This is a genomic window from Thalassospira sp. GB04J01, from assembly GCF_000751115.1.
GTDB lineage: Bacteria > Pseudomonadota > Alphaproteobacteria > Rhodospirillales > Thalassospiraceae > Thalassospira > Thalassospira lucentensis.
Map to the genome: position 1 here is coordinate 288358 of NZ_CCDX020000008.1, position 168650 is coordinate 457007.

The following is a 168650-nucleotide window of genomic DNA, read 5'->3' on the forward strand; positions in this document are numbered from 1 at the left end:
ATCCCGCCTGATCAAGGAATGAGACACCGTAATAATAGGCCGCCCCGACGGAATTATAGAAGGTCGGATCATCAATGAAACCGCCATCTGGCGTCATGGATTTGGTCAAACACCAGTCAAGAACCAGACCGATGTCATCTGATGCAGCCTTTTGCGATGCGTCATCGACATGTGACCAACCAAGGTCAAATATCTTTGTCACATCGTAATTGTTGTGATTGTTGAAATCATCGTTGTGTTTCCAGCCAAAAGGATAAGCCTGATCCCGGATCGCAAGCGTGGTTGCAAAAATCTCCCCCCATAAATCGACCTTGCCGTGCTGGTAGGAAATATTATGGAACGTCAGGCTGAGGTCAGGACTTTTCAACACACCATCCGACGCGGTTGCAAACCATCCGCCCCAATAACCACTTTGCCCATCCTGCCAGTCATCGAGCCATTTCTTATAGGCTGCGATATAGTCATCACTCAGGTTAAAGCCCTTCACATGGGTTTGGAAATAATCGCGAATTTCACTTTTGAAACACATCTGCGACAAGGTTGCAGTGACAGCCCCCAAGGCATCGCGACGATCCAGCCCATCGGCAAAGATGTGTGACGTTTTCTGGCTTTCCAGCCACGCGACCATCTTTTGCGGTGTCGCAATCGGGGCGAGGAACAGAAACGGATATTTCGGTGCTTGCCCCTCATCGGCCAACGTATTGACCGCATCAATCATCGCATCGACCTTGAGGAACCATTGATCATAGCAAGGCCCCCAGGAACCATCGATTGCGACCTGCTGACTGGCCCAATCCTGATCTGGGTTATCAAGGGATTTTTCAAATGCCGCCAGTTTCCCCGCCAGCGTTTTCCAGTCGGCCGTATAAGACAGAAACCATTTGCATTCGATCATTTGCTGATCGGATGCAGCCATGCTGCTTCCGGTTTTCTGGATCGCAATCAGCTTTTCCTGCAACGGTGCAAGCTGTGCTTCAAATGTCGCCTGTTGCGACAGATAGTTGGCATCAAACGCACAAAACTGGTCTGAAATAAGTTGCTCGAAGTTGGTCATTCATTCCCCCTTGGCAGCGTCGCACGATGCACATCCATCACATAAACGGACGGGGCATCACGGTAGGCAAGGGATCAGAATGTCAAAGCCGTTGATAAATCCCAAGAATTATCGAAACAAACACGCTGTATCGGACCGTTAAGGCCAAACACCGGCAGGCTTTTATTCCTGCTATTCCTGCATCAGCCAGTTTCGGATCACACGAAGCGCCTGATCAGGATCTGTATCCACCAGTTTTCCAGCAACATTGGCTTTCCTGCGATCAATACGTCCTTCAACCCCGGCGACGGTAAAACCATCGTCTTCGACGGTCGATGGCACCGACTGTACCGGAGTCACTGATGACGTATTACGTAACCGGTCCTTTAAGACCGGGTCTGTACCGGGTTCATATTTTGGGATTGGCGCAGCAGGTTTTGGTCCATCCATAAATGAACCTGTTGAAGTATTATTTTCCTGCTCTTTCGACGGTGCCATGAACCTGATATTCTCCGTTGAGTTTGCACAATAGCACACTATGCGACTCGTTTCCTGCTTGACGGATCCAATACATGTTACTTGCCGCTTGCCCGCAAATTTACTAATTTAGGCGTCATTGAACTTTAGTTTAACATCCTATTTATGGCGCAGCGCCACATGAGCGCAGCGAAAAGTTGCAAATAAACTCCTCCAGCTTTAGCGCATCTTTTAAGGTGCCCCGTCACCACCAGTTTCTGTGGCTTTAACAGCCTGTTGCGTGAAGCCACCGCCGAAGAAAACTATGTGCAGCGCAGTTATACTGCAGATTTTCCGAACGATTTTTGTGCGAAAGAATCCTACCAGAGTCATTTTAGGGTTTAATTCACCGACTGCTCTATTTACCTTTTAGCTCCCACGCAGTATCCACCACCTTTGGATAGCGTAATAGATACGTTCGGACAGAAAGTACGACGATAGGGGTAACGGGAATTGGTCAGACACTACACATACATCTTGTTTGGCATCTTGTTTGGCGTTTTGGCGGTCATGCTGATTGACCTGCCAAAGTCAGATGCTGCTGATTTTGGCGAAGCCCCGATGCTTGAAACCCAAGTCAAGGACGGCACGTTGCCGCCGGTTGATCAGCGTCTTCCGACGACACCGATGATCGTGACCCCGAACGACAAAGCGGGCGTTTATGGCGGCACATGGAAGATGGCCCAGCGCGACCAGCGCGACCATGCACTTCTGATCCGCAACATTGGCTATGAACCGCTTCTGCGCTGGACACCGCAATGGACGACAACAGTGCCCAATGTCGCGTTGTCCTTTCAACCCAGCAGCGATGCGACGGAGTTTTTCTTTCGTCTGCGTCCGGGCATGCGGTGGTCTGACGGCGCGCCGTTTGGCGTTGATGACATTATTTTCTGGTACGAAGACATCCTGAACAACCCGGCCTTTGCCGAAAATGTGCCTGAATGGCTTAATTCCGATGGCAATCCAGTAACAGTCGATAAAATCGATGAATCGACTGTCGCATTCCGGTTTAGTACCCCTTATGGCCTTTTCCCAACCGCCCTTGCCCGCCCCGAAGGGGTTGAGCCGGTGAGTTATCCCGCCCACTTTCTAAAACCGCTGTTGCCGAAATATAATGCCAACGCGGATGAAGAAGCACGCGCGCAAGGATTTGCAGGTTGGAAAGAACGGTTTGTCGCCGTTTTTGGCGTTCCCGGAACGATTGACGACCCGAGCCGCTGGCAAAATCCGGACGTTCCAACGCTGAATGCGTGGGTTTTGACCGGCATCTACGGCGAAGATGATCCACTGATCGCCAAACGTAACCCATATTACTGGAAAATCGATCCTACCGGACGTCAACTGCCCTATATTGATCAGGTATCATTCACGTTGGTGTCGTCCAAAAGTGCGGCAGGTGATGCGGCCATTGCCGGACAGGTCAATATGCAGGAACGTCACGTCAGCACACGTGCCGACGAAGTTCTGGCAGCCAATGATGACCTGCAGCCGTTTACATTAATTGAAAGCGACATGAATGCGCTGACCTTGTCCTTGAACCTTAATGACAAGGACACTGTTCTGCGCAAGATTTTCCAGAACAAGAACTTCCGCATAGCCCTGTCCCACGCCATCGACCGCGAAGCCATCATTGGACGCTTCACCCCCGGAGCCCTGCCGCATCAAGCGGCACCACGTCCCGAAAGCCCGCTGTATCATACGGTTCTTGCCCGGCAATTCATCAATCATGATCCCGAGCTTGCGACAGACTATCTGGCAAAGGCAAACCTGACGCAAAAGGACGACGAAGGTTTCCTTCTGCGCCCCGATGGCAAGCGTCTGTCGTTTACGATTGATACAGAAGGGTCCGACCGCTTTGACATGCTCAATGCCGTTATCCAATACTGGCGCGATATTGGCATTGATGTCACTGCACGCAATCTTGCCCGAGATGTTTTTGTCGCAAACCGTCAAAACAACAATCATCACGCCAGTGCATGGGGCGGTGATGGCGGCCTTGATGCCATGGTGATCCCGATCAACTACCTTCCGGTGTCTGCGGAATCTTCATGGTTCGCAACCGGCTGGTCCAATTGGCATGCCAACCCGGAAAGCCCCAATGCAATCACCCCGCCAGAAGCCGTTCAGAAGCAACTTGCCCTTTATGATCAGCTAAAGGCCACGGCAAATGCAGAAAAACAAGCGCAACTCATGCGCGATATTCTCGACATCAGCGTCGATCAGTTTTACGTTATGGGAATTGCGCTTCCGCTTAATCGCAAAGGCGTGGTTGCCAAGAACTTTCATAACGTTCCCAAGATCATGCCTGCTGCCTGGAGCTACGCAACGCCGGCACCTACAAATCCTAGTCAGTACTACATAGATTAGGAAGATAATATGTGTCACTCTTCGGAGTGAGGACAGGGGGAAAATAACCGCGTGAAGAAGCTGTTGGACCGGATGATCGGCAGTCTGGTTTTCAAGATCGCACTTTCGATTGTGATCGTTGAGACCATTCTGCTCGGGCTTTTTGGCGGGTATTATGTTCAGTATTTTGGCGCGGAAATTGATCGACGCATTGCCGAACAAATCAGCGCACCCGGTCGATTAATTCAGGACGAACAGCTTAAAATCTCGGTCATCAGCGATCCAGATCAGATGGAACTTCTGCTGGGCCCCCATGTGCAGGAGGCAATGGCGATCGGTTTTGATGGGACCATCTATCACACGATGGATCCTATGATGATCGGCCGTTCGGTCAAGGAGCTGCCCGATTTCCCCAAGGGTGAATTGCGCGCCGACATGACCGAGGAGGTCCTGTTTACCAGCGATGACAGCAGTGGCCGCAACATGGTCAGTATCACCCCGCTGTTTACGCTCAATGCCAATCAGCCGTTTATGTATGCCTATTTCAAGGTATCGACCGAAGGCCTTGAAGCAAGCCAACGACAGATGCAATCGGTTCTGCTGATTGGCTCGGCGATGTGTATCTTGCTGACATCGGCACTGATCTTTTTGTTTACCCAGCAAACCGTGCTCAAGCGTCTGATAACGGCAGCACAGTTTGTGAATAACATTCAGGTTGGCAAGCTCAGTTCGCGGTTGACCCCGATGGGCCGTGATGAAATCGGGACGCTGGAACGCGGCCTGAATGCCATGGCCGAAAGCCTTGAACGCCGTACACACCAGCATCAGATCGCACAGGATGCGCTGCGCGATAGCGAAGAACGCTTTCGCGACTTCACCCTGTCGTCGGCAGACTGGTACTGGGAAATGGGCCCGGACCTTAAGATCGCCTTTGCGTCCTACAAGTTCTATCAGCTAATCGAAGAAATCAACGGATCACCGCAAGGCCAGTCGTTCGACAAGCTGGGACTCCGGTCTGAACGTCAGGACGGGTGGCAGTATCTTAATGGGCGTCTGTCAGCCCATATGGCATTTCAAAACATCGAATTTTCGTGGATATCACGCCAGGGTGAAAAACATTTTGGGCGGATCAACGGCGTCCCGGTGTTTGAACTTGACGGGACATTCAAGGGATACCGCGGCACCGGCAGCGACATTACGTCCCAGCGCCGGGCCACCGAAGAACAGCAGGCATTGCAACGCCAACTGGCAACCTCGCAGAAGCTTGAGGCGGTCGGGCAAATGGCGGGTGGGGTTGCCCACGAATTCAACAATTGTCTGGCCGGTATCCTCAGCTTTGCCGAGGTTGCGCGCGCCAAGGTCGATCACCCGGACCGGGTGAAGGAATATCTTGATCATGTGATTTCACTTGGCGAACGGGCCACCAGTGTTGCCGATCAACTTTTGATGTTTTCGCGGCGACGCATTGATCAGCCGACCACGGTGCGGGTGCAAAGCGTCTTTTCGGAAATGGAAAAGCTTCTGGTGACGCTGCTTGAACACCGGATCGAACTTCAAATCTGGTCTTATGAGCCGGAATTGCACACCCATGTGGACCCGACGCAGCTTTCGGCGTGTCTTTTGAACCTTGCGATCAATGCCCGCGATGCCATGCCCGAGGGCGGCACATTGCAGATTTCCTCGCACAGTGTTGAAATCCCACCATTGGCCCAACGCGCCGCCGATGAGGATGCTGAAACCTATCCCGACAATGTCGCAGGAAGGTTTGTCGTTATCACGGTACAGGATACCGGCACGGGCATCCCCGATGATGTTCTGGAAAATATCTTTGAACCGTTCTTTTCGACCAAGGAACCGGGCAAGGGTACGGGATTGGGGCTTTCGATTGTTCATAGCTGGGTCGAAGAAGCCCACGGTTTCATCAATATTGAAACGGTTGAAGGCGAAGGTACGACCTTCTCTGTCTATTTGCCCCGGTCAGAGCCGATACCGCAAGCTGCGCGGTCCAAAGACGACATCGACAGCATTCCGGGCAATGGCGAACGTATTCTGGTGGTCGATGATGAACAGTCATTGCGGACAACTGCCGGTATCATCCTTGAAGATGCCGGATTTGAGGCTGTGACGGCCAAAAGCACCGAAGAAGCGCTTGAGATCCTTAAGGCAACTGAAGAAACCAACAAGATCGATGTGATCCTGACCGATGTTGTCATGACCGGACGCAGTGGCCCGCAATTGATCATCGAAGCGCTGCGCCAGAACCCGCAATATGGCGTTGTCTTTATGTCGGGCTATCCGGCCCGTTCGCGCAAGGAACTCGACAAGCTTCTGGGTAATTATGTGTTTCTCAAAAAACCGTTCCGCCCGGCTCAGCTTCAAAAAGCCATTCACGATGCGCTGACCCTTCGCGCCGAACGGCAAAGCACCTAAGACAAAACGGCCAAAACAGATATATCGCGGGTTTTCAGGGTCGAGTCTCGGGGCTTTGTTGCGTCTGTTTTTGCCAATCCGCCCGCAAAGGTTAAAAAATTCTTTCCATTTTGGCGGTGCTAAATCGTTTCATTGCACGTGGTTACAGAAGCACCTTTTGATCTGGATCCTGCCGGTGTGACAGCCGTCACATTTTTTGGCATATTTAACCCCTACTCTCATACTCAGAGATTAAATCACCTCCTGCGAGGGGGAATATTCCCTTCCGGTAATGTCATGAGGTCAGGATGATCGGTTCAGTTCAGGGTTCAGGATTAAGTGCCGCCGCGCAGGCCGTTAACGAGGCGATTACACCACAAGGTGGCGCCAACCCGTCATTGCCATTTGCCGCCGCCGAAGGCGCGATGAACAAGGCAACCAGCCTTGCCAAAACCATCGGGTCGATCGTGACGGAACATCAGCCGCTTGAAACCAGCGGCCCCCGCGGTACGAACGTTAATATCCTAACGTGATTTTCCCTCTCGTTAGCTTCCTCCAGGGTGGCAGGTGCCACCCCTTTTTTTCTGTCTGCGTGGCAACGGCAGCTTAGCGGCCCGGCCCGGCGTCCTGTTCATGACAAACCGGCAAGCGCATGCTAGAATTGCGGTGCGTTAAATCTGAATGATATTGTCAGCGGTAAGATGCCCACCAACAGAATTGGTACTGGTTCATCCCAAACAGGATTGCAAGATGCCCGCACCACCCAACAGGGCGGCGTGCGTGCGCGTGGGCAGACGGTATCCACCCCCGATCAACCATCATCTGACAGCTTCATCGCCGCCCAGCTTGCGCGCCTGCGTAACCTGATTGCCAGCGACCAGATTGATCACAATGCCCGGCGCGGGACGTATCTGAACATTCTGCTTTAAAGCATTGCATCAAAACATAAAAAGGCGGGCCATTTCTGACCCGCCTTTTTGCATCCCGATCCATCAATCCCGGCAAAGAAAAGAGCCCCGTACCGAAGTACGGGGCCAGTTTATTTGTCCAGGTGTGTTGGACAAGGGAGCTTGCGCAAAAGCGTGATCAGATCACGCAGTTGCCTGGTCTTCGCTCATTGAGCGAATAGGATGTTCCAGCTTATCAACGATTTCCTTTGGCACGATTTGCCAGAAGTGACCGCGTTCGCGATCCCAGTTATCAAGGATGGTGCGAGCATAACCGCTTTCGGTTTCTGCGACATGCTCCTCGATCAGGGAACGGCAATGCTCGTCCCAATGCTGGGTTTCAATACGCTGGAAAAGAATGGAACCGTCATTGACGACTTCCTCGAACGTGCCTTCGACGTCATAGATGAATGCCATGCCACCGGTCATCCCGGCGCCAAAGTTTTCACCAACCGACCCAAGGATAACAGCCGTACCACCGGTCATATATTCACAACCGTTCGAGCCACATCCTTCGACGACCACCGTCGCGCCAGAGTTACGCACACAGAAACGTTCACCGGCCTGACCCGCCGCAAACAGCTTACCAGCCGACGCACCGTACAGGATGGTGTTGCCGATAATCGTGTTTTCGTTGGTCTTAAGCGGGCTGCTTGGACGCGGACGCAAAACAATCGTCCCCCCCGAAAGGCCCTTGCCGACATAGTCATTGGCATCGCCCTGCACTTCGAGCTTCAAGCCCTGAACCGCAAAGGCCCCCAGTGACTGGCCCGCCGATCCGCGCAGACGGACATGCAAGTGGCCCGGTTTCAAACCGGTCATGCCGTATTTCTGCGTGATCAGGGACGACATCCGCGTGCCAATCGCACGCTGGGTATTCTGGATGTTGTACTGCAACTGCATTTTTTCGCCGTCTTCAAGAAGCGGACGGGCATCCTTGATCATTTGCGCATCAAGGGTGTCAGGCACTTCGTTGCGACCAACCGTCGTGCAATAGCGTGCATGTCCCCCGGCATCGGCCTGTGCCAGAAGCGGGTTCAAATCAAGGTCAACAAGGTCCTTCGCACCACGGTGAACCTGCTGAAGCAGGTCCGAACGACCAATGATGTCTTGCAGATTGTCATAGCCAAGCTCGGCCAGAACGTCTTTGACTTCCTCGGCCATGAAGGTGAACAGGTTAACCAGCTTGTCTGCTGTGCCGACAAACTTGGCGCGCAATGCCGGGTCCTGTGTACAGACCCCGACCGGGCAGGTGTTGGAATGGCACTGACGCACCATGATGCAACCAAGTGCGATCAGGGATGCGGTGCCAATACCAAATTCCTCGGCACCGAGCATCGCACCAATCACCACGTCACGGCCGGTTTTAAAGCCGCCATCGACGCGCAGTTTGACCTTGTCACGCAGGTTGTTGAGTGTCAGGACCTGATTGACTTCCGACAGGCCCATTTCCCATGGAATACCGGCATATTTAATCGAGGTTTGCGGGCTTGCACCCGTTCCGCCATCATAACCCGAAATCAGGATGACATCGGCCTTTGCCTTGGCCACACCTGCGGCAATCGTCCCGACACCAGAACGCGACACCAGCTTGACGCAGACCTTACAGCGCGGATTGATCTGTTTGAGGTCATAGATTAGCTGTGCGAGATCTTCGATTGAGTAGATATCATGGTGCGGCGGCGGTGAAATCAGGGTCACACCCGGCGTTGCATTCCGCAACTGGGCGATTTCGACCGTGACTTTAAAGCCCGGAAGCTGACCGCCTTCGCCCGGTTTTGCACCCTGGGCGACCTTGATCTGAATTTCTTCGCAGTTATTAAGGTACTCCGCCGTCACGCCAAAGCGGCCCGAGGCAACCTGTTTGATCGAGGAGCGCGCATTATCGCCGTTCGCACGGGGGCGGAAACGTTCACGCGATTCACCACCTTCGCCGGAGTTCGATTTTGCACCGATCCGGTTCATGGCAATCGCAAGGGCCTCGTGGGCCTCGGTCGATAGTGCGCCATGGGACATGCCCGGGGTGACGAACCGCTTGCGGATTTCGGTGATGCTTTCGACCTTGTCCTGATGGACGGCCTTGCGGTCACTGCGGAAATCAAGCAAATCACGAAGATGCAGCGGCTCACGCGACCGCAGACCTTCGGAGAATTTGCGGAACGTGTTGTAGCTGCCGGTGGTAACGGCCGACTGCAACGTATGGATCAGCGGACCGGTCCAGACATGGCGCTCGCCCGAACGGCGGTATTTGTACAAACCACCAACCGGCAAGGTCACAACATTACCGTTAAAGGCTTCTTTGTGCTGCGCAATGCAGCGACGCTGAATACCTTGCAGGCCAATACCAGAAATGCGCGACGGCATGCCCGGGAAGAATTCTGCCACCAAGGACCGTGACAGACCAATGCTTTCGAAGTTATAGCCCCCGCGATAGGAACTGATGATCGAAATGCCCATTTTCGACATGATCTTGAGCAAACCGGCATCAATCGCGGCCTTGAAACGCTGCATGACTTCGACGCTGCCCGCGACATTCGGGAACAGACCGCGTGCATAGCGATCCAGCAAACCTTCCTGTGCAAGATACGCATTGACCGTGGTCGCACCGACACCGATCAGAACGGCAAAGTAATGCACATCCATGCATTCCGCCGAGCGAATGTTGAGCGAGATATACGTCCGAAGCGACGTTTTCACCAGATGGCTGTGAACGCCACCGGTCGCCAAAACCATCGGGATGGCCGCACGGGTTTCAGAAATACCTTCGTCGGTCAGAATAACGTGCAATGCCCCGCCGCGCACAGCCTCTTCGGCTTCGCGCTGAATGCGTGAAATTGCTTCGCGCAAGGCAAGCTTGCCACCTTCGATGTCAAAGGTGGTGTCAATTTCGACCGCCGTGTCGCCCATATAACCGCGCATCGCGTCATATTCGGCATTGGTCAGAACCGGACTTTCGAGCTGCAGCAGATCACACTGGCTTTCATCCTCATCAAGGATGTTGCCAAGGTTGCCCAAACGGGTTTTCAAGCTCATGACGCGGGCTTCACGAAGGGAATCGATCGGCGGATTGGTCACCTGCGAGAAGTTCTGACGGAAAAAATGATGCAAACCACGATACCGATCCGACAGGATCGCAAGCGGGGTATCATCACCCATCGAACCGATAGCTTCCTTGCCGTCTTCGCCCATCGGATGAAGGATCAGTTCGAGGTCTTCGTGGGTCAGGCCCATTGATTTCTGCAACCGCAGAAGATGTTCTTTTTTAATGTGTGCTGGTTCGATGCGATCAGGCGAAATCAGGTCATCAAGGACCTTGGTCCGACCGACCCATTTCGACCAGTCGCGACGATTTGCCAGACGGTCTTTGAGCTCACCATCGTGGAACAGTTTGCCTTCTTCAAGGTTGACCGCAATCATCTGTCCCGGGCCGAGGCGGCCTTTTTCAATGCAGCTTTCTTCGTCGATATGCACCATGCCCGCTTCGGACCCGGCAATCAAAAGACCATTGCCTGTTACCGCATAGCGCAGCGGGCGCAACCCGTTACGGTCGGTCCCGCCCAGCAACCATTTGCCGCCATAAGCCGCAAGAGCAGCCGGGCCATCCCACGGTTCCATCACAGCATTGCAATAGGCATAGAGGTTTTTATAGCTGTCTGGTGTGGAGGCCTTTTTCGACCATGCTTCGGGCACCATCATGGTTTTCACCATCGGCAGATCACGACCGGCACGGACCATCAGCTCGAACACGGCATCCAAAGCCGCCGAGTCAGATGACCCCGGCTGGATAACCGGTTTGAGGTCATCAATGCTTTCGGCAAACGCATCATGCGCCATGCGTGCTTCGTGGCTTTTCATCCAGTTGACGTTACCGCGCAGCGTGTTGATCTCGCCATTATGGGCCAGAACACGGAACGGCTGTGCCAATGGCCAGCTCGGGAAGGTGTTGGTCGAATAACGCTGATGATAGACACAGAAGTTTGACACGAACCGCTCATCGCGCAAATCCGGATAGAAGGTATCGACGTCTTCGGCCAGGAACATGCCCTTGTAGATCACTGAACGGCACGACATCGAACAGATGTAGAAATCCTTGATCGCTTCGGACAGGACCGCTTTTTCAATGCGGCGACGGATGGCATACAGATCAATCTCGAACTGTTCTTCGTCCACATCGTCACGAACACCGATCAGGACCTGTTCGATTTCCGGGCGGGTCTGATTGGCTTTTTCACCGATGACCGAGACATCAACCGGCACCTGACGCCAGCCAAGAATGCCATACCCCTGTTTGAGAATTTCGGTTTCGACAATCGCACGGCACCGTTCCTGTGCGGCCATGTCGATACGCGGCAAGAAGACCTGACCAACCGCGATCAGGCTTTCGGGCGCTTCCTGATTAATAACTTTAAGATATGCCTTAAAGAAATCCTGCGGAATCTGAAGGTGGATACCAGCCCCGTCGCCGGTTTTACCATCGGCATCAACAGCACCACGGTGCCAGATGGCTTTGAGCGCCTCAATCCCGGCTTCGACAACTTCGCGGCGCGGTTTACCATCAATCGCCCCGACAAGACCAACGCCACAGTTGGCGTGTTCCTCGGCCGGGTCATACATGCCGCTGGCCTGCAAATGGGCCGCGTTCTTTTCGAAGCGGGCGATATCAGCCGCACCCCGGTCCTGTACTACTTTGTCCTGAACGATTTTGTTCATAACGTCTCTCTCCTCATGCGGCAGCAGGCTTTAAGCAGCAGCTTCTTTGCGCGCCAGCAAATATTCATCGATCCGGTCTGCCGCATCGCGGCCATCACGGATTGCCCAAACCACAAGCGATGCCCCACGGGCGATATCGCCCGCGGCAAACACCCCATCAAGATTGGTCATCATCGAGCGGAAATCGATTTTGACCGTTCCCCAACGCGACACACCAAGTTCCGGCGCATCAAACAGGGTCGGCAAATCCTCGGGCTCAAACCCAAGAGCTGTGATCACCATGTCGGCATCCATGGTGTAGCTTGACCCTTCGATGATTTCCGGGCTCTGCCGGCCACCGGCATCCGGGGCACCAAGGCGCATTTTAATCGCACGAACACCGGTTACCTTGTCGTCACCAACGAATGCTTCGGGGTTGGTCAACCAGACGAATTCAACGCCTTCTTCTTCGGCATTGGCAACTTCGCGCTGGGAACCCGGCATATTGGCACGGTCACGGCGATACAGACATTTGACCGATTTCGCCCCCTGACGGATCGCGGTACGGACACAGTCCATGGCGGTATCCCCGCCACCAATCACGACAACATTCTTGTCCTTGGCGTTGAGTGTTCCGTCTTCATAGGCCGGGACACTGTCCCCCAGTCCATGACGGTTCGATGTGGTCAGATATTCCAGTGCCGGATAGATGTTGGACAAACCAACGCCCGGTAATTTGAGGTCACGCGCCTTGTAAACACCGGTTGCGATCAAAACGCTGTCATGTTTGCGGCGGAGGTCTTCAAGCGATGCGTCACGACCTACTTCGAATTCGGTGTGCATGACAACACCACCTTCTTCGAGCAGTTTCACACGGCGCTCAACAACATCTTTTTCAAGCTTGAAGCCCGGAATACCATAAACCAGAAGACCACCAATGCGGTCATAACGGTCATAGATATGGACTTCATATCCTTTAAGGCGCAGCTGTTCAGCCGCAGCCATCCCACCGGGACCCCCGCCAATGATCCCGACAGACATGCCGTTTTCAGTGGCCGGTTTGGGCGGTTTGACCCAACCGTTGGCAAAGGCGGTATCGGTGATGTATTTTTCAACAGACCCGATGGTCACTGCCCCATGCGTTGACTGTTCGATCACGCAATTACCTTCGCACAGGCGATCCTGCGGGCAAATACGACCCGTGACTTCCGGCATATTGTTGGTCGCCGCCGAAATGGCATAGGCTTCTTCAAGGCGCCCAGCGGTCGTCAGGCTCAGCCAGTCGGGGATGTTATTGTACAACGGACAATGCGCCTGACAGAACGGCACACCGCACTGCGAACAACGCGACGCTTGATCGGCGGCCGAGCTGTCCTCGAAAGGCTCATAAATCTCATCAAAGTCCGTCCGACGCGCGGAGGCATCTCTTTTGTGCGGATATTTTTGTTCTAAATGAACAAATGTCAGCATCTTCTCTGTCATGGCGGCCCTCTGGAAGGGTTTTATGTTGCGGGTTTCGCTTTATATACGTGGCAAATACCCAAGAATCCAGCATTAAATGCACATTAGGTCATTAATACTGACATATATCATACTGCGACGATTCCAAATACCCAGAGAGCCCCTGAGAATCCCCCTGTAATAAAGTTTCATTAGTACCAAAATGGTACTATTAATGCATTTCGTCAAATCGGGCTAAACTGCTATAAGCGATCAGTTTTTGCCGAGAACAGCCATAGAGGCCGGAGTGACGTTACAACATATAATTCTTCTGGCAGTCGTCCAGGGGATCACGGAATTCCTGCCCATCAGTTCTTCGGGACACCTGATCCTTGCCCCTGCCCTGACAGGTGCGGCAGATCAGGGTTTATTGGTAGATGTATCGGTTCATGTCGGCACACTTGCCGCTGTGTTGATCTATTTCTGGCGTGATGTTTTCGCCATGATCGGCGGATTCTTCGTTCTTTTGTCCGGTCGGATCAATCCTGGCGCGCGACTCGCACTGCACATCATCCTTGCCACCATCCCGGTTGTCGCGATTGGCTTCTATTTCAAGGTTTCGGGCATCGAGGAACAGATGCGTTCTGTGGCAGTCATTGCCTGGACGACGCTTGGCTTTGGGATTGTGCTGTGGATTGCCGATAAGATCGGCATGACCATCAACCGTCTTGAGCACATGCGCTGGGGCGGTGCCTTGTTTATCGGCATGGCGCAGGTTCTTGCCCTTGTTCCGGGGACAAGCCGGTCGGGCATCACCATGACAGCGGCGCGTTTCATGGGGTATGAGCGATCTGACGCAGCGCAGTTTTCCATGCTGTTGTCGATCCCGGTAATTCTGGGCGCGGGCCTTCTGGCAGGTATCGATGTGCAGCAATCAGGCGACATGGCCCTGACCCGAGACGTGTTTTTGGCGGCGGGCCTATCGTTCATCACTGCCCTGATTGCCATTGCTGTTCTGATGAACTGGTTGAAACGGTCGACTTTCACGCCGTTTGCCATTTATCGAATTCTTCTGGGCGGCGGTTTGCTTGTCTGGGTTTACGTGTATGACCAAGCTCCGATCAGCCTTGGCTTTCTGAGCTAACCACGACAAAGCCCTTACCAATGTATATGCGTCCGCTTAATCCGATTGCCGATGGTCCGGCACTACATGCGATTTTTGGAAACCCAGATTGCTGCACGTGGCTGCCTGACCCGGCCTTTCCAGATGTCAAAACGACTATTGCCAAACTGAAATCCTGGACCGACGGTTTTGAGGCAACATCATGGACCATCGCACCGACCGAAGATGGTCCGGCTGTTGGGCGGATATCGCTTTATAATATCGGCCGTGATCCAAATGTATGGGAAGCGGCCTGCATGGTTGCACCGGCGGCACGCGGACAAAACTTTGCCGCACGCGGATTGTCTTATGCGATTGGGTTCTTGTTTGCGACGACAACTGCACGGCGTGTGTATGCCGATATTGACCCGGACAATCACGCGTCCCTAAAAACGTTTGAGAAGCTGGGATTTAAGCGCGAAGGGCAACTTCGCGGCGAATGGGAAACCCATATTGGCATACGTGACTCGGTTATTTACGGGTTACTGCGAACCGATCCGCGCCCCGATATCACGCCACATCCATCCATCATTGCCTGACACCGGCCTCAAGGCTGATCAGTCCTGCCAGATCGGCCCACCAGACAGGACCAGTTGCGCACGCGCCGGATCTTCGGGCGCATAATCAGACAAATCAACAAAGCGCATCAGAAATGGCTCGTGCGATAGTAAAAAGTCAAGCACGCCGAGCTGCACTTCGTTTGTCGCAATGCCCTTACGCAGGTCATCAAGCCCCATGCCGGTTTGCGCCAAAAGCCCCTGCAACAGTTCTTCATCACCGGCGATATGCGCCACGGCCTGAATGGCAAGTGTTTCAGCTGCGTCCTTATTCATCGTGTTTCCCACCCAACAGGGTCATTTAAACCAGTTTGCCTTGGCCATTGCCCGCCAGATCACAAGCCCGGCGATAACAATCACGCCTGCGGCAATACCACCCAGACCGTTTCCCGCCAATAAAACAAGTCCCCAGAAACCAACGGTGCCAAAACCAATCGCCAGACTAAGGAATGCCGATTTGGTCAGAGTGTCCTGATTTTTCTGGGCCGCTTCGGCGCGCTTGATTTCATCGACAACTTCATACCAAGCCAGTTGCTGCCAACGGGAATATTTAAGTCCCTTACTGGGTCCTTTACGCAAGAACTCATCGAGCTGTTTGACGATATTGGCCGCACGCTCCTCGGGAACGACATATTTGCCGATCCGCTCTTTCTTGCGTGGTCCTTCGTCTTCTTTATCGATCATGTTCAATGGGTCACTTCCATCATTGCGCCACCTGCAGCTTTCCCTTGTTCATATGCCCAACCGATTTAAATCCGGTAAACCAAATCAAACTGTGCATCTCGTCACAGCTTACCGCGCATTTTCCAATCAAAGAGCCCATGCGGCATCTGGTAAAATTTTTCGAACTCATGCTATTTGCATTCCGGGCACAAAAACAATTACTTGGCAACAAAGGCGCAGATCAGCCCACTTTTTTAGATACCTTGCGCCTAAAAACTTCTGCTGATCGGGCATACATACAGTTCTTCTCACATTTTCATGGACCAGCAGATGATCCGCCTTCTTCACCGATTACGGTTTCTGCTATTTGCCTTGCCGATGGCCCCTGTTAGCGCATTTGCGGATGGCGAAAACATCATTGCGGCCTGCAGCCCGTGGCCGCCCTATGTCGTTGATGGGGAAAAGCCCGGTGGTATTCTTGTTGATTATGTCGAGGACCTATTGCAGGGCTTTGGCTATTCGGTTCGCATCGACGTCTTTCCCTGGAAACGCGCCATAGAAGCCGCACGCAGTGGCAATGTCGACGTCATATTTTGCGCCGAAGAGGGGCAGGCAAAGACATACGGCCTGGAATACGAGTTTCCCATCCTGATCAGCGACACAGTTCTGCTGTCACACCGCGACGCTCCATTGGAAGCATCGCAGGTTTGGCACCATCGCATCGCACTTGGCGCGGGATACTGGTATGGGGATGCGTTTGAAAGCCGCCGCCAAGACGTCGACACCATTGAGGTTGTCGATGATTTGACGATCCTGCGCATGGTCGCAAGCAACCGTGCGGACGGCGGGTTGATGGAGAAGGCTGTCTTAGACAGCCTGCTTCACACCTACCCGGAACTTGCCGAGATGATACACGTCAGTTCCGAGCCGGTTACGACGCAAACCTTCTATTTTGCGACGTCACCGGCAACGCAAATAGACATGCGCCACCTTCGCCAGCACATCACAAAAAGCCGTCCAAAACCGATCATTCAACAGGTCAATTCGAACGCGCTTTAACTGTGCAGTAAATGCTTTGATGTGTTGAGCATACAAGATGCCAACAATCAGATCAGGATGCGAACAATGCCGTCGCGGCAATAATGCCAAAAGCAACTAGATGAATCATCTTAGTCTCCTGTTTCAACCAAGGTTGAAGCCCCAATACCGACAGTCGGTATCGGACTCACAATTCAATCTATGGGTTAAAACGGGTTATTTCATGGCAGTGCCGCATCGGCCACATCGCCCAATCGGCCACATCGCCCATGGCCGAGGAACCCAGAAATTTGTTCATTCGTAATTTGGGATGATGGTGCGGGCGGCCGGACTTGAACCGGCAAAGTCTTTAGGACCGGCGGATTTTAAGTCCGCTGCGTTTACCAATTTCGCCACGCCCGCAACGCGCGACATCCGGCTTTGGAACCGGCAGATCAGGGTTCTAGCGCGGCTTTGACGTTGGTGCAACATCCTATTGCTGCATTTGGCGGTGGTTGTTGAATTTGATCCTTTTGCATTACTGCGCCTGCTGTCAATGCGGCATGATTGCCTGCCTTTCTCCATATTAGGTGCACATTTCATCGCCAGCATACAGCGTACCGGTAATTACAACGCGCTGACACATATGCACAGGCCCTTGCCAACTGTCCTGATTGCTTCGGTGTGCCTGGCTTCAACGGCCTTGTATTTGCACCGTAGTGGCATAGCTGAATTTGTTCCTCTGGCTTTGGCCGGAAACAGTGGCGCGCGCCCCGACACCCCCATTTTACGCAGTGAAACCTTGAACCGGGCCAATAACCGGCGACGTCATATGAACCGGCTTTACGATAAAATGGACGAGGACCTTTATGACAGCACGCTTGGGCCCTTGATGCTCGACGATTCGATCCCAGCCGAGGCCCAACCGGCAACGGCACTTGAACTTGGTACAGGAGATGAGACTACTCTAGAAGCATTCGGAGGCCGGGCCGCTTTACGGTCGCTGGCCCAGAAACTTGATTTTGACAGTGCTGCCGGTACCTTCCCAACACAATCACGCTCCGCAAGTGTGCCGCTGAGCATATGGGTTGTCGGCAATCAAGCCGACATTGAAAACCGGATCGCAGGCACAGGATATGACCCCGGATTGAGCGGCGACACCGTTTCGATTGATAGCGGGGTCGACTATCTGGTGGCCGATGGTTTGGTGCTGGGTCTTGGCGTTGGCTGGGGCAGTACGGCAGGCGAGTCTGGTGCACGGCAGTTGGAATATCGCGAAAGCAATCTGGCAGTTTCACCCTATTTCGTGGCGCGCATGACCGATTGGCTTAATCTGCGCGGCAGTGTCAGCTTCGGCGAAAGCACCATCAGCCAGTCTGCTATTGGCACAGGGCCCGACACTCTTCGTTATGCCGAAGCACTTGAAAGCAACACAATTTCAAACTCCATCGGGTTTGGCTCGGAATATGAATTTGGCAGCCTGCCACTTACAGTTCAGCTTGACGGCGACATGATCACCGCACGCGAAAATGTCAAATCTGCGCGCGCGACCGACGGCAGCATGATCCCGGAAAACACCGCCTACACCCAGCTATTTGATGCAGTCGCCGAAGCCCGCTATCGCATATCGATGGGAAACCATCGGATTATTCCCTTTGCCGGGCAGGAAGAAACCATTGCGATGATGAATCAGGACTATGGTCGCAGTGGATCAACCCGATATTTTGCCGGCAGCGAATATGCCTATGACCCGATGAACTTTGGCATGAGCATTCAAGGTTTCCGCGAAATGGCAACAGATAGCGAAATGCTGGAAGGAATTCGTTCTGAATTCTCCATGACCGAAGAATTGCCCCGTGGCTATGGCACATTAAGCCCCTATATCAACACGGAAAGTACCAACATCTATCTTGAAACAGGGGGCGGATTGACCCACGAGTGGGGCAAATTCCCCGGTCAGGTCAGCTTTGAAATGCGTCGGAAATTCACATATGAAATCCAGCACAGCGATTACTCGGGCCTCGTCACCGTCGATTTCAAATTCTAGGGTCTGATAAACCCTCCCATCCTGCTCCTTTTGATCTGACGAAACAGTGAGAGAATCGCTGATTGCGGTTGTGACAGGCATCTAGCTATTGGCGCGGATCAATCTGACAGGTAGGGTGCACACCTAAGTACACAAACGCCAATTCCAGCAGGTTTGCGCATGACCACGCCCGATATCAAAACCCCTGACGACACGGGTACAGATGCCCTGACGCCGCCGGTCTTTGATCCAGAATTTCAAAGGCAGTTTATCGATCTTTTGCTGTGGCGGCGGGACGTACGGCGGTTTCGTACCGACCCGATCCCAAAAGACGATATTGACGGATTGATCAAAGAAGCCTGCCTTGCCCCGTCGGTTGGCAATTGTCAGCCGTGGCGCTTTGTAAAGGTCAATGACACCGCACGCCGTAAAGCCATCCGCGACAGTTTTGAGCGCGCCAATCAGGAAGCGCTTAACGAGTATCACGGTGAGCGCGCCAAGCTTTATGCATCGCTTAAATTACAGGGCATGGATCAGGCACCGGTGCAGCTTGCGGTATTTGCCGATGAACAGACCGAAGCTGGCATGGGGTTGGGTCGCAAAACCATGCCCGAGATGCTTGATTATTCTGCCGTGGCCGCCGTACAGCTCTTGTGGCTGGCAGCACGGGTCAAGGGGATCGGCGTTGGCTGGGTGTCAATCCTCGAACCCAAAACCGTTCAGGAAACGCTTGAAGTGCCCGAACACTGGCGCCTGATTGCCTATCTTTGCATCGGCTATCCGGAAGAAGACCATGTTGTCCCTGAACTGGTCCGCGAAGGTTGGCAGGACCGCATTGATCCCAGCGCCCTCACCCTCGAACGTTAAAGCCAACGTGCGTGCCCACACACAGCCGCACACAACACAATAACCACGCACAAGGAATATCAGGATGTCTGCCGACAAAGGCCAACCACAAAACCCCGAGCAGCCTGAAAAGAAAACGCTGTCCAATGCGATCTATTTCAAGATTATGGGCTATTTGCTTACGGCAGGCTGGGTTGGTTTCATCCTTGCGATAACCGGCGGCGACACAACACATCCAATGTTTGATTATATCTTTGTCGTGCCATTGGCCGGTTGGATCATCGGCATGATCGTCGCGCGTGTTATTCGGTCAAAAACCGGTGCGGATCGTCCCTGATCAATCCCTATGCCCCAAGAACAAAGGCGCCATCATCTGGCGCCTTTTTCATGTCCGGAAAATATCGCGCCGCAGGCCTTAGTCATCGTCACGTTGGCGGGTACGTTCATCGCGGTATCGATCATCATCGGAAAAACTCCCCAGCCCCATAATCCCCATACCCATGCTGATCCCGCCAAAGGTGATGAACAGGCCAAAGAACAGCAGAAAGATGAAGATCGGTGCGTCGCGTGATGCCATCGCAAGACTGTAAATCCCGCCGACATCGAAAAACAGCACCAGACAGCCAAACACCACCGCCCCAAATCCGCCATAGGCGGTATGTTCGATCAGAAATTTAATAATCAACCGGCCTTCACGCGCAGCTTTGCTGTTGCGTGGGTCGTCTTGCGGCGTGTTGCTGTCGTCTGACGGCGTCATTGGCACGAACCCCTAAGCGGAAATCAAACCAAGCTTACCCGTTCTGAACCCTTGGAGCCTTGATGAAAAACAATCAGGCAGACACTTCGCCGGTATCTTCGATGACATCACGTCCCTGATCGGTGATCGTGGTTCGGATCCGTTCAGAAGCCTGATTGACCTCGTCGGCATTTTCACCGCGCACAACCAAGGTTGTCCCAAGCTTGCCTTCGCGCAGGAACGGATAGGAACCGATATCGGTGTTGGGAAAATCACCCTGAATTTCACCCAGAACCTTGGCAATCGTGCCTTCGGGGATATAGCCACCAACCGAGCGCGACACCATCGGGCGTCCGCCGACCAGTTGGTGCTTAATGCCCTGGAACATTGCCTGCATGATCATGGGCACGCCCGCCATGACATAGACGTTTTCCATGCGAAAACCGGGCGCCTTGGAAATCGGATTATCAATCAGTTCCGCCCCGACGGGCACATACGCCATGCGCAAACGGGCCGCGTTCAAATCTTCGGGGTTCTCATAATGACTTTTCAACAGTGCGTGCGCATCGGCATTGAGTTCAATCGGAACCCCAAATGCCTTGGCGACGCATTCGGATGTGATGTCGTCATGGGTCGGGCCAATGCCACCGGTGGTAAAGACGTAATCAAACGCGGCGCGACATTCATTGACGGCATTGATGATGGTTTGTTCGATATCGGGGATAACCCGCGTTTCGGCCAGTCGCACGCCAAGGGTATTAAGTTCTTCGGCCAGATACGGCAGGTTCTTGTCATGGGTTCGACCCGACAGGATTTCATTGCCGATAATGATCAAACAGGCGCGCACCGGATCAGACATGATATCCCCACAACTTCATTCATATTTGTTCGTATCAAGCGATACGTATTCAAGCCGCAAACGGCTCAGAGAAAATCGCGTAACATTGCCACAAGCGGTACATCAGCCGGCGGCATCGGGTAATCCCCCAAACGCACCGGGCGCACCCATTTGACCTGCTGATTTTCCATCGGTGTGATGTCGCCTTTCCACACCCGACACAGATAAAGCGGCATCATCAGATGAAAATCATCATAGGTGAAGGACGCGAATGTAAAGGGGGCAAGGCAGCTTTCGGTGATGTCGATGCCAAGCTCTTCTTTAAGCTCACGCACAAGTGCCATTTCCGGCGTTTCGCCCGCTTCGACCTTACCACCGGGAAATTCCCAAAGGCCGGCCATGGATTTGCCTTCGGGGCGCTGGGCGATCAAAACGCGGTGGTCCGCGTCCACCAATGCCACCGCACTAACAAACACTGTTTTTTCGGGGGCTTTCCCCTGGCGCAGGTCAACCGACATGCAGCCCTTATCTTGTTGTTGTATGATCATGATCCTGTTTTATCGCGCAAGTCCGACTTCGCCAAGGGGCGCATGATCTTATTTACCGTCAGGATCAAGAATTTGCAAAAGGGCGGCCTGATCTGCGGCTGAAATTGTTGCATTTCCCGGTAAATCGTCGCGCCCCAGAAGGTAATCACGCCCCGAAAACCCTAAATCATCGGTCGCACTACATTCGGCCCCGGCCTTGATCAGAACTTTCACAATCTCAATCGCCCCGGATGCGGCGGCGTAATGAAGGGCGGTACGTTGACCATGCCGGGGATAAAGCCATTCATCGCCGGGATCAGTACGCGCGGCAACATCGGCACCATGATCCAGCAACCATTTAACCGCGGTCAAACTGCCGCGCTGTGCGGCTGCCATCAATGCGGTTTTGCCAAATCCGTTACGGGCTTCAACATCGTCGAAATACCCGTTTGCACGTAACACATCGAGGCTTTCCGGGCGGGCGACCGCGATATGAAGCAACGGATCAATCCCGGCATAGGCCGCACAGTTTTCAAACAGATCACCGTCCTGCCCTGTGTTCTGTTGGGCAATATTTTCAATGTCGGTAAGCGGGCGATCATCGACCAACATCACCCGCAAGGAATTTAGTGGAACCGCCGTATCGCAATCAGCACCATAGACAACGCTAAACAATGTGTTTCGCGCAATTTCCGTTGCCGTTTCACGATCTTTCCCGTTTGACTGCCAATAGGAAATCAGTGCTTTACGGGTCGTGGAAAGCTCGCGGGTAATGGCGTTGAAAACATCGCGGTTCGCCCACGAAAGATAAGACCAGACTTCAAATGGTTTACGGGATCCGGGAGGGGCCGGTAATAGAGCATCCGGATCAAGCATGGCGATTTGCATACCCCATTGCTGAGCAGCGGCCTGCGCGAAGCGAATGCTTCCCTGGTTGGGGCCAAACATATCGCCCGTCGCACCGTCGGCGACATACATATAGCTGCTTAAGGCGTCGATCGGATAATCGGCAACTTCACCTCGCCCCCAAACGCAGCCTGATCGCGGCATGAAATTGTCACGATTGCCGCCAAACATCGGGGCCGTCACATCCAGCAATTCCGGTTTTTTCTGTAGAACCGCGCAAGGTATGGCGTAAAAGGCAGAATGCGTATTGGCAAAACCCGTACTCGACGCCAAGACGATGGTTGGCTCCAAACTCAGTGCCGTGCCATCGAAGACCACGGTTGGCCCGACCACCGCGCGCATGTATCCATCGGTTAGGGGCGCGACAGCCTGATCAATTTTGATTTGCAATGCCTGAATATCGCTGGTTCGCGCCGGGCTATCGTCCTTAAAGGCAAATAGAAACAACATCCGGTCCAGCAGCCCGACGGCATCATCGCGCTTGTTGACCATACGTTCGGCGACATCGGGGTGTTCGCCCATATTGGCAATGGCTGCCTCATAGGCTGCATCATTTGTACTTTCATCGGCACTTTCATTGGCGAATGCGACCGATGACGACGTAACTGCAAACAGCATCGAAAACGCTGCCGATATCACCCGTGATGTCTTACTCAAGCCTTGCGCGTCCTGCACAGCCTATTCCCTTGAAAATGAAAGCAATCCCTATGAGCAGTATCTACGTATAGGGTATTACATTTCAGTCAACAGCATCTGCTTTATGGTGACAATGCGCATACTCAAACTAACCGCGAATGCCCTGATTGCCGCGCTATTCCTAGCAGGTTGCGACAAACTTTCCGCCTTTAATCAGCTTCAGGCAGGTAATTATCAACCGACCTTCACCGATCTGGCCTATGGTGATGCACCGCGCCATAAGCTTGATCTATATTTGCCAGATGATGTCAGCGCGCCCGCACCACTGATTGTCTGGTTTTATGGTGGGTCGTGGGATGCTGGAAACAAGGCGCAATACGCCTTTGTCGCCAAACGTTTCACCGAGATGGGCTATGCGGTCGCCGTTCCCGACTACCGACTCGTACCCGATGTGCATTTTCCACAATTCATCGAAGATTGCGCGCGGGCTGTGGCCTTCATGAAAGATTTTGGCGAACAGAACCCCAACAAGATCGCTGCTGGCCCGATGATCCTTGCGGGTCACTCGGCCGGTGCATACAACGCCGTTCAGCTCGTCGCCGATCCTGATTATCTGCGCGCGGTTGAGATGAATGCCAGTGACATTGCCGGGATCATCGGCCTGTCTGGTCCGTATGATTTTTATCCCTATGACGTCAAAGCAACCCAAAATGCCTTTGGCGATACGGCTGCGGTTAAAAGTCAGCCGGTCGAGATGGACCTGACACATATGCCGCCACTGCTACTGATCACAGGAACACGCGATCATACGGTTTACCCGCACAATTCGCGTAACTTGGCCAAATTGGCCCCGGACACCAAACTGGTTGAAATCCCCGAGGCCGGTCATGCGGGAACATTGATCGCACTGGGGTTCTATCTGACAACCAATAATGATGTGCTTGAACCGGTCACATCGTTCCTGCGCGTCCATTTACCAACAGCTTCGGACAAACCGTTGGTCGCACAAGACAAAGCATCCTGATTGAAACCATCATGCTGTCCGGCAACAAAAAACGCGCTTCCTTTCAGAAGCGCGTTTCCTTTTTCACAGCCAATCCAATCAGCCGAGCTGACCGTGGCAATGTTTGTATTTTTTGCCCGAACCACATGGGCAGAGCTGATTACGGGCAACACGGCCCCATGTCGCTGGATTGTTGGGGTCAACATTTCCGGCAGCCTGACGTGACTGCACCGTGGCACCGTCATCACCGCCTTCGGCATGGTCGGTAAGATTTTCGTGCATTTCTTGCTGTGTGCTGCGCGGTTCAAGGTCTTCTTCACGCGGCGTGCTTTGCAATTCAACATGCGACAGCATCTGTGTCACACGTTCACGCAAGGTTACCAGCATGCCTTCGAACATGTTAAACGCTTCGCGCTTGAACTCATTAAGCGGATCACGCTGACCATAGGCGCGCAGACCAATGCCCTGACGCAGATGGTCAAGTGCCAGAAGATGATCTTTCCAAGTCTGATCCAGAAGCTGAAGTATCAGACTTTTTTCGACCTGACGCATGATATCAGCACCATAATTGGCAACCTTTGCCGCCATTTTATCGTCCGCAGCCTTACTAATCCGTTCGCGCATGACTTCAGGATCGATGCCTTCTTCCTTAACCCAATCAGAAATCGGCAGATTGAGGCCCAGAAGACGCGTGACTTCTTCGTGCAGGCTGGCAACTTCCCATTGCTCGGGATAGACTTTTACCGGACAGAATTTTTCGACCATGTCTTCGATGACTTCTGCACGCATATCGGCAACGTCTTCGGCGACATGTTTGGCCTGCATCAAATCACGGCGCTGTTCGTAAACGACCTTACGCTGGTCATTCATGACATCATCGAATTTCAGCACGTTTTTACGAATGTCAAAGTTACGGCCTTCGACTTTCTGCTGTGCCTTTTCGAGCGCCTTGTTGATCCACGGGTGATAGATCGCCTCACCTTCCTGCAACCCAAGTTTCTGAAGCATGCCGTCCATACGTTCGGACCCGAAAATGCGCATCAGGTCATCTTCAAGCGACAGGAAGAATTTCGACCCGCCCGGATCACCCTGACGGCCTGAACGACCACGCAACTGGTTATCCACACGGCGCGATTCATGGCGTTCAGTCCCAATGACGAACAAGCCACCAGCATCAAGAACTTTTTGCTGATCGGTTTTGACTTCGGCTTTGATTTTCTCAATCGCAGCAGCCCGTTTGGCTTCGTCAGTGACATCGGCCAATTCATGCTCGACGCGCATCTCAACGTTACCACCAAGCTTAATGTCGGTCCCACGACCGGCCATGTTGGTTGCAATCGTAATGGCACCCGGCGCACCTGCCTGGGCAACAATAAGGGCTTCGCGTTCATGCTGCTTGGCATTGAGAACTTCGTGCGGAATTTTCTTTTCCTTAAGAAGCGCGCCCAGAATTTCGGACTTCTCAATCGATACTGTACCAACAAGGGCCGGTTGGCCACGTTGATGGCAGTCGGCCAGAAGTTCGGAAATCGCGATCCACTTTTCATTTGCGGTGCGATAAATCTCGTCATCGGCGTCTTTACGGGCAATCGGGCGATGGGTCGGGATTTCCACGACCTTAAGTTCGTAGATTTCCTCGAACTCCTCGGCCTCGGTAATGGCCGTACCGGTCATGCCCGCAAGGGTCGGATACAGACGGAAATAGTTCTGGAACGTGATCGACGCCAAGGTCTGGTTTTCGTTCTGGATCTTGACCTGTTCCTTGGCCTCAAGTGCCTGATGCAAGCCATCGGAATACCGGCGGCCTTCCATCATACGACCGGTAAATTCGTCAATGATGACAACCTTGTCGTCCTTGACGATGTAATCGGTGTCTTTCTGGAACAGCTTATGCGCACGCAGGGCCTGATTGACGTGATGGACAAGGTGAACGTTGGCAACGTCATACAGCGTGCCCTCGGTCAGGATTTCCATTTCACCCAGAAGACGTTCGGCATTTTCCGTGCCGTCTTCTGTCAGGGTAACCGCGCGGGCTTTTTCGTCTTTCTCATAATCTTCTTCGGTCAGTTTCGGGATCAGCGCGTCAATGGCGCGATAAAGCTCCGAACTGTCCTCGGCGGGACCGGAAATAATCAACGGGGTGCGGGCTTCGTCAATCAGGATGCTGTCGACTTCATCGACGATCGCAAAATTGAACGGACGCTGCACCATATCTTCGAGGCGGAATTTCATATTATCGCGCAGATAATCGAAACCAAGCTCGTTGTTGGTCGCATAGGTAATGTCACAGGCATATGCCGAACGGCGCATATCATCGGTCATGCCATGCATGACCACGCCGACCGTCAAACCAAGGAAGCCATAAACTTCGCCCATCCATTCCGCATCGCGACGGGCCAGATAGTCGTTGACTGTCACAACATGAACGCCCTTGCCTTCGATGGCATTCAGATAAACCGGCAAAGTCGAAACGAGCGTTTTACCCTCACCAGTTTTCATCTCGGCGATTTTACCGGATGTCAAAACCATGCCGCCAAGCAGCTGAACATCATAGTGACGTTCACCGCGCACACGTTTGGCAGCTTCGCGAACCGTCGCAAAGCTATCGGGCAAAATGTCCTTGAGAGTCTCGCCATTCTTCAGACGTTCGCGCAGCCAGTCGGTGCGGGCGCGCAGTTCATCGTCTGAGAGTTTCTCGACTTCGGGTTCCAGGGCATTGATTTGCTCGACCGTGGCATGCAGGACTTTGACTTCACGATCGTTAGCAGAACCGAAAATTTTCCGGGCGATGGAGCCGAGCATTAATACGTTCCTGAACAAATGAATAAACAGATATAGAGCAGCGACCACAGGCCGGGGCTCGATCACAGATAGAACCCTGCCCGCCATCTGTCAACGGAACGAACCAATATCGCTAATGTTATGGCTGGTTTTAGCCAGTTCTGGGCGAAAATTTCGCCCTTTTACCCCAAAATCAGGCCTGATTTTTGCCTTTGGAGCCCCTGCAATCTGTTGCAAAACAACGTCTGACGGCTTGCGGCTTGAGAATCTAAAAAAAACAACGTATAATTTCAGTTCAATTTTAATCTGCATGAGCAAGTAGCTCATTTTCGACGCGCCGGTTCAGTACGCCCTGTCTTTTTGGACTTGTCACCTGCACCTGACCGTCAAGAAATCCTCAGGAGGAGGAAATGGTCGATTTTTCCGCGCTTAATCCATTTCGACAAGGGCAATCTGCCCTGCAGGATGCGCGTCAGCAGTTTACAAAACCCGGCACCGAAACCCAGCAGGATGCAGCGCAGACCAATACCAACGCGCGACAGCGGGTCGATCCGGTTGCTCTTTCTGATGATGCACTGGCCGCGCATAACAATTCGGCACAGCTGTCCCCGGCCAGTGGCAAGGGGCTTTCAACCAAGCCGCTGACCACCGACGAGCTGTTTGAACGCGCACTCGACGTATCGCTTGAGCTTGTCCGCGGCAGCGTCGAAGAAATGTTTCAGCTTTCGGGTATGACCGAAGACGACGCCATTGCCGCCACCGATGCCATGTTTAACGGCATTCGCGACGCGGCAAAAGGCGAAGACCAATTTGAATTTTCCTTTGATCAGGCCATCGCAAGTCATAGCCGAACGGCAATTTCATACGCCGGCGCCAATGGTTCGGCCGTTGGTACGTCCGAGTCTGCGATGATGGCAGTGCAGTCGCTTGATATCAGCATCAATAACGAAACCGGCGAGTTTTCGTTTAACTATCAGGCCTCCAAGATTGAAGTCGTCCGCACCGAAGCCATTGCCATTGGCAACAGCATGGGGGCAGCCCTTGGCGCCCTTGGTGCGGTGATGGATGGTCTTGGCGGTGGTTCGCTGGTCGATGTCCTTGGCAATCCAGCCAATGCCGAAAATGGCGGACTTCTGTTTGACATGTCAGATAACGGCGTTGCTGATTTTATCCGCGAGCTGATGAACGCAACGGTTGGCACGGATGGCAACGGTCAAGACGGTGAAAACGCTAATGGGACTTCCGGCGAAGCGGCGTCTGGTCAGACACTGGCAGCCGAACGCATGGCCGCACTCAACGCGCAGATCACCGAACAGTTCATGGAACAGGCAACCCTAATTGTCCGTGGCATTAACCAGTCCGCACCAGACGACGGCACGGGCAAACCGCAGCTTAACCTGACGGTTGATATGTTAATGCCGATGGGACGTTTTGGTCAGGACGATAATGGTGCGACCTTCTCGTTCCCGACCGGTGAAACCGTTCCCGTCCTTGATCCAACCCAACAACAAGACGTTCAGGCCTAAAGAACAGGAAGTTCTGATTTAATCAATCGTTCGGGATGCCGCATGTCGGCATCCCCAGCCCTTCAGGAAGGAGGTGCTGAATGTTCGACCACACCACTTTTAACACACCGTCTTTGAACACTCCGTCGACATCGCAAACGGCGACACTGAATGCTGCGGCACAAAGTGCTGTTGGTGCAAATGTACCAGATATGTCAAATCCAGATATGTCGAACTCGGCAAATGGCGGCAGCAGGAATGATCGGGCGCGTGAACGCGCAATTGCCGATCAAATTGATTTGAGCATCGAGGCCAGCAAGCGCCTCGAAGAAGCCATTTCCGCGTTCCGACAGCCCGTGTTTCAGGTCGAGACAAACCCACTTGATGCGTTTAACGCCTTAAAACCGGCCTTGAGCGAGGCACAAACACGCCTGAACCGTGATGCATTTATCGTTCTTGCCATGATGGGCATCCCACCCGAAAAGGCCCGCGAAATTGCCAATGCCATGACTGGTGGGTCGCTCGAAGATGTTGCTCTTTCGGGCGCGAATGGGGCGGGGGCAACCATCACGGCCAAGGAACTTGCCCTAAATGTTTCGGGCAGTACTACCCAGATTGATGTCAGTGCGTTTCGTGTCATGTCACAAAGAATCGAGATTGATCTCACACAAATTGAAAGCCGGTTTTCAAGCATTGGCAGCACAGCCAATATTTCTATTTCCGAATTCCGTGCACAGATTGATCTCATCCGTATCGACATCGCACAGGCCTTTCAGCAGGACCCGCTTATCCTTGATCTTGACGGTAATGGCATCGACATCACCAGCCTGCAGGGCGGTCAACAGTTTGACATTGATGGCGATGGCAACATCGATCAAACCGCATGGATCCGCGGCAATGACGCGCTTCTTGCCCTTGATCGCAATAAAGACGGCAAAATCAATAACGGCACCGAATTGTTTGGTGATCAAAACGGGGCCGCAGACGGCTTTGCCGAACTGGCCAAATTTGATGACAATCAGGATGGAAAGATTGATGCCAATGACGCTGTGTTCAGCGCATTAATTTTGCTGCGCGCCAATGGTGAACAGGCAACCCTGATGGACGAAGGCATCACATCAATTTCACTTTCCATGATCACGCCAATTGATCAGCGCCTTATTGGGGGCGATCTGGTCGCAACGTCGCACTTCACCCGCGATGACGGAAGCATTGCCACCGTTGGCGAAGTTCTGTTTGACGTAAAAGCCTGATACCCCCCCCTTGGCCACCTCGCCCAACCGTGACATCAGGCGGGTCGGCTTAGCCTGCTTGAAATTTCATACAACTGCCGCACGATACTGCGTTCATCGCCCAAAATGGCTATCTGATTTGGCGGCGACTGGCTAAGCTTGGCCTTTCTATAGCTACCCTCTACCCCACATAATGAAACGCAAAGATAAGCGTTTCATATTTTGGACAGAATGCTTTGCGAAAAACCGCAGTCGCCACGGGGAAGCCTTGTGCAATAAAGCCTTATGTGATTTACCCGTGGGGAGAGGCGATGGGGTTATCCCCCCTTTGAAATCAAAGTCTGGAGAAACTATGCTGCGCAGAACCCTTTTTGCCGCGTCACTGGCATCCGTTATTTTTGCTTCCCCTGTCATGGCACAGGACGCTGCACCGGCCGAAGATCCGGTCCTTGCGACTGTCAATGGTGAGGAAATCCTGGAATCTGAAGTTCGCGCGACCCAGGCGGGTCTGCCGCAACAGTATCAACAGCTTCCGTTTGAAATGCTCAAACCGACACTCGTTGATCGCGAAATCAATCAGCGTTTGCTGATGATCGCAGGCCGTGATGCCGGTCTTGCCGATGACGAAGAAGTCAAAGCACGCGTTGATGCACTTGAACGCCGTGTCATCGCCGAAACGTTCCTTGATCGTGAAATCGCAAAGTCGGCAAGCGAAGACGCTATCAAAGAACAATACGAAGAATTCCTAAAAACCAACGAGCCAGAACCGCAGGTTCACGCCCGTCACATCCTGCTTGAGAACGAAGAAGACGCCAAAGCCATCATCACCGAACTTGATGACGGTGCGGACTTCGCCGAACTCGCCAAGGAAAAATCGACCGGCCCATCCGGACCGAATGGCGGTGATCTTGGCTTCTTTGGCAGTGCCGACATGGTCGCACCATTTGCCGAAGCAGCCTTTGCCATGGAGCCAGGTACCTATAGCAAAGAACCGGTTCAGACCCAGTTTGGCTGGCATGTGATCATGGTTGAAGAGAAAAAAGAAGGCACCCAGCCGTCACTTGAAGAAGTTCGTCAGCAGATGGTTGGTGAACTGACCCGCAAGGCAATTGACGATCTTGTTGAAAGCCTGCGTGCGGATGCAGACATCGTCAACAATGCTCCGATGCCAGCCGAAGGCGATGCACCGGCAGAAGAAACCAAAGAATAACTGATACGGGCTTTGCCTATCAGGTTTCTGATGCAAACAGGTTCCAAACGGGGCGAGGCACATTGCTTCGCCCCGTTTTTTTTTCAAGATAATGTCCTGTGCTGTTGCTTGCTTTTCGCCACCATTACGGCAGGATAGACAGATGTCTCTTTGACCAACGCCATTTGAAGGAAATGATACAAATGGGTGCGACTTCAGTTTCTCCGCTTGCCCCCGCGGCCTTTCCCGAACTGCCGGCCATTGCCGGTGTCAAACTGCACACCGCAACGCTTGGAATTCGTTACAAAGGCCGACCAGATGTGTTTCTGGCAGAACTTGATCCGGGTACGCAGGTTGCCGCAGTGTTCACCACATCGACCACCGCATCAGCAGCAGTACGTTGGGGCCGCGAAGCCCTTAAGGGTGGCACCGCACGGGCATTTTTTGTCAACGCGGGCAATTCGGTTGCCTTTACCGGCAAGGCTGGCGAGAAATTTGTCGCAGACAAGGTCGAAACCGCGTCAAAGGCACTGGGGTGTGACAAAGCGGAAATCTTTACCGCGTCAACCGGTGTAATTGGCGAACCAACCACGGCCAACCGCATCACCGATGCCATGGGCGACTTGCTTGCCAATGATGCCAGTTGGCTTGATGCTGCCAAGGCCATCATGACGACTGACACCTTCCCCAAGGGCGCCTCGGCAACCGCGAAAATCAACGGCACCACGGTTTCGATTTCCGGCTTTGCCAAGGGATCGGGGATGATTGAACCAAACATGGCGACCATGCTTGGTTTCATTTTCACCGATGCGGCCATCCCGCATGCGGTTCTTCAGGCGATTTTGGCAGACTGCAACAACCGCAGCTTCAATGCCATCACGGTTGATAGCGATACATCAACGTCCGATACGGTCCTTCTGGCAGCAACCGGCAAGGCGGGCAACGATGCCGTTTCGGGTATGGATGACCCGGCATTGACCGAGTTTAAAGACGCCCTTGAAGGCGTGCTGCGTGATCTTGCCCATCAGATCGTGCGCGACGGCGAAGGTGCGACCAAATTCATCACGGTAAATGTCACAGGTGCGGTCAGCGAAAAAGAAGCCAAGATTGCCGCCAAGGCGATTGCAAATTCGCCGCTGGTCAAAACCGCGATTGCCGGTGAAGACGCCAACTGGGGCCGTATTGTTATGGCGGTTGGAAAATGCGGTGTCACCGCTGATCCCAACAAACTGACCATTTCAATTGGTGGTATTGCGCTGGCCAAAAATGGCGAGCGCGTCGAAGATTACGATGAAACCCCGGTTGAGGCACATATCAAGGGTCAATACATCGATATCGTTGCCGATCTTGGGTTTGGTGATGGGGCGGCCACCGTCTGGACCTGTGACCTGACGCATGGCTATATCTCGATCAATGCGGATTACCGTAGCTGATTAACGGCCACAACCAACCGCACAAACAAAATGCCGCCTTTGACAGGCGGCATTTTTCGTTTTGCGCTGGATCGATCAGAGATTTGATCATCTGCGTCCGGGAATATTACCGTTCAGAACCAAACCAACATTTGCCCCTTCAAGTTCCACATCGCTTAAGTCTGTGTCACCAAAGGCAACCCCGGCAACGTTTGCCTTTGTCAGGTTTGCGCCCTTCATTTGTGCTTCATCGAAAACCGAGTTCCGCAAATCGGCCTGTTCAAAATTCGTGTTTGTTAAGTCCGCGCGCCACATCGTGCCTGTCTTGGCACCTTTTTTGTCGCGCTGATCAATCCCGCCGAATTTCACCCCTTGAAAAATGGCTTCGCTGCAATCGGAATTGGCCATTCGAACGCCATCCATCACAGCCCCGTTCATACGGACTTTCTTCATGTCCGCGTCGCGCATGGAGCACATGGCAAGGATGGTATCGACGAACAATGCCCCGCGCAGGATACATTTATCAAAGCAGGCCCCCGACAGGTCCAGACCGGAAAAATCAAGCCCGGTCAAATCCCGCCCAACCGCAATCATGGGCGCACCGTTTTTTCCGTCTGATAGCAGCCACTCGCTATGGCCATTCACCAGATCGCGAATATCGTCCACCAGCGGCGCTGACGACGTTCCACCACCGATTGAATTTGATGTATTGGATTGGGACAGATCGACATTCGTCATATCAACGTTGCGAAGGTTGGCCCCACTTAAATCCGCACCGACCAGATTACATTCCGCAAGTTTTGCCCCCTTAAGGTTCGCATTGCGTAACTTTGCCCCATTGAGGTTACAGCCGGTCAAATCGGCACCTTCAAGGTTGACTGCAAACATGTTTGCATCACTAAGATCGGTCTTTGAAAGGCTCGCCCCGGACATTCTGGCACTTGTCAGGTTAGCCCCCCACATCATCGCCCCTTCAAGATCGGTACTGGTCATGTCGGCGGCCTTACTGACCGGACGTTCCTGCGAACCTTCGACAATCACCATAATGCCTGCACGTAGATCAATGCCGCTCAGATTGGCGTAGCGCAGCTTGGCGCGTGCCATGTTCGCGCCGCGCAGATCAGCCCGCTGGAAACTCGACCCTTCAAGATCGGCCTCAACAAAGTTGGCGCCAAACAGATCACAAAAATCAAAACAGACTTTATGGGCGGTCGCTTGAATGAAATTCGCACCGGGTAGAATGGCGTCCTGAAGGCTGATTTTGCTCATTTTTATACGCGACAGGTTGGCACTGCGCATTTGCATGCGCCGCCCACCTGGCTTTTGATTGAGATACAGTTGATGCATTTTGATGGCATCAATCAGATCCGAACGCGAATCCATCTTGCAAATATTCCCCGACCGCTAAATTACCATTTTTGAATTAAGCAGACAGAATGCAACAGTTTCGCCGTAACGCAATGCTTTTAACGCCTTGCAAAACCGTAATATTCTTTAGATGTCGGGGATTCGTTTTTAATCGGGCATCGCATGACACCCCCAAAGCCAGCAATAGCAAGGCACTGCCAGAGACCTATTCAGGGATGGTTCCCGTCAGGATTGCACCGATATTTGCACCGCTTAAATCAACATCGACAAGATCGGTATCACCAAAAGAAACACCCGAAATATTGGCGTTCTTCAAGCTGGCACCTTTCATCTTCGGTGCGTCGAAAACAGCATTACGCATATCGGCTTTTGAGAAATCGGTACCGCTTAGGTCCGCACGCCAAACCGAACCGGTTTTTTTACCCTGACCATCAAGCTGCGCGACACCGCCAAACTTGGCGCCCTGAAAAACAGATTTGGCGCAAACTGCGTTTGACAGTCGAATGCCGTTCAAAATCGATCCGTTCAGCCGTGCACGTGATAAATCTGCATTGCGCATTGATGACATCGCAAGAATCGTATCAACGAACAACGCGTTGCGCAAAATACAGTCATCAAAGCAGGCCGCCGATAAATCCAGTCCGGAAAAATCCATTTCGGTCAGATCACGTCCGGTTGCATTCAAAGGCGTTCCGGTCTGTCCGTTGCTGGCCAGCCACTCGCTATGGCCATTGACCAATTCTCGAATATCATCGGGCAAGGGGGTAACGGCTTTGCTGCCGATGGAATTGGCGATATTTGCCTGTGAAAGATCAACACCGGCCAAATCGACATTGCGCAGGTTCGCCCCTGTCAAATCGGTGCCGACCAGAAGGCTGTCCTTAAGCCGTGCCCCTTTGAGGTTGGCGTTTTTAAGCTTCGCCCCGGACAGGTTACATCCGGTCAAATCCGCACCCGCCAGATTGACCGCAAACATGTTGGCGTCGCTCAGGTCTGCATCGACCAAGCGTGATCCCGACATGTTGCTTTCGGCAAAATTCGCCCCCGAAAGCATCGACCCTTCCATATCCGCGTTGGCAAGATCGGTGGCACGTTTGACTTTTCTTTCGCGCCCGCCATCAACGACCACCATCACACCGGATCGAAGGTCAGCCCCCTTAAGGTTGGCATTGCGCAATTTGGCGCGTGCCATGTTCGCACCGCGCAAATCAGCCCGAACAAAGCTTGATCCTTCAAGGTCGGCTTCAACAAAATTGGTGCCAAACAAATCACAAAAATCAAAACAGACGTCGCGGATGGTTGCCTGAATAAAATTCGCGCCCGGTAGAACGGCGTCCTCAAGACTGATTTTGCTCATCTTGATGCGTGACAGGTTGCCATTGCGCAACTGCATGCGACGGCCCCCCGGCTGCTTCGTCACATAGAGTTGGTGCTTCTTAATGCCATCAATTAATTCTGCGCGTGATGTCATTTACTGGGCCGAATCCCCGGTCATTTAACAGTCTTGTTCTACGTTAATTAGAATATTCTTTAAGTCTACTCCTACTCGCGCATCAACAGTCTTACAAAATCTGACATTCACATAAAATATCGCGTGTTTATAAATATTTAGCCGCCATATCATATACAAACGCGTAGGGCGGCAGCACCTTTGCAGCGCGACTACAAGCACAGCAGTCTCATAAACACGATATCGTTGCCACCTCCCAATTTTAAAGTGGCCCGTATTGGCGCGATTCGCAATAATCCCAAAGTCGCGGGTTCCCCAAGCCGTCTTGTCATACGTCTGATCAAGGACCATCTGCAAAAGATAGCTTTCTCCAAAATTGCTGCGCAGGGTCAATGCATCACATTCTGTTTGTCGACGACGACGCCAACGTTTTGCAGGGGCTGCGACGGCGCCTGAAAACTTTACGGCCAGACTGGAACCTTCATTTCGCCAATAGCGGTTCTGCGGCCCTCGGCATGGCAAAAGATCAGTCCTTTGATGTCATTGTCACCGACATTCAAATGCCGGGAATGGACGGGGTGGCGCTGCTGGAAGAAATGCAGAAAATCCAGCCTGATGCGGTTCGGATCATTTTAACCGGGCACGCCAGCAACGATTCCTATCTGCGAACCATCGGCCCCGCGCATCAGTTCCTTAGCAAACCCTGCGACAATCAAACCCTGCTTGATAGCATCGAAAATGCGCTTAGCCTGCGTCAGCGGCTGCAAAGCCCGGAGATGCGGACATTGGTGGCAAATGCCAAAAGTCTGGCGTCTCCACCCGATACCTATCTGCAGCTTCAGTCCTTGTTCAACACCCCGCACTATTCGCCTGAAAGCGTGTGCAAGATTGTTGAAGCCGATATTGCACTGACCACCGAGGTCCTGAAACTTACCAATTCATCCTATTTTGCCATTACGCAGAAAGTCTCCTCGGTTTCCCATGCTGTGCGGATGCTCGGCATGGAGACGCTTAAGGCGCTTGCACTGTTTATTGGCATTTACCGCGGCTTTGACGGCCCCAGAAATCAGGCGGCAAACCTGAAACGCCTATGTCACCGAAGCCAGCAAATTGGTGTCACAGCGGCATTGATTGCCGAATATGAAAAACTGCCGCGCGAAGTGTGCCATGCCGTCCCATCAATCGGCATGCTGAGCCATATCGGCACCCTGATCCTCTATGCCAATCGCCCCGATGAAATGAAGCTGGTGACCGACCGGGTTGAACAGGAAAACATCCCGATTGAAAAGGCAGAAGAAGAACAGTTTGGTGCAGGGCATCCTGAAATCGGGGCCTATCTTTTGGGTTTGTGGGGGTTTCCTGCCCCGGTCATTCAGGCAGTTGCCTATCACCACCGCCCGATGGACTTGCCTCATAAGGAAATGAATGCAGTTACCGCAATCTATGTCGCGCAACATTTGACCCGCGAGATCGCCATTATTGATGCCGGGGGTGCGGTCGAAAGCGACATTGATTTGGCCTATCTCGAGCAGATCGGAAAAGCGTCACGTATCGAGGAATGGACCAGCATCGCGCGGATCGTTTCGGGAAAGTACAAACAACTGACCAACGACTAAGCCGTGGTCAACCAAGGCCAGCCTGCAACGCAGCCGTTTGCATTAACGCGGCGCGAACAAAATGACGCAGGCCCCGACAAGACAAATCGCCATACCGGTTAAATCCCAACGATCAGGCACAGCGCGCTCGACAATCCACAGCCAGAAAATAGATGCGGCAATATAGACCCCGCCATAGGCGGCATAAGCCCGCCCGGCAAAGGCCGCATCAACACGGGTGAGCAACCAAGCAAAGACAATCAGCGATGCAATCCCCGGAATCACCCAAAGAACAGACTTTCCCGATTTCAGCCACGCCCAAAAGGCAAAGCATCCGGCAATTTCGGCAAGTGCTGCTGCGATATAGGCCGCAACGGTCTGCATCACGTCCCCTTTGGCTTTGATCCTAAAACGCCGGGCGTAAGTCACCGGCATATTTTCCCGCCCAGTTGGTCAGAACCGGTGTCAGGTATTTCTTGAGCGTTTCTGCCTTGGCATCATCAATCACGCCATGCTGACGCAGGATCGCGCCCATTGCGACCTCGGCCCCGCGTTGCGTGCCATCGTCGATTTTAAGTGCCACACCAAGTCCCTGTTTTGGGAAGGCGGCACAATAAACGCCCTCGGCTCCGACCTTGACCAGCGCGTCTTCACCGCATTCTTCCATGATCCCGGTACAGAAACGACCGGTCCCAGCCACCATGAAGGGGGCTGCGGCACAGCCCTTGCGGATGCGTTTGATCGCCTCAATGCGTTTGGCGTCCAACCCCGATGGATCGGCCATGCGTGCCATGGCCAAACCAAGATCGCGCAACCGCATGCCAATCACCGGAATGCCACAGCCATCAATACCGCGCGGGGTCGATGACAAATCACAATCCCCCATCTCCTCAAGCACCTTGATCAGGCGTTGCTGAACCGGATGAGACTCGTTGATATAGCCTGCCGGGGTATCGCCCAGATGCTGGGCCGTCGTCAGAAACCCGGAATGTTTCCCCGAACAGTTGTTATGCGCCTTGGTCAAGGTGACCTGATCACCAGCCTGTTTGATCCCGGCGGGTGGATGGATAGAATAATGCGGCGCACATTCGAGTGTTTCGACCGACAACCCGATATGTTCGAGCCATTCCTTAACCGTATTGGCGTGTTCTTCCTCGCCATTATGCGATGAACAGGCCAGCGCAATATGCTTGTCCTCAAGCTTGAAGGCGTCCGCCGCCCCACTTTCGACCAAGGGGATTGCCAGCAATGGTTTGATTGCGGAACGCGGATACATCAGCGCATCAATATCGCCGCCCTCGGCCACCACTGTGCCATCGGCCTTCATCACGACATATCGCCCGCGATGGAAACTTTCGACCATCGATCCACGGGTGGCTTCGACAAGGATCGGGTTAGCTGCGTGCGACATCATTGTGCTCCGGCATTGGTGGGACGGGATCAGAACGTCATCTTCCTATGCCCAAACCCGCCCCCAAAAGCAAGCACAGCACATCATGCACGCCAAACTTGGTCAATGCGGTCAAATGGCCTTTGGCAATGGGATTGCCGTGTGATTCTTATATTCCTTGAGCACCAAACTGGATTGCACATCGCGCACATTGGGCATTGAAAGCAACTGATGAGTGACAAAATCACCAAAACTTTCGATGTTGCTGGCCACCGCAACCAGCAGGAAATCCTGCCGCCCGGTCATTGCCCAGCAGGACAGGATTTCGGGCAGGTCATTCATCGCATGGGCAAAATCCTCTGCCCCGGCTTCGGTATGGCGTTGCAGGCGCACCTGAATGGTCGCCAGAACGCCAAGCCCAACCTTTTTGCGATCCAACAGCGCCACCTGTCGGCGGATTACCCCGGATGCTTCAAGCTGTTTGACCCGTCGCAAACACGGGGATGGCGACATGCCGACCTTTTCGGCAAGTGCGACATTGCTGATCCCGGCCTCATTTTGCAGAATCTGCAAAATACGGATATCAGTCACGCTTAAGCTCAGGTCGGTCATTATACACCTTACATTATCAACTTTCCGTCACTTTCATTCAATCATAGCGCAAAATGGTATTTGATTCGCCAGAAAATGACATGGGATTTGATGTAAAATATCCGCTGTAAATTGGCATCAGAACCCGAAAGAGGACCCGCCATGACTCAGGGAAACGATCTGCGAGGCGATTACAGCCACATCGAAGATGACTACACCATTGCGCAAGATTGGCAGGCGTATAGCGAGGCTGAACATGACCTGTGGCGTAAGCTTTATGCCCGTCAATCGGCCATTCTGCCCGGCTATGCCGCCGATGATTACATTGTCAACTTGTCAAAGCTGGATGCCGCCGACGGCATCCCGCATTTTGGCCGGGTCAGTGAACAGCTTTTTGCCGCAACCGGCTGGCAACTGGTTGCGGTTCCGGGGCTTGTGCCGGATGAGGTGTTTTTCGATCACCTTGCCAATCGCCGCTTTCCGGTGACTGTCTGGCTGCGCACACCAGAAGAAATGGATTATCTGGTCGAACCCGACATTTTCCATGATTTCTTTGGTCATGTGCCAATGCTCTATGACCCGGTCTTTGCCGATTATCTTGCAGCTTACGGTGCCAAGGGGCCGGAAGCCATTGCCACAGGTGGGCTTAAAAACCTTGCGCGGATGTACTGGTACATGGTCGAGTTTGGCCTGATCATGACCGATCATGGCTTGCGGGCCTATGGGGCAGGCATGTTGTCATCGCAAACCGAAACTATTTACTCGGTCACAGACCCGACGCCAAACCGGGTGGGCTTTGATCTTGAACGGGTAATGGCGACCGATTACGCAATTGATGATTTCCAGAAAACCTATTTCGTTCTGGACAGTTATGATCAGTTGTTTGATGCGATGAAAACGCCCCTCGCCCCGATCTATGAGCGATTGGTCAGCACACCGTCGATCAATCCAGAAACCACCTTATCAACGGATCGGCTGTATCACGTTCATGGCGATTCAAATCGCACCATCGAACTTGGCAGAGCCCACCAGATGCAACAACGCCCTGCGTAACAGGCAGGGCGCGTTCGCGTCATGATATCTGAATTGGCAAGGGTGCTAACAGGTGCTGATGGCTTTGCCGAGCACGCGGTTAAGCTGTTCAAGCACCACGGTCGGGCTGGCATCCTTGCTGATGAAGTCGGCCGCACCCAGCGCATCTGCCTGTGCGCGGGTATCGGAATCATAATGCGCGGAAAAGAAGAAGACCGGTACATTGGTCGCATTGGGATACCGGCGGCGGATTTCACAAAAAGCTTCAAATCCGCTCATGCCGGGCATTTCGATATCCAGAATGATGGCGCGCGGATAAAGCCCGTCAAGCTGATCAATCAGATCATCGGCACAGTCAAAACTTGCCACGTCATATCCGGCACGGCGCAGCACCGTTTCAAGGGCTGCTTTGGCACTGGGACTGTCGTCGGCAAAGGCAACAAGCCCGTCAGGACTGGCTTGCGACGGCATGGCGCTGAGCGCGTTCATGGATGGCGATACTCCGAGAATTGGGACAAGCACAAATTGACAGATGAAAATGTCAAATTGGTTAAACCGCCCAAATATTTGCGTCTGCGTGCCCTATCTTTTCCATGTTCGGGCCAAAGTATAATGCAGACCGATGGCACGTGATCTGGTTGCTGTTGACCTTTTGGCACAAAAAACAACCGGGATTCTGCCATTTGACGCTACGGAAAGATGATCATTCGGCTTTACCTTGCTTCTAAATAGGTATTTCCATGCCTATTTACGGAATTAAAGCCAGATGCTATAAACCGCCATGTCGCAACGACGATATGGCAATATGGTCGGGAATCCGGGCAACCGGTACGATTATGTGAATGCGGTTTGACCCTAGTATCATTAATTCGGAAACGTTCCGACCGGGAGAAAGCATGACAGACCCGCTTAAGCTGGCATCCGAATTTCCGTCTGCTGATTATGCAGCTTGGCGCACCCTCGCCGAGGAAGCCCTTAAAGGGGCATCGTTTGAGAAAAAGCTCGTCACCAAAACACTCGACGGCTTTGCCCTTCAGCCGCTTTATACCAAGGGCGATCAGGATGCCGACACCCGTCTGATACACGACGTGCTCAGCGCGTCGGTTGAACCACGCGAAACGGTGACTGGCTGGGACATTCGTCAACTTCATGCCCACCCCGACCCCATCGTCACAAATGCCGCGATCCTCGACGACCTTGAAAATGGTGCGACATCCATCTTGCTTAAGCTTGATGCGGCCGCACGCAAGGGACGCGAAATCAGTTCGGGCGAGGTCGGCGTTGATGGTCTTGCCATTCATTGTCTGGCCGATCTTGAATGCGCATTAAGCGACGTCTATACCAACCTTGCGACCATCGCACTTGATGGCGGGGCCGCCGCCATTCCAGCTGCGGCCATGTTGGCCGCCCGCATGTCCGATGAAGATGGCGCGAATGAAGCCGCCCCGGCCTTTAACATTGACCCCATCGGAACGCTTGCCAGCACCGGGTCATTGCCCTGTTCCACCGATGACGCATTACGCCAAACCGCAAACATCACTGCCGAACTGATTGACCTTTTCCCGATGGGCACGGCAATTTCGGTCAATGGTGCGCCCTATTACAATGCTGGTGCGACCGATGGGCAGGAGCTTGCCTGTTTGCTGGCATCTGGTGTCGCCTATTTGCGCGCGCTGACCGATACCGGCATGGCGGTTGATCAGGCCGCCGGTGCGATGGCGTTTAACGTCGCCATTGGCACGGATTTCTTTGCCGGGATTGCCAAGCTGCGCGCCTTGCGCCTGATGTGGACCCGCATTCTGGCCGCGTCTGGTGCCGAAGATGCATCAATTTCGATCAATGCCGTCTCGGCCGAAATGGCGATGAGTAAGGTCGATCCGTGGGTCAATATGCTGCGCACCACGGTGACAAGCTTTGCCGCGGGTCTGGGCGGGGCCGATAGTGTCGTCTGCCTGCCATACGATCATTTAATCGGCCTACCCGATGGGTTTACCCGACGTATTGCACGCAACACGCAATTAATCCTGCAAGAAGAAAGCAACGTTCACCGCGTGATTGATCCGGCGGGGGGCGCATGGTTTATCGAAAACATGACCCGCGATCTTGCCAAGACCGCATGGGCCAAATTCCAGTCGCTTGAAGCATCCCGTGGCATTGTCGCCGCCCTTGCCAACGGCAGCTTGAAAAAAGACATTGAAGCCGTTTGGCACACGCGTGAAGAACGCGTCGCAAACCGGCGCGATCCGCTGACCGGTGTTTCGGAATTCCCCAATATTTCCGAAGCCAAAGTCACCTGCGATGCGCCCGACCTTGACGCCATTCAGGCCAATGGCAAGGCCCGTCAAACCAAATACACCGAAACGGTTGGCGCGACACTTTCCAGTTTGATGGAGGCTGCGCGTAAAGGGACAACCATCGGCCATATGTATACCGATCTTTATGGCACCAGTGCCGCGACGACGGTTCCGGTCCTGATCCCGCATCGTTTGTCCGAACCGTATGAGGCATTACGCAAACGTGCGGATGGCTACAAGGCCAAAACAGGCACCTTCCCGCAAATCTTTCTGGCCAATCTGGGCAAGGTTGCCCAGCACACTGCGCGCGCGATGTTTGCCCGGAACTTCTTTGAAGCCGGCGGGATTGAAGCCATCACCAATAGCGGTTTTGCCGATGCCAAATCAGTTGCAAAGGCCTTCACCGCGTCGGGTGCCAAAATCGCGGTGATTTGTGGGTCTGACCCGCAATATGGCGATATGGCCACCGATGTTGCCAGTACCCTTAAGACTGCCGGGGCATCACTGGTCTATCTTGCCGGTCATCCGGGCGATGCGCGGGCCGGATATGAGGCCGCGGGCATTGATGACTTTATTTACGTCGGCACTGACGTTCCTGATACCTGCCGAACGGCAATGGATCATTTATCTGGCGCACGGGGGGATAAATAATCATGACCCGCATTCCTGATTTCTCAGACCTTCCGCTGTTTGACGGCGCGACGGCCGCGGCCAAAGACCCGTATGAGGCAACGCTATGGAGCACGCCCGAAGGCATCGACGTCAAACCGACCTATGGCCCGTCTGATCTGGACGGTCTTGATCATCTTGATACCATGCCGGGTATGCCACCGTTTTTGCGCGGCCCCTACCCCACCATGTATGTTCAGCGCCCCTGGACCATTCGCCAATATGCCGGGTTCTCGACCGCCGAAGAATCCAACGCGTTTTATCGCCGTAACCTTGCCGCCGGACAAAAGGGCCTGTCGATTGCCTTCGACCTTGCCACCCACCGCGGCTATGACAGCGACCACCCCCGTGTTGCCGGTGATGTCGGCATGGCCGGTGTGGCGATTGACAGCATCTATGACATGCGCACCCTTTTTGATGGCATTCCGCTTGATGAGATGTCGGTATCGATGACCATGAACGGTGCAGTTTTGCCGATCATGGCGCTTTATATTGCGGCTGCCGAAGAACAGGGCGTTGCACGCGAAAAGCTTTCGGGCACCATTCAGAACGACATCCTCAAAGAATTCATGGTGCGCAACACCTATATCTATCCGCCGAAACCATCGATGCGGATCATTTCGGACATCTTTTCGTTTACGTCGCAAAACATGCCGAAATTCAATTCGATCTCGATTTCGGGCTACCACATGCAAGAAGCCGGGGCGACCGCCGACCTTGAACTGGCCTATACCCTGGCCGATGGCATTGAATATGCCCGCGCGGGGCAGGCGGCAGGACTTCCGATTGATAAATTCGCGCCGCGTTTGTCGTTCTTCTGGGCGACGGGCATGAATTTCTTTATGGAAATTGCCAAAATGCGGGCTGCGCGCATGATCTGGGCCAAAATGATCAAACAGTTTGACCCACAAAACCCAAAATCACTGTCGCTGCGCACCCATAGCCAGACATCCGGCTGGTCACTTACCGCCCAAGATGTGTTTAACAACGTCATCCGCACCTGTGTCGAGGCCATGGCATCGACACAGGGCCATACCCAGTCGTTGCACACCAATGCCCTTGACGAAGCCTTGGCACTGCCGACCGATTTCTCGGCCCGGATTGCACGTAATACCCAGCTGTTTTTGCAACAGGAAAGTGGCACGACCAATGCCATCGACCCGTGGGGTGGGTCCTATTATGTCGAACGCCTGACGCGCGATCTGGCGGAAAAGGCATGGGCCCATATTGCCGAGGTCGAAGAACAGGGCGGCATGGCCAAGGCGATTGAGGCCGGTATTCCCAAAATGCGCATCGAAGAAGCCGCTGCACGCACACAGGCACGCATCGATAGTGGCCGTCAGACCCTTGTCGGGGTTAATAAATACCGCGTTACTGATGACCGCCCGGTCGATGTGCTTCAGGTCGATAACGCCGAAGTCCGCCGTCAGCAGATTGCCAAGCTCGAACGCCTGCGGGCAGAACGTGACGATGGCGCGGTAAAAAGTGCGCTGACGGCGCTGACAACTGCCGCCGACAGTGGCGAAGGCAACCTTCTTGAACTTGCCGTTCAGGCCGCACGCGCCAAATGCACGGTGGGCGAGATTTCAGATGCGCTTGAAAAGGTCTATGGCCGTCATCAGGCGGTTATTCGTTCCATCGCGGGTGTCTATAAAACCGAAGTCGGTGCGGACAATGAGGCCCTTGCCAAGGTAGATCGCCTGATCAAAGTATTTGAGGAAAACGAAGGCCGCCGTCCGCGTATCCTGATCGCCAAAATGGGCCAGGACGGGCATGACCGGGGTCAAAAAGTCATTGCCACGGCGTTTGCCGATCTTGGATTTGATGTCGATATCGGCCCGCTGTTCCAAACCCCCGAAGAAGCCGCAAAACAGGCCGTCGAAAACGATGTTCATATCGTCGGTGCCAGTTCACTTGCCGCAGGTCACCTGACACTGGTGCCGCAGCTTCGCGCCGAACTTGATAAACTGGGCCGCGAAGACATCATGATCGTTGCAGGTGGCGTCATACCGCCGCAGGATTTCGACAAACTGTTCGAAGCTGGGGCCGAGGCGATCTTCCCACCGGGAACGGTGATTGCCGAAGCCGCGTCTGACCTGCTAGAAAAGCTAAATCAGGCAGGCGACGAAGAAGCAGCATAGCAACACAGTTACAAGGACAACCGGTGAAAGAAACTCTGCGCACCATACCGGCGGGTTCGGGCGGCACTGTCAGCCCGCGCAAGGCTGTGCGCCGACGTGTCCTGACGACCGACCAGATTGTCGAAGGTGTGCTTGGCGGCAATCGCACGATTTTATCACGTGCCATCACGCTGGTCGAAAGCCGCAATGCCAAACATTTTGATCAGGCACAGGCCGTTCTAGCCCAACTGATGCCCCACACAGGCGGATCGCAGCGCATTGGCATTACCGGCGTTCCCGGTGTTGGCAAATCCACCTTTATTGAGGCCTTTGGTAAGAACCTGACCAAAACGGGCAAAAAAGTTGCCGTGCTTGCCGTCGATCCGACCAGCGCGCGGACCGGCGGGTCCATTCTGGGTGATAAGACCCGGATGAACGAACTGTCGATTGATCCAAACGCCTATATCCGCCCATCGCCCAGCAGCGGCTATTTGGGCGGGGTCAATCGAATGACCCGTGAAACCATTTTACTGTGCGAGGCCGCCGGGTTTGACGTGGTGCTGGTTGAAACCGTCGGGGCCGGACAAAGCGAAACCATGGTCGCCCAAATGACCGACTTTTTCCTTGTCCTGATGTTGCCCGGTGCGGGGGACGAGCTTCAGGGGATCAAAAAAGGTGTGCTTGAAATCGCCGATCTGATCGCGGTCAACAAGGCCGATGCCGATCCGGCAAAGGCGCGTGAGGCCAAACGTGAATATTCATCGGCCCTTCGCATCCTGCAACCGACCAGCAAGCATTGGCGTCCGCAATCGGTGATGGTGTCCTCCCTGATCAATGACGGGCTTGATACCATCTGGGATTTGATCAACCAGTATCGGGTTGTGATGGACAAGGAAGGCGAATTTGCCGCCAAACGTGCCCGTCAACAACGTGACTGGATGTGGAGCATGCTGCGCGATCGGCTGCTAGAAACCTTTACCAAGCGTGATGACGTTGCCGACCGGCTTAAAACGCTTGAGGCGGACGTGCTTTCGGGCGCCACCAACCCGACCGCAGCAGTCGAGGAAATGCTGGGTCTGATCAAAAAATCCGGGAAGTAAGTCAAAACAAAAGGCCGCGCACGATGTTGCACGGCCTTGGCATTTAAGTCTTAAATGGCGGAGTTATTTGCTTTTCGCATCAACCTTAAGCTTTTCTTTCAAAACTTTAAGTTTTTCGACCGCCTCGTCAATTTCATGATCAAGATGGGCAAAGCTTTCGCGTTCGTCACGCGGCATAGCTTCGATCTCGTTCAGGGCTTTTTCAACAATATACAGCATTTCGGCTATCTCCTGCTGTGACGTAAAAAGTTTCATCCCATGAACGCGGGCGCGGGATGGAGGGTTCCATATAAACTTCGCTTATTGCTCGGACAAAGACGTCATATGGCACCCCGGCACACGCTCATGGCACGAAACCGGTATCAAAGCATTTCGTCAGGAAGCTGTCTGTTCGAGACGATCTTTGAGAACCTGAAGGCTCTCGGCGGTTGATTTCAGCACGATTTCAAGGCCAGACAGTTTCTCGCGGGCTTCGCGCGAAACAGCTTCAACTTCATCAAAGGCACTTTCAAAAATATACAGCATGCTTTGTTACTCCTGCCCGATACAAACCATCGGGCGTTTCATTGTTGTTTTTGATGCTGTGAATGTATCCCCCGAATTCGCTGGAAAGGTGTCAGCAATACGCTTTTTCCGCCTTAATTCACTAATATGCGTCCAATCTAGGCAATGCTGGTCTGTGATTTTTCAACGGCATCAATCCATGGTTTATGATAAAAGCCGCCAACTGATTTTATGAGACAGGATGACATCACAATGACGCAGCTGGTGCTTGCACCAATGGAAGGACTTGTTGACTGGCGCGTTCGGCAATTGCTGAGTGCGACCGGCGGGTTCGACCTGTGTGTCACCGAGTTTATCCGGGTTTCGCAAAACCTGTTTCCCGCACACGTGTTTCATCGCTATTGCCCGGAACTGCTCCATGGCGGCAAAACCCTTTCAGGGGTGCCGGTTCTGGTCCAACTGATGGGACATGACCCGGAATTGATGGGTGAGAATGCGGCCTTTGCCACAACCCTTGGCGCGCCGGGCATTGATATCAATTTCGGCTGCCCATCCAAAACCGTCAACAAGCACGAAGCTGGCGCATCGCTTTTGAAATGCCCTGATAATCTGTATCGGATCGTTTCGGCCGTTCGTCGTGCTGTTCCCGACGAGATTCCGGTCAGTGCCAAAGTTCGGCTGGGCTATGCGGACAAGGAACTGTTCCTTGATAATGCGCGCGCGGTTGAAGCCGCCGGTGCACAACATCTAACGGTCCATGCACGCACCAAGCTTGAAGGATATAAGCCGCCCGCGCATTGGGAATATCTGGCACGTATCCGCGAGGCCATTTCAATCGGCATGACCGGCAATGGTGAAATTTGGGACGTCACGGATTACGAAAAATGCCGGGATGTATCGGGCTGTGACAGCTTCATGATTGGCCGGGGTGCTATTGCTGCTCCCGACCTTGCCAACCGCATCAAGGCGTTTGAAAACGGCACGCAACGCCCCAAGGAATGCTGGGCAGATGTTTTGGCGATGCTGCTGTCTTATTGCGATTTGATGGATGAAGACGGATCAACTGAAAACCATCAGGCCGGACGCATCAAACAATGGATGGCCCTGATCCGCAAAAGCCACGCCCAAGGCGCGGCATGTTTTGATGAAATCAAACGTATCCGCGCCATCGATGAATTACGTGCCAAACTACAGCACGATATGACCCTGCCAGAACATCAGCAACAAGACGTTGCGATTGCCGCCGAGTAAGCCGGTCACGATTTCTGACACCAATGCGACAAACGCGAACGGGGTGGTTCATTGAACCACCCCGTTTTCTTGTTGTGTTCGATCCAAAGGCCTTAAGCCTTAGGTCCCAAATCCAAAGTCATCCGCATCAAGATCATCGGGATCATGAACGCCCATCAGGGTGACCGATGCATCATTGCCAAGTTCGATCACGACGTTGCCATCGGTATCAAGATGCATGTCGTTCTGGATCTGGTTGAAATTGTTATAGTTCCATTCCGACAAATCAATGATGTCTTCGCCCGGCGTGAAGTCCGTCACGATGTCATGGCCATCCGCTTTGCCGATCTGGAATTCATCCCAGCCCGTGCCACCGGTCAGCGTGTCATCCCCGGCACTGCCATAAAGATGATCATTTCCGGCCCCACCCAGCAGGACGTCATCACCGGCATTGCTCCAAAGCGTATCATTGCCATCGCCACCATCGAGCGTCACATCGCCGTAGCTATAGGTATCGCTGGTCAGATCGATGATGTCATTGCCATCACCGGCTTCGATCACTTCGACACCGCTGATGCGAACATCGCTGTCGCCGTCGCTAACATCGTCATGCAGGAACAGGGCATCGTTACCACTGGTCATCTGCAGGGTATCGGTTCCGGCACCGCCTTCGAACACATCATTAGACTGCTTGTAGCCACCAAGATTGACGTATTCGCCAGTCCCGTCATCGCCACCGTCGTCATGACCCCAACCGTTGCCATTGTGGTTGTCATGACCCCAGCCATTATCGTGATTATGGCCATCTTCGCTCGGCGAGCCGTCATTAAGCGCGTACCAGCTGTTCCCCCAGGTGTCGTCTGCGTTGTATTGCAGGACGTCATCCCCGGCACCACCATTGAGCACGTCTTCACCGTTGCCACCCAGCAACGTATCGGCACCCGAACCACCCCAAAGGGTATCGTCGCCTTCACCGCCATCAAGCACATCATCCCCAGCATTGCTCCAGACGATATCATCGCCTGTGCCGCCCAGAATGGTGACATCACCGTAAGACAGATCGTCACTGGTCAGGTCAATGATGTCATCGCCATTACCCGCATCGATCACTTCGATGTTGGAAATGCGCGGGCTGGTGCCCGGATCTGTAAGATCATCATCAAGGAACAGGGCATCATTGCCACTGGTCATCGACAGGGTGTCGGTCCCGGCACCACCGTCAAAGATGTCTTCGGAACGGTTATAGCCCGAAAGATTGATCTGTTCGTTGGTGCCAGCCATCCCCGGATCGCCAACATTTTTGGCTGCGTGGCTGCCGGTCCATGTCGCATCTTTCTGATATTCGATGGTGTCGTCGCCGCCACCGGCATCAATCAGGTCCGAACCGGAACCACCATTGATCGTATCATCGCCAAGGCCACCCCAGATGGTGTCATCACCACCGTCACCACCCAGAACATCATTGCCATCAAGACCCGACAGCAGGTTCGATCCATCATCACCAAACAGGTAATCGTTGAAGTTCGAGCCAATCAGATCTTCGATCGAAGACAGCTTGTCACTGCCATCGCCGCCGGTCGCGGTGCCGCTTTCAAGGCTGGCTGCAACCGATGACGTTGCATTGGCATAACTTGCTGTATCCCGGCCATCACCACCGCTAAGCGTATCCTGGCCAAGCCCCCCGATCAGGGTGTCATTACCGGCGTCTCCATACAGCTTGTCATCGCCATTGCCGCCAAGCAGCGTATCGGCATCGTCGCCGCCATAAAGCTTGTCGTTGTTTTCGCCACCATCAAGCACGTCATTGCCGTCGCCACCTTTAAGGGTGTCGTCGCCTGTGCCGCCTTCGATGGTGTCATTACCCGCTTCGCCGTACAGCTTGTCCTGGCCCTGACCACCCAGAACGGTGTCATTGCCGTTACCGGCCCAGACACGGTCATCACCTGACCCGCCGTCCAGCGTATCGTCGCCGTCACCACCAGTGATGCTGTCCTGACCGCTGCCACCTTCGACAATGTCATTGCCAGCGTCACCCGACAGGGTGTCATCGCCATCACCGCCATACAGGCTGTCGTTGCCTTCCATACCCGACAACGTGTCCTGGCCATTCAGGCCATAAACCGTGTCATCGCCAGCAAGAGCGGCAATCGTGTCATTGTTGCTGGTGCCATAAAGCAGATCGTCATACGGGGTCGGGCCCGTTGATTGCTGCACACCGACAAACATGTCGGAATTCAGCTGGCTCATCGAAACACCAACCAGCGTCAAGGTGCCCTGACCATTAAGGTTAATGACGGTGTTGCCGTTGACCTCGCTCATCAGGCCCTGAAGATCGGCCCAGTCATCAACATCAAGCGACGCCAGATTGATCTGATCATCATTGACGTTAAAGTCGGTGACAACCTTATCGCCGGAATTGTTCGACACAAGAATCTGATCTTCACCGGCACCGCCGGTATAGGTGTCATCCCCGGCACCGCCATCAAGCGTATCATTGCCGGTTCCGCCAATCAGGGTGTCGGCACCATCGGTCCCGGTCAGGGTATCGTTACCCGCACCACCATCAAGAAGGTCATTGCCATTACCCCCCGACAGGACGTCATTGCCGTCCCCACCGGTCAGCGTGTCATTGCCATCCCCGCCAAGCAACGTATCGTTGCCCGCACCACCATCAAGGGTGTCGTTGCCACTATCGCCCGACAGAAGATCGTTACCAGCACCGCCCGCGATGCTGTCATTGTCGTCGCCGCCATAAATGACGTCGTCGCCACCTTCGCCATCAAGCTTATCTTCGCCGGACGAGCCATAAATCGTGTCGGTTTCATCGCCACCGGTGATGGTGTCATCACCTTCCATGCCGTCGATGTAATCATCGCCACCGCCGCCATCCATGACGTCGTTGCCGCTGCCACCGATCAGGGTGTCATTGCCCGCACCGCCCGCGATAACGTCATGGCCTTCGTTACCATCAAGGGTATCGTCGCCGTCACCGCCCGATACAACGTCATTACCGCTGCCACCGGTTATGGTGTCATCGCCATCGCCACCCGAAAGGTTGTCATCACCTTCCATGCCGTTGATGGTGTCATCACCCGCACCACCATCAACCACGTCATTTCCGGCCAGCGCGTCGATGTAATCATCTTCGCTGGTGCCGATCAGAATATCGTCAAACGGTGTTGCGCCACCATCATTCTCAATCCCGACAAACATGTCGGCAGAAACATCATTCAGACGCACACCCAGCAACGTGACCGAGCCATTTTCGCCCAGATCAATGACCGTGTTGCCATTCACTTCCGAAAGAAGCGGCGCCAGATCGGACCATGTGCTGATATCAAACGCATCGAGCGAAATCTGATCAACGCTGGTGTTAAAGTCGGTAACGACCTTGTCGCCATCCAGACTGCTGACTTGGATAAGGTCCGCACCTGAGCCGCCCGACAGGGTATCGTCACCCGAACCACCATCAAGCGTATCATTGCCATCGCCGCCAATCAGGCGATCCGTACCAGCGCCACCGTCAAGGACGTCGTCGCCTTTTTCACCGTTCAGGTAATCGTCGCCGTTGCCGCCGAGCAGGGTATCTTCGCCGTCACCGGTCCAGATCGTGTCATTGCCGTCACCGCCATCGACGGTGTCGGTGCTGACGTCTGCTTCGACGTTGTCAAACGTGTCGTTGCCATCGCCAAGATCGATTTCATTGTTCTGGCTGTTGCCATAGACGTAATCGTCATGGGCCGAGGCGATAACTTTTTCAAAGTTGGCCAGAATGTCGCCCGCTGCGTCGCCATCATAGGCACGCCCCGCTTCACCGGGCGTACGGGCATTGGCATCGGTTTCGCCAAGGTAAACCTCGACACCGGCATCTGATCCTTCGTAGCTGATGGTATCAACACCATCCCCACCATCAAGGTAATCACCGCCCGCTCCACCTTCGATGGTATCGTCACCCGCACCACCCAGAAGAGTATTGGCACCGTCAGACCCCGTCAGGATATCATTGCCGTCCGAACCAATAACGTTTTCAATACCGCTGATCGTATCGGACCCGGTCGCATCAGATGTCGCCGTACCCGCACCAAGATCAACTGTCGCGCCGTCTGCGGCAGTCATATCAAGAGTATCTTCGCCATCGCCACCGGCCAGCGTATCGTCACCCGCCGCCGCGATCAGGCTGTCATTGCCAGCACCGGCATCAACAACGTCATTGCCAGCACCATCATTGATGGTATCGGAACCATCACCACCGGCCAGCGTATCATCGCCTGCACCGGCCAGAATATGATCGTCCCCGGCACCGCCATCAACGATGTCGGCACCTTCGCCGCCATCAAGCGTGTCGTTGCCGTCACCACCGTCAAGGACGTCGTTCCCGGCATTGCCCGACAGCGTATCGTTGCCTGCACCACCGGTCAGGGTGTTATCACCATCCGACCCGGTCAGGGTGTCGTCGCCCGTCGAACCAATCAGGTTTTCGATGCTTGAAAGTTTGTCGGTGTCGCCATTGGCAAGCTCTGCAATACCGGTCGAAAGATCGGCATCAACCGCAGCACTCGAATTGCTGTAATCAGCTGTATCCGTGCCACCACCCCCGGCAAGCGTATCATTGCCCGCACCACCGGCAAGCGTATCGTCGCCCGCACCACCGGTTAGGATGTTATTGCCCGTCCCACCGGTGATCGTGTCGTCATGATCGGACCCAACGACGTTTTCAATGGTGTACAGGCTGTCATTGCCCGCACCACCGGTGGCCGTGTAATTTGCAAGATCAACAGTCACACCCGACGTGGCGTCGTCATAAAGGGCGGTATCGTTATCGCCCTGACCCACCAGAATGTCGTCGCCTTGGCCGCCGCGCAGCTGATCGTTACCTGTTCCACCAACCAGCGTGTCATTACCAACACCGCCGTCGATCAGGTCATCGCCATAACCACCATCAAGATAATCATCACCGGCACCGCCATGAATATTGTCATGGCCAAGTTCACCACGGATCGTGTCATCGCCCGCATTGCCCCAAAGGGTGTCGGACCCCGAACCACCATTAATGGTGACATCGCCATAGGCAATCGTATCACTGGTCAGATCAACAACGTCATCGCCCGTACCCGCATTGATGACTTCAACCCCGTCAAGTCGGGCACCATCAGTGGTCGTATCTTGAACGACGGTGTCAAAGCTGATTGACCGGACGAAGTAATCGCTGCTGTCGGAACCGGACGTGCCATTGGCATAAGGTTCGCTTTCAAACGCGATATAGCGGAATTCAACCGGATTACCGAAATCATCGGTCACACTGATGTTGGCGGTGCCAACGCTGTTGTTGCTGTAATCAATTGTGCTGTCATCAAGCACGCCCGATGCAACAAGGTTACCTTCCGCATCAAAGGCCTGCCACGAACCAACTTCGCCGCCGCCTTCATTGGCCATCAGGTTGGAAACCTGAACCGTCGCCGTTGTGGCATTTGCGCCAAGATCGACAACGACGGCTTCGCTTTCGCCGCTGTTGCCATCATGGTTGATCTGGCCGCCCGCCGGGCTACCGCCGTTATTGCCAATACCGTTACCATCAAAGGTCACGGTGTCGTCAGCAGCCGCAAGGTTCAGCTTGCCGTCTTCGCCAATATAGGATGTGCCAAAATCAAAGCCATACAGGTTTGCATCCGACCATGCGGCCTGTACATCGGCACTGCTTGCAGAATCTGTCAGGCCAAGGGTCCGGGTTTCAACGGTGCTGGTGTTGGTTTCACCATCGCCGAGTTTCGAACCGTCAAGGATCAGCGCATCGTTGCCATCGGACATGTTCAGGGTATCGGTGCCTTCACCGCCGATGAACGTATCGTCAGAAATATTTTTCCCGCCAATATCGGCAACATCGCCTGTGCCATCGACATCCGGGCTACCGGTATGTTCGGTGGTATCACTGGATTCTGCGGTGCCATCAGCTTCGAAGTTCAGAACGTCGTTGCCGTCGCCACCATCAAGGGTGTCGTCGCCAGAACCGCCCGAAAGAACGTCGCTACCATCACCACCGCTAAGCGCATCGTCACCATCACCTCCCGAAAGGGTGTCGCTGCCCGTGCCACCATCAATGTCGTCATTGCCAGCACCGCCGGAAATCGTGTCGTCACCGGCATTACCCAAAAGCGTATCGTCGCCCGCACCACCGTCGACAATATCGTCCCCTGCAAGTGCATCAATGGTGTCATCACCATCCGTGCCCTCAAGGAAATCGTCAAACTGGGTTGCGCCATCGGTAATGTTGTTGAAATCATCAGCACTCAGATCGCCAAGGCCAACACCAACCAGTGTCACCGTGCCACCCGCAGGCAAGTTCAGAACCGCATCGCCGTTGCCATTTTCACTGAGCAGCGGCAGCACGTCGCTCCAGCTTTCAAGGCCAAGATCATCAATCGACAGTTTGTCTTCGCCACGTGTGAAGTCACTGACAACGTCGTGATCCGTGCCATCGGCAAAGATGAATGTATCGGAACCTTCACCACCGGCAACGGTATCATCACCGGCACCACCATCAATGGTGTCATTGCCCGCACCCGCCGCGATGTTGTTATTCGCACTTGACCCGGTGATTTGGTCATCACCAGAACCGGTTGTTACATTTTCAATGCTGGAAAGCTGATCACTGCCGGTTTCAGACGACTGTGCCGTCCCGGCAGAAAGGTCAACTTGCGCATCGCTAGACGCGCCGGACATATCAAGGGTGTCGGAACCGTCCCCACCATCAGGCTGTCATTCCGCACCAGCCACGACCGTATCGTCACCCGCACCGGCATTGACCAGATCACTGCCCGCGCCATCGGAAATCACATCGTTGCCTGCACCAGCATCAATCAAATCGATGCCATCGCCACCATCAATGGTATCCGCACCGTCACCGGTCGAAATGGTATCGTCGGCACTGCTGCCCGTGATGGTGTCATCGCCCGAACCGGTTACCAGATTTTCAAATCCGGAAATAACGTCCGAACCGGTTTCGCTACTGTTGGCCGTACCATCGGCAAGATTGATCGCAATGTCGCTTTGGACATCGGACATATCAAGCGTATCGGTGCCATCGCCACCCGAAAGGGTGTCATTACCCGCATCGCCAACAACGGTATCGTTGCCTGCACCGGCATTTACAACGTCGTCACCGGCACCACCATTGAGGTGATCATTGCCATCGCCGCCGTCGATGCTGTCATTGCCCGCATTGGTCCAGACCGTGTCATCGCCCGTTCCGGCATCAACTGTCACATCGCCATAGGAATGATTTTCGCTGGTCAGATCGACAACGTCATCGCCATCGCCTGCATTGATGACTTCAACATCAATGATCGACGGGCCTGCTGTGCCGTTTTCATGATCACGATCAAGAATGATGGCGTCATCGCCGCTGGTGCCAACCAGTGTATCGGTATCCGCACCACCATCATAAACATCGTCGCTGAGGCCAAGCCCCTCAAGGTCGGCAACATCGCCGGTACCACTAACGCCCGGGCTCCCGACATGGTCGGTACTGTCACCAGCCTGACCGGTGCTGTCGGCACCAAATTGCAGAACATCGTCACCCGCACCGCCGTCAAGGGTATCACTGCCTGAACCACCGCTCAGCGTATCGCCGCCGTCGCCGCCTTCAAGCGTGTCATCACCTTCACCGCCGCCGAGTGTATCGCCACCATCACCACCGGTAACGGTATCGTCGCCATCACCGCCATCGATGGTGTCGTCACCATCACCACCCGGCAGGCTGTCATTGCCGCCGGTCGGGATATTCTCCACACCTTCGAAGTCATCCGGGCCAAGGTCAGCAACCGACACACCCGAAAGTGTCACCGTGCCACCAGACGGCAAAGTAATCACCGCGCCGTCCGGGCCATCAGACAACATCGCCTGCAAGTCGGTCCAAGTCGTAACACCGCTGTCTGGCAATGAAATGCTGTCTTCGCCAATGGTGAAGTCCGTGACCAGATCATCATCAACGCCATCGTCAAAGACAAAGCTGTCCGTGCCCGTCCCACCGGTCAGGGTGTCATCGCCAACACCGGCATTGATCGTATCGGCACCAGCGCCGCCATCAACCTGATCGTTCCCGGCACCACCCAACAGGATGTCGGAGCCCGCACCGCCGTCGATGACGTCATCACCAGCACCGCCGTCAACCGTATCGTCGCCCGTTCCCGCAGCAATTTCGTTGGCCGCATCCGAACCGGTAATGACATCAGCACCATCCGAACCGATAACATTTTCAAAACCGGAAATGGTATCGTCACCGGTTTCAAGGCTGCTTGCAGTACCCGCTGCCAGATCGACATCGGCACCATCCGCACCCGCCATATCAAGGGTATCAGTCCCATCGCCACCGGCCAGCGTATCATCACCGGCACCGGCCAGAACCGTATCGTCGCCATCACCCGCAGTGATTGTATCGTCGCCAGCACCGCCATCAAGGACGTCGTTTCCGGCACCGCCATCGATTTCGTTTACACCGTCCGAACCAGTGATGGTGTCATCACCTGCTGAACCGGTTACGTTTTCGATATTGCTGATCGTATCGGAGCCAAAGGCATCTGACTGTGCAGTACCGGCATCAAGATCAACCGTCACACCATCGGCATCCGACAGATCCAGAAGGTCCGTGCCATCGCCACCATCAAGGATGTCGTTACCAAGGCTGCCTTCGATCACGTCATCGCCCGCACCGGCATTTACAACGTCATCACCCGCACCGTCATGGATCGCATCGTTGCCATCACCGGCGTTGATTTCATCATCGCCTGCACCGGTCCAGACCGTGTCATCGCCAGTTCCGGCATTCACCGTCACATCGCCATATTCATGGGTCTGGCTGGTCAGATCGACAAGGTCATCACCCGCACCAGTATCAATAACTTCGACATCACGGATGGTCGGATTTTCCGAACCATTTTCATGATCGCCATCCAGGATGATCGCGTCACCGCCTGCCGTCCCGACAAGGGTATCGATGCCGTCACCGCCGTCGAATTCATCGTCACTCAGGCCAAGGCCATCAAGGTCGGCAACATCGCCAGTACCATCAACGCCCGGGCTACCGGCGTGATCGGTGCTGTCGCCCGACTGACCGGTCCGGTCTGCTTCGAACTGAAGAACATCGTCGCCATCACCACCCGACAGGGTGTCTGTACCGTCGCCACCGCTCAGGGTGTCGTTGCCGCCACCACCGTCAACCGTATCATTGCCATCGCCACCATCGACCGTGTCATTCCCGCTGCCACCGCCAACGCTATCGTCGCCTGCACCGCCACCGACAGAATCATCACCGTCGCCGCCATCAATCGTATCGTTGCCGTCGCCACCGCCCAGCGTATCATCGCCCGGTGTGCCGATATTTTCGATGCCTTCAAAGTGGCTTGGAGTCAGATCATCAACCGCCACCCCGGCAAGGGTCACCGTACCACCAGAAGGCAGTGTGATAACCGCGCCATCCGGTCCATCCGACAGAAGAGGCTGCAAATCGGTCCAGGCTGAAATGCCCAGATCGGGCAGAGAAATCACATCGCTGCCAAGGTCAAAATCACTAACCAGATCGGCGTCATCACCGTCTTCGAAGACGAAAGTATCGCTGCCGCTGCCACCTGAAAGCGTATCATTGCCATCGCCTGCGATCAGTCGGTCATCACCCTCACCCCCGGTCAGGATATCGTCACCGGCACCGCCATCAATGGTGTCATCACCTGCACCGCCGTTAATGCGGTTGGCATCATCCGACCCGGTCAGGGTATCGTCATCATCAGACCCGATAATGTTTTCGAAATTGGCGACCGTGTCTGTACCGGTATTGGCACCACTTGCCGTGCCTGCGGCCAGATCAACCGTCACACCACCGGTGGTGTTGCCCAGATCAAGGGTATCGGTGCCATCCCCACCATCAAGGTCGTCATTGCCTGCGTCCAGCGTGACCGTGTCATCGCCTGCACCGGCATCAATCGTATTATCGCCAGCCGATCCGGTGATGTCATCATCGCCGTCCGTCGCAATGACATTTTCAAACCCGTCGATGCTGTCGGTCCCGGTTGCGTCGCTGCTTGCCGTACCTTCGGCCAGATTGATGGTCGCGCCATCGGCGCCAGAAAGATCAAGCGTATCGGAACCATCACCACCAGTCAGGATATCGTCGCCAGCCCCGGCCATGATCGTGTCATTGCCAGCCCCGCCGTCAAGAGTGTCTGACCCTTCGCCGCCATCAAGGATGTCGTCATCCGCGCCACCGTCGATGACATCGGCACCGGCACCGCCATGGATGTTATCGGCACCATCACCGCCCGAAATGACGTCATCGCCGTCATTCGACCAGATCGTATCATCCCCGGCACCACCATCAATGGTGACATCGCCATAAGAATGGGTTTCGCTGGTCAGGTCGACAACGTCATTGCCCGCACCCGCATCGATATTTTCGATATCAACAATCGACGGATTGGAAGCACCACCACCGGCATGATCCCGGTCCAGAATGATGGCATCATCGCCGTCGCCCGCGACCAGTGTGTCATTGCCGTCACCGCCGACAAAGCTGTCATCTGACAGGTTCTTGCCGGAAATATCGGCGACGTCGCTAGTTCCATCCGTTGTCGGGCTGCCGACATGGTCGGTGGTGTCGCCATCGGCCGCAACACGGTCGCCTTCGAACGACAGAACATCATCCCCGGCACCGCCATCAATAAGGTCGGCCCCGTCGCCACCGGCAAGGGTATCATTGCCGGCACCGCCCAAAAGGCTGTCATCCCCGGCACCGCCCGCAAGGACGTTATCGCCGACCGAGCCGGTCAGCGTGTCATCCCCGGAACCACCAGTCGCACCTTCGATCCCGTCAAGGGTATCGGTGCCATCGGTCGCGATGCCTGTGCCGTTTTCAAGATCAACAACAACGCCGTCGGTCTGATCGGAATAATCAACCACATCATCGCCGTCACCGCCCACCAGCGTGTCATTGCCGGCACCACCAGAAAGCGTATCGTTCCCGGCACCGCCATCAAGGACATTGTCTATGTCATCACCGGCAATGGTGTCGTCATGGTCCGACCCGATCACGGTTTCAAAACCGTCAATCACGTCATTGCCAGCACCACCGGTCGTGGTACCATTGGCCAGATCAACAGTCACACCTTCGTCGGCATCGGCATAAGACAGAACGTCTTCGCCTTCGCCACCGATCAGGGTGTCATCACCACCGTTACCAAGGATCGTGTCATTGCCGTCGCCACCATCAAGGATGTTGGCATTTTCATCACCGATCAGGACATCATCGCCATCGCCACCGGTAACGTTTTCAATGCTTTCAAGGGTATCGTTGCCCGCTTCACCGGTCGCAGTACCTGCGCCCAGATCAACTATAACCCCTTCGGTCGTGTCGGAATAATCGGCCGTGTCATTTCCATCGCCGCCGCGCAGGGTATCGTCGCCCGCACCACCGATCAGCGTGTCATTGCCTTCATCGCCGTAAATATCATCATCGCCCGCCTGACCATCGATAATGTCATCGCTTTCAAGGGCGTGGATTTCGTCACTGATCTGGCTGCCGATGATATTGTCTTCGAACTCGGTGCCAATGATCACTTCATAGCCAAAGAAGTTGCCAGGCCCAAGATCGTCAACCGACACACCTTCAAGTGTGATGCTTTCGCCGTCCGCCAGCGTAATGACCGCATTGCCATTTGCATCATCAGCCATCTGATCACGCAAGGTGGCATAATCTTCGATGCCATAGGACGACAGATCAATCGTGTCTTGTGTCACATCAAAGTCGGTCGCGGTGTCATTACCACCGCCCGACTTCAGGACAATCAAATCTTCGCCGTCGCCAGTGATGATCACATCATCGCCCGCACCACCAAACAGCGTATCGTTGCCCGACCCACCATCAAGGGTATTAACCCCGTCACTGCCAACCAGCGTATCGGCATAATCGGTGCCGATGACACGTTCAAAGTTCCGAACGATGTCATTCCCGCCGCCACCCGACGCATACTGGTTCACAAGGTCAACCGTGACACCTGCGTCAAGGTTGGAATAGTCAACGGTGTCGATGTCATTCTCGCTATCGCCACCATCAAGGATGTCGTCGCCGGTATCGCCGTAAACCCAGTCACTGCCAGCGCCCGCCTCGACGATGTCATCACCTTCGCCACCAGAAAGTGTATCGTTACCTTCTTCACCAAGAAGGACATCATTTCCGGCACCACCATCAAGGATGTCATTACCTGCACCACCGGCGATTTCGTCGTCACCCGTTCCGGCATCAACAATGTCGTCGCCCTGGCCTGCATTGATTGCATCATTGCCCGCACCAGACGAGATCGTGTTGTTCCCGGCATTGCCGGTAATTTTGTCATTGAAGTCAGAACCAACGACATTTTCAATGTTGGTAAGGGTGTCCGTGCCCTCACCCGTTGCCGTTCCGGTCGAAAGATTGACGTCAACCGCATCGGTCGCGTTGCTGTAATCAACGGTGTCGGATCCATCGCCACCATCCAGCACGTCATCGCCACCACCGCCGACCATGGCGTCATCACCGTCAAGCCCGCTCAGCGTGTTGTTTTCGTCATTCCCAATCAGGGTATCGTCATGAAGGGTGCCGGTGATGTTTTCGATGCTATCAAGCGTATCGTCACCATCACCACCCGTCACAGTTCCGGTTGCAAGGTCGGCTGTGATACCGGCACTTTCGGTCGAATAGTCTGCGGTATCGTTGCCTTCACCACCCGAAAGGACATCTGATCCGGCATTGCCGCTTAGCGTATCGTCGCCGGCATCGCCAGAAAGGGTATCATTCCCGTCGCCACCCATAAGATGGTCGTTGCCGTCGCCACCTGAAACGGTGTCATCACCATCAAGCGCATCAATGACGTCATTGCCCGCACCACCGGCAATGTCATCGGCATCACTTGTGCCAAGCTGAATGACACCAGTGAAATTATCTTCACCAAGCTGGTCAGCGCTAACACCCTCAAGCGTAATGCTGTCGCCACTATCAAATGCAATGGTCAAATTGCCGTCAGCGTCGGAGCCGAACATATGCTCAAGGCTGCCGTAGCCAGCAATCTTAAATGGCGTCAGGTCAATGACGTCATTGTTGACATCAAAATCAGTGATCGTGTCGTGGCCATCGCCCGGATTAAAGATGACCTGATCGGCACCCGTGCCAAGTGTTAGGGTATCATCACCTGCACCCGCATCGAACGTATCGTCGCCAGCACCACCGATAAAGGTATCGTTATTAGCGCCACCCACAAAGGTATCGTCATAGCTCGATCCTTCGATGACTTCGATACCATCAAGGGTGTCTGTACCAGTTGAGTCACCGCTAACCGTGTTGTTCGTCGTGTCGACCGTAACCGCGGCATCTGAGTCGGCATAGCTGGCGCGGTCAATACCGTCACCACCAACCAGCACGTCATCGCCCGCACCCGACATTAGAGTATCGTTGCCGACCCCACCGTCAATGGTATCGCTTCCTTCGCCACCGCTAAGTGTATCGTCGCCTGCACCACCAAGCAGAACGTCATCACCGCCGCGACCATCAATTACGTCATTGCCCGCATTACCGGCCAGGGTGTTTACACCACTGTCACCGCTCAGCGTATCATTGCCTGCAGAACCATCAATATTTTCGAAATTCGCAATGGTGTCGTTCCCATCGCCACTGACCGTGCTGGTTTCAAGATCTGCGCGCACGCCGTTGGCATCAGCAAAGCTAAGGGTGTCTTCGCCGTCACCGCCATCAAGCGTATCATTTCCGGCACCTCCGGCAACGTAATCATCACCCGAGCCTGCAAGAATTGTCTCGGCACCGCTGCCGCCGACGATGGTGTCGTTATGATCGGTCGCGATGATCTGCTCGACGCCGCTTATGGTATCGGTACCAATGCCCTCGCCGGTCGCAGTATTGTTCGCAAGATCGATATCAAGACCCGATTGCGCATCGCTGTAATCCAGCGTGTCGGAACCTTCACCACCGACATAGGTGTCATCGCCCAACTCACCGACGAAGCTATCATCGCCAGCACCACCGCTTAGAACATCGTTCCCTGCACCACCGGTAATGAAGTCGTTGCCATCGCCGCCATCAAGACGGTTATCGGCATCATCCCCGGTGATGGTGTCGTCATGCTCCGAACCGGTGACATTTTCAAATCCGGAAACGGTGTCAGTGCCATCAGCGCCAGTCGCAGTACCGTTCGCAAGATCAATATTCTGAGCACCATTGGCGTTGGAATAATCAAGCGTATCGGTGCCGTCGCCGCCCGCAAGGGTGTCATCCCCCTCACCGCCGGAAATCACGTCATCGCCAGCACGCCCATCAAGGGTGTCATCGCCTGCGCCACCGCGAAGTGTATTGGTACCAGACGAACCGGAAATCACGTCATCGGCATCCGAACCGGTAACGTTTTCAATGCTATTTAGAACATCCGTGCCTGCGGCCTTATCGACACTGCCAATATCAAGGTCGACATCAACACCGGCTTGGCTGTTGCTGTAATCGACGGTATCAGCACCTTCGCCACCTTCAATGACATCGTCACCGGCACTAACGTTAAAGGTGTCATCGCCACCGCCACCCAGCATGGTATTATCGGCATCCGAACCGGTGATGTTGTCACCAAGAGTACTGCCGATAACATTTTCAACATTGAGAACCGTGTCGCCGGTCGTATCGTCTGTTTCACCCGTGGCAAGATTGATTTCAACCGCATCGCTCGCATTGGCGTAATCGACAGTATCAATGCCATCGCCACCATCAATCAGATCTGCACCGGCGCCGCCAACAAGGCTGTCATTCCCAGCACCGCCTAACAGCGTATCATTACCCGCACCGCCCGAAATCAGGTCATCACCGTCTCCGCCATCAAGAACGTTGGCCAATTGGTTCCCGGAAATGCTGTCATTAAAATCACTACCTGTCAGATTTTCAACGTTCAAAATCTGATCGTTGCCCATCCCCGAAACAGTGCCAAGCGCAAGATCAGCATCAACTGCACCACTCGCGTCGCTGTAATCAACTGTATCGCGACCCGATCCACCCGAAATCACATCATCGCCTTCGGTGGCAATCAGGATATCGTCACCCGCACCGGCGCGAAGTTCGTTGTCGCCAGCATCGCCTTTAAGGGTATCGGAATGGTTTGAACCGATAACATTTTCGATATCGCTGAGGGTATCGTTGCCTGCACCACCGGTTGCCGTCTGTTCAGACAGATCAACATTTACACCGCTGGTGGACGACGAATAACTGGCAGTATCTTCGCCATCGCCACCGATAAGTGTATCGTCACCATCCAGACCAGACAGAACGTCGTCACCAGCACCACCATCCAGAACGTTGTCGCCATTACTCCCGCTCAGGCTGTCATTCCCGGCACCCGCAACCACATTTTCAACATTACGTAACGTATCGTTGCCAGATGTCGCCGACACGTTCCCTGTTTTCAGGTCAACCGTTACGTCGTCTGTTTCATCACTGTAATCAGCGGTATCTATGCCATCACCGCCATCAAGAACGTCGTTCCCGTCCCCGCCGATCAGCGTATCGTCACCGGCACCACCCTGAAGAAGATCACTATCCTCAAGACCGTAAAGCGTGTCGTTGCCGTCCAGACCAGACAAGGTGTCCTCGCCATTGGTCCCATACAACGTGTCGTCACCCGATGTGCCAACGATGTCGCGTACGCCAATGAAGTTGTCTGCCGAGATGTCGTCAATACCGACACCTTTAAGAACCATGCTGGTGTCGTCACCGAAATCGATGACAAGATCACCATTTTCGTTTTCCGACATCATCTCATAGAGCTGGCCATAACTTTCGACCGGCAATTCGGTTACATCAATCTTGTCGGACGACGCACTGAAATCCGTGACCGTATCATTGCCATCTCCGATCGCGATTTTGTAAACATCAGCACCCGAACCACCGCTCAGGGTATCATCACCGGCACCGCCGCGGATCGTATCACTACCACTTCCGGCATTGATAACATTCACCCCGTCGTCGCCCGTAATGTCGTCAGCACCAGCGGAACCAATGACATTCTCGACACCACTCAGGGTATCTGTGCCGCTTTCGCTGGTTGCTGTACCCTCGGCAAGATTGATCGTAACCGGTTCGCTTGCGCTATAATCGACAGTATCTGTGCCATCGCCGCCTTCGATGATGTCATTCCCGGCACCACCAAGAAGTGTGTCGTCACCAGCACCGCCGTCTATCGAGTCATCACCCGCACCGCCAGAAATGACATTGCGACCATCATCACCGATCAAGGTATCGTTGTAATCCGACCCGGCAATATCCTCAATATTGGAAAGCGTATCATTGCCAGCTGCACCAGATGCATTTCCCGCAACAAGATCAACGGTTACCCCACCTTCTGCATCGCTGTAATCAGCAAGGTCCGTTCCGCTGCCACCCGCAAGAGTGTCATCGCCTGCACCACCAGAAAGGGTGTCATCACCGGCACCGCCGTCAATCAGGTCATTACCCCCACCACCGGCAAGGTCGTCACCACCAGCACCACCCCAGATGGTGTTGGACTGATCATCACCCGAAATGATATCGCGCTGCTCCGAACCGATGACATCTTCGATATTACTTAGGGTATCGGTTTCGCCACCATTAACCGAACCGGTACCGGCAGCAAGGTCAACTGTAACGCCAGTGGTCGCGCTGTAATCAACCGCATCTTGACCATCTCCACCATCAAGGATATCGCTGCCGTCGCCGCCCGACAGGGTGTCATCGCCAGCACCACCAAAGACAGTATCATCACCGTCGCCTGCCGAAATGGTGTCATTGCCACCAAGACCGTCAATAATTTCGTCAAAGCCGGTGCCATTGATGACGTCGTCACCTTCGGTCGCACCAAGCGTTTCAAGGTCGACAAAATTGCCAACTGTCAGTTCTTCCGGCGAAACGCCTTCCAGGGTAAGGATCTGATCGTTGATCGTAATGACAGCATTACCATCATCGTCAATGCCGATCTTGTTCTGAAGGGCTTCCCAATTTGGAATACCAAAGCTGGAAAGATCAATTTTGTCTTCTGACGGATCAAAGTCCGTAACTTTGTCTTCGCCAGAAGTTTGATTAAACACAAAGGTATCCGCGCCAGCGCCACCAGTCAGAACATCTTGACCGGCACCACCGTCAATCGTGTCGTCGCCAGCACCACCAGAAAGGGTGTTTTTGGCAGCTGATCCGCGCAGAACATCGTCGTGATCAGAACCAATGGCATTCTCGATCTCGCCAAGGGTGTCGTTCCCATCTGCACCAGTTGCGGTACCATTGCCAAGATCAACCGAAACACTGCCCGCAGCATCGCTGTAATCGACTGTATCCCAACCAGTGCCACCCAACAGGGTATCGTCGCCTTCACCACCGATCAGCGTATCATTCCCGCCACCGCCTTTAAGCGTGTTGACCTGATCATCACCTGACAGAATGTCGTCGTAGCCCGATCCAGTAACATTTTCAAAATTACTGAGGGTGTCAGTATCTGTACCGTTAGTTCCGGTTCCAGCCTCAAGATCGACAGTAACGCCTTTGGTTTCGCCCTGATAGGAAACGGTATCCTGACCATCGCCGCCATCAAGGGTATCAGACCCCGTACCGCCGTTAATCACGTCATTATCAGCACCGCCGTCAATAACGTCGTTACCCGACCCACCGCTGATGGCATCTTTTCCATCACCACCGGAAATCGTATCATTGCCAGCACCACCAAAGACGGTATCGTCACCACCCTTGGCGTCGATCACGTCACTGCGGTTGGTTCCGGTCAGGTCGTCTCTTGCCTCTGTACCATCCAGTGACCGGATGCCGACAAAGTTCTTATAGGTCAGGCTATCAGGATCAACACCCTCAAGCGTGATAACCGCATCACCGATGGTGATCGTGGCATTACCGGCTTCGTCTTCGCCGATGAAATCAACGATATCGCCAAACAGCTCAAGATCTTCAATTCCCTGGATATCGATCACATCATTGGCTGGATCAAAATCGGTAATCAGGTCATTTCCGCTATCAGCACTGACAACAAAGGTGTCATCGCCCGCACCACCCGAAAGAGTATCATCACCGCCACGTCCATCAATCGTGTCATCCCCGGCACCGGCTAAAAGGATGTCATTGCCTGAGCTACCCAGCATGGTATCGTTAAAGGCTGAGCCTTCTACCTGCTCAAACCCGGAAATTTGGTCAACAAAGTTGCTGCCCGTTACAGTACCTGCCTCAAGATCAACTGTGACACCCGGAGTATCGCTGCCAGACGAATAGCTCAATGTGTCCGAGCCGTCGCCACCGATCAGTGTATCGTCGCCCGTGCTGCCAAATACCGTGTCGTCACCAGCACCGGTATCAATCAGGTTGTCTTGTGAATCGCCGCGAACAACGTCATTGCCGTCACCGGTCAGGACGTTTTCCATGCCCGACAGGCTATCACTGCCATCGCCTGTTGCCGTACCTTGTGAAAGGTCGACATTCATGTCACCCGATACATCGCGATAGTCAGCAGTATCAACACCATCACCACCGACCAGTGTATCGTCACCAGCACCACCTGACAGCGTATCATCGCCGCCAAGCCCCATCAGGATGTTATTGCCGTCATCACCCGTAATTGTATCGGCATTCGTCGAGCCACGGACATTTTCAAAATTGCTAATGCTGGACGTGCCGCTATCGGTGATAGCCGTGCCGTTTGCCAGGTTTACATTCAAGCCGGTCTGGGAGTTGAAACTGACGGTATCGTTGCCTTCTCCGCCATCAAGCGTATCGCTTCCGCCACCGCCATCAACTAGGTCATCGCCAGCACCAGCATTGAAATTATTATCGTCCCCGGTCCCCAACAACTGATCGTTACCAGCGCCGGTAATAATATTTTCAATGCCTGAGACGTTATCAGTTTCACCTTTGGTGCTGTCTGAAACAACGCCCGTGCCAAGATTGACTTTCAGCCCACCTTCCCGCGCACTCAGATCCAGCGTATCGGTACCTTCGCCACCGATATAGACGTCATTACCATCTTCCCCGACAAACAGGTCGTCGCCCGCACCGCCGTCAAGCGTATCATTGCCGCCACGCCCGACAATGGTGTCATTGCCATCGCCACCGCGCAGCACGTTGGTGCCACTGTCGCCATATAGTTCGTCGTCATCGTTCGACCCGATGACGTTTTCGATGCGATCGAGGATGTCATTGCCATCGGCACCGCTTGCCGTACCGGCCTCAAGGTCAACCGTGACACTGCCATCCGCACCGGAATAATCAACGGCATCAACACCTTCCTGACCGCGCAGGGTATCATTGCCTGCACCACCCGAAACTGTATCATCGCCATAGCCGCCCGACACGACGTCATCGCCGGCACCACCGCCAAGGGTGTCATTCCCGCCATAACCATAAATCGCGTCATTGCCGTCCGTGCCGTCCCCGGCATCGTCGCCTTCGGTTTCAAAGATGCGGCCAAAACCACGGAATTGGTCCGCAACAAGGCTGTCGCTGGTGACTCCTTCAAGGGTCAGAACACCCTGATCACCAAAATCAATAACCGTATTGCCATTGCCGTCGTCACTCATCATTGACTGGAGCATGGCAAAATCCTGAATGCCAAGCTGCGACAGATCGATGATGTCTTCGGAACCAGTAAAATCAGTAATCGTGTCGTTGCCGAAATTCTCGGTCAGTTCGAAATCATCTTTGCCCGAACCACCGGTCAGGATGTCATCACCCGCCCCGCCAGTCAGGGTATCAACACCGGCACCGCCGTCGAGCACGTTATCGCTATCGTCGCCGGTAATGTGATCGTCATGATCAGAACCAACGACATTTTCAACCATCTGCACGATGTCGTTGCCCGCACCGCCGGTCGCAGTATTTTGCGAAAGATCAACAGTTACCGCGCCGGCTGCGTCGCTGTAGCTGGCTGTGTCAACACCATCACCGCCCTGGATGTGGTCATTGCCAGCACCGCCGCGCAGGAAATCATTGCCCGAACCGCCCTGCATGACATCGTCGCCAGCACCACCCACCAGAAGGTCATCACCCTGACCACCCTGCATGACGTCATCATCGGCACCGCCATACAGGCTGTCATTGCCGTCACCGCCCTGAAGCAAATCCTTGCCGTCTTCACCGCGCAGGACATCATCGCCAAGACCGCCCTGAAGGACGTCATCGCCGCTATTGCCATCAAGGCTGTCATCACCGCCGCCGCCCTGAAGCGTATCATCCCCGGCACCACCGCCCAGAATGTCGGCATTTTCCGTCCCTTGAACGACGTCTTTGCCAGATGTCGGGGTGTTATCATAAATGTTTGAACTGTCTTCGCCGTCGGCAGTATCGGTTACGTCAGTCTCGGTATCGGTATCAGCTTCACCCTCGGCACCTTCACCGGTTTCTGCTTCATCCGTTTCAGACTCACTTTCGGTCCCAGTGTCATCTGAACTAGTGTCGTCGTCCCCCGATACATCCTCACCAGACGCGTCATCGCCTTCACCAGCATCGCCAGTTTCGGTTTCTTCTGTTTCAGTGTCGCCGCCGTCAGCGCCATCTGTCTCAGAGCCGTCTGCTTCGTCGGTTTCGCCAGTTTCAGCTTCACCGGATTCAGCTTCACCAGTTTCGGACTCATCGGATTCCTGACCGCCTTGCGCACCAGCTTCAAGACCGGGGGTCGTGTTGTCCTGTTCCGTCTGACCGGCTTCGTCGCCGCTTTCGTCGGTTGTCTCTTCTGGTTCTTCGTCCGAACCGTCATCAACACCGGCGCCAGAAGTATCATCACCGGCACTTTCGTCACCGGTTTCGGTATCATCTTCGTCGTCCGCGCCGGTTTCATCTTCGGCTATGGTATCAGACGCGTCATCGCCTGCGGCCTCGTCCTCAGACTCACCACCATCCGTCGTTTCGCCGTCGGTCGCACCGGAATCGCCCGCACTGCCCGACCCGGTATCTGTGTCGTTCTCACCCTCGGAACCAGTGTCAGTGTCAGAGTCAGTGTCGCCATCGGCACCATCGCCGGAGTCACTGCCATCCGTTTCGCCAGAATTCAGCGTATCATCGCCACCCGAACCGGATGTTTCGTCTGATCCACTGTCCCCTGTCGTACCTTCACCGGTTGAACCTTCTTCTTCGGACACAGTACCAGTCTCATTGGCATCGTCGTCGCCCTCTGAAGCATCGGTGGTATCACTACCTGTTGAACCACCGGTATTCTCTGTTTCGTCACCTGATCCGTTTTCCGTACCTGTGTCGGAATCGGTGTCGGGACCGGAATCGCCCGACGTACCGGTGTCACTGTCACTGGAATCACTACCACTGGCGTCATCGTCGCTGGTTTCGCCGCCGCCAGATTGCGTTTCGTCGCCATCTGAACTGTCGGTCGAATCATCTTCTTGCGACTCACCTGACGCGCCATCACTACCATCGGCAGCACCTGTTTCAGCACCGCTCTCGGTCTCGTTGGTTTCCGTGTTGTCCCCGGAGTCCCCAGAAGCGCTGTCATTGGTTTCGCCGACTGTCGTGTCGCCGGATCCGGTTTCATCGCCATCGCCGGAAGCAGCATCATCACCAGACGTATCGTCAGACGAATTGCCCGACGTCTCGTCGCTGGCATCAGCGTCGGCAATGGTTTCGGCTGCACCGCTGTCCATATCAACATGGACGCCCTGCTCGGCATCGCTGTAATCAAGCGTATTTTCGCCCGAACCACCGTTAATCACATCGCTGCCATCACTGGCGGCAAATGTGTCATCCCCGGCACCACCCGACAGGCTGTTGTCACCATCATCGCCGCGCAGGACATCATTGCCCGATGTGCCACGCAGATTTTCAATATCGCTAAATTCGACGCGATTCGCACCTGAGACATCTGTCGCCCGGCCTTGCGCGATATCGGCATCCATGCCATCGGCGGCCCTGTCAAGCGACAGGGTATCTTCGCCGTCACCGCCGACAACAGTGTCCGCACCACCGCCAGACGAGATCACATCGTCGCCAGACGTTCCGGCAATCGTGTCGTCACCTGCTGTGCCGTCAATGACATTGGTGTCTTCGTCGGCCGCACCTGTGGCCCCGCCATCTTCATTGGTCGAACCGCTGGAAACCGAAACATCGGAAATCTGCGGGGCTGCCACCAGCGAAACATTGGCAAGATCGGCCTTGCTGACACCTTGCAGAACCAAAACATCACCGGTCGCAAAGGTGATAACGGTATTACCCGCACCATCATCGACAGCAAGTGACATCAAATCATTAGCGTTATTCACACCAAGATCGGTCAGCGCCAGTTCGTCTTCGTCTATGGAGAAATCGGTAATTGTGGTTTTCGCAAAACCACTTTCGAGCACAAAGGTATCACGCCCGGCACCACCGGTAACTTCATCTTCGCCCTCGCCCGGCTCAAGAATGTCGTTACCGTCACCGCCAACCAGCGTGTTGTCTTGTGAATCACCCACCAGAACATCGTCATAGGCCGTGCCGATGACGTTCTGAACATTGGTGAAAACCTGATTTGCAGAAGAAGGGGTGTTGCCCTCGCCCTGTGCGGAAGCCCCGGAATCAGAATTGCCCGCGCTGGAATTGTCTTCCGCGCGGTCATCCAGGACCTGTTCGATATCTGTATCGGTGAGACCGACACCATCATCTTGATTGGCGGGCGAGGCCAAGACACGTACTCCCTACTTGGGAATTATGATTACCAAAACCACCCAGAAACTCAGGCAGCAAATTTATATACAGTAGTATAGATTAGAATAAACTATCCAGCAACCGCATATACGCAGCAGAATCTAATTAAGTTAGGTTTTTTCATATTTCAGAGGAATTTGGAAGATGAATCCATGACCTGTCAGAATCTGTCAGGTTGTATAGTGCGGATATTCCACGCCGCATGGGTTCCGCATGCTTTATTGTTCGCGGAATGCGCGATCAAAGCTGGTGGTGATCGGCGAAAACAGGTACGCGAGAATCGTCCGTGCCCCGGTCACGATCTCCAACTGGGCGGGCATACCCGGCGACAGGATCATGCCTTCATGCTCGGCAAGACTGTCGGCATCAATCTCAATCATTGCCTGAAAATAAGACCGGCCTTCGGCATCGGTAAGACGATCGGGCGACACATCAGTGACCGTTCCCTTGACCGGCGCAAACCAGCGCTGACTAAAGGCGGTGACACGGATATTCACGCCAAGTCCGGTCGAAACCACATCGATATCATTGGGCGAAACACGCGCTTCAATCACCAGTCGATCGTCAAGCGGGACAATTTCAAGCACCTTAGCACCGGGCGGAACAACACCGCCGACCGTAGTGAACTGCATATTGGTCACCGTGCCGTGGCGCGGCGCCTTGATGTCGGACCGTATCAGGATATCCTCGGCCGACCGAAGACGTTCATTCAGATCGGAAATCTCGCTCTGGATATCGCGAAGCTCGGTATTGATGGTTTGCAAATTATCGCGCATCAATTGCGACTGGCTGGCCTTGACCTGCTGAATTTGCTGCTCGATTCGCGCAACATCTGCCGAGAACCGCCCGATATTTCCAAGCGTCTCAACCAACCGGCTTTCAAGCTGTAACAACCGGGTACGCCGGGCATAGCCAAGATCCACCATCGGCTTAACCATGGCGAGCTCTTCCTTGACGATCCCGACCTGTTGCTCGGCGGCGGTCTTTTGCTCGCGCGTGGCGACAATTTCGCGGCGCAGCTCCTTGATCCGCTCGTCATAAAGCGCAAGCTCACCGGCAAAGGCGCTTCGCCGGCTGTCAAACAGGGTTCTTTGCGCATCCGTGATCGAAAAATAGCGCGGGTCTTCAAGTGGGGCCGGGAACACCAGACGATCCTGATTGCCACGTTCGGCAACCAAACGGGTCTGCGTCGCCAGCGCATTGAGATAGCGGTTATTAAGCAAGTCAAAGCTTGCCCGTGCGCGCGTATCATCCAGACTGATAAGCACGTCACCGGCCTTCACCCGTGCGCCGTTGCGCACCAGAATGTCACGAATGATCCCGCCTTCAAGATGCTGAACACTTTGCCGCCCGGAAAAGGGTGCGACCACCCCACTTGCCGTTGCCGCCGAATTAACCTGTGCGGTTGCCGCCCACAGCAAAACCGACCCAAACCCAAGGATCAGGATCAAAAGCCCGATCCGCACCAACGGTTTCACATCGGTATCAAGTTCACGCGCAGTTGGCAGTTCCACTCCGGCCATCAAGCCCCACCACGTCGACGTTGTGCCGATCCTTCAACCACACGCAATTGCGGCCGTGCGCCGCGCGGACGAGCCGGTGGCGTGTCAACGGGTTGTTCGATCGCACGTCGCGGTCGCTTGGCATCGCGCTTGGCGGCTTCACGTTCGGCATCTTCGCGGAATTGACGCATCCGACTGGCGGCGGCTTCACGCGCGGCCATGACCGCTTGCGCGTCTGCCTTTTTGCGCTCGGCGGCTGTCAGTTGCACCTGCTCACGCACGGTGCGTTTGGTACTCAATGGTTTCTGCTTTGGCGGCTCTGCCTCGGCGGTTTTTGCCGCCGGGCGTTTTGCCATGGCCGGCCTTGACGCCACAGGTGACTTTGGTTTTTCCGATGCGGTTCTGGATGTCGGCGACGGCGATTTGGACGCCGCGACATCTGCTTGTTTTTCCGCGACCGGACGCATGGTCATCATTGTGCCACCCGGTGTTGGCTGAGGCGCCATTTTGGGTTTGGCAATCCCGGCTGCTTGTTTTGCCGCCTCTGCCCGCGCGGATCCACCTGTCGCACCATCCGATCCAAAATCGGCAATTTCGGGCATTGTAACGTCGGGTTTCACCGCCGCAGGATGGGATGGGGCAGCACTGTTTTTTTCAACAATCGGACGCGGCGCATCTGGATTGGGCACTGCGATTTGTTTTGGCGTAATGCGCATCTGTCCGTCTGCTGGCGCAGGCTGTCTGGATGCCACGGGGGGAACGGCCCCTGAATTGCCTGATATTTCCGGCATTTCCGGCGCAGCCGATGCTGGAATTGGCGTTCGGCCGGGTACAGGCACAACTTTAATCTGCCCATCCGCAAGGGCAAGGATCGCATCCGCACGGCTTAGAATTTCGCGCTCATGACTGACGATAAAGGTGGTAATGCCGTTGCGGCGCAGAACATCCATCAGATCGCCAATATGGGCCACCCCATTGTCATCAAGGGCCGTCGTCGGCTCGTCAAGCAACAGCATGCGCGGTCGGGCAAACAGGGCCGCGGCAAGGGCAATCAATTGTCGCTGCCCACCCGAAAGGTTCCGCCCACCGCGATCTACCCGCGTTTCATATCCGTCCTGAAGGTCGAGGATAAACTGATGCGCCCCGGCAAGCTCGGCAGCCTGAATGATATCGCGCATGTCCGCTTTGCCCAGCCGGGCAATGTTTTCGGCAATCGTCCCGGGAAACAGGAACGGGTTCTGCGACAGATACCCGATCTGCGTGCCGATATCGCCACGTTCAATCCGCGATGCTTCAACCTCGTCAAGCTTGACCGATCCCGATCCGGGCAACCAGATACCCATAATCAGCTTTAAGAGTGCTGTCTTGCCCACCCCGTTAAAGCCGGCAATCGAAATGATCTGACCCGGTCCTGCCTTAAACGAAAATCCCTTAAACAGGACATTGCGGCTGTTGGGCGGCGCAAAAACAAGCCGATCCACCGTCACCGCCATGCCGCGACCGCGTGGCAAAGGGGCCGGAATGGTCGGCTTTTTATCGAGCAAAATCTTATTAAGGCGATCAAACGAACTGCGTGCTGAGTTCCAGCTGCGCCACGCCGAAACCGCCCCGTCAAATGGGGCAAGCCCGCGCATCCCAAGGATCATGGAGGCCACCATAATCCCGATTGTGATGCTTTCGGACAAAACCAGATAAGCCCCAACCCCGATAAAGCACACCTGCATCGCGAGGCGAATGAAATGCGACAATGTGGTCGATGTGCCAACCCGGCGGCTTGCCTGTCCTTCCCAATAAAGCGAGTCGGATTGATCCGCCTGCCACCGCTGGCGCGCCGATGGCGTCATACCCATGGCTTCCATCGCCTCGGCATTGCGCACATAGGTTTCTTCCTGCGCGATGCCACGGTTCTGGCTTTCTTCTGATCGGTCGACGGAAATCTTCGATGCAGCTTCGTTGACAATCGCAATCACGATCAACAACACCGCCCCGCCACAGGCCACCATGCCCAAACGGTAATCGAAAACAAACACCACGCCGATATAAACAGGCGCCCACAGGAAATCGATCAGGGCAAAGGGACCACTCCCGGTCAGGAACCCCCGCAATCCATACAAATCGCGCAACGGGCGCTGACGCATGGGTGTTCCGCGTGCAGATTGCTGCACCACATGGGCAAACAGATCCCCACCCAGACGCAGATCAAGGGCCGTACCGACCCGGATCAAAACCCGTGATCGCAATTGCTCCATAGAGGCAATGAACACAAGAACAAGCCCGATGCCGACGGTCAGAAGGGCCAGCGTATCGACACTGCGGCTTGAAAGCACACGGTCAAACACCTGCATGGAATAGATCGGAATAACCATGTTGAGCAGGTTGATCACCATGCTAAATCCGCCCACGAGCGCAATCGACCGCCAGAACATGCGTTCCAGCGGGGTCCGATCCCCTTCGCGTCCCGCATCCGCTTTGCGGTTTGGCCGGATTTTATCCAACAGGCCCATGATGTCCTTCCGGTTCACTTGCCACTTTCATCAGTCATAGCACGCACGGCAATGGTCCCACGCAGGAGTGCTGCGACGGGTACCCTATCCAATTGCATACTCCCACTATTCTAGGTGAATATATAAGGATGCGTTAACAAATAGCCGCAAAACCCTTCATTTCATTAGGTTATGCGTCAATAAAATTACTCTGACCCATGCGATATCGGCCCCCAAGGACCGATCAGGCGACCCATCATGTCCCGAGTCTCAAATTCCGGCTTCGGAGTCTCATCGCCTTGGCGTGACCAATCGACGTTGCATTTTCAAAGCACACCCGATCACTTTATCCATCGCCTCCCTTGCCCCTAAGCCCCCAACGCCACACCTTATTTATATGGCACTTCAACACGCAACAGCGCCACTTTGCATCAGTCAGGCCCTCTCAAAGCGCCCCGCTCCTTGATCACAATAAACCATCGCAAACAGTGAAAGCCCCCATGCCCGAGGAAAACTCACCACTTCCTGCTTTTATCCAGCGCTTTCTGGCCATCCATCCGGGTGGCGCATCCCACGCGGGGGCGCTTCTGGTCTGCATGATCGGGGTTCTGACAGGATGCGCATGGATGCTTGGCGGCTTTACCATGATTGTCTCAGCCGCACTTGCGGTTGCGATGATGCTGCTTTTCTCACCCATGGTGTCACCCGAATTTGTCATGAAGCTCCTGCGCGCCAAACCTCTTGATCCGCACTTCTACGAAGCAACCCATGAAATGGTTGGGCTTCTGTGTGATCGCGCCGGGCTTGCCAAACGGCCCAAGCTGTTTGTCCTGCCGGGCAAAGGTGTCAATGCCATCACCACCGGCACGGACAAGGGCACCAGCATTGCCATTTCAAACGACGCCCTGCATGGCCTGTCACCGCGTCAGATGCGTGCCATGCTGGCCCATGAAATCGCCCATGCATGGCACGGCGATACGCGCATTTTGTTGATCACCGATGTGATCTATCGCGCGACATGGACGGTTGCGATTTTCGGTTTGGCACTGGCGTTGTTTGGCAACTTCAATCCACCGGGCTGGATGATTATTCTGTTTGGCATCGTCCCGACCATCAGCTTCCTGTTGCAACGTGCGGTCATCCGCAATCGGGAATTTGCCGCCGATCACGGTGCCAGTGACCTTCTCAATGGCCCCGAAGACATGATTGATGCCCTGCTCCATATTGATCAGATCAACAAAAAACGCCTGGGCCTTATCCCCTATCGCAGCACCCAACCGCCCAGCATACTCGATACCCACCCCAGCATCCGCGCCCGGGTGAATGGGTTGCGCGCCCTAAAGCCCGGCACATGGCAAAAATTCTTTGAAAGCCGGCGCATGCCCGGATCATAATCATCCATGTCGCTTCAACCCGATCCCCAAAACAGTACCGATCTTGGCCCCTGTCCGATCTGTGGCCGCCCGATGCATGCCGGGCCAACGATTGACCGCCATCACTGGACACCCAAATCACAGGGCGGAACAGAAACCCAATGGCTGCACCGGGTTTGTCATCGCATGATCCACCGGCTGTTTGACGAGGCCACCCTTGCCCGTGATTTTGATCAACCCGAAAAGCTGACACGCCATCCCGACATGATCAAATTCATCAAATGGGTGCGCAAAAAGCCCGCAGACTACATCGACTGGCCTGAAAACAGCGGGCGATATGGTCGCAAACGGTCAAACCGGCGCTAAAGCCCATTTTTATCGGGACTGTTACCCCATCCCGGATATGTTTATCATTTACGCAAACAGGTCAGATCATTACTAGGGTCGAAACACCTGCATGCGACCAACCGGGGAAAACCAATGCCAAGTGCCGATATGCTCAATGACCTGATACCGGTCTTTGTCACCCTGTTCGTCATCATTGACCCGCTGGGGCTGGTGCCGGTTTTCATCGTGCTGACACAGGGTACCAGTGCCGCCCACCGCAGGCGCATGGCGATCCGCGCCTGCCTCACCAGCTTTTTCATTCTCGCGGCCTTCGCACTGATTGGCGAAGGATTACTCGGCATCTTTGGCATCCACATGCCCGCCTTTCGCATCGCAGGCGGCACGCTTCTTTTCTTGATCGCGCTTGAAATGCTGTTTGAAAAACGCAGCCAGAAACGCAACGAGCGGGCCGAACAGGTTCATCAGGAACTTGAAGACGACCACGACGGTGACAAGACAAAACCCAAAGCCGTTACAAAATCAAAAACAGATCAAACCATCCCCGACGACGAAGCCGACGATGTGTCGATCTTCCCGATGTCGATCCCGTTCCTGTCGGGTCCGGGCTCCATCGCATCGGTGATGCTGTTGATGGGTAAATTCGAAGATAACGTCGCCATGCAGGCCAGCGTCATTGGCGTTGTCGCCGTGGTAATGCTGATTGCCTTCGTCTTCTTCATGCTGTCAAACGTGGTCGCCAAACGCCTCAGCCCGACAGTTGCCACAGTGGTTTCCCGCCTGCTCGGCATGATCTTGGCCGCCCTTGCGGTACAATTCATCATCGACGGGATCAAGCAGGCGTTTTTCTGATTAATTAGCACCAACAGAAAAGCCAACTCAGTCAAACCGGGGCCGAGCATCTGTCACCACGACAAGTCTTTTTGCATCCAGCACTGGCGGTTATTGCGCCATCCAGACATACCCGCCATAGGCCGCCAGCATCACCACACCAACACCCCGGCCAATAACCGCGCGGCGCAACAGCAAGGTCAGGATCAGTGACACGGAAATCAGGATCGGCAAATCAAATGTCAGGAATCGGCTGGCAACCGGGATTGGTGCAACCACCGCCGTCAGGCCAAGAATACCCAATATGTTGAAAATGTTCGACCCAACGATATTACCAATCGCGATCTCCGATTGTTTACGCAGGGCTGCAATCAGTGATGTTGCCAGTTCGGGTAAGGAGGTCCCGACCGCGACAATCGTCAACCCGATGAAGGCTTCAGACATGCCAAAAGTCCGCGCAATCGTGACCGCCCCATCAACGAGAAAACGCGCCCCGAACATCAGCAGGATCAACCCGCCCAAAACCCAGACAAGAGAAACCCACACATTCGGCGCAGCTCCCGGAAGGTCGGCATTTCCCTGCCCGGCCGGAACATTCCGCGACTGGCGATAGGCCACAACTAGATACGTAATCAGCGCAGCAAACAACACGACGCCGGCACTCCGCCCCAATTGTCCCAGCGTAAACACCGGCACCAGAATGATGGCCGCGGCCATCATCACCGCCGTATCGCGTTTCAGCGTCCCGCCGGAAACCGCGATGGGCCAGACCAGTGCAGAAACACCGACAATCAGCAGGACATTTGCGATGTTCGATCCGATAACATTGCCCAGCGCAATATCGGGAACGCCACGTAACGCCGCATTAACTGACACCAGAAGCTCCGGCGTTGACGTGCCGAACCCGACAACCGTCAACCCGATCAGAAGCGATGACATCGATAAGCGCTGTGCAACGCCAACACTGCCGCGTACCAGTGCCTCACCGCCAAAAAACAACCCTGCCAACCCGCCAAGCAACATTAGATATTCCACAGTCAATGCTCCTGCTTTGATCAAGCGCGGGATATGTACGCCCACGCTAATGTTTACAAGCGATACCGTTCACACACCCGCCAATGCGGTCAGTTCATCATGCAGTGCCTTGGGGATCGTCACACCGCTTGCGCGACTACGTTCACGCGCCTCAAACCGGCGCTGGGATGGCAGGCGGGCACCCTGTTCAATAATCCGCTCAAACAGTTCCTCCGCATGATCAAGATGCTTTTGCGCATCCGCGCCCAGGAAGGTTTCCGGGGAAAAGGCGATGATGATTTCGCCGTGATGCGGATTGCCCGGCGTATCCTCGGTTGCCGCATGGGTTTCATGGCCCAGCACATCACCGATCAACGGCCCGGCCAGAAGGCCAATCATGGTCGACAATGCCGATCCCTTATGCCCGCCAAAGGTCAGCATCGCACCGGCAAGGGCTTCTGCCGGATCGGTGGTCGGCGCACCTGTCTGGTCAACCGCCCATCCTTCGGGGATGGTTTTGCCCGCCCGTCGGCGCAGTTCAATGTCACCACGCGCAATCACGCTGGTCGCAAAATCAAACGTATAAGGCGTCGTGCCCGGACGTGGCCAAGAAAAGGCAATCGGATTGGTTCCCAAAAGCGGTTTGGACCCGCCGGCGGGTGCGACAAAGGCATGGGTTGGTGTCATGGCAATGCCGACCAGCCCGTGTGCTGAAATCTGCTCGACCTCTGGCCAGAGTGCGGAGAAATGGAAACTGTTATTGATCGCCAGCACCGAAACACCGCAATGGCGCGATTTTTCAATTAAGTAAGGCAAGCCCTTCTCGAACGAAAGAAGCGAGCATCCCTTATGGGCATTGACCCGTGTGATCGCAGGCGCCTGATCCATGATTTCCGGTTCGGCATGGGTATCAAGTCCGCCATTGCGTGCGGCCTGCACACAGCCAATCAACCGATACAGACCATGCGAGTGGCATTCATCGGTTTGCGCAGCCACAACACTGCGCATGATTGCCGCGGCGTGATCATGGCTAAAACCGTTCCCTTCAAGCACAGCAAGACTAAGTCTTTCTGCCTGTTCGACTGTTAAAGTGACCGCATCGCTCATGGGGCATTCCATTTCATAGAGTCAGGGTGAAGTAACTTGTATTTACAAGTATGTAACATCCGAAAGGCACTGCACCAAGGCACAAGGACGGAAGCCGATGATACACTGCTCATATCCTGCGCACCGGGCAAAACGCTTTTGACTTTAAGGTTGCGTTGGGGAATTCAGCCCCGCATGCGCCAAGGCCGCAATCAGGTCGGTTCGGGTGACAATGCCAATGATTTTGCCATCCTCGATCACCGGCACAGCATCACAAGCCCCATCCGCCATTAATGGCAAAAGGGCCGCAATGGGTGTACTTGCTGTTGCGCGCGGTTCGGTCACTGACATGATCTCGATTGCGCGCACCGGGGCCGTACGCCGCAGATCAATGAGCCGCGCCATCGCAGGCAACAAACCACGGTCCAGACGCAGCGCGTCTTCTCTGGCCCGGCGGATCAGATGTATTTGGAAAATCACACCGATATAGCGGCCATCCTTTTCGATAACCGGCAATGACTTGAAACCGTGACGCCGGAAAAGATCGGCAACTTCGCCAAGCGGCGTGTCGGCATCCACCGTCACCAAGTCCCGTGACATGATCTGCTTGGCGGTAATTGGCCCGGTGCGATGTGCCGCCACCTGAAATTCCGCCGCACTGATCAAACGTGCCAGGTCTTCAACACCAAGGTTCAACGACTGACGATATTGCTGCAGGATGGCATTGAGCTCCCCCTCATCCAGTCCAAGGCGCTCTATCGGCGGGCGGTCTGCGGTATCATGGGTACTCTTGTCGTCGAAATGGCGCAGCGGATATGTCCGCCCCGTCGCGCGGGCATAAAATACCGCAATCAGAACAAGGATACTTGTCACCACACCAACCGGTGTGACGGCAAAGCGAAAGCCGAGATCAGTGACAAGATCGGGGCTCATCGCGGCCACCATGGCAACCGCCCCACCCGGTGGGTGAACCGCGCGCAAAAGGATCATCGCCGCAATCGCGACACCAACCGCCAAAGCCACACATAAAACCGGATCACTCACCATGTGACAAACGGCAATACCCGCCAGTGCCGACACACTGTTGCCAACAATCGCCGACCACGGCTGGGCAAGCGGGCTGTTGGGTACTGCAAATAACAACACCGATGACGCCCCAAACGGCGCAATCAGATAAAGTCCAGCCCCCTGCAAATCAAAGAACGACAGCAAGAAACCCGCAACACCCAAGCCGATTAACGCGCCCATTCCGGCGCGCAAGGCTTCCTTTGGCGTGCTCATGGGCATCGCCGGACAAAGTCCGCGAAGACGTGTAAAATTCATAGGAACGTTTCACCACCCCGGCCAAGATTGAACATGGGGCTTTTGTTTATTTTTATAAAATGCGGATTTTTCTCGTACTTAGTTTCCCACCTGCGGTCAACATTTCCCCACCGAAACCCAACAAAAAAGGGAGGGCACATTGCCCTCCCCTTACAGCGTGACGTCTGAACGGCCTTAGTCCCAACGCTTGGCTGCGCGCAGGATCGCATCCGTACCGATCTGGTAATGCTCATAAAGCGCGATGCTATCGCCGCACTGGCCAAAGTTGTTCACACCAAGCGGGGCAACCGCATGTCCGCGCACCGAGCCCAGCCACGCTAACGCCGCCGGATGACCATCAATCACCGTGACAAGGCGCGCATCGGATGCCAGCGGTTTCAGCAGATTTTCCACATGCGACATCTGAGCATCCGCCTTGCCCTCAAGACGGGCCCGCTCAAGGTCCTGCCATTCGTTGTACAAACGATCGGTCGAGGTCACGGCCAAAAGCCCCAAGCCCGGATGATCTTCCGACAGCTTTTCCCATGCGGCGATTGCTTCCGGCGCCATCGCCCCGCAATAGGCAATCACCATCTTGCAGTCATCACCCGGTTCACGCAGCCAATACCCACCCGAAACAATATCGGATTTATCCGCATCCGAAAGATCACGTTCGGGCTGGCTCAATGGCTTGGTCGACAGGCGCATGTAAATCGACCCGCCGTCCTCGGCCTGCATATGGTCAAACGACCACCCCATGATTGCAGCAACTTCATCGCCAAAGCTTGGCTCAAAACTGGTCAGGCCAGGCTGGCCCATGCCGATCATCGGCGTGCTGATCGACTGATGCGCGCCACCTTCAGGTGCGAGCGAAATGCCACTTGGTGTGGCGACAACCATAAACCGCGCATCCTGATAACAGGCGTAATTGAGCGCATCCAACCCGCGCGCAATGAACGGATCATACAGCGTGCCAATCGGGAACAACCGCTGCCCAAACAGGCTGTGCGACAGGCCAAGGGCGGCCAGATTAAGGAACAGGTTGTTTTCGGCAATGCCAAGCTCGACATGCTGCCCACTTGGCGAACGTATCCATTTCTGGGCCGAGGGCACCTTGCGTTCGCGGAATTCATCGGCAAGGTCTTCGCGGCCAAACAACCCACGCTGGTTCACAAACCCGCCAAGGTTGGTCGACACCGTCACATCGGGCGATGTGGTGACAATACGATCAGACAGATCGCTGTTTTTCATCTTGGCCAGTTCATTGAGGATTTTACCAAACACTTCCTGCGTGCTTGATGTATCTGTCCGCGCATAGGGCATGTCGGGAATGGTAATGACATCCGCCTTTTTGTGGCGGGGTGCGGCATCATTGAACGGGGCGTTTTTAATGTAATTCCGGATTTTATCCTCTGATACATCCAATCCGGCGGCAAAATCCCACTCTTTGCCGTCCTCAACACAGTTTTGTTTCTTAAACGCGCCCATCTGCGGCACATTCATCAGGCCCGCATGATTGTCCTTATGCCCCTGAAGCGGGGTGCCATATCCCTTAACGGTATAGGCGATAAAGATGGTTGGTTTGTCATTGGGAACCGCATCAAACGCGCTCAGCACGGCCTCCATGCAATGCCCGCCCAGATTGGTTATCAGGTCATGCAGCGCATCATCTTCATATTCGCCCAACAGGCTCGCCAGTGCATTATCACCGGGCATATCGGATGTGATTTGTGCGCGCCATGCTGCCCCGCCCTGAAACGTCAGCGCGGAATAGATATCGTTGGGCACGTCATTGAGCCATTTCTTAAGTGACTTACCCCCCGGCTTGGCAAAGGCTTCGTGCAGTTTGCGACCATATTTGATGGTAATCACGTTCCAGCCAACCGCACGGAAAAACCGGCCAATGACCCGGAACAGATGGGCATCGATCATGCCATCAAGGCTTTGGCGGTTATAATCAATCACCCACCAGACATTGCGAATGTCATGCTTCCACGTATCAAGAAGCGCCTCATAGATATTGCCCTCATCAAGTTCCGCATCGCCGACAAGCGCCACCATGCGCCCCGGAACCTCGCCCTTGGGCAGCATATCCTTATATCGCAGGTAATCCTGCGTTAACGCGGCAAAGTTCGTTACCGCCGCCCCAAGGCCGACCGACCCGGTTGAAAAATCAACCTGATCACCATCCTTGGTCCGCGATGGATAGGATTGCGCGCCGCCAAATGAGCGGAATTTTTCGAGCTTCTCCTTGGTCTGACGACCAAACAGATAATTAATCGCATGGAAAACCGGGCTGGCATGCGGCTTGACCGCCACCCGGTCCTGCGGACGCAGAACATTGAAATAAAGGGCTGTCATCAGCGTCGTCATCGATGCACAGCTCGCCTGATGCCCACCGACCTTGATACCATCGCGCTTGGGGCGCAGATGGTTGGCATTATGGATGGTCCAGCTTGATAGCCACCGCACCTTTTTCTCGATCTGACCGAGCATCTCAAGATCTTCGGCCTTCACCTGACCGGTTGAGCTTGCTTCGATAATTTCACCGATTTCCGGGGCGGCATCTTGTGCGGACATCTTACGTAACACCTTTTGATGTGGGTTATGCACGGCGGCCATCCGGCTCACCGCAACATTCCGGTATTGAATTACCGATTTTTAAACAGACTGCGCAAAAATCAAGTTCCCGCCACCAAGTTTCACACAAGATTCGGCGATTTCGGCCGACCTGTGGAATCTGCTGCGACGAACCTGCCAAAACCTTCGAATTTCCCATCTGAAACAATATTTCGCGGTCAAAAAATACCGATAATCTCACCGCGATTCGATGCCCAAAGTGGCCCATCCGACGCCAGACATCGTCATGTGCATGGCCTTTAAACAGATCGTTAAGGTATCAGGACTCAATATCACGAGCCCCAACCAATGATTTTATTGCCTGGTTGATAAAGTAAATAAAAGGCGTCCGGGAAACATGTCGATAACAATCAGACTTCTAATCCTACTGCCCATTGTGGTTCTTTTCCTTGGCAATCCGTGCATTGCCCAAACCAGAGATATCAATGCCACGGTTCCAATGTCTTTAGGGTCAGCCTATTGCAAGGGAGAAATCAGTTGGGAAGACCATACCGAATATGACGTCGATCTTTTGCGGCTTGCCCTGTCTCTGAGCGACAGTGACATTAAGGTACGGCCATCCTGCGCCGAATACCCAACCGAGCAACGCCGCATCGCCATGCTTCAATCGGGCGATGAAATAAATGTCGTGTTTTTTGGAACCAATGCCGAGCGCGAAGAAAAACTGCTGCCGGTTTATGTTCCGATATATATGGGCACGACAGGGTTGCGGCTTTTTATGACTCAACCGGAAATATTGCATGAACTAAATGATATAGAATCTTTGCAAGAGCTTAAAAAATTCACAATTGGTCAGGGCATAGGCTGGCCCGATGGCGACACCCTACGCCTGAACGGGTTTTCCGTTACCGATGGGCGTTACATGACATTACACAAGATGCTCAACGCCCAGCGGTTTGACCTCTATCCGCGCGCTTATTGGCAGATTGTCGGTGAATGGCAATGGATGCGCGAAAGCGCCCCGAATATCATTATCTCCGACAAGATTGCGCTTTATTATCCGCAACCGATTTATTTCTTTGTCAGCCCCAAGGCACCGGAACTGCACAAGGCGCTTCAAATCGGAATGGAGAGGGCATTTGACACAGGCCTGCTTTGGGATTTGCTTCAAACCCACCCTGAAACAGCACCATCCTTTCAGAAATTAAACCTTAAGGATTTACGCATTTTCCGCATAGAAAACCCACTTTTGCCGGAAAAATCCGTCGAAGCGATGAAAAAATACAGCATGTTCCAACAGAGGCGCGTCCCTGAAGGTGACAGCCCCCAATAACCGATCCCCCCGGCAAAGAGACTGTTAGCCCCCTCTGCCGGGTGATTATCCCATATCCAAATCGGGATTATTCAGCGGCAATCGCCATTTCATCCCCATCAAGCGCCTGACCAAGATCGGCCAAAATATCGTCGATGCTTTCAAGCCCGGCGGACAGACGGATCAAACCATCGGTGATCTGATATTCCGCACGTTCTTCGGGGGTATAGGTCGAATGGGTCATCGATGCCGGATGCTGGATCAGCGTTTCGGCGTCTCCAAGGCTGACCGCACGGGTGATCATATTCAGCCCGTTCATCAATTTACGGCCTTCTTCGATCCCGCCTTTAAGCTCAAACGCAATCATGCCCCCAAAACGATCCATCTGCTTTTTGGCCAGCGCGTGCTGCGGATCGCTTTCAAGGCCGGGATAAAAGACCTTTTCGACCTTCGGATGGTTCGCCAGAAAATCGGCAATTTTCTCGGCATTGTCGCAATGACGTTCCATGCGCAGCTCCAGCGTTTTAAGCCCGCGCATGACAAGGTTGGCGTCCTGTGCGGATAAAACAGCACCGGTCATATCCTTCAAGCCGATCAATCGAACTTGCGTCATATCCTCGGTCGAACCAATCACCGCACCGGCCATCAAATCACCATGCCCGCCCAGATATTTGGTCGCGGAATGGACAACGATATCGGCACCAAGCTCAATCGGGCGCTGCAGATACGGCGTGCAATAGGTGTTATCGACGACAACTTTCGCCCCATGTTTATGGGCAATCTCGGAAATCGCTTCGATATCGACCAGACGCATGTTCGGGTTGGCCGGGGTTTCGAAATAGACAATCTTGGTTTTGTCGGAAATCGCCTTTTCAAGCTCCGCCGGGTCGGTCAGATCGACATGGGTATGCTTGATGCCAAACTTTTCCAGACCATGGCGGAAATAGGCAAATGTGCAGCCATAAAGCGTGCGATCGACAATGATCTCATCACCCGGCGCAATGAAGGTCCAGAACACGGACGTGATCGCCCCCATGCCCGATGCGGTCGCAACCGAAGCTTCCCCACCTTCAAGCACTGCCAAGCGTTTTTCCAGCAAATCAAGCGTCGGATTGGCAATGCGCGAATAGATAAAGCCCTGCTCGTCCCCGGCAAAGAACCGCCCGCCCTGCTCGGCAGTTTCAAAAGCAAAGGTCGAGGACATATAAACCGGCTGGTTCAGCGCCCCGTTGTGACTTTGCGGGTCATAACCATGATGAATGGCACGTGTGGCGAAACCGGTTTTGGCATTGGTTTTATAGTCTACAGACATGGTGGGGCTCCCGAAATTGCGTTTGTTATACCGCCATACCCGCAAGGCCTGTGCCAGATGATCGAAAGTGCTGGTTTCAGGCATTTTCCCACAAAATGCTCTCTCGCTATCTGTAAATAATAGTGTACAGACAATTGCTCACCAAAATTGAATAATCGCGGGAATTATGTGGATTTGGTGAAAACCTGCCTGTACACTATTATTTACAGTGTAAACTTATCGGTACAGTTATGCGGTTTGAAATTCAGGGCGAAAACAGGCTTGGTATTACCCGTGATGTGGTCAATGTGCTGACCGATCAGGGGCTCGATATCCGCGCCTTTGAGGTCACCACCCATTACATCTATGCCGACATTCCGGCCATCCGCCCGGAACGGTTTCCGCTGTTGTCCCATGCGCTCAAACAAATTCCCGGCATATCGGGCATCCGCGAAATTGACCGGCTACCAACTGAACGCCGCCGTGCGCAGCTTCATGCGACCTTGGCCGCCTTTGGTAACCCGGTGATTGCGGTCGATGCCAATGGCCAGATTGCCCAAGCCAACCCGGCCGCACAGACCATTACCGGCACTTCCGAAAAAGATCTTCGTGATCGTGATATTTCTTTCATTTTAAGTGATCCATCTATTGAAGATTTACGCCAAAGTCAGTTTCACCTGCCCGAGCGCGAGGTGATTTTGGGTGGCCAGACCTATTTGCTACAGGTCGAACCGATTGGCCATGTCGATGACGGATCGGACGCGGATGACACCACACCGTGGGGCGGGGTGATGGTGTTTCACCGGGCCGCCGGGCTGGGCCGGGTGATTACCGCCCTTCAGGATCGCAGCCACACCGGATTTGACGACATTATCGGCGAAAGCCGGGCGATGATGCGGGTCAAATCACAGGCAAAGCGCCTTGCCGCGATTGACGCACCGCTTTTGATTTTGGGCGAAACCGGTACTGGCAAGGAACTCTTCGCACGCGCATCCCACCGGGCCAGTTCCCGCATTGACCAGCCGTTTCTGGCCTTGAACTGTGCCGCCATGCCCGAAGGTTTGGCCGAAAGCGAGCTGTTTGGCTATGCCGCCGGGGCCTTTACCAGTGCCAGGCGCGGCGGCAAGCCGGGATTACTGGAGCTTGCCGATGGTGGCACGCTGTTTTTGGATGAAATCGGCGAGCTGACACCTTATTTGCAGGCCAAATTGCTGCGCGTCTTGCAAGATGGCCGGTTCCGCCGGGTCGGGGGTACGGATGAAATCGCCGTCGATGTCCGAATCATCAGTGCGACCAACCGTGATCTTGAAGCCATGTCCCATGACGGGACGTTTCGCGAAGACCTGTATTTCCGCCTCAACGTCCTTGGCATTACCCTGCCACCTTTGCATGAGCGGCGTGAAGACATCCATGATCTGGCCCAGTTTTTCATCGACCGCACCGCCCAGCAAACCGAACGCGCCACACCCTATCTTGCCAATGACGCGCTTGATTGGCTAAGGCATCATGACTGGCCGGGCAATGTGCGGGAACTGGAAAACACCCTGTTTCGCGCCGTAGCCCTGCTCGATGGCGATGTGCTAAGTGCACGCGACCTCAATGACGCGGCCATCGGCACAGCACCACGCGCCCATGACACAGCAACCTCTTACACACCGGACACCAAAGGCAGAAATATACGCCCCGGCGCGCCCCAACAACCTGACATCATCACCAACGCCCTTGCCGCCGAGGATTTTGCGACCGGCATGACAATGATCGAGCGGGAAATGCTGACCCGGCTTTATCCCGATTACCCAAGCTCACGCAAGCTGGCTGAACGGTTGGGCGTATCGCATACATCCATTGCCAACAAACTGCGTAAATACGGCATCGGCAGTTGATCGTACGCCCCACCCCAACATCACCTAAACAGCGACGGGCCTGCCTTTCTTTTGTCTTGCGTTGCGCTTTACATTGCGCTGCGGCATGATCCTCCTAAGTTAATAAGAGGCCCCACCGCCTCACCCTTAGGGAGAAGACATCATGCTGACAGGAAAACGCGCACTTGTAACCGGCTCCACCAGCGGCATCGGCCTTGCGATGGCAAAGGCACTTGCCGGGGCCGGGGCGGACATCATGCTTAATGGTTTTGGCGACAAGGACGAGATCGAGGCGACCCGAAAATCACTCGAAACCGACTTTGGTGTGACCGCCTATTACAATGGCGCGGACCTGTCCAAGCCCGATCAAATCGAGGCAATGATGAAAGATGCCGCCGATAAATTTGGCGGCGGTGCCGACATCCTGATCAATAATGCCGGCATTCAGCACACCGATCTGATCGAAGATTTCCCGCCAGAAAAATGGGATGCTGTGATTGCGATCAACCTGACATCGGCGTTTCACACCACGCGCTTTGCCCTGCCGTTTATGAAACAAAAAGACTGGGGCCGGATCATCAATACCGCATCCGCCCACGGGCTTGTCGCATCTCCGCAAAAGGCGGCCTATGTCGCGGCCAAACACGGCATCATGGGCCTGACCAAGGTGACCGCCCTTGAAACGGCAGAAACCGGCATCACCGCAAATTCCATTTGCCCGGGCTGGGTGCGCACCGAACTGGTCGAACGCCAGATCGAAGCCAACGCCAAGAAAGGCGGCATTTCAATTGAACAAGCCGCAAGCAACCTTGTGTCGGACAAACACCCGTCCAAACAGTTCGTCACACCTGAACAGATCGGCAAAACTGCCTTGTTCCTGTGCTCGGACGCGGCCGATCAAATGACCGGCACGCATATGTCGGTTGATGGCGGGTGGACCGCGCAGTAAAGCGCACATACGTATTGGCCAATAGACACCCAAAAGCCCCTTAGGCACCCACGCCAGAGGGGCTTTTTGTGTGTAGCTCATCCTAACACGGCCAGCTCCGGGGAATCTCGCCGTTGATCGCTGCGAAAAGCACGGACAGGGTCGCCGCGATGTGTCTGTTAGCGCAGACCAAAATAGCCCAGAACAAACAGAACAATGACGACGACACCGACAAGATAAATGATCTGGTTCATGGCATTCCTAATCTTGGCTCAAACAGGGCAATAGCACCCCATACTGGCAAAGCTACCCCATCTTGGTGTCGCACGAACCAATTTGGGTTAGTGGCGAAGTTGCATAGCCCCCCTACCCCACGCAGCAACCCCACCGCATAGACCAATAAACACCAAAAGCCCCCTTGGCATCTTTGCCAAAGGGGCTTTTTTAATGCGACGATGCGTGCTTAGTGTTTAGTCCTTAAGCGCGCATGTCATGCCGTTGCGTTCAGCATTATTGATGCAGTCCTGTTTCTTGGAATAGCCTTGCGTCGATGCCCCAACAATATTGCCGTTGCGTGCCGTGCGCCGCCACCGCCAGCCATCCTTGCCTTCATACAGCTCCCAAAGGTCGCCGTTGGAATCCCGACAACTTGCCATGTCCTACCTCCTCAAATCGCAAAAACTGGTATCGCCCGTTTGACGCGGGGAACCAGATTTTGTGAAATGCGTCGGCCAAGTTCACGACGCCTCCCTTACCCCAAATACCGTCCCAAATGTTCCACCAGCATCCTGATTTTCGGGCTAAGGTGCCGGTTGGTGGGATACAGCGCCCAAATGCCTTCATCCGACGGCTGGTATTTGGTGAGCACTGGGACAAGATCACCACTGGCGATCCATGGATCGACGTAATAGTCGGGCAATTGCACAATCCCCATGCCCTTGCGGGCGGCATCCAGAAGCGCCTGCCCACTGTTGGCGTGGATGGTGCCGTGGATGCGCACAGTGCGTTCGCGCCCGTCTTCTTCAAACCGCCAGTAATCAAGCGTCCCGACAAGGCAGTTATGGTGGGATAGTTCCGACAGTGAATAGGGCTCACCGCGTTTGGCGATGTACTTTGGCGCGGCACAGGCATAAAGCCGCCGGGTTGAAAGCTGCTGATGCATCAAGCCACCCATCGCGCCATCCAGTCGGCCCAAACGGATGGCCATATCAAAACCTTCTAGCACCAGATCAAGTTTCTGATTGGTGAAACGACAGTGCACTTCAAGATCGGGATAGCGGGCGACGAAATCATTGACCAGCGGGGCAATCACGGTTTCGCCGTAGGTGGTCGGGGCGGTGATTTTAAGTTTGCCGCGCGGCACCTCGGTCAAATTGCCAATCGCGCGTTCGGCGTCTCCCAACCCATCGAGCAATTGTCGGCAATGCTGATAATAGATCACTCCGGCCTCGGTCGCGCTGACCTTGCGCGTGGTGCGGTAAAACAATTGCACGCCAAGCTTTTCCTCCAACGCCGTGACCTGTCGGCTGACCTGTGCGACGGAAATGCCAAGTTGTCTGGCCGCCGCGGTAAAGCTTTGGCGCTCGGACACGGCGATAAATTCGCTGATCCCGTCCCACGCATTCATCGCCATATCCTTCGTCATTATTACGTGTTGGTAAAAGTAAATTACCAAATCACATAATTATCATTTTTGACGGAATAAATATACTGGTCGCATCCTTACATACAAGCCGGAGTACGATCATGAGCGCCGAAACCATTACCTGCAAAGCCGCCATTGCCTGGGAAGCAGGCAAACCGCTGTCGATTGAAGAGGTTCAGGTTGCCCCGCCCAAGGCAGGCGAAGTGCGCATCAAGATCGTTGCGACCGGTGTGTGCCATACCGATGCCTTCACCCTGTCGGGTGACGATCCCGAGGGGATTTTCCCCGCCATCCTTGGCCATGAAGGCGGCGGCATTGTTGAGTCCATCGGCGAAGGTGTGACCAGTGTAGCCGTGGGCGATCACGTCATTCCGCTCTATACCCCCGAATGTGGCGAGTGCAAATTCTGTAAATCGGGCAAAACCAACCTGTGCCAGAAAATCCGCGCAACGCAGGGCAAGGGCCTGATGCCTGATGGCACCACGCGTTTTTCCCAGAATGGCAAGCCAATCTTCCATTATATGGGCTGCTCGACCTTCTCGGAATATTCGGTTCTGCCGGAAATCTCATTGGCGAAAATCAACAAATCCGCCCCACTTGAAGAAGTCTGCCTACTGGGTTGTGGTGTGACCACCGGCATGGGGGCCACCACCAATGCCGCCAAAGTGCAAAAGGGCGATTCCGTTGCCGTCTTTGGCCTTGGCGGCATCGGTCTTTCGGCGATCATTGGCGCGCAGATGGCCGGTGCCGGCCGCATTGTTGCCATTGATATTAACGAGTCAAAGTTCGAACTTGCCAAGCAACTGGGCGCGACCGATTGCATCAACCCGCAGAAATTCGACAAACCCATTCAGGAGGTCATTGTCGAGATGACCGATGGCGGCGTTGAATGGAGCTTTGAGTGCATCGGCAATGTAAATGTCATGCGCTCCGCCCTTGAGTGCTGCCACAAGGGTTGGGGTGAGTCGGTGATTATCGGCGTTGCCGGGGCTGGTCAGGAAATCTCGACCCGACCGTTCCAGCTTGTGACCGGGCGCGTCTGGCGCGGCACCGCCTTTGGTGGGGTCAAGGGCCGTTCGCAGCTCCCTGATTATGTTGAACGCTATCTTGCCGGTGAATTCAAACTGTCGGACTTCATCACCCACACCATGAAACTTGAAGACATCAACGAAGCGTTCGATTTGATGCATGAAGGTAAAAGCATCCGTTCGGTAATCCATTACTGATCAAACCAAAACGTTTTGAATTATCACGCCAATACCGAATTTAACCCCGGCATTGGCCGACGATCAAAAGATCAGAGGAGCCCGAAATGGGTATTGAGAACGCATCAAGCAACAAGGTCTATGGCGGCTGGCAAAAGCAATACACCCACCCGTCCAATGTTCTGGGCTGTGACATGCGCTTTGCCATTTTCCTGCCGCCACAGGCCGGCAATGGCACCAAGGTCCCGGTGATGTACTGGCTATCGGGTCTGACATGCACCGATGAAAACTTCATGCAAAAGGCCGGTGCGTTTCGTCTGGCGGCCGAACTGGGCATTGCTATTGTCGCACCCGACACCAGCCCGCGCGGCGATCATGTGCCCGATGACGAGAACGAGGCCTATGATTTTGGTAAGGGTGCCGGGTTCTACGTCAATGCGACGCAGGAACCCTGGGCACGTAATTACCGCATGTATGACTATGTCACCAAGGAACTGCCAAGCCTGATCAAGGATCATTTCCCGGTTTCTGATGATGCGGTGATTTCGGGTCATTCGATGGGCGGTCACGGGGCATTGATGATTGCGCTTCGTAATCCCGGCACATTCAAATCGGTCACGGCCTTTTCCCCGATCTGCAATCCGATCAATTGCCCGTGGGGCCAAAAGGCGCTGGGCAATTACCTTGGTGATGACAAATCAGTTTGGAAAGCATGGGACAGTTCGGAACTGATGAAATCGGCAACAGCGCCGGATGCGCAAACACCGGCCCTTGTCGATCAGGGCGATGCAGACGGCTTCTTGGCCGAGCAGCTTAAACCCGAAGTGCTTGAAGCAGCGGCCAAATCATCAAGCTACCCGCTGACGGTGCGTATGCAGGATGGCTATGACCATAGCTATTACTTCATCTCAAGCTTCATCGAAGATCACATCCGCTTTCATGCCAAGCATCTTGGCTTAGCGAACCCAGCGGACTGATTTGACAAGATCCGCAGCAATGCGGTTCCCCGGCACGCCATCTCGCCCAAAACTTGGTGTGCCGGGGGCTTTCTTTTGCGGCGCGATCAATGTGCAGGTTCATCAGAATCAAAGCTGCGCGCTTCAATCGCATCGGCCACATCATCGGCCATTTTAAGGGTGCGGATGATCAGGGGCACGACCATGGCAAGGATGGATTTATCCAAGCCCCGTGCCCGTTGAGCATCGCGGATTTCCGATGCCACAGTGGCAATCACCGGGATAAACCGCAGCACCATCGAAATCGCCAGACTGACCTTTTCCGGATTAACGCCAAGCGGACGCAACGGCCCCATGGCGCGTTCCAGTGATGCCAGCATGGCGGACGTTTTGGTGGTCAATGTCACAAGGGACGCGAACAATACAATTGCGGCCACACGAGTGACGACAAGCAATCCCGCCTGCCAGTCATTGAGCCAAAGCTGCACGGCAAAAAAGATCAAAAGCAGCCAGAAGATCGGCTTCACCTGCGCCCAGATGACAGACGGGCCAAATCCACACAGCGGGTAGAATGCCAGTACCGTTGCAAGGATACCTGTCACCACCGGCCAATCAGGGATCAGGAAGACGCCGGTGCCAAGGGCAATCATCGCCAATATCTTGATCCCGGCACCTGCGCGGTGTAGCGGCGATGTGCCATCGATATAAAGCCCGGCGATCATGCCATCATCTCGCGGTATTTTGACAAGGCGTTGGCGGGGGTATCATCAAGGGCGATCTTGCCCTGATCAAACACCAGTACCCGGTCATAATCAGCAATCAGATCAAGATCATGCGACACCGTAATCACGGTTTGATCAAGCTTTGCGATGGCGCGTTCGACCCGATTGCGGTTGCGCAGATCAAGCAAGGTGGTCGGCTCGTCAAAAATGACATAGCGCGGATTCATCACCAGCACCCCGGAAATCGCCAGAAGCTGCTTTTGCCCGCCGCTCAAAAGGTGGCTTGGATGGGTTTTGAAATCTGTCAGGTCATAGCGCGCAAGGATTTCATCAATGCGGCGATGAACCTCGTCCTTAGGCAATTTTAACGCCTTGAGACCAAAGGCGAGGTCTTCTTCAACCACCGGATAGACAATCTGATTATCTGGATTTTGAAAGACAAATCCGACATGACGGCGCAGCTTGCGCCCGTCCTTGGCCGGATTGAAATCATCGACCGTCACCGTACCGCTGGTCGCGGTTTGCAGCCCATTGAGCAAGCGCACAAAGGTGCTTTTGCCCGAGCCATTTGCCCCGACAACCGCAATCCGTTTTTCAGTCAGGGTCAGCGAAATATCGTCAAGCACACGTCGCTGTTCAAACTGCACAGAGACGTTTTCAAAACGGATCATAAGGGGGTATCCGTGGGTTTTAAGGGCGTGGAAGGATGCGCATAAAGGGTGCCAGACATCGACGCACATGGCGTTCCATGCGTGGCACCCATAAGACGTTAGCGCGTCTTGGAAATCAAGGGATAGGACCGCCGTACAGCAAGGCACGCCGCAACCGCAATCGCCACCTTGATCGCATCGCCAATCAGGAACGGTGCCGCCCCGACAGTTGCCTGCCAATAGCTGATGTCGGCCGCCACCGCCACCCACGCATTGCCAATGGCATACAGCACAACAATCCCGCCAAACCCGATGGCAAGGGTCGCTTTGATCACCGTAAGGTCATTCCAGAAGTGTTCGATCAGAAGGCCAATGACAAAGGCCGAAACGGCCCAGCCAAAGATGAAGCCACCGGTCACCCCGATCATCACGCCAAAACCACCGCGTCCACCAGACAGCAACGGCAAACCCACCGCGACCAGCACAAGAAACAGCACAATCGACAGGCCACCGCGCCGGGCACCCAAAATGGCCCCCGCCAACATCGGGCCAAGCGACTGTGCAGTTACCGGAACGCCGGTCACCGGAAGGGTAAGTGGCGGAAACAGCCCCAGAACTGCGGTCAAAGCCGCAAACAGGGCGATATAAACAATATCCTTGGTATTCATGTAACGGTTCCCATTCCCGTTATAAGACCGCCTTGCAATCAACCCCTTGCGCAAAACGACCTTTCGTTAACCGGTCCGCCCGACCGGCTCAACGGGCAATGGGATACCCGCAATTTTCCTTCCCGCCAAGCAAAATGACGCTTCTTTCGGACAAATGCCTTGGCTCATCCCGCAATAGATGCGCGATTTCAAAACGTTAGCCGTCATCGCCTTCGACAAAGGTTTTAAGCCGCATCAGTGCAGAATCCCAACGCCCGGCCACATGATCAAGATAGGCGCGCGCCTGTTTGAGTTGATCAGGGCAAAAGGCATAATGGCTTTCGCGGCCCATCCGATGATTTTGCACCAGCCCGGCGGCTTCGAGCACGCGCAGATGCTTGGTCACGGCCTGCCGGGTCATGTCGGCATCATCAGACAGCACCGAAATTGATCGCGGCTTGCCATCCGACAGACGATCAAAGAGTGCTAACCGGGTGGAATCACCCAGAGCGGCAAAAATGACGGAAAAATCACCGTCATTTTTGCCATTCGCTTGATTATTTTCAGTTTTCGACATGTTTTTTGATGTTTTCCAACTGGGATGCCCAACCATGTGTGTTGGCGCGCAATGCTTCGGCAACCCGATGGGCGGGTAGATTGTCAAATCCGGTTTCGCGCACCCGAACCGATGTCTGACCATCGCCTTCTTCGAGCCAGAATTCGACCAGTGTTTCGGGCTCCCCACTGTAATCAACATCCGGGTCCACGGCATAGGGATGCCATGTATAGGCGAAATAGGCTGGTTCCTCCATCGCCTTGATGGTGGAATGCCACGGCACATGGGTGAAACCCTCAATCGTGATTTTGCCGGTCGAAACCTTGCCAACCTCAAACGGGGCATCAATCGCAAGACCAAACCACGTGCCAAATTCGGTATGACTGGTTAATGCGCGCCACACACGGGCACGCGGGGCCTTAATCTCGATAGACTTTTCAATCGTATTTGACATAACGCAACCTCCTGGTTGCATTTAAGATGCCTGAGCATTTTTTATTATGCAACTAAAAAGTTGCTCATTCTATTCTAAGCCCAAACCACAAACGCCCGACCATTGCTGGCCGGGCGATGTGTGCTCCCGTCATCCGCTTAATATTTGCGTCCATCTATCCCCATATCAGGACGCTGCGGATTGGCGGAGCCCCCCTGTCTCGATGATGAAATTCTTAACGTCTTCAAGGCCGTCCATCGCCTTAAGATTGGTAAACAGGAACGGACGGGTGCCACGCATTTTCTTGGCATCGCGGTCCATGACACCCAAATCAGCCCCGACCAATGGCGCCAGATCGGTTTTATTGATCACCAGCAAGTCAGACCGCGTAATGCCCGGCCCGCCCTTGCGCGGGATTTTATCACCGGCTGAAACGTCGATGACGTAAATGGTGATGTCGGCAAGCTCGGGCGAGAAAGTGGCCGACAAATTATCGCCGCCCGATTCAATAAAGATCGCCTCAAGCCCGGCATGCTTGGCCGCCATGTCTTCGACTGCCGCCAGATTGATCGAGGCATCTTCGCGAATGGCGGTATGCGGGCAGCCACCGGTTTCAACACCGGCAATGCGGTCCGCATCCAATGCGCCCGAACGGGTCATGAATTCGGCGTCTTCGCGGGTGTAGATATCATTGGTGATCGCCGCGATATTAAATTCATCGCGCATGGCCTTGCACAGGCGTTCCAAAAGGGCGGTTTTACCGGACCCGACCGGGCCACCAATGCCGATACGAAGGGGAGAGCTCATGATCTGAATAGCCTCGTATATTGGGTTTCGTGTTTTATGGATGTCCAGTCGACCATCGGGGCCGCCGCCCCCAGATCGTCCAAAGCCGCCGCCATGGCATGATCCACCGCAACCGAGACGGCCTGATCAAGCGATGACAGGGATCGCACGCCATCGGTCTGCCCCAGCGGCACCAGACGCACGGCACTTGACACAAGATTGGCGGCCATGGCGTGCAAAAAGGCCGTAAGCGCTTCACGCAACGGGATTTTGGCAACCGCTGCCGCAATGCCAACCGCCACCGGATAGGATGGCAAACGATCATCACCGCGCATTTTATCGGCCCAACGGGTCAGCATCCCATCGCCCCAGACTTTGGAAACGGTGGAGACAAAGGCGCGACCCTGTGCGGTGGCCTCAAGCGCCATTTCAGATGTGCCGCGCCAACAATCGGCCTCAATCCCGATGTCGAACAGTGCGTCTTCGTCACCCGAACGGGCGGCCCGCCATGCGGCACAAAACAACACTGCATCAATCCGCCCGGCACCAAATTCCAAAACGCCTTCGACCCAGTTGATCAGGGTCGGCGCAGACGTCACCCGACCGTCCTCAACCGCATATTCCACGCCATGCGAATAGGTATAAGACCCGACCGGAAAAGACGGACTGAGCCATGTCATCAGACGCATCAGGCCTGCAGGATTGAGCGTCAGGTCATCGCCACTAGTGGTCATGGGGTTTTCCTGATGCGTGGGCATGTTTATGATCGTCATCATGATCAAAATGGTCATTGCCGTGGCTGTGACCATGGGCCCCGCCAAGACCGTGATAAGCCCCATTAAGCGGATCAAACGGCGCGATTTCGGTCTCAACAACGCCGCCAAGCCCGGTGATCATATCGCGCATGACATGATCATCAATGATCCGCAAACGGCCATCACCGAGAACCTGAACCGGGGTATGCCGGTTGCCGATATGCCATGCCAGTTTGGCGGTCGCAATCGGCCCGGCGGCGGTGATGGTTAAAACCGGTTCTTCGGCAGCGCGAACAACAATCACCCCACCATCCAAAAGCCGCAACCGATCCCCATCGGCCAGCCGCACCGCGTGGGGCAGATCAAGCAAAAACGCATCGCCCGCATCATCAAGCAGACGAATGCGCCGCCGATGACGGCCGGAAAACACCAAGGTTACCGTGCCACGCACCTCAGAGGTGTCAGAACGATCAACCGGGATATGTTCAATGGCATGCCGCATGATGTAACGCGCCCCGATCAAAACAGGAAATACCGCTGCGCCATCGGCACAGTATCGACCGGCTGACAGGTCAGAAGTTCGCCATCGGCCGTCACCTGATAGGTTTCAGGATCGACATCCATTTTCGGCAAGGCGTCATTGAGCTTCATGTCTTTCTTGCCAATCGTGCGCGTGTTTGACACCGCCAAAAGATCCTTCGACAGGCCAAATTCAGCGGCAATTCCTGCATCTATGCCCGCCTGCGACACGAACGAGAAGCTTGATCGTGCAAGCGCACCACCATAGGCCCCAAACATCGGACGGTAATGGACCGGCTGCGGGGTCGGGATCGATGCATTGGGATCGCCCATGGCGGCTGCGGCAATCATGCCAGCCTTGATCACCATGTCAGGCTTTACGCCAAAGAACATCGGTTTCCAGACCACCAGATCGGCGATCTTGCCAACTTCGATCGAGCCAACATGCGATCCAATCCCCTGTGCAATCGCCGGGTTGATGGTATATTTCGCGACGTAGCGTTTGGCCCGGAAATTATCATTGCCCGACCCGGCATCCTCGGCCAACGCCCCACGCTGCTTTTTCATCTTATCGGCGGTCTGCCAGGTCCGGGTGATCACTTCACCAACACGGCCCATCGCCTGACTGTCTGATGAAATGATCGAAAACGCACCAAGGTCATGCAGGATGTCTTCGGCGGCAATCGTTTCACGGCGAATGCGGCTTTCGGCAAAGGCGACGTCTTCGGGGATTTTCGGATCAAGGTGATGGCAGACCATCAACATGTCGAGATGTTCGTCAATCGTATTGACCGTAAATGGCCGGGTCGGATTGGTCGAACTTGGGATGACGTTGGCCTCCCCACACAGCTTGATAATGTCTGGCGCGTGGCCACCCCCGGCCCCCTCGGTGTGGAAGGTATGAATGGTCCGCCCCTTAAACGCCGCACGGGTATGTTCGACAAAGCCACTTTCGTTCAACGTATCAGTGTGGATCATCACCTGCACATCAAGGTCATCGGCGACCGACAAGCAGTTATCAATTGCCGCGGGCGTCGTCCCCCAATCTTCATGCAGCTTAAGCCCGCAGGCACCGGCCTTGACCTGTTCAATCAGCGATCCCGGCAGGGTCGCATTGCCCTTGCCAAAGAAACCGATATTCATCGGAATGCCGTCTGCGGCCTGAAGCATGCGCGCAATATGCCACGGCCCCGGTGTACAGGTGGTGGCATTCGTCCCGGCTGCCGGGCCGGTCCCACCGCCCAACATGCTGGTCACGCCGGAATAAAGCGCATCTTCGACCTGTTGCGGGCAAATCCAGTGGATATGCGCATCAATGCCCCCGGCGGTGATGATGTTGCCCTCGCCGGCAATGATTTCAGTCCCCGGACCAATGATAATATCGACACCGGGCTGAATATCGGGATTCCCGGCCTTGCCAACAGCAGCAATACGGCCATCACGAATGCCGATATCGGCCTTGATGATGCCGGTATAGTCAAGTATCAGCGCATTGGTGATCACGGTATCGACCGCACCATCAGCACGGGTTACCTGTGACTGACCCATGCCGTCACGAATGACTTTACCGCCGCCAAATTTGACTTCCTCGCCCAGTGTCGTGAAGTCCTTTTCGACTTCAATGATCAGATCGGTATCGGCCAGCCGGACCTTGTCGCCAACGGTTGGTCCAAACATCGCCGCATAGGACGGACGATCAATTTCATATGCCATTTGTCGTTCCCCCTTGCTTAAAGCGTGCCGTTGATTTTGGCGTTAAAGCCATAGACCGTGCCGGTCCCGGCATATTTAACCAGATTGACCTCGCGCGATTGGCCCGGTTCAAACCGGACAGCACTGCCTGCGGGAATATCCAGACGAAAACCGCGCGCGGCATCGCGGTCAAAATCAAGCCCCGGATTGGTTTCATAAAAATGATAGTGCGAACCAACTTGCACCGGGCGGTCGCCGGTATTGGACACCGTGATGGTTTTGGTTTCACGACCCTCATTTAAAATCAGGTTGCCTTCTTTGGTAATGATTTCACCTGGAATCATAATCATAAGCCCCCTTAACGGATCGGTTCGTGAACGGTGACAAGCTTGGTTCCGTCGGGGAACGTTGCTTCGACCTGAATGTCGTGGATCATTTCGGCAATGCCATCCATCACCTGATCGCGTTTGATCACGGTGGCCCCGTCGCGCATCAAATCGGCAACCGACCGACCATCGCGCGCACCCTCGACAACGTAATCGGTGATGATTGCGATGGATTCGGGATGGTTAAGCTTTACACCGCGTGCAAGGCGATTGCGCGCCACCATGGCGGCAACCGAAATCAGCAGTTTATCCTTTTCGCGTGGCGTTAAATTCATGCCTGCTTCCTCCTTGGATCCACCGTTTTAAATCTCCCACAAACGCGGCAAGCGTTCGGGAAGTCCCCGTGTTTTATGGCGGAACTGTTTCCACCATGCGCCGTAGACCCGGCGCAATTTCATCGGATCACGCGCCATAAAGCGCGCAATCACAATTCCCTTCATCGCGGTTGCCGCACACAGAACGGCCGCGTCATCCAGACCGTCACACGCCTGTGTTAAACACACCCGCGCATTATCCAACTGATCCTCGGCACCGTGACCAACCAAAATGGCGGTCGCCGCGGCGCGCGCGCCATCAAATGCCGCCGCGTGATCGAGCATGCGCAACACATCACCTTCAAGATGCAGCGCATCGCGCCAGATCGGGCGCCCGTCAATCGACACATCCCATGCATCGCGGGCAAGTCCCGTGGTAAATACTTCGCCGCGGGCAAGACGGCCAAACACCATCATTTCCCCGGCCATGATCATGCCCGTTCCGGTCGCAGCCACGGTTGTTTTGCGCCGCAACCGCGCCTGATCAAACAGGATGGTTTCATGGGGCAACCATTCCAGCCAGCCACCATCGCCAACGCCCAGATCAACCGACATTTCACAATCAAGCCCAGCAGATCGATAAATCTTTTCCGCCGCCTGGGCTGTAAACAACGCAGACGCGCCGTCAGAAACACGACCTTCAAACGCCAGCTTATCGCCACCGACCATACCGCCGGATGTTGTCACCAAAACAGCCGTGGTCAGATCCCCCGCCACAGGGCGCGGAAACAGGATTTTCATCGGATCGCGGTAATACAGATGATCAAGTGCCGCATGCCCGCCCTGATGGGTCGGGCCGGTTCCCGTTCGAAACGTCACCTCGGCGCGGCCATCGGTTTTGATGCGCGCGTTCTCTGCGGTCAGTCCAGTATCCGCGTTTTGGAGTGCGGAGATCGGGGTTTCGAGTTTGCAAAGTTGCACAAGGCCACCTGATGATTTGGTTCTTTACGTGAACCTGATACCGTTTTCCGGCAATTCCATCGGCCATAACAGCAAGATGCGGGCCAACCAGACAATCCATCGCAACCGACGGATTTCCGGCCCCGTTTAAGCGCGCAAATCACCCCAAACCTGCGCAAATTTTCGGCAAATGCTGATCAAACAGTCAGATAGGCCCGGACTTTTTCACGATCCAGCGTGTCCTTTGATCCGGATAAAACCACCTCGCCGCGTTCCAGCACGACAATCTCGTCGGCCAGTTCATGGGCAAATTCAAAATATTGCTCGACCAGAAGGATCGCCATATCACCACGATTGGCCAACTGTTTGATCACGCGCTGGATGTCCTTGATGATCGATGGCTGAATGCCTTCGGTCGGTTCATCAAGCACGAGCAATCTGGGCCGGGTGACAAGGGCGCGCCCAATCGCAAGCTGCTGTTGCTGTCCGCCCGAAAGATCCCCACCGCGACGGCCCAGCATGTCACGTAGGACCGGGAACAGTTCGAAAATCTCGTCAGGGATATGGCGCATGGCACGCGGCAAGGCGGCAAACCCGGTTTCAAGGTTTTCCTTCACGGTCAAAAGCGGGAAAATCTCACGTCCCTGCGGGACAATGGCGATACCATTGACCGAGCGCCGCCATGATGGATCGCGCGAGATATCCTTGCCTTCCCATTTGATGTTGCCATCCGCAATCGGATGCTGACCAACAACGGCACGCATCAGGGATGTTTTACCCACCCCATTACGGCCAAGCACGGCAGTAACTTTGCCCGTGCTTGCACTCAGCGACACTTTGCGCAGGGCATGGGACGCACCATAGAACAGATCAATATTGCTAACATCGAGCATGATTAAGTCTTTCCCCTAGCGTCCCAGATAAACTTCAATGACCCGCGGGTCTTTTTGCACATGATCAAGGCGGCCTTCGGCCAGCACCGATCCTTCGTGCAGCACAGTCACCTTGCAATCAAGGTCACGGACAAATTCCATGTCGTGCTCGACCACCACCACCGAATATTCCTTGGCGATTGTGCGCAAAAGTTTGGCGGTTTCTTCGGTTTCGGAATCGGTCATACCGGCAACCGGCTCATCGACCAAAAGAAGTTCAGGCTCCTGCATCAACAGCATGCCGATCTCCAGCCACTGTTTCTGCCCGTGCGACAGGTTGGCCGCCAATTCATCGCGCTTTTCATCAAGCATGATGGTGATCAGCGTTTTTTCGATCTTGATCTTTTCAGCACTCGAAAGACGATGGAACAGGGCCTTAAACACCCCGCGCCCGCCCGAACAGGCAAGCAGGAGGTTGTCAAACACCGTATGGCTTTCAAATACGGTCGGTTTCTGGAACTTGCGCCCGATGCCAAGATTGGCGATATCGGCCTCGTCCAGTTTGGTCAGGTCCGTTTCGCTTTTAAATAAAACGTCCCCGGTATCAGGCCGGGTTTTACCAGTGATGATATCCATCATCGTGGTTTTACCCGCCCCGTTCGGACCAATGATGGCGCGAAGCTCGCCCGGTTCGACATAAAACGACAGGTTATTGAGCGCCCGGAAACCATCAAAGGTCACCGACACCCCGTCGACATAGAGAATGGTTTCAGCACGGGCACTTTTAACTTGCACGTCTGGTTTGATATCCATGGCTTCGCTCATGCTTTGCCTCCTGCACTCAGGCGTTTTCGCATTGACGATAGGATTGATTGCCGGTCAGGCGCCCCGAATGCCGGAACCGCGCCAATCACGCCTTTGGGCAGAAGCAAGGTCACCGCAATGAACAACCCGCCAAGGAAGAACAGCCAGAAGTCCGGCATTACCCCGGTAAAGAAGGTCTTGGCATAGTTGACGATAAACGCGCCAAGCACCGCCCCATACAGCGTGCCGCGCCCGCCAACCGCGACCCAAATGACGATTTCAATCGAAAGGGCCGGAGCAAATTCGCCCGGATTGATGATCCCGACCTGCGGCACATAAAGCGCACCGGCAATCCCGGCCATCACCGCCGAAATGGTAAAGACAAACAGCTTGTAATATTCAACCCGGTAGCCCGTAAACCGCACCCGGCTTTCGGCATCACGAATTGCGATTAAAACTTTGCCAAGGCGTGACTGGGTAATGCCGCGCGCCACGATGTAACAAATGCCAAGAAACACACAGGACGCGACAAACAGCCCGGCCCGCGTGCCATCCGATTGCAATGAATAGCCCAGCAAATCCTTGAAATCGGTCAGGCCGTTATTTCCGCCAAATCCCATATCGTTGCGGAAAAACGCCAGAAGAAGCGCATAGGTCATCGCCTGCGTAATGATCGAAAGATAAACCCCCGTGACGCGTGATCTGAACGCCAGGAACCCAAACACAAAGGCCAGTAATCCCGGCACAAACATCGCCATGACAATGGCGAACCAGAACATGTCAAAGCCGTACCAGTACCACGGCAATTCGGTCCAGTTCAGGAACACCATGAAATCGGGCAATTCCGGGTTGCCATAAACCCCGCGATCACCGATCTGACGCATCAGGTACATGCCCATGGCATAGCCGCCCAGCGCAAAGAACGCCCCGTGCCCCAACGACAAAATCCCGCAGAAGCCCCAGATCAAATCAACACTAAGTGCTAAAAGCGCATAGCACAGATATTTGCCCAAAAGGCTCAGCATCCATGTCGGCACGTGGAAGGACGAAGTTTCAGGCACCAACAGGTTTCCAATCGGCACCAGAATGGCTGCAGCAATCAGGATCGTGAGCAAAATCATGCCCCCGCGATCCTTAAGCAACCAGCCCACAACCGGCGTCATTTGATATTTTTGACTGTAATCGGTCATGGATCAGGCCTCCACCGCGCGGCCCTTAAGGGCGAACAGCCCCTTGGGTCGTTTCTGGATGAACAGGATCAGCGCAATCAGCACAAAGATTTTGGCCAAAACTGCACCGGCAAATGGTTCAAGGAACTTATTGACAATGCCAAGGCTGAACGCGCCCAGAACCGTGCCCCAAAGGTTTCCGACACCGCCAAACACAACCACCATGAAACTGTCGATGATATAGGTCTGACCAAGGTTCGGACTGACGTTTGAAATCTGGCTCAGCGCCACCCCGGCAATCCCGGCGATCCCCGATCCCAACCCAAAGGTCAACGCATCGACATAGCCCGTACGTATGCCAACCGACCCGGCCATGCGGCGGTTCTGGGTAACGGCGCGCATTTGAAGGCCAAAGGCGGTATAGCGCAGAACGCACGCAATCCCGGCAACCACAATCAGGCTAAACAGAATGATCCACAGCCGGTTATAGGTCAGGACCAGACCGGTCGAAAATTCAATCGCACCACTCATGAAATCGGGCGCTGTCACCTGTTGGTTGGTGGCCCCGAAAATCGTTCTGGTCGCTTGCTGCAACACCAGACTGACCCCCCATGTTGCCAGCAATGTTTCAAGCGGACGGCCATACAGGAACCGGATAACACAGCGTTCAATAACAACGCCGATCATCCCGGCGACCAAAAAGGCGGCGGGCACAGCAATGATCAAAGACCACGGCGATCCAGACGGCAGAACCGAACTTAAAATCTGCTGCACGACAAAGGTGGTATAGGCGCCGATCATGATCATTTCACCGTGGGCCATGTTAATGACCCCCATCACGCCAAAGGTGATGGCAAGCCCGACGGCGGCAAGGAGCAAAACCGACCCCAAACTGATCCCACGATAAACATCGCCAAGTGTTTGCCAGTTTGAAAGACGGCCTTCGACATTGGCCAACGCATCCTGTGCGGCAGTCACGACTTCGGGTTCAATCCCCTCGGCCTCGGCACTGGCAACAAATTGCGACAGAACCGCGCGAATTTGCGGGGTGGTTTCACTGGCCAGAACGTCGATGGCAGCCAACCGTTCCTCGGCATTTTCACCCGCGGCCAGGGCCATGGTCGCGCGCGCCAAATTCATCCGCGCCAGAAGCGTTTCATCGTCTTCGCGCTCAATCGCGCGTAAAAGCAACGGCAACATCGCCGGATCACGGGCATCCATGATCTGCTCTACGGCAGCGGTTCGCACGGCATGGTCGGGACTAAACAGGTTCAGGGTTGCCAGCGCATCGCGAAGCGCCCCGCGCAACCGGTTGTTGACCTTGATTTTATCAAGTTCCTTGGATGAACTTTCCCCGGCTTCTTCACCACTGATGATATCGATATGGGTATAGACCTTGCCCTTTTTGGTCGCGATCACGACATGTTCGTCGCTGTCACGAACATAAAGGTCACCTTCGAGCATCGCCTTAAGGATTGGCGCGACGCGCGGATCGCCGTCTGCGGCCATTTCTTCGATGATGGCAACCTGTTTGGTCGAACTTTTGTCATTGAGTTGTTCGGCAATATTGCGCAGTTCCTCGTCGCTAAAAGCCTGCGCAACATTGGGAGAAACCACAGCAAACATCATCAAACAGGCAACCATACCGCAAATCCGGACGGCAAACCGGCGCGTCTGCGTGATGGAAAACGGGGAACGGCGCAGCACTGAAAACATGTCATTGCGCATGATCACCAAACCTTTGTATTCAATATGGAAAATGGGAAAAAGAATAGATCAGACGATGGCGGCACCTTGGCCTGCCTGACAGCGAACAGGCCGGTCGCGTTCCCACGACCGGCCCGCCCAACACCGATTAGTACATCGGTTTTTCACAGTTGCCGCAGACCCAAGGATAGGTCCAGTCGGCGGTCAATTTTGCGCTTTCTGGCAAGAAGTCCGACCATGCATCGCCAACAACCGTACCTTCGGTTTCCCAAACGGTGTCAAACTGGCCATCATCCTGTACTTCACCGATCAGAACCGGCTTGGACAGGTGGTGGTTGGTGTTCATGACAGCCATACCACCAGTCAAGTTTGCAACTTCCTGGCCATACATGGCCTGACGCACCGCATCAACATCGATGGTGCCAGCCTGCTCAACAGCCTGTTTCCACATGTTAAAGCCGATGTAGGTTGCTTCCATCGGATCGTTGGTGACACGTGCGTCATCACCAATGAAGGCATGCCATTTTTCGATAAAGGCCGTGTTGGCATCAGACTCAACAGACTGGAAGTAGTTCCAGGCTGCAAGGTGACCAACAAGCGGCTTGGTATCAATACCAGCAAGCTCTTCTTCACCGACAGAGAACGCAACAACCGGAATGTCTTCGGCTTTGATGCCCTGGTTGGCGAGTTCCTTGTAGAACGGAACGTTCGCATCACCGTTAATGGTCGAAACCACGGCGGTTTTCTTACCGGCTGACGCGAATGCTTTTACATCCGCAACAATCGACTGCCAGTCGGAATGACCGAACGGGGTGTAGTTTTCCATGATGTCTTCATCAGAGATACCCTTACCGTTCAGGTAAGACCGCAGGATTTTGTTGGTGGTACGCGGATAAACGTAATCGGTACCAAGCAGAACAATACGTTCTGCAGAACCGCCGTCTTCGCTCATCAGGTAATCAACAGCCGGAATGGCCTGCTGGTTCGGCGCGGCACCGGTATAAAATACGTTGCGCGAACTTTCTTCGCCTTCGTACTGAACCGGATAGAACAGCATGCTGTTCAGCTCTTCAAACACCGGCAGAACCGATTTACGCGAAACCGAGGTCCAGCAGCCAAAAACAACATCGACTTTATCTTTTTCGATGAGTTCGCGGGCTTTCTCGGCGAAAAGTGGCCAGTCGGATGCCGGGTCAACGACCACAGCCTCGACCTGCTTACCAAGCAAACCACCATTTTTGTTCAGATCATCCACCAGCATCAGGACAGTATCCTTCAATGTGGTTTCAGAAATCGCCATCGTCCCCGAAAGAGAATGCAGCACACCTACCTTAATGGTATCTGCTGCTTGTGCGGCTGACATGGTCATAACAGACAATGCCAAGGCCCCAGCGCCCATGAGCGCTTGAAGCTTCTTATTCATTTATAGCCTCCACTGCGAGTTTATTGCACCGCAGTGGTACTAGCTAAAACCGTGCCAGAATCACCCTCTTATGGAATAAAATCAAGAATCGAGGGATTCCCACGCAATATCCAACTATTTTACATCGCAGTTTCGGGAAATATTTGCGCGGACCACATTTTATCTGACCATTTTTCAATCATAGATTAAAATTTGATTATTTTTTAATCATATTGACGCACCTGCCACCAGCCCCTATTTCAAGGACGGAAGTTTCGCCACCGCTTGCGGTTATTGCACCACAATCCCGCCTTGCCATTGGCGGCTTCCCGCCCTGCGGGTTCGCCCGCAGGGCGTTATCCGTATCAACGTCAAAATCATTCTGCTGCCAGAAGGTGATCTTCAGGGGCGATTGACGCAATTACATTTCGGATTTGATCGCGCAACCAAACCAGCCCGACGTCCTTGTCGGTCCAGACCGCCCAGTTCATCGTCACCGGTGGAAATCCGACTTCAATTGGCATCTGGCAAAAGCTCAACCCAAATAACGGGGCATACTGGGTGGCAATACGGCACGGAACCGTTGCGATAATCGGTGCATTGCGCGCCGCAGCCAAAAGCGGCATGAAATCAGGGGCCGCCATGACGACGTTCAAATTGATCCCCAACCCCTGCAACGCATCGCCGACACATCCCGCAACGTTACCTGTCTGCGACAACACCGCGTGGCGTGACGCCAGATAATCCTCACGCGACAAAGGGCGGCTCAACTTAAGGAGATTGGGGTTAAAGCAGCACGCCACTTCGGACTTAAAAAGAACCTCGCCGAAATAGCCTGATTGCAACGGGCTTTTACATCCGATTGCCAAATCAATCTCGCCATTATTGATCATCGGATCAACGCTGTCGGTGGTGATCGTGCGGCTTAAAAGCTTGGTCCCGGGGGCATGTATCTGCAAATGACGCAGCAACACCGGAAGCAGGATCATTTCCATTTCGCCGGTCACCCCGATGCGAAACACACGCTCCGCCGTTGCCGGATCAAAGCAATCGGACGCCTGAAGCGCATTTTGCGCCTGTGACAAGGCGGTCCGAACGGGCCCGGCCAATGCACGGGCCTTGGCGGTTGGTTGCATTTTCTGCCCGACCCGCACAAACAGATCGTCCTGCAACAACACGCGCAGTGTTGATAAATTGTGACTCATGGCCGATTGCCCAATCCGCAATTTTTCGGCGGATTTGGTCACGCTAAGCTCTTGCATCATTGCGTCAAACGCAACCATGAGGTTGAGATCGAATGACCGTAAATTGAAATGATCAATATTATCCATGACCCGCATCGATTTGATTACTGATGAAATGGACTATACATTTTGCCCATAAACTTACAACCCGCCGGTTTGCCCGGCATCTTTAGGAGGAAAAGATCCATGTTATCACGTCGCGACATGCTCAAAGGGTCATTGGCCGCCGCCGCCATCGGTGCCGTTGGCAGCACTGTATTTGTTCCCCTGCGTGCGGATGCCAAGGCCCCTTTGGCCGGAACACAGGCACCGGGGTATTACCGCCTGATGGTCGGCGACGTCGAAGTCACCGCCCTGTCGGATGGTACCGGCCATTTCCCATTGGCCGATCTTTATCTTAACACCACGCCCGAACATGCCCGTACCGCCCTTGCCAATGCGTTTCAGGGCACGCCGACACATGTATCGGTCAACGCATACTTGCTGAATTTCGGGGACCGGCTGGTGCTGCTTGATGCGGGTACCAGTGACTTGATGGGCCCTGCCCTTGGCAAACTGCCGGCCAACATCATCGCATCGGGCTATCACCCCGATCAGATTGATGATGTCGTCATCACCCACATCCACACCGACCATACCGGCGGGCTGACACTCAATGGCAAAAAGGTCTTTGCCAATGCCACGGTCCATGTCCCCAAACTTGATGCGGATTACTGGCTTGATCCGGCCATCCGCGACGCAGCCCCCGATGAAGCCAAGGCATTCTTTGATCAGGCGGTCTCGGCCACCAAACCCTATGTCGACAGCGGCACGCTCAAAACCTATGACGCCGATGCGCCAGCCCTTCCGGGTTTGGTCAACACGACCCATCGCCCCGGCCACACGCCGGGCCACAGCGCGCTGTGGTTTGAAAGCAAAGGCGAGAAGTTTGTCTATTGGGGCGACATCACCCATGGCGATATCCTTCAGTTCGACGAACCGGGCGTTTCAATCGCCTTTGACGTCGATCCCAATCAGGCGATTGAAACCCGCGAAGCTGCCTTTGCCGAGGCGGTCGCGGAAAAATATCTGGTTGCTGGCTGTCACATCGCATTCCCGGGCATCGGCCATGTCCGCGAAGATGCCACCATGTATGACTGGGTTCCGATGAACTATCGCGCCGACGTCTGATCCCCCATCCCCGCCGGGTCTTTGCCCGGCACGTCAACGCAAAAGGGCGGCCGCATCACGCGACCGCCCTTTTGCGTCATCAACCAAGATTGGTGATTATTCCGGCATGCCCGCACGTATCCACTGGCCAAGCTGGGCACGTTCTTCGTCGGACATTTCCGTGATATTGCCAAGCGGCATGGCCCGGCCAATCACGGCCTGTGCCAAAACGCGCTGGGCATTGGCTTCGATCTGGGCCAGATCATCAAACATCACGCCCGCCGGGGCCTCGTCGAACCCTTCGTCGCGCGGGTTTTGCGAATGACAGCTCGCACAGCGTGTTTGAACAATCGCCAACGCATGATCAGCCGTGATGATGTCCTCATCCGCAAGCTTGACCGCATTGGGATCATAGGATGCAAACATCGCCAAAATCGCCATCCCAACACCGGCTGCCGGAAGTTGCCAGACAATTGCCTTGCCCGTCCCGCCCGCATTCCGCGTGTTAAAGAAATGACGCACCAGACCACCGATGATCAGGATCAACCCGACAATCAGCCATGACTGATCATGGGAAAACAGCATCGAATAATGGTTGCTGATCATCATCAGCAACACCGGCAGCGTCAGATAGTTATTATGGGTTGAGCGTTGCTTGGCCTGTAGCCCCAATGCCGGATCAGGCTTTTCCCCGGCCATCAGGCTGGCAACGACCTTTTTCTGATTGGGGATGATGATGCGAAACACATTGGCGGCCATGATCGTACCAATCATCGCCCCAACATGAATAAACGCGCCGCGACCACTAAACACATGGGTAAAGAAATAAGCCGCCACCATGATCAGGATAAACAGGGCAACCGCAAGCTTACCCGTACTTTTGCCAATCGCACTTTTGCACAGGATGTCATAGATCACCCACCCGGCAAACAGGCTGCCCAGCCCAATCAGGATCGCATCCATCTTGGTCAGCGCCAGAACACTTGGGTCGATCAAATAGCTTTCGGCACTCCAGTAATACATGGTCACCAAAAGCGCAAAACCGGTCAGCCAAGTGAAGTAAGCCTCATACTTGAACCAATGCAGGTCGGCTGGCATGGATTTGGGCGCAACCATCCATTTATTGACGTGATAAAACCCGCCGCCATGGACCATCCAGGCTTCGCCGTAGACACCTTCATCCATGTCTGGCCGCTTGCGCAAACTCAAATCCAGCCAGACAAAATAAAACGAAGACCCGATCCAGGCGATGCCCGTAATCAGATGCGCCCAGCGCAGGATCAAATTGATCCAGTCCTGAAACAGTATATCCACGGCGTTAGAAACCTCCGTCTCGCCCAAGGCAGATGACGATCAGGTCACGCTTGGGCTGCCCCTCTTTTGGGAATGATACCGGCGCCGCTTGTCCCCACGCCGACCAAGAATCATTCCAATCACTCTCTTATTCAGTCCTACCATAGGCGTAAGAGTACCTCTATTATTAACGCCCCGAGCATAATCGAAATGACTTTCAAACTATTCTTTAAAATGGCACAGTGGGCGCCGTTAAATTGAACAAACGACAACAATAAACGCCACAAGCCACGACCAGATCAGGAGCATCCCGCACTATGTCCGACTTTGAGGACATCCAGATTTTTGTCCGCGTTGCCGAACTTGGTAACCTTTCTGCCGCCGGGCGCGAATTGCGCCATTCGGCCGCCGTCGTGTCCAACCGGATTGCCCGACTTGAAGAACGTCTCGGCGTTCGCTTGCTCAACCGCACAACGCGCCGGGTTAATCTGACCACGGAGGGCGATGTTTATTACCGGCACTGCCTGCGCATTTTATCGGAAGTGCAGGAAGCCGAAAATGCCATCGCCAATCAGAAAAACACCACCCGCGGCCCGGTAACGCTGACTTGCCCGATTGCATTTGGCAACAAATATGTCGCCCCGATCATTCCGAAGTTTGTTGAAAAAAACCCGGATGTACAAATCCGCCTGCATCTGTCAGACCGGTTGTTGGACTTGTTGCAAGACAAGGTCGATCTTGCCATTCGCATTGCCGAGCTTAAGGAAAGCTCGCTCATCGTTCGCAAACTGGCGGCCAACAAACGCATGCTGGTGGCAAGCCCCGCCTATCTGGAAAAGCACGGCACACCAAATGTGCCCGGTGACCTTTTGCATCACAATTGCCTGTTGCTGCGCTTCCCCGGATCGCAACAATATCAATGGACGCTGGTCGGCCCGAATGACGAAGGCGCGGCCACCTTGGCGGTTTCGGGCTCGATGGATTCTGATAACGGCGAAGTCCTGACCCGCTGGTGTCTGGACGGCCATGGCATTGCGCTTAAATCACACTGGGAAGTCGGCACATACATCCGCGATGGCCGCCTGAAGGTGGTTCTGCCCGACTATCAACCGCCATCACATGCGGTCTATGCGCTGTATCCGGAAAACCGGTACCTTCCGACACGCGTGCGCGCCTTTGTCGATTTTCTGGTTGGTGAATTTGGCGGCACGCCGCCGTGGGACCGCTAAATACGCAAGTTTGATCCAGCCCATCCAAAATGAAAATGCCCCGGCACACAGCACGGGGCATGTTCATTTCAAGCCACATCTAGCCGCGTGATCAGCGTTTGGCTTCATTCAGATATCCACTGAGAACCGCCGCCACATTATGCCCGATCACGTCATGGGCGTAGCCGCCTTCCATGGCAAACACGGTTTTAAGGCCCAAGCGCCCGATCATTTGACCGATGCGTTTGAAATCATCGGTCTGGAGTTTGAAATCACAAATCGGTTCAGCTTCGTGGGCATCAACACCCAGTGCAATCACCAGCGCATCGGGTTGCCATGTCACAAGCTTTTGCATCGCCTTGGCATAACCCTGCCCCCATGCGCCAAAATCACTACCACCGGGAAGTGGAATATTAAGGTTCGTGCCCTGCCCGTCATTGCGCCCGGTTTCATTGGCATAGCCCATGAAGAACGGAAATTGATGGGTCGGATCAGCATGGAGTGAGATGGTTAAAACGTCGCCACGTTGATAGAAAATATCCTGCGCGCCATTGCCGTGATGGTAATCAATATCAAGGATCGCGACCTTTTTCGCCCCCTTGGAAATCATCCTCTGGGCTGCAATGGCGCAATTATTCAAAAAACAATACCCGCCATAACGGTTTGCATGGGCATGATGACCGGGTGGACGGGTTAGGGCAAAGGATGCTTCGCCGTCATGCCACGTCGCATCGGCAGCAGACGTAACAGTCTGCGCGCCCCAATAGGCCGCTTTCCACGTGCCTTGCGTGATCGGGGTATCTGATGAAATGGCAAACTGCCCCAGACGCGCACTAATGTGTTCGGGTTTACCGCCAGAAAAGCCCCCACTGGGCCAGACATAGGGGAACGCATCGCCCTTGTTACCCGCCTTGGCCCATGCGCCCCAGGCGTTTTCGATGAAATCGAGATAATCGGCATCGTGGATGGCGCGGATCGGATCCATGCCGTGATCAGCCGGATCAACAAGCTGCGCCTGTACAGCATGTGCGACCGCATCACGAATAATCGGAATGCGCCGGGCATTTTCAAAACAGGGCACCATGCGCCCGTGGTGCATTTCGCCAGCACCGTCATGGGCATCGTGGCGGGCATTAAAGAAAACACGCACGGCACAGTTCTCCTGTGAGAAGGGCAAGGAAAGAGCATCTCTAAGGATGCTCCTGGATCATCACCCTACCCCGATATGTTTAGAAAACGGTTATTTCTTGGCGGTATAGAGCAGCTTTTCAATCGTATCGAGGAACCCGCCCAGCTTATTGCGCAGATTTTCCGACTGTGTCGCCAGACGGCTGGCCATGTCGCGCGTGGTATCTGCGGCATCCCCCGTACGGCTGGCCATGTCGGAAACAACCGTGATGTTATCGGTAACTTCCTGTGCGCCGCTCGACGCCTGTTCGACATTGCGCGTGATGTTTGATGACAGGCTGGCCTGCGTTTCAACATTGCCCGAAATCATGTCCGAGCGCGCGGCCAGATCATCAATCACACCGGCAATTTCACGGATCGAGCCAACAGACTGCTCAATCGCGGTCTGGATGTCCTGAACTTTTTCTTCGATGCTTTCGGTGGCTTTACTGGTCTGATTGGCAAGACCTTTGACCTCATTGGCAACCACGGCAAACCCTTTGCCCGCCTCACCCGCACGCGCAGCCTCGATGGTCGCATTCAGGGCCAGAAGGTTGGTCTGGGCGGCAATATCACGGATAAAGCTGACAACTTCGACGATTTCACCGGCAGCCGCTTCAAGCTGGCCAATCCGGCCATCGGTTTCCTGCGCCAGACCATTGGCACGATGGGCAATTTCAACCGATTCACGTGCCTGATCGGACACTTCGCGGATTGACTGGTTCAGTTCTTCGGAGGCCTGCGACACCTCGGTCACATTGCTGGCGGTCTGACGCGCCGCGGCAGCAACAGTGGTCGAACGTGCACTTGTTTCATGGGCAATCGAATTGGCATCGCCCGATGCCTCGGACAAGGCCGAGGCCGCACTGGCAATTTCGTCAACAACGTCAAACGAACCACTTTTGAAATCATCAAGGATGGATGCAAAACCCGACAGTTTTTCTTCGATTGATGCGGTCGCGGCGTTGATGCGTTTTGCCGATGACAGATATTCACCAACAAGCCCGGTTTCGACAATCCGGCGATAATACCGGTTTTCCGAAACGGCCCCCATCGATGCGGCACTTTCGCGCAAGAACGCATCATTACGGTCGATCAACCGGTTGATCGCGATAAACAATTCGCGCATGTCCGAATGACTGTCGACATTGGTAATACGCGCTTCGTAATCACCTTCGGCTGCGGCCAGAACCACATCCAGTGCCTTTTTGATACCTGATTTGGAACCACCAAATAGCGCCATTGCGAACCTCGAACCTCTTGGTCTTAAAGACTTTGGATGAATTTATCGTATGCCATACCGGCATCGGAAAGCTTTTGCGCAAGAACCTTGGATGCGGCCATCATACCGTCCTTACGGTTGGCCGTACTGTCCTCGATCTTGCGCAGCTCCGCATAAAGCGGAATGATCGTTTGCTTAAGAATCTTTGGGTCGGCAACCCGGCGATTGGAATGATAACCAATCACCTTGTGCGCGGCATCAAATGTCGGGGTGATATGGGCATAGACCCAGTAATGATCACCCTTTTTGCCCATATTCACGACATAGGCAAAAATCTCGTGCCCGGCTGCAATTTCATCCCACAGCATTTTGAAAATGCAGCGCGGCATATCAGGGTGACGGATGAGCGAATGGGGCTGCCCTAAGACTTCCTTTTCACTGAAGTCAGCCAAGCTCAAAAACAGTTCGTTGGCATAGGTGATCCGACCTTTAAGATCGGTCTTGCTCACAATCAGTTCTTCTGGTTTGAAATGGCGTTCTTTGCCGGACGGCTGAACACCTGAACGCTTTTCACTCACCTTCAATACCCCGTTTATATTCTTCTTTCCCTGCAATTAAGGCGTGCAGGGAATTTTGACTGTCCGATTATCATGTAACCTTAATTCAGCGAAGAAAAAATGTAAATTTATCTTATATTTCAGACCCTAAGCCCGTTCGCAAAAATAAGATCAATTCAAAGACTTAACCTCTTTCACGGATGGGCGATTTGGTCGGATTTACCTACACTGGAAAGCTGAAATTCTTCTAATCGCCCCGACAACGAACGCCCCGAAAAGGATTGATACATCCTTGCGTGCGATGTTCATGTATCATTGCCGCGTCAGGCAGGGTTTGTCTTGGGGGATACATGCAACAAGACCTTCGTAATTTTCCGTTCCGCGTTGTTATTCACGAAAAGCAGTCTGCGCAAAACGTTTTGGACTGGCTTGATAAAAATATCCGCAGTGACCGCTGGACCATGGGCATTCGCAACATCGAAATTCCCCGCTCCGGGCAATCCGCACCGTTTGTCGATATGGTGATCTATTTTGCGCGCCGCGATGACATGGACCTGTTTCGCGAACGCTGGGCGGGTAAAACCCGCGAACACAAAGTCAAACTGCGTGGTGTGCGCGCAGCATTTTATGCCTTGCGCCATCCCAAGACCGACATGGTCGCCTATGAAAAGTCAGCAGCCCCTGTCGCCAAATCCCAAAAGCCAAAAGCCTGATCAATCCAAAAAAGCCCCGCGCACGTTAATGCACGGGGCTTCGTTATTTAGAGCAATTTCGACATGCTGGCATCAATGCGACCCGGGTGCTGGCCCAAACGATTTGACGTCGCCGATGGACGTGCCAAAACATTTTCCGCACACCGCATCAAACGTCAAACTTGCAATTACGCTAGGGTCAGGACCTAGCGTCCCCCGTGCGGGGGATGCGCAAACGAGGCAATTCTCTTTCAATCACCTGACAAGCTTCCCGGCCCATATACCTTGATGTTCAACATATGCCGGGCTCAGCATTTCAGGAGAATCCAGATGAAAAAACTCGTCCTTTCATGCGCAATGCTTGCCGCTTTGGCGGCATGCCAAACAACGAGCAAGGTGGTCCGCAGTACCGATTTAAACCTTTTGGCGCTTGAAAAGCCTGAATTGGCTGTAGGTAATACCTATGCTTATTATGACGATGGGGAGCACGAAGTTACGACCGTTACCGCCGCTGGCGATGGCGTCTACAGCTTTGAAGTCACCAAAGGCGCCAGCACTGGCTGCACCTATGATGGCGACGGCTTCTTTGCACCAGACATCACTTGGACCGATTGCAGTGGGTCAACAGGCAGCCAAACCCTGACCAAAACCGGCGAAATCTGGCCGCTAAAGATTGGCAACACAGAATCTTACGGTATTGAAGGCACAGACGGAACCAAGAGCTGGACCGAGACCCGTGATTGTAGCGTAATCGGCACTGCGATGGTGACATTGGGCACCACCACAATTCCGACCTATGAAGTGGTTTGCAAGGACAACTCAAGCACCCGGACCTGGTTCTATTCCCAGAGCCACAAGTTCCCGGTTAAATACACCAAGGTTCACAAAAAGCGTGGACTTGTGGATCAACGCGAACTTGACCTTGGTCAGAAGGCCGGTTGATCGTGCGATCTGCCAGATTGTTGTAATCCGGCACTAAATTGTGTCTGGTTCCGCTACCCGGGAACCAGACACAATCCCCATTATGGCTCAGGATAAGATTGGCCTAGCGTGGAGGGCTCTGATCCTCGTTCAGCGGGATGATCATTTGCACCGCAAGTCGCACAAGTTCCAATCTGTCTTTGACCCCGGTCTTGCGATAGACGCTGGCAAGTTGGGATTTAACGGTTTCCGGCCCCTTACCCAGATGCTCGGCAATCTCTCTGTTACTCAGTCCGCGCAAAACCGCGTCAAAAACATCGGTTTCCGTTCGTGTCAATGCAAAATGCCGGTTAAGCAGTCCGGTGTTGATATCGGTGTACCAGAAGGGATCGACCACGGTTGCCAACACACCAGAAAACTGTCCGCCAAAGTCGCCTTGCTTTTCACGCAGTGGTGCAAGATCAAGCAAATAGGCACTGCTTTCATTGACCCTGCTGTTCAGGCGCAGGTTTTCCGAGGACTTCTCAATAAAGGTCTGCTGGCTGAGTTTCTGCACCGCCTGAGAAATCTGTCTGGCATTTTGATCATCCCTTGCGGTTAGCTTCTGTCCCGGTCCAATGATCAGGGCATCGCGGCTATCAAGAATGCGGCTGAATTCTTCGTTGACCACAACGATCTCACCATTGGCATTAAGGATAGCAACCCCGATCCGCAATCGATCCAGCACATCAAGAAACCCGCGATAACGGTGCCGCAACAGATGAACCGGTCGGTTCATTTCCAAAACCTTGGTCAAGTGCGGTCCCAACAATCGCAACACTGGTGCAGCCTCGTCGGGGACAAACCGCCCTTCATCGCGATAGTGCACCGTGAAGATGTCATAGCCTGCTGCATTCTTGGACACACACATTCCGGCGGCCTGATTGCATCCGGTTGCCTTTTCCAGCCAAGGGTAAAACCGCGACGGAGAGGTATCACCATAATGATGGCGCACTTCATCCCCAATTGAGAACCGATACAGATCCTGCAGATGGAAATATTCCGAACCATCATTCTTGTTCAAACCAAGGCTGATATACTCGTTAAACCCCTCCGGCGTCACCAGACTGTTGCCATGACAGGAATAATCAGAAATTTCGGCACGGATATTTTCGACATGCATGATAATTGCATTCTGACAACCCAACTCATCGGCCAGCCAATCCAGTCGTTCGACCCACAATTCTGGCGAAATTGCCGCTTCATACAATGAAGGGATCATCTGGTTCAGAGCACCAAATTCTTTTTCGCTGACCGTCACACTCCGACCTCCTCTACCGCCAGTTGATCAAGGAACTGATAAACTCATAAAACTCAATCACAAAGGATTTATGCATCTTTTGAGACTGGCGGATTTCTCATGTCCGTGATCAGTAAGGTTTGACTTGGCGATTTTGTGCCGTAAATCTTCGCGATTTTGCATTCCACTTGACGGGCCACCAATGGCCTACCGTGCAAGATATCGAGGATCGACATTTGAAACATCGGGCTGCACCGCTCCAAATACCCCCCCCGATTGGCGACATAGAGATGGTCGCGTGCGAGAAAACCGACAGCGCACCGCAAAACCGGCTGAAAGACCAAATTGTAAAACAAAAAAGCCCCGCGCACCTTAATGCACGGGGCTTTGTCATTTAACCGATCCGGAAGGATCGAAAACCTGACTTATTTCGGCAGTTCGGCGTCGATGCCCTGAACGTACCAGTTCATACCAAGCAGCATACCGTCATCCGCGTCATCGCCTTCCTTGATGCGAAGCTCGCCTGCCTGATCATAGATCGGACCCGCGAACGGATGGATTTCACCGGAAGCAATTTTGGCTTCGACTTCTTCGGCCAGTGCTTTTACGTCGTCAGGCATGTTGGTGTATGGGGCCATTTCGACCATACCGGAATCAATGCCACCCCAGACGTCCTGCGACTCCCAAGTGCCATCGACAACCGCTTTGGCGCGCTCGACATAATATTTGTCCCAGTTATCAACAATCGCGGTCAGCTGTGCTTTCGGTGCGAACTTGATCATATCGGACGCCTGACCGAAACCAAGAACGCCACGGTTTTCAGCAACCTGAAGCGGTGCCGGGCTGTCGGTGTGCTGAACCATGATGTCAGCGCCCTGATCGATCAGCGCCTTGGCTGCATCGCCTTCCTTGCCCGGATCATACCAAGTGTTCGCCCAGACGATTTTGACTTTCACATCCGGGTTTACCGACCATGCACCAAGCATGAACGAATTAATGCCACGGACAACTTCCGGGATCGGGAACGACCCGACATAGCCTACAACATTCGACTTGGTCATTTTACCAGCAATCACGCCCGCAACATAACGGCCTTCATAAAAACGTGCCGCATAGGTAGAGACGTTATCTTCACGCTTATGGCCAGTCGCATGTTCGAACTTCACATTCGGGAACTGTTTGGCGACCTTCACGGTCGGGTTCATAAAACCATATGAAGTGGTAAAGATCAGGTTATGGCCAGTCTGGGCCAACTGACGGATCACACGCTCGGCATCAGCCCCTTCTGGCACACTTTCGACATAGCTGGTCGTAACAGCATCGCCGAGTTCGGCTTCAATCGCCTGACGGCCGATATCGTGACGGTATGACCAACCATGGTCACCAATCGGACCGACATAGACAAAACCGGCTTTAACGTCTTCGGCCTGGGCTGCACCCATGCCCAATGCAAGTGCACCCGTCGCCACAACGGCGGTAAGGGTACGCTTCATGAAACTTGTATTCATTATGTAGTCTCCCTGTTAATCAGCATCTCAGGATTTAAACACATTCCTGTTTGCAATCAATGACGTGTTCTCACGCGAACCAAGACTCAGACAAACTGGCCAGCCTTTTAACCGCCTTGTGTGAGTTTTGGCCCGTCGCGCTCTTCCTCCCGTTGGGCTGGAACATCATTTGTCGTGTTCCGGTCCCAATCGCAGACCGGCCTTAGTGGGCCGGTCTGAACGCCTGACCAATACAGGCCGGCGCATTCAGTCTGATTTTTGCACGGTCACTGGAAATAATCACCAGCACAATAATCGTCGCAAGATACGGCAACATCGACATGAACTGGCTCGGCACATGAATGCCCGCCCCTTGTGCATGAAGCTGCATGACCGAAATCAGGCCAAACATATAGGCCCCGGCCAACAACCGCCCCGGACGCCACGTGGCAAACACCACGAGTGCGAGCGCGATCCAGCCACGGCCCGCCGTCATATTTTCCGCCCACATCGGGGTATAGGACAGCGACAAATACGCCCCGGCCAATCCGGCCATCGCCCCGCCAAACATCGTGGCAAGATAGCGGATTTTAATCACCGAATAGCCAATCGCATTGGCCGAATGATGCGAATCACCCACCGCCTTAAGGATCAATCCAGCCCGGGTTTTGGTCAGGAAATAACCCACCCCGAACACCACAAGCAACGAGAAATAAACAAGGAAGTCCTGCCCAAACAAGATCGGACCAATGACCGGAATCTGGCTGATCCCCGGGATCGAAAGTGACGGCAGCGGATCAATCGCAAAGCCGACAAAACCCGACCCGACAAGGGCGGAAAAACCAACCCCGAAGATGGTCAGCGCAAGCCCCGTCGCCACCTGATTGGCCATCAGGGTCAAGGTCAGAAACGCAAAGATCAGCGATATCAACACCCCGGCCACCACCGATGCAAAAATGCCCAGAATGGCCGAACCGGTCGTCGCGGTGACGGCAAAACCGGCAATGGCGCCCACCAGCATCATGCCCTCAACGCCAAGATTAAGCACACCGGACTTTTCCGTGATCAACTCACCCGACGCCGCCAGCAAAAGCGGGGTCGATGCAGTAATCACCGTCAATGTGAAAGGAACAATCCAATCCATTATGCGGTTCTCCCTTTTGCCGCGATAGAACCGAAACGAATACGGTATTTGGTCAAAACATCACAGGCCAGCAGGAAGAACAGCAATATCCCCTGAAACAGGCCCGTCACCGCATTGGGAAGCCCCAGCGTAATCTGGGCAAGTTCACCGCCAAGATAGGTCAGCGCCATAATCAAACCACCAAACAGAATGCCCACCGGATGCAAACGCCCCAAAAAGGCAACAATGATCGCGGTAAAGCCATATCCGGGCGAAATGGACGGCTGCAACTGGCCAATCGGGCCTGCAACTTCAAACAAACCAGCCAATCCCGAAAGCCCGCCCCCCAAAAGCAGGGTAAACCAGATCATGCGTTTCTGGCGGAACCCAACGTGGCGGGCGGCCTGCGGGGCCTTGCCAACCACACGCAACTGGAACCCGATCAAGGATTTTGACAGTAACAACCACCCGGCAATCACCACCAAAACTGCAACCGCCGTACCCAGATGCACCCGCGTGCCGTCATAAATGATCGGCAACAGACCGGCATCGGGGAATGGGCGCGATTCCGGGAAGTTAAATCCTTCGGGATTACGCCACGGACCATGCACTAGGTAACTTAAAAACAGGGTCGCAACATAGGTCAGCATCAGGCTGGTCAGAATTTCATTGGCGTTAAAGCGTGTACGCAACAATGCCGGGATAGCGCCCCAGGAAGCCCCGCCGATGGCGCCAAACACCAGCATGGCCGGCAGCAAAAACACGCTTTGACTGTCATAGAAATAAAGGGCTAAGCCCCCGCCAAAGATCGCCCCCATGGTCAGCTGCCCTTCGGCACCAATGTTCCAGACGTTTGCCCGAAACCCCATGGCAAGACCAATCGCAATGATCACAAGCGGGGTCGCCTTGACCAGAAGCTCGGACACGCCGTAGCTGTTGCTGATCGGCAGGATAAAGAAGGTATAAAGCGCCTCAAGCGGGTTCTTGCCCATAAAGGCAAAGATGATGCCGCCAACAACAAGCGTCATGACGATTGCCAAAACCGGCGACAGATAGACCATCGCCTGTGAATGCGAACGGCGGGGTTCAAGCCTGATCAACGCGACCTCCTGTGGCTAGCATGTCGTTCGCCGGGGTCGCGTCACCGTCCAGATCATGGAGGCCCCCCATCAACAGACCAATTTCTTCGATGCTGACATCGGCCATCGGACGCGATTTGGACATTTTGCCCTCCGACATCACAACGACCTGATCACAAATCGCGAAAATCTCGTCGAGATCCTGCGAAATCACCAGAACCGCCGTACCCTTTGCCGCGAGATCAAGCAACGCCTGATGAATGGCACTGGCCGCCCCGGCATCCACACCCCAAGTTGGCTGGGAAATCACCAGCACACCGGGGTCTTGCAGGATTTCACGCCCGACGATGAATTTTTGAAGGTTCCCGCCCGAAAGCGATCCGGCTTCGGCCCCCGCACCGGTGGTACGGACATCAAATGTTTTAATAATGGTATCGGCAAAGGACCTCGTCGGGACTTCGCGGATTAAACCACGTGCCGTCAAGGCCATCCGGCGAAATGCCGTCAGGAACCCGTTTTCCGCCAAGCTCATATCGGGCACGGCACCATGCCCGTTGCGTTCTTCGGGAACAAACGTCGCGCCCAGACGACGACGACGGCGCGGCCCGAAATGCGCAACAGATGTACCATCAATCTTGATGTTATCGGGGGAGGCAAACTGTTCGGTTTCCCCGGCCAGTGCCTGAAACAGTTCGTTCTGACCGTTCCCGGCAACCCCGGCAACGCCAAGGATTTCACCGCCGCGCACGGTCAGATTGACGTCTTTAAGATCAGTGCCAAACTGTTCTTCGCTGGCCAGTGACAAATTGCTGACCTCAAGACGAACATCGCCAAAGGTCCGATCTTTGCCCCGGTCCGGTGCGGTCAGTTTCTGGCCGATCATCATTTCGGCCATCGATTTTGCGGTTTCTTCCCGCGGGTCACAGCCGCCCACCACCTTACCACCGCGCAACACAGTCGCCTTCTGACACAGCGCTTTGACCTCATGCAGCTTGTGGCTGATGTACAGGATCGCGCAGCCCTCATCTGCCAGACGCCGCAGCGTTTCAAACAGCTTTTCCACTTCTTGCGGGGTTAAGACCGATGTCGGCTCATCCAAAATCAGCAATTTGGGATTTTGCAGCAGGCAACGGACAATCTCGATCCGCTGACGTTCGCCAACCGACAAGGTGTAAACATGGCGATCCGGATCCAGCGGCAGGCCATAGGTCTTTTCAACCTCGACCACCTGCTTGCGCAAGACCTCCATATCGCGCACGTCATTCATCGCAAGGGCAATGTTTTCAAGCACCGTCATGGTTTCAAACAGCGAGAAATGCTGGAACACCAGACCGACACCCATTTCACGCGCATCATGCGGGCTGTGAATGGTCACTGGCTTGCCGTCCCAAAGCACCTCGCCCTGATCGGCCTGCAAGACACCATAAATGATTTTCACAAGCGTGCTTTTGCCCGCGCCATTTTCCCCAAGCAGCGCATGGATTTCGCCCGGCTCGATACGGAAACTGATATCGTCATTGGCCAGACAGCCCGGAAAGGCCTTGGTCACACCGCGCACCTCAAGTTGCGCGTGCCCTGCCCCCGTCATGGCTTCTGCCCCGGCATCACCGGTCATTGACGTCACTGCTACCACCCCTATTTAGCAATATGATTTTGCACACCATCGGCGGTTTTACCGCATTCTGTGCTGCAATCAAACGGTCTCAATATGCGATCTTGTCGGTTTTGGTATCCCATGCGGCGAAAACCTCGCGCGCTTCGGGCACATCGACATGCTCGATGGGCAAGGACCGATCCTTGATCGGCTTTGCCACCTCATCATACAGGAACTGATCGTCAAATCCGATGGCGGCGGCATCATCGCGGCCATTGGCATAATAGATCTTGTCAAGACGGGCCCAATAGATCGCCGAAAGACACATCGGGCAGGGTTCGCAACTGGTGTAAATCTCACACCCCGAAAGGTCAAAACTGCCAAGTTTTTCGCACGCCGCACGAATGGCGCTGACCTCGGCATGCGCGGTTGGATCGTTTGTCGATGTGACGTTATTCCATCCTTCGGCAATCACTTCACCATTGCGCACAATGATTGCCCCGAACGGTCCACCACATCCCTCGTCCATTTTTTGCCGGGACAAATCCACGGCATGGCGCATATGGCCCTTTTTGGCATCACACACTGCCAGTTCTCCTTTGCGAAACCCTTGATCTGGCAAACCAGATCACCTGATCAGGCCGTCATTAACGCGGCCCTTTATCATTAAAAACACCTTCAATGAAGGTCGTAAAATCAACCCGCCCCGTCTGATGCGGTTTTAATCGGCTGATTTTGCGCCATCTGCGCTTCGCGCACAGACAGCAATTGCGCGGCAACTGACGCCGCAATCACGGCCGGTTGCTTGCCGGTAATCCCACCAACACCAATCGGGCAGGTCAAACGACCAATCGCTGCTGCGCTTAAACCCCGATCGGTAAGCCGCCGGATAAAACGCGCGCGTTTGGTCTGACTGCCAATCATGCCGACAAAGCCAAGATCACCGCGCACCAAAGCCGCCCGACAAATGTCAAAATCAAGCGCGTGGTTGTGTGTCAGGATCAAAACATGCGCACCAGCGGGAATATCGGCGACTTCATCTTGCGGTTTATCACTGTGACACACCTGAAGTTTCGCCCCGGTCAGTCCAGTCAGATAGTCCTCACGCAGATCGACAAGATGAATGTCAAACGGCAAGGGTGCCAAGGCATTCACCAGTGCCGTGCCGACATGCCCGGCCCCGAAAATCCACACCGGTGTCGCCGCGTCATCCAGACGCAAACACAGCATATCCACCCCGTTATGGCTCATCATCCCGCCGCGCAACGCACCAAAGGTCCGCATCAACACCGCTGATTGCTCGGCATCGGCCACAGCGAGATGATTGTCATTGGTCGGCAGCATGATCCAGTGACCATCGTTTTGCCCGCCACCGCTAACAAGCTGCTTGAAGGCGTTTAAAAGTATGGCCTTTTGCGACGACCCAAGCAGATGAAACCCGACCTCAACCGACCCGCCGCAACATTGACCCAAGCCCGGCCCCAGCGGGAACCGCACGATTTCAGCATTGGCAATGTCAGGGATGTTAGCGCTAACATCCTCTGCTGCGGCAAATGCATCGCGCACGCGGCGCGTCACCTGATGTTCAAGGTTGCCACCACCAATCGTACCGGAAATGCCGTCTGACCCGATCAGCATGAAGGCACCTGCTTCACGCGGGGTTGATCCGCGAATGGCCGCAACACTGACCAGCATCACCGGGCCCGGCGATGCCAACAGATCAATATGTGCACCATGCGACAGGGTCATGCCTTATTCCCCCGCTGCGGGCATGGATTGCCCGACATTTTGCATCATCCGCTTGGCCACATCGGCCACCGCATACAAAACCGCCTCGGGCGTTGCCGGGGTATTAAGTTCCGGGATCACCTTATGATCGGCGACCGAGGCAATCGCATCGGCAATCGCGCGATGAACCGAAATCGCCAACATCAACGGCGGTTCCCCGACCGCCTTGGACCGGTGAATGGTTTTTTCAACATTGCGTCCCGATGACCACAATTCCATGCGGAAATCTTCCGGTCGATCTGAACAGGCCGGGATTTTATAGGTTGATGGCGCATGGGTGCGCAGATTGCCGCGATCATCCCACCAAAGCTCCTCGGTGGTCAGCCACCCCATGCCTTGGATAAAGCCGCCTTCGATCTGACCACGGTCAATCGCCGGATTAAGCGACTGCCCGACATCATGAATGATATCCACCCGCGTGACCTTGTTTTCACCGGTCAGGGTATCGATCAAAACCTCGGAACAGGCCATGCCATAGGCAAAGTAATAAAACGGCCGGCCCGATGCATTTTCGCGGTCGTAATGGATTTTCGGCGTCGCGTAATAACCCGTCGCCGACAAAGACACCCGTGCGAGATAGGCCTGCTTGATCACATCGGCAAAGCTCAGCTCCGCCTGATCGCCGATAATCACCTTACCGGGTACAAACCGCACTGCGGCTTCGGCCACACCGTATTTTTCGGCTGCAAACGTGATCAATCGGTTCTTGATCGTCATCGCCGCATCGCGGGCCGCCATGCCGTTCATATCCGCCCCGCTTGAGGCGGCTGTGGCCGATGTATTGGGCACCTTGCCGGTATTGGTCGCGGTGATCTTGATCTGGTCAAGGTCGATCTGGAATTCCTCGGCGACGACCTGGGCGACCTTGATAAAAAGCCCCTGCCCCATTTCCGTCCCGCCGTGGTTCAAATGCACCGACCCGTCCTGATAGACATGGATCAACGCCCCGGCCTGGTTCAGGAACGACGTGGTAAAGGAAATGCCAAACTTGACCGGGGTTAAAGACAAACCCTTTTTTAAAACCGGGCTTTGCGCGTTAAACGCCTCAACCTCCGTCCGGCGTTTGCGATAATCGCTAGCGTTCAGGATATCGTCGGTCAGATCACCCAGAACATTGTCTTCGACCACCATGTGATAGGGCGTCGTGTTGCGATCATCGGTCCCATAATAATTCGCAATCCGCACATCCAGCGGATCACGGCCAACGGTCATCGCGATTTCATCAATAATGCGTTCAATCGCCACCATGCCCTGCGGCCCGCCAAACCCGCGAAAGGCCGTATTCGAAACAAGATTGGTTTTGCAGCGATACGACCGAATTTCAACATCGCCAAGGTAATAGGCATTGTCGGTATGGAACATCGCCCGGTCGGCAATCGCAGCCGACAAATCGGCCGAAAAACCGCAATTGGCGGCATATTGAATATCAAGCCCCCAAATCCGCCCGTCATCATCAAAGCCAACATCATAATCGACAATGAAATCATGACGCTTGCCGGTCATGATCATGTCGTCATCCCGATCCAGCCGGAATTTCGCCGGTCGTCCGGTTTTCACCGCCACTATGGCGGCCAGTGCTGCCCACTGGGATGCTTGCGTTTCCTTGCCGCCAAACCCACCGCCCATACGGCGTACTTCAACCGTCACCGCATTCGCCGGACGGCCCAGCACATTGGCGATATTGTGCTGCACTTCGGACGGATGCTGGGTTGAGCAATGCAGCAACACGTCACCGTCTTCCTGCGGGATGGCAAACGTGATTTGACCTTCAAGGTAAAAGTGATCCTGCCCGCCAATTTCCATTCGGGCCGACCGGCGATGCTTGGCCTTGGCAAGTGCCGACGCCGCATCCCCCTGTTTCATCACATGGGGTGGTGCGACAAAAAGCTGCTTTTCAAGCGCTTCATCCACCGACAGAACCGCAGGCAATTCTTCGTATTCGATATCCGCCAGTTTGGCGGCGGCACGCGCCTGCGCGCGGGTTTCGGCCGCCACACAAAACACCGGCTGACCATAAAACTGCACCAATCCGTCGGGCAAAACCGGCTCATCATGGGTATGGGCCGGGGACACGTCATTAACACCGGGCACATCATCGGCGGTCAAAACGCACACCACACCGGGTGCTGAACGGACCTTGGACAGATCCATTTTGGTGATTTTGCCATGCGCGATGGTCGCCGCACCGGGGGCCAGATGCAGCGTGCCGAATGGCTCGATAATGTCATCGATATAAACCGCTTCGCCCGCCACATGTTTCGGGCCGCTATCATGCTTGGACGCGGTACGCACCCCACCCGACAAACCGGCAGTCGGAGCAATAAGGTCTTCGGCTTGGCTGTTTGCAGATGGGTCAGACATGTGCAGCCTCCTTACCGACAAGGCGGGTGGCAATATCGGGCGCGCTGGTTTCGATAAACAGCTTGGTCAAAAGGTTCTGCGCGACCAGCATGCGGTATTCCTTCGATGCCCGCATATCGGTCATCGGCGCAAAATCACTGGCAAGGGCAAGCTGTGCCGCACTGAGGCTGGCCTCATTCCAGTCCTGCCCGATCAAGGCCGCCTCGCATTTCTTGGCCCGCATCGGGGTCCCGGCCATACCGCCAAACGCGGCACGGAATTCCGCCACCTTGCCATCCGCAATCCGGATCGCAAAGGCCCCCAGAACCGCCGTGATATCCTGATCAAACCGTTTGGAAATTTTATAGGCCTTAAATGTCATGCCCGATGCCGGTTTGGGCACGATCACGCTTTGTACAAACTCGCCGGGCATCCGGTCCTGTTTGCCATAACTGACAAAAAATTCTTCCAATGGCACGTCGCGCGTTACATCGCCCATGCGAAGGACAATTTTCGCCCCCAGCGCAATCAGGGCCGGCGGCATGTCACCAATCGGTGATCCGTTGGCGATATTACCACCGACAGTTCCGGCATTGCGGATTTGCCGCGATCCAATGCGACGGATCAACTCACCCACATCGGCCGCCACCCGCCCCAGCGCATCATGTGCGCGGCTATAGGTCACACCGGCCCCGATGGTCACGGCCGTCTCGGTTTCACTCACCGATTTCAGATCAGAAACGTCACCAATGTAAATGATCGGATCAAGCCGTTTGAGCATCTTGGTCACCCAAAGCCCAACATCGGTTCCGCCCGCCAGTACGGTTGCGTGCGGATGGGCTACCAAAAGGGCCGCCAGCTCATCAGATGTGCGCGGCGCGTAATAGCGGCCAGCAGCATGTTCCACCGCCAAAGTCCCGGCACCCTTGACCATATCACTCAGGCGGGTCGCAAGATCAGTCCGGCGTTTTTGTTCAGTTGTATCATTGGCGGCAACACCGCCAGCATTCCGCGCCGCCTCAATAATAGGGCCATAACCAGTACACCGGCACAGGTTACCGGCCAGCGCATCATTGATCGCCCCGCGATCCTCCTCGCCACCATCCAGCCACAGCTGATACAGGCTCATGACAAAACCGGGTGTGCAGAAACCACATTGCGATCCATGGGTCTCGACCATCGCCTGCTGCACCGGATGCAGGCTGCCGTCCTTGGATTTCAGGTGCTCGACCGTCAAAAGCTGTTTGCCATCAAGGGTCGGGACAAACTGGATACAGGCATTCACCGTGCGATAGGCCATGCCCCCATCGCCATTTGGCTCACCAATAATGACGGTGCAGGCCCCGCAATCCCCCTCCGCACAGCCTTCTTTCGTACCTGATTTGCGTTCTTCAAGACGCAGGTAATCAAGAACCGTCATCTGCGGATCAATGTTGCGCAGGCTGCGTTCTTCGTCTCCCAAAAGGAAACGGATGTCAGGGCGCATAGTGATGTCGGTGTGTTGCGTCATGCTCGGCCTCAGCTTCCGCGATAGGTCGAATAGCCGAATGGCGACAGCAAAAGCGGCACATGATAGTGCGACTGCCCGTCTGAAATGCCAAACCGGATGACAACCTGATCAAGGAACTTCGGGTCAGGAAGCTCTGTCCCACAGGCGTCAAAATAATCGCCCGCATGGAAAACCATCTGATACTTACCGGGCTTGAATGAGGCCCCGTCGAGCATCGGTGCATCGGTCCGACCATCAACATTGGTCACCGCCTCGGCAACAAGGTCATCATGGCCATTGCCAAAACGATGCAGCTCGATCCGGATACCACCCGCCGGGCAGCCTTTTGCCGTGTCGAGTACATGCGTCGTCAGTCGTCCCATGGCGGGCCTCCCTCTCTCAAACTCTTATATGGTGGTCGATCGCTTCTCCCCAGGTCGGCATTCTATTTGGTGATTTTGTGCCGTACCAATTTTGAGCGATGTTCTTTTAAGCCCGTCTCGTTTAGGGCAATTTTAAAAAGGGTCGCATTACGACCCGTTCTCGGAAAGAGGCGATAAAGTGAAACTATATCAATAATTCTTTGAAAAACGAATTCCGTCACTTCGTGCAGAATGGTACGAAACAATGGTCAAAAGCCCAAGGGCCATGACATAACGACCACAAAAACGTGGCAAACTGCTGATCCCGTCCAGGAACATTATCAAAGTCGTCTTGATAGTGCGGCGCTACAGCAACGGAGTTCTTCCTTGCTGCACTGCGACCTATGGTTAATGCTATACCCATAGATGCTACACCAAACATCCCGGCAGACAAAGCAAGGGATACTAAAGAAGGCAGGAGAGGCAGAAATGAGCGACCAGAATTATGCGCGCGATCTGATTGGCTATGGCGATACCCCGCCCAAGGCCAACTGGCCAAATAAGGCCCGCGTCGCGGTTCAGTTCGTCCTGAACTATGAGGAAGGTGGCGAAAACTGCATCCTGCATGGCGATAAGGCATCCGAGGCGTTTCTGTCGGAAATCGTTGGCGCGGACATGCGCGAAGGTGTCCGCCACATGAGCATGGAGTCGATCTATGAATATGGATCGCGTGTTGGTGTCTGGCGCATTTTAAACCTGTTTCGCGAACGCCAAATCCCGATCACGGTCTTTGCCGTTGCCATGGCGCTGGCGCGCAATCCCAAGGTTGGCGAAACCGCAATGAAGGACGGGCATGAGATTTGCTCGCACGGCTATCGCTGGATTGATTACCAATATCTGTCCGAAGACGTCGAACGCGACCATCTTCACAAGGCGATTGAGATTATCAAAGGCATCACCGGCGAACGCCCGCTGGGGTGGTACACCGGGCGCACCAGCCCCAATACACGCCGCTTGGTCGCCGAAGAGGGCGGGTTCCTCTATGATGCCGATGATTACAGCGATGAACTGCCGTTCTGGAGCACCCAGACCGAAACCCCGCATCTGATCGTGCCTTACACGCTTGATGCTAATGACATGCGCTTTGCCGCCATGCAGGGGTTTAATTCCGGCGAACAGTATTTCCAGTACCTCAAAGACAGCTTTGACACGCTGTATGAAGAAGGGGCTGAAACGCCGCGCATGCTGTCCATCGGGTTGCATTGCCGCTTGGTTGGTCGTCCCGGCCGTTTTGCGGCGCTCAAACGCTTTGTCGATTATGTCCAAAGCCACGACAATGTCTGGTTTGCACGCCGCATTGATATCGCACGCCATTGGCGCAAACATCATCCGTTTGGCGGCTAAGAAAACAAAAAAAGTAAAGGTCATCATGACAAATACCGCACCATCGCTTTTTGAAACCCGCCCGCCCAGCACATTGGCCGAAAGCGCCTTTGTCTCGCGCTATGGCTGGGTCTATGAACACTCGCCGTGGGTCGCCCATAAATTGTATGAGCGCGGCATTAGCAGCGCGCTTGACACCCCCACAGCCCTTGCCGATGCGATGGCTGCCGTGGTCAATGGCGCGGTTGATGCCGATAAGCTATCCTTGCTGCGCGCTCATCCCGATCTGGCTGGAAAACTGGCCTTGGCCGATTTGACCGCCTCATCACAAAGCGAGCAAAAGGGGGCCGGGCTTGATCAATGCAGTGCGGATGAACTTGCCCGCTTTACCGAGCTTAATGACACCTATAAGCAAAAATTCGGCTTCCCGTTTATCTTTGCCGTAAAGGGTTTTGACCGCGCTGATATTCTGAGCGCCTTTGAACGGCGGGTAAAAAACGATGCCGAGGCCGAGTTTAACGAGGCCATTGGTCAGGTCCATCGCATCGCCAAGCTGCGGCTTGAAGATCTGTAACCATCAAAACTTCCGCGCCACAATGCTCGGACCGAATAACAAACGATAAAATCAGGAATGAACTGTTATGAGCCATACTGAAAACCATGATGCACCGGAATTTACACGGCGCTTTGTTAATCTGGCCGATGAACGTCTGGGCGCAGAAGCCATTTTCGCGACCGATGATTTCTTTGCTGATAAACAACGCATGCTGCAATCGGGCGACGCCATTTTCTATCCCGACCGATATGACGATAACGGCAAATGGATGGATGGCTGGGAAAGCCGCCGCAAACGGGTCGAAGGCCATGATTACTGCGTTGTACGGCTGGCAACATCGGGCCGCATTCACGGGGTGGATATCGACACCAGCCACTTTACCGGCAACTTCCCGCCTGCGGGCTCACTCGAAGGCTGCTATTGCCCGGCGGGTGATCCGGGTGACGATGCCACATGGAGTGAAATCGTAGCCCCCATGGGCCTTGGCGCCAGCGCGCATCACTATGCCGATGTAACATCAGACGCCATTTACACCCATGTCCGCCTGCACATCTATCCCGATGGTGGGGTGGCGCGCCTGCGCGTTTATGGCCGCCCGAACCGCGACTGGACCGACATGGCTGCCCGCGGCGAACAGGTTGATCTGGCCTCCATGATCAATGGTGGGGTTGTCGTTGGCTGGTCTGATTCCCATTACGGCAACCCGAATGCCATTCTCGCCCCCGGTCGTGGGGTTAATATGGGCGATGGGTGGGAAACCCGCCGCCGACGTGAACCGGGCAATGAATGGCTGATCATTGAGTTGGGCAATCCGGGCGAGATTGAAAAAATCATCGTCGATACCTGCCACTTTAAGGGCAACTATCCTGACCGCGTTTCCATTCAGGGCGCATATGTGGATGGAGAAAAGGACAAGTCGCTCACCGCACGTTCGATGTTCTGGTCGACCATCCTGCCCGAAAGCAAAATGCAGGCCGATCATATCCACGAATTTGATGCATCGGCCCTGACCATCAGTGGCCCGGTCACGCATTTGCGGGTCAATTCGATCCCCGATGGCGGTATTAGCCGTTTGCGCATTCTTGGCAAACCGACCAGCAAATAGGGCGGATGCATGTCGATGAAACTTAAAGTCGAACCGCTCACCGCGGATGACTTCGCCCCATTTGGCGAGGTCATCTCAACCGCGACCGCGCGCGACACTTACAAAATCAATCTGGGCACCACCACCCGTTTTCACGACATCTCGCGCGTCGATGTCGGGGATCAGGGTGGTGCTCCGATCATCAGCATCTTTCGCGGCACGCCACGCACCAAGCCGATTGAAATCAAAATGATGGAACGTCACCCGCTCGGCTCACAGGCCTTCATGCCACTTGCCGGGCAAAAGTTCCTGATCGTGGTGGCATCGGGCACGGATACCCCGACACCAGACACCCTACGTGCGTTTATCTCGGACGGCACCCAAGGTGTCACCTACGCCAAAAACGTCTGGCATCATCCGCTGTTGGTCCTTGAACCCGACAGTGATTTCCTAATCGTTGATCGCAGTGGACCGGGGGAAAACCTCAACGAAGTCGACCTGCCGCTGGTTGATGGCGCGGTTATTACGCTCGATTGGGTGTAATGCATATCTTTGCGGCCCGCCGGTCACTTACAGCATGGCGCATAAATACAAACGATGATATCCGCCATCATCACGGGCAATCAGTTGATTTGCGATAACAAGTCCGGGTTCGTTACAAGGTTTCGCACACCATGGGCGTGATCTTCCTTGAACGGGTTATCTTTTAACCACGCATCGACCGATACGATGTTTAACTTAACGACATCGGGACGCACACTCCAGGTCACCTGAAACGGCGAACCTTTTTCGTTATAGCCTGGACCCGTTGTCGATCCCCCATACACAACCGGCTCACCCAGATCGGCTGGCAGGTTGGGCACTTGGTTCAACCCGTTGATCTCTTCGATATGAGCCATCTTGGTGAAGTCTGCTCCACCCTGCGACACCAGAACGGCAACAACCGCCTCAACGCGAAGCTGCGGATTACCTGTCGCATCGCTCAGACAAGTGCCAAGGCCACTGCCAAGGGTCGCTTGCGCGGTCGAATATACGAAGTGAATTTCGATGGTATCGCCCGGCTCAAGGTCACCATGCTCGCTGGCACCGACTGTCATGCTAATGGGGGCAAGTTCGGCTTCAGCCAGCACACCATCGTACCTGAAACCAGTGCCATACCCGTGTCCATCACCATTGCCCGCAAAGGTCGTAAACAGGCCACCTTTGTGCTCGGCATTCTCATGGAAATGAATGTCACACAGTGCCATTTTATTCACGACCGGCGCCGTATTGAACGCACGATGGTTGGCACCGGCAGGCGCATTAATGTCACGCGGCGACTGCGGGCCATACCCCATGCCGTTAGTGGCAGCCGCCAAAGCACTGCGCTGCTCGGCAATGATCTGGTCCGAAACCGCATGTTCATCGGATGCCGCAAAGACACAAGAAGAAACAAACATGGCCGTAACGCTTGTCCCAAAGAACGTTTTAAGCATTTTCTTTCCCCAGAAAATAACGCCAAATTGGACGAGGATCGCGATACGCCCTCCTATTTATAACACCAAACCCGACGTCGCCGATTAAAAACCCGCGCACTCTTCTCTGAACAATGGCAACAGACAAAATCTCGCTGTCGATCAGAACGCCATCACAGTCAAAAATGATGTTGGAAATCATTGTGCCGGGGCTTGTTGACCATTCGATGCCCCGCCAAGATCAAGTGCGAGCAACCGTTTCTGGATGGTTTGTGACAGCACCGGGCTGGGATCGGCCTGCATTGCGCGTTGATAGGCCGCGCGCGCCATATCGGTTTTACCCATCGCAAGCGCGTTATCGGCAAAATGCGCAAGATGTTCGGCCGTCGGCATTGCCTTATTAACCGCAACAAACACGTCTTCGGCCTCGGCGTAGCGTTCCTGTTTATACAGGATCAAGCCATAGGTATCGAGTGCACCTGGATCATCAGGGGCCACTTGCAAGGCATTCTGGGAAAGGCGTTCGGCTTCCTTAAGGTTTTCACCGCGCACCGCATAATGGTAGGCAAGCCAGTTGGCCGCCCCCATATTGCCCTGACGGGCCGCCTGATAGGCTTCGGCGGTCATGGTATCGCGGTACGATGAAATCACCCCTTCGATGGTTTGCTGATCCAGCCCGTCCACCCATGTCAGCCCAACCCGCACCGCCTTGCAGCCCTGCGCGTTGGCCTGCTGGCACATGGCAACGGCTTCCTCGACCGCGCCCAGAACGGTGGCCGATGGACCCGCCGCATATTCCTTGCCCGCGTCATCACGCGACAGCGCCTTAAAATCAATCATCGCCCGGTATCGGTCATCGACCTTGGCCTGTGTCGGTGCCGCCATCATGTCCTGCGGTTCCCAGTTCGAACTGGTATCCCCACAGGCCGCAAGGCCAAGCAGCATGGCAACCGCCACAAACGGGCGCATGGATCGAATGTTAAGGGGACGAAAATCAGGCACGGCAGTCATTCCCTGTGTTGGTGAAAAAGCCAGACGCATCATAGCGCAAATCGGTTTTTCAGACATTAACAGCATGGTTTTTAGCGGGTTTGGCGCCAGTGTTGCCCACCGATCTTAAGGTCGGAATAGCGCGGCGCAATCACATCAACCGCCCCGGCTTCCAAATCGCGTTGCATCTGGGCCCGGTCTCTGTCGTTGGGATCAAGCTGCAAGGTCGCAACCGACACCCATTCACTGTCTTCGGCGGCATACCGATAGACCGGGGCATAATCTTCATCGATGAAAAACACGGCTTCTTCGCGGCCATCGCCATCAAGATCAATCAGCAAAATCGAACACAGGTTCGCCCCGGTATCATCGCGGCAAAACCGGCGATAAAATTCAAGTGGCCCGGTCAGAAGCTCATCAACAAGATCACTTGGCACTTTATGCGTTGCCGGAAAGATCGGAATGCGATCAGCCGCAATCATATCGCCCCGGTCATTGGGATTGCGGTCACGCAAAGCGGTCAGATCGGGCATGGCATCGGGATAGCTTGCCGTAAATTTGGCAATAGCCGCGATCCCAGGATCCCCCAATCGGGTGGCCATAAAGGACAGATCATTCAGCGTGCGGGTTGAGAGCTCAGAAGAGGATGCTTCGGCCCCAAGCTTCTCCGTCAGGCGGGCTTCCTGACTGCGGGCCGACATGGTCACAGGATCAAGCAACGGCAGATGCACGACAAAAGCCGTTACCGCCAGACAGATCCCGATATGACCAAATGTCTGGCGCAGGGCATTGGGGGTTGATTGGCGACGGCCAAAGGCCGCAACCGATAGCCAAATGGTCGCAAACAGCACAAACAGTGCTGCCCAAATGCCATAGGTCCGCGACGGGGTTAGGCCATAATCGGCCACCCGAAGCCAGATGGTATAGATCGCAATCGCGGCAAAAACCGGTGCCATCCACAAGGTCACCCGAAATATGCGATCACCAATCTTGCCAAACAGGGTCGATGCCTCACCGGCCTGAACCGCCCCAAACAGCAAATAACTAAGCCCCGCGGCGGCGGCCATCACCGTCCACCAAACACCAAAGTCCTGCGCAATCAGGATTTCCCAGCCGCCCAAAATGGCAACAGCCAAAAACACCAACAGCCCACAAGCCTGAATGGGGTAGAGCACGCGAAACATCACACCGATCACTTGACGCACCGGGATCAAAAGATTGGCTTTTTCCTGCGCAATCAAAACACCCGTCGCAAACGCAACCCCCGACAGGGGGGCACCAATATATCCTTCGGCAATGAAGTCCCAAATTTGGTCAAGCCCGACCAGCTCAAGCAGGGCGGTCAGCGCATATAAAAGCGGCCAAAGAATACCAATCGCCAAAAGCCCGAAGGCCAGCGAAAGCTTGATCGACCAGATTTCCGGTACCAAAGCTCCACGGTCGCGATGGTTTGGCAAAACCGTTGTTTGCGGGCGGGCCCATATCCGCCAGACCGCCACCGCAATACCAACCCAAATCGCCTGACAGACCAAAAGCCCGGTTGTTGGAATATCGGTCACAAAATCAAACCCGACAAACACCTGAAAGCTTAAAACCTGAAGGGCCGCAAGAACCGAAACGCCAAGGGTAAAAAGCACATCATCGCGCAGATTGCGCACGCCAACCGCAAACCAGCTACAAAAGGCAAGGCTTGCGACAAATGTCATCAGACTTGTCAGGGCGTATTCATCCAACGGCGCGTAACTGCTCAGATACCAGAACGCCAATCCATATGCCGCTCCGCTCAGCGGAAACATCCAGTGCCTATTGTTCATTGATGTACTCATGCTTGTGCCCAAATGCGGTCTTATCGCCGCGAAGTTTGCATTAGAACAGAAAAAGCCGCCAGGATCATCAGATCACTGGCGGCTTTAACATGTTGGCGTAAAACGCCTATTTCAGGGCAACCCGATGCGCAATTATGCGCGGCGTTCTGCAATCATCTTTTTGATTTCAGTAATCGCAAGCGACGGGTTCAGGCCTTTCGGGCAGGTATTGGTGCAGTTCATGATCGTGTGGCAACGATACAGGCGGAACGGATCTTCGAGTGCATCAAGACGTTCACCGGTATATTCGTCACGCGAGTCTGCCAACCAGCGATACGCCTGAAGCAAAACGGCCGGGCCGAGGAATCGGTCGGAGTTCCACCAATAAGACGGGCACGCGGTCGAGCACGAGAAGCACAAAATGCATTCCCACAACCCATCAAGCTGGGCACGTTCTTCACGCGACTGCAAACGCTCCCCATCCGGCGGTGTCGGGCTGTCGGCCTTAAGCCACGGCTCGATCGAGGCCAGCTGCGCATAGGGCTGCGACAGGTCAGGCACCAAATCCTTCACCACCGGCATATGCGGCAGCGGATAGATTTTGACCTCACCCTTGATGTCATCAATTGGCTTAAGACACGCAAGCGTATTGCGGCCATCAATGTTCATCGCGCACGAACCGCAAATGCCTTCACGGCATGAACGGCGGAATGTCAGGGTCGCATCGATCTCGTTTTTAATCTTGATCAGCGCATCGAGCACCATCGGGCCACACTTATCGAGATCAATATCGTAAGTGTCGGTCCGCGGGTTGTCGCCGCTGTCAGGATCAAAACGATAGATCTTGAAGCTACGTGTGTTCTTCGCGTCAGCCGGAGCAGAGAACGACTTGCCCTCTTTAACGACCGAATTGGCGGGAAGATTGAATTCTACCATCTCTCAAATCCTCTCTTGCCGCGCCTTAATAGACGCGCTCTTTCGGCTCGATGTATGACACTTCGTCGGTCAGGGTGAAGTTGTTAACCGGACGATACGTCAGATCAACAGCATACCCCTTGGCGTCATCCACCTTGGCAATGGTGTGCTTCATCCAGACTTCGTCATCACGTTTTGGATAATCTTCGTGGGCATGTGCCCCACGTGATTCGTGACGCGCTTCTGCCGAATTCATTGTCGCTGCGGCACAGGTCATCAAGTTCTCAAGTTCGAGAGTCTCGACCAGGTCCGAGTTCCAGATAAGGGATCGATCCGAAACGCCAACATCGGGAAGTGTTTTGGCGGTTTCAGACAATTTGTCCTTACCTTCTTTCAGGATTTCAGCCGTCCGGAACACGCCGCAGTTACCCTGCATGACGCGCTGCATTTCCAAACGGATATCTGCCGTCGGACGCGAACCTTTTGCCCAGCGCAGACGATCAAAACGTGCAATCGCTTCGTCGCCGTCGGTGGTTTTAAGTTCCTTGAACGATGATTTCGGATCAACCACTTCGGCGGCATGCATGCCACATGCACGGCCAAACACCACCAGATCAAGCAGCGAGTTGGTACCCAAACGGTTTGCACCGTGGACCGACACACAGGCGGCTTCGCCTGCGGCCATCAGGCCCTTAACAATTGCGTTGGGGTCTTTGGCGGTTGGGCGCAGAACTTCGCCCTTATAGTTGGTCGGAATGCCGCCCATGTTGTAATGGACCGTCGGAAGAACCGGGATCGGTTCCTTGGTCGCATCAACACCGGCAAAGATTTTTGCGGTTTCGGTAATGCCCGGCAGACGTTCCCACAGCACTTCCGAACCAAGATGTTCAAGATGCAGGTGGATATATTCGCCGTGCTCGCCAACACCACGACCATCGCGGATTTCCTGTGACATGCCACGCGACACAACGTCACGCGATGCAAGGTCCTTAACAGTCGGCGCATAACGTTCCATGAAACGTTCGCCTTCGGAGTTGGTCAGATACCCGCCTTCGCCGCGCGCACCCTCGGTAATCAGGCAACCCGAACCGTAAATGCCGGTCGGGTGGAACTGAACAAATTCCATGTCCTGCAAACCAAGCCCCGCACGGGCCACCATGCCATGACCGTCACCGGTACAGGTATGGGCCGAGGTGCAGCTAAAGAATGCACGGCCATAACCGCCCGATGCCAGAATGACCATCTTGGCGTTGAAACGGTGCATTTCACCGCTATCAAGGTCCCATGCCACCAACCCGCGGCACGTGCCGTCATCATCCATGATAAGATCAAGGGCGATATATTCGACAAAGAACTCGGCTTTATGCTTCAGGCACTGTTGATACAGGGTATGGAGCATCGCGTGACCGGTACGGTCAGCCGCGGCACAGGCCCGTTCAACCGGCGCCTTACCGTGATCACGGGTGTGACCACCAAACGGGCGCTGGTAGATTTTGCCATCTTCGGTGCGCGAAAACGGCATGCCGTAATGTTCAAGTTCATGAACAGCCGGCACCGCATTGCGGCACATATATTCGATTGCGTCCTGATCACCCAGCCAGTCTGACCCCTTGACGGTGTCATACATATGCCACTGCCAGTGATCTTCGGACATGTTGCCAAGCGACGCACCAATGCCACCCTGTGCCGCAACAGTGTGCGAACGGGTCGGGAAGACCTTGGTGATACATGCGGTTTTAAGCCCGGCCTCAACCGTACCCAGCGTCGCGCGAAGTCCCGCGCCGCCCGCACCCATAACAACAACGTCGTAGTTATGGTCGATGATTTTATAAGATTCACTCATTGGCTCAGGCTCCGGCAAAAACGATACGCAAGACCGATACAATGGCAGCAACGGACAGGAATGCCGCCACAGCCTTGATCAGCATCAACGAAATCATTTCTGCTTTACGGTTATGCACATAATCTTCGATCACGACTTGCAGGCCGTGCGTGGTGTGCACAGCAACGCTGACAATCATCAGGATCATCATCGTCGAATGGAAGTACGAGCTCAACCACGCATGGACCGCGTCATAGTTGGCTGTATGTCCGGCAAGAATCGAAATTATGAACCAGATGCCGAGCGGAAGGTTCGCCATCGCTGTAACGCGCTGGGTCCACCAGTGCGATGCGCCACTTTTGGCAGAACCAAGACCGCGCACACGGCCAAGATCGGATTGCATCTTCATGACAAGTTTGTCCCCTCTTGCCCGGCCTTAGGCCAGACCGATGATCCAGGTGATAATGGTCAGCACAACTGCCGCGCCAAGGACGATGGGGTTGCTTTTTGCGGCACCCTCATTCGACAGGCCGCGACCAGTGTCCCAGACAAGATGCCGGACACCGTTGCAAGCGTGGAAATAAAATGCCACCGTCCAACCGAACAGCAACAAAAGACCAAACCACGAGGTGAAAAATGCCTGATAGCCTTCAAAGGCATCACGGCCAGCGCCGGCACCAATCAGCCAGGACGCTAAAAATACGAAACCAACGGCAAGGCCGACACCCATCACGCGGAAAGTAATGGACATCACTGCTGCCATCGGAAGCCGGTACACCTGTAAATGCGGAGACAGCGGCCGATTGGCTTTGCTCATAACGGAATTGCCTCTTCTCAAAGTAGCTGGCGGGAAAGCAGGGTTTATTTACCCATGCGAGCCGTTTGAGTCAATCTGAACCCCTCTGTAAACCAAAGAAATCAGTGATCAAATCGGGTTTTAGCTTCCGTTTAACTACGTAGGTTGACCTCTCAGACACCGTAAACGACCCGCGGGAAGGGCCCAAAGTAAGACTCGGCGTCAAACTCCTGAAGTGCATACGGCATAACGTGGACTTAGCAATTGCACAATTAGACCTTCTTACGCAAGACAACAGCAATGCGATCAATGGCTAATATTCGTCAAAGATGAGGATGAATGTGCCTGTAATCAACCGTCGCCAAGCACCGCATTGAGATAATCTTTGGAAAAATCGGTCTGAATTTCACACCAGAGAAGTTTATGGTCCGACATTTGATGCTTGCGATAATATCGCCGGTAATAATTTTCCTTTTGATCGCGGGTGCGCAAATTACCGTCACTGTTGCGATCAAACGCCGTCCCCCACACGTGATCAAGGTAATGGTCGCTGTCCTCGTTGCGATAAATCACATCAAACATGCTAAACACGCCCGATCGCAGCAAACTGAACCGGTCATCGGCCAACCGGAACGCAATCTGGTCATAATGATGCTTTCCCGACAGGCTGGTCGGGGCGTTCTTGATCGCCTCGGGAATGACAAACCCGGCGCCTTCAAGCGCCTGCATGGTGTGATGTTCGGGCGACACAATGTTGAAATCACCCAGCAGGACAAAATTGGCGGCCTTGCCCTGCACCTTCTGTTCCTTGCTTTGACGTGCGGCAAGAAAATCGGCTATGCGGCGTATTTCTTCACGCCGATGCGCCATTTCCGGACTGGTTTCAGATGCATTGCCATAAAAGATATGTACCGTACACAGCTTGAATTTGAACCAGCCTGATTGAAAGGCGACGGAAAAAGGTGTCCGGGCAAACTGCACCCCACCCACGTCATGACCGACGGCCGTATTACCTGCATCATTGGCACGGCCCGGCTCGACGATCTTCTGCCCGGTCGGCAGGACAATTTCACCCGCCTCACGGCGAAACCAGACCTTGGATTTGCGAAAGGCAAAGGCAAGCCGTTCGCCATTGCCTTTGCTGCCTTCGGTGGTGTCGGTGACGATATAGTCCCAGCCACTGCCCAAATGATCGCGAAACAGCGTTTCAAGGGCCGCAAGGTTTTCATTCACTTCCTGAATCGCCACCAGATCAAAATGATCGATGATTTCGGCAATATACATCATCGACTCGGCCTCACGGGTATAAGCCCCGCCATTGCCAAAATGCATCAGGTTCCATGACGCCAGACGCAGGCTTTGTGTCTCGGCCTCCGCCCCGGCAAGAATGTCTGATTTCAAACGCTCCTTAAGCCGCAAAAGCGCACTGGCGACAAACCGACGATGGATCGGATTTTCAATATCGCGGATGGGTTTGACATTAGTCACGGCACCCTCACACTGCAATTTATGGTGAATGCATCATTCTACTCAATTCAACCATAAATGAAAGTTACAGTTTCAAAAGCAACCAAAGCGATTATCGGACACTGTAAACCTAGCGCGGAATGAGAACCGTATAATCAAAGTCCAAAAGAACATCTGCGTGATATTTGCCGTCCTCCGTCCGCAACGGAAAATCGCTTGCCCGGCGATCTCGCACGGCCACAAGCCGCAAACGAAGCGCGCCAAGGTCACGCCGACCGGGCAGTTCAAACTTATCCAAAACTTCTGACCAGGCAAAAACCGTATCCCCGGCAAAGGCCGGATTGGCATGTGCCCCGGCATTGATTGCGGCAATTTTAAACGCATTGCCCAACCCGTTAAACGACAAGGCGCGGGCCAGCGATATGATATGCCCGCCATAAATCAGCCGTTTGCCAAACCGCCCGGCACCGGCGGCAACCTGATCAAAATGCACCTTGGCTGTATTTTGATACAGCCGCGTTGCGATCTGATGTTCGGCTTCTTCAAGGGTCATGCCATCAATATGGTCGATCTTTTCCCCGACATAATAGTCATCCCAAAGATCGGGCGATCCTGAAAGTTCGGTATCATAATCGGACGCATCCAACCCAACGGGCACCTGAAGCGCCTCGGGCGAAACAACCGTTGGCAGCTCGGGTAAAACCGTTTCGGGGGCCGGCGCGGATTGGTCTTTTTTAACCACCATCACCCAGCGATTGTAATCAAGCACCATCTCGCCGCGCTGATTACGCCCGACGGTATTGACGTAAACAACCCCGGTTTTGCCGTTTGAATTTTGCTTGAGCCCCGTCACGGTCGATACTGAACTCACCGTATCACCGGGATAGACCGGCACACCAAAAACACCCCCGGCATATCCCAGATTTGCCACAGCATTTAACGACACATCGGGTACCGTTTTGCCAAACACCATGTGAAACGCCAACAGGTCATCGACGGGGGCGGATTTAAACCCGATCCGATGGGCATAAACGTCTGACGACTGCACGGCAAACCGCGGACCATACAGCCCGGTATAAAGGGCGACATCGCCCGATGTAATGGTGCGCGGCGTCGCGTGGCGGATTTCCTGCCCGATGCGGAAATCCTCAAAATAGTTCCCCAGATTGGTCTTTGACATTCGATGGCCTCCCTAAAGGCAAAACTCTGCAAACGTCCGGTTCAGTCGGATTTTATGTCTCTGTTATCCGAACCGGTGTCTTCGGTTGGCCGTTCAGGCCCCGTCCATTTCGCCGATCAAATCGGCCATGGTCACCAGTTTCTGGGCTGACACCACATGCAGGTTTTCAATCAGCTTGCCATCCACAACAACAACGCCCTTGCCCTCGGACGCGGCCTGCTCAAAGGCCGCAATGATCTTGCGCGCCCAGGCAACATCCGCCTCACTTGGCGCAAAGGCCGTATTGGCCGCGCCAATGGTTTTGGGATGAATAAGGGTTTTACCGTCAAAGCCCATCTCGCGGCCCTGCTGGCAGGATGCGGCAAATCCATCGTCATCGGACAGATCAAGATGCACACCATCCAAAATCGCCAAGCCAAAGGCCCGTGCCGCCAAAATACACAGACCAAGGCTTGTGATCATCGGCAAACGGTCCGGGGTATGGGCGCAATTTAAATCCTTCGCCAGATCAGATGTCCCCATAACAAACCCGCCAAGCTTGGGGTGGGCGCCTGCAATTTCCTTGGCACCCAGCATCGCAAGTGGCGTTTCCATCATGCACCAGATGCGCATGTCCTCATGCGCGCCTTCGCCCGCCATGATGTTTGCCACCTGACGCACGGTATCGGCACTTTCGACCTTGGGCAGCAAAATCGCATCGGCCGATGTTTTCGCCGCCGCAACAATATCGGCATGGCCCCACGGGGTATTAAGCCCATTGGTTCGGATTTGAATTTCACGTTTGCCATAGCCACCCTCGGCCAAGGCCGAGACAATCTGATCGCGTGCGCTATCCTTGGCATCAGGCGCAACCGCGTCTTCCAGATCAAGGATCAAACCATCTGCGGGCAGGCTCCGACCCTTTTCCAGCGCGCGGGCATTAGAGCCCGGCATATACAAAACAGACCGGCGCGGACGTGGGGCAGCAGCCATCAGACATCTCCCGTTTGATAATATTTGTTCAAAATTTACGTTTTATTTTTACGAAAATTACCCAAACTTGTTTTGCACCGCAAGTCACTTTTTGCGCTGCAGCAGCCTAAGACGACAATACCATCGAATAGTCGCAAACAACACTTGCTGACCGAAGGTCGGTGACGGTAAGAGTATTTAAGGGGACTAATACAGATTTTGGTTGAGTTTGGGGCTTTCATGAAATTTAAACCGGCAAAGGTACTGGTAGCATCGCTATGTGCGACCAGTCTGCTCAGTGGCTGCGTCACAAATGGCGGGAACGCTAACTTCTTAAGCACCACGCCCGGCGCCAACGGTGAATGCGACTACAACGAAGCTGCCTATGTGATCGGCGGGGCCGTTGTTGGCATTGGTCTTGGCCTTCTTCTTGGTGGAGACAACAAGGGGATTGCAACTGTTGCTGGCGGCGCGGCGGGCGGTGCACTGGGTAAAGGCTTGCAGTCATATCTGCAAAGCAGGTGCCAGGAACTTGCCGCAGTTCAAAAGCGCATGAAAGAAAGCGAACTCAACGTTCAGGCAATTACGGCCCCTGCCTCGGGAAGCTGGGTCAACCCCGATGACACCCAAAAGGAAGACGGCGAACAGGGAATCGCCGTAACCGTTTCAAATACAGCAATGTTTGAAACAGGCTCATCCAAACCGACAGTATCCGCAGCCGATGATTTGCAGGAGTTGGCAAAAACCTACGCAAATAAAAATCGTAAAGTCCTGATTGTTGGACATACCGACGCGACAGGGCCAGATGCCTTTAACCGAAAACTTTCGGAACAACGTGCCCGCGCGGTTGCCAAAATCTTCTCAAGCGCAGGCGTTTCAACAGCAGACCTTTATTACAAAGGTGCTGGCGCAGACCGACCGGTCGCGACCAACCAGACACCAGAAGGCCGTGCCATTAACCGCCGTGTCGAAGTTGTCGAACTTGAAACAGAAAAAGGCATCATCGCCTATGACAGCTTCGTAGAAAGCGACCCAAATTTACCTGCACGGGTCGCAGCATCTCTTGAAATACCCGAAACACCGCCCGCACCTCCGAAATCTCAGCCCACCCAGAAACCTTCTGATGAAGGGCAGGTTGCATCTAAAACCACGACCTCATCACCGACGCAGCTACCAAAGACATTAAAGGTTGGAAGCTCAATAGATTTCGGCGGTCAATCCATTGCGGACTATGACCAAAACCTTGCTGAGCAGATCGAAAAGAAAGAAAAAGACGATAGTTTCATCGCGTCTCTTTGGCCTATTTCCGATGCGCAAGCATCAAACGAAGACCCGATGCTTGGCACCACCTGCATCAACGACACCTATCGCCCTGTTGGCGAGGTTATGTCGCTTGATGATGACAAGCCAATCCATAGTACTTCGGACTATGTCCCGGGGCTTTATTCCACATCTTGGCACGACCAAGTGAATGGGCACCTTGTTGGTTTGACCCACGTTGCCGTCCTTAAAGACAGTGGCTTAACCAACAAACAACCCACCTTCTTTGTCTTCGAGAATTACCAAAAAGGCGATCAGGATCCAACTCTTAGCGCTTCGGCCTCTGCGCGATCTTATGCCGGCAAAAACGGCGTGATCTATCGGGTTTTTCTTGATGAAACAGTCTGGCCTGCCCGGTGCGTCGATGTCTTCTTCCCGAAAGGAAGCGCACAAGGCAAAACTGCCGACGCACGAATTTATTACGATAAAAACGAGCAAGTCTTCGCAAATGCGATGACTCTGAAAATTGCCAAAAGTACGGAACAATAATTCATGGATGAACTTTACGCATTCCTGCTGGCCTATCGCGCCATCATCGGGGCCGCCGTACTTACGGCCATATTCGTTATCCTCGTCATCACATGGTGGGATGAGGTAAAGCTCTTTTTCAAAAGCATGCTTTACAGCTTACCTTTGATTGGCAAAACGCGCCGACTGGCAAAAGACATGTCGGTCCGCAAAGATGGCTGGTTTGCATCAGAACGAACTCTCTGTGATGATTTTGCCGGTGACATTCGTCGCATTGCTGCCGATCCGGAAATGTACGATCGCTCCAAAAGCTATCTTGGCAAAGTTCAGGAACTCGGCCGGAATGAACTTGGCGTCTTTATGCGCATTCTTCTGATCGCAATGGTTTTCGTAGAGGCTCTTGGGTTCGCCTATGTTCTTGCTGGATACACAATTCCTGGCGCTAGCGAACAGTTGCAGGTTCAAGGGTCCTTCTTCATTGCCTTCCTGATTTCTTGTGTGTTGGTTTTCCTCACACACCAATCTGGTCAGGAACTTCACAAACGCGGCTTAATCAAGAAAGTCCGTACGTGGTGGATGCATGATACGGACGAAGACCGCGCCAATCTGTTGGGTCGCACAAACAAGGTTACACTTGAAAATGATCAGGTAGATGACAACGATCCTGCCTATATGCAGATCCTTCATCGTGTTGATACCAACGCCCATGTAACACCGGGAGCCCCGATTTGGACAATGATTGCGGCAATCGCAATCATTGGCGTTGCGGTTGGGGCAACCTATGTACGGTATGAAACGTATCAGCAGGAAAAAACGGCGGAAACAATTGGTGCCGCGGCCCCATCAAACAACTCTGTTTTCTCGCTTGGCGATTTATCTGACGACCTCCCAAATGTGCTCACCCAACCACAGGCCGACGCGGATCAACAGGCCGAGAACGAACAGGAAGGCGCGCGCGATGCCGCTAATCTGACGACCTATGCCATTTTGGCGACCCTTTTCATTCTTATTCAGATTATGGGTATTGGTATCGGTTACAAAACCGGCTTTGCCGGTAAGGAAAGTGCCACTGCACGCGGCATTATCCGCAATTTTCCAAGCCGAACCTCATACGAAGCCTGGTATGAACGTAAACGCGATGCGATTGCGCGCGTTGCCCAAAAGCATCTTTCTAATTTGCAGGTGCGGCTAACCGCAAATGCATCGGCAAACGGTGTCGACAAAACCCACCGCGAAGTCTTGATGGGTTCTGCGGATCGGACATTTATGGACCACCATGAACAATCCGAAAACAAGGCAGAAGTATCGCGCCAGAACGCCGACAAACGTAAACAGTCCTCTGTACATGCCGCCAAAGAAGAACGCACACCGACCGTTTCTGAACCAATCGCAGAAACCCGCGAGGAAATGGAAGCACGTATCCGCCAGGAACTGTTGAACGAAAAACAAGCCCGCGAAGAAAAGACCGAAACCGAAGAAGAAATGCGCGAGCGTATCCGCAAGGAAATGGGGGAGTGATGATAACTCTCCGTGATCCAAGGAAATAACGACAATGTTCAAACACACTTTTGCTGCTTTTGCGATTCTGCTGGGCTTCGTTCACAACTCGGCCCATGCCGCACCTGCGACAATAGGAAGTTGTTATGACACGGTAAAGCTGGGGGATATTACGCCCCCGGCTCTATCGCGTGATCTTTACGTTCTTGTTGATCAGACCATGGCTCTAGATGCAAAACTTCAAGAAGAATCGTATCAGAAAATTATCCAGTTCCTGATGCCCGGTGATTCCGTGCAGGTTATTGGATTTTCTGCAAATGCAGCGGGATACTATACTGAAATTATTCTACGCGGCGTCATTGATGCGCGCCTGCCCGAAGATACCCGCTACGCGATCTCGAAAAAGATCTTGCGCCAAGTCGATACCTGTCAAAAAAATCAAGACAGCCAAGTCAGAACCTATACCGGAAAGGCTCTTTTGCATGCCTTTTCCAATGCGACAACGGACCTTCCAAAAACAGAAATCCTGTCCAATCTTTCCAGTGTCTCAAAAAACATCATATCCCAATCAGACACACCCGAAAAATACATGCTGATCATCTCCGACATGATGGAGAATTCTGATCTTTTGTCGCTATACGGTGGGGGAAAGCTGGAAAACCTGAACCCTGTGCGTGAACTGGAAAAACTCGAAACGAAGGTAACCTTCGAGGATATGGATCAAACACAGGTTTATGTCGTTGGTGGCGGTTTCCTGAATGATGGGAAGTACCGTTCTTCTGTCGCGCTCAAATCTCTGGAAGATTTCTGGTCATTATATTTTGAGCGCTCAAACGCTGATCTGCGTCAGTTTGGAACCCCTTCGTTACTTGGTCAAATCGGGCAATAAAATGCGGGTTAGCCTAGGGTCAGGGCCGTAGGATAAAACACTGCGTCTCCTGCGTTTGTAAGAACAGTCACACTGGCACTGCGCCCCGCGACAAGGCGAACATCGTCTGGCACATCGTCAATCGCAATGCGCACCGGAACACGCTGGGCCAGACGCACCCAGCTAAAGGTCGGCTTGATGACGGCCAGACCGGCTGAGCTGCCTGACCGTTCGCTGTCCTGAATGCCGCCCGCAATGCTAACGACATGCCCGAACAGGGATCGATCCTCACCCATCAGGCGGATTTCGACCTGATCGTTAATGGCAATGCGCGGCAGTTTGTTTTCCTCAAAATACCCCGCGACATAGAACGAGGTGCTATCGACAAGGGCGGCCACCGCCGAACCGGCACCGACATAATTTCCCGGACGCAACGAAAAGTTGGTCACGATACCATCGACCGAGGCGACAACACGGGTCCGCTCAAGGTTCAGGCGCGCCAGATCAAGATCGGCCTGTGCCAATTCCATCGCCGCCTGCGCGGTTTGAAGGGTGGTCCCCACCTGTTCCTTTTTCTGGCGCGACACAACGTCGCTGTTAAGCCCTTTGTAGCGCTTGACTTCACGTGCGGCCTGATCGCGCGCAGCCACGGCACTTGAAAGTTTGGCCTGTGCCTGATCAACCGCAACCTGATAACGCGCCGGATCAAGCGTGAACAAAAGATCGCCCGCCTTGACCATCTGGTTGTCCTGAACGTTCACATCGCGCACCAACCCGGCAATATCCGGGGCCACCGACACGACATCGGCACTGACGCGGCCATCACGGGTCCAGGGTTCGTTCATGTAATAATCATAAAGATGGACACCACCGGCAACCGCCGCCCCCACCAGAACAAGCGTGAAACCAACACGCGCGATTTTTGCAAACAAGGATTTCATAACATCACCTATTGAATAAACAGGGCCGAAAGCCCGGTCAGGATCAGGACATAAAGCGCAAGGTCTGTCAGGGCGGGGTGCACGGTTATCTTGTAAAAACCGATCCGCGCCAGACCAACATGGGCGATTTTCAAACATCCCCATGCCGCCAGTGCCATCACCAGAAAGGCCGGTACAAACAGGCCATAAAGATTAAGGGTCGGATTGATCATGCTGTTTCTCCGATCAGGGCGACGGGCATAGTGCCGTTCTGCCCGTTTCGCGCAGTGGGTTCGTGGTAAAGGCCCAGATCGGGCGCGTCATCCTTTGATAAGGTTCGACGCAACGCCACGAGCGGGATTAACAATTTTTCACGCGCCGCCCCTTTGGGCATACCCATCACATCGCGCAGGATATGATCGACATCGCTTAGGATCACCGCATCCGGTGCGCGGGTGAAATCATCGAGCCGGGCTTCGAAATGCTGCGCGATATTTGCCAACAACCGATCAAGCTTTGTTGCCAAAGCCGGTTCTGCCACCATGCGCAACCGCCGCAGATCATAAAGAACCGACGCGATTGAGACTTCCGGCATCACCCGAAGGAACGTTTCATGGTGTTCTGGTGCCATCGCCAGACGCGGCAGGATCAAGCCCTGCCGATCCAAAAGACGGCGGATCATGATCATGCGGCCCAGCTTCAATTTGCCTTTGCCAATCGCGGCAATATCACGCCAGTTGGCCCGCACCAGACGACGAATGTGCCGGTCAACCGGCACCACCCGGACAAAGGCCGTGACAATGGCCGCCACACCAAACCCTGCCAGCGACGCAATCCCGCCGCCAATCACCCCGGCAACATTGCTGCTATAGGCCGTACCGACATTAAGGATCATCACAACATTGACCAGCATCGCCAACGCAAAGCCATAGGTTTGCGGCGACGTGATCAAAACGCCCAGCAAGATGAAATAGGGCGCAAATACCATCGCCAGAAGCGGAAACCCGTCAATACCGGGCAAAATGACAAGGCTGTAAATCAGCACCACACCCACCGCCATCGCGGTATAGCGGATAAAGCCCTTCAACGCCGGGACCGGGTTATCAAGGAACGACATGAGGCTTGCCCCGACGGCTGCCATCATGGCCGCGGTTGCCCCATTTGGCCACGCCGACATCATCCAGAAGCCGCACACCACCATGGTCGCGATGAACGCGGTCAGGCCACAGCGAAACGCCACCCCGTAATCACGGTGCAATGCCCGGTCACCGCCACTTTCCTGCCAGCGATCAATCACATCATCTGGCACGTCACCGGCGCGAATACCGGCCCACAGCGCATGACAGTCCTCATGAAAATCAAGCAACCGATGCAAACGATCACACAGGTTAAGCTGTAGTAACGCCGCCCAATCATCACCACCGCCAAGGGTCTTGACATATGCCGTAATGTCGCGATGCAGATCAGCGGTCTGTTTCGGGTCGTGATGCTGGGCAAGGATAAAGTCGGAAATCCGCCCCAGCAGAGCGGAAAGTGCGTCCGGCACCGCCCCGGTCTGCGCCTTAAGCGCGGTCAGACGATCATAGATGGCATAAAACACTGGCAACAATGCCGCCATTGCACTTTGCAAGGCCTGTAATTGACGGGTCCGTCCGGCAAACCGGGATTTTTCATATCCCAGATGCAACGCCAATCCATGTAGCTCACCAAGGTCGGCCGCAATCCGTGCGCGGTCATTCTGAATGGCACCACCATCACTTGCCGGGTCAAAACTTTGTGCCGCCAGCTTGGCAATATCGCCCATCCAGCCATCAACGCGCGTTGCAATCACCGGCCCGATATGGCGCGGCAGGATAATGTGACTGACCAGTGTGGCACAGACAATCCCCAGACTGATTTCCTGACAACGCGCAATTGCGGTGGCAAAAACATTGCCCGGATCGGTGACACAGGGAAAACCAACAATCGCGGCGGTATAGCCGGCCAGCATGAACACATAGCTGCGCGGGGTGCGATCAAGCCGCGACAAAAACAAACATCCCCCCACCCAAAGCGCCAATGCCATCGACAGCAGAACCGGCGCATTCACCAGATTGGGAACAAGCACCACAGCCGCAATCGCGCCAAACACGGTACCAAGAACACGATAAATCGCCTTTGACCCCAACACACCCGATAACGGATGGGCAACGATATACACGGTTGCCATCGCCCAGACCGGACGATCAAGGTCAAACATCAAGGCGATATAAAGGGCCAAGATCGACGCGCCAAAGGTCTTTAACGAAAAGATCCAGTCAGACGTCGTCGGGCGCAGGGCAAGAATGGATTGTAACATCACATCCCCCCGCCCTATTGCGCATCATCACGCGCAGCCAGCTTACCCAGCAACGCGTGCATGACATCAAGTGTGACATCAAGATGCTCTGGCGCGATATCGGCCGTAAGCTCCCCGCGCAATGTGCCAAGAATGACTTCAATCTCGGCGGCCTTGCTTTTACCGGCATCGGTCAGGGCAACCATTTTGGCCCGGCGGTCGGTCGGATCGCAGACCCGTGTGACCAGCCCGTCACGTTCAAGCGTATCAATCACCCGCACAAGCGACGGCCCCTCAACCCCGATTTCATCGGCAATCAGCCCCTGACGCACCGCACCGCCACCGCGATGCAGCACGATCAACGGCATGACCATGGTTTGGGAAAGACCCTGTGACTGAAGCGTGCGATTAACCTCGCGTTGCCAGCAACGGGCAACACGCATCAAGGCACTGCCAAGGGTCAGATATGCGGGCTCAACATCAATTTTTTCCATGCCCGAACATAGCATAGAAATTAGATAGGATTCTAACTATTAACAGACTATCTGTTATGCCCTGCCTGCATAGACCACCCCGGACGATGGAGAACACCCCACCTTATTCCGGCTTCCCAAAAATCCCGGTCATCAGCATACTGGTGACGGTCGGAACGTCGTTTAACGCCCGCCCGTTTGACAGAAACACCACCACGGTGTCCTGATCGGGGAACCATGAAAATTCGGCGGAATAACCAAAGTAAATCCCGTCATGCCCCCACACCGGGCCCCACGCACTATTGCCGATCACAAACCCATAGCCATAAGACCCGTCCCCGGCAAAAATCGTATCGCTGGTCGCGCGCTCAATCGCATTGGGGCCCAATAACACCCCGTTAACAAACAGTGCCCGGGCAAACTTCACCATGTCTTCGACCGTGGACATCACCCCGCCATCGGCAAGCTGATCACCCACATCATAATCGGTGACGTCTTCAAGCTGCCCGTCATCATCGGCATCATCAAACCCGCGCGCCAGAAGGTCCGGGCGCGGAAACCGGCCAAAGGATGTATTGCGCATTTCGGCGGGTTCAAAAATCCGGCGGTTAAACACCGCTTCAATAAGATCGCCCTCAACCGCCTCAATCATGATGCCCAGCAAGATGAAATTGCTGTTGGACGGGGCATAGGTCGAACCGGGCTCAAAATAGGCATCATGATCGGCAATCAGCGGCAGCAACTCAATATTGCGCCAGCCATGCTGCGGATCGCTGCCGACCAGTTGAAAGAAAAACTCCCCATCAAGATAATCGGGGATACCCGAACTGTTGCGCAAAAGATCACGGATGGTCGCCGTCTCGCTGTTGGCAATACGGCCCTTGTATTCCTCGGGCAGGAATTTACCGATTTTATCTGACAGATTGATGCGTTTTTCCGACGCCAGCTGCAAGGTCACCACAGATGTCATCATCTTGGTCAGCGACCCGATATAAAATTGCCGGTCGACCGTCATCGCCGTGTCGGGCTTGACCGAGGCATAGCCGCTCGCCGCCGTGCGCAGTGTCCCGTTGCCATAACCAATGCCAACAACCGCACCGGGCAACCCGGCATGATCGACATATTGCTTCAGGAAAATCTCAAGCGGATCGGCATCGGGTTGTGTCTCCCCTTTGGCAGTCTGCGCCATCGCCACGGTCGGACACAGCATCGCCGGAAACACATATGCCCCCAGCACCAGCACCGCAAAAACCCCAAAAACCCGATGCAGCTTTATCATACGCCCCATAATCTCGTTGCCCATTATCCAATGGCGACCATCTGCGCGGCCTTGCGAACCTGCCATTTTGTGGTGTTCATCGGTCGATCTGCTTGCACCAGGCCACCAGTGCAGCCCGCAATTCTTGCGTTTTAACCTGCACCGACGGATCGCCCGCATCATCATAGACCGGTGATATATCGGAAACCTCCATCCCCACATTGAGGATATGGGCATTCATCGCCATTTCCCAACCCGTTGATTTTCCCGAAATCACATCTTCCACCTTGGCCAGAACCTGTCCCGCCCAATCGGGCACAGCCTGAACATCAAAAACCAAAACAGCACAAATCTGATCATGCCCGGCGTTGCCGACAATCCGCCCCGGCCAGTCAGGCACAAAGGCCTCATTATCATTCGATGCGGTCATGGGTTTTGTCCTTAAAAACAGCCTGCTACGCACTTAACGCAGCGGAAAGGCCGTATTGATCCGACCGTCTTTGAGCAACCCCATCGCGATCAAAAACCGCGATTTTGGGGCCGCCCCGACACAGAATTTTGCATTTTCCCCGGTCAATCCGCCGTCCTCCGGCCGATTGGCCCCGCATTGCCACCAACCGGGCGATCCCGCCGGACAGGATTGGCGATGCTCAAATGCATACAGGATCGATGCCGTCACCTGTTCCATGCTGCACGCATCGGGAAACAGGCTGGAAAACTTTTGTGGATCATCCCCATTCGGATTGCGCAAGCGCACGGTCCCGGCATAAATCCCGTTGGCATTGGGGCTTTGCGTCACCTCAACCCCGGCCACCGTGGCCGGATTGATCGCATCTGGCCGGGCATGAAACCCGGTTGCCGATCCGTTGGACCGGATTTCACCGCAAAACACATGATCAAGGTTGATCGGAGGCGTGCTTTTGCTCCATGCCGGGTCTGCCGGGCAGGCCACCTGTGCGCGCGCCGGCAAGATCAGCACAAACAATCCAACAATGATGATAACGGCGAGACCCGTAATACCACCACCAATGCCCAACAGCCCCAAATTCCGGCGACCTGTCATGTCTCAGACCCGTCCTTAAAGCTGCGAAAACTCAAGCCCGATGCGAAGCGCCAGCACACTGGCCGGTTCAAACCGCATCGGTACACCGCCAATTTTCCCGCCGTGCCATTGCGCCTTGGTCAAAACAAACGCACCCAGCGGCAAGGCATGACTGCCCCGGAAATTAACCAATGCACGGATTTCCTTGGGCTTGCGGATCGCTTCATCACGCCACAGACAGTGATAGGCAAATAAGGGCGTGCCCGACCGGCGATCCAAGAACACAAATGGCACCTCATAATGCCCCCAGCGCGCGTAATAGAGGCTTTCCATGCCGACACTCGATGTCAAAAACTGCGTCTGGATCGCGGTTTCCGCCAACCGCGTGATTGTCGCACTGTCGGACGTCCGCGCGCCAATAAGCCCGGTGCGCAAACCCGGATGGATCAGATGGACCTTAAACGCCACCGCACGCTGGAACGGCTTGGCATCCTGATCAACACGTTCAAGACGGCGCACCAGCCACGCACTTTCAAGATATTCCAGATAACGGCGCAGCGTGTTTTTGGCGATATCAAGTTCCCGCGCCAGTGTCTCGATCGAAAATTCCGACCCGGTGTTATAGGCCAGAAGCGCAAACAACCGATGCAAATCCGACGGGCTTGATATCCCGTGCAATCCGGGCAAATCGGAATGAAGCGACCGGTGAATGGCGCGCGCTTCGCCGTTGCGGTCATGAAAACCGCCTTCGTTGATATAGGCCTCGAACATCTCGTTAAGCTCGATCAAGCCACCCGGCACATCGGACGTATAACGCCCGACATTTGGTGTTTCGGGTAAAACATCGCTGGGCGAAACGCCATTTTGTTCGAGATATTCGGCAAAACTGAACGGGGGTAAAAACAGGCTCTGGATATGTCCGGCACTGTCCGCACTTGGGGCCAGCGCACTGACCGCCACCACGCGCAACAGCGGATCCGCCACTAGCAATTGTGCCAATCGGTCTTCCCAATCACGTTGATAAGACACCTCGTCGACGAAAATCCACAATGGATGATCGGCCGAAATACCGCGCATCGAGCGCAGTAATTTGGGCAGGCGCGGCAGATCAATTTCCAAAAACAGCGGATGTTCGAGCGAGATATAGCAAACATGGCGGCGCGGCGTGTCGGCATTCAGCAAGCCTGCAATCGCCTGGCGCATCATCACGGTTTTACCCACCCCGCGCGGCCCGGTCAGGACAACCGCCTTTTGCCCGTCATGCTTTTCAATTGCCGCCCAGAACCGCTTGAAAAACGCGCGCTGCGGCAAATCATGGACCAGATCGTCCGTCACCCCGTCCCACCACGGGTTATCTTGCATCAAACGGTGCAGAAAATCCTGCTCACCGGGATGTTCGATCATGGTTGCCATCGTCACCTACCCCAAATATTCCGCCGCCCATCGCGTGTCTTTGGCGATAATGCCGGGGAAAACCTTTAAATTAGGTATAGTGATAAACGCTATTTGGCAATTATTTCGCAATTCCCTGCAAACAAAAGAAAAACCGGACCCGCAAAGCAGATCCGGCAAAAAGGCTGGTGGCGATTTCACATTGCAGACGCAAGGGGGATCGGTTGCAAGGGAAATCGGGGATTTGAAATCGCCACCCGTATCGCGTTCGTCGCGTTACGCTTTATCGTTGGGGGAGGAAGGATCGTTTTTCGGATCCTTTGAATGTGCATCATCACCAGACGTTGCATCATCCTTTTTCATTTTTTCAAGTTCGGACGCCAACCGGTAATCGCCAGAAGCAACAAACCCCTCCATCGAGCCGGTCCGGCTTTCAAGATCGTCAAACTTCTCACGCAGCTCTTCCATCCACGGCTCTTCAAAATCAACACCCATGGTGGGGCGATCTTCCGGTGCCGTGCTGCTTGATGTCGTGCGGGTTGCTGTGGCGTCATGGCGCGCTTGATGTGACGCATTGCCACGCGATGCGCCGCCAAACTTGCCGCGCAATCCATCAAACCATGACGGATGATGGACAAACGCCCATGCAATGCCAAACAGCATCACACCCACCGGAAAACTGAACACAAGGATCAGGATAAAGGCAATCAGAACGCCTTTACGTGGAATGCCAAAGCTTTCCGCAATCCCGCGCGTAGTGCGACCAATCACACCGTGACATTTCTCGCCGTTCTGGTCACGCTTGCGCGCACGGCATCCGCCGTGATCGCGCCTTTTGTGACCACACCGATACCCACCGCCATCAGCAGTCGCTTGCTGGGCACTCATATCCTGTTCCTCCATTCGACAACCTCGGCATCCAACAGGCGTTCAAGTGTTTCGACACGGCCTTCAAGACGTTCGGCCCGTTTTTTCAAACCCGCCACGAGTTCCTTTTCGTGCGCGGCTTGCTCCGGGCTTTGTGCGCGCTGTGCCGTCTTCATCCGCTTCCAGACCGTTATATAGTGAAACACAACCCAGACCGGGCCAACAACGGTAATAAATACGATAAGAGGTACAGCAAACGCCCACATGTCTGTCAGCTCATTCCTTGTTCAGGTTTATACCAAGGAGTAGTGATAATGATCCATAGAGACACATTCTCCCGGTCCCCGGCCAGAAGCAGTTCGCGCGGCGATGCGGTGCATCGGAAGCGAAATGCGACGCAGTCCGGGGGCCGGGAGAATGTGCCGTTCCGGTCGCGCAAACACACCATCGGCGGGCGTCAGTAAACCTTGACGATGAACGTCATCGCCTGCGGTTTGCTTCCTACCCGATGGCACGTTTGCGCGATCTCTATGGGTCATCATCATTACTCCTTGGTATTACGTGTCGAAACCCTCGGCACGCTGATTATTTGTCTTTCTTGACGTTCTTCACGCGCGATTTAAGCTCCTTGAGATCATCTTCAATCCCAATTTCGCCCTCAAGGTCTTCAAACTGTTCTTCAAGGCTCTGCCCGCGACCAAGGTCCCAGGAATCCGCGCCTGCTTCAAGCTCGTCAATCCGGCGCTCCATCTGCTCATAGCGCAGAAGTGCGTCATCAATCTGACCCGAATGGATCTTTTCACGCATTTTGACACGCTTTTCAGCGGTCTGCATACGGATTTCCACCGCGCGCTGCTTGCCCTTGGCTTCATTAAGCTTGTTCTGCAACTTGTTCAGATCCTCGTCGAACTTGCCAAGGGTCTCTTCAATCACTTCAAGCTCGCGCTCAAGCACAAGGCTCTGATCGGCCAACCGGCGGCGCGCCATCAGCGCACCCTTGGCCAGATCATCACGGCCCTTGGACACGGCAAATTCCGCCTTGGTGTCCCACTCGACCTGACCGTCGTGCAGCTTTTTAAGCTTACGCTCGACTTCTTTCTTGTCGGCAATCGCCTTGACCGCACTGGAGCGCACTTCAACCAAAGTGTCTTCCATTTCCTGGATCATCAACCGCACCATTTTTTCCGGATCTTCGGCACGATCCAGAAGCGAGTTGATGTTGGCATTTACGATATCGGACAAACGCGAAAACACGCCCATTGTCAGATCTCCTTCATTCATCGGGGGACGCAAAAATTCTATTCTCTCTATTTCAAATGCCATGCCAGTTTTAACTATCTATATTTTTCAACGCCTTGAACAATCATCAGACTATTAAATTAACTTTTATCGCGACATTAATTTCGATTTTCGATATCGTTTTTCGCGAAATGGATAGTTTGCAACCGATATTGGGCGAAGACCCCATTTTTCTGGCCGCGCTTGAGCATGTCTCACGTCTGGCTCCGATTGAACGCCCGTGTCTGGTGATTGGCGAACGCGGATCGGGTAAGGAGCTGATTGCTGCGCGCCTGCATTACCTGTCGCGCCGCTGGGGCGGGCCACTGGTTAAGGTCAATTGCGCCGCCCTTTCTGAAACCCTGCTTGATACCGAGCTGTTTGGCCACGAAGCCGGGGCCTTTACCGGGGCGGCCCGCCGCCATATTGGCCGGTTTGAACGCGCGCATGGCGGCACCATCATCTTGGACGAAATCGCCACCGCCAGCCCGGTGGTACAGGAAAAGCTGCTGCGCGTTGTCGAATATGGCGAGATTGAACGGGTTGGCGGCTCCGAGGTGATCGAAATCGACACCCGCGTCATTGGTGTGACAAATGAAAACCTGCGCGAACTGGCCAAAACCGGCAAGTTCCGCGCTGACTTACTCGACCGCCTCGCCTTTGACGTCGTTGCCGTGCCGCCGCTGCGCCAAAGGTCTGATGATATCCTGCCCCTTGCAGAACAGTTCGCGCTGGAAATGACCAAACGTCTGGGACGACAGGTTTTTGCGGGCTTCACCCCGACGGCGGCCCGCCAACTGCTCGGCCACGCTTGGCCCGGCAATGTCCGCGAATTACGCAACGCGGTCGAACGCAGCCTCTATCTCTCCGGAAACGACGAAGCCCCGCTTGGTCATATCGTGCTCGACCCGTTCGAAGGCATCTGGACCGAAACCGACCATGCCGGACCACCGGCAGCAACAAGCGCCCCCGACGCCCCAACTCCAAGCAGCACAACAGACTTCAAATCCCAGGTCGCCGAGTTTGAAATCAACCTGCTCAAACAGGCGCTGCGGGATCACGGAAACAACCAGACCGAAGCTGCCAAGGCGCTTGATCTGAATTATCATCAGTTTCGCCGGTTGCTCGACAAGCACAGCCTGTTACCGGGGAAATAAGCATGTATCAACCCCGGACTCCGAACTACGACAAATCCGATCCGATCAAACGTTGGCAGCTGCCCGACAGGGTCTTTTTTGCATGCGGCGCTTGTCACATTCTCGCCCATGCCTTTCTTGAACGCTATGCAAACACGGCAATGCAGCCATTCTGGTTCAAGCCATTTGATGGTTTCACCGGAAACCACATCGTTGTCATCTGGGGTGATTGGGCATTTGACTACCACGGCTACAGCAAACGCACCGTCCTGATCGATCATTATTTCAAACGCGCCCGGCAACGCTGGCCGGGCTGGGATGCAGAATTGCAGCCACTGCCCCGCGACGTGCTGGTCTCTGAAAACAAATCAAAGGAAATCAGCGGCCTTTGGTTGCGCGAACCCGACCAGTTTCTTCACAACGCCCTGCCCCGCGCCGAACGCTATCTTGATCGATTTGGCCCGCCACCAGACGCTTAATCGGCCAATGCCAACACGCTCTACACCCCAATCAAACGCGACAAGGTCAAAAGCGCAAAAAACAGCAATCCCCCAGCGCAGGTTAGATTAAGCACCCGCCAAATAACCGGCGACACATAATGCCGCGTCCAGCCGATGCCTGCGGCACAGACAAAACACCACAAAAACGACGACGCCATAAACCCGGCAATGAAGACAAAAAAGGCCAACCCATCCGGGTCTGCCGCCCCAAGTGCCGAGATTGTCCCGCCCAAGGCCGCCCAATAGGGGATATTCATCGGATTAGACAGTGAAAGCCCTGCCCCGGCGGCAAAGGCAGACTTTCGACTTTGCACACCCGACGACATCAAACAGGGCATCGGGCGAATAGCATCGCGCAGGCTTTGCCACGCCATCCATCCCAGCAACGCCGCCCCTAGAACGGCCATCGGCTGTGCGACCAAAGGCAGCGTAAAAATCGCCGCCGCCCCCAAAAGCCCCAACACAGCCCAAATCAGATCGCCAATCAACGAGCCGACCTGCACCGCAAAGGCCTGCGCAAACCCGCCGACCATGCCACGCCGAAGACTTTCGGCAAAAATCGCCCCGGGTGCTGCGTTAAACAAAAACCCCAGCGCAAAGGCCGATACAAACAATTCGATCATCCATGCCCCGCCAACAAAATGCCCTGTACCTTATGCACATGCATCTGCTTAGCGATTGGATGTTCTTGCTGTCAGTCGGCAAGCGACCGTGCAATGACCATCCGCTGAATGTCAGATGTGCCTTCGTAAATCTGGCAGACCCGGACATCACGATAAATGCGCTCGACCGGGAAGTCTTTAAGGTAGCCATAGCCGCCGTGAATTTGAATCGCCGCCGAGCACACCTCTTCGGCAATTTCAGAAGCAAACATCTTGGCCATACAGGCTTCGGTCAGGCACGGCTTGTGGTCGTCGCGCAGTTCGGCGGCGCGGTGCACCAGCAAACGGGCGGCATCGATTTTGGTCGCCATATCGGCCAAGCGAAACGCCACCGCCTGATGCTCCATAATCTTTTTGCCAAACGTCTCACGCTCATTGGCGTAATCACGTGCGGCTTCAAACGCGGCACGGGCCATGCCAACCGATTGCGCGGCAATCCCGATCCGCCCACCTTCAAGATTGGCCAGCGCGATTTTATAGCCCTGCCCTTCATTGCCCAGCATGTTTTCCGCAGGAACCCGGCATTCAACAAAGGTGATCTGGCAGGTGTCGGATGCATTTTGCCCCAGCTTTTCCTCGACCCGCGACACCACGTAACCCGGCGTGTCAGTTGGCACAATAAAGGCGGAAATCCCGCGTTTTCCTGCGTCCGGGTCCGTGACGGCAAAGACGATGGCAATATCGCCCTCACTGCCCGATGTGATGAATTGCTTGGACCCGTTGATCACCCAGTGATCGCCATCGCGCACTGCACGGGTTCGAAGGGCGCTGGCGTCTGATCCGGCTTGGGGCTCGGTCAGGCAGAAAGCGCCGATCTTTTCGCCCTGCGCCATGGGCACTAGGAATTTCTGCTTTTGATCTTCGGTACCAAATTTCAGGATCGGCATACAGCCGACTGAATTATGCACCGACATGATGGTCGATGTCGCCCCGTCACCTGCCGCGATTTCTTCGAGTGCGAGGGCATAGGCGACATGATCCATGCCCGCCCCGCCGTAACTATCTGGGACCAACATACCCAGAAATCCAAGCTCACCCAGACCGGCTATCGCCTCGGCCGGGAAGGTATGGTGAATATCCCATTTTGCGGCATTGGGTTTGAGTTCATTTTCGGCGAACTCGCGCGCGGTATCGCGCACCATGATCTGATGATCTTCCAACCGCATGGCGGCACGTACCCCTTTACTTGGGCGAAAGCACCGGCCATGCGATCAGATAAAAGCATTCAGCCGGGCCTAAAGCCCCTGAACAAATTCTTCTTTGGCATCATCATATTGCCAAAGAATGCCTTCTTTCATGCCGTACCACCACCCATGCAGGTGAAGGTTCCCGGCATCGACCCGATCCTTGATGAAAGGAAAGGTCATAAGATTATCCAGCGAATTGCGGATCGAATGGCGCGAGACTTTGTCGACATCCGGGCCATGATGCAGGCAGCATTTCGCCATGCTGACCCATTCGCCGATAAAGTCACGTTCGGGCACCTTGCCAGCTTCGCCGTGCTCGACCAGCGCTTCCATCCCGCCGCAGCCGGAATGCCCAAGGATCACGATGTCCTTGACCTTAAGATCGCGGACCGCAAATTCAATCGCGGCTGACGTCCCGTGATAGTTTTCATCGGGCTCATAGGGCGGGACAAGGTTGGCGACGTTACGCACCACAAACATCTCACCCGGCTCGGCATTGGTCAGGATCGCCGGATCAACGCGCGAGTCTGAACAGGCAATCAAAAGCACTTCGGGCTTCTGGCCCATATTGACCAAGTCTTCGACGCGTTCAGGGCGCTGCTCATAATACATCGCCTTGAAGCTTTTAAACCCGGCCAGCATCCGGTCAACGGTCGGCTTTGACATCGCGCGAATTCCCCTGTTTTGATCAATCACTCTGGCGACAAAATAGGGGGAATTCGCACAAGTTGGTAGCCCCAAACGCAACTTTTTAGAACGGATTTAATCTGCGTTAAATAAGCTCAATCGCAACGGCCGTGGCTTCCCCCCCGCCAATGCACAGCGATGCCACCCCTTTGGTCCCGCCACGGGTTTTAAGCGCATGGATCAAGGTCACCAGCAACCGCGCGCCCGTCGCGCCAATCGGATGACCAAGTGCGCAGGCCCCGCCGTGCACATTGACCTTGCCATGATCAAGCTCAAGATCACGCATCGCAGCCATGGCCACCACGGCAAAGGCCTCGTTGATTTCCCAGAGATCGACGTCCCCGACCGACCAGCCGGTTTTACCCAGAACCTTTTTGATTGCGTCAATCGGGGCGGTGGTGAACCAGCACGGTTCCTGTGCATGGGTCGCTTGGCCTACGATTTTGGCAAGGGGCTTAAGCCCGCGCTTTTTGGCCTCGGACGCGCGCATCATGACAAGGGCGGCTGCGCCGTCGGAAATTGATGCCGAATGGGCGGCCGTGACTGTGCCGTCCTTGGCAAAGGCCGGACGCAGGGTCGGGATTTTTTCCGGTTTGGATTTTGGTGGTTGCTCGTCGGCATCAATGGTCACATCACCCTTGCGCGTGGCATAGGTCACCGGGGTGATTTCATCGGCAAAATGGCCCGAAGTTGCAGCATTTTGTGCGCGGGTCAGCGATGTGATGGCGTAGTCATCCTGCTCTTTGCGGGTAAAGCCGTATTTTTCCGCGGTCGCCTCGGCAAAGGTGCCCATGGATCGACCTTTTTCATAGGCATCTTCAAGCCCGTCCAGCGCCATATGGTCATAGACCATGTCATGACCGTATTTATGGCCCGACCGCATTTTGGGCAGCAAAAATGGCGCATTTGTCATGCTTTCCATGCCGCCAACCACCATGACATCGGAACTGCCAGCGGCCAGAATGTCATGGGCAAACATCACGGCCTTCATACCCGATCCGCACATTTTATTGATCGTGGTGGCCCCTGCTGCACGCGGGATACCGGCATGCCATGCGGCCTGACGTGCGGGCGCCTGTCCCTGACCGGCGGGAAGCACATTACCCATGATGACTTCGTCGATATCATCGCCTGACACACCACCGCGCTCAAGGGCGGCCTTGATCGCGACACCGCCAAGCTCGGCGGCAGTAACCGGGGCAAAATCACCCTGCAAACCGCCCATCGGGGTGCGGGCACAGGAAACGATGACGATTGGATCAGACGTGTTCATGAGTTTTAACCTGTATCTGTGTTTTGGTCAGATTTGCGTAGAAAACCGGGGGTTTAAGCGGTTTCGCCAAACAGTTCGCGGCCAATCAACATGCGCCGTATTTCGCTGGTCCCCGCCCCGATTTCATAGAGCTTGGCATCGCGCAGCAACCGGCCGGTTGGATATTCATTGATATAGCCATTGCCGCCCAGCGTCTGGATCGCTTCAAGCGCCATCCATGTGGCCTTTTCCGCGGCATAGAGGATCACACCAGCGGCATCTTTACGCGATGTTTCGCCGCGATCACAGGCCTTGGCGACCTCATAAACGTACGCCCGACACGCATTCATCGTGGTGTACATATCGGCCATTTTGCCCTGCATCAGCTGAAACTCGCCAATCGCCTGACCAAACTGTTTGCGTTCATGGATATAGGGCACAACCACATCCATGCAGGCGCGCATGATCCCGGTGGGGCCGGCGGCCAGAACCGCCCGTTCGTAATCAAGGCCGCTCATCAGAACCCGCACCCCGCCATTGAGCTGACCGAGGATGTTTTCTTCGGGGACTTCGCAGTCTTGGAACACCAGCTCGCAGGTGTTTGAGCCGCGCATGCCCAGTTTATCAAGCTTTTGCGCGGTCGAGAAACCCTTGAAACCCTTTTCGATAATGAAGGCGGTAATGCCCTTTGGCCCGGCATTGAGATCGGTTTTGGCATAGACCACCAGTGTGTCGGCATCCGGGCCGTTGGTGATCCACATTTTGTTGCCATTAAGGATATAACGATCACCTTTTTTCTCAGCGCGCAGCTTCATCGACACCACGTCCGAGCCAGCGCCCGGTTCGCTCATGGCAAGTGCGCCGACATGTTCACCACTGATCAATTTCGGCAGGTATTTGGCCTTCTGATCGGCGTTCCCGTTGCGTTTGAGCTGATTGACGCACAGGTTTGAATGCGCGCCGTAAGACAGGGCAACAGATGCTGACGCCCGGCTGATTTCTTCCATGGCAATCACATGTTCGAGATACCCAAGGCCCGTGCCGCCGTCTTCTTCGGAAACGGTCATGCCCAAAAGGCCCAAATCGCCGAATTTGCGCCAGAGATCGTTGGGAAACGCGTTCTTTTCGTCGATCTCGGCGGCGCGCGGTGCGATTTCGGCCTCGGCAAAGGCGGAAACGGTTTCGCGGATCGCATTTGCGGTCTCGCCAAGATCAAATTTCAATCCGGGAAATTCGAAAAATGCCATGGTATCTATCCTGCCCTGAGTACGGTTTGATTATTCGTTTAAAATGAAGAATTCGCCGAATTAGTCAGTTTCATGCAATAATTCTGGCGGCAGCTTCATCACCTTAAGCGTCTGAAGTGCGGTCGTGCACAACACCGGTTTTTCATTCCTCATACCAAAGATATCGATACGGGTGACAATGATCGACCGACCGCGTGAAACAACCTCGCCAACGGCCCGCAATTCATCGCCCAAACCAGGTGCAACGATGTTGAGTTTATATTCAATCGTCAACATCCCCTGATCGACCTCCACCAGACTCCATCCGGCAAAGCCCCCGGCGATATCGGCCAGACCGGCGATGAGCCCGCCGTGGAAAAAGCCATTGTGCTGCACCAGATCAGAACGGGTCGGTACAACCACCTCCACCCGGCCCGGTTTGACATCGGTGATCTTCGCACCAATCGACAGATTGTAGGGCTGCTGGGCAAAACGATAGCGGACTTCGGCATCGTAATTGGGGTTTTGCGGTTCGAACTGTGCCATTCGCGATCCTGATGATAAAGCGATGCACATTTTTGAGTGCACCGGGATATGACGCCACTCTGTTGTAGTTAACGTTTACGTTAACGTCAAATCAAATCCGCATAGATATGCCGATTTAATATTTACGCCTCAAACCCCGGAAAATGAAGGTCCGTCACCCCGCACACAAATGCCACGACTTCACGGCTTTGGACCGCAGATGACGACCCACAGCAGAAACCGATGCCACCGGTGCACCGATGCCCGGAAAACTCTGAATCTAGTTGGTGTTTTCGCCCCAGCGTTTGATCCCCGCCTCAAGCATGTCGTCCATTACATCGTCGGACACAAGCTTGAAGACGGCCTTGGATATCCGTCCGCGCAACGACGCGGTATTGCAGCCTGAGTTGTGCGACATGGTCAGATACAGACTTTCTTCGCTGACCGCCACCGGATAGCTCCGAAGGTTGGTGATGTTTTCACGTGCGGCATAGGCCTTGCCTGGGAATTCTTCGTAAATCAGGTATTCAGCACGATTGTGCGACAGCATTTTCAAACCCTGATCGAGGCTGGGAACTTCGCGAATGGTAAGGTTTTCGTCCGCATAGGTGTCAAACGTCTGACCGAAACTATTATTGATCACAGTCAGGCCTTCGAGCCCGACCAGATCGGACCATTGGCTATAGCGCAAATCCAGATGGCTTTCGGTCCAGATGACGGTTCGGGTTCTTTGAAAGGGCGGATAAAAATAATCCATATATTCAAGGCGGGGCGTGGTCAGGAATGCGCCAGCAACCATATCGATTGAACCATCGCGCATGTTTTGTTGCACACGTCCCCAGTTCCCTGTGTGGATTACTTCGATCTCAACACCGGCAAGCTCACCGACACGTTTAAGAAAATCAGCAGCGGCCCCGTCAAGTCTGCGCCCGTCTTTTGCCCGCCAAAGATAGGGGGGATAATCAGGATTTCCGGATGCCAGAAGATGCGCACAGTCACGCGCACCATCGGCAGATGTGACAAAATGGTCTGCTTTGTCGTGCGCCTGTACGGCGCCGGGAACAAGCACCCACACCATCGCGCCAAGCAATATGACCGCCCACCTCATGGGACATGAACTCCTGTGTCACCCATTAGCTGTGAATGGGTATCGTATTAATATGTGGGATGACGTCCGGAAAAGTCCACCCGCAAGGATAGGTTCAAAGTTTAATTTTCAGGATCGCGGCCATCGCAGGCAGGCCGCAAACACGAAAAGGGCCGGCTGTTTCCAGCCGGCCCTTTGGTATCTTTTGTCCGTCGTTATAGGGGGATATCCCGCCTATAAGATGTCAGCTTAGGCTGAACGACGTTTCATGCCCTGGTTGCCACCGCGACCTTCGCTGCGGCCTTCACTGCGACCACCTTCTGCGCGGCGCGGACGATCACCGAAGTCACGGCGTGCGCCGCCATCACCGCGGGCACCGTCACGACCGGCACCATCACGATTGCGGAAGTTCGCAGCGCGTTCAGCGCGCGGCTTGTCTGCACCACGGCGTTCGCCACCATCACGGTTCGCACCATCACGCGGGGCACCTTCGCCACGCGGGCGGAAGTTACCACCGCGACCGGCACTGCGGTCTTCGCGATCACCGCGCGGGGCACGATCATCATTGTCAAAACGCGGTTTGCGATCGGCACGGAATTCACCGCCATCACGGCGCGGACGATCAGAGAAATCACGACGTGCGCCATCGCGGGCACCATCACGGCCCCCATCGCGTGCACCATCACGACCACCGAAACCACGTGCTGCGCGTTCACCCTGAACACCATCACGGGCACCGTCACGACCGCCGCCGAAGCTGCGACCACGACCGGCATCGCGACCACCATCGCGGGCACCGTCACGACCACCATCGCGGGCAGCACCATCACGACCACCGCCGAAACCGCCGCGACCGCGACCGGCATCACGACCACCGCCAAAGCCACCACGACCACGACCAGCATCACGACCGCCGCCAAAGCCACCACGACCACGACCGCCATCACGACCACCGCCACCAGCCGAACGGGCCGGAGGTGCTGCATGGAATTCGTGATTTTCGTCGATGGCAATGTCCTGTTTGATCAGGCGTTCGATGTTGCGCAGCAAGCGAATGTCACGCGGTTCACAGAACGCAATCGCAATCCCTTCGGCAGAACCACGACCGGTACGACCGATACGGTGAACATAGCTGTCGGCATCTTGCGGCAGGTCATAGTTCACAACGTGGGTGATGCCCGGAACGTCAATACCACGGGCCGCAACATCGGTTGCGATCAGAACCGGGAACTGGCCATTACGGAAATTGCGCAGGATTTTCTGACGTATGCGCTGCTGTTTATCACCATGGATGGCATCGCTATCAATGCCTTCATCGCGCAGCTGGAACGACAGTTCGTCAGCGTCTGCCTTGGTTTTGGTGAAGACCAGAACGCGTTCGGTGTCATCACGTTTGAGGATCTGAACCAGAAGCTTGGTTTTGTCGTGACGTTTCACGAACATACCAATCTGGGTCACACGTTCGGTGACACTTGCCTGCGGTGAGGTTTCAACCTTGACCGGATCGCGCAGAAGGCGGTCGGTCAGATGTTTGACTTCTGCTGGCATGGTTGCCGAGAACATCACGGTCTGATGTTTGTGCGGCAGCTGCTGTGCAACAGTCAGAACGTCTTCGGAGAAGCCCATGTCGAGCATACGGTCGGCTTCATCAAGGATGAAGACTTCGACGTCGTCGAAACGGATCGTATTACGCGACATGTGATCAAGCAGACGACCCGGGGTCGCAACCAGGATATCAACGCCACGGCGCAGTTCCTGAATCTGCGGGCCCATCGGGGAACCACCGAAAACAACAGATGAGAAAAGGCGGATGCCTTTTTTGAAATCACGCAGGCACTGGCCAATCTGGGTTGCCAGTTCACGGGTCGGCGCAAGGATAACTGCGCGCGGCTGGCCCGGTTTTGGACGCTGCGGATTTTCAGCAAGACGCTGCAGCAATGGAAGGCAGAACGCAGCGGTTTTACCGCCACCCGTATGGGAAATACCCATAAGGTCGTGCCCTTCGAGAAGTGCCGGGATCGTAGCAGCCTGAATTTCAGTCGGTGCGGTGAAACCGGAAGCTTCAACATTGCGCAGCAGGGGCTCGATAAGCTTGAGCCCTTCAAAATTAGTCATAAAAGGAATATCCTTACGTTATCCGGTGGCGACATGTTAACGCCAATGATGCCTGCTCAAACGCAGTCATGACCGGTAACGCGGCAAAGAAGCCACTGCGTCGGACCCTGCAAGAGAGGCAAATGATGTGAGGCCACAACGTCATCACGTTGTAACCACCCTCCTCGCCTTTGATACAGTTCCTGACAGCTGATTCTGTCTTTGCAAGCGAAGGAATGAGCCGGGTGATACAGGCCCTTTGAAACAATGTCAATCAAAGCCAACGCCGATCAGCCATGCAAAAACGCATTTGGACGTAATATATCTTCGAGAATTAACTGTTCTGTTTACAATTCATGGTCCCATAATCGTTATGTGACATGTGCTTAACAAGGGGACGGACATGCGATTTCGTGTTGTGACGGGGATTTTTTCAATCCCGGCAATTTGTCTACTGACGCTGCTGGCGATTATTTTCACGGTTGCGCTTAATTACCAGACCAGCCTTCGGAACGGGAAGTTCGAACAGATTTCGCATCTGACCGAAGGGGCGGTCACGATCGTCAATTCTTATGTTGCCAAGGCAAAATCAGGTGAGATGAGCGAAGCCGATGCCAAGGCAGCCGCCCTTGGCATCCTTAATGCGTATCGCTTTGACGGTGCCAACTACATCTTTGCCAGTGACTATGGCCACTGCATGGTTCTTGATCCGCTGAGCCCTGAAGACGTTGGTAAATGTAATCCCGACAGCAAAGTGCGCACCATGATCGTCAAAACCGCACAGGCCGGTGGCGGGATCATCACCTATGAAACCAAGAAACCCGGTGAAGGTGACAGACTGATTGAAAAGGCGGCCTATGTCCGCCCGATCAAGGAGTGGAACTGGGCGCTGGGGGCTGGCGTTTATATGGATGACGTACAGTCGGAATTCCTGACCATCATGCAGCGTATTGCGATTATTTCGGTGATCGCCATCGTGATTGCCGGAGTCATTTCCTGGTTCGTCGGGTCACGTATTGCCTCAAGCATCAAGGGCCTGAACACGTCCATTCGGACCATTGCGGAGGGCAACTACACCGCCGAGGTCGATGGCAACTCTCACTTCACCGAGATTAGCGACATGGCGGCAGGTGTTCTTGCGCTGCGCGATAAATCGGCACAGGCCCAGCAACTTGAAGCCGATGCAGCCGTTCAGAAACAAAAATCCGAACAGGAACGCCGGTCGAACATCCGCGCGATTGCAGAAAAACTTGAAAGCGAAGTGGGCGGCATCGCCGGTGCGGTCAACAGTTCTGTCGGGCGCAGCAACGATCTTTCGGTCAGCATGGCGCAAAATGCCGATGGTATCCTTGGCCAGAGCCAGCAGGTTGCATCGGCCGCCGGTGAGGTTTCGCAGAACGTTGATGCGGTTGCCGCCGCGACCGAGGAGCTTTCATCCTCGATCACGGAAATCAATGTTCAGATTTCGCAGATGTCAAACACGGTGGAACGTGCCACCGATGAAAGCCAAAGTGCGTCAAACGATGTCGCGGGCCTGTCCGATACGGTTGAAAAAATCAAGGAAATCATTGGCTTGATCAATGATATTGCCGGTCAGACCAACCTTCTGGCCCTGAACGCAACGATTGAGGCGGCGCGCGCGGGTGAAGCGGGCAAAGGCTTTGCCGTGGTGGCAAACGAGGTCAAAAACCTTGC

The 168650-nt window shown here is 54.5% G+C and carries 136 protein-coding genes and 1 tRNA gene (1 of these 137 running past the window's edge); 44 read left to right on the plus strand and 93 right to left on the minus strand.

Translation table 11 applies throughout. The features are described from left to right. Together AMM48_RS06495 and AMM48_RS06500 are read right to left on the minus strand one after the other, a co-directional pair. Positions 1 to 1054 carry the 5' portion of a hypothetical protein gene (locus AMM48_RS06495; RefSeq protein WP_102783392.1) on the minus strand. The gene continues 161 nt to the left of window position 1, outside the view, so the window shows 1054 of its 1215 coding nt (coding positions 1-1054); its start codon is at positions 1052 to 1054; its stop codon lies beyond the left edge, outside the window. 171 nt (positions 1055 to 1225) lie between these two features. Further along, positions 1226 to 1483, minus strand: a complete 258-nt coding sequence (locus tag AMM48_RS06500; protein WP_244271134.1) for a hypothetical protein — start codon at positions 1481 to 1483, stop codon at positions 1226 to 1228. Between the two features lie 519 nt (positions 1484 to 2002). Here AMM48_RS06500 and AMM48_RS06505 point away from each other — a divergent pair. The 4 genes from AMM48_RS06505 to AMM48_RS06520 all read left to right on the plus strand — a co-directional run bounded on the left by AMM48_RS06505 (position 2003) and on the right by AMM48_RS06520 (position 7233). Beyond that, positions 2003 to 3916: an ABC transporter substrate-binding protein gene (locus tag AMM48_RS06505; RefSeq protein ID WP_244271135.1), complete on the plus strand. Its 1914-nt coding sequence runs from the start codon at positions 2003 to 2005 to the stop codon at positions 3914 to 3916. 51 nt (positions 3917 to 3967) lie between these two features. Further along, on the plus strand, positions 3968 to 6325 hold the full coding sequence (locus AMM48_RS06510; RefSeq protein WP_102783394.1) for an ATP-binding protein: 2358 nt from the start codon (positions 3968 to 3970) through the stop codon (positions 6323 to 6325). Between the two features lie 287 nt (positions 6326 to 6612). Further along, positions 6613 to 6837, plus strand: coding sequence for a hypothetical protein (locus AMM48_RS06515; protein WP_102783395.1), 225 nt, complete (start codon positions 6613 to 6615; stop codon positions 6835 to 6837). Between the two features lie 168 nt (positions 6838 to 7005). Then, positions 7006 to 7233: a hypothetical protein gene (locus AMM48_RS06520; RefSeq protein ID WP_102783396.1), complete on the plus strand. Its 228-nt coding sequence runs from the start codon at positions 7006 to 7008 to the stop codon at positions 7231 to 7233. Positions 7234 to 7395: 162 nt separating this feature from the next. On the opposite strand, the gene gltB is transcribed toward AMM48_RS06520, so the two are convergent. Further along, a complete protein-coding gene (gene gltB / locus AMM48_RS06525) occupies positions 7396 to 11961 on the minus strand; it encodes a glutamate synthase large subunit (protein ID WP_102783397.1) in 4566 nt (1521 codons plus the stop codon). 30 nt (positions 11962 to 11991) lie between these two features. Then, positions 11992 to 13422 carry an NAD(P)-dependent oxidoreductase gene (locus tag AMM48_RS06530; protein ID WP_102783398.1) on the minus strand — a complete coding sequence of 477 codons (1431 nt, stop codon included), beginning with the start codon at positions 13420 to 13422 and terminating at the stop codon, positions 11992 to 11994. 265 nt (positions 13423 to 13687) lie between these two features. Between AMM48_RS06530 and AMM48_RS06535 the strand changes: the two genes are divergently transcribed. Both AMM48_RS06535 and AMM48_RS06540 read left to right on the plus strand, forming a co-directional pair. Continuing rightward, complete coding sequence (locus tag AMM48_RS06535; protein WP_181951553.1) at positions 13688 to 14524, plus strand: undecaprenyl-diphosphate phosphatase; 837 nt, start codon at positions 13688 to 13690, stop codon at positions 14522 to 14524. A gap of 20 nt (positions 14525 to 14544) precedes the next feature. Beyond that, complete coding sequence (locus AMM48_RS06540; RefSeq protein ID WP_102783400.1) at positions 14545 to 15081, plus strand: GNAT family protein; 537 nt, start codon at positions 14545 to 14547, stop codon at positions 15079 to 15081. Between the two features lie 18 nt (positions 15082 to 15099). Here the strand turns inward: AMM48_RS06540 and AMM48_RS06545 are convergent, their stop codons facing one another. Continuing rightward, the gene (locus AMM48_RS06545; RefSeq protein WP_022730912.1) at positions 15100 to 15375 is read right to left on the minus strand and encodes a DUF3572 domain-containing protein; all 276 of its coding nucleotides are present in this window, start codon (positions 15373 to 15375) and stop codon (positions 15100 to 15102) included. A 21-nt stretch (positions 15376 to 15396) separates the two neighbouring features. Next, positions 15397 to 15783 carry a hypothetical protein gene (locus AMM48_RS06550; protein ID WP_240626263.1) on the minus strand — a complete coding sequence of 129 codons (387 nt, stop codon included), beginning with the start codon at positions 15781 to 15783 and terminating at the stop codon, positions 15397 to 15399. A gap of 309 nt (positions 15784 to 16092) precedes the next feature. Between AMM48_RS06550 and AMM48_RS06555 the strand changes: the two genes are divergently transcribed. After that, a complete protein-coding gene (locus tag AMM48_RS06555; protein WP_158246432.1) occupies positions 16093 to 16821 on the plus strand; it encodes a transporter substrate-binding domain-containing protein in 729 nt (242 codons plus the stop codon). Positions 16822 to 17114: 293 nt separating this feature from the next. On the opposite strand, the gene AMM48_RS06560 is transcribed toward AMM48_RS06555, so the two are convergent. Beyond that, positions 17115 to 17202, minus strand: a tRNA-Leu gene (locus AMM48_RS06560). A 409-nt stretch (positions 17203 to 17611) separates the two neighbouring features. On the opposite strand from AMM48_RS06560, the gene AMM48_RS06565 reads away from it, so the two are divergent. The 3 genes from AMM48_RS06565 (at position 17612) to AMM48_RS06575 (ending at position 19988) form a co-directional block, all read left to right on the plus strand. Further along, positions 17612 to 18826: an autotransporter domain-containing protein gene (locus AMM48_RS06565; protein ID WP_244271136.1), complete on the plus strand. Its 1215-nt coding sequence runs from the start codon at positions 17612 to 17614 to the stop codon at positions 18824 to 18826. A 159-nt stretch (positions 18827 to 18985) separates the two neighbouring features. After that, positions 18986 to 19672 (plus strand): 5,6-dimethylbenzimidazole synthase, encoded by a 687-nt coding sequence (gene bluB / locus AMM48_RS06570; protein ID WP_102783402.1) that lies wholly within the window; start codon positions 18986 to 18988, stop codon positions 19670 to 19672. 64 nt (positions 19673 to 19736) lie between these two features. Continuing rightward, positions 19737 to 19988, plus strand: a complete 252-nt coding sequence (locus AMM48_RS06575; RefSeq protein WP_022730906.1) for a hypothetical protein — start codon at positions 19737 to 19739, stop codon at positions 19986 to 19988. 78 nt (positions 19989 to 20066) lie between these two features. Here AMM48_RS06575 and AMM48_RS06580 read toward each other — a convergent pair whose 3' ends face one another. The 4 genes from AMM48_RS06580 to AMM48_RS06595 form a co-directional block, all read right to left on the minus strand. Next, the gene (locus AMM48_RS06580) at positions 20067 to 20408 is read right to left on the minus strand and encodes a hypothetical protein (protein ID WP_102783403.1); all 342 of its coding nucleotides are present in this window, start codon (positions 20406 to 20408) and stop codon (positions 20067 to 20069) included. Positions 20409 to 20481: 73 nt separating this feature from the next. Next, complete coding sequence (locus tag AMM48_RS06585; RefSeq protein ID WP_102783404.1) at positions 20482 to 21246, minus strand: molybdopterin-binding protein; 765 nt, start codon at positions 21244 to 21246, stop codon at positions 20482 to 20484. 65 nt (positions 21247 to 21311) lie between these two features. Further along, entirely contained in the window at positions 21312 to 21743 is a 432-nt protein-coding gene (gene mutT, locus AMM48_RS06590) for an 8-oxo-dGTP diphosphatase MutT (RefSeq protein ID WP_102783405.1), read from the minus strand. A gap of 78 nt (positions 21744 to 21821) precedes the next feature. After that, positions 21822 to 23276, minus strand: coding sequence for an ankyrin repeat domain-containing protein (locus AMM48_RS06595; RefSeq protein WP_158246433.1), 1455 nt, complete (start codon positions 23274 to 23276; stop codon positions 21822 to 21824). Here AMM48_RS06595 and AMM48_RS06600 point away from each other — a divergent pair. Then, positions 23236 to 24318, plus strand: coding sequence for an alpha/beta hydrolase (locus AMM48_RS06600; RefSeq protein WP_244271137.1), 1083 nt, complete (start codon positions 23236 to 23238; stop codon positions 24316 to 24318). The genes AMM48_RS06595 and AMM48_RS06600 overlap by 41 nt on opposite strands. A gap of 78 nt (positions 24319 to 24396) precedes the next feature. Here the strand turns inward: AMM48_RS06600 and secA are convergent, their stop codons facing one another. Together secA and AMM48_RS06610 are read right to left on the minus strand one after the other, a co-directional pair. Then, positions 24397 to 27099: a preprotein translocase subunit SecA gene (gene secA, locus AMM48_RS06605; RefSeq protein WP_102783407.1), complete on the minus strand. Its 2703-nt coding sequence runs from the start codon at positions 27097 to 27099 to the stop codon at positions 24397 to 24399. 90 nt (positions 27100 to 27189) lie between these two features. Next, positions 27190 to 27405 (minus strand): hypothetical protein, encoded by a 216-nt coding sequence (locus AMM48_RS06610; RefSeq protein WP_102783408.1) that lies wholly within the window; start codon positions 27403 to 27405, stop codon positions 27190 to 27192. Positions 27406 to 27488: 83 nt separating this feature from the next. Between AMM48_RS06610 and AMM48_RS06615 the strand changes: the two genes are divergently transcribed. The 4 genes from AMM48_RS06615 (at position 27489) to argJ (ending at position 32437) form a co-directional block, all read left to right on the plus strand. Beyond that, positions 27489 to 28604, plus strand: coding sequence for a hypothetical protein (locus tag AMM48_RS06615; protein WP_102783409.1), 1116 nt, complete (start codon positions 27489 to 27491; stop codon positions 28602 to 28604). An 80-nt stretch (positions 28605 to 28684) separates the two neighbouring features. Next, a complete protein-coding gene (locus AMM48_RS06620; RefSeq protein ID WP_102783410.1) occupies positions 28685 to 29836 on the plus strand; it encodes a hypothetical protein in 1152 nt (383 codons plus the stop codon). A 331-nt stretch (positions 29837 to 30167) separates the two neighbouring features. Continuing rightward, entirely contained in the window at positions 30168 to 31025 is an 858-nt protein-coding gene (locus tag AMM48_RS06625) for a peptidylprolyl isomerase (protein ID WP_102783411.1), read from the plus strand. Between the two features lie 182 nt (positions 31026 to 31207). Further along, positions 31208 to 32437, plus strand: coding sequence for a bifunctional glutamate N-acetyltransferase/amino-acid acetyltransferase ArgJ (argJ, locus tag AMM48_RS06630; RefSeq protein ID WP_102783412.1), 1230 nt, complete (start codon positions 31208 to 31210; stop codon positions 32435 to 32437). An 87-nt stretch (positions 32438 to 32524) separates the two neighbouring features. Here argJ and AMM48_RS06635 read toward each other — a convergent pair whose 3' ends face one another. Next, positions 32525 to 33799: a pentapeptide repeat-containing protein gene (locus AMM48_RS06635; RefSeq protein WP_102783413.1), complete on the minus strand. Its 1275-nt coding sequence runs from the start codon at positions 33797 to 33799 to the stop codon at positions 32525 to 32527. Between the two features lie 190 nt (positions 33800 to 33989). Then, positions 33990 to 35255: a pentapeptide repeat-containing protein gene (locus tag AMM48_RS06640; protein WP_101298843.1), complete on the minus strand. Its 1266-nt coding sequence runs from the start codon at positions 35253 to 35255 to the stop codon at positions 33990 to 33992. Between the two features lie 371 nt (positions 35256 to 35626). Between AMM48_RS06640 and AMM48_RS06650 the strand changes: the two genes are divergently transcribed. Then, entirely contained in the window at positions 35627 to 36850 is a 1224-nt protein-coding gene (locus AMM48_RS06650) for a response regulator (RefSeq protein ID WP_102783415.1), read from the plus strand. Positions 36851 to 36892: 42 nt separating this feature from the next. Here AMM48_RS06650 and AMM48_RS06655 read toward each other — a convergent pair whose 3' ends face one another. The 3 genes from AMM48_RS06655 to AMM48_RS06665 all read right to left on the minus strand — a co-directional run bounded on the left by AMM48_RS06655 (position 36893) and on the right by AMM48_RS06665 (position 38831). Beyond that, a complete protein-coding gene (locus tag AMM48_RS06655; protein ID WP_102783416.1) occupies positions 36893 to 37213 on the minus strand; it encodes a YnfA family protein in 321 nt (106 codons plus the stop codon). A 22-nt stretch (positions 37214 to 37235) separates the two neighbouring features. After that, positions 37236 to 38240: an asparaginase gene (locus tag AMM48_RS06660; protein ID WP_244271138.1), complete on the minus strand. Its 1005-nt coding sequence runs from the start codon at positions 38238 to 38240 to the stop codon at positions 37236 to 37238. A 111-nt stretch (positions 38241 to 38351) separates the two neighbouring features. Beyond that, on the minus strand, positions 38352 to 38831 hold the full coding sequence (locus AMM48_RS06665; RefSeq protein WP_022730888.1) for an Lrp/AsnC family transcriptional regulator: 480 nt from the start codon (positions 38829 to 38831) through the stop codon (positions 38352 to 38354). A gap of 141 nt (positions 38832 to 38972) precedes the next feature. Between AMM48_RS06665 and phhA the strand changes: the two genes are divergently transcribed. Continuing rightward, a complete protein-coding gene (phhA, locus tag AMM48_RS06670; protein ID WP_102783418.1) occupies positions 38973 to 39863 on the plus strand; it encodes a phenylalanine 4-monooxygenase in 891 nt (296 codons plus the stop codon). A 45-nt stretch (positions 39864 to 39908) separates the two neighbouring features. Here the strand turns inward: phhA and AMM48_RS06675 are convergent, their stop codons facing one another. Further along, a complete protein-coding gene (locus tag AMM48_RS06675) occupies positions 39909 to 40331 on the minus strand; it encodes a response regulator (protein WP_022730884.1) in 423 nt (140 codons plus the stop codon). 407 nt (positions 40332 to 40738) lie between these two features. Here AMM48_RS06675 and AMM48_RS06680 point away from each other — a divergent pair, with 407 nt between their 5' ends. From AMM48_RS06680 to meaB, 3 genes are read left to right on the plus strand one after another with little or no spacing between them, the layout of a single operon-like run. Continuing rightward, positions 40739 to 42787 (plus strand): methylmalonyl-CoA mutase family protein, encoded by a 2049-nt coding sequence (locus AMM48_RS06680; RefSeq protein WP_102783419.1) that lies wholly within the window; start codon positions 40739 to 40741, stop codon positions 42785 to 42787. 2 nt (positions 42788 to 42789) lie between these two features. Then, on the plus strand, positions 42790 to 44946 hold the full coding sequence (gene scpA / locus AMM48_RS06685) for a methylmalonyl-CoA mutase (RefSeq protein ID WP_102783420.1): 2157 nt from the start codon (positions 42790 to 42792) through the stop codon (positions 44944 to 44946). A 23-nt stretch (positions 44947 to 44969) separates the two neighbouring features. Next, on the plus strand, positions 44970 to 46025 hold the full coding sequence (gene meaB, locus AMM48_RS06690; protein ID WP_102783421.1) for a methylmalonyl Co-A mutase-associated GTPase MeaB: 1056 nt from the start codon (positions 44970 to 44972) through the stop codon (positions 46023 to 46025). A 63-nt stretch (positions 46026 to 46088) separates the two neighbouring features. On the opposite strand, the gene AMM48_RS22145 is transcribed toward meaB, so the two are convergent. Both AMM48_RS22145 and AMM48_RS22150 read right to left on the minus strand, forming a co-directional pair. Continuing rightward, positions 46089 to 46244 carry a hypothetical protein gene (locus tag AMM48_RS22145; RefSeq protein WP_158246434.1) on the minus strand — a complete coding sequence of 52 codons (156 nt, stop codon included), beginning with the start codon at positions 46242 to 46244 and terminating at the stop codon, positions 46089 to 46091. Positions 46245 to 46400: 156 nt separating this feature from the next. Continuing rightward, the gene (locus AMM48_RS22150; protein ID WP_022730877.1) at positions 46401 to 46550 is read right to left on the minus strand and encodes a hypothetical protein; all 150 of its coding nucleotides are present in this window, start codon (positions 46548 to 46550) and stop codon (positions 46401 to 46403) included. Between the two features lie 231 nt (positions 46551 to 46781). Between AMM48_RS22150 and AMM48_RS06695 the strand changes: the two genes are divergently transcribed. After that, positions 46782 to 47780 (plus strand): tRNA-dihydrouridine synthase, encoded by a 999-nt coding sequence (locus AMM48_RS06695; protein WP_102783422.1) that lies wholly within the window; start codon positions 46782 to 46784, stop codon positions 47778 to 47780. Positions 47781 to 47879: 99 nt separating this feature from the next. On the opposite strand, the gene AMM48_RS22490 is transcribed toward AMM48_RS06695, so the two are convergent. The 4 genes from AMM48_RS22490 to AMM48_RS06715 form a co-directional block, all read right to left on the minus strand. Then, positions 47880 to 54476, minus strand: coding sequence for a hypothetical protein (locus AMM48_RS22490; RefSeq protein ID WP_146030387.1), 6597 nt, complete (start codon positions 54474 to 54476; stop codon positions 47880 to 47882). 36 nt (positions 54477 to 54512) lie between these two features. After that, positions 54513 to 70451, minus strand: a complete 15939-nt coding sequence (locus AMM48_RS06705) for a hypothetical protein (RefSeq protein WP_102783424.1) — start codon at positions 70449 to 70451, stop codon at positions 54513 to 54515. Between the two features lie 240 nt (positions 70452 to 70691). Next, positions 70692 to 71996 (minus strand): HlyD family type I secretion periplasmic adaptor subunit, encoded by a 1305-nt coding sequence (locus AMM48_RS06710; RefSeq protein ID WP_022730874.1) that lies wholly within the window; start codon positions 71994 to 71996, stop codon positions 70692 to 70694. Further along, a complete protein-coding gene (locus AMM48_RS06715; RefSeq protein WP_102783425.1) occupies positions 71996 to 74479 on the minus strand; it encodes a type I secretion system permease/ATPase in 2484 nt (827 codons plus the stop codon). Before AMM48_RS06715 ends, AMM48_RS06710 begins: the two co-directional genes overlap by 1 nt. Positions 74480 to 74958: 479 nt before the next feature. On the opposite strand from AMM48_RS06715, the gene AMM48_RS06720 reads away from it, so the two are divergent. From AMM48_RS06720 to AMM48_RS06730, 3 genes are all read left to right on the plus strand, one after another. After that, the gene (locus AMM48_RS06720; protein ID WP_102783426.1) at positions 74959 to 75852 is read left to right on the plus strand and encodes a M48 family metalloprotease; all 894 of its coding nucleotides are present in this window, start codon (positions 74959 to 74961) and stop codon (positions 75850 to 75852) included. A gap of 6 nt (positions 75853 to 75858) precedes the next feature. Beyond that, the gene (locus AMM48_RS06725) at positions 75859 to 76197 is read left to right on the plus strand and encodes an HNH endonuclease (RefSeq protein ID WP_146030388.1); all 339 of its coding nucleotides are present in this window, start codon (positions 75859 to 75861) and stop codon (positions 76195 to 76197) included. A gap of 114 nt (positions 76198 to 76311) precedes the next feature. Further along, positions 76312 to 77028 (plus strand): MarC family protein, encoded by a 717-nt coding sequence (locus tag AMM48_RS06730; RefSeq protein WP_022730870.1) that lies wholly within the window; start codon positions 76312 to 76314, stop codon positions 77026 to 77028. 90 nt (positions 77029 to 77118) lie between these two features. On the opposite strand, the gene AMM48_RS06735 is transcribed toward AMM48_RS06730, so the two are convergent. The 4 genes from AMM48_RS06735 to AMM48_RS06750 all read right to left on the minus strand — a co-directional run bounded on the left by AMM48_RS06735 (position 77119) and on the right by AMM48_RS06750 (position 82989). Beyond that, positions 77119 to 78042, minus strand: a complete 924-nt coding sequence (locus tag AMM48_RS06735; protein ID WP_102783427.1) for a calcium/sodium antiporter — start codon at positions 78040 to 78042, stop codon at positions 77119 to 77121. A gap of 69 nt (positions 78043 to 78111) precedes the next feature. Then, positions 78112 to 79128: an Ldh family oxidoreductase gene (locus AMM48_RS06740; protein WP_102783428.1), complete on the minus strand. Its 1017-nt coding sequence runs from the start codon at positions 79126 to 79128 to the stop codon at positions 78112 to 78114. Positions 79129 to 79272: 144 nt separating this feature from the next. Continuing rightward, entirely contained in the window at positions 79273 to 80388 is a 1116-nt protein-coding gene (locus AMM48_RS06745; protein ID WP_244271139.1) for an HPP family protein, read from the minus strand. A gap of 216 nt (positions 80389 to 80604) precedes the next feature. Continuing rightward, positions 80605 to 82989, minus strand: a complete 2385-nt coding sequence (locus tag AMM48_RS06750; RefSeq protein WP_102783511.1) for a transketolase — start codon at positions 82987 to 82989, stop codon at positions 80605 to 80607. Between the two features lie 397 nt (positions 82990 to 83386). Here AMM48_RS06750 and AMM48_RS06755 point away from each other — a divergent pair, with 397 nt between their 5' ends. Then, complete coding sequence (locus tag AMM48_RS06755) at positions 83387 to 84322, plus strand: hypothetical protein (protein ID WP_102783430.1); 936 nt, start codon at positions 83387 to 83389, stop codon at positions 84320 to 84322. Between the two features lie 67 nt (positions 84323 to 84389). On the opposite strand, the gene AMM48_RS06760 is transcribed toward AMM48_RS06755, so the two are convergent. Next, positions 84390 to 85613 (minus strand): methionine gamma-lyase, encoded by a 1224-nt coding sequence (locus tag AMM48_RS06760; RefSeq protein ID WP_102783512.1) that lies wholly within the window; start codon positions 85611 to 85613, stop codon positions 84390 to 84392. A 230-nt stretch (positions 85614 to 85843) separates the two neighbouring features. On the opposite strand from AMM48_RS06760, the gene AMM48_RS06765 reads away from it, so the two are divergent. Both AMM48_RS06765 and AMM48_RS06770 read left to right on the plus strand, forming a co-directional pair. After that, positions 85844 to 87475 carry a sigma 54-interacting transcriptional regulator gene (locus AMM48_RS06765; protein WP_102783431.1) on the plus strand — a complete coding sequence of 544 codons (1632 nt, stop codon included), beginning with the start codon at positions 85844 to 85846 and terminating at the stop codon, positions 87473 to 87475. A gap of 142 nt (positions 87476 to 87617) precedes the next feature. Continuing rightward, positions 87618 to 88403, plus strand: a complete 786-nt coding sequence (locus AMM48_RS06770; protein WP_102783432.1) for a 3-hydroxybutyrate dehydrogenase — start codon at positions 87618 to 87620, stop codon at positions 88401 to 88403. A gap of 449 nt (positions 88404 to 88852) precedes the next feature. Here the strand turns inward: AMM48_RS06770 and AMM48_RS06775 are convergent, their stop codons facing one another. Both AMM48_RS06775 and AMM48_RS06780 read right to left on the minus strand, forming a co-directional pair. After that, the gene (locus tag AMM48_RS06775) at positions 88853 to 89038 is read right to left on the minus strand and encodes a DUF1508 domain-containing protein (RefSeq protein WP_102783433.1); all 186 of its coding nucleotides are present in this window, start codon (positions 89036 to 89038) and stop codon (positions 88853 to 88855) included. 95 nt (positions 89039 to 89133) lie between these two features. After that, entirely contained in the window at positions 89134 to 90027 is an 894-nt protein-coding gene (locus AMM48_RS06780) for a LysR substrate-binding domain-containing protein (protein ID WP_244271140.1), read from the minus strand. A gap of 101 nt (positions 90028 to 90128) precedes the next feature. Here AMM48_RS06780 and AMM48_RS06785 point away from each other — a divergent pair, with 101 nt between their 5' ends. Next, positions 90129 to 91253: an S-(hydroxymethyl)glutathione dehydrogenase/class III alcohol dehydrogenase gene (locus AMM48_RS06785; protein WP_102783435.1), complete on the plus strand. Its 1125-nt coding sequence runs from the start codon at positions 90129 to 90131 to the stop codon at positions 91251 to 91253. An 86-nt stretch (positions 91254 to 91339) separates the two neighbouring features. Continuing rightward, positions 91340 to 92209 (plus strand): S-formylglutathione hydrolase, encoded by an 870-nt coding sequence (gene fghA / locus AMM48_RS06790; RefSeq protein ID WP_102783436.1) that lies wholly within the window; start codon positions 91340 to 91342, stop codon positions 92207 to 92209. Positions 92210 to 92295: 86 nt separating this feature from the next. Here fghA and AMM48_RS06795 read toward each other — a convergent pair whose 3' ends face one another. The 18 genes from AMM48_RS06795 to AMM48_RS06880 form a co-directional block, all read right to left on the minus strand. Then, positions 92296 to 92910: an energy-coupling factor transporter transmembrane component T gene (locus AMM48_RS06795; RefSeq protein WP_102783437.1), complete on the minus strand. Its 615-nt coding sequence runs from the start codon at positions 92908 to 92910 to the stop codon at positions 92296 to 92298. Beyond that, the gene (locus tag AMM48_RS06800; RefSeq protein ID WP_102783438.1) at positions 92907 to 93581 is read right to left on the minus strand and encodes an ATP-binding cassette domain-containing protein; all 675 of its coding nucleotides are present in this window, start codon (positions 93579 to 93581) and stop codon (positions 92907 to 92909) included. Before AMM48_RS06800 ends, AMM48_RS06795 begins: the two co-directional genes overlap by 4 nt. 98 nt (positions 93582 to 93679) lie before the next feature. Then, a complete protein-coding gene (locus AMM48_RS06805; protein ID WP_102783439.1) occupies positions 93680 to 94228 on the minus strand; it encodes a biotin transporter BioY in 549 nt (182 codons plus the stop codon). 196 nt (positions 94229 to 94424) lie between these two features. Further along, positions 94425 to 94784 carry a metalloregulator ArsR/SmtB family transcription factor gene (locus AMM48_RS06810; RefSeq protein WP_022732581.1) on the minus strand — a complete coding sequence of 120 codons (360 nt, stop codon included), beginning with the start codon at positions 94782 to 94784 and terminating at the stop codon, positions 94425 to 94427. After that, the gene (locus AMM48_RS06815) at positions 94771 to 95217 is read right to left on the minus strand and encodes an SRPBCC family protein (RefSeq protein WP_022732582.1); all 447 of its coding nucleotides are present in this window, start codon (positions 95215 to 95217) and stop codon (positions 94771 to 94773) included. The genes AMM48_RS06810 and AMM48_RS06815 overlap by 14 nt, the downstream gene beginning before the upstream one ends. Before the next feature lie 165 nt (positions 95218 to 95382). Beyond that, complete coding sequence (ureG, locus tag AMM48_RS06820) at positions 95383 to 96003, minus strand: urease accessory protein UreG (RefSeq protein ID WP_101304681.1); 621 nt, start codon at positions 96001 to 96003, stop codon at positions 95383 to 95385. After that, complete coding sequence (locus AMM48_RS06825) at positions 96000 to 96716, minus strand: urease accessory protein UreF (RefSeq protein WP_102783440.1); 717 nt, start codon at positions 96714 to 96716, stop codon at positions 96000 to 96002. Before AMM48_RS06825 ends, ureG begins: the two co-directional genes overlap by 4 nt. Continuing rightward, the gene (locus AMM48_RS06830) at positions 96706 to 97239 is read right to left on the minus strand and encodes an urease accessory protein UreE (protein ID WP_102783441.1); all 534 of its coding nucleotides are present in this window, start codon (positions 97237 to 97239) and stop codon (positions 96706 to 96708) included. The genes AMM48_RS06825 and AMM48_RS06830 overlap by 11 nt, the downstream gene beginning before the upstream one ends. A 17-nt stretch (positions 97240 to 97256) precedes the next feature. Continuing rightward, positions 97257 to 98969, minus strand: a complete 1713-nt coding sequence (ureC, locus tag AMM48_RS06835) for an urease subunit alpha (RefSeq protein WP_102783442.1) — start codon at positions 98967 to 98969, stop codon at positions 97257 to 97259. A gap of 17 nt (positions 98970 to 98986) precedes the next feature. After that, the gene (locus AMM48_RS06840; protein ID WP_102783513.1) at positions 98987 to 99292 is read right to left on the minus strand and encodes an urease subunit beta; all 306 of its coding nucleotides are present in this window, start codon (positions 99290 to 99292) and stop codon (positions 98987 to 98989) included. Positions 99293 to 99306: 14 nt separating this feature from the next. Further along, positions 99307 to 99609, minus strand: a complete 303-nt coding sequence (locus AMM48_RS06845; RefSeq protein ID WP_102783443.1) for an urease subunit gamma — start codon at positions 99607 to 99609, stop codon at positions 99307 to 99309. 27 nt (positions 99610 to 99636) lie between these two features. Further along, positions 99637 to 100569: an urease accessory protein UreD gene (locus tag AMM48_RS06850; RefSeq protein WP_102783444.1), complete on the minus strand. Its 933-nt coding sequence runs from the start codon at positions 100567 to 100569 to the stop codon at positions 99637 to 99639. Positions 100570 to 100745: 176 nt separating this feature from the next. Beyond that, a complete protein-coding gene (gene urtE / locus AMM48_RS06855) occupies positions 100746 to 101441 on the minus strand; it encodes an urea ABC transporter ATP-binding subunit UrtE (protein WP_101304686.1) in 696 nt (231 codons plus the stop codon). Between the two features lie 15 nt (positions 101442 to 101456). Next, entirely contained in the window at positions 101457 to 102245 is a 789-nt protein-coding gene (urtD, locus tag AMM48_RS06860; RefSeq protein ID WP_244271141.1) for an urea ABC transporter ATP-binding protein UrtD, read from the minus strand. After that, positions 102242 to 103414, minus strand: a complete 1173-nt coding sequence (gene urtC / locus AMM48_RS06865) for an urea ABC transporter permease subunit UrtC (RefSeq protein ID WP_022732592.1) — start codon at positions 103412 to 103414, stop codon at positions 102242 to 102244. The genes urtD and urtC overlap by 4 nt, the downstream gene beginning before the upstream one ends. Positions 103415 to 103417: 3 nt before the next feature. Next, positions 103418 to 105121 carry an urea ABC transporter permease subunit UrtB gene (urtB, locus tag AMM48_RS06870; RefSeq protein ID WP_102783445.1) on the minus strand — a complete coding sequence of 568 codons (1704 nt, stop codon included), beginning with the start codon at positions 105119 to 105121 and terminating at the stop codon, positions 103418 to 103420. Between the two features lie 127 nt (positions 105122 to 105248). After that, the gene (gene urtA / locus AMM48_RS06875) at positions 105249 to 106469 is read right to left on the minus strand and encodes an urea ABC transporter substrate-binding protein (RefSeq protein ID WP_244271151.1); all 1221 of its coding nucleotides are present in this window, start codon (positions 106467 to 106469) and stop codon (positions 105249 to 105251) included. Between the two features lie 410 nt (positions 106470 to 106879). Next, on the minus strand, positions 106880 to 107833 hold the full coding sequence (locus AMM48_RS06880) for a LysR family transcriptional regulator (protein ID WP_181951554.1): 954 nt from the start codon (positions 107831 to 107833) through the stop codon (positions 106880 to 106882). A 99-nt stretch (positions 107834 to 107932) separates the two neighbouring features. Here AMM48_RS06880 and AMM48_RS06885 point away from each other — a divergent pair, with 99 nt between their 5' ends. After that, a complete protein-coding gene (locus tag AMM48_RS06885; RefSeq protein WP_102783448.1) occupies positions 107933 to 108916 on the plus strand; it encodes an MBL fold metallo-hydrolase in 984 nt (327 codons plus the stop codon). Between the two features lie 96 nt (positions 108917 to 109012). Here AMM48_RS06885 and AMM48_RS06890 read toward each other — a convergent pair whose 3' ends face one another. Next, a complete protein-coding gene (locus AMM48_RS06890; RefSeq protein WP_102783449.1) occupies positions 109013 to 110209 on the minus strand; it encodes a urate hydroxylase PuuD in 1197 nt (398 codons plus the stop codon). A 296-nt stretch (positions 110210 to 110505) separates the two neighbouring features. On the opposite strand from AMM48_RS06890, the gene AMM48_RS06895 reads away from it, so the two are divergent. Beyond that, complete coding sequence (locus AMM48_RS06895) at positions 110506 to 111417, plus strand: LysR family transcriptional regulator (protein ID WP_102783450.1); 912 nt, start codon at positions 110506 to 110508, stop codon at positions 111415 to 111417. A 91-nt stretch (positions 111418 to 111508) separates the two neighbouring features. Here the strand turns inward: AMM48_RS06895 and AMM48_RS06900 are convergent, their stop codons facing one another. The 3 genes from AMM48_RS06900 to AMM48_RS06910 form a co-directional block, all read right to left on the minus strand. After that, the gene (locus AMM48_RS06900) at positions 111509 to 112546 is read right to left on the minus strand and encodes a histone deacetylase family protein (protein WP_102783451.1); all 1038 of its coding nucleotides are present in this window, start codon (positions 112544 to 112546) and stop codon (positions 111509 to 111511) included. A 90-nt stretch (positions 112547 to 112636) separates the two neighbouring features. Continuing rightward, on the minus strand, positions 112637 to 113806 hold the full coding sequence (locus AMM48_RS06905; protein WP_102783452.1) for a methyl-accepting chemotaxis protein: 1170 nt from the start codon (positions 113804 to 113806) through the stop codon (positions 112637 to 112639). Positions 113807 to 113829: 23 nt separating this feature from the next. After that, a complete protein-coding gene (locus tag AMM48_RS06910; protein ID WP_102783453.1) occupies positions 113830 to 114363 on the minus strand; it encodes a PAS domain-containing protein in 534 nt (177 codons plus the stop codon). Positions 114364 to 114692: 329 nt separating this feature from the next. Between AMM48_RS06910 and AMM48_RS06915 the strand changes: the two genes are divergently transcribed. Then, positions 114693 to 115055: a hypothetical protein gene (locus tag AMM48_RS06915; protein WP_102783454.1), complete on the plus strand. Its 363-nt coding sequence runs from the start codon at positions 114693 to 114695 to the stop codon at positions 115053 to 115055. 309 nt (positions 115056 to 115364) lie between these two features. Next, the gene (locus AMM48_RS06920; RefSeq protein WP_102783455.1) at positions 115365 to 115976 is read left to right on the plus strand and encodes a hypothetical protein; all 612 of its coding nucleotides are present in this window, start codon (positions 115365 to 115367) and stop codon (positions 115974 to 115976) included. A gap of 103 nt (positions 115977 to 116079) precedes the next feature. On the opposite strand, the gene AMM48_RS06925 is transcribed toward AMM48_RS06920, so the two are convergent. From AMM48_RS06925 to uraH, 10 genes are all read right to left on the minus strand, one after another. Beyond that, positions 116080 to 117255 carry a helix-turn-helix transcriptional regulator gene (locus tag AMM48_RS06925; protein ID WP_102783456.1) on the minus strand — a complete coding sequence of 392 codons (1176 nt, stop codon included), beginning with the start codon at positions 117253 to 117255 and terminating at the stop codon, positions 116080 to 116082. A 404-nt stretch (positions 117256 to 117659) separates the two neighbouring features. Beyond that, the gene (locus tag AMM48_RS06930) at positions 117660 to 118727 is read right to left on the minus strand and encodes a BMP family ABC transporter substrate-binding protein (protein ID WP_102783515.1); all 1068 of its coding nucleotides are present in this window, start codon (positions 118725 to 118727) and stop codon (positions 117660 to 117662) included. Between the two features lie 217 nt (positions 118728 to 118944). Then, a complete protein-coding gene (locus AMM48_RS06935) occupies positions 118945 to 119865 on the minus strand; it encodes an ABC transporter permease (RefSeq protein ID WP_102783457.1) in 921 nt (306 codons plus the stop codon). Then, entirely contained in the window at positions 119865 to 120944 is a 1080-nt protein-coding gene (locus AMM48_RS06940; RefSeq protein ID WP_102783458.1) for an ABC transporter permease, read from the minus strand. The genes AMM48_RS06935 and AMM48_RS06940 overlap by 1 nt, the downstream gene beginning before the upstream one ends. Next, a complete protein-coding gene (locus AMM48_RS06945; protein ID WP_244271153.1) occupies positions 120931 to 122538 on the minus strand; it encodes an ABC transporter ATP-binding protein in 1608 nt (535 codons plus the stop codon). Before AMM48_RS06945 ends, AMM48_RS06940 begins: the two co-directional genes overlap by 14 nt. Before the next feature lie 88 nt (positions 122539 to 122626). Continuing rightward, positions 122627 to 123103, minus strand: coding sequence for a nucleoside deaminase (locus AMM48_RS06950; protein ID WP_198413505.1), 477 nt, complete (start codon positions 123101 to 123103; stop codon positions 122627 to 122629). Positions 123104 to 123213: 110 nt separating this feature from the next. After that, on the minus strand, positions 123214 to 124266 hold the full coding sequence (gene xdhC / locus AMM48_RS06955) for a xanthine dehydrogenase accessory protein XdhC (RefSeq protein WP_102783460.1): 1053 nt from the start codon (positions 124264 to 124266) through the stop codon (positions 123214 to 123216). Between the two features lie 3 nt (positions 124267 to 124269). Next, on the minus strand, positions 124270 to 126666 hold the full coding sequence (gene xdhB / locus AMM48_RS06960; RefSeq protein ID WP_102783461.1) for a xanthine dehydrogenase molybdopterin binding subunit: 2397 nt from the start codon (positions 126664 to 126666) through the stop codon (positions 124270 to 124272). Next, positions 126659 to 128155 carry a xanthine dehydrogenase small subunit gene (gene xdhA, locus AMM48_RS06965; protein ID WP_244271142.1) on the minus strand — a complete coding sequence of 499 codons (1497 nt, stop codon included), beginning with the start codon at positions 128153 to 128155 and terminating at the stop codon, positions 126659 to 126661. Before xdhA ends, xdhB begins: the two co-directional genes overlap by 8 nt. A gap of 8 nt (positions 128156 to 128163) precedes the next feature. Then, complete coding sequence (gene uraH / locus AMM48_RS06970) at positions 128164 to 128517, minus strand: hydroxyisourate hydrolase (protein ID WP_022732611.1); 354 nt, start codon at positions 128515 to 128517, stop codon at positions 128164 to 128166. A gap of 468 nt (positions 128518 to 128985) precedes the next feature. On the opposite strand from uraH, the gene puuE reads away from it, so the two are divergent. The 4 genes from puuE to AMM48_RS06990 all read left to right on the plus strand — a co-directional run bounded on the left by puuE (position 128986) and on the right by AMM48_RS06990 (position 132062). Beyond that, positions 128986 to 129900 carry an allantoinase PuuE gene (puuE, locus tag AMM48_RS06975; RefSeq protein ID WP_102783462.1) on the plus strand — a complete coding sequence of 305 codons (915 nt, stop codon included), beginning with the start codon at positions 128986 to 128988 and terminating at the stop codon, positions 129898 to 129900. A gap of 25 nt (positions 129901 to 129925) precedes the next feature. After that, the gene (uraD, locus tag AMM48_RS06980) at positions 129926 to 130453 is read left to right on the plus strand and encodes a 2-oxo-4-hydroxy-4-carboxy-5-ureidoimidazoline decarboxylase (RefSeq protein WP_102783463.1); all 528 of its coding nucleotides are present in this window, start codon (positions 129926 to 129928) and stop codon (positions 130451 to 130453) included. A gap of 67 nt (positions 130454 to 130520) precedes the next feature. Beyond that, positions 130521 to 131540 (plus strand): allantoicase, encoded by a 1020-nt coding sequence (gene alc, locus AMM48_RS06985; RefSeq protein ID WP_102783464.1) that lies wholly within the window; start codon positions 130521 to 130523, stop codon positions 131538 to 131540. A gap of 15 nt (positions 131541 to 131555) precedes the next feature. Then, complete coding sequence (locus AMM48_RS06990; RefSeq protein ID WP_102783518.1) at positions 131556 to 132062, plus strand: ureidoglycolate lyase; 507 nt, start codon at positions 131556 to 131558, stop codon at positions 132060 to 132062. An 80-nt stretch (positions 132063 to 132142) separates the two neighbouring features. On the opposite strand, the gene AMM48_RS06995 is transcribed toward AMM48_RS06990, so the two are convergent. The 10 genes from AMM48_RS06995 to AMM48_RS07045 all read right to left on the minus strand — a co-directional run bounded on the left by AMM48_RS06995 (position 132143) and on the right by AMM48_RS07045 (position 142920). After that, positions 132143 to 132994, minus strand: coding sequence for a delta-class carbonic anhydrase (locus tag AMM48_RS06995; protein ID WP_102783465.1), 852 nt, complete (start codon positions 132992 to 132994; stop codon positions 132143 to 132145). 177 nt (positions 132995 to 133171) lie between these two features. Then, on the minus strand, positions 133172 to 133975 hold the full coding sequence (locus AMM48_RS07005; RefSeq protein ID WP_244271144.1) for a hypothetical protein: 804 nt from the start codon (positions 133973 to 133975) through the stop codon (positions 133172 to 133174). An 80-nt stretch (positions 133976 to 134055) separates the two neighbouring features. Beyond that, on the minus strand, positions 134056 to 135777 hold the full coding sequence (locus AMM48_RS07010; RefSeq protein WP_158246435.1) for a DUF4153 domain-containing protein: 1722 nt from the start codon (positions 135775 to 135777) through the stop codon (positions 134056 to 134058). 144 nt (positions 135778 to 135921) lie between these two features. Next, the gene (locus AMM48_RS07015) at positions 135922 to 136704 is read right to left on the minus strand and encodes a succinate dehydrogenase iron-sulfur subunit (RefSeq protein WP_022732620.1); all 783 of its coding nucleotides are present in this window, start codon (positions 136702 to 136704) and stop codon (positions 135922 to 135924) included. A 25-nt stretch (positions 136705 to 136729) separates the two neighbouring features. After that, complete coding sequence (gene sdhA, locus AMM48_RS07020; RefSeq protein WP_102783468.1) at positions 136730 to 138526, minus strand: succinate dehydrogenase flavoprotein subunit; 1797 nt, start codon at positions 138524 to 138526, stop codon at positions 136730 to 136732. 4 nt (positions 138527 to 138530) lie between these two features. Next, positions 138531 to 138914, minus strand: a complete 384-nt coding sequence (gene sdhD, locus AMM48_RS07025; RefSeq protein WP_022732622.1) for a succinate dehydrogenase, hydrophobic membrane anchor protein — start codon at positions 138912 to 138914, stop codon at positions 138531 to 138533. Between the two features lie 27 nt (positions 138915 to 138941). Next, a complete protein-coding gene (sdhC, locus tag AMM48_RS07030) occupies positions 138942 to 139322 on the minus strand; it encodes a succinate dehydrogenase, cytochrome b556 subunit (protein WP_022732623.1) in 381 nt (126 codons plus the stop codon). Positions 139323 to 139652: 330 nt separating this feature from the next. Further along, complete coding sequence (locus AMM48_RS07035) at positions 139653 to 140789, minus strand: endonuclease/exonuclease/phosphatase family protein (RefSeq protein WP_198413506.1); 1137 nt, start codon at positions 140787 to 140789, stop codon at positions 139653 to 139655. 109 nt (positions 140790 to 140898) lie between these two features. Further along, the gene (locus AMM48_RS07040) at positions 140899 to 141948 is read right to left on the minus strand and encodes a MaoC family dehydratase (protein WP_102783469.1); all 1050 of its coding nucleotides are present in this window, start codon (positions 141946 to 141948) and stop codon (positions 140899 to 140901) included. 93 nt (positions 141949 to 142041) lie between these two features. After that, positions 142042 to 142920 (minus strand): CoA ester lyase, encoded by an 879-nt coding sequence (locus AMM48_RS07045; protein WP_102783470.1) that lies wholly within the window; start codon positions 142918 to 142920, stop codon positions 142042 to 142044. Positions 142921 to 143139: 219 nt separating this feature from the next. Here AMM48_RS07045 and AMM48_RS07050 point away from each other — a divergent pair, with 219 nt between their 5' ends. Genes AMM48_RS07050 through AMM48_RS07060 form a run of 3 tightly spaced genes read left to right on the plus strand, consistent with a single transcriptional unit; the run spans position 143140 to position 147073 of the window. After that, positions 143140 to 144708 (plus strand): OmpA family protein, encoded by a 1569-nt coding sequence (locus tag AMM48_RS07050; RefSeq protein ID WP_102783471.1) that lies wholly within the window; start codon positions 143140 to 143142, stop codon positions 144706 to 144708. 3 nt (positions 144709 to 144711) lie between these two features. Beyond that, positions 144712 to 146205 (plus strand): hypothetical protein, encoded by a 1494-nt coding sequence (locus tag AMM48_RS07055; protein WP_102783472.1) that lies wholly within the window; start codon positions 144712 to 144714, stop codon positions 146203 to 146205. A gap of 34 nt (positions 146206 to 146239) precedes the next feature. Further along, positions 146240 to 147073 carry a hypothetical protein gene (locus AMM48_RS07060; protein ID WP_102783473.1) on the plus strand — a complete coding sequence of 278 codons (834 nt, stop codon included), beginning with the start codon at positions 146240 to 146242 and terminating at the stop codon, positions 147071 to 147073. Between the two features lie 8 nt (positions 147074 to 147081). On the opposite strand, the gene AMM48_RS07065 is transcribed toward AMM48_RS07060, so the two are convergent. The 10 genes from AMM48_RS07065 to pspB all read right to left on the minus strand — a co-directional run bounded on the left by AMM48_RS07065 (position 147082) and on the right by pspB (position 155587). Beyond that, positions 147082 to 147993 carry an efflux RND transporter periplasmic adaptor subunit gene (locus AMM48_RS07065; protein WP_102783474.1) on the minus strand — a complete coding sequence of 304 codons (912 nt, stop codon included), beginning with the start codon at positions 147991 to 147993 and terminating at the stop codon, positions 147082 to 147084. A gap of 8 nt (positions 147994 to 148001) precedes the next feature. Beyond that, positions 148002 to 148205: a DUF1656 domain-containing protein gene (locus AMM48_RS07070; protein ID WP_102783475.1), complete on the minus strand. Its 204-nt coding sequence runs from the start codon at positions 148203 to 148205 to the stop codon at positions 148002 to 148004. After that, the gene (locus AMM48_RS07075; protein WP_102783476.1) at positions 148202 to 150310 is read right to left on the minus strand and encodes an FUSC family protein; all 2109 of its coding nucleotides are present in this window, start codon (positions 150308 to 150310) and stop codon (positions 148202 to 148204) included. Before AMM48_RS07075 ends, AMM48_RS07070 begins: the two co-directional genes overlap by 4 nt. 14 nt (positions 150311 to 150324) lie before the next feature. Beyond that, complete coding sequence (locus tag AMM48_RS07080; protein ID WP_240626535.1) at positions 150325 to 150783, minus strand: MarR family transcriptional regulator; 459 nt, start codon at positions 150781 to 150783, stop codon at positions 150325 to 150327. 103 nt (positions 150784 to 150886) lie between these two features. Next, the gene (locus AMM48_RS07085) at positions 150887 to 152107 is read right to left on the minus strand and encodes a serine hydrolase domain-containing protein (RefSeq protein WP_244271145.1); all 1221 of its coding nucleotides are present in this window, start codon (positions 152105 to 152107) and stop codon (positions 150887 to 150889) included. 10 nt (positions 152108 to 152117) lie between these two features. Further along, positions 152118 to 152450 carry a hypothetical protein gene (locus tag AMM48_RS07090; protein ID WP_022732628.1) on the minus strand — a complete coding sequence of 111 codons (333 nt, stop codon included), beginning with the start codon at positions 152448 to 152450 and terminating at the stop codon, positions 152118 to 152120. Positions 152451 to 152483: 33 nt separating this feature from the next. Continuing rightward, the gene (locus AMM48_RS07095) at positions 152484 to 153083 is read right to left on the minus strand and encodes an EndoU domain-containing protein (protein WP_102783477.1); all 600 of its coding nucleotides are present in this window, start codon (positions 153081 to 153083) and stop codon (positions 152484 to 152486) included. Positions 153084 to 153098: 15 nt separating this feature from the next. Then, entirely contained in the window at positions 153099 to 154475 is a 1377-nt protein-coding gene (locus tag AMM48_RS07100; RefSeq protein WP_102783478.1) for an AAA family ATPase, read from the minus strand. 255 nt (positions 154476 to 154730) lie between these two features. Then, the gene (locus tag AMM48_RS07105) at positions 154731 to 155342 is read right to left on the minus strand and encodes a PspC domain-containing protein (RefSeq protein ID WP_102783479.1); all 612 of its coding nucleotides are present in this window, start codon (positions 155340 to 155342) and stop codon (positions 154731 to 154733) included. Then, the gene (gene pspB, locus AMM48_RS07110; protein WP_102783480.1) at positions 155339 to 155587 is read right to left on the minus strand and encodes an envelope stress response membrane protein PspB; all 249 of its coding nucleotides are present in this window, start codon (positions 155585 to 155587) and stop codon (positions 155339 to 155341) included. Before pspB ends, AMM48_RS07105 begins: the two co-directional genes overlap by 4 nt. Before the next feature lie 48 nt (positions 155588 to 155635). Between pspB and AMM48_RS22155 the strand changes: the two genes are divergently transcribed. After that, a complete protein-coding gene (locus tag AMM48_RS22155) occupies positions 155636 to 155785 on the plus strand; it encodes a hypothetical protein (protein ID WP_158246436.1) in 150 nt (49 codons plus the stop codon). A gap of 121 nt (positions 155786 to 155906) precedes the next feature. Here the strand turns inward: AMM48_RS22155 and pspA are convergent, their stop codons facing one another. Continuing rightward, a complete protein-coding gene (pspA, locus tag AMM48_RS07115; RefSeq protein WP_022732633.1) occupies positions 155907 to 156581 on the minus strand; it encodes a phage shock protein PspA in 675 nt (224 codons plus the stop codon). Between the two features lie 170 nt (positions 156582 to 156751). On the opposite strand from pspA, the gene pspF reads away from it, so the two are divergent. Together pspF and AMM48_RS07125 are read left to right on the plus strand one after the other, a co-directional pair. Continuing rightward, positions 156752 to 157756, plus strand: coding sequence for a phage shock protein operon transcriptional activator (gene pspF / locus AMM48_RS07120; protein ID WP_102783481.1), 1005 nt, complete (start codon positions 156752 to 156754; stop codon positions 157754 to 157756). 2 nt (positions 157757 to 157758) lie between these two features. Then, complete coding sequence (locus AMM48_RS07125; RefSeq protein WP_102783482.1) at positions 157759 to 158214, plus strand: hypothetical protein; 456 nt, start codon at positions 157759 to 157761, stop codon at positions 158212 to 158214. 20 nt (positions 158215 to 158234) lie between these two features. Here the strand turns inward: AMM48_RS07125 and AMM48_RS07130 are convergent, their stop codons facing one another. From AMM48_RS07130 to AMM48_RS07165, 8 genes are all read right to left on the minus strand, one after another. Next, positions 158235 to 158858, minus strand: coding sequence for a LysE family transporter (locus AMM48_RS07130; RefSeq protein ID WP_102783483.1), 624 nt, complete (start codon positions 158856 to 158858; stop codon positions 158235 to 158237). 71 nt (positions 158859 to 158929) lie between these two features. Then, the gene (locus tag AMM48_RS07135; protein ID WP_102783484.1) at positions 158930 to 160063 is read right to left on the minus strand and encodes an acyl-CoA dehydrogenase; all 1134 of its coding nucleotides are present in this window, start codon (positions 160061 to 160063) and stop codon (positions 158930 to 158932) included. A gap of 69 nt (positions 160064 to 160132) precedes the next feature. Continuing rightward, positions 160133 to 160750 carry a carbonic anhydrase gene (locus AMM48_RS07140; protein WP_022732638.1) on the minus strand — a complete coding sequence of 206 codons (618 nt, stop codon included), beginning with the start codon at positions 160748 to 160750 and terminating at the stop codon, positions 160133 to 160135. Between the two features lie 106 nt (positions 160751 to 160856). Beyond that, the gene (locus AMM48_RS07145; protein WP_102783485.1) at positions 160857 to 162044 is read right to left on the minus strand and encodes an acetyl-CoA C-acyltransferase; all 1188 of its coding nucleotides are present in this window, start codon (positions 162042 to 162044) and stop codon (positions 160857 to 160859) included. A gap of 53 nt (positions 162045 to 162097) precedes the next feature. After that, entirely contained in the window at positions 162098 to 163270 is a 1173-nt protein-coding gene (locus tag AMM48_RS07150) for an isovaleryl-CoA dehydrogenase (protein WP_102783486.1), read from the minus strand. A gap of 60 nt (positions 163271 to 163330) precedes the next feature. Then, a complete protein-coding gene (locus tag AMM48_RS07155; protein ID WP_102783487.1) occupies positions 163331 to 163795 on the minus strand; it encodes a PaaI family thioesterase in 465 nt (154 codons plus the stop codon). Positions 163796 to 164054: 259 nt separating this feature from the next. Continuing rightward, the gene (locus AMM48_RS07160; RefSeq protein ID WP_102783488.1) at positions 164055 to 164882 is read right to left on the minus strand and encodes a transporter substrate-binding domain-containing protein; all 828 of its coding nucleotides are present in this window, start codon (positions 164880 to 164882) and stop codon (positions 164055 to 164057) included. A 228-nt stretch (positions 164883 to 165110) separates the two neighbouring features. Next, on the minus strand, positions 165111 to 166976 hold the full coding sequence (locus AMM48_RS07165) for a DEAD/DEAH box helicase (RefSeq protein ID WP_102783489.1): 1866 nt from the start codon (positions 166974 to 166976) through the stop codon (positions 165111 to 165113). 382 nt (positions 166977 to 167358) lie between these two features. Here AMM48_RS07165 and AMM48_RS07170 point away from each other — a divergent pair. After that, the coding region (locus AMM48_RS07170) for a cache domain-containing protein (protein ID WP_102783490.1) at positions 167359 to 168650 on the plus strand (1292 nt) is incomplete at its 3' end.

Bases quoted from the DNA above. Each gene is read 5' to 3' on its own strand.
- AMM48_RS06500 (WP_244271134.1), bottom strand. From the start codon at position 1,483: ATGGATGGACCAAAACCTGCTGCGCCAATCCCAAAATATGAACCCGGT.
- AMM48_RS06515 (WP_102783395.1), top strand. From the start codon at position 6,613: ATGATCGGTTCAGTTCAGGGTTCAGGATTAAGTGCCGCCGCGCAGGCC.
- AMM48_RS06520 (WP_102783396.1), top strand. From the start codon at position 7,006: ATGCCCACCAACAGAATTGGTACTGGTTCATCCCAAACAGGATTGCAA.
- gltB (WP_102783397.1), bottom strand. From the start codon at position 11,961: ATGAACAAAATCGTTCAGGACAAAGTAGTACAGGACCGGGGTGCGGCT.
- AMM48_RS06530 (WP_102783398.1), bottom strand. From the start codon at position 13,422: ATGACAGAGAAGATGCTGACATTTGTTCATTTAGAACAAAAATATCCG.
- AMM48_RS06540 (WP_102783400.1), top strand. From the start codon at position 14,545: ATGTATATGCGTCCGCTTAATCCGATTGCCGATGGTCCGGCACTACAT.
- AMM48_RS06545 (WP_022730912.1), bottom strand. From the start codon at position 15,375: ATGAATAAGGACGCAGCTGAAACACTTGCCATTCAGGCCGTGGCGCAT.
- AMM48_RS06550 (WP_240626263.1), bottom strand. From the start codon at position 15,783: ATGATCGATAAAGAAGACGAAGGACCACGCAAGAAAGAGCGGATCGGC.
- AMM48_RS06555 (WP_158246432.1), top strand. From the start codon at position 16,093: ATGATCCGCCTTCTTCACCGATTACGGTTTCTGCTATTTGCCTTGCCG.
- AMM48_RS06565 (WP_244271136.1), top strand. From the start codon at position 17,612: ATGAACCGGCTTTACGATAAAATGGACGAGGACCTTTATGACAGCACG.
- bluB (WP_102783402.1), top strand. From the start codon at position 18,986: ATGACCACGCCCGATATCAAAACCCCTGACGACACGGGTACAGATGCC.
- AMM48_RS06575 (WP_022730906.1), top strand. From the start codon at position 19,737: ATGTCTGCCGACAAAGGCCAACCACAAAACCCCGAGCAGCCTGAAAAG.
- AMM48_RS06580 (WP_102783403.1), bottom strand. From the start codon at position 20,408: ATGACGCCGTCAGACGACAGCAACACGCCGCAAGACGACCCACGCAAC.
- AMM48_RS06585 (WP_102783404.1), bottom strand. From the start codon at position 21,246: ATGTCTGATCCGGTGCGCGCCTGTTTGATCATTATCGGCAATGAAATC.
- mutT (WP_102783405.1), bottom strand. From the start codon at position 21,743: ATGTCGGTTGACCTGCGCCAGGGGAAAGCCCCCGAAAAAACAGTGTTT.
- AMM48_RS06595 (WP_158246433.1), bottom strand. From the start codon at position 23,276: ATGCTGTTTGCAGTTACGTCGTCATCGGTCGCATTCGCCAATGAAAGT.
- secA (WP_102783407.1), bottom strand. From the start codon at position 27,099: ATGCTCGGCTCCATCGCCCGGAAAATTTTCGGTTCTGCTAACGATCGT.
- AMM48_RS06610 (WP_102783408.1), bottom strand. From the start codon at position 27,405: ATGAGCTACTTGCTCATGCAGATTAAAATTGAACTGAAATTATACGTT.
- AMM48_RS06615 (WP_102783409.1), top strand. From the start codon at position 27,489: ATGGTCGATTTTTCCGCGCTTAATCCATTTCGACAAGGGCAATCTGCC.
- AMM48_RS06620 (WP_102783410.1), top strand. From the start codon at position 28,685: ATGTTCGACCACACCACTTTTAACACACCGTCTTTGAACACTCCGTCG.
- AMM48_RS06625 (WP_102783411.1), top strand. From the start codon at position 30,168: ATGCTGCGCAGAACCCTTTTTGCCGCGTCACTGGCATCCGTTATTTTT.
- argJ (WP_102783412.1), top strand. From the start codon at position 31,208: ATGGGTGCGACTTCAGTTTCTCCGCTTGCCCCCGCGGCCTTTCCCGAA.
- AMM48_RS06635 (WP_102783413.1), bottom strand. From the start codon at position 33,799: ATGGATTCGCGTTCGGATCTGATTGATGCCATCAAAATGCATCAACTG.
- AMM48_RS06640 (WP_101298843.1), bottom strand. From the start codon at position 35,255: ATGACATCACGCGCAGAATTAATTGATGGCATTAAGAAGCACCAACTC.
- AMM48_RS06650 (WP_102783415.1), top strand. From the start codon at position 35,627: ATGCATCACATTCTGTTTGTCGACGACGACGCCAACGTTTTGCAGGGG.
- AMM48_RS06655 (WP_102783416.1), bottom strand. From the start codon at position 37,213: ATGCAGACCGTTGCGGCCTATATCGCAGCAGCACTTGCCGAAATTGCC.
- AMM48_RS06660 (WP_244271138.1), bottom strand. From the start codon at position 38,240: ATGTCGCACGCAGCTAACCCGATCCTTGTCGAAGCCACCCGTGGATCG.
- AMM48_RS06665 (WP_022730888.1), bottom strand. From the start codon at position 38,831: ATGACCGACCTGAGCTTAAGCGTGACTGATATCCGTATTTTGCAGATT.
- phhA (WP_102783418.1), top strand. From the start codon at position 38,973: ATGACTCAGGGAAACGATCTGCGAGGCGATTACAGCCACATCGAAGAT.
- AMM48_RS06675 (WP_022730884.1), bottom strand. From the start codon at position 40,331: ATGAACGCGCTCAGCGCCATGCCGTCGCAAGCCAGTCCTGACGGGCTT.
- AMM48_RS06680 (WP_102783419.1), top strand. From the start codon at position 40,739: ATGACAGACCCGCTTAAGCTGGCATCCGAATTTCCGTCTGCTGATTAT.
- scpA (WP_102783420.1), top strand. From the start codon at position 42,790: ATGACCCGCATTCCTGATTTCTCAGACCTTCCGCTGTTTGACGGCGCG.
- AMM48_RS22145 (WP_158246434.1), bottom strand. From the start codon at position 46,244: ATGCTGTATATTGTTGAAAAAGCCCTGAACGAGATCGAAGCTATGCCG.
- AMM48_RS22150 (WP_022730877.1), bottom strand. From the start codon at position 46,550: ATGCTGTATATTTTTGAAAGTGCCTTTGATGAAGTTGAAGCTGTTTCG.
- AMM48_RS06695 (WP_102783422.1), top strand. From the start codon at position 46,782: ATGACGCAGCTGGTGCTTGCACCAATGGAAGGACTTGTTGACTGGCGC.
- AMM48_RS22490 (WP_146030387.1), bottom strand. From the start codon at position 54,476: ATGTCCGGCGCGTCTAGCGATGCGCAAGTTGACCTTTCTGCCGGGACG.
- AMM48_RS06710 (WP_022730874.1), bottom strand. From the start codon at position 71,996: ATGGCCGGAGTGGAACTGCCAACTGCGCGTGAACTTGATACCGATGTG.
- AMM48_RS06715 (WP_102783425.1), bottom strand. From the start codon at position 74,479: ATGGGCCTGTTGGATAAAATCCGGCCAAACCGCAAAGCGGATGCGGGA.
- AMM48_RS06720 (WP_102783426.1), top strand. From the start codon at position 74,959: ATGCCCGAGGAAAACTCACCACTTCCTGCTTTTATCCAGCGCTTTCTG.
- AMM48_RS06725 (WP_146030388.1), top strand. From the start codon at position 75,859: ATGTCGCTTCAACCCGATCCCCAAAACAGTACCGATCTTGGCCCCTGT.
- AMM48_RS06730 (WP_022730870.1), top strand. From the start codon at position 76,312: ATGCCAAGTGCCGATATGCTCAATGACCTGATACCGGTCTTTGTCACC.
- AMM48_RS06740 (WP_102783428.1), bottom strand. From the start codon at position 79,128: ATGAGCGATGCGGTCACTTTAACAGTCGAACAGGCAGAAAGACTTAGT.
- AMM48_RS06745 (WP_244271139.1), bottom strand. From the start codon at position 80,388: ATGAGCACGCCAAAGGAAGCCTTGCGCGCCGGAATGGGCGCGTTAATC.
- AMM48_RS06750 (WP_102783511.1), bottom strand. From the start codon at position 82,989: ATGTCCGCACAAGATGCCGCCCCGGAAATCGGTGAAATTATCGAAGCA.
- AMM48_RS06755 (WP_102783430.1), top strand. From the start codon at position 83,387: ATGTCGATAACAATCAGACTTCTAATCCTACTGCCCATTGTGGTTCTT.
- AMM48_RS06760 (WP_102783512.1), bottom strand. From the start codon at position 85,613: ATGTCTGTAGACTATAAAACCAATGCCAAAACCGGTTTCGCCACACGT.
- AMM48_RS06765 (WP_102783431.1), top strand. From the start codon at position 85,844: ATGCGGTTTGAAATTCAGGGCGAAAACAGGCTTGGTATTACCCGTGAT.
- AMM48_RS06770 (WP_102783432.1), top strand. From the start codon at position 87,618: ATGCTGACAGGAAAACGCGCACTTGTAACCGGCTCCACCAGCGGCATC.
- AMM48_RS06775 (WP_102783433.1), bottom strand. From the start codon at position 89,038: ATGGCAAGTTGTCGGGATTCCAACGGCGACCTTTGGGAGCTGTATGAA.
- AMM48_RS06780 (WP_244271140.1), bottom strand. From the start codon at position 90,027: ATGACGAAGGATATGGCGATGAATGCGTGGGACGGGATCAGCGAATTT.
- AMM48_RS06785 (WP_102783435.1), top strand. From the start codon at position 90,129: ATGAGCGCCGAAACCATTACCTGCAAAGCCGCCATTGCCTGGGAAGCA.
- fghA (WP_102783436.1), top strand. From the start codon at position 91,340: ATGGGTATTGAGAACGCATCAAGCAACAAGGTCTATGGCGGCTGGCAA.
- AMM48_RS06795 (WP_102783437.1), bottom strand. From the start codon at position 92,910: ATGATCGCCGGGCTTTATATCGATGGCACATCGCCGCTACACCGCGCA.
- AMM48_RS06800 (WP_102783438.1), bottom strand. From the start codon at position 93,581: ATGATCCGTTTTGAAAACGTCTCTGTGCAGTTTGAACAGCGACGTGTG.
- AMM48_RS06805 (WP_102783439.1), bottom strand. From the start codon at position 94,228: ATGAATACCAAGGATATTGTTTATATCGCCCTGTTTGCGGCTTTGACC.
- AMM48_RS06810 (WP_022732581.1), bottom strand. From the start codon at position 94,784: ATGTCGAAAACTGAAAATAATCAAGCGAATGGCAAAAATGACGGTGAT.
- AMM48_RS06815 (WP_022732582.1), bottom strand. From the start codon at position 95,217: ATGTCAAATACGATTGAAAAGTCTATCGAGATTAAGGCCCCGCGTGCC.
- ureG (WP_101304681.1), bottom strand. From the start codon at position 96,003: ATGAGCTCTCCCCTTCGTATCGGCATTGGTGGCCCGGTCGGGTCCGGT.
- AMM48_RS06825 (WP_102783440.1), bottom strand. From the start codon at position 96,716: ATGACCACTAGTGGCGATGACCTGACGCTCAATCCTGCAGGCCTGATG.
- AMM48_RS06830 (WP_102783441.1), bottom strand. From the start codon at position 97,239: ATGCGGCATGCCATTGAACATATCCCGGTTGATCGTTCTGACACCTCT.
- ureC (WP_102783442.1), bottom strand. From the start codon at position 98,969: ATGGCATATGAAATTGATCGTCCGTCCTATGCGGCGATGTTTGGACCA.
- AMM48_RS06840 (WP_102783513.1), bottom strand. From the start codon at position 99,292: ATGATTCCAGGTGAAATCATTACCAAAGAAGGCAACCTGATTTTAAAT.
- AMM48_RS06845 (WP_102783443.1), bottom strand. From the start codon at position 99,609: ATGAATTTAACGCCACGCGAAAAGGATAAACTGCTGATTTCGGTTGCC.
- urtE (WP_101304686.1), bottom strand. From the start codon at position 101,441: ATGCTCGATGTTAGCAATATTGATCTGTTCTATGGTGCGTCCCATGCC.
- urtD (WP_244271141.1), bottom strand. From the start codon at position 102,245: ATGAGCGAAGCCATGGATATCAAACCAGACGTGCAAGTTAAAAGTGCC.
- urtC (WP_022732592.1), bottom strand. From the start codon at position 103,414: ATGACCGATTACAGTCAAAAATATCAAATGACGCCGGTTGTGGGCTGG.
- urtB (WP_102783445.1), bottom strand. From the start codon at position 105,121: ATGCGCAATGACATGTTTTCAGTGCTGCGCCGTTCCCCGTTTTCCATC.
- urtA (WP_244271151.1), bottom strand. From the start codon at position 106,469: ATGACCATGTCAGCCGCACAAGCAGCAGATACCATTAAGGTAGGTGTG.
- AMM48_RS06880 (WP_181951554.1), bottom strand. From the start codon at position 107,833: ATGGATAATATTGATCATTTCAATTTACGGTCATTCGATCTCAACCTC.
- AMM48_RS06885 (WP_102783448.1), top strand. From the start codon at position 107,933: ATGTTATCACGTCGCGACATGCTCAAAGGGTCATTGGCCGCCGCCGCC.
- AMM48_RS06895 (WP_102783450.1), top strand. From the start codon at position 110,506: ATGTCCGACTTTGAGGACATCCAGATTTTTGTCCGCGTTGCCGAACTT.
- AMM48_RS06905 (WP_102783452.1), bottom strand. From the start codon at position 113,806: ATGGCGCTATTTGGTGGTTCCAAATCAGGTATCAAAAAGGCACTGGAT.
- AMM48_RS06915 (WP_102783454.1), top strand. From the start codon at position 114,693: ATGCAACAAGACCTTCGTAATTTTCCGTTCCGCGTTGTTATTCACGAA.
- AMM48_RS06920 (WP_102783455.1), top strand. From the start codon at position 115,365: ATGAAAAAACTCGTCCTTTCATGCGCAATGCTTGCCGCTTTGGCGGCA.
- AMM48_RS06930 (WP_102783515.1), bottom strand. From the start codon at position 118,727: ATGAAGCGTACCCTTACCGCCGTTGTGGCGACGGGTGCACTTGCATTG.
- AMM48_RS06935 (WP_102783457.1), bottom strand. From the start codon at position 119,865: ATGGATTGGATTGTTCCTTTCACATTGACGGTGATTACTGCATCGACC.
- AMM48_RS06945 (WP_244271153.1), bottom strand. From the start codon at position 122,538: ATGACCGGTGATGCCGGGGCAGAAGCCATGACGGGGGCAGGGCACGCG.
- xdhC (WP_102783460.1), bottom strand. From the start codon at position 124,266: ATGACCCTGTCGCATGGTGCACATATTGATCTGTTGGCATCGCCGGGC.
- xdhB (WP_102783461.1), bottom strand. From the start codon at position 126,666: ATGTCTGACCCATCTGCAAACAGCCAAGCCGAAGACCTTATTGCTCCG.
- xdhA (WP_244271142.1), bottom strand. From the start codon at position 128,155: ATGACGCAACACACCGACATCACTATGCGCCCTGACATCCGTTTCCTT.
- uraH (WP_022732611.1), bottom strand. From the start codon at position 128,517: ATGGGACGACTGACGACGCATGTACTCGACACGGCAAAAGGCTGCCCG.
- puuE (WP_102783462.1), top strand. From the start codon at position 128,986: ATGAGCGACCAGAATTATGCGCGCGATCTGATTGGCTATGGCGATACC.
- uraD (WP_102783463.1), top strand. From the start codon at position 129,926: ATGACAAATACCGCACCATCGCTTTTTGAAACCCGCCCGCCCAGCACA.
- alc (WP_102783464.1), top strand. From the start codon at position 130,521: ATGAGCCATACTGAAAACCATGATGCACCGGAATTTACACGGCGCTTT.
- AMM48_RS06990 (WP_102783518.1), top strand. From the start codon at position 131,556: ATGAAACTTAAAGTCGAACCGCTCACCGCGGATGACTTCGCCCCATTT.
- AMM48_RS06995 (WP_102783465.1), bottom strand. From the start codon at position 132,994: ATGCTTAAAACGTTCTTTGGGACAAGCGTTACGGCCATGTTTGTTTCT.
- AMM48_RS07010 (WP_158246435.1), bottom strand. From the start codon at position 135,777: ATGAACAATAGGCACTGGATGTTTCCGCTGAGCGGAGCGGCATATGGA.
- AMM48_RS07015 (WP_022732620.1), bottom strand. From the start codon at position 136,704: ATGGTAGAATTCAATCTTCCCGCCAATTCGGTCGTTAAAGAGGGCAAG.
- sdhA (WP_102783468.1), bottom strand. From the start codon at position 138,526: ATGAGTGAATCTTATAAAATCATCGACCATAACTACGACGTTGTTGTT.
- sdhD (WP_022732622.1), bottom strand. From the start codon at position 138,914: ATGAAGATGCAATCCGATCTTGGCCGTGTGCGCGGTCTTGGTTCTGCC.
- sdhC (WP_022732623.1), bottom strand. From the start codon at position 139,322: ATGAGCAAAGCCAATCGGCCGCTGTCTCCGCATTTACAGGTGTACCGG.
- AMM48_RS07040 (WP_102783469.1), bottom strand. From the start codon at position 141,948: ATGTCAAAGACCAATCTGGGGAACTATTTTGAGGATTTCCGCATCGGG.
- AMM48_RS07045 (WP_102783470.1), bottom strand. From the start codon at position 142,920: ATGGCTGCTGCCCCACGTCCGCGCCGGTCTGTTTTGTATATGCCGGGC.
- AMM48_RS07050 (WP_102783471.1), top strand. From the start codon at position 143,140: ATGAAATTTAAACCGGCAAAGGTACTGGTAGCATCGCTATGTGCGACC.
- AMM48_RS07055 (WP_102783472.1), top strand. From the start codon at position 144,712: ATGGATGAACTTTACGCATTCCTGCTGGCCTATCGCGCCATCATCGGG.
- AMM48_RS07060 (WP_102783473.1), top strand. From the start codon at position 146,240: ATGTTCAAACACACTTTTGCTGCTTTTGCGATTCTGCTGGGCTTCGTT.
- AMM48_RS07065 (WP_102783474.1), bottom strand. From the start codon at position 147,993: ATGAAATCCTTGTTTGCAAAAATCGCGCGTGTTGGTTTCACGCTTGTT.
- AMM48_RS07070 (WP_102783475.1), bottom strand. From the start codon at position 148,205: ATGATCAATCCGACCCTTAATCTTTATGGCCTGTTTGTACCGGCCTTT.
- AMM48_RS07075 (WP_102783476.1), bottom strand. From the start codon at position 150,310: ATGTTACAATCCATTCTTGCCCTGCGCCCGACGACGTCTGACTGGATC.
- AMM48_RS07080 (WP_240626535.1), bottom strand. From the start codon at position 150,783: ATGGAAAAAATTGATGTTGAGCCCGCATATCTGACCCTTGGCAGTGCC.
- AMM48_RS07085 (WP_244271145.1), bottom strand. From the start codon at position 152,107: ATGGCAGGTTCGCAAGGCCGCGCAGATGGTCGCCATTGGATAATGGGC.
- AMM48_RS07090 (WP_022732628.1), bottom strand. From the start codon at position 152,450: ATGACCGCATCGAATGATAATGAGGCCTTTGTGCCTGACTGGCCGGGG.
- AMM48_RS07095 (WP_102783477.1), bottom strand. From the start codon at position 153,083: ATGACAGGTCGCCGGAATTTGGGGCTGTTGGGCATTGGTGGTGGTATT.
- AMM48_RS07100 (WP_102783478.1), bottom strand. From the start codon at position 154,475: ATGGCAACCATGATCGAACATCCCGGTGAGCAGGATTTTCTGCACCGT.
- AMM48_RS07105 (WP_102783479.1), bottom strand. From the start codon at position 155,342: ATGAGTGCCCAGCAAGCGACTGCTGATGGCGGTGGGTATCGGTGTGGT.
- pspB (WP_102783480.1), bottom strand. From the start codon at position 155,587: ATGTGGGCGTTTGCTGTACCTCTTATCGTATTTATTACCGTTGTTGGC.
- AMM48_RS22155 (WP_158246436.1), top strand. From the start codon at position 155,636: ATGATCCATAGAGACACATTCTCCCGGTCCCCGGCCAGAAGCAGTTCG.
- pspA (WP_022732633.1), bottom strand. From the start codon at position 156,581: ATGGGCGTGTTTTCGCGTTTGTCCGATATCGTAAATGCCAACATCAAC.
- pspF (WP_102783481.1), top strand. From the start codon at position 156,752: ATGGATAGTTTGCAACCGATATTGGGCGAAGACCCCATTTTTCTGGCC.
- AMM48_RS07125 (WP_102783482.1), top strand. From the start codon at position 157,759: ATGTATCAACCCCGGACTCCGAACTACGACAAATCCGATCCGATCAAA.
- AMM48_RS07130 (WP_102783483.1), bottom strand. From the start codon at position 158,858: ATGATCGAATTGTTTGTATCGGCCTTTGCGCTGGGGTTTTTGTTTAAC.
- AMM48_RS07135 (WP_102783484.1), bottom strand. From the start codon at position 160,063: ATGCGGTTGGAAGATCATCAGATCATGGTGCGCGATACCGCGCGCGAG.
- AMM48_RS07140 (WP_022732638.1), bottom strand. From the start codon at position 160,750: ATGTCAAAGCCGACCGTTGACCGGATGCTGGCCGGGTTTAAAAGCTTC.
- AMM48_RS07145 (WP_102783485.1), bottom strand. From the start codon at position 162,044: ATGAACACGTCTGATCCAATCGTCATCGTTTCCTGTGCCCGCACCCCG.
- AMM48_RS07150 (WP_102783486.1), bottom strand. From the start codon at position 163,270: ATGGCATTTTTCGAATTTCCCGGATTGAAATTTGATCTTGGCGAGACC.
- AMM48_RS07155 (WP_102783487.1), bottom strand. From the start codon at position 163,795: ATGGCACAGTTCGAACCGCAAAACCCCAATTACGATGCCGAAGTCCGC.
- AMM48_RS07160 (WP_102783488.1), bottom strand. From the start codon at position 164,882: ATGAGGTGGGCGGTCATATTGCTTGGCGCGATGGTGTGGGTGCTTGTT.
- AMM48_RS07165 (WP_102783489.1), bottom strand. From the start codon at position 166,976: ATGACTAATTTTGAAGGGCTCAAGCTTATCGAGCCCCTGCTGCGCAAT.